Origin of the sequence: Panacibacter ginsenosidivorans (assembly GCF_007971225.1) — a bacterium.
In the GTDB taxonomy this organism is placed as follows: domain Bacteria; phylum Bacteroidota; class Bacteroidia; order Chitinophagales; family Chitinophagaceae; genus Panacibacter; species Panacibacter ginsenosidivorans.
The window spans coordinates 57672-288357 of sequence record NZ_CP042435.1 but is presented as its reverse complement, the minus strand read 5'-3'; the positions used below and the strand labels follow the sequence as shown (position 1 = coordinate 288357).

The 230686-nt window shown below is 37.3% G+C and carries 181 protein-coding genes, 2 tRNA genes and 1 riboswitch (2 of these 184 only partly in view); of the genes, 97 read left to right on the top strand and 86 right to left on the bottom strand.

Annotation, left to right across the window (positions count from 1 at the left end; translation table 11 throughout):
• From FRZ67_RS01160 to FRZ67_RS01135, 6 genes are all read left to right on the top strand, one after another.
• Window positions 1-1128, top strand: partial view of an ABC transporter permease gene (locus FRZ67_RS01160; RefSeq protein ID WP_147187780.1) — the 3' portion only. It extends 1254 nt beyond the left edge of the window; the window shows 1128 of its 2382 coding nt (coding positions 1255-2382); its start codon lies off the left edge, out of view; it ends in the stop codon at window positions 1126-1128.
• A 356-nt stretch (window positions 1129-1484) separates the two neighbouring features.
• Window positions 1485-3926, top strand: coding sequence for an ABC transporter permease (locus FRZ67_RS01155; protein ID WP_147187779.1), 2442 nt, complete (start codon window positions 1485-1487; stop codon window positions 3924-3926).
• Window positions 3927-4140: 214 nt separating this feature from the next.
• On the top strand, window positions 4141-6576 hold the full coding sequence (locus FRZ67_RS01150) for an ABC transporter permease (protein ID WP_147187778.1): 2436 nt from the start codon (window positions 4141-4143) through the stop codon (window positions 6574-6576).
• Between the two features lie 228 nt (window positions 6577-6804).
• Window positions 6805-9156 (top strand): ABC transporter permease, encoded by a 2352-nt coding sequence (locus tag FRZ67_RS01145; protein WP_147187777.1) that lies wholly within the window; start codon window positions 6805-6807, stop codon window positions 9154-9156.
• 190 nt (window positions 9157-9346) lie between these two features.
• Complete coding sequence (locus tag FRZ67_RS01140) at window positions 9347-11755, top strand: ABC transporter permease (RefSeq protein ID WP_147187776.1); 2409 nt, start codon at window positions 9347-9349, stop codon at window positions 11753-11755.
• Window positions 11756-11969: 214 nt separating this feature from the next.
• Window positions 11970-14402, top strand: a complete 2433-nt coding sequence (locus FRZ67_RS01135) for an ABC transporter permease (RefSeq protein WP_147187775.1) — start codon at window positions 11970-11972, stop codon at window positions 14400-14402.
• Window positions 14403-14594: 192 nt separating this feature from the next.
• Here FRZ67_RS01135 and FRZ67_RS01130 read toward each other — a convergent pair whose 3' ends face one another.
• A complete protein-coding gene (locus FRZ67_RS01130) occupies window positions 14595-15053 on the bottom strand; it encodes a DUF1801 domain-containing protein (RefSeq protein WP_147187774.1) in 459 nt (152 codons plus the stop codon).
• Between the two features lie 351 nt (window positions 15054-15404).
• Between FRZ67_RS01130 and FRZ67_RS01125 the strand changes: the two genes are divergently transcribed.
• The 11 genes from FRZ67_RS01125 to FRZ67_RS01080 all read left to right on the top strand — a co-directional run bounded on the left by FRZ67_RS01125 (window position 15405) and on the right by FRZ67_RS01080 (window position 42349).
• Window positions 15405-17858 (top strand): ABC transporter permease, encoded by a 2454-nt coding sequence (locus FRZ67_RS01125; RefSeq protein WP_147187773.1) that lies wholly within the window; start codon window positions 15405-15407, stop codon window positions 17856-17858.
• Window positions 17859-18089: 231 nt separating this feature from the next.
• Entirely contained in the window at window positions 18090-20474 is a 2385-nt protein-coding gene (locus tag FRZ67_RS01120) for an ABC transporter permease (protein WP_147187772.1), read from the top strand.
• An 83-nt stretch (window positions 20475-20557) separates the two neighbouring features.
• On the top strand, window positions 20558-22951 hold the full coding sequence (locus tag FRZ67_RS01115) for an ABC transporter permease (protein WP_147187771.1): 2394 nt from the start codon (window positions 20558-20560) through the stop codon (window positions 22949-22951).
• A gap of 220 nt (window positions 22952-23171) precedes the next feature.
• Complete coding sequence (locus FRZ67_RS01110) at window positions 23172-25631, top strand: ABC transporter permease (protein ID WP_147187770.1); 2460 nt, start codon at window positions 23172-23174, stop codon at window positions 25629-25631.
• A 204-nt stretch (window positions 25632-25835) separates the two neighbouring features.
• Window positions 25836-28232, top strand: coding sequence for an ABC transporter permease (locus FRZ67_RS01105; protein ID WP_147187769.1), 2397 nt, complete (start codon window positions 25836-25838; stop codon window positions 28230-28232).
• Between the two features lie 229 nt (window positions 28233-28461).
• Complete coding sequence (locus tag FRZ67_RS01100; RefSeq protein WP_147187768.1) at window positions 28462-30840, top strand: ABC transporter permease; 2379 nt, start codon at window positions 28462-28464, stop codon at window positions 30838-30840.
• A 199-nt stretch (window positions 30841-31039) separates the two neighbouring features.
• Window positions 31040-33427, top strand: a complete 2388-nt coding sequence (locus FRZ67_RS01095) for an ABC transporter permease (protein WP_147187767.1) — start codon at window positions 31040-31042, stop codon at window positions 33425-33427.
• Window positions 33428-33657: 230 nt separating this feature from the next.
• Window positions 33658-36072, top strand: coding sequence for an ABC transporter permease (locus FRZ67_RS01090; protein WP_147187766.1), 2415 nt, complete (start codon window positions 33658-33660; stop codon window positions 36070-36072).
• A gap of 157 nt (window positions 36073-36229) precedes the next feature.
• A complete protein-coding gene (locus FRZ67_RS01085; protein ID WP_147187765.1) occupies window positions 36230-38671 on the top strand; it encodes an ABC transporter permease in 2442 nt (813 codons plus the stop codon).
• A 526-nt stretch (window positions 38672-39197) separates the two neighbouring features.
• Window positions 39198-39488 (top strand): hypothetical protein, encoded by a 291-nt coding sequence (locus FRZ67_RS23315; protein ID WP_158638276.1) that lies wholly within the window; start codon window positions 39198-39200, stop codon window positions 39486-39488.
• Complete coding sequence (locus tag FRZ67_RS01080) at window positions 39455-42349, top strand: LamG-like jellyroll fold domain-containing protein (RefSeq protein WP_147187764.1); 2895 nt, start codon at window positions 39455-39457, stop codon at window positions 42347-42349. Before FRZ67_RS23315 ends, FRZ67_RS01080 begins: the two co-directional genes overlap by 34 nt.
• On the opposite strand, the gene FRZ67_RS23310 is transcribed toward FRZ67_RS01080, so the two are convergent.
• Window positions 42308-42610, bottom strand: coding sequence for a hypothetical protein (locus FRZ67_RS23310; RefSeq protein WP_158638274.1), 303 nt, complete (start codon window positions 42608-42610; stop codon window positions 42308-42310). The genes FRZ67_RS01080 and FRZ67_RS23310 overlap by 42 nt on opposite strands.
• A 61-nt stretch (window positions 42611-42671) precedes the next feature.
• On the opposite strand from FRZ67_RS23310, the gene FRZ67_RS23305 reads away from it, so the two are divergent.
• Window positions 42672-43079, top strand: a complete 408-nt coding sequence (locus tag FRZ67_RS23305; protein WP_158638273.1) for a T9SS type B sorting domain-containing protein — start codon at window positions 42672-42674, stop codon at window positions 43077-43079.
• 181 nt (window positions 43080-43260) lie between these two features.
• Here FRZ67_RS23305 and FRZ67_RS01070 read toward each other — a convergent pair whose 3' ends face one another.
• Window positions 43261-44193 (bottom strand): glycosyltransferase family 2 protein, encoded by a 933-nt coding sequence (locus FRZ67_RS01070; RefSeq protein WP_147187762.1) that lies wholly within the window; start codon window positions 44191-44193, stop codon window positions 43261-43263.
• Between the two features lie 91 nt (window positions 44194-44284).
• Between FRZ67_RS01070 and rfbF the strand changes: the two genes are divergently transcribed.
• From rfbF to FRZ67_RS01035, 7 genes are all read left to right on the top strand, one after another.
• Window positions 44285-45061, top strand: coding sequence for a glucose-1-phosphate cytidylyltransferase (gene rfbF / locus FRZ67_RS01065; protein WP_147187761.1), 777 nt, complete (start codon window positions 44285-44287; stop codon window positions 45059-45061).
• Window positions 45046-46131, top strand: coding sequence for a CDP-glucose 4,6-dehydratase (rfbG, locus tag FRZ67_RS01060; protein ID WP_147187760.1), 1086 nt, complete (start codon window positions 45046-45048; stop codon window positions 46129-46131). The genes rfbF and rfbG overlap by 16 nt, the downstream gene beginning before the upstream one ends.
• Window positions 46128-46673 carry a dTDP-4-dehydrorhamnose 3,5-epimerase gene (rfbC, locus tag FRZ67_RS01055; protein WP_147187759.1) on the top strand — a complete coding sequence of 182 codons (546 nt, stop codon included), beginning with the start codon at window positions 46128-46130 and terminating at the stop codon, window positions 46671-46673. Before rfbG ends, rfbC begins: the two co-directional genes overlap by 4 nt.
• Window positions 46674-46675: 2 nt before the next feature.
• A complete protein-coding gene (locus tag FRZ67_RS01050; protein ID WP_147187758.1) occupies window positions 46676-47905 on the top strand; it encodes a class I SAM-dependent methyltransferase in 1230 nt (409 codons plus the stop codon).
• A 169-nt stretch (window positions 47906-48074) separates the two neighbouring features.
• On the top strand, window positions 48075-48932 hold the full coding sequence (locus tag FRZ67_RS01045) for an NAD-dependent epimerase/dehydratase family protein (RefSeq protein WP_147187757.1): 858 nt from the start codon (window positions 48075-48077) through the stop codon (window positions 48930-48932).
• On the top strand, window positions 48925-49662 hold the full coding sequence (locus FRZ67_RS01040) for a cephalosporin hydroxylase family protein (protein ID WP_147187756.1): 738 nt from the start codon (window positions 48925-48927) through the stop codon (window positions 49660-49662). The genes FRZ67_RS01045 and FRZ67_RS01040 overlap by 8 nt, the downstream gene beginning before the upstream one ends.
• A gap of 5 nt (window positions 49663-49667) precedes the next feature.
• Window positions 49668-50597: a glycosyltransferase family 2 protein gene (locus tag FRZ67_RS01035; protein ID WP_147187755.1), complete on the top strand. Its 930-nt coding sequence runs from the start codon at window positions 49668-49670 to the stop codon at window positions 50595-50597.
• A gap of 45 nt (window positions 50598-50642) precedes the next feature.
• Here FRZ67_RS01035 and FRZ67_RS01030 read toward each other — a convergent pair whose 3' ends face one another.
• Both FRZ67_RS01030 and FRZ67_RS01025 read right to left on the bottom strand, forming a co-directional pair.
• Window positions 50643-51413, bottom strand: coding sequence for a LamG domain-containing protein (locus FRZ67_RS01030; RefSeq protein WP_147187754.1), 771 nt, complete (start codon window positions 51411-51413; stop codon window positions 50643-50645).
• 119 nt (window positions 51414-51532) lie between these two features.
• Window positions 51533-52339, bottom strand: a complete 807-nt coding sequence (locus FRZ67_RS01025; protein ID WP_147187753.1) for a LamG domain-containing protein — start codon at window positions 52337-52339, stop codon at window positions 51533-51535.
• A 98-nt stretch (window positions 52340-52437) separates the two neighbouring features.
• Between FRZ67_RS01025 and FRZ67_RS01020 the strand changes: the two genes are divergently transcribed.
• From FRZ67_RS01020 to FRZ67_RS01000, 5 genes are all read left to right on the top strand, one after another.
• Window positions 52438-53439, top strand: coding sequence for a glycosyltransferase family 2 protein (locus FRZ67_RS01020; protein WP_147187752.1), 1002 nt, complete (start codon window positions 52438-52440; stop codon window positions 53437-53439).
• A 17-nt stretch (window positions 53440-53456) separates the two neighbouring features.
• Window positions 53457-54461: a glycosyltransferase family 2 protein gene (locus tag FRZ67_RS01015; RefSeq protein WP_147187751.1), complete on the top strand. Its 1005-nt coding sequence runs from the start codon at window positions 53457-53459 to the stop codon at window positions 54459-54461.
• 204 nt (window positions 54462-54665) lie between these two features.
• The gene (locus FRZ67_RS01010; protein WP_158638272.1) at window positions 54666-57569 is read left to right on the top strand and encodes a sensor histidine kinase; all 2904 of its coding nucleotides are present in this window, start codon (window positions 54666-54668) and stop codon (window positions 57567-57569) included.
• Between the two features lie 34 nt (window positions 57570-57603).
• Complete coding sequence (locus FRZ67_RS01005; RefSeq protein WP_147187749.1) at window positions 57604-58356, top strand: LytR/AlgR family response regulator transcription factor; 753 nt, start codon at window positions 57604-57606, stop codon at window positions 58354-58356.
• Between the two features lie 181 nt (window positions 58357-58537).
• Window positions 58538-59308 (top strand): DNRLRE domain-containing protein, encoded by a 771-nt coding sequence (locus tag FRZ67_RS01000; RefSeq protein WP_147187748.1) that lies wholly within the window; start codon window positions 58538-58540, stop codon window positions 59306-59308.
• 322 nt (window positions 59309-59630) lie between these two features.
• Here the strand turns inward: FRZ67_RS01000 and FRZ67_RS00995 are convergent, their stop codons facing one another.
• Window positions 59631-62114: a YfhO family protein gene (locus FRZ67_RS00995; protein ID WP_147187747.1), complete on the bottom strand. Its 2484-nt coding sequence runs from the start codon at window positions 62112-62114 to the stop codon at window positions 59631-59633.
• A gap of 332 nt (window positions 62115-62446) precedes the next feature.
• Between FRZ67_RS00995 and FRZ67_RS00990 the strand changes: the two genes are divergently transcribed.
• Window positions 62447-63256, top strand: a complete 810-nt coding sequence (locus FRZ67_RS00990) for a queuosine precursor transporter (protein WP_147187746.1) — start codon at window positions 62447-62449, stop codon at window positions 63254-63256.
• 4 nt (window positions 63257-63260) lie between these two features.
• On the opposite strand, the gene FRZ67_RS00985 is transcribed toward FRZ67_RS00990, so the two are convergent.
• From FRZ67_RS00985 to FRZ67_RS00975, 3 genes are all read right to left on the bottom strand, one after another.
• Entirely contained in the window at window positions 63261-63731 is a 471-nt protein-coding gene (locus FRZ67_RS00985; protein WP_147187745.1) for an NUDIX hydrolase, read from the bottom strand.
• Window positions 63732-63943: 212 nt separating this feature from the next.
• Window positions 63944-64831 (bottom strand): alpha/beta fold hydrolase, encoded by an 888-nt coding sequence (locus FRZ67_RS00980; protein WP_147187744.1) that lies wholly within the window; start codon window positions 64829-64831, stop codon window positions 63944-63946.
• Between the two features lie 76 nt (window positions 64832-64907).
• Window positions 64908-65546, bottom strand: coding sequence for a hypothetical protein (locus FRZ67_RS00975; RefSeq protein WP_147187743.1), 639 nt, complete (start codon window positions 65544-65546; stop codon window positions 64908-64910).
• A 129-nt stretch (window positions 65547-65675) separates the two neighbouring features.
• Between FRZ67_RS00975 and FRZ67_RS23470 the strand changes: the two genes are divergently transcribed.
• The 4 genes from FRZ67_RS23470 (at window position 65676) to FRZ67_RS00960 (ending at window position 68362) form a co-directional block, all read left to right on the top strand.
• The gene (locus FRZ67_RS23470; protein WP_192903893.1) at window positions 65676-65825 is read left to right on the top strand and encodes a TRADD-N-associated membrane domain-containing protein; all 150 of its coding nucleotides are present in this window, start codon (window positions 65676-65678) and stop codon (window positions 65823-65825) included.
• Window positions 65826-65929: 104 nt separating this feature from the next.
• Complete coding sequence (locus tag FRZ67_RS00970) at window positions 65930-66400, top strand: PepSY-like domain-containing protein (protein WP_147187742.1); 471 nt, start codon at window positions 65930-65932, stop codon at window positions 66398-66400.
• Between the two features lie 97 nt (window positions 66401-66497).
• Window positions 66498-66917 (top strand): VOC family protein, encoded by a 420-nt coding sequence (locus FRZ67_RS00965; RefSeq protein ID WP_147187741.1) that lies wholly within the window; start codon window positions 66498-66500, stop codon window positions 66915-66917.
• Between the two features lie 266 nt (window positions 66918-67183).
• Entirely contained in the window at window positions 67184-68362 is a 1179-nt protein-coding gene (locus FRZ67_RS00960) for an acetyl-CoA C-acyltransferase (RefSeq protein ID WP_147187740.1), read from the top strand.
• A gap of 103 nt (window positions 68363-68465) precedes the next feature.
• On the opposite strand, the gene FRZ67_RS00955 is transcribed toward FRZ67_RS00960, so the two are convergent.
• Window positions 68466-68918, bottom strand: a complete 453-nt coding sequence (locus FRZ67_RS00955) for a NanQ anomerase/TabA/YiaL family protein (RefSeq protein ID WP_147187739.1) — start codon at window positions 68916-68918, stop codon at window positions 68466-68468.
• Between the two features lie 18 nt (window positions 68919-68936).
• Window positions 68937-69857 carry a 1-phosphofructokinase family hexose kinase gene (locus FRZ67_RS00950; protein ID WP_147187738.1) on the bottom strand — a complete coding sequence of 307 codons (921 nt, stop codon included), beginning with the start codon at window positions 69855-69857 and terminating at the stop codon, window positions 68937-68939.
• Window positions 69858-70245: 388 nt separating this feature from the next.
• Here FRZ67_RS00950 and FRZ67_RS00945 point away from each other — a divergent pair, with 388 nt between their 5' ends.
• From FRZ67_RS00945 to FRZ67_RS00930, 4 genes are all read left to right on the top strand, one after another.
• The gene (locus FRZ67_RS00945) at window positions 70246-72801 is read left to right on the top strand and encodes a PAS domain-containing sensor histidine kinase (RefSeq protein WP_147187737.1); all 2556 of its coding nucleotides are present in this window, start codon (window positions 70246-70248) and stop codon (window positions 72799-72801) included.
• 22 nt (window positions 72802-72823) lie between these two features.
• Window positions 72824-73453: a response regulator gene (locus tag FRZ67_RS00940; protein ID WP_147187736.1), complete on the top strand. Its 630-nt coding sequence runs from the start codon at window positions 72824-72826 to the stop codon at window positions 73451-73453.
• Window positions 73454-73751: 298 nt separating this feature from the next.
• A complete protein-coding gene (locus FRZ67_RS00935) occupies window positions 73752-74108 on the top strand; it encodes a response regulator transcription factor (RefSeq protein WP_158638271.1) in 357 nt (118 codons plus the stop codon).
• 634 nt (window positions 74109-74742) lie between these two features.
• On the top strand, window positions 74743-75126 hold the full coding sequence (locus tag FRZ67_RS00930) for a response regulator (protein WP_147187734.1): 384 nt from the start codon (window positions 74743-74745) through the stop codon (window positions 75124-75126).
• Window positions 75127-75421: 295 nt separating this feature from the next.
• On the opposite strand, the gene FRZ67_RS00925 is transcribed toward FRZ67_RS00930, so the two are convergent.
• A complete protein-coding gene (locus FRZ67_RS00925) occupies window positions 75422-76093 on the bottom strand; it encodes a spheroidene monooxygenase (protein WP_225975466.1) in 672 nt (223 codons plus the stop codon).
• Window positions 76094-76254: 161 nt separating this feature from the next.
• On the opposite strand from FRZ67_RS00925, the gene FRZ67_RS00920 reads away from it, so the two are divergent.
• Window positions 76255-77130 (top strand): alpha/beta hydrolase, encoded by an 876-nt coding sequence (locus FRZ67_RS00920; protein WP_225975465.1) that lies wholly within the window; start codon window positions 76255-76257, stop codon window positions 77128-77130.
• Here FRZ67_RS00920 and FRZ67_RS23895 read toward each other — a convergent pair.
• Window positions 77125-77769, bottom strand: a complete 645-nt coding sequence (locus tag FRZ67_RS23895; RefSeq protein WP_147187731.1) for a J domain-containing protein — start codon at window positions 77767-77769, stop codon at window positions 77125-77127. The two genes, FRZ67_RS00920 and FRZ67_RS23895, sit on opposite strands and share 6 nt — an antisense overlap.
• A gap of 597 nt (window positions 77770-78366) precedes the next feature.
• Between FRZ67_RS23895 and smc the strand changes: the two genes are divergently transcribed.
• The 3 genes from smc (at window position 78367) to FRZ67_RS00900 (ending at window position 82821) form a co-directional block, all read left to right on the top strand.
• The gene (smc, locus tag FRZ67_RS00910) at window positions 78367-81888 is read left to right on the top strand and encodes a chromosome segregation protein SMC (protein ID WP_147187730.1); all 3522 of its coding nucleotides are present in this window, start codon (window positions 78367-78369) and stop codon (window positions 81886-81888) included.
• A gap of 153 nt (window positions 81889-82041) precedes the next feature.
• Window positions 82042-82479 carry a hypothetical protein gene (locus tag FRZ67_RS00905; RefSeq protein WP_147187729.1) on the top strand — a complete coding sequence of 146 codons (438 nt, stop codon included), beginning with the start codon at window positions 82042-82044 and terminating at the stop codon, window positions 82477-82479.
• 12 nt (window positions 82480-82491) lie between these two features.
• Complete coding sequence (locus tag FRZ67_RS00900) at window positions 82492-82821, top strand: DMT family protein (protein ID WP_147187728.1); 330 nt, start codon at window positions 82492-82494, stop codon at window positions 82819-82821.
• Window positions 82822-83254: 433 nt separating this feature from the next.
• On the opposite strand, the gene FRZ67_RS00895 is transcribed toward FRZ67_RS00900, so the two are convergent.
• On the bottom strand, window positions 83255-84280 hold the full coding sequence (locus FRZ67_RS00895) for a PorP/SprF family type IX secretion system membrane protein (RefSeq protein ID WP_147187727.1): 1026 nt from the start codon (window positions 84278-84280) through the stop codon (window positions 83255-83257).
• 71 nt (window positions 84281-84351) lie between these two features.
• Window positions 84352-85005 (bottom strand): uracil phosphoribosyltransferase, encoded by a 654-nt coding sequence (gene upp, locus FRZ67_RS00890; RefSeq protein ID WP_147187726.1) that lies wholly within the window; start codon window positions 85003-85005, stop codon window positions 84352-84354.
• 94 nt (window positions 85006-85099) lie between these two features.
• Between upp and FRZ67_RS00885 the strand changes: the two genes are divergently transcribed.
• The 3 genes from FRZ67_RS00885 to FRZ67_RS00875 all read left to right on the top strand — a co-directional run bounded on the left by FRZ67_RS00885 (window position 85100) and on the right by FRZ67_RS00875 (window position 88479).
• Window positions 85100-86191 carry an anhydro-N-acetylmuramic acid kinase gene (locus tag FRZ67_RS00885; protein ID WP_147187725.1) on the top strand — a complete coding sequence of 364 codons (1092 nt, stop codon included), beginning with the start codon at window positions 85100-85102 and terminating at the stop codon, window positions 86189-86191.
• A gap of 166 nt (window positions 86192-86357) precedes the next feature.
• Window positions 86358-86774: a hypothetical protein gene (locus FRZ67_RS00880; protein ID WP_147187724.1), complete on the top strand. Its 417-nt coding sequence runs from the start codon at window positions 86358-86360 to the stop codon at window positions 86772-86774.
• Between the two features lie 97 nt (window positions 86775-86871).
• The gene (locus FRZ67_RS00875; protein WP_147187723.1) at window positions 86872-88479 is read left to right on the top strand and encodes an ABC transporter substrate-binding protein; all 1608 of its coding nucleotides are present in this window, start codon (window positions 86872-86874) and stop codon (window positions 88477-88479) included.
• A gap of 94 nt (window positions 88480-88573) precedes the next feature.
• On the opposite strand, the gene recF is transcribed toward FRZ67_RS00875, so the two are convergent.
• Window positions 88574-89656, bottom strand: coding sequence for a DNA replication/repair protein RecF (gene recF, locus FRZ67_RS00870; protein WP_147187722.1), 1083 nt, complete (start codon window positions 89654-89656; stop codon window positions 88574-88576).
• 276 nt (window positions 89657-89932) lie between these two features.
• On the opposite strand from recF, the gene FRZ67_RS00865 reads away from it, so the two are divergent.
• A complete protein-coding gene (locus tag FRZ67_RS00865; RefSeq protein WP_147187721.1) occupies window positions 89933-90178 on the top strand; it encodes a hypothetical protein in 246 nt (81 codons plus the stop codon).
• Between the two features lie 86 nt (window positions 90179-90264).
• Here the strand turns inward: FRZ67_RS00865 and FRZ67_RS23300 are convergent, their stop codons facing one another.
• The 3 genes from FRZ67_RS23300 to gyrA form a co-directional block, all read right to left on the bottom strand.
• The gene (locus FRZ67_RS23300; protein ID WP_158638270.1) at window positions 90265-90420 is read right to left on the bottom strand and encodes a hypothetical protein; all 156 of its coding nucleotides are present in this window, start codon (window positions 90418-90420) and stop codon (window positions 90265-90267) included.
• Between the two features lie 438 nt (window positions 90421-90858).
• Window positions 90859-92157: a hypothetical protein gene (locus FRZ67_RS00860; protein ID WP_147187720.1), complete on the bottom strand. Its 1299-nt coding sequence runs from the start codon at window positions 92155-92157 to the stop codon at window positions 90859-90861.
• 13 nt (window positions 92158-92170) lie between these two features.
• Window positions 92171-94783, bottom strand: coding sequence for a DNA gyrase subunit A (gene gyrA / locus FRZ67_RS00855; protein WP_317131455.1), 2613 nt, complete (start codon window positions 94781-94783; stop codon window positions 92171-92173).
• Between the two features lie 321 nt (window positions 94784-95104).
• Between gyrA and FRZ67_RS00850 the strand changes: the two genes are divergently transcribed.
• The 3 genes from FRZ67_RS00850 to FRZ67_RS00840 all read left to right on the top strand — a co-directional run bounded on the left by FRZ67_RS00850 (window position 95105) and on the right by FRZ67_RS00840 (window position 98690).
• Window positions 95105-96667 (top strand): DUF4339 domain-containing protein, encoded by a 1563-nt coding sequence (locus tag FRZ67_RS00850; RefSeq protein WP_147187718.1) that lies wholly within the window; start codon window positions 95105-95107, stop codon window positions 96665-96667.
• A 93-nt stretch (window positions 96668-96760) separates the two neighbouring features.
• On the top strand, window positions 96761-98275 hold the full coding sequence (locus FRZ67_RS00845; RefSeq protein WP_147187717.1) for a saccharopine dehydrogenase C-terminal domain-containing protein: 1515 nt from the start codon (window positions 96761-96763) through the stop codon (window positions 98273-98275).
• Between the two features lie 79 nt (window positions 98276-98354).
• Entirely contained in the window at window positions 98355-98690 is a 336-nt protein-coding gene (locus FRZ67_RS00840; protein WP_147187716.1) for a cupin domain-containing protein, read from the top strand.
• 125 nt (window positions 98691-98815) lie between these two features.
• On the opposite strand, the gene FRZ67_RS00835 is transcribed toward FRZ67_RS00840, so the two are convergent.
• The 11 genes from FRZ67_RS00835 to FRZ67_RS00785 form a co-directional block, all read right to left on the bottom strand.
• Window positions 98816-99511: an SIR2 family NAD-dependent protein deacylase gene (locus FRZ67_RS00835; RefSeq protein ID WP_147187715.1), complete on the bottom strand. Its 696-nt coding sequence runs from the start codon at window positions 99509-99511 to the stop codon at window positions 98816-98818.
• Between the two features lie 74 nt (window positions 99512-99585).
• On the bottom strand, window positions 99586-100482 hold the full coding sequence (locus FRZ67_RS00830; protein ID WP_158638269.1) for a DUF4349 domain-containing protein: 897 nt from the start codon (window positions 100480-100482) through the stop codon (window positions 99586-99588).
• Between the two features lie 146 nt (window positions 100483-100628).
• Window positions 100629-101036, bottom strand: a complete 408-nt coding sequence (locus FRZ67_RS00825; protein ID WP_147187713.1) for a hypothetical protein — start codon at window positions 101034-101036, stop codon at window positions 100629-100631.
• Between the two features lie 160 nt (window positions 101037-101196).
• Window positions 101197-101607, bottom strand: coding sequence for an EVE domain-containing protein (locus tag FRZ67_RS00820; protein WP_147187712.1), 411 nt, complete (start codon window positions 101605-101607; stop codon window positions 101197-101199).
• A gap of 152 nt (window positions 101608-101759) precedes the next feature.
• A complete protein-coding gene (locus FRZ67_RS00815) occupies window positions 101760-102578 on the bottom strand; it encodes a M57 family metalloprotease (RefSeq protein ID WP_147187711.1) in 819 nt (272 codons plus the stop codon).
• A 394-nt stretch (window positions 102579-102972) separates the two neighbouring features.
• On the bottom strand, window positions 102973-103935 hold the full coding sequence (ftsY, locus tag FRZ67_RS00810; RefSeq protein ID WP_147187710.1) for a signal recognition particle-docking protein FtsY: 963 nt from the start codon (window positions 103933-103935) through the stop codon (window positions 102973-102975).
• Window positions 103936-104185: 250 nt separating this feature from the next.
• Complete coding sequence (locus FRZ67_RS00805; RefSeq protein WP_147187709.1) at window positions 104186-104359, bottom strand: DUF4295 family protein; 174 nt, start codon at window positions 104357-104359, stop codon at window positions 104186-104188.
• A 2-nt stretch (window positions 104360-104361) separates the two neighbouring features.
• Window positions 104362-104544, bottom strand: coding sequence for a 50S ribosomal protein L33 (gene rpmG / locus FRZ67_RS00800; RefSeq protein WP_147187708.1), 183 nt, complete (start codon window positions 104542-104544; stop codon window positions 104362-104364).
• A 28-nt stretch (window positions 104545-104572) separates the two neighbouring features.
• Window positions 104573-104809 carry a 50S ribosomal protein L28 gene (gene rpmB / locus FRZ67_RS00795; protein ID WP_147187707.1) on the bottom strand — a complete coding sequence of 79 codons (237 nt, stop codon included), beginning with the start codon at window positions 104807-104809 and terminating at the stop codon, window positions 104573-104575.
• A 203-nt stretch (window positions 104810-105012) separates the two neighbouring features.
• Window positions 105013-105945 carry an FKBP-type peptidyl-prolyl cis-trans isomerase gene (locus tag FRZ67_RS00790; RefSeq protein WP_147187706.1) on the bottom strand — a complete coding sequence of 311 codons (933 nt, stop codon included), beginning with the start codon at window positions 105943-105945 and terminating at the stop codon, window positions 105013-105015.
• Between the two features lie 2 nt (window positions 105946-105947).
• Complete coding sequence (locus FRZ67_RS00785) at window positions 105948-106955, bottom strand: DHH family phosphoesterase (RefSeq protein ID WP_147187705.1); 1008 nt, start codon at window positions 106953-106955, stop codon at window positions 105948-105950.
• A 364-nt stretch (window positions 106956-107319) separates the two neighbouring features.
• Between FRZ67_RS00785 and FRZ67_RS00780 the strand changes: the two genes are divergently transcribed.
• The 3 genes from FRZ67_RS00780 (at window position 107320) to FRZ67_RS00770 (ending at window position 110861) form a co-directional block, all read left to right on the top strand.
• Complete coding sequence (locus FRZ67_RS00780) at window positions 107320-108678, top strand: glutamine synthetase family protein (protein ID WP_147187704.1); 1359 nt, start codon at window positions 107320-107322, stop codon at window positions 108676-108678.
• A 109-nt stretch (window positions 108679-108787) separates the two neighbouring features.
• Entirely contained in the window at window positions 108788-109900 is a 1113-nt protein-coding gene (locus FRZ67_RS00775) for a hypothetical protein (RefSeq protein ID WP_225975464.1), read from the top strand.
• A 106-nt stretch (window positions 109901-110006) separates the two neighbouring features.
• On the top strand, window positions 110007-110861 hold the full coding sequence (locus FRZ67_RS00770; RefSeq protein ID WP_225975463.1) for a TIGR01459 family HAD-type hydrolase: 855 nt from the start codon (window positions 110007-110009) through the stop codon (window positions 110859-110861).
• On the opposite strand, the gene FRZ67_RS00765 is transcribed toward FRZ67_RS00770, so the two are convergent.
• Window positions 110858-111742 (bottom strand): cyanophycinase, encoded by an 885-nt coding sequence (locus FRZ67_RS00765; RefSeq protein ID WP_147187703.1) that lies wholly within the window; start codon window positions 111740-111742, stop codon window positions 110858-110860. The genes FRZ67_RS00770 and FRZ67_RS00765 overlap by 4 nt on opposite strands.
• A 540-nt stretch (window positions 111743-112282) precedes the next feature.
• Between FRZ67_RS00765 and FRZ67_RS00760 the strand changes: the two genes are divergently transcribed.
• Together FRZ67_RS00760 and FRZ67_RS00755 are read left to right on the top strand one after the other, a co-directional pair.
• On the top strand, window positions 112283-113389 hold the full coding sequence (locus FRZ67_RS00760; protein ID WP_147187702.1) for a PfkB family carbohydrate kinase: 1107 nt from the start codon (window positions 112283-112285) through the stop codon (window positions 113387-113389).
• 6 nt (window positions 113390-113395) lie between these two features.
• Window positions 113396-114130 carry a glucosamine-6-phosphate deaminase gene (locus FRZ67_RS00755; RefSeq protein ID WP_147187701.1) on the top strand — a complete coding sequence of 245 codons (735 nt, stop codon included), beginning with the start codon at window positions 113396-113398 and terminating at the stop codon, window positions 114128-114130.
• Between the two features lie 8 nt (window positions 114131-114138).
• On the opposite strand, the gene FRZ67_RS00750 is transcribed toward FRZ67_RS00755, so the two are convergent.
• From FRZ67_RS00750 to FRZ67_RS00715, 8 genes are all read right to left on the bottom strand, one after another.
• Entirely contained in the window at window positions 114139-114858 is a 720-nt protein-coding gene (locus FRZ67_RS00750; protein WP_147187700.1) for a (Fe-S)-binding protein, read from the bottom strand.
• A gap of 195 nt (window positions 114859-115053) precedes the next feature.
• Window positions 115054-115536, bottom strand: a complete 483-nt coding sequence (gene ribH / locus FRZ67_RS00745; RefSeq protein WP_147187699.1) for a 6,7-dimethyl-8-ribityllumazine synthase — start codon at window positions 115534-115536, stop codon at window positions 115054-115056.
• 4 nt (window positions 115537-115540) lie between these two features.
• Window positions 115541-116233, bottom strand: coding sequence for a tetratricopeptide repeat protein (locus FRZ67_RS00740; protein ID WP_147187698.1), 693 nt, complete (start codon window positions 116231-116233; stop codon window positions 115541-115543).
• A 63-nt stretch (window positions 116234-116296) separates the two neighbouring features.
• Complete coding sequence (pdhA, locus tag FRZ67_RS00735; RefSeq protein ID WP_147187697.1) at window positions 116297-117292, bottom strand: pyruvate dehydrogenase (acetyl-transferring) E1 component subunit alpha; 996 nt, start codon at window positions 117290-117292, stop codon at window positions 116297-116299.
• Between the two features lie 302 nt (window positions 117293-117594).
• Window positions 117595-118932: an acetyl-CoA carboxylase biotin carboxylase subunit gene (accC, locus tag FRZ67_RS00730; protein ID WP_147187696.1), complete on the bottom strand. Its 1338-nt coding sequence runs from the start codon at window positions 118930-118932 to the stop codon at window positions 117595-117597.
• A gap of 109 nt (window positions 118933-119041) precedes the next feature.
• On the bottom strand, window positions 119042-119509 hold the full coding sequence (accB, locus tag FRZ67_RS00725; protein WP_147187695.1) for an acetyl-CoA carboxylase biotin carboxyl carrier protein: 468 nt from the start codon (window positions 119507-119509) through the stop codon (window positions 119042-119044).
• Window positions 119510-119706: 197 nt separating this feature from the next.
• Window positions 119707-120273, bottom strand: coding sequence for an elongation factor P (efp, locus tag FRZ67_RS00720; RefSeq protein WP_147187694.1), 567 nt, complete (start codon window positions 120271-120273; stop codon window positions 119707-119709).
• Between the two features lie 290 nt (window positions 120274-120563).
• Window positions 120564-121907 (bottom strand): T9SS type A sorting domain-containing protein, encoded by a 1344-nt coding sequence (locus FRZ67_RS00715; RefSeq protein WP_158638268.1) that lies wholly within the window; start codon window positions 121905-121907, stop codon window positions 120564-120566.
• A 234-nt stretch (window positions 121908-122141) separates the two neighbouring features.
• Window positions 122142-122256, top strand: a riboswitch (SAM riboswitch).
• A 210-nt stretch (window positions 122257-122466) separates the two neighbouring features.
• Between FRZ67_RS00715 and FRZ67_RS00710 the strand changes: the two genes are divergently transcribed.
• From FRZ67_RS00710 to FRZ67_RS00685, 6 genes are all read left to right on the top strand, one after another.
• On the top strand, window positions 122467-123669 hold the full coding sequence (locus tag FRZ67_RS00710) for a trans-sulfuration enzyme family protein (protein ID WP_147187692.1): 1203 nt from the start codon (window positions 122467-122469) through the stop codon (window positions 123667-123669).
• 314 nt (window positions 123670-123983) lie between these two features.
• Complete coding sequence (locus tag FRZ67_RS00705) at window positions 123984-125309, top strand: O-acetylhomoserine aminocarboxypropyltransferase/cysteine synthase family protein (RefSeq protein ID WP_147187691.1); 1326 nt, start codon at window positions 123984-123986, stop codon at window positions 125307-125309.
• 237 nt (window positions 125310-125546) lie between these two features.
• Window positions 125547-126605: a homoserine O-acetyltransferase family protein gene (locus FRZ67_RS00700; RefSeq protein WP_147187690.1), complete on the top strand. Its 1059-nt coding sequence runs from the start codon at window positions 125547-125549 to the stop codon at window positions 126603-126605.
• A 67-nt stretch (window positions 126606-126672) separates the two neighbouring features.
• Window positions 126673-127929 (top strand): homoserine dehydrogenase, encoded by a 1257-nt coding sequence (locus FRZ67_RS00695; protein WP_147187689.1) that lies wholly within the window; start codon window positions 126673-126675, stop codon window positions 127927-127929.
• 201 nt (window positions 127930-128130) lie between these two features.
• Window positions 128131-129075 (top strand): glycosyltransferase family 2 protein, encoded by a 945-nt coding sequence (locus FRZ67_RS00690; protein WP_147187688.1) that lies wholly within the window; start codon window positions 128131-128133, stop codon window positions 129073-129075.
• A gap of 41 nt (window positions 129076-129116) precedes the next feature.
• Window positions 129117-129992, top strand: coding sequence for a lysylphosphatidylglycerol synthase transmembrane domain-containing protein (locus FRZ67_RS00685; RefSeq protein WP_147187687.1), 876 nt, complete (start codon window positions 129117-129119; stop codon window positions 129990-129992).
• Window positions 129993-130503: 511 nt separating this feature from the next.
• Here the strand turns inward: FRZ67_RS00685 and FRZ67_RS00680 are convergent.
• Entirely contained in the window at window positions 130504-132366 is a 1863-nt protein-coding gene (locus FRZ67_RS00680) for a hypothetical protein (RefSeq protein ID WP_147187686.1), read from the bottom strand.
• Between the two features lie 142 nt (window positions 132367-132508).
• On the opposite strand from FRZ67_RS00680, the gene FRZ67_RS00675 reads away from it, so the two are divergent.
• Together FRZ67_RS00675 and FRZ67_RS00670 are read left to right on the top strand one after the other, a co-directional pair.
• The gene (locus FRZ67_RS00675) at window positions 132509-134083 is read left to right on the top strand and encodes an ArnT family glycosyltransferase (protein ID WP_147187685.1); all 1575 of its coding nucleotides are present in this window, start codon (window positions 132509-132511) and stop codon (window positions 134081-134083) included.
• Window positions 134067-134699, top strand: a complete 633-nt coding sequence (locus tag FRZ67_RS00670; RefSeq protein ID WP_147187684.1) for a phosphatase PAP2 family protein — start codon at window positions 134067-134069, stop codon at window positions 134697-134699. Before FRZ67_RS00675 ends, FRZ67_RS00670 begins: the two co-directional genes overlap by 17 nt.
• A 184-nt stretch (window positions 134700-134883) precedes the next feature.
• Here the strand turns inward: FRZ67_RS00670 and FRZ67_RS00665 are convergent, their stop codons facing one another.
• Together FRZ67_RS00665 and FRZ67_RS00660 are read right to left on the bottom strand one after the other, a co-directional pair.
• A complete protein-coding gene (locus FRZ67_RS00665) occupies window positions 134884-135690 on the bottom strand; it encodes a TerC family protein (protein ID WP_147187683.1) in 807 nt (268 codons plus the stop codon).
• Window positions 135691-135703: 13 nt separating this feature from the next.
• Window positions 135704-136771 (bottom strand): quinone-dependent dihydroorotate dehydrogenase, encoded by a 1068-nt coding sequence (locus FRZ67_RS00660; protein WP_147187682.1) that lies wholly within the window; start codon window positions 136769-136771, stop codon window positions 135704-135706.
• A gap of 376 nt (window positions 136772-137147) precedes the next feature.
• Between FRZ67_RS00660 and rpsU the strand changes: the two genes are divergently transcribed.
• From rpsU to FRZ67_RS00640, 4 genes are all read left to right on the top strand, one after another.
• Window positions 137148-137345, top strand: coding sequence for a 30S ribosomal protein S21 (rpsU, locus tag FRZ67_RS00655; protein ID WP_147187681.1), 198 nt, complete (start codon window positions 137148-137150; stop codon window positions 137343-137345).
• Window positions 137346-137405: 60 nt separating this feature from the next.
• Window positions 137406-138329: a tyrosine-type recombinase/integrase gene (locus FRZ67_RS00650; protein WP_147187680.1), complete on the top strand. Its 924-nt coding sequence runs from the start codon at window positions 137406-137408 to the stop codon at window positions 138327-138329.
• Between the two features lie 176 nt (window positions 138330-138505).
• A complete protein-coding gene (locus FRZ67_RS00645; RefSeq protein ID WP_147187679.1) occupies window positions 138506-138805 on the top strand; it encodes an HPF/RaiA family ribosome-associated protein in 300 nt (99 codons plus the stop codon).
• 54 nt (window positions 138806-138859) lie between these two features.
• On the top strand, window positions 138860-139126 hold the full coding sequence (locus tag FRZ67_RS00640; protein ID WP_147187678.1) for a hypothetical protein: 267 nt from the start codon (window positions 138860-138862) through the stop codon (window positions 139124-139126).
• A gap of 18 nt (window positions 139127-139144) precedes the next feature.
• Here the strand turns inward: FRZ67_RS00640 and FRZ67_RS00635 are convergent, their stop codons facing one another.
• The 6 genes from FRZ67_RS00635 to FRZ67_RS00610 form a co-directional block, all read right to left on the bottom strand.
• Window positions 139145-140662 carry a T9SS type A sorting domain-containing protein gene (locus FRZ67_RS00635; protein ID WP_147187677.1) on the bottom strand — a complete coding sequence of 506 codons (1518 nt, stop codon included), beginning with the start codon at window positions 140660-140662 and terminating at the stop codon, window positions 139145-139147.
• 393 nt (window positions 140663-141055) lie between these two features.
• Window positions 141056-141433 carry an RDD family protein gene (locus tag FRZ67_RS00630; protein ID WP_147187676.1) on the bottom strand — a complete coding sequence of 126 codons (378 nt, stop codon included), beginning with the start codon at window positions 141431-141433 and terminating at the stop codon, window positions 141056-141058.
• Between the two features lie 10 nt (window positions 141434-141443).
• Complete coding sequence (gene porU2 / locus FRZ67_RS00625) at window positions 141444-146759, bottom strand: putative type IX secretion system sortase PorU2 (RefSeq protein WP_147187675.1); 5316 nt, start codon at window positions 146757-146759, stop codon at window positions 141444-141446.
• Window positions 146760-146763: 4 nt separating this feature from the next.
• On the bottom strand, window positions 146764-147954 hold the full coding sequence (locus FRZ67_RS00620; protein ID WP_192903892.1) for a putative type IX sorting system protein PorV2: 1191 nt from the start codon (window positions 147952-147954) through the stop codon (window positions 146764-146766).
• A gap of 400 nt (window positions 147955-148354) precedes the next feature.
• Entirely contained in the window at window positions 148355-150718 is a 2364-nt protein-coding gene (locus tag FRZ67_RS00615; RefSeq protein WP_158638444.1) for a M1 family metallopeptidase, read from the bottom strand.
• Window positions 150719-150989: 271 nt separating this feature from the next.
• The gene (locus tag FRZ67_RS00610; RefSeq protein ID WP_147187674.1) at window positions 150990-151568 is read right to left on the bottom strand and encodes a HupE/UreJ family protein; all 579 of its coding nucleotides are present in this window, start codon (window positions 151566-151568) and stop codon (window positions 150990-150992) included.
• A 126-nt stretch (window positions 151569-151694) separates the two neighbouring features.
• Between FRZ67_RS00610 and FRZ67_RS00605 the strand changes: the two genes are divergently transcribed.
• A complete protein-coding gene (locus tag FRZ67_RS00605; RefSeq protein ID WP_147187673.1) occupies window positions 151695-152183 on the top strand; it encodes a DUF6702 family protein in 489 nt (162 codons plus the stop codon).
• A gap of 125 nt (window positions 152184-152308) precedes the next feature.
• On the opposite strand, the gene FRZ67_RS00600 is transcribed toward FRZ67_RS00605, so the two are convergent.
• Both FRZ67_RS00600 and FRZ67_RS00595 read right to left on the bottom strand, forming a co-directional pair.
• Window positions 152309-153604, bottom strand: a complete 1296-nt coding sequence (locus FRZ67_RS00600) for a hemolysin family protein (protein ID WP_147187672.1) — start codon at window positions 153602-153604, stop codon at window positions 152309-152311.
• A gap of 145 nt (window positions 153605-153749) precedes the next feature.
• Window positions 153750-154397 carry a phosphatase PAP2 family protein gene (locus tag FRZ67_RS00595; protein WP_147187671.1) on the bottom strand — a complete coding sequence of 216 codons (648 nt, stop codon included), beginning with the start codon at window positions 154395-154397 and terminating at the stop codon, window positions 153750-153752.
• Window positions 154398-154544: 147 nt separating this feature from the next.
• Between FRZ67_RS00595 and FRZ67_RS00590 the strand changes: the two genes are divergently transcribed.
• Window positions 154545-154946, top strand: a complete 402-nt coding sequence (locus tag FRZ67_RS00590; RefSeq protein WP_147187670.1) for a hypothetical protein — start codon at window positions 154545-154547, stop codon at window positions 154944-154946.
• Window positions 154947-155103: 157 nt separating this feature from the next.
• Here FRZ67_RS00590 and FRZ67_RS00585 read toward each other — a convergent pair whose 3' ends face one another.
• Window positions 155104-155670, bottom strand: a complete 567-nt coding sequence (locus tag FRZ67_RS00585) for a dihydrofolate reductase family protein (RefSeq protein ID WP_147187669.1) — start codon at window positions 155668-155670, stop codon at window positions 155104-155106.
• 729 nt (window positions 155671-156399) lie between these two features.
• On the opposite strand from FRZ67_RS00585, the gene FRZ67_RS00580 reads away from it, so the two are divergent.
• Window positions 156400-156660, top strand: coding sequence for a hypothetical protein (locus FRZ67_RS00580; protein ID WP_147187668.1), 261 nt, complete (start codon window positions 156400-156402; stop codon window positions 156658-156660).
• Window positions 156661-156866: 206 nt separating this feature from the next.
• On the opposite strand, the gene FRZ67_RS00575 is transcribed toward FRZ67_RS00580, so the two are convergent.
• Window positions 156867-157613: a class I SAM-dependent methyltransferase gene (locus FRZ67_RS00575; RefSeq protein ID WP_147187667.1), complete on the bottom strand. Its 747-nt coding sequence runs from the start codon at window positions 157611-157613 to the stop codon at window positions 156867-156869.
• Window positions 157614-157654: 41 nt separating this feature from the next.
• A complete protein-coding gene (locus FRZ67_RS00570; protein WP_147187666.1) occupies window positions 157655-158296 on the bottom strand; it encodes a hypothetical protein in 642 nt (213 codons plus the stop codon).
• Window positions 158297-158403: 107 nt separating this feature from the next.
• Here FRZ67_RS00570 and glmM point away from each other — a divergent pair, with 107 nt between their 5' ends.
• Together glmM and FRZ67_RS00560 are read left to right on the top strand one after the other, a co-directional pair.
• On the top strand, window positions 158404-159786 hold the full coding sequence (gene glmM, locus FRZ67_RS00565; protein WP_147187665.1) for a phosphoglucosamine mutase: 1383 nt from the start codon (window positions 158404-158406) through the stop codon (window positions 159784-159786).
• Window positions 159787-160061: 275 nt separating this feature from the next.
• Complete coding sequence (locus tag FRZ67_RS00560; protein ID WP_147187664.1) at window positions 160062-161189, top strand: cysteine desulfurase family protein; 1128 nt, start codon at window positions 160062-160064, stop codon at window positions 161187-161189.
• A gap of 65 nt (window positions 161190-161254) precedes the next feature.
• Here FRZ67_RS00560 and FRZ67_RS00555 read toward each other — a convergent pair whose 3' ends face one another.
• Window positions 161255-162055 carry a FlgD immunoglobulin-like domain containing protein gene (locus tag FRZ67_RS00555; protein ID WP_147187663.1) on the bottom strand — a complete coding sequence of 267 codons (801 nt, stop codon included), beginning with the start codon at window positions 162053-162055 and terminating at the stop codon, window positions 161255-161257.
• 323 nt (window positions 162056-162378) lie between these two features.
• Here FRZ67_RS00555 and FRZ67_RS00550 point away from each other — a divergent pair, with 323 nt between their 5' ends.
• Entirely contained in the window at window positions 162379-163227 is an 849-nt protein-coding gene (locus FRZ67_RS00550) for an alpha/beta fold hydrolase (protein ID WP_147187662.1), read from the top strand.
• A gap of 216 nt (window positions 163228-163443) precedes the next feature.
• Here the strand turns inward: FRZ67_RS00550 and FRZ67_RS00545 are convergent, their stop codons facing one another.
• From FRZ67_RS00545 to FRZ67_RS00535, 3 genes are all read right to left on the bottom strand, one after another.
• Window positions 163444-164100, bottom strand: a complete 657-nt coding sequence (locus tag FRZ67_RS00545; protein ID WP_147187661.1) for a protein-L-isoaspartate(D-aspartate) O-methyltransferase — start codon at window positions 164098-164100, stop codon at window positions 163444-163446.
• Window positions 164101-164231: 131 nt separating this feature from the next.
• Window positions 164232-166190: a sialate O-acetylesterase gene (locus tag FRZ67_RS00540; protein ID WP_147187660.1), complete on the bottom strand. Its 1959-nt coding sequence runs from the start codon at window positions 166188-166190 to the stop codon at window positions 164232-164234.
• A gap of 371 nt (window positions 166191-166561) precedes the next feature.
• Window positions 166562-168289, bottom strand: a complete 1728-nt coding sequence (locus FRZ67_RS00535; RefSeq protein ID WP_147187659.1) for a phospho-sugar mutase — start codon at window positions 168287-168289, stop codon at window positions 166562-166564.
• A 199-nt stretch (window positions 168290-168488) separates the two neighbouring features.
• Here FRZ67_RS00535 and FRZ67_RS00530 point away from each other — a divergent pair, with 199 nt between their 5' ends.
• The 3 genes from FRZ67_RS00530 to FRZ67_RS00520 all read left to right on the top strand — a co-directional run bounded on the left by FRZ67_RS00530 (window position 168489) and on the right by FRZ67_RS00520 (window position 169475).
• Window positions 168489-168806 carry a DUF3467 domain-containing protein gene (locus FRZ67_RS00530; RefSeq protein WP_147187658.1) on the top strand — a complete coding sequence of 106 codons (318 nt, stop codon included), beginning with the start codon at window positions 168489-168491 and terminating at the stop codon, window positions 168804-168806.
• Window positions 168807-169005: 199 nt separating this feature from the next.
• Window positions 169006-169079 (top strand) — tRNA-Met (locus FRZ67_RS00525).
• A gap of 144 nt (window positions 169080-169223) precedes the next feature.
• Entirely contained in the window at window positions 169224-169475 is a 252-nt protein-coding gene (locus FRZ67_RS00520) for a hypothetical protein (RefSeq protein ID WP_147187657.1), read from the top strand.
• A 99-nt stretch (window positions 169476-169574) separates the two neighbouring features.
• Here the strand turns inward: FRZ67_RS00520 and FRZ67_RS00515 are convergent, their stop codons facing one another.
• Both FRZ67_RS00515 and FRZ67_RS00510 read right to left on the bottom strand, forming a co-directional pair.
• Entirely contained in the window at window positions 169575-170303 is a 729-nt protein-coding gene (locus FRZ67_RS00515; protein ID WP_147187656.1) for a head GIN domain-containing protein, read from the bottom strand.
• 342 nt (window positions 170304-170645) lie between these two features.
• On the bottom strand, window positions 170646-171125 hold the full coding sequence (locus tag FRZ67_RS00510; RefSeq protein ID WP_192903891.1) for a YciI family protein: 480 nt from the start codon (window positions 171123-171125) through the stop codon (window positions 170646-170648).
• Between the two features lie 298 nt (window positions 171126-171423).
• Between FRZ67_RS00510 and FRZ67_RS00505 the strand changes: the two genes are divergently transcribed.
• A complete protein-coding gene (locus FRZ67_RS00505; protein ID WP_147187655.1) occupies window positions 171424-173844 on the top strand; it encodes a sodium-translocating pyrophosphatase in 2421 nt (806 codons plus the stop codon).
• Between the two features lie 129 nt (window positions 173845-173973).
• Here the strand turns inward: FRZ67_RS00505 and radC are convergent, their stop codons facing one another.
• Entirely contained in the window at window positions 173974-174663 is a 690-nt protein-coding gene (gene radC / locus FRZ67_RS00500) for a RadC family protein (protein ID WP_147187654.1), read from the bottom strand.
• A gap of 72 nt (window positions 174664-174735) precedes the next feature.
• On the opposite strand from radC, the gene FRZ67_RS00495 reads away from it, so the two are divergent.
• The 5 genes from FRZ67_RS00495 to FRZ67_RS00475 all read left to right on the top strand — a co-directional run bounded on the left by FRZ67_RS00495 (window position 174736) and on the right by FRZ67_RS00475 (window position 180066).
• Window positions 174736-175689 carry a ribose-phosphate pyrophosphokinase gene (locus tag FRZ67_RS00495; protein WP_147187653.1) on the top strand — a complete coding sequence of 318 codons (954 nt, stop codon included), beginning with the start codon at window positions 174736-174738 and terminating at the stop codon, window positions 175687-175689.
• A gap of 114 nt (window positions 175690-175803) precedes the next feature.
• Window positions 175804-176451, top strand: coding sequence for a 50S ribosomal protein L25 (locus tag FRZ67_RS00490; protein ID WP_147187652.1), 648 nt, complete (start codon window positions 175804-175806; stop codon window positions 176449-176451).
• A gap of 199 nt (window positions 176452-176650) precedes the next feature.
• A complete protein-coding gene (gene pth / locus FRZ67_RS00485; protein WP_147187651.1) occupies window positions 176651-177226 on the top strand; it encodes an aminoacyl-tRNA hydrolase in 576 nt (191 codons plus the stop codon).
• Between the two features lie 115 nt (window positions 177227-177341).
• A complete protein-coding gene (locus FRZ67_RS00480; RefSeq protein WP_147187650.1) occupies window positions 177342-177953 on the top strand; it encodes a fumarylacetoacetate hydrolase family protein in 612 nt (203 codons plus the stop codon).
• Between the two features lie 46 nt (window positions 177954-177999).
• Complete coding sequence (locus FRZ67_RS00475) at window positions 178000-180066, top strand: alpha-ketoacid dehydrogenase subunit alpha/beta (RefSeq protein WP_147187649.1); 2067 nt, start codon at window positions 178000-178002, stop codon at window positions 180064-180066.
• Window positions 180067-180247: 181 nt separating this feature from the next.
• Here FRZ67_RS00475 and FRZ67_RS00470 read toward each other — a convergent pair whose 3' ends face one another.
• From FRZ67_RS00470 to FRZ67_RS00425, 10 genes are all read right to left on the bottom strand, one after another.
• Entirely contained in the window at window positions 180248-180859 is a 612-nt protein-coding gene (locus FRZ67_RS00470; protein WP_147187648.1) for a NanQ anomerase/TabA/YiaL family protein, read from the bottom strand.
• A 24-nt stretch (window positions 180860-180883) separates the two neighbouring features.
• Window positions 180884-182164, bottom strand: coding sequence for an MFS transporter (locus FRZ67_RS00465; protein ID WP_147187647.1), 1281 nt, complete (start codon window positions 182162-182164; stop codon window positions 180884-180886).
• A 147-nt stretch (window positions 182165-182311) separates the two neighbouring features.
• The gene (locus FRZ67_RS00460; protein ID WP_147187646.1) at window positions 182312-183808 is read right to left on the bottom strand and encodes a mandelate racemase/muconate lactonizing enzyme family protein; all 1497 of its coding nucleotides are present in this window, start codon (window positions 183806-183808) and stop codon (window positions 182312-182314) included.
• Window positions 183809-184263: 455 nt separating this feature from the next.
• A complete protein-coding gene (locus tag FRZ67_RS00455; RefSeq protein WP_225975461.1) occupies window positions 184264-185187 on the bottom strand; it encodes an RraA family protein in 924 nt (307 codons plus the stop codon).
• Between the two features lie 348 nt (window positions 185188-185535).
• Entirely contained in the window at window positions 185536-186282 is a 747-nt protein-coding gene (locus FRZ67_RS00450) for a fatty acid desaturase (protein WP_147187645.1), read from the bottom strand.
• Window positions 186283-186779: 497 nt separating this feature from the next.
• Window positions 186780-189830, bottom strand: a complete 3051-nt coding sequence (locus tag FRZ67_RS00445; protein WP_147187644.1) for an efflux RND transporter permease subunit — start codon at window positions 189828-189830, stop codon at window positions 186780-186782.
• 216 nt (window positions 189831-190046) lie between these two features.
• The gene (locus tag FRZ67_RS00440; RefSeq protein ID WP_147187643.1) at window positions 190047-190991 is read right to left on the bottom strand and encodes an efflux RND transporter periplasmic adaptor subunit; all 945 of its coding nucleotides are present in this window, start codon (window positions 190989-190991) and stop codon (window positions 190047-190049) included.
• Complete coding sequence (locus tag FRZ67_RS00435; RefSeq protein ID WP_147187642.1) at window positions 190988-192226, bottom strand: TolC family protein; 1239 nt, start codon at window positions 192224-192226, stop codon at window positions 190988-190990. Before FRZ67_RS00435 ends, FRZ67_RS00440 begins: the two co-directional genes overlap by 4 nt.
• Window positions 192227-192299: 73 nt before the next feature.
• Window positions 192300-193559 carry a sensor histidine kinase gene (locus tag FRZ67_RS00430; protein ID WP_147187641.1) on the bottom strand — a complete coding sequence of 420 codons (1260 nt, stop codon included), beginning with the start codon at window positions 193557-193559 and terminating at the stop codon, window positions 192300-192302.
• Window positions 193556-194242 carry a response regulator transcription factor gene (locus FRZ67_RS00425; protein ID WP_147187640.1) on the bottom strand — a complete coding sequence of 229 codons (687 nt, stop codon included), beginning with the start codon at window positions 194240-194242 and terminating at the stop codon, window positions 193556-193558. The genes FRZ67_RS00430 and FRZ67_RS00425 overlap by 4 nt, the downstream gene beginning before the upstream one ends.
• A gap of 145 nt (window positions 194243-194387) precedes the next feature.
• Between FRZ67_RS00425 and FRZ67_RS00420 the strand changes: the two genes are divergently transcribed.
• Complete coding sequence (locus FRZ67_RS00420; RefSeq protein WP_225975460.1) at window positions 194388-194675, top strand: hypothetical protein; 288 nt, start codon at window positions 194388-194390, stop codon at window positions 194673-194675.
• Window positions 194676-194763: 88 nt separating this feature from the next.
• Here FRZ67_RS00420 and FRZ67_RS00415 read toward each other — a convergent pair whose 3' ends face one another.
• Window positions 194764-196746 (bottom strand): KUP/HAK/KT family potassium transporter, encoded by a 1983-nt coding sequence (locus FRZ67_RS00415; RefSeq protein ID WP_147187638.1) that lies wholly within the window; start codon window positions 196744-196746, stop codon window positions 194764-194766.
• 411 nt (window positions 196747-197157) lie between these two features.
• Between FRZ67_RS00415 and FRZ67_RS00410 the strand changes: the two genes are divergently transcribed.
• The 7 genes from FRZ67_RS00410 to FRZ67_RS00380 all read left to right on the top strand — a co-directional run bounded on the left by FRZ67_RS00410 (window position 197158) and on the right by FRZ67_RS00380 (window position 205401).
• Window positions 197158-198690: a hypothetical protein gene (locus FRZ67_RS00410; protein WP_147187637.1), complete on the top strand. Its 1533-nt coding sequence runs from the start codon at window positions 197158-197160 to the stop codon at window positions 198688-198690.
• 11 nt (window positions 198691-198701) lie between these two features.
• Window positions 198702-199682, top strand: coding sequence for a hypothetical protein (locus tag FRZ67_RS00405; RefSeq protein ID WP_147187636.1), 981 nt, complete (start codon window positions 198702-198704; stop codon window positions 199680-199682).
• 147 nt (window positions 199683-199829) lie between these two features.
• Window positions 199830-200492, top strand: coding sequence for a phosphoribosylformylglycinamidine synthase subunit PurQ (gene purQ, locus FRZ67_RS00400; protein ID WP_147187635.1), 663 nt, complete (start codon window positions 199830-199832; stop codon window positions 200490-200492).
• 127 nt (window positions 200493-200619) lie between these two features.
• Window positions 200620-201072 (top strand): protein-disulfide reductase DsbD domain-containing protein, encoded by a 453-nt coding sequence (locus tag FRZ67_RS00395; RefSeq protein ID WP_147187634.1) that lies wholly within the window; start codon window positions 200620-200622, stop codon window positions 201070-201072.
• 13 nt (window positions 201073-201085) lie between these two features.
• Window positions 201086-203038 (top strand): protein-disulfide reductase DsbD family protein, encoded by a 1953-nt coding sequence (locus FRZ67_RS00390; protein ID WP_147187633.1) that lies wholly within the window; start codon window positions 201086-201088, stop codon window positions 203036-203038.
• A gap of 143 nt (window positions 203039-203181) precedes the next feature.
• Window positions 203182-204510 (top strand): cytochrome c peroxidase, encoded by a 1329-nt coding sequence (locus FRZ67_RS00385; RefSeq protein WP_147187632.1) that lies wholly within the window; start codon window positions 203182-203184, stop codon window positions 204508-204510.
• Window positions 204511-204654: 144 nt separating this feature from the next.
• The gene (locus FRZ67_RS00380) at window positions 204655-205401 is read left to right on the top strand and encodes a hypothetical protein (protein WP_147187631.1); all 747 of its coding nucleotides are present in this window, start codon (window positions 204655-204657) and stop codon (window positions 205399-205401) included.
• Window positions 205402-205537: 136 nt separating this feature from the next.
• On the opposite strand, the gene lepA is transcribed toward FRZ67_RS00380, so the two are convergent.
• The gene (lepA, locus tag FRZ67_RS00375; protein WP_147187630.1) at window positions 205538-207322 is read right to left on the bottom strand and encodes a translation elongation factor 4; all 1785 of its coding nucleotides are present in this window, start codon (window positions 207320-207322) and stop codon (window positions 205538-205540) included.
• A gap of 215 nt (window positions 207323-207537) precedes the next feature.
• On the opposite strand from lepA, the gene FRZ67_RS00370 reads away from it, so the two are divergent.
• On the top strand, window positions 207538-207822 hold the full coding sequence (locus FRZ67_RS00370; protein WP_147187629.1) for a hypothetical protein: 285 nt from the start codon (window positions 207538-207540) through the stop codon (window positions 207820-207822).
• Here the strand turns inward: FRZ67_RS00370 and FRZ67_RS00365 are convergent.
• The 5 genes from FRZ67_RS00365 to FRZ67_RS00345 form a co-directional block, all read right to left on the bottom strand.
• On the bottom strand, window positions 207794-208987 hold the full coding sequence (locus tag FRZ67_RS00365; RefSeq protein ID WP_147187628.1) for a glycosyltransferase family 4 protein: 1194 nt from the start codon (window positions 208985-208987) through the stop codon (window positions 207794-207796). The genes FRZ67_RS00370 and FRZ67_RS00365 overlap by 29 nt on opposite strands.
• A 154-nt stretch (window positions 208988-209141) precedes the next feature.
• Window positions 209142-210458 carry a lipopolysaccharide biosynthesis protein gene (locus tag FRZ67_RS00360; RefSeq protein WP_147187627.1) on the bottom strand — a complete coding sequence of 439 codons (1317 nt, stop codon included), beginning with the start codon at window positions 210456-210458 and terminating at the stop codon, window positions 209142-209144.
• Between the two features lie 71 nt (window positions 210459-210529).
• Window positions 210530-211000, bottom strand: a complete 471-nt coding sequence (locus FRZ67_RS00355; RefSeq protein ID WP_147187626.1) for a hemerythrin domain-containing protein — start codon at window positions 210998-211000, stop codon at window positions 210530-210532.
• 98 nt (window positions 211001-211098) lie between these two features.
• Window positions 211099-211860, bottom strand: coding sequence for a triose-phosphate isomerase (gene tpiA, locus FRZ67_RS00350; protein WP_147187625.1), 762 nt, complete (start codon window positions 211858-211860; stop codon window positions 211099-211101).
• Window positions 211861-211895: 35 nt separating this feature from the next.
• Complete coding sequence (locus tag FRZ67_RS00345; RefSeq protein WP_147187624.1) at window positions 211896-213059, bottom strand: putative sugar nucleotidyl transferase; 1164 nt, start codon at window positions 213057-213059, stop codon at window positions 211896-211898.
• Window positions 213060-213169: 110 nt separating this feature from the next.
• Between FRZ67_RS00345 and FRZ67_RS00340 the strand changes: the two genes are divergently transcribed.
• Window positions 213170-214315 carry a serine hydrolase domain-containing protein gene (locus FRZ67_RS00340; protein WP_147187623.1) on the top strand — a complete coding sequence of 382 codons (1146 nt, stop codon included), beginning with the start codon at window positions 213170-213172 and terminating at the stop codon, window positions 214313-214315.
• Window positions 214316-214457: 142 nt separating this feature from the next.
• Here the strand turns inward: FRZ67_RS00340 and FRZ67_RS00335 are convergent, their stop codons facing one another.
• Complete coding sequence (locus FRZ67_RS00335; RefSeq protein ID WP_147187622.1) at window positions 214458-214901, bottom strand: DUF3592 domain-containing protein; 444 nt, start codon at window positions 214899-214901, stop codon at window positions 214458-214460.
• A 321-nt stretch (window positions 214902-215222) separates the two neighbouring features.
• Here FRZ67_RS00335 and FRZ67_RS00330 point away from each other — a divergent pair, with 321 nt between their 5' ends.
• A complete protein-coding gene (locus FRZ67_RS00330; protein ID WP_147187621.1) occupies window positions 215223-216542 on the top strand; it encodes an aspartate kinase in 1320 nt (439 codons plus the stop codon).
• 218 nt (window positions 216543-216760) lie between these two features.
• Complete coding sequence (locus FRZ67_RS00325) at window positions 216761-217051, top strand: GNAT family N-acetyltransferase (RefSeq protein WP_225975459.1); 291 nt, start codon at window positions 216761-216763, stop codon at window positions 217049-217051.
• Between the two features lie 100 nt (window positions 217052-217151).
• Here the strand turns inward: FRZ67_RS00325 and FRZ67_RS00320 are convergent, their stop codons facing one another.
• From FRZ67_RS00320 to FRZ67_RS00310, 3 genes are all read right to left on the bottom strand, one after another.
• Window positions 217152-218426, bottom strand: a complete 1275-nt coding sequence (locus tag FRZ67_RS00320) for an MFS transporter (RefSeq protein ID WP_147187620.1) — start codon at window positions 218424-218426, stop codon at window positions 217152-217154.
• A gap of 166 nt (window positions 218427-218592) precedes the next feature.
• Window positions 218593-220008, bottom strand: a complete 1416-nt coding sequence (uxaC, locus tag FRZ67_RS00315) for a glucuronate isomerase (RefSeq protein ID WP_147187619.1) — start codon at window positions 220006-220008, stop codon at window positions 218593-218595.
• Window positions 220009-220220: 212 nt separating this feature from the next.
• A tRNA-Arg gene (locus FRZ67_RS00310) sits at window positions 220221-220294 on the bottom strand.
• Between the two features lie 273 nt (window positions 220295-220567).
• Here FRZ67_RS00310 and FRZ67_RS00305 point away from each other — a divergent pair.
• Complete coding sequence (locus tag FRZ67_RS00305; RefSeq protein WP_147187618.1) at window positions 220568-222160, top strand: S41 family peptidase; 1593 nt, start codon at window positions 220568-220570, stop codon at window positions 222158-222160.
• Window positions 222161-222313: 153 nt separating this feature from the next.
• On the opposite strand, the gene FRZ67_RS00300 is transcribed toward FRZ67_RS00305, so the two are convergent.
• From FRZ67_RS00300 to FRZ67_RS00285, 4 genes are all read right to left on the bottom strand, one after another.
• Window positions 222314-223231, bottom strand: coding sequence for a sugar phosphate isomerase/epimerase family protein (locus tag FRZ67_RS00300; RefSeq protein ID WP_147187617.1), 918 nt, complete (start codon window positions 223229-223231; stop codon window positions 222314-222316).
• A 218-nt stretch (window positions 223232-223449) separates the two neighbouring features.
• On the bottom strand, window positions 223450-223977 hold the full coding sequence (locus tag FRZ67_RS00295; protein WP_147187616.1) for a hypothetical protein: 528 nt from the start codon (window positions 223975-223977) through the stop codon (window positions 223450-223452).
• A 142-nt stretch (window positions 223978-224119) separates the two neighbouring features.
• Entirely contained in the window at window positions 224120-225907 is a 1788-nt protein-coding gene (locus FRZ67_RS00290; RefSeq protein WP_147187615.1) for a glycoside hydrolase family 2 protein, read from the bottom strand.
• Window positions 225908-226129: 222 nt separating this feature from the next.
• The gene (locus tag FRZ67_RS00285; RefSeq protein WP_147187614.1) at window positions 226130-226981 is read right to left on the bottom strand and encodes an AraC family transcriptional regulator; all 852 of its coding nucleotides are present in this window, start codon (window positions 226979-226981) and stop codon (window positions 226130-226132) included.
• Window positions 226982-227117: 136 nt separating this feature from the next.
• Between FRZ67_RS00285 and FRZ67_RS00280 the strand changes: the two genes are divergently transcribed.
• Entirely contained in the window at window positions 227118-228593 is a 1476-nt protein-coding gene (locus FRZ67_RS00280; RefSeq protein WP_147187613.1) for a xylulokinase, read from the top strand.
• A gap of 186 nt (window positions 228594-228779) precedes the next feature.
• Entirely contained in the window at window positions 228780-230108 is a 1329-nt protein-coding gene (xylA, locus tag FRZ67_RS00275) for a xylose isomerase (protein ID WP_147187612.1), read from the top strand.
• A 416-nt stretch (window positions 230109-230524) separates the two neighbouring features.
• Here xylA and FRZ67_RS00270 read toward each other — a convergent pair whose 3' ends face one another.
• Window positions 230525-230686, bottom strand: partial view of a Gfo/Idh/MocA family protein gene (locus FRZ67_RS00270; protein WP_147187611.1) — the 3' end only. The gene runs 1197 nt beyond the window's last position; 162 of the gene's 1359 nt are visible here — the last part of the coding sequence; its start codon lies off the right edge, out of view — the gene reads right to left on this strand; the stop codon is at window positions 230525-230527.

Sequence of the window (230686 nt, the reverse complement as noted above, 5' to 3'; positions counted from 1 at the left end):
TTTGCTTCACTTCCCCGCAAAGTATTGGTGGTTATACAATTCACCGTGTCTATAGCATTGATCATAGGTACCATCATTGTATTCAGACAAATACAATTTGCAAAAGACAGGCCTGTTGGTTATACACGCGAAGGTTTAATAACGATAGACATGAGCACGCCGGATATATATGGACATTACGATGCCATAAGAGGTGATTTGATTGCTACTGGGGCCGTTGAGAACATGGCACAATCATCAAGCCCTGTTACAAATGTATGGTCTAATCAAATTGGATTTAACTGGGAAGGGAAAGACCCCAACTCATTACCGTTATTTGGTATTGTAGCAACAACCTATGATTTTGGGAAGACCATTGGGTGGCAAATAAAAGAAGGCCGTGATTTTTCAAAGGATTTTGCTACCGACAGTACAGCCCTGATATTTAATGAATCAGCTGTAAAGCTTACTGGTCTCAAAAATATTGTTGGTAAGAATATTAAATGGAATGATAAAAACTACAATGTAGTAGGTGTGATAAAAGATATGGTAATGGAGTCTCCGTATACACCTGTAAAACCTACCATATTTACTTTAAACATGGATTGGGCCAGTGTGATCACTGTTCGGATAAAGCCAACAGTGCCTGCACGTGAGGCGCTTGCTAAAATAGAAACAGTATTTAAAAAATATAATCCCGGTGCGCCTTTCGATTACAAGTTTACCGATGAAGAATACGCCAAAAAATTTGAAGATGAAGAGCGCATAGGTAACATTGCTACATTCTTTGCAATACTAGCCATTTTTATTTCCTGTCTTGGTTTGTTTGGTCTTGCATCTTTTGTAGCAGAACAACGCACTAAAGAAATTGGTGTTCGAAAAGTATTAGGCGCTTCTGTTTTCAATCTCTGGGGAATGTTATCAAAAGATTTTGTGGTACTGGTTGTCATCTCCTGTTTTATTGCTATTCCTATTGCGTGGTATTACCTGTACGAATGGTTGCAACGATACGAATACAGAACACCTATTGCATGGTGGGTTTTTGCAGCAGCAGCTATGGGTGCATTACTGATTACATTATTAACAGTAAGTTTCCAGGCAATAAAAGCAGCACTGGCAAACCCGGTGAAGAGTTTGAGAACTGAATAATATGCGGGTGAATTTTTTGAGCCGGATTGCTGGATATATATTAAGCTATTCTTGCGTCGCACTTTTCAGGTTTCTGATCATTATTCAGCTATACATTTAAAGATCGTTCATCATCGCACATGAGGTGTTCATTATCGAACACCTCATTTTTTAGCCTGCCTCTAAATTGTTTAAAAACAGCTACTTACATATTGGCATAAGCGTTGGTGAAATTTTTGTTTTAGCTCATGCTCTGTTAGATTGTGTTTGATGAGTAATAATAAGAAAGTACAAGTGAGTGACACAACAATCGCTAAAAAGAATTACAAAAGCCCGTCACAAAAAAAATGCTAAATGCATAACACAACATTAATTGTATGGTAAAAAATTATTTCAAAATAGCATTTCGTAATCTTTGGAAAAACAAAGGTTACAGCACCATAAACATACTTGGTCTTGCCATTGGCCTTGCTACCTGTTTGTTGATCACACTTTATGTAACGGATGAGTTGAGTTACGACCGTTATAATGTAAATGCAGACCGCATTTACCGGATCAATGCTGACATACGCTTTGGTGGCGGCGACCTGCATATGACACAAACATCTGATATGATGGGGCAGGTGCTGAAAAAAGATTACCCGCAGGTAGAAGAATACACGCGTATCTATGGAAACGAAGGTGCTAAACTTATTAAGAAGGGTAATGAATTTATTACTGAAAAGAATATAGCCTATGTTGATTCTACATTTTTCAATGTGTTTACATTACCCGCCATTGAAGGTGATGCAAAAACCGCATTGAACCAACCTAATACCGTAGTAATAACAGCGTCAACGGCAAAAAAATATTTTAACAGTACCAATGTTTTGGGTAAAACCATTGAAGTTAAAAATGGTGAAACAACTACACCGTTTAAGATAACGGCAGTTATAAAAGACATTCCCCATAACTCGCATTTTCAACTGGATTTTATGCTCTCTATGAAGAATGCAGATTACCAGTGGGGGCAATATACCAGCCATAATTTTAATACTTATTTGTTACTTAAAAAAGGAACAGATTATAAAGCATTTGAAAAAAGCTTTGAACAGTATATTACTAAATATGTACTGCCTTATGTGCAGCAGTTCATTAAAATAAACAGTATGGATGAGTTTAGAAAATCAGGCAATAAACTTGAATACTCACTCATTCCATTAACAAAAATTCATTTATACAGTGACTATTCTTTTGAACTTAGCCCATCTGGTAATATTCAGTATGTATATATTTTTTCTGCAGTTGCATTATTCATACTCATTATTGCCTGTATCAATTTTATGAACTTAAGTACTGCACGCAGTGCCAGCCGCGCAAAAGAAGTAGGCATAAGAAAAGTATTGGGCACCGAAAGAAAAACATTAATTGCCCAATTCCTTGTTGAATCAACCATTACTGCATTTATCTCACTTATCATTGCTGTTGCCATAGCATATTTTGTACTACCCTTATTCAATGACGTGGCCGCAAAATCTTTATCCGTAAAAGATCTGTTGAACATTCATATACTGCCATTTCTTATTTTGGTTCCATTTGTGGTAGGCTTACTGGCAGGCAGTTATCCTGCTTTATTCCTTTCAGGTTTTAAACCTATTGTTGTTTTAAAAGGCAGCGCTAACACGGGTTTTAAAAAGAGTAACCTGCGTAATGTATTGGTGGTTTTCCAGTTTGCCACATCTGTCATGCTTATCATCGGAACTATTATTGTTTACAGTCAGCTACATTATATACAAACAACAAAGCTTGGGTTTAGTAAAGACCAGGTGCTTGTAGTCGATGGCGCTTATGCTCTCAATAACAATGTGCAGGCATTTAAAAATGATGTGCTTGCCATGAATGGCGTAAGCAGTGCAACAGTTAGTGCATACCTGCCTGTTACCAATTCTTCCCGCAGTGATAATACTTATTCAAAAGAAGCCGTAATGGATTTTAAAAATGGTATTGATATGCAAACATGGCGGATAGACTATGATTATATAAAAACAATGGGAATGGAAATAGTGAAGGGCAGGAATTTCTCAAAAGAGTTCGGCTCAGATTCAAGTGCCATGCTTATTACAGAAACAACCGCCAAACTGTTAGGCTATAGCGACCCGATTGGAAAAATGATGTATGTGCCATCAAATATTCAGGGAGATAATTCAATGATACCTATCAAAATTATTGGTGTGGTAAAAGATTTTCATTTTGAATCATTGCGACAAAACATTGGTCCGCTTTGTATGCTGCTGGGTAACAGTACAGGACTAATATCATTTAAGATCAATGTTGCTAATGCAGATGGCCTGATAAAACAAATAGAAAACAAATGGAAAGCAATGGCACCAGGCATGCCATTCAGTTATCGCTTTATGGATGATTCTTTTAATGAAATGTATCGCAGCGAACAACGTGCAGGATATATAGCAATAACATTTGCAGTGCTTGCAATTGTTATTGCGTGTCTTGGTTTGTTTGGGCTGGTAACTTATATGGCAGAGCAGCGTACCAAAGAAATAGGTATCAGAAAAGTATTAGGCGCTTCAACCGGAAATGTAGTTACTATGCTTTCAAAAGATTTTTTAGTGCTGGTAATTATTGCATGTGTTATTGCCTTCCCGGTGGCATGGCTTGCCATGAGTAACTGGCTAAAAGATTATGCTTATCGCATTAACATCGAGTGGTGGGTATTTTTTGTGGCAGGCTTTACTGCATTGGCCATTGCATTGATAACAGTGAGTTTCCAGGCAATAAAAGCAGCATTGGCAAACCCGGTGAAAAGTTTGAGAACAGAATAATGTGCGGATATGCAAATGTGAAGAGCTGCGGATGGATTTTTTGGAGCCGGACTGTTTAATATGAATTAAACTTTTCTTGCGTCGCACTCTTGTACGGTTTGTTCAATATTGATCTGAACGTACAAGTGAGTGACACAACAGTTGCTGAGTAAAGAACAAAAATGCCTGTTACATAAGTTTTAAAACATCATACACAACATTAAAATCTATTGTTATGATACGAAACTATTTCAAAATAGCGTGGCGCAATTTGATGAAATACAAGTTCATCTCGTTTGTAAATTTATTTGGATTAACAGTTGGGCTTACCTGTTGCCTTTTGATAGCAACGTATATTATAAATGAACTTAGTTACGATAAGTATAATAAGAATGCCGAAAATATTTATCGTGTTACCAGGTCTTTTAACAACCAGGATGGTGTAGTGTCTTTAAACTTAAGCACTGTTTCTCCGCCATTCGGATATTATTTACCAGGCGATTTTCCGGAAATAAAAAAAATGACACGTTTGCTTAATACCGGAACGCTGGCTATTAAGTACGGTGAAAAAATAATTAATGAACCGAATGTTTATTTTGCTGACGAGAACTTGTTTAATGTGTTTACACTGGATGTTTTAAAGGGTGATCCCAATACTGCTTTAAAAGATCCTTTTTCTGTAATGTTAAGTGAAGATGTTGCAAAAAAATATTTTGGCAATGAAGATCCCATAAATAAAGTATTGCGTGTAAGTAATAAGTATGATGTGAAGGTTACCGGTATCTATAAAGGGTTTCCTGCAAATTCGCATATGCATCCGGGTACACTGCTTTCATTTAATACGCTGAAAGATTCAGCAATTTATGGCGCTGAAAACTTACGTACCAACTGGGGTAACAATTCTTTCTTTACTTACTTACTACTGCCCGATCATTATGATCCGCAAAAAATGGTTGCACGTTTCCCCGCCTTTATAGATGCACACATGAACCGTGCTGATTACAACGGACAGCTTCCTTCTAAATTCACCACACTCGGCCTGCAGAAATTAACGGACATACACTTATATTCTCACACAGATTATGAAGCTGAACCTAATGGCGATATTAACCGTGTATATATTTTCTCGGCAATTGCATTGTTTATACTATTGATTGCATGTATCAATTATATGAACTTATCAAGCGCAAGATCTGCTTTACGTGCAAGAGAAATTGGTATACGAAAAGTAATGGGCGCCGGAAAAAAAGGATTGATCTTTCAGTTTTTAAGTGAGTCAGTGCTCATTGCATGGGTAGCCATTTTAATGGCATTTGCTCTTCTGTATTTTACATTGCCATTGCTGAATCAGCTTTCAGGTCTTGAATTATCGGTAGAGATGCTTTTAAAATGGCAGGTAATTGTGCCACTATTATTAACGCCATTTGTGGTGGGTATCTTATCGGGCTTATATCCTGCATTGTTCATGTCGTCTTTTCAACCCGTTAAAACTTTAAAAGGGTTATTTAAAATCGATGGCAGCAATATTTCATTCAGGAAAATATTAGTGGTGGCGCAATTCACCATTTCTATTGTTTTAATTATTACTACCATTATTGTATTCCAGCAATTGAAGTATATGCAAAACACTTCATTGGGTTATGATAAAGATCATATCATTACACTTCCTTATATTAATGACCTTAATCCATCATACGAAACTTTCAGGAACGAACTGTTACAAAGTAATGCTGTAAAAAATGTAACACGTTCATCACGTGTGCCAACCGGCAGGTTGTTAGATGCAATGGGCGCTTCTACATTCACCGGAGATTCTGCAATGCCTGTAACATCAGATATAAAATTTGTAGTGGCTGATTATGATTTTGTTTCAACATATGACATACAAATTGCTGCAGGCAGAAACTTTTCAAGACAATACGGAACTGATACTTCAAATTTTATTTTGAATGAAGCGGCGGTAAAAGCCATCGGCTGGAAATCTGCGCAAGATGCTTTGGGTAAAGATTTCAGGTATGCATCTATAAAAGGTAAAATAATTGGTGTTGTAAAAGATTTTCATTTTGAATCATTACACCAACAAATTGTACCGATGGTGTTGGTAAATCCAGCCAATGCCGCAACTGATGGGTATTTTAATTTTCTGTCACTGCAGGTTGCTGGTAATAATATTCAAAGCACTTTAAAAACAATTGAAAAAACCTGGAAAAAGTATCTTCCTGAAGTTCCTTACCAGGCCACTTTCCTTGATGAAACATATAGCCAGTTATATGTAGCTGAACAAAAGCAGGGCACCATCTTTACCATCTTTTCGTGCATAGCAATATTTATAGCGTGTCTCGGTTTATTTGGATTATCTGCATTTGCCATTACGCAACGCGTAAAAGAAATTGGTGTTAGAAAAGTGCTGGGGGCAAGCACATCTACCATCGTGTCGTTGTTATCAAAAGATTTTCTAAAACTAGTTCTCATTGCTGCAGTTATTGCCTTCCCGGTTGCATGGTATGCAATGTACAACTGGCTCCAGGATTTTGCTTACCGTATAAATATTCAATGGTGGGTTTTTATTATTGCTGCGTTGCTTGCATTGATTATTGCATTGGCAACAATAAGTTTCCAGGCTATAAAAGCTGCAATAGCAAATCCTGTAAAGAGTTTGCGAAGTGAATAAGCGTTTAAAACTTCAAAAAGAATTTTTATGAGACAGGGTGAAGAATAACAATAAAGCATCGTTGCGTCGCACTCTTGTACTGAAGAATAACTATTAACATTTGGCTGCAAGTTACTAGCTAAAGGTGAACGGCTAAAAGCAGCATAAAGCACCAACGTACAAGTGAGTGACACAACAGGCGATGAGTAAAGAACAAATGCTAAGTACAAAAAATTACAACTATAACTTATGATAAGAAATTATTTAAAAATTGCGTGGAGAAATTTATTTCGCAACAAGGGATTTTCTATAACGAATATTTTAGGTCTTACAATTGGCATTACATGTACCATGCTTATTCTTTTGTGGGTATATGATGAATTGACTTATGATAAATTTCAAAAGAACTACGACAATATCTATCAGGTTATTGCTAACCGCGATTTCAATAACCAGGTGTTTACAGACAGAAGCATGGTACTTCCGCTTGCAAGTGAACTGGAACATAGCTCTCCGCAGATAAAGCATGCAGTTGTTACAACATACCAACAACAGCGTGTGCTTGCTCATGGTGAAGACAAAATAAAAAAAGAAGGTTATATAGTAAGCGATCACTTCTTTGATATGTTCTCGTGGAAATTCATCAAAGGAAGTGCAGCTACTGCATTAAAAGATCCCAACTCGATTGTACTTTCTGAATCTGCAGCAAAAGCCTTTTTTGGAAATGAAGACCCTATTAATAAAGTAATACGTTTTGATAACAGTCAGGATGTAAAAGTTACAGCAGTTGTTGAAGACGCTCCGGGTAATTCTACCTTCCGGTTTGATTGGATCACGCCTTTTAACTACAATGATCCTGATACAAAAAATGCAATGGGTGAATGGGTAAATTCTTCATGGAATGTTTTTGTACAAACAGTTCCCAACGTTGATACAAGTCTGCTGAATAAAACAATTACCAAAGTAAAACGAGCGCATGGCAAGGATGAGATAAGCACATACTTCGCTTTTCCAATGAGTCACTGGCACCTCTACAGTGATTTTGATAATGGTGTAAACACCGGCGGCATGATAGAATATGTGCACTTATTTTCTGTAATAGCAATTATCATTTTATTGATCGCATGCATCAACTTCATGAACCTTTCCACTGCAAGAAGTGAAAAACGTGCAAAAGAAGTAGGTATAAGAAAAACCCTTGGTTCAAACAAGAAAAGATTGATACTGCAATTCTTCTTTGAGTCAATGATCTTAACATTGATCGCTTTTGTAATTGCTATTATTGCAGTGCTGCTATTATTACCATCATTCAATCAGCTTGTAGATAAACATCTTTCATTGAATGCAACACAACCACTGTTCTGGTTATCTGCAACCGTCATTATTTTATTTACCGGTTTAGTAGCCGGAAGTTATCCTGCATTATATCTTTCCTCTTTTAATCCTGTAAAAGTTTTGAAAGGAACATTAAGTTCAGGGAAGAAAACAGTTATGCCCAGGCATATACTCGTGGTGTCACAGTTTGTAATTTCTATTTTGCTTATCTCGGCAACGATCATTGTTTACCAGCAAATACAACATGTAAAAGACCGCGATATGGGTTATAATCCCAATAACCTTGTTATGATTCCTTCTACACCAGATACAGATAAAAGCTATGACGTAATAAAGCAGGAATTACTTTCAACGGGTTTGATCAGCAATGTTACAAGAACATCTTCGCCAATAACAGAAGTATGGTGGAATACGGGCGCACCTGATTATGATGGCAAACCTGCCAATTCCCAAATCATCATGGGTGGGCTTGCAGTTGATGTTGATTTTACTAAAACAATGGGCATTAAAATGTTGCAGGGAAGAGATTTTTCAGGAACACCTGCAGATTCAACTTCCATGATCCTGAATAAAGCTGCTGTTGATGCAATGAAACTAAAAAACCCTGTAGGTATGCAAATGCGGTATGGCAGAAACTACACGGTTATTGGTGTTTCAGATAATGTGATCATGACTTCTCCATTCGAACCCGCATATCCAATGTTAATGGTATATGATGGCAACGGTTCTTCTATGAATACGCTTCGTTTGAAAGATGGTGTTGCACCGCAAAAAGCAATGGCATCCATTGAAACGATCTTTAAAAAATATAATCCCACTGTACCATTCGAGTACCAGTTTGTTGACCAGGAATTTCAAAAGAAATTTTTAACTGAAGACCTTATAGGAAAGCTTACGAATATTTTTTCAGGTCTTGCCATTTTTATTTGTTGTCTTGGGCTTGCAGGCCTTGCTTCATTCACCATCGAAAAACGCATTCGTGAAATTGGTGTACGCAAAGTACTTGGTGCAAGTGTTCAGCAGTTGCTGTTGCTTATATCCAAAGAATTTTTAAAACTCGTAACAATTGCTTTTGTCATTGCGGTGCCCTTAACCTATTGGGCTATGACCAATTGGTTAAGCAAGTATGATTATCGCATCAGCATTAGTATCTGGCTTTTTGTATTGGTTGGTATAGCAATGTTCCTGCTTACGTTAGTTGTAGTATGCATGAACACCATAAGAGTCGCTATGAGCAACCCGGTAAAGAGTTTGAGAACAGAATAAGAAGCTCCCAACTCTTGAAAATGCAGAAGATTTTATTAGCCCCACGTTTAGGGGTTGGGTCATCTTCGTTGCGTCGCACTCTTGTACAGTTTATTCATTGCTCAGCAAAGTTTAGAACGCACAAGTGAGTGACACAACAGGCGATGAGTAAAGAGCAAATGTTAAGTACAAAAAATTACAACTATAACTTATGATAAGAAATTATTTAAAAATTGCTTTTCGCAATCTTAGAAAAAATAAAATTTTTTCTGTCATCAACATTGTGGGACTGGCCATCGGGCTAACCTGTTTTATGCTCATTACTGTATTTGTGTATGATGAGTTGAGCTACGATAAATATGCAGATGAAGCTGACAATATTTACCGCATTAATTTATCTGCTACCGGAAATGGCGATGTGGCTGTTTATCCAAATGTAGACGTGGCAGTTGGCGAAGGAATGAAAAATGCTTTCCCTGAAATAAAAGCATCAACAAGGATCTCCCCAGCAAGTGATTTTGTAAAGTATAATGACAAACAATTCAAAGAACAAAAACTTGCCTTTGCTGATTCAAATTTTTTGCAGATGTTTTCTATTCCACTTATTGAAGGAGATAATAAAACTGCGTTGGTTCAGCCTAACAGCGTTGTTATTTCAAAAGCATTTGCAAAAAAATATTTTGGTAATGAGGATGCACTTGGAAAATCATTGACCATTGGCCTGCACAATGCATTGTATAAAGTAACCGGCGTTATTGATAAAGTGCCTGACAATACACATTTTCATTTTGATGCATTCCTAAGCCTCACTACATTTCATATCACACGTGCAACATGGAGTAATGTTGGGTTTTACACTTATCTTCTTTTAAATAAAAATGCAAATGCTAAAGCATTAGAAGCAAAGTTTCCACAGCTTGTTGCAAAATATGTTGTCCCGGAAGTTCAGCATGATATGGGGGTAAGTCTTGCCGAAGCACAGAAGTCAGTTAATACATTTCGCTTTTCATTGCAACCAGTTACAGACATTCATTTGCATGCCAATACAAAGTATGAGTTGGAACCGAATGGCGATATACAATATGTATATATTTTTTCGGCGTTAGCTATATTCATTTTGTTGCTGGCCTGCGTAAATTTTACAAACCTTTCAACAGCAAGAGCTGTAAAGCGTTCAAGGGAAGTCGGTATCAGGAAAGTAATGGGTTCTATAAAAAAGCAATTGATCTTTCAGTTTCTCACAGAATCTGTTTTGTTTACATTCTTCTCTATGCTTTGCGCATACGCGTTAATATTTTTCTTATTGCCTTATTTTAATGAGCTGTCAAATAAAAATATAGACTTTATTTTTTTTCTAAGCTGGCAGTCAATACTCGTACTGTTCTCCGTGAGTTTTATTGCAGGAATATTGGCTGGCATTTATCCTGCTTTCTTCCTGTCGTCATTTAATACCATCAAGGTCTTAAAGGGAGCTTCCTTGCAAGGCTCACAAAGAAAACCGTTGCGCAGCAGTTTAATTGTTTTCCAGTTTTTTATTTCCACTGCATTGATTATTGCTACCATTATTGTTTACCAGCAGTTGCATTACATGCAGAATAAAAAATTAGGTTATGACAAAGACCAGGTTCTATATCTTCCGGATGCAAGGTTATTAGGTAGTAATCAATTTGCATTCGAGCAACAAATTTTGAAAGACAGTCGTGTAGTTTCGGCGAGCATCTCAAGATACGTTCCCGGTGGCATAATGATGGATGGTACAGAGATATACCCAAAAAATGAAACTGGTAACGGTACAGAAATTCATACAAACATTTATCATATAGATTATGATTATCTGCGCACATTAGGTATACGCGTTGTGCAGGGAAGGGATTTCTCCAAAGCGTTTTCAACAGATTCGGCTGGTGTATTGATTAATGAAGAAGCTGCACGCGAATTAGGATGGACAAATAGCAATGCGGTTGGCAAAACAATTGTACGGTCTGGGCAGCAGGAGTATAAGGTAGTAGGTGTTGTTGCAGATTTCAATTATGCTTCTGTTAAGCAAAAAATATCTCCTATGATGATGATGCTCGGTAATAATTTTGGCGGCTTAATAGTAAAAATAAATACTAAAGATATCCAGGGATTTTTGGGCGATCTAAAAAAGCAATGGACCTTGTTTAACCCTGACGGGCCTTTGGAATATAATTTTCTTGATGAGAATTTTGCTAAGCTTTATGCCAGTGAAGAACACACACAACAAATATTTTCTGCGTTTGCAGTTTTGGCAATAATCATTGCAAGCCTTGGCCTGTTTGGTCTTTCTGCATTTGTAATAGAACAGCGCACCAAAGAGATCGGTATTAGAAAAGTATTGGGTGCTTCTGTAAAAAATGTGCTGCTGCTTGTATCAAAAGAATTTTTACTACTGGTAATGATAGCCTTTCTTATTTCAATTCCAGTTACCTGGTGGGCAATGCATACATGGTTACAGGATTTTGCTTACAGGATAGATATAACCGCATGGGTATTCGCTATTGCAGGCATTGCAGTTATATTTATTGCTTTTCTTACTATAAGTTTCCAGGCCATTAAAGCTGCCATTGCAAACCCTGTAAAGAGTTTAAGAACGGAATAGAGAGGATGTGCAGATAAAAAAAGAATTATCAGCCTGGCTATAAATAAAAATTAAGCATTCTTGCGTCGCACTCTTGTACGCTTTGTTCAGGAATGAACTGAACGTATAAGTGAGTGACACAACGAAGATGAGTAAAGAGCAAAAGCTAAGTCTATAAATTTTTGATTCCAGCCTTAACAGCAGAACAATCTTTATAACCTAAAGTTTCCTTGTCATGTTTAAAAATTATTTCAAAATAGCAGTAAGACAATTGCGTAAGCAAAGAATGTATTCAGCTGTTAAAATAGGCGGCTTTGCATTAAGTATTGCTGCTTGCTTATTGATTGCGTTGTATATAAAAGATGAATTGAGTTATGATAAGAATTGGACAAATGCTGATCGTATTTATCGCATAATAGGTGAGTATAATATCAACGGAAAAATGTTAAGCGGTGCAGCCTGGCCTGCACCCATGGCAAAAGCGTTGAAAGAAGATTTTCCTGAGGTGGAAAAGGCCGGAAGATTTATGGATGCCCCGTTGTTTTATGGTGCAGGCAGTAACCAGCTTAGAAAAGTTGATGAAGAGCAAAATACCTTTGAACAAGGATTTAGTTATGCAGACCAGGATATGCTGGATATGCTGGAAATACCAATGGTTTATGGTGATAGGGCGCATGCATTGAGCGAACCGAATACAATGGTTATTTCAAAAAGCAAAGCTGATAAATATTTTCCGAATCAGAATCCTGTAGGGAAAGTGATGATCCTGAATAATGATGTAAAGAACCCTTATAAGATTGGCGGCGTTATAAATGACTTTCCTGCTACTTCTCATATTCATTATGATTTTCTGTTGACTATGACCCGTCATCAGCTTTGGGATGGCGAGCAAACAACATGGATGGCGAGTAATTATCCTACTTATGTTTTATTAAAGCCCGGCGCAGATCCCGTTCAATTTCAAAACAAACTGAAATTGATAATGACCAAATATTATCTCCCTGCATTGAGGCAAAATGGTAATAAGGAAGCAGAAACTGTTTTAAAGAATGCAAAGATTCTTATACAACCAATTGCAGATGTACATCTTTACTCTGCCAATATTGATGATAGATTGGATAAAGGTGATATAAGATTTGTTTGGTTGTTTGGAGCCATTGCAGTTTTTATTCTTGTAATTGCGTGTATCAATTTTATTAACCTTTCAACTGCAAAATCTGCTAACCGCGCAAAAGAAGTTGGATTACGAAAAGTAGTGGGTTCGCACCGCAGCAGTTTGATAAAGCAATTTCTTACTGAATCACTGCTCTATAGTGTGTTGTCTTTTGTTTTGGGTTTATTAATCGCTATAATTTTGCTTCCTTATTTCAATACGCTTGCTGCAAAGCATTTACTTATTCCATGGGCAGCGTGGTGGTTGCTTCCCTTAATGATTACAGCCGCTATTATTATTGGAATTGTTGCAGGTTTATATCCGTCATTTTATTTGTCTTCTTTCAAACCTATCCAGGTTTTGAAAGGACAGGTAAGTAAGGGCAGTAAGAATTCTCTTCTAAGAAATGGGTTGGTTGTATTCCAGTTTACTACTTCAATAATTCTTATAATCGGTACAATTGTTATTTACAATCAAACACAATACATCTTAAATAAAAAAATAGGCTTCGATAAAGACCAGGTATTACTAATACAGGGAACAAATACACTCGAAGATAAAAGAGAAGCTTTTAAAAATGAGTTGTTGAAATCATCTGAAATAAAAACTGTTTCTATAAGTGACTACCTGCCTATAGCAGGCACCAAGCGGGATGGCAATCCTTTCTGGAAAGAAGGAAGAACAAAAGAAGATCCAAGTGTGGGCGGTCAGAAATGGCAGGTAGATTACGACTATCTGAAAACGATGGGCATGCATATGATTGAAGGTAGATATTTTTCAAAAGACATGGCATCTGATTCCGCTGCTGCTGTAATTAATAATACGATGGCAACAAAACTCGGATTAAAAAACCCTGTTGGTCAGCGTATTGAAAACGGCTGGCAAAAATTCACCGTAATAGGAGTCATGGAAGATTTTAATTTCGAATCTATGCGGCAGGATGTAACACCCCTCTGCCTTGTATTGGGGAATTACAATTCTTCTATTATCTCTGTAAAGATCAGCGGTGCAGATACAAAGACTGCTATAAATTATGTTTCTTCTGTGTGGAAAAACTTTTCGCCTAATCAGCCATTCCGATATACATTCCTTGATGAAAGTTTTGCAAATATGTATGCAGATGTGCAACGCACAGGAAGTATATTCACGAGTTTTGCAATGCTCGCTGTCATTATTGCGTGTCTTGGGTTATTTGCTTTATCGGCATTTATGGCAGAGCAACGCAATAAAGAAATCGGTATTCGAAAAGTGCTTGGCGCAAGCGTCAGCGGCATCACAACTATGCTCTCAAAGGATTTTGTAAAATTGGTTTTATTCTCTATTGTTATTGCATCACCCGTAGCATGGTGGGCAATGTCAAAATGGTTGCAGGATTTTGCTTACCGTATTTCTATGAGTTGGTGGATGATAGCTGCGGCTGCATTAGTAGCAATTGTAATTGCATTGATCACTATAAGTTTTCAATCAATTAAAGCTGCGTTGATGAACCCGGTAAAAAGTTTGAGAAGTGAATAATTTTTTTTTGAACCGGGATGTAGAATAAACATTAAGCTTTCGTTGCGTCGCACTCTTGTACGCTTAACTATAAATGAACGACTAATGAAGTCTCATAAGTGGAATCAAATAATTCTGCTTAACGGGCCCTTTTTTTAAAGGGCTCTTTTTATGTAAACCTGAAAATAGGTGAGATGAAGTTTTCGTTAAACGCTATTTTCTTTTGAAGCCCTTTTCATAACAGTCTATCCATTCATCCACTGTCATTTTTGATGCCAGCTCACCCATAAGTTTTATGGGAATATTTTCTGGTTTTTTAAAACGGATGCAGCTTTTACCCATATCTAATTTTGCAGAAGATTGTTTTGCAAATTCTTCTATAAACCATTTCAATAAAGATGGTTTGGCATAAATACCCATATGGTAAACAGCAATAAAATTTTTCTGTGAAGCAAGGTTCATAAATGGCAATGGAAGTTTTGGATCGCAATGATAACCTGCAGGGTAGAGTTTGTGGGGCACTACGTAGCCGATCATTCCATAACCCATTATTTCCTGGAAACCTTTTGGCAGGTTTTTTTTTATTTCGTTACGCAGTTTTAAAAATACAGCGCGTCTTTCTTCAGGTACTCCCGCAATATATGCTTCTGGTGTTAATACAGTAGATTGCATAAAGATGAATTTTAAGGTTTCTAATTTAGTTTTATTTTTTGATTCTTAGACTAAAACTCACATTGTCCATTATCATTTTTCAGAAGTGTATCAAAGTATAACAGTGGTTGTATCAAAAACGTACACTGCCTGCATTAAGTCTTGCTCAACCCGTTGATTTACAAAAGTATAAATCGTGGCATTAATTTTTGTTTTGTAAATGGGCTTTGTATGCTTATTAATAAAGCGATATGGTAAAATAACGAAAACAGGCATCAACAAACTGAAGAGGATGAACGAACAGAAAGATGCAGTGTGCGACGCAAGAAAAGCCTAATAATAGTTAATGGCTGGTTACATAAATATTCTCTTATGTTTAAAAACTATTTAACCATTGCAGTTAGAACATTGTGGAAGAATAAATTATTTACTGCCATCAATATCCTTGGTCTTGCCATTGGTATCAGCGCATCGCTTGTAATTTATTTGCTGGTCAATTATCATTTTACGTTTGACAAGTTTGAAAAAGATAACAACAGAATTTATCGTGTAGTTTCCAATTTTACTTTTTCAGGAAACACTTATCGCAACTCCGGTGTTACTTCTCCCATGGGGCCAGCTTTAAAAAAAGAATTAACAGGGCTTGATGCGGTGGTTCCTTTTCGAACCTGGGATGATGAAATAAAAGTAAGTGTGCCGGTTGAAAATGGAAAAGATCCTGTTGTGTTCAAAAAGCAAAAAAACTTTGTTTTTGCTGATGAAGGTTTTTTCAATTTAATAGGGTATGAATGGATGGCAGGTTCTGCAAAGACCGCCACTGCTGCACCTTATCAAACAGTGCTTACAGAGTCGACTGCAAAATTGTATTTTCCTAAACTAAAAGCAGCAGAGATCATTGGTAAGGAAATTTATTTTAACGATACTGTAAGAACAACTGTTACGGGCATTATAAAAGATATACAGGCAAACACAGATTTTAGTTTTAAAACGTTCATCTCAAGAACCACATTGGAAAGCACCAGTTTAAAACCACAGGACTGGGAGGAATGGGATAACACAACATCAGCATCACAATTACTGGTAAAACTTTCTCCCGGCACTTCGCCTGCAACTATTGAAAAAGGAATACTCAATATTTATCAAAAGTATCATAAAGCACAGGAGGAAGATCATAGTACTACAGTGTACAACCTGCAGCCATTAAGCAATATTCATTTCAATGAGGAATATGGGGGGTATAATAAACCACTGGCCAATAAACCTACTTTATACAGCCTGCTGGCGGTAGCCGCATTTCTCCTTTTGCTAGGTTGCATTAATTTTATCAATCTCACCACTGCACATGCAGCACAACGAGCAAAAGAAATTGGTATTCGCAAAACAATGGGCAGTTCAAGAAGGCAACTTATTTTTCAATTTCTTAGCGAAACATTATTGCTTACACTTTCTGCTACTATTCTTTCTATTCTTTTAACACCATTGATCTTAAAAGCTTTTACAGGCTTTATTCCAGACGATCTTAAATTTAATTTGACAGAGCAGCCCGGTATTATTTTGTTTTTACTTGCTCTGGTAGCAGTGGTCACCTTGCTCTCCGGTTTTTACCCTGCGATAGTTTTATCCGGCTACAAACCGGTATTGGTATTAAAAAATGCAGCGTATACAAATACGGGAAAAACAAGAACAGCATGGCTACGCAAATCATTAACGGTATCGCAGTTTGTAATTGCACAGGTATTTGTTATGGGGGCAATACTGGTGAGCAAACAGATATCGTATTCTATTAATAAAGACCAGGGGTTTAAAAAAGAAGCCATTCTCTATTTCAACACAAATTTTTATGACACAACGCAATCTCATAAATATGTTTTATTGAATAAGATAAAAGCAATACCGGAAGTTGCCATGGTTAGCTTATGCAATAATCCGCCATCTTCAAACAGCACATGGAGCAGTACGATGAAATATAAAGATGGAAAAAAAGAAATTGAAACAGATGTGCAACAGAAATATGGTGACAGCAATTATATAAAACTATACGGACTTAAATTACTCGCCGGAACCAACATACAACAGAGCGATACAGTCACATCTTTTATTATCAATGAGACCTATGCGCATATTCTGGGTTTCCATGATCCACAAAAAGCAATAGGAAAAAATATTGAATGGAGCAATAAGCAAGTGCCTGTTTGTGGCGTTGTATCAGACTTTAACCAACGGTCTTTGCATGAACCCATTAGGCCATTGGTTATTGGTAGCTGGGGCAGTACACAAAGAAATATAAGCATTGCATTACAACCGCAAAATGAATATGGCACCACATGGAAAACAGCGATTGCCAAAATTGAAAAAGCATGGAAGGAAGTTTACCCTGACCAGGATTTTACCTACAATTTTTTTGATGCAGATATAGCAAAATATTACGAAGCAGAACAGCATATAGCAAGCCTGCTATTGTGGGCCACAGGGCTTGCTGTGTTTATCAGTTGCCTTGGTTTACTTGGCCTCGTTATTTATACCACTGTACAACGCACAAAAGAAATTGGCGTAAGAAAAGTGCTGGGAGCATCTATACTGCAGATCGTAACGATGATCTCGAGAGATTTTATTTTACTTGTATTGCTTGCGTTTGTTATTGCTGCACCGCTGGCGTGGATAGGCATGTACCAGTGGCTGCAAAATTTTGAATTCAGAACAGATATAAGCTGGTGGATATTTATCATTGGAGGCAGTGCAATGGTGTTTGTTGCATTACTTACACTTTCTTTTCAAACGATAAGAGCTGCGATGATGAACCCGGTAAAAAGTTTGAGAACAGAATAAGATGCCCCTAACCCCTAAAGGGGAATTAAAATACTGAAGAAATTTAGTTGCTCCCCTTTAGGGGCTGGGGGCATCATCGTTGCGTCGCACCCTTGTACATTTTGTTCAATACTGATCTGAACGTACAAGTGTTCCAATTTGCTGCTTCGACACGCAAATTGCTCAACAGGTGATGAGTAAAGAACAAAAGCTAAGTACAAAAAATAAAGCATACAACTTAAAGTATATAATATGTTTAAAAATTATATCAAAAGCGCATGGCGTAACATTATAAAGAATAAAACTTATTCTGTTATCAATGTTCTTGGACTGGCAACTGGTATGGCTGTTGCAATGATCATTGGATTATGGATATATGATGAGGTTTCTGCGAATAAAAATTTCAAAAACTACGATACAATTTACGAGGTGATGATGCATCAGACCTTTGATGGATCTCGGGGCACACAGCAAGCTGTCCCTTATCCACTGGGCGATGAATTGAAAGGTAAATATCCCGATTTTAAAGCAGTGGCAATGTGCGACTGGGGTTCAAACAGATCGTTGATCTATGGTGAAAAAAAGATCAGCAAGTATGGACATTTTATTGGAGAAGATGCCGTTTCAATATTTTCTTTAAACATACTTGAAGGAAGTAAAGATCCTTTACACGATCCTTATTCAATTGTATTAACAAAAGAAACAGCAGATATACTTTTTGGAAATCAGGATCCTATTGGAAAAACTGTAAAATTGGATAATCAAACTGATTTAAAAGTAACAGCAGTTGTAGATAAAGAACCTAAAAACAGCTCGCTCTCTTTTGATTATTTAATTCCTTTTCAGTTACAGGAAAGCATTTATCCATGGATAAAACTCTATCATAAAACAAACTGGGGAAATAATTCATGGCAAACATTTGTACAATTAAACAATAACGTTAACGAAGCAGGTGTCGACAAAAAAATTAAAGATGAAGTGATGTCTCATTTTACAGATGAGAATACATTAAAACATATTAAACCGGAAGTATTTATTCATCCCATGTCGAAATGGAGATTGTACAGCGATTTTGACAATGGCGTAAACACCGGCGGCTTTATAAAATATGTGAGGATGTTTGGCATTTTGGGTCTCATCGTTTTGTTGATCGCTTGCATCAACTTCATGAATTTAAGCACTGCCCGTTCTGAAAAAAGGGCAAAAGAAGTTGGTGTTCGTAAGGCAGTTGGTTCCGGAAGAAAACAACTGATCAATCAATTCCTGAACGAATCATTATTGATGGCTGCATTTGCATTTTTGTTGGCACTTGGTATGGTAGCACTTGCTTTGCCTTATTTCAACAAGCTCACCGATAAAGATATGAGCCTGCAGTTAGCCAATCCTGTTTTTTGGTTGATCATGATCTTATTCACCGTTGTTACCGGTTTGCTCGCAGGAAGTTATCCTGCATTTTATCTTTCTTCTTTCAACCCGGTGCGTGTACTGAAAGGAAATTTAAAGGCAGGTAAAATGAGTTCGTTGCCGCGAAAAATATTAGTTGTAATTCAGTTCACAAGTTCAGTAGTATTAATGATAGGAACGATCATCGTTTACCAGCAAATACAATATGGAAAGAATAGACCCATTGGATTTAACAATAAAGGATTGATCTCTGTATATTGGTCTGATGATATTGCCAAACATATTGAATCACTTCGCCAGGAGTTGCTAAGTTCCGGCGCAGCCATTTCAATATGCCAAAGTAATTCATCTCCGTCAGAACTTGAAAGCAATAACAATGGCTGGGAATGGAAAGGGAGCCAGCCTGTCGAAAAAACGGTAACATTCTCAACAATAACCACTACTTACGATTATACAAAAACATTAGGTATAAAATTATTGGCAGGCAGAGATTTTTCAAGAGATTTTGCAGATTCTAATTCAGTTATTTTAAACGAAGCTGCGGTAAAACGCATGCGATTAAAAAATCCTGTTGGAGAACAATTGAAATGGAACGACAGACCTATGACTGTTGTTGGAGTGATACCTGACATTCAAATGGAGTCACCTTATCGTCCAATCTCACCACTCACCATTATATTCAACAAAGATTGGGTAGGTCATGTGGACGTTCGCTTAAACCCCAATATGTCTGCATCACAAGCTCTTGCTTTAATGAAACCGATTTTTGAAAGATATAATCCTGGTTATCCTTTTGAATATCATTTCGCTGATGAAGAATATGCGAAGAAATTTAATTACGAGGAACTGGTAGGTAATCTTGCGGCAATTATTGCAGTGCTCGCTATTTTCATTTCATGCCTCGGGCTTTTTGGGTTGGCATCGTTCACCGCAGAGCAAAGAATAAAAGAGATTGGTGTAAGAAAAGTACTTGGGGCTAGTGTTTTTAACTTATGGCGATTGCTTTCAAAAGATTTTGTGATACTTGTTTTGCTGTCTTGCGCTATCGCTATTCCTATTGGTTGGTATTTTATGAATGAGTGGCTGAAAAGTTATCAAAACAGAACGAGTATTAATGTTGAGGTTTTTGTAGCAGTAGTATTGGTAGCTATGATAATAACATTGCTAACGGTAAGCTTCCAGGCGATAAGAGCGTCAATGGCAAATCCTGTGAAGAGCTTGAGAACGGAATAGTCTGAACCAGGATTTGGGTAGAAGAAAAGATTAATAAGATTGATATGAAATAAATCAGAAAACCATTAAATCATACATCAGACATGATAAAAAACTATTTCAAAATAGCCTGGCGCAATTTGAAAGCGAGTAAATTTTACAGTGTCGTAAATATAAGCGGCTTGGCTGTGGGTTTGGCAACGGGAATTATGCTGCTGCTCTGGGTGCAAAATGAATGCAGCTACGATACATTTAACCAGCAATATAAAAATATCTACCAGTTAAATTCACACATTACTTTAGAAACTAAATCACTTGCCTGGCAAGGAGCACCCGGACCATTAGCTATAATGTCAAAAAAAATTCCAGGTGTAATTTCTGTTTTAAGATTGGTAAGCGACAATGAAAATCCAACGCTGTCTGATAAAGTGTTATCCAATATTGATCAAACAAAAGTATTTGACAACAACAATATTATTTATGCAGAAAGTAATTTTTTAAACTTCTTCAACTACAAATTATTGCATGGTAACCGCAATGCCTTTTTGCCGAATTCATATTCTGTTGCACTCACACAATCAACAGCCAAAAAATTATTTGGTACTGATGATGCCATTGGCAAAATTGTGCAGTTTGATAAAAATAATTTTACAGTAACCTCGGTTTTGCAAGACTTCCCGCACAACTCTTCTCTGCAATACGATGCTATCTTTCCGGTCGATTATTATGCCCGGCAATTCGCAGCGCATGGTGGCAATCATGGTTGGAAAACAATAGATGAAGATGTAAACGATTATAGTTTTAGAACATTTCTTCTGCTAAATCCAAATGCCAATACTTCAACTATTGAAACAAAACTTACACATTTATTTAATGCAATGAAAAATGGTCAGACTCCAACAACTTTTCAATTGCAAAACTTAGGAGACCTTCATCTTACAGGAATTGACGGCGATAATTCCGCATTGCAAATGGTAAGAATAATGGCTCTTGTTGCAATATTAATATTGATTATTGCAAGCATTAATTATGTAAACCTTTCTACGGCCCGGGCGCTTACAAGAATTAAAGAGATAAGTATAAAAAAAATCATTGGCGCAAAAAGAAGGCAATTGTTTTTGCAATTCATCACCGAGACAGTATTGACATTCATGTTTGCTATTATTATCGCAATTGCTTTAATTGTTTTATTGAAGCCATTGTATGATAGAATTACAGGAGAACAATTAATTCTTTCTCTGTCCAACTTTTCCATGTTAAAAATTTGGTTTTTCACACTGTTAGGAACAATACTTATTTCGAGCATTTATCCTGCAATGTTATTATCATCGTTCAATCCTTTAGGGACCGTGCGTGATAAAAGCTTTTTGGGTATTAACACCTCTTCATTCAGAAAATTATTAGTCGTTCTTCAATTTGTAATCTCGTTCATATTGTTAGTCGGCACAATTATAATGGGAAAGCAAATGGAATATATAAGCAATAAAGATTTGGGTTATGATAAGAATTATGTTTTTACTGTTTCATTCCCCGAAGAAGCAACGAAAAATGCTGATGCGATAGAAAATGAATTGCTATTGCAAAAGGGCATATTAAATGTTTCATTTAGCAGCGCAGGAGACATTACAAATGTAACAGAGATTTCAGGAGATATTATTTGGGATGGAAAAAAAGATAATGTTCCGTTTATGCTTTGGCGTGTACAAGCAGATAAAAACTTCATACCTACGATGAAGTACCAGTTTATTGCTGGAACAAATTTTACGGGAACGGCTTCTGACGATAATAAATATATTTTGAATGAAACTGCTGTGAAAGCTATGGGTTTAAAACCTCCTTACGTCGGAACAAAAATTGGCTACGGGAATGCTGATGGAGAAATATTAGGTGTAGTAAAAGATTTTAATTTCAAATCACTGAAAGATCCTGTTGCGCCTTTGATAATAAGAACGTCTGGATTGAAAAACATTTTATACGTACGCACAACAGGTGCAGGCGCACAGTCAGCCATCAAAGCCGTAGAATCACAGTATAAAAAAAATGCAAACGACGCACCTTTCTCTTACGATTTTCTTGATAAGACTTTCGAATCGCATTATCAATCGCAACAGCGTACAGGCACTCTGTTTACAACTTTTGCAGCGATAGCTATTTTTATTTCATGTCTTGGTTTGTTTGGATTAGCCACTTATACGGCGCAGGTAAAGACTAAAGAAATCGGCATCAGAAAAGTGCTCGGTGCAAGTGTTGGCAGCGTTGTGCAATTGATTAGTAAAGATTTTTTGAAGTTGGTAATTATAGCGACTGTAATTGCCACGCCGCTGGCTTACTGGTCAATGAATAAATGGTTGCAGGATTTTGCTTACCGAATAGATATATCATGGTGGATGTTTGCATCTGCAGGAATATTAGTAATTCTGATTGCATTGTTTACAGTAAGCTTTCAGGCAATAAAAGCAGCGGTTGCAAATCCAATAAAGAGTTTGAGAACGGAGTGAAGAATGTGAATGGTGAATAAAAAATTATGAATCAAAGGATAGAATAACTATTAAGCATCATTGCGTCGCACTCTTGTACGCTTTGTTCAATAATGTTCTGAATCCCGCATAGCTGCGCGACGGGACAGGCGTACAAATGAGTGACACAACAGGCGACGAATAAAGAACAAAAAGTTAAGTACATAAAATCTAAATAGAACATACAATTTAAAACGCTTCTATGTTTAAGAACTATTTTAAAACTGCATTCAGAAGTTTAACCCGCAACAGGAATTACACTATTATCAACATCGCCGGGTTGGCTGTTGGTATTGCTGTTTGTATGATGATCTTTATCATTATACAATATCAAACAAGCTTTGATGATTTTCATGCAAAGAAAGACCGTGTGTACCGTGTGTTGACTGAATCTCATCATGCAGATGCGGGAAATATTACTTACGCGAAAAATGTTCCATTTCCTATGCCTGCAAATTTAAAAACTGCCTTTCCTCAACTTGAACAGGTAGCTCCGGTTTATGCAAGCCATAATGATGAATTACAGGTGCTTGATGATAACGGAACGCCTGTAAAAAATTTTAAAGAACAAAGTGGTGTGTTTTATACGTCACCTTCATTCTTTAACATGTTTAATTTTCCGCTGCTCGCAGGTTCATACGAATCATTGAAAGATCCGAACAATGTATTGCTTACAAAAGAGATTGCAGAAAATTATTTCGGTGACTGGAAATCAGCAGTAGGTAAAACCATTAAAATAAGAGGATACTACAGCATGGGTGCAGGATTGTTTCAGTTTCCTGCAACAGCATTAAAAGTTTCCGGCATTCTTGCAACAATACCTGCAAATACAGATTTTCAGCTGAAGTTGGTGGTTGCGTGGGGAACAGATTTTACGGGAGATAAAGAATACGGATTTGAACAACCACAGTGGAATCAATCAGCACCAGATTTTGGTTGTTATGTTTTGTTGCCCCCGAATATTTCTGTTGATAATTTCAATCAGCAATTGAGTGCATTCGCACAAAAGATGGCAACCGCTGATAATAAGGATAATTATATTTTACAACCAATAAGTGCTGTGCATTACGATGGAGCAGCAGGAAATTACAGCAACAAAACAATCAGTCACGAATTGATTAATGTATTGTGGTTGATTGCTGCATTTATATTATTGATTGCCTGCGTAAACTTTATCAACCTGTCTACCGCACAAGCTGTTACCCGCGCAAAAGAAGTTGGCGTAAGAAAAGTTTTAGGAAGTAATAAATTTCAATTACAAATCCAATTCATTATTGAAACATTTTTGATAGTTACAATTGCTGTAATACTCGCGGCAGTTATTACACTGATTGCATTGCCTTATGTAAACAAACTTTTAGAGCTTTCGCTTTCATTCAACATACTAAACAATCCTTCAATTATTTTATTTCTTTTGGCTGTAACAATTGTTGTAACCGCACTTGCTGGTTTTTATCCTTCTATCGTCTTATCACGCTTCAATCCTGTTAATGCTTTAAAAAGTAAACTAACGGTAAATACTACAAAGGGGATTTCATTAAGAAGAGGATTGGTAGTATTTCAATTCATCATTGCACAGGCACTGATCATCGGAACACTTGTTATTATACAGCAGATGAATTATTTTATGAATCAACCGCTTGGCTTCGATAAAGATGCAATCGTAAATGTGCCTTATCGCCCCGATAGTACCGGTGGCAAGCTTACAGATTATTTAAAACAGCAGTTGTTATCGAATGGTGTGCAGTCAGTAAGCTTCAACTCCAACTCTCCGCTGGAAGATAATAATAATATGTTTACCACATTCAAATTTGACAATGCCATAAAGGATGCAGATTTTCAGGCTATTTCCAAATTCGTGGACAATGATTATGTGTCGACATATAAATTACAATTGGTAGCCGGAAAAAATTTGAAGCCTTCTGGTTACACGCAAGAGTTTTTGGTGAATGAATCATTCGTAAAAAGTTTAGGGCTTAAAAAACCGGAAGACATACTTGGCAAAGAAATAAGCATAATGAATGGTTTAATAAAATGTCCTGTTGTTGGTGTAGTTAAAGATTTTAATGACAGGTCTTTACGCCAAAGTCTGGCTCCATTGCTTATGGCTACAAACAGCACTATGTATCGCCAGGCTTCCATAAAACTTTCAACCACAAACATTACTTCTTCAATGCAATCCATCAAAAAAATATGGGAGCAAACATTTCCAAACTATGTTTATGAATACAGGTTTCTTGATGAAAAAATTGATAGTTTTTACAAACAGGAAAACCAGTTATCGCAGTTGTATAAAATTTTTGCGGCAATAGCGATATTCCTTAGCTGTCTTGGTTTGTATGGATTAGCCTCATTCATGGCAGTGCAGAAAATAAAAGAAGTTGGGATTCGAAAAGTGCTGGGTGCAACTTCGGGCAGCATCGTTTATTTGTTTTCAAAAGAATTTATCATACTCATTGCAATTGCTTTTGCGATTGCCACACCTCTTGCATGGTATTTTATGAATAAATGGTTGCAGGATTATGTTTATCGCATCGACATCAGTTGGTGGTTATTTGCTGCGGGCGGGCTTGTTGCAATAATTATTGCACTTGCAACAATAAGTTACCAGGCAATAAAAGCGGCTATCGCAAATCCCGTAAAGAGTCTGAGAACGGAATAAGAAGATGTGCGAATGTGCAAATTTTGAAAATGAAGAAAATAGGCTTGGCCCCAACTGTAGAATTTGAATTAAACATTGTTGCGTCGCACACTTGTACGCTTTGTTCAATAATGATCTGAACGTACAAGTGAGTGACACAACGAAGATGAGTAATGAATAAATGCCAAGTACAAAAAATATTTACAACGTATAATAATACAGACCATGTTTAAAAATTATTTCACTATTGCATTACGGAACTTATCAAGGAATAAAATTTATGCTTTCATCAATATTGCAGGATTAAGTATTGGGCTTGCCTGTGCCATGCTTATTCTATTGTATGTAAAAGATGAAGTAAGTTACGACCGCTTTCATGATAACGTACAAAACATTTATCGTATTACGACACAGCAATTTGAGAAGGATGGCGGGAAAGGGCGCAAAGATGGGAATACAGGCGCTTTGCAGGGACCACGTTTTACAGCGAATGTACCGGGCATAAAAACTTTTGTCAGGGTACAAAGTGGCTATGAAGATATTAAAATGGGTAACGAAGTAAAATCGCAGGATCTTCTGAAAGTAGACTCCAGTTTCTTTTCTGTATTTTCTTTTCCATTGCTGAGTGGTGACCGCAAAAGCTGTTTGGCAGAGCCACATTCAGTGGTGATCTCTGAAGATGTAGCTAAAAAACAATTTGGAACTACCGATGCACTTGGTAAAATTATTATGCTGAAAGAGGATACCGTATTTGTGCCTTACAAGGTAACAGCCATTTCGAAAAAGTGCCCGCAAAATTCTTCTATTAAATTTGATATGCTGGTTCCTATAAATATATCAGCAGAAGATGCTTCGAACAATGAGAATTGGTTTAACTTTTTTCTTAACACGTTTGTAGTACTGAAGCCTAACACGAATATGCAGGCTGTTGAAACAAAGATGCAAAGGTTTTACACAGAAGACTCAAAAGATGCACTTAAGGTATTAACAGAAAAGTACGGCGATATGGGCTGGAAAAGTGTTTATCAATTACAGTCTTTTGTTGATATGCATTTAAGCGTAGAGCTTCCTCCTCAAAATGGCCTATCAGATGCGAGCAATCCAATGTATTCTTACATTCTTTCTGGTATTGCATTGTTCATCTTATTAATTGCCTGTATCAACTTTGTAAATCTTACAGTGGCACGCTCGGTAAAGCGTGCAAAGGAAATTGGCATCCGTAAAGTTGTCGGTGGCGATAGAAAGCAACTTATCATGCAATTTTTGGGAGAATCATTTTTGTTGTGCTTCATTGCTTTTGTGTTTGCAATAATACTTGTGCAGCTGGTATTACCATTGTTCAATAGTCTTTCCAATAAAGTACTTGCTATTAGCTATTTATTCGATGCAAAGCTAATTGCAGCTTACCTTGTTTTATTTCTTGTAACAGGCTTACTGGCAGGGTTTTACCCGGCGTTGGTTTTGTCTGGTTACAATCCTGTACAAACACTGTACAGCCGTTTTAATCTTAGCGGTAAAAATTATTTGCAAAAGACATTGGTGGTATTGCAATTCTCACTTGCTTCTTTTTTGATCATTGCCACGTTTACGATCTATGCACAATTCAATTACCTGACCACAGAAAAACTAGGGTACGATGACAGCAATCTCGTAATGATAAATAAAAATAATCTTACGCGCAATGAAGTTGGTCTGCTGAAAACTGAATTAATGAAGAACCCCAACATCATTGATGTAGCGCCCAGGAATGGCGGTCAGTGGGGCACTGCAGCAAAAGTAAACGGCGATTCAGTTATACAGTTTACCTATGAAACAGTAAATGAAAGCTATATACCGTTGTTAAAGATTCCCATTTTGCAGGGAAGAAATTTCTCAGCTCAGTTTCCTTCTGATTCTACTAATTCAGTTTTGGTAAATGAATCTTTTGTAAAAAAGGCAGGCTGGAAAAACCCGGTGGGGCAAACTGTTGATTTTTGGTACGACAATAAAAAGTACACAGTAATTGGTGTTGTGAAAGATTATCATTTCAATTCGTTGAACCAGGAAATAGGCCCGGAATTATTTACTATGAAAGCAGGTAATACTTACGGTATGGCATATATAAAAATAAAACCCAACAGTGAAACTTCGAGTCTTAAACAGATTGAACAAACTTATAAAAAACTCTTTCCTCTAAATCCTTATAGTTACACATTTAAGAATGAAGCAAATATCCGCAGCTACGAAGCAGAAGCAAAATGGAAACAGATCATGTTGTTCAGCGCTATACTTACCATATTTGTTTCATGCATCGGGTTGTTTGGATTATCAGTATTGTCCGCAGAAAAGCGCACCAAAGAGATAGGCATACGCAAAGTGTTGGGTGCCTCTGTAAGCGGCGTGGTTACAATACTTTCAAAAGACTTTTTAAAATTAGTAGCTATTGCATTGATCATTGCTATTCCATTAGCCTGGATGGCAGCAAACAAATGGCTGGAGAATTATCCCTACAGAATTGAACTTAGCTGGCAAATGTTTGCTGCTGCTGGTGCATTGGTCATATTCATAGCGTTGGTAACAGTAAGCTTTCAGGCAGTAAGGGCGGCGCTTTCCAATCCTGCAAAGAGTTTGAGAACAGAATAAGAGATTGTATACATGTGTGAATGATGTAGAATTTTTTTAAACCAGACTGGAGTATAAAAATTAAGCATACTTGCGTCGCACTCTTGTACGCTTTGTTCAAAAATGATTTGAACGATGAAGTGAGTGACACAACAGGCGATGAGTAAAGAACAAAAAGCTAAGTACAGAAAAAAATATTGCCCCAGCCTTAACCGCAGAACAATATTTATCATGTAAAAATATTCTAATCATGTTTGGGAATTATTTCAAAACGGCGTGGCGCAACCTTGTTCGTAACAAGGCTTTTTCAGCTATCAATATTCTTGGGCTGGCATTAGGTATTACCTGTAGTTTGCTCATCATACTCTGGGTACAGGATGAACGTAGTGTTGACGGTTTTCACACAAATGGCAAACAATTATACCAGGTATATGAGCGTAATTATTATGATGGAAAAATAGATGCATCTTATCCCACGCAAGGTTTGCTGGCTGAAGAATTGAAAAGAGTAGTTCCTGAAGTGCAATACGCAAGCAGCCTTGATTATGCGGCACAGGCAGGAAGCAGCAACACTTTCGAAGCTGCTAATAAGATCAATAAAATGCAGGGCTCTTTTGCAGGCGAGGACTTCTTTAAAATGTTTAGCTATCATTTATTGCAGGGGAAAGCAGAAACAGCTTTGAATGCACCAAATGTTATTGCTATTTCCCGCAGGATGGCTGAACAATTTTTCGGCAGTGTTACAAATGCTGTTGGAAAAACGATACGTTTTGATAACAAGGAAGACCTGCAGGTAACCGCAGTGTTTGAAAATGTTCCTGCCAATTCTTCTGTGCAATTTGATTTTTTGAGAAGCTGGATCGATTATGTAAAACAAAACGATTGGGTGCATAACTGGGGGAATACAAGTCCATCAACTTTTGTGCAATTACGTGTAGACGCAAACCCAGCTAAAGTAGGAGAGCAGATCAAAGATTTTATTTACAAGTACCAGCAAAAAGATAATACATTCCGCATGGAGCTTGCATTACAGCCTTATGCAGAAAAATATCTTCACTCAACTTTTAAAAATGGCTATGTTGATGGCGGGCGAATAGAATATGTAAGGTTGTTTATTATTGTCGCCATATTTATATTGCTGATAGCCTGTATTAATTTTATGAATCTTGCAACTGCACAATCTGCAAGAAGAGCGAAGGAAGTTGGTTTACGTAAAGTAATTGGCGCTGCACGCTTCTCATTGATCAAACAGTTTATTGGCGAAGCAATGATGCTTACATTCTTTTCAATGATCATTGCGTTTACATTAACAGTACTTCTGTTACCTGCTTTCAATAGTCTTACAGGAAAACAATTATCACTTCCATTTACAGAACCGGCTTTCTGGTTCTCATTAATTGGATTATTATTAGTCACAGGTTTTATTGCAGGAAGTTATCCTGCACTTTTCCTGTCCTCATTAAAGCCGATTAGAGTTTTAAAAGGCAGTTTGAAATTTAGCGGAGGTGCAACTTTCTTTCGGCAGGCAATGGTCGTTTTACAATTTTCATTGTCCGTTATTTTTATTGCAGGTATGATCATTATCTACAAACAGATGGATTATATCCAAACAAAGAACATTGGTTACGATCGTGAGAACCTTGTGTACATTCCTATTGAAGGAGACCTTGTAAAGAATTATGAGCTGCTCAAAGACGAAGCCACAAAGATGCCGGGTGTGGTAAGCGTCTCAAAGATGCGTAATTCACCCACGGTTATAGAACATCATACTGGAAGTATAACATGGCCCGGCAAAGATCCTAATCTCACTATCTCTTTTGCTGATGGCGTAGTTGGTTATGATTTTATAAAGACCATGAAGCTGCAATTGATGGATGGCCGTGATTTCTCTAAAGATTTTGGCGCTGATTCTATAGCATTTATTCTAAACGAAACGGCCGCTTCAAGAATGGGTTTTCAGCATGCTGTTGGACAGACAGTAACATGGGGAAATCATCCTGGTAAAGTGATTGGTGTTATAAAAGATTTTCACTTCAATTCCATGCACCAGGCAATTGACCCGCTTATTGTGCGCCTCGATGAAAACTGGAACTGGGGCACTATACTTGTAAGAACCGAAGCCGGCAAAACAAAAGAAACACTCAGTGGTCTTGAAAAAATTTGCAAAGAACTAAATCCAAAATTTCCATTCACTTTCCAGTTCTCTGACCAGGAATATACGAAGTTGTATAACAGCGAACAGGTGGTAAGCAAACTGTCGGATTACTTTGCCTTTCTTGCAATCTTTATTTCCTGTCTTGGGTTATTTGGTTTGGCAACATTTACTGCAGCGCAACGCACTAAAGAAATTGGTGTGCGAAAAGTGTTGGGTGCATCGGTTCCCAATATTGTTTCATTATTGTCCGCTAATTTTTTAAAACCTGTTGCCATCTCAATGCTCATTGCATTTCCCATTGCATGGTACGCTATGAACCAGTGGTTGCAAGGCTTTGCATATAAAGTTTCCATTGATTGGTGGGTATTTGCATTGGCGGGATTAGTTACTGTTTGCATCGCGTTGATCACAGTAAGTTATCAAAGTATAAAAGCTGCATTGCGTAATCCAGTGAAGAGTTTGAGAACGGAGTAAGTCCAATGTGCAAATGTGTAAATGAAGAAAAATATTATTGACCAGGCTTTAGAATAAAAATGAAACTTTCGTTGCGTCGCACACTTGTACACTTTGTTCATTAATGATCTGAACGTACAAGTGAGTGACACAACGAAGGGATAGAGAACAAAAATTTAAAACATAAAGCTTAGAACTTATCACCTATTAACTTATAGCTATGCTTACGAACTATTTTAGAACTGCGTGGCGATCTTTGGTAAGAGGGAAAAGTTTTTCTTTTATCAACATTGCAGGTTTAGCAATCGGCATGGCTGGTGCTATGCTTATCTTATTATGGATACAAAATGAGATAAGCTTTGATAAGTTTCATGAAAATAAAGACAACCTGTATGAAGTATATGTATTAACCAGTAATACAGATGGGCATCCGGGAGCCGTAGATGCAACATCCCAGCCACTGGGTCCGGCTTTAAAAAAAAGCTATCCTGAAATTGACGCCTTTACCCGTGTATGGGAACTGAGGGACTGGCTTTTATCTACTAATGACAAAAGCCTTTTATCAATGCAAGGATTTATTGTCGACAGCTCTTTCTTAAAGATGTTTAATTTTCCATTAATTGAAGGAAATATCGCAGAGCAACTCAAAAATCGAAATGGTATTGTCATTACACAAGATCTTGCAAAAAGATTATTTGGTAATGAAGATGCTATTGGAAAAATTATTAAAACGGAGAACGCAGATAACTTCACGGTAACTGGAGTTTTAAAAAATCCACCAATAAATACACGCTTTCAGTTTGACTACCTGCTACCGTGGTCTTTTCGTGATACGCAAAATGATGGCTATACAAATGAAACGGAAAGATGGCTTAGCAACAATACATCCACTTATGTTCTTCTAAAGCCAAATACAAATGTTGCTGCTTTAAATGAAAAAATAAAAAACATAACAAAGAACTACACCGGACGAAATGACGTATGGACACATTTTCTTTTCCCTTTAGACAAGTGGCATTTGTATTCTGAATTTCAAGACGGTAAATCTGTAGGCGGCCGCATAGATACTGTTCGTGTATTTGCTGTTATTGCTTTCTTTATATTATTGATTGCATGTATTAACTTCATGAACTTAAGCACGGCAAGAAGTGAAAAGCGTGCAAAAGAAGTAGGCATTCGTAAAGTGGTAGGAGCAAGAAAAAGTTTGCTGATTGGCCAGTTTATTACAGAAGCTTTTTTTACAGCCAGCATTGCAGGCGTTATTGCTTTGTTCATTGTTCAACTGGTATTACCTGCCTTTGATGCACTTGTTGATACACAGCTTCCTATTCCTTATACAAATATTTATTTCTGGCTTTGTGCATTTGCATTTATTATTATTACCAGTCTTCTCGCAGGTAGTTACCCGGCATTTTATCTTTCTTCATTTAAACCCGCGAGCATTTTTAAAAAGCAATTCAAAAAAACAAATTCCGCAATATCACCAAGAAAAGTATTAGTGGTGTTGCAATTTACCTTTACTATAATCTTAATTGTTGCAACAATAGTTGTGCGCAATCAAATACAATACGCACAGGATCGAGACAAAGGCTATTCAAATAACAATTTAATTCATGTGGATTTTGTCGGCGATATTGATAAGAATTATCCAATCATAAAACAAGAACTTATCAATTCACGAATTGCATCTTCGGTAACAAAAAACTTAATTGGTGTCACAAATGGAGGCGCACATACATGGGGCTTGCGTTGGATTAATGAGAACCCAACAGACACCAATACAACCATTACATTATATAGTGAAGATGCAGATTGGGTAAAAACTGCAGGGCTTCACTTAATTGCAGGGAGAGATATTGATATTTATAAATACCCCGCAGATAGCAACGCAGTTGTATTGAATGAAACGGCTGTAAAATTTATGGGTTTTAAAGACCCGGTTGGGCAAACAATTTTTAGAACTTATAGCAATACCCCACTAAGAGTAGTGGGCGTAGTAAAAGATTATATTATAGGTTCACCCTACGAAAAAGTGCCCCCGACAGTTATACAAGGACCCGGCGCATGGTTTACAGGAATGCATATCAAACTCAGTCCTGGCTTATCAACAGCAGACGCCCTTGCAAAAACAGAACAGATATTTAAAAAAAATAATCCTGTATATCCATTCGCTTACAAATTTGTTGATGAAGAATATGCCACGCAATTTGATAGCGAACAGCGTACCAAAACAATGGCTGGCTTGTTCGCAAGCCTTGCAATTTTCATTTCATGTTTGGGCTTGTTTGGTTTGTCGGCTTACGTAGCAGAAACCCGCACCAAAGAAATTGGTGTCAGAAAAGTATTAGGTGCATCTGTCACAGGCATTGCAAAATTATTGTCACTTGATTTTTTAAAGCTCGTTGTTATCTCTTTTGTAATTGCAAGTCCTGTTGCATGGTATGCTATGAACAAATGGTTGGATAATTATACTTACAAAATAAATATTAGTGTTGGGATATTTATAGTTGCGGGTTTGCTGGCAATTATTATCGCATTACTAACAGTAAGTTTCCAGGCGATAAAAGCAGCGTTATCAAATCCTGTCAGGAGTTTAAGAACGGAATGATGTACAGATGTGAAAATGTGTAAATGATTTTTATGAACCAAACAATTGAACAAGAATTAAACATCGTTGCGTCGCACTCTTGTACGCTTTGTTCACTGCTCAACAAAGTTCAGAACATACAAGTGAGTGACACAACAGGCGATGAATAAAGAACAAAAAGCCAAGTAAAAAAATATTGATCCCAGCCTTAACCGCAGAACAATATTTATAATGATAAAATTATTCTAATCATGTTTAGGAATTATTTTAAAACAGCATGGAGAAACATTCGTAAGAATAAACTGTTTTCTGCCATCAACATTTTAGGTTTATCTATTGGTATGGCATTGTGCTTTATCATTATGCTGTATGTGCAGGATGAATTGAGTTACGATCGGTTTAATGAGAATGCAGACAATATTGCAAGAGTTGTTTTCCAGGCAGACATTAATGGCGGCAAAATAAATGAGAGTGTTTCAATGCCGCCTGTTGCACAAACTATGAAAAAAGATTTTCCTGAAGTGCAGGATGCAACAAGATTACTTTCTCTTGGCAGCTCAAAAATTTTATATAAAGACAAAGAATTTAAGGACGACAAGTTTGCATTAGCAGATCCAAACTTTTTCAGCATCTTCACTTTGCCAATGGTGGAAGGCGATCCAAAATCCGCATTGTTGCAGGCAAACACTGTTGTGATTACACAATCAACTGCAAAAAAATATTTTGGTGAAGAAACTGCAATTGGTAAAACAATAGCACTTACGGCTTTTAATAATCAGCCTTATACTGTAACAGGTGTTATCAAGGACGTTCCTGCAAATTCACATTTTCAATTTAATATGTTTGGATCAATGACAGGTTGGGCAGAAGCAAAATCTGATTCGTGGTTGTTTGGTGGTTATCATACCTATCTTTTATTAAAGCCACATACTGACCTTGTAAAAATGGAAACCCGCTTACCTGATATGGTGGCAAAATATATGGGTCCGCAAATACAGCAGCAGATGGGTTTAAGTCTTGCACAATTCAGAGAGAAAGGAAATTCTTTGGGTTTTACATTACAACCATTAACTGATATTCATCTTAATTCAAACACAACAACAGAATTTGAGCCCGGCGGCAATGAAATGTACGTGTACATTTTTGCAGGCGTTGCAATATTCATGTTGCTTGTTGCATGCATCAACTTCATCAATCTTTCAACAGCAGGCGCTTCTAAAAGAGCAAAAGAGGTTGGTATAAGAAAAGTTGCAGGCTCAGGAAGATTTCAACTAATAAAACAATTTTTATCAGAGTCAATACTCATTACATTCTTTGCATTACTTATTGCATTTGCAATTGTAGAACTGACGTTGCCAGCATTCAATAATATTTCAGGCAAGCAGTTAACTTTCGATGTTAAACCAATTCTTGCTTTTGCAGGATTGGGTTTGATCGTCGGTATCATCGCCGGCATTTATCCTGCATTTTATTTATCTTCTTTTATACCTATAGCTGTATTAAAAGGTAAGCTCACTACAACACATAAAAGCCTTGGTTTAAGAAGCAGTTTGGTAGTGTTTCAATTTTTTATTTCTGTTGCATTGATCATCGGGACTATCGTTGTATACCAGCAAATGAAATTTATACAAAACAAAGACCTTGGCTTTAATAAAGAACAGATCATTACAATCCCTAACTCTTATGTATTAGGTAATAATGAAAAAGTTTTTAAACAACAAATGTTGCAGGATCCGCGAATTGTAAACGCAACTACTTCATGGTACAAGCCCGCCGGACCAACAAATTACAATAATGCATTGGCTTACCCTCAAGGCAATGATAACCTTGTTGTAAACGGAGTAGATTTTCATGTGGATGAGCAATACATTCCAACAATGGGTATGACAATGGTTAGCGGAAGAAATTTTTCAAAAGAATTTCCAACAGACTCTTTCGGGATTATTCTTAATGAAACTGCAGCAAAGGCTTTTGGGTGGAACAACACAACAGCGCTCAACAAAACAATTATAAGACAGAATAGTGATAGAGGGCATAATATTCCGTATAAAGTAATTGGTGTAGTAAAGAATTTCAACTTCAAATCTTTACATGAAGCTGTTAGTCCGTTATACATGACGTTGTATCCTGAAGGAGGGCTAATATTTAAAACCAAAACAACTGATGTTGCAGGCTTGCTTGCAACAATGAAAAAACAATGGGAAAGTTATAACACAGGAGAACCATTTAGTTACAGTTTCATGGATGACCTTTTCAACAAAACTTATTCAACAGAACAAAAAACAGGAACTATTCTCAACATCTTTTCTATACTTACCATATTCGTTGCATGTCTTGGTTTATTTGGTTTAGCAACTTACACTGCTGAGCAACGCACAAAAGAAATTGGTATAAGAAAAGTATTGGGTGCCAGCGTAACACAGGTAACACAAATGCTTTCAAAAGAATTTTTAAAACTTGTGTTGATCGCTTCTCTGATTGCATTTCCTGCAGCATGGTGGGCAATGAATAAATGGTTGCAAAGTTTTGCTTATAGAATAAATATTAGTTGGTGGGTGTTCGCTGTTGCAGGTATTGCTGCGCTGCTTATTGCATTGCTCACAGTAAGTTTCCAGGCAATCAAAGCTGCATTATCCAACCCGGTAAAAAGTCTGAGAACAGAATAATGAAAACAGATTTTTTTGAACCAGGCCATTGCATAGAAATGAAGCTTTCGTTGCGTCGCACACTTGTACACCTTGTTCAGTATTGATCTGAACGATGAAGTGAGTGACACAACAAAGGATCACCAAAGAACAAAATGCTAGCCATAAAAATTATAACATGATAAGAAATTATTTCAAAATCGCCTGGCGAAACTTAATGAAACAAAAAGTATTTTCTTTCATTAATATTATTGGTCTTGCAGTTGGGCTAACAAGTTTCCTGCTGATAGCGCTTTATATTTTTGATGAACTTACATTCGACAGCTTTCATGCAAATGCAAATAATATTTATCGTGTTGTAAATGATAAAACATCTGCGGAAGGAAAAGAAACAAAGATTGCAGGTGCAGGTTACCAGGTTTCAGAATCATCAAAGAAAGATTTCCCGGAAATAAAAGATGCTGTACGTATTACAACTTTTGGGCGGGCTAACGTTTCTACTATAGAAAATAATAATGTTTTTTATGAAGATTTCACTATAGGTAATGAGGCTTTCTTAACAACCTTTGATTTTAAATTGTTACAAGGTGATCGCACTACAGCCTTAACTGCTCCGCATTCTGTTATACTTACAGAAGATGAAGCAAAAAAGTTATTCAATTCAGTTAATGTGCTGGGCAAAGCAATTAAGGCGGATAGAGACACGGTGCCTTATAGAATAACAGGTGTTTTGCAAAATTTCCCTGCCAATTCCAGCATTTCATTCAATATTCTTTTTTCAGAGTCAAGTATTGAGAATGATGAGTTCAAAAAGTTTATTAAATCAGATTGGAACTCTGATGCATTCAGTACTTACTTGTTGCTGAATGATAAAGCAAATGCACATGACCTTCAAACAAAGATCAATAACCTTGTTGTAAAAAATAGTGGGGAACAAACAAAAGCAAAACAGAATTTTATACTTCAGCCATTGAAGGATGTTCATTTTTACTCGGCAGGTATTGAAGGCAATCCCGGTAACACCGGTAACATTACTTATGTCTATATTTTTTTAGTGGTTGCTTTGTTTGTCTTGTTTATTGCATGCATCAATTACATGAATTTAACAACAGCTCGTTTTGCTAACAGGGCTAAAGAAATTGCTGTGCGTAAAGTTGCAGGAGCATCCCAAAAAAATCTGGCAGCACAATTTCTTGCTGAAGCATTTTTATTAACCACCATCGCCATGTTACTTGCTTTAATATCTGCAAAAATATTATTGCCGGCTTTCAATGATTTTACGCAAAAACAACTTGCGCTGGGAGTAGAAACTGATTATCGTATTTGGTTGGGAATGGTTTTTATTATTGTATTTGTAAGTTTAATTTCCGGCATCTATCCGGCAATTTTCCAGGCACGCTTAAAACCCTTGCTATTGCTCAAGAGCAAGATAAATATTGGCAAGGGAAATATTTCACTTCGACGTTCTCTTGTTGTTTTTCAATTTACACTTTCTATTGTCATGATCGTTGCTACAATTGTCGCTTACATGCAAATGCAGTATGTAAACACTAAAGACATGGGCTTTAAAAAAGATCAGTTGGTAGTGGTAGATATCAATAGTGGCAAGGTGCGCCGTTCCGCAGAAATAATAAAAAATGAGTTTGCAAAATTGCCGCAGGTACAGGATGTATCTGTAAGTTCACGAGTTCCAGGCGAATGGAAAAACCTGCCAAAAGTAGAAGTAAAAAAGCAAGGTGAAGGCTCAACAAAAAATAATGACGCATTTTTTATTGGTGTTGATGAACAGTTTTTAAAAACATATGAAGTAGCGTTAGTGAAAGGAAGAAATTTCAAAGCAGGTGATGCTTCAGACTCATCATCTGTATTAATAAATGAAACAGCAGCAAAGCAACTTGGTATTACAGAAGCTGCAGGACAGGTTATTGAAATCCCCTCCGTGAATTATGGTGGAGATTTTTCATCTCTTGATAAACCGTTTTATGCAAGCGTAATTGGTATTGTAAAAGATTTCAATTTTCAATCTTTGCACCAGTCGCTGTCGCCAATGATACTTGCTTACCAAAATAATCCCATTCATAACATTGATTATTTTACTGCAAGAGTAAAAACAGGAGATATAAGTGCGACTCTGAAACAAATGGACGTAGTATTGCACAGTATTGACCAGAACCATTTATTCGAATATCATTTTCTCGATAAACAATGGGACATGTTTTATACAGAAGATAAAGTAAGGCAAACGATTTTTATAGGTATGGCAATACTTGCTATTCTCATTGCCTGTTTGGGTTTGTTTGGTTTAGCAACCTATGCAGCAGAGCAGCGCATCAGGGAAATTGGCATTCGCAAAGTATTAGGTTCAAGTGTTCGTGCAATAGTTTTCATGCTCACAAAAGATTTTTTGAAACTCATAATTATCGCTGCTGTTATTGCTTGTCCTGTTGCATGGTTTGCTATGAATAAGTGGCTGCAGGATTTTGCTTATCGTGTAGATATTGAATGGTGGGTATTTATTGCTGCTGCATTGCTTGCTACTTTTATTGCTTTAGCAACGGTAAGTTTCCAGGCGATCAAAGCTGCAATAGCCAATCCTGTAAAGAGTTTGAGAACAGAATGATAGTGAATAAAGAAAATTTTTTTGAGCCAACCTGTAGAATAAGCAAGATGCTTCTCTTGCGTCGCACTCTTTTAGGCTTTGTTCATTGCTCAATAAAGGTTTGACTGTACAAGAGAGTGACACAACGATAAATGAGTAGAGAACATTAAGCTAAGTACATAAAAAATATTACTTATAACCTACAAGCATGTTTAAAAATTATTTCAAAATTGCATGGCGCAATATTTTTACTAGAGTTACAAAAGATTTTTATTTCGGTTTATGCCAAGGGTATCTCACCGGTTGTCACTGCAATTTTATATGGAAAGGATTTTTTTGAACCAGGCGATAGGATACAAATAATGCTTATGTTGCGTCGCACACTTGTGCAACAAAGCATGTGGCAACAAAAAAATAATTATTGTTATATTATGAACACTTATCTGTTTTTCCCATGCCGAAAGGATTCTTTAAGAGTTATTAAATTCACTATAAAAAAATGATTTTTTCAGGAAAATCAGGATATTCGCTGATATAATTACCCAACATGAATAAGAACATGTTGAGAGCAACCCGTAAACTGCCTATTTTTTTTATACTCACCCGATTTGTTTTTGTACTATCTATCCTTTTACTTATTGCAGGCACTGTGAACGGGCAGAATTGCGCGAATACATGGTTGAATGTGCTCGCGGCAAAATCAGGAATAACTATTGGTGATCTTGATATTACAGGAAACAAAGTAACAGTTGAGGCAAGAATAAGCCAAACTCAGGCATATAATAACAGTTTTTATGGGGGGATATCGTTTCTAAACATTGTGATCCCACCGACGTAAATTATTTACTAAGAGCAAACCGTGCAGAAATTACAACCACAAATGGATTTTTTGCAACACCCGATGTTTGTAGTATTGAATTGAATAAGACCTATCATTTAGCAATGGTTTATGATGGTAGTTCTTTAAAATATTACCGCAATGGTTATTTGTTAAGTGAAATTGCTTGTAGCGGAAATATGATCACAAACAGTTACGCTACTACTTTTGGTACTACAGCCTGTACATCCAACCCATGGCCATCAGAATTTTTAGGCTTAATTGATGAGGTGCGGATTTGGAATGTTGCACGCACGCAAGATCAATTAAAGACTTATATGGACAAATCTTTACCGAATCCATCAGCCCAAACCGGGCTAAAAGCATATTACACTTTTGATGATCTTAAGAATGAGCAGGGAAATAATACCTGGAATGGTGGCTTACTTAATTCTGCAAGCATAAAAGATAGCAATCCAACTTGTCAGAATTTTATTGCTGACTCTTGTGGCATTACGCTTATTCCAGATCCGATTGTTATTGCCGGTTTTGTTGCACCAGATACAGTGTGTATTAATACCCCTGTAACAATACAGAATACAACAACTGGCGGTACAAATTTTTACTGGAATTTTTGTGAAACTGCAATAAATCAAATTCCTGATGGAATAAATCTTGGAAATATAGGAAATCAATTAAACCTTCCTGTATTTATGGATTTTGCTGAAGTGAATGGAAATTATTATGGTTTTGTTGTAAATAACTATCCGGGGCAGTTGGTAAGACTAGATTTTGGTAACAGTTTACTTAATGCCCCAACTGCTGTAAATCTTGGAAATTTTGGGGGCTTATTACAAAACAATGCTGAAGGGGTTCAATTGATCAAAGATGGAAATTCCTGGTATGCATTTATTGTAGGAGGATATATTGGAGGAGGTACAATTCCGTTTATTTTAAAGGTTGATTTTGGAAGCAATATTACCAATGGGTCTCCTATAGTGATAAATTGGGGCAATGTCGGTAATCTTGCTTATCCACATGATATTTATATTTTTAATGAAAATGGAAATTGGTATGGCTTTACGCCAAATGCTGAAAATAAAACACTAACAAGATTTAATTTTGGAACTGACTTTACCACTTCTCCAACAGCTATAAATCTTGGCAATCTCGGAGACTTGGATTGGTCGTCGGGAATTCATGTTATAAAAAACAATTCTAAATGGTACATTTTTATCGCAAACAGAGACAATAATACACTAACAAGACTTGATTTTGGTACTTCACTTCTAAACACACCTGTTGCAATAAATTTAGGAAATTTGAATGGCTTATTAAATGAGCCAAGAGACATACAAATCGTTCAATCGTGCGATGGAATCTTTGGTTACGTTTTGAATGAACAGTCCAATAATATTATAAAACTTAATTTCGGATTTGATATTGAAAGCACCCCATCTTCAATTATTCTAAATAATATCACTGGATTGTCTTTTCCAAATTCCTTTTCCAAATTTTTTAGGATTGGATCAGATCTTTACAGTTTTATACCAAACGTAAATAGCAATACGCTTGTCCGTTTGCAATTTTCAGGTTGCAACAATTCCAGCATTCCTAATTCTTCAGATTCCATCCCCCAACAAATTACTTATAATGCACCTGGGATATATAATATTAACCTGATGGTAGATGAAGGGCTTGCTACGCAAACTTCACTGTGTAAAAGTATTGTTGTTATGCCATCGCCGGTTAAAACGCCATTATTTGATACAGCTTTTTGTAGTGGGGACAGTTTACTGCTTAAAACTTCTTTTCCCGAAGGAACTTATACCTGGAATAATGGAAAAACTGATAGTGTTATTACAGTCAATCAACCTGGTATTTATTGGGTTCAATCAGATTATTATGGATGCACAGTTCGGGACAGTATCAATACTTTGCAAAATATTTCACCCATTGTAAACCTTGGTCCCGATACAACTATCTGTCGGCTTGGTAGTCTCCTACTAAACGCCGGCAACAATGGCTCAACATATCTTTGGAATGACGGCCGTACAACACAAACAATCATAGCAGATACAGCAGGCATCTATATAGTACATGTAACAAACACTTCTGGTTGTGCAGGCTCAGATTCATTAAAACTTAGTGCTCACACTGCAATACAGCTAAAAGTTACCAACGATACAACTATATGTACTGGTTCAAATATTTCATTGACGGCAAATGGAAATAATGTACAAGCTTATGCATGGTCACCAGGCAATACATTATCAGATCCATCTGTAAAAAATCCACTTGCCTCTCCAATTGATACAACTCAGTATTATATTGTTGTAACAGATATATATGGTTGTAAAGAAAGTGATTCAGTATTACTAAATGTAGCCCCAATGCCTGTTGTAACAGTACTTGCAGATACAGCTATTTGCGCAGGTGGCTCAGTGTTGCTTTCCACTAATGCTACACAAGGGGTAAGCTATTTATGGAGTCCTTCTGGCGGACTTTCCTCCAATACTTCTGCAACACCTTTAGCTACTCCATCAAATGGCACTAAATATATTGTTACCGTAACAACGGACGCAGGATGTAAGGCGCTTGATTCTGTAGCAGTCGTTGTAAACCCTTTGCCAGCTGTAGTTGCAGGATCATTAGATTCGTTGATCTGTTTTGGTAACAGCACAACCATTGCCGCGACATCACCTACCGCTGTTTCTTATATATGGTCGCCGGTATCAGGGTTAAATGATCCTTCTCTTGCATCTCCTGTTGCTACACCAAATGCTACCACAAATTATATTGTGGAAGCAGCAGACATTAAGGGGTGTAAAGCAAAAGATTCAGTACAGGTAGCAAAAGCAATTACCTGTATTTGCAATTGATCCGCCTTCGGCGGGGGTTTGTAAAGGTGAATCTGTTACAATTACCGCGTCTGGTGGAGATGAATATGCATGGTATCCGCCAAATACTTTATCAGTAAGTAATAAACCTGTTACTGTTGCTACTCCTGATGTTACAACTATATATAAGGCTGTTATAACAGATAACATTTGTGCAATCACAGATTCTGTTTTCACTACTGTAAATATTACTTCATTATCAAGCATTGACGTTACAAAATCAAACGATATTGATTGCGTCATCGGTTCAGCAACCCTTAAAGCAACTGGTGGAGTAATATACAATTGGTCGCCCGGAATTTATTTGTCAGATTCTACTATAGCAAATCCAATAGCTGCTCCACTTCAAACAAGCACTTACTATGTACAGGTTACAAACGCAGGAGGATGTGCAGGTGTAGATTCTATCATCGTAAATGTATTCAAGGGTTCTGTGGAGAACGGTTATAAACTGCCATCTGCATTTACGCCAAATAATGATGGTAATAATGATTGCTTTAACGTGCGCAAATGGGGAACGCTTGCCAGTCTTGATTTCAGTGTATACGACAGATGGGGCAGTTTGATATTTCATACAAAAAATCCGGCCGAATGCTGGGATGGAACTTATAAAGGAATAAAGCAACCAACAGGTACTTACGTTTACCAGATAAGAGCGCAGGCATTGTGCGGCACAGTGTACAGGAAAGGAACAGTAGTATTGGTAAGATAATTTTTGTTATCAGCTTTAGTACTTGTAGCAACACCGGTTGTGTCACTCACTTGTACGTTCGGAATTTTTATGGACAAGTAAGGAGTTTGAAATGTCGTTTTAACTTTGAATTATATTCTTCGGTACAAGTGTGCGACGCAACGAAAGCTTAATAGCAGGGCTTTAGTTTGGCTCATAAAAATTATCTTACAAAAACTTCTTTCATAAAAAAACCTTTGAGCGTAAACCATTGCGAGAGAAAAACATACTTGCCTTTTATGTTTTGGCCTTTGCATAAAAATAATATCCAAATAAGAATTGAGGCAGCGCATTTGATAAAGAACTCAATACCTTTTTTTATAACGCCGGTGTTTCCCTGTTGCAACCTTATTCTGATCTTTTCTTCGCTGCCTGTCTTTAAAAATAATTTTTTGAAGTTGTCAAACGCAAGCCGGTGGCTATCTATGTAATGATGAACATAAGCATCGGGTACGTAATAAATCTCATCTGACAATTCTTTTATTTTGAAGAAAATATATTTATCATCGCTGCGAAATGTAAGATCATTGTTGAAGCCACCTGCTTTTAGCAATATATCTTTTTTGTAAGTCATATTACAGCCGGCAGGGTATTTCATATCAGCATCATATTTTTTTGTAGCAGTTCCGTAATCAACTTTGCCAACGAAACCGCTAAGGTATTTGTTCATCCATGCTGGTTCCTTGCCATCTTCATACTTTGGAATTACTTTACCGCCAACACCGATTGCCTGCGGGTATGCTGAAAAGAATTTCAACATAGCTTCTAAATAAGTGGGGGAGAGGATCGCATCATCATCAACGTATGCAATTATCGGAGCATCGGCCTCTTTTATGCCGCGGTTTCTTGCAAAAGAGAGTCCTTTATTTGTTTCCAAAGCGCATTTAATATTGAGCTGAGGGTTACTTTCAATGAATTGTTTTGCTATAGAAGCTGTATTGTCAGTGCTTTTATTATCAACAATGATAAGCTGGAATACATTGCTGTCAGCAGTTTGCATACGAATGCTTTCCAACGCTTCGGGCAGATATTTATCCCGGTTGTAGGTGCAGATGATGAGGGATATTTTTAAATCCTTGCTTATATCAGATATCATTATTCAACTTTAAGCAAAAATACGGCTCATTAATTGTAGGCAGGAAATACTGCAAATAATTTAGATTTGCGCCAATTTCAATTTAACTAAAATGAAAGTAGTCATATTTGCTGGGGGGCTTGGAACAAGAATATCAGAAGAGACAGATACGAGGCCAAAGCCGATGGTTGAGATAGGAGGTAAGCCAATACTATGGCATATAATGAAAATATATAGTCATTATGGATTTAATGATTTTATTATTTGCCTTGGCTATAAAGGCTATGTTATAAAAGAATATTTCATGCATTATTTCCTGCATAACTCTGATATTACTATTGATGTAGCGAATAACAAAATGGAAATTCTCGGAAGTAATACTGAAGCTTTTAAAGTAACATTGGTCGAAACAGGGGCCAATACAAAAACCGCAGGTCGCTTAAAACAGGTTCAGAAGTATATAGGGGATGAAGATTTTATGCTTACTTATGGCGACGGCGTAAGTGATATAAAAATTGATAAACTTTTGGAATTTCATAAATCTCATGGAAAAACAGCCACAGTAACAGCCGTACAATTGGATGCAAGATTTGGAGGGATGGATCTTGCAGAAGACGGAGAAGTTGTTTCTTTCAGGGAAAAAGTAAAAGATGAAAGTAAATCAATCAATGCCGGCTTCTTTGTATTAAAGCCTGAAGTATTCAAATACCTCGATGGAAATGTTGCAGATATGATGTGGGAAGATGAGCCCCTTGAGAAACTTACTTTAGATCATCAGTTAGTGGCTTACAGACATAAAGGTTTTTGGAAATGCATGGATGCATTGAGAGATAAGCTGGAATTAGAAGAACTATGGCAAAATAATAAGGCGAAATGGAAACTGTGGTAAAATTTCAACAATTACAATCGGCTTATAAAGACAAGAACGTTTTTGTAACAGGTCATACGGGTTTTAAAGGCTCATGGCTGATTGCATGGTTGCATTTGCTGGGTGCGAATATTAAGGGTTACGCACTAGAGCCTGAATATGAAAATTGTCTATATAATTCACTTAAACCTCTGAATATTGCAGAGAGTATAATTGCCGATATCAGAAATAAAGAAAAACTCACTAAAGAAATACTTTCTTTTCAACCTGATTTTATATTTCACCTTGCGGCACAACCACTGGTACGTCGCTCTTACGAAATTCCTGCAGAAACTTTTGATGTAAACGTAGTGGGCACAGCTAATGTGCTGGAAGCATTAAGATCATTACAAAAAAAATGCACAGCTATTATTATTACAACAGATAAAGTATACGAAAATAAAGAAGCGGATATTTTATATAATGAAGATGATAGGCTTGGTGGTTACGATCCTTACAGCGCCAGCAAAGCATGTACTGAGATTGTAGTAAGCTCTTTCAGGAATTCTTTTTTCAATACTAATAAATTGGATGTCCACGGGAAGGCAGTTGCAAGCGTGCGTGCAGGCAATGTAATAGGCGGTGGTGACTGGAGTAAAGACCGGATTATTCCTGATATAGTTAAAGCATTGGTGCAGAATAAGCCTATTGAAGTGCGTAATCCTCATGGAGTGAGACCCTGGCAGCATGTATTAGAGCCACTTGGTTGTTATCTCTTGCTTGGTGCACTATTATATGAAAATGCAACTTCTTTTTCACATGCATATAACTTCGGGCCTTATCCTGAAGATCATCTTACTGTGAAAGAACTAGTGGAGTTATCAATAAAAATATGGGGTAGCGGTGAATGGAAAGATATATCCGATCATAATCAACCTCATGAAGCAGGCCTATTAAAACTGGATATAACTAAAGCAATTAAAGAGCTTAACTGGAAACCGAAATTGAACGCGGCAAAAGCCATTGAATGGACTATTAATTGGTATAAACAGTCAAGTGATAAACAAGGTGATTTTACTTTTCAGCAAATCAATGATTACCTTAACCTATGATATTTACTCCAACTAAATTAAACAGCAGTTATACTATAGAGCTTTCGCCATTTAGTGATAGCAGGGGTTGGTTTGCAAGAACATATTGTAAAAACGAATTTCAGCAAATTGGTCATAATAAAGAATGGGTACAATTAAACCATTCCGCAACTTTTACAGAAGGCACGATCAGGGGAATGCATTACCAGGTAAAACCTTTTCGTGAGATAAAAATGGTACGTTGTATTGCAGGTTCAGTATATGATGTAATTGTTGACCTTCGTGAGGGATCATCAACTTTTTTGCAATGGTTTGGAACGGAGCTTTCTGCAAAAAACAAGAAAATGCTTTATATACCCGAAGGTTTTGCACATGGCTTTCAAACGCTGTCAAATGATTGTGAACTCATTTATCATCATACAGAGTTTTATAATCCTAACGCAGAAGCAGGAATAAAATATGATGAACCTCTTGTAAATATTCAATGGCCTTTGCAACTAACAGAGATTTCTGAACGTGATAATAATCATCCTTACTTAGATATAAATTTCAAAGGAATATAATTATGCAATGCAGATTTTGTAAAACTGAATTACAACATGTGTTTATTGACCTGGTAAATTCACCGGCATCAAATTCTTATCTTACAAAAGAAGAGTTAAATGAACCGGAAGCATTTTATCCTTTGAAAGTGTTTACTTGCCATCATTGTTTTTTGGTGCAGGTAGATGAATACAAAAAATCAGATGCCATTTTTAATAGCAATTATGCTTATTTCTCTTCCTACTCTACAAGTTGGTTACAACACGCAAAAAAGTATACCAGCCTTATGGTAGACAAATTTAGGTATAATGAAAAATCACAGGTAATTGAAATTGCTTCCAACGATGGATATCTGCTGCAATATTTTAAGGAGAAAAATATCCCGGTTTTAGGCATTGAACCAACAGCAAACACGGCTAGAGTTGCTATAGATAAAGGTATTGAATCTGTCGTTGATTTCTTTGGGACACGCTTAGCAAAAGAACTTGTTCATAAAAATATTAAAGCAGATCTGTTGCTTGGAAACAATGTATTGGCACACGTTCCGGACATTGTTGATTTTGTTGCTGGCATGAAAATATTACTGAAAGATACAGGCGTTGTTACGATGGAGTTCCCTCATCTGATGCAGCTTATTGATAATAACCAGTTCGACACTATTTATCATGAACATTTTTCTTATTTATCTTTTTATACAGTAAAACAAATTTTCGAATCACAGGGATTAGAGTTGTTTGACGTAGATGAAATTCCAACGCATGGCGGTTCATTGCGTATTTATGCAAAACATAAGGAAGATAACAGCAAAACAATTTCGCAGAATGTGCAATTGCTTTTGAAAAAAGAAATTGATAAAGGATTAAACGGACTTTCTTATTACGACAATTTTCAACAAAAAGCATTAAAAGTAAAACTCGATCTTACTGATTTTCTTATTCAGCAAAAAAGAGCTAATAAAAAAGTGGCTGCTTATGGTGCAGCAGCAAAAGGAAACACTTTGCTGAATTATTGCGGTATCAAAAATGATCTCATAGATTTTGTTGTTGATGCCAATCCGCATAAACAAAATAAGTTTTTGCCGGCAAGCCATATACCCATAGTTGCGGAAGAATATCTAAAACAACAGCAACCTGATTATGTAATTATTCTTCCATGGAATTTAAAGGAGGAGATCAGCAATCAACTTACATACATAAAAGATTGGGGTGGTAAGTTTGTAATTCCTATTCCAAAATTGGAAATGACAGGATAAACCTTTTTTGAGCCAGGCTTTTGTCTATCGATTAAACATCGTTGCGTCGCACACTTCAAGGTTTTGTTATTTGCTGAGCATTGATAAAACCGTACAAGAGTGCGACGCAACGATGATTACTTAAAGTTTTGCAGCTTGGCTCAAAAAAATCAGGTATTAATATTTCAGCATGAAAAAAATATTGGTAACAGGCTCAACAGGTTTTATTGGAAATTATGTTGTGCAGGAATTATTAAAAAATAATTACCAGGTTATTGCCAGTTCAGCCCGTGAAGAAAAAGCAAAACAATTTTCGTGGTATTCCCAGGTTAAATATGTTGCTTTTAATTTTCAGGATTTTGACGAATCAATAAACTATGCTTTGTTTTTTGACAGTCCGGATGCAGTCATACATTTAGCATGGGAAGGTTTGCCAAATTATAAATCGCTTTTTCATTTTGAAACAAATTTGCCCCTTCATTATAAGTTTCTAAAAAATTTAATCGTCAATGGCATTAAGGATATAACAGTTACAGGCACTTGCTTTGAGTATGGTATGCAGGATGGATCTTTGAGTGAGGATATGCAATCGATGCCTGCAAATCCTTATGCCTTGGCAAAGGATAGCCTGAGAAAATTTTTGCAGGAACTTCAGAAAGTTGAACCTTATATGTTAAAATGGATAAGATTGTTTTACATGTATGGCAGTGGACAAAACCCTAATTCCTTACTTTCGCAACTTGATAAAGCATTGGCTAACGGTGATAAGGTCTTTAATATGAGTGGGGGTGAACAAACAAGAGATTACTTGCCAGTAGAAAAAGTTGCGACGTATGTAGTTCAGATTGCAACACAAAATAATGTTACCGGAATTGTTAATTGTTGCAGCGGTAAGCCTTCAACCGTAAAGTCTTTAGTAGAAAAATATCTTGAAGAAAAAAATAAAAACATTTCACTGAACCTGGGGCATTATCAATACCCGGATTATGAGCCAATGCATTTCTGGGGTGACGACAAAAAATTAAAAACAATAATCAACAATGGTTAATCCGATAGAAGCATTCATAGAAGAAAGAAAACAACGAATTGAGTCGAATGGTAATAATAGTGTTTTAAAAGACGCAGCAAAGAAATTCAATGATGCGTCAAACAGTAATCAATATTCTTATAATTTTTCCTGGATGGGCAGACCCATTATACAATATCCGCAGGATATGATTGCGATGCAGGAAATTATATGGGAAGTAAAACCTGATTTGATTATTGAAACTGGCATTGCTCATGGAGGGTCGTTGATTTATTATGCATCACTACTGGAGTTGATTGGTAACGGTGAAGTATTGGGTATAGATATAGATATTCGTGCACATAATAAAACTGAGATTGAGAAGCACCAAATGTATAAGCGCATCAAAATGATTGAAGGTTCAGCCATTAGTGAATCAATTATTGATCAGGTTAAAGCAGCAGCAGCAGGTAAAGAAAAAATTTTAGTTTGCCTGGATTCTAATCATACACATGAACATGTATTAAATGAGTTGCAGTTGTATGCTCCTTTTGTAAGCGTAGGTTCTTACATTGTAGTATTTGATACTATTGTTGAAGATTTGCCTGAGAATTATTTTAAAGAAAAGAGGCCATGGGGTATTGGCAATAACCCAAAGACTGCTGTAAGGGAGTTTTTAAAAGACAAGGACAATTTTGTTATTGATAAATCTATTGATAACAAATTATTAATCAGTGTTGCGCCTGAAGGATACTTAAAAAGAATAAAATAATTGCTATGCCTTTTGTGAGTTTTTGTATTAGTACTTATAAGCGGCCGCAGATATTACTTACTCAATTGCAGTTACTCTCACGACAAACTTATACTGACTTTGAAGTAGTGGTATCAGATAATGACCCTGAGCAAAGCGGAAAAACCATTATTAAATCTTTAAATGATCAACGGTTTAAATATTATTCCAATGAAATTAATTTGGGAATGATCAAAAGCTTTAATAAAAGCATTGAAAGATCTAACACACCATATATAATAATGATAACTGATGATGACCCGTTAAATGTTAGTTTTTTAGAAGAAATGGTTCCTTTAATAAATCAATATCCAGATAAATCTGTCTATGGAGGCTTTATTCGAAAAAGAGGCGATGTTGATAAAATTGAAGAAATAGACAGCCTGCATTTTCCTTCAGAGGTATTGCATCCTAAAAAAAACCCTTCTATCTTCTGGTCTAATTGTATTTTACGAAAAGCGGATGTGATAAAAATTGGTTATATACCTGACTATGGGAGCCCGCATCTTGCTGACCATGCTTTGCTTGCATTGACTGGTTCAGTAAATGGAGGGATAATTAGAAATAAAATTTATAGCTCTCATAATTTGCATGAAAATAATTATTCAAAAGGAAATTTTGATAGCTATTATAATGGCTGTGTGGGGTTTTACAATTTACTCAGTCAATATTTTAAAGAAAGGGGCGAGTTCATACATATACAGCATGTAATTCATTTACACCTTGAACAATGGTTTATCAGTATGTCATTTTCTTTGCGCAAATATTTTTATAAGCAAAAAAATAGGAATAAACTCCAAGAAATTGATAACTTTTCAAAACAAATACTCACCCTTAATTTTATGAAAAGATCAAGAGCTAAATATCAAATAAAAAAAATCATTTTTAATATAAAAGTGCAATTAGGGCTGCTATAAATCATTTATAAATTATACAAAATTCCTTCAGAAGGAAACATTTATTTATTGAAAGTCTTTTGATAGCTCATCAATTTCTTCGAAATTTAGACTTCTATTATATATTCTTATTTCGTCAATTCTGCCATTCAAAGAAATTGGGTCACCATTCCACCAACTTCCAATTAGCAATTGTGTATCCGGACAAACATGACCGGCATTCTCTGACCCGGTTTTCGTTGCAACCAAATCTCCGTTTAAATAAACTTTTGAAACTCCATTGCTAAAGATACATATTACATTATACCAGCTTTCGGGTTGTAGTTGTATTGAAGATGTATTGTTTATAGTCGTCTCATCGGTGCTATAACCATCACAAGGATTGGAACCATAAGGAATCGCAAAATTTAGATTGTAATTTCCAGGCAAATTCGTTCCCACAACAAAAGCAGGTGCTTTGCCATTGGAATTATTAACAATTGATAAAAAACATTGCCTGCCTAAGGCCCTAATCATTACATTTAGCGAAACAGAAAATGCAGTATCAAAATATATTGATCCATTAGTATTATTAACTATAATTTTATTTCCATTAGAAGTGCAATTGTAAGCACTGTTTTCATTACCATGTTCATCATAAGAGATTGCACCTCCTGATATTATTCCATTATTATTATTACCACTCTCATCATTTGAGTTACCATTAAATGGGTAATATGCAAGAAGTCCATTATCAAGATGAATATTGGAAACAGGAATTTCTGGAACAGATGAATTATCTTTTTTACATGAATAGAAAAAAAGTGTAAACGAAATCCAAACAAGGAGGTTTTTCATAATCGTTAAAGATTTAGAATAAAAATTAAAAACATAGATTCATACCCTTGTAGTGTAATTGATACAGGCAAGAGTCCAAAGGCTCAGTTAAAATCGATTAGTAGCAGCAATAGGTTTGCTTATCTGACCGCAAGTTTTTGAATTTCTTTTTGAGAAAGTACACGTTTAAAAATTCTTACTTCATCCATATTTCCAGTAAAATATAAAGGATCAGCAGACCACCATACACCTAATCGTATTGGCTCTCCCTGACAAATTGGACTTGGTATTTTTGTTCCGGAACCAACCAAAACGCCATTTAAATACATTTTTTGTATTGAATTGTTAAATGTAACTGCAATATGATTCCATCTATTTAGTACAAAATTTGTATTACTATTGGTTGTTGTATTCCAATCCCAATCGTATGGGGAGTTGCAAAAGCCTTCTTTTTTAGTATTAAATTGAATTGGGTTAAAGTTATTTTGTTCTACAACTAAGACTAATGAAGAATTAAAGTCAGGCGAGGTGTAGGGTATATCATATGTTATCTTACTTAGCAATAGCTGCCTTCCGGGAGAAGTAGCAAAAAAGTCCATTGAAATAGTCATATTCGTTAGCCCTACAAACTGAGCTTCTGGAATTTCAATGTAAGAATTGGAAGCACTAAAAGATGCAGCCCTTAAAGCATTCCCAAATCTATCAGTAGTGTAAGATATAGTTCCTACCAATGTTCCGTTGTTATTGTGACCACTTTTGTCTCTCAAATTTCCATTGAATGGAAAATAACATAACAAAGATGTGTCTGTAATGGTAGCATCGTCTTCAGAGTTACTTGTTGCAGTTTCTGAAGTTGGTTTGTTTACTAAGGCTGAATCTTTTTTACAGGACTGTATTGCTAAGAAAAAAGCGAGAAGGCTTAAATTTAAAAGGGTACTTTTTTTCATTTTTTAAGTGTTTTAGAAGGCTAAAATAATGGAATTCGATTAAGCAGCAAATAAATTTTCAAAAATATTAATCTCGTTTTATACATATTTTTGATTTGATGAAATACAGCATAATATTACCTGTGCGTAATGGAGGTGAATATGTAAAGGAGTGCGTAAACAGTATCCTTACACAGGAATTGAACAACTTCAATTTACATGTACTGGATAATTGCAGTACAGATGGGACATTGCAATGGATAGAATCATTGAACGATAGCCGTATTTTCACTTATCCTTCTTCAAAATCGCTCTCTATTGAAGATAACTGGGGCAGGATAAAAGATATCCCAAAAAACGAATTCATCACGCTAATAGGTCATGATGATGTACTGGAAAAAAATTACCTGTCAGTTATGGATGAATTAATAAAAAAACATCCTGACGCATGCCTTTATCAAACACATTTTCGATATATAGATGCTCAAAGCAAATGCATCAAGAGATGTAAGCCAATGGATGAAGTACAATCGGCATCAGAATTTCTGGCGTTGTTTTTATGTAATATCATTGATGCAAATGGTACTGGTTTTATGATGCGCTCTAAAGACTATGATACACTTGGAGGAATACCAACTTACCCTAATCTACTATTCGCAGATTTTGAGCTATGGATCAATGCTAGTTTGATAGGCTATAAAGCAACCGCCTTTGAAGAATGTTTTGCATTCCGCTTACATCAAAGCACTACCTCTACTTCCGCAGATATAAAAATGCAGCTTGCATTTAACCAGTTTATTAATTACCTCGAACAATTAAAATCGAAAAACTTGTTATTAAAAGCTGTAATAGAAAGGTACGGAGTGGATTTTATCAGTTTTTACTCCAAAGGATTAGCTCATCGGTTAATGCGTACACCGAAGAATAAGCGCAATGGTGAATCTGTGGTTTCCTTTTTAGAACAATGTAAATTATATGCAGACAGATTAGTACCCGGTAATAGTTTTAATCCTGTTGATAATTTTAGTGTGAAATTGGCTACTTATATAGACAGCAATGCTGTTACAAGAGGACTGTTCCTCGCATTTAAGAAAATATATTCCAAACCTGTTTTATCCTGATTTATTAAAAAGCTTATTTGCCCCTCTCCATCATCATAGTAAATTATCGTTGTGCTGCACTTATTCTTGATTGCATTGAAAGTGCGTTGCAATATTCTTCCGGGCCAAATTTTCAATGGATCATTGTTGATAATAATTCTAATGACAACAGTAAAGAAATAATTACTGCCAAATATCCTTTTATAAAATGGATAGATATGGGTTATAACGCAGGTTTTGCAAGAGCCAACAACGAAGGTATACGGCAATCGAAAGAAGAAACCGTTCTTTTGCTGAATCCTGATACTATTATTTTAGATGATGCAATAGAAAAATGCCTGCTAAGGTTTTTACCCTCTTCTTATATAGCCTGCTCTGTGCAGTTATTGAATACAGATAAATCACCGCAGATCACGGGAAATTTTTTCATGAAAGGAGGCTTGAATCACTTGCTTCCATTACCTTATTTAGGTGCTTTGCTCAGAAAGATGGCGTTCGTAATAAAAGTTAAGAAAACCAATATAGCCGCTGCTTCTACAGAAGAAAAAGTAGATTGGATAAACGGTGCATTTATGATGGTTAAAAAAAATGCCATAGAAAGTGCAGGTATGTTTGATGAAGATTTTTTTTTGTATTCTGAAGAGATCGAGTGGTGCAGCCGTCTAAACAAGGTGGGAAATATTTGTGTATACGGAGATCTGCATACAATTCACATACAGGGAGAAGCTATCAATAGCTCAACACAATCAACAGATAAGGGTTATCAAAATATTTTTGATAAAAAAGGGCTGCAATTAATGGTATCTAATCATTTGCGCATACGTAAACAATTTGGCATTGCATGGTTTTTATTTCACCTTTTCATGCATACTGTTGATGTGCCTTTGTTTTTCTTTTGCAGCATTATAGATAACATTCTGCATTTCCGTAACCCATTTGCACAGGTAAAAAATATCGCAGGCTTTACCCGGAATGTATTAAGACTTTGGAGCCTTGTACTAAAGATTATTTCTGGTAAGCCATATTTCTATAAAATGTTATAAAAGCACTTTTGTCCAGGCTTTAGAAATTCATTAAACACCGGTTGCGTCGCACTCTTCGGCGTTTTATTCATTATTGAGCGGGGTTTGCAATGCTGCATATTGGTAGGAATCTACAAGTGTGCGACGCAACAGAAGTTTAATATATAAACATCTGCCGGGTCTAAAGTATTTATGCATTTACTATTATTGCATAATTTTAGCCTGATGCCAACCCGATTTTTTAATATTCTTATTTGCCTTTTCTTCACTTTTTCTTCTTTGGCACAAGATTATAATTACCAACATTATGATCTTACTAATGGATTAAGTGGCTTAACTGTATATAGTATGGTTCAGGATAACGATGGCTATCTCTGGTTTGGAACTGAAACTGGTTTAAGTCGATTTGATGGGATACATTTTAAGAATTTTACAACTGCAGATGGATTGACTGACAATGAAGTATTAAAATTATATGTAGATTCAAAAAATAGGATTTGGATAATATCTTTTACTAACTCTGTGTGTTATTACAAAAATGGAGTAATCTATTCTCCTAAAAATGATCCTGTTCTGGCAAAAATAAAATTTTCGTCAGAACCCCGGGATATCTGCGAAGATAGTAATGGAAATATCATCTTGATAGAAATCTCTTCTATTCATATTATTGATACATCAGGGAGTATTCATTACATTAATAATTACCAATCTCATTCTTTTATAAACAACAGCCTGGGAAATAATAGTCATGGAAATATTGCAGTATTAACTACGTTAGTCACAAGGAATACAAACAATTTAGGTGAGTTGCAAATAGATAAAAATAATTTTTCAATTTCATATGCTATGTTTTTAACCTCCCTAAACTTGGTGAATACTAATACTACCATTCGGCATGGAAAATTATTTGTGTACCCAACAAAAGGAAAAATACATATTAACATTGAAGGTCTCAATGTTTCAAAAGATATTGATATACCACCTTTTTTTACAAGTCTTTCTTATCTAAATGACTCTCTTATTACTATTAACTGTACAAATAAAATATTGTTGTATAATATAAACCAATGGAAAATTTTATCTGTATTTGCAATAAGCGCTCAGGTTAATAGTTGTTTTAAAGACACCGAAGGGAATTACTGGTTTGCTACTAACGGTTATGGAATATATAGGCTTGGCTCTTTAGCTTTTAAAAATTACGATATTAATTTTAATGGAAATCTTTTACCGGTTTACTCAATTGTAAAAAATGGCCACGTTGTTTCAGCAGGAACAAATAACTCACTGGTTTGGAAGATTGATTTACGCTCTGATAAATTAGATTACACGAAATTGAATACCAACTTAGTTGGGCGTGTTACTTCACTTATAGTTAGTCAAGATAAATTAATTGCAGGCGCGAGTGGAGTACATTTTATCTTAAGGGACGGCAAGGAAACCGCACTGGTCAATGCTTTTGCATACGCGGTTAAGAATATTTTTACTTATGATGATAAACTTTTAGTTGCTACCGGAAGGTTGGTATTTGAGATTTCTAAAAAAGATTCGTCAAATTTTGATACAATATGGAATCAAAGAGCTACTTGTGCTTATAAATTCGATAGCTTATATTATATAGGTACAATACATGGCTTGTATAAAATAAATCAAAACAAAGAGCAGACGTTTATTGGTGATAACGAATCTATATTAGCCTCTCGAATATCTCAATTAAGTAGAATTGGTGATACACTGTGGATTGCAACATATGGAAATGGTGTAGTTGGTTATGCCAATAACAAAATATTTGTTCATATAACAGAAAGCGAAGGACTCACAAGCAATATGTGTAGAGTAATAACTGCTCAAAATCATTATTTATTAGTAGGTACAGATAAGGGGCTAAACAAAATCTCATTTGAAGGAACGAAATACAAAATATCTAAGTATACGTCGAGCAACGGCCTTAACTGCGATATAATCAATTGCGTTTATACAGAAAACGATACAATATATATTGGCACACCCTACGGACTAACTTTTTTTGATCCTTCGAAAGTTGATAACAATTCAATTTCCGTTTTAAATATTGATAATGTCATTTCAAAAAAGCATAAATGGAGCTCTTTGGAAAGAAACTTTTACTTATCTGCAGATGATAACAATCTATCGGTTGATTTCTCTTGTGTTTCTTTTAAATCTCAAGGTAACATTACATACTATTACAGGCTTTCGGGAGTTGATACAGAATGGCGCAAAACGAAAGAGAATAAATTAGATTTTCCGTCTCTATCATCAGGTAATTATATACTTGAATTATATGCCGTAAATGCATTTGGTAAAAAAAGCAATTCTATTAAAATTACATTTTCTGTTGGAAAATTCTTTTACCAAGAGTCTTGGTTTATTGGTTTATTGGTGGCTTTAACTGGAATAAGTATATGGTTTTTGGTTGTAAACCGTATAAAGAAGATACAGAATAACGAAAAAGAAAAATTAAAAACTCAAAAAAGACTTTCGGAATTGGAGCAAATGGCATTTCGTGCTCAAATGAATCCTCATTTTATATTTAATTGTTTAAATTCAATTCAGCAATACATCTTTAGCAAAAGTATCTTTGATGCAAATAAATTCATTACCGAGTTTGCATCCCTTATCAGGCAAACAATGGATATATCAGCTAGATCTTTCATTTCTTTGGATGAAGAAATAAAATATCTTACTACATACCTTAAATTAGAATATACCCGATTTGAAGAAAATTTTGATTATACAATAATTGTAGCACCAAATATGCGCTTCGAAGGAGTATATCTTCCACCTTTATTACTTCAACCTTTCGTAGAAAATAGCATTCGTCATGGTATAAGAAATTTAGCCGTTGAAAGAGGAATAGTTACAGTAAATTTTTCAATAAAAAATCAATTCCTCGTTTGTGTTATTGAAGATAATGGTATTGGAAGAGCTTCGGCGGCAGCTTTAAAAACCTTTAATAAAGACGAACATCAATCAAAAGGAATGTCTATTATCGAAAAAAGAATTGAAGTGTTGAATAGCGAAAATGCAGAAAAAATAACCATGAAAGTAGAGGATGCCTTTCCCGAAGAGGTTAACAAAGGCACAAGAATTACTTTGTATATACCAATTTAAATGTAACAGTATCCTTAACTAATCTATCATAGGCATGATTAAAACATTAATTGTAGAAGATGAACCAGGTAATGTACGCATGCTAAAAAACTTGCTTGAAACATATTGTCCGCAAATAAATGTTTTAGGAGAAGCTGGTTCCGTTGACACTGCTTTTGAGCTTATAAAAACGACAAAGCCAGAACTCATTTTTCTTGATATAGAAATGCCTGGCGGAAATGCATTTAATCTATTAGACAGATTGAAACCACTAAACTTTGAAGTGATATTCGTAAGCGCTTACGATAATTATACTTTAAAAGCAATTAAATACAGTGCTCTTGATTATATTTTAAAGCCGGTTAATATAGAAGAACTTATTGCTGCTGTAAATAAAGTTTTCGAAAAAATTAATTCACAACAGTTTCAACAAAGGGTTGAAAGCCTGCTGAGCAACCTTAATACATCAAAAAAAATTCTTCAATCTTTGGCAGTACCTGCCAATTTTGGATATGAGTTTATTGTGGTAAATAATATTATCCGTTGCGAATCCAGTGGAAAGTACACTTACTTTTATATGAATGATGGACGTAAGATAATATCAGTTAAAAACCTCAAAGAATATGAAGACCTGCTTTCTCCAGATATTTTTTTCAGGATACATCATTCACACCTTATCAATATCAATTTCATAAAAAGGTATCATAAAGGCAATGGTATTATCGAAATGGAGGATGGAATAAAGATCCCAATTGCATCAAGAAGAAAAAAAGAATTTTTAAGCCTTTTTTTAGGAGAGGAAGAATAACAGTTATTCCCGATTTTGCTACAGTTATTCGTTTAAACCGCACAGTTATTTATTTATTTGTTGCAGTAAATATCTAGGCTCTATATTCGCTTTAACAGTTTTAAAAATGCATTTTTTAAAACTGCTATTATTACGATTTTCTCCCTAAACCCTTTTTCTTTTGACCTCAAAAATTGTATCTATGAAATCAATTAAAATGCCCTGCAAAATCTTTGCAGGTACATTATTTTTTTTAACGTTTTTTCTTTCATGCCAGAAGGAATCGATTACAAAACCGCTAGTACAACAACCTGCGGCTATTGAAGATGAAGATGCGGTTTTTTTAAAAACGGTAGATGCATTGGGAGTTACAAAAGTGATCTTAAAGCCAAATGCAAAAGATGGTCAGGATACTTATGTTACTTTTTGGAACGGCGATGCAAGCTGGGCAAACAGTACAGGTGACTGGGCGCAGGAGCTTTCAATGGATTCATGGACAAACGGCGGATTGCAAATGGGCGTTCGCTCTTATCTGAGGTTTGATAAAATTGCATTGATTCCCGCCGATGCTCAGATTATTTCTGCAAAGCTTTTTTTGTACGCAAAAGGTAGTTCAATCTCAAATCCTAATGGTAATTCGGGGTATTCAGGTTCTCCCTACAACACCGATAATGCATGCAAAATTGAAAGAGTTACCGGTGGCACCTGGGACGAAGCTACACTTACATGGAATACTCAACCTGCAGTAACTACTGCAGATGCGGCAATTATTCCGGCATCTAACAGCCAATGGGCATACAATACAAAAGTTGATGTTACTAACATGGTTAAGGCAATGGCTGCTGATCCATCTAAGAATTATGGATTTAGAATTAGCCTGGTAAATGAAAATATTTATCGTTCTATGATTTTTGCCAGTTCAGAAAATACCAATCCTAAACTTCGGCCCAAATTAGTTATACAGTTGCAGTAATTACAAACAAACAAAAACTATATAAAATGGGGCACTATTTAGTAGCCCCATTTTTTTATTACAGGCAGGGGATCATCAATTAAACTTCGTTGTGTCACTCACTTGTACGTTCGGTAGAATGGGCAACAAGATTAATAGGTAAAATGGAATTACTTCAATATTAATGTTCATCGTTCATTTAACTGTACAAGAGTGCGACGCAACGATGTTTAATATATAGGTGCAGCCTGGTAAATAATTATGCTGAAAAAGGTTTACTGGTATATCAAAATAAAAAAGAGCTTATCTAAAGCCCTTTTTATTTTTTCTGATTCAAATATTTTTATGCGGTTGTTATTTTTTTCTTTCTGAAAAATTGAACAATGGCACCAAGAATAATTATCCATCCCAAAGCAGATCCTGCAATAGAAAGTTTTAAACTATTATAATAAGATGCCGGTTTAAATTCGAATCTTATAGCATGATTACCTGCAGGAATTGCTAAGCCACGAAGTACGTAATCTGTTTGAAAAATAGGTGACTCTTTATTATCAATGTAAGCCTTCCACCCGCGGTCGTAATATATTTCGCTAAAAACGGCAAACTGATTTGTTACAGACGTGCTTTCATACGTTATAACGTCATTATCATTCTTAATAAGTTTGATCTCTGCGGTAGAATCCGGAACTGGCATAAACGGCAGCGCTTTCTTCAACGTATCATCGAGTATAGCCGTATCTTTTGGATTGAAATCGTTTATTCTTTTCATGATAGACAATGCGTCTTTTTCAAAGTCAATTACTCCTGCAAACCAGCATGGCCCTAAGGCTCCCGGGTTTTGTTGTGCAACTGGTTGGTTTTGCTGGCCGGGTACAATAACATACTTTGTATTCAACATATCAAGCACATGCAGATTTGGTTGTGCTTTTCGGAGCTGATAATTTAATAAGTCTTCATAAATACTCAACTTAGCCGGGTGATATCCCCCAATTGAATTATGAAAATAGGAGGTAAGTGCATCACTGAAAGGATCTTGCTGTGTTAGGTTGTACACGCGGTAGTATCCAGTGTCTTTTAAAATTTGCTCACTCGCCTGTGATGGCTTAAAATAATTTTCATCTACAGTGCCGGCATCAATAAAAGTATCATTGTTTAAATATCTTCTTCCTTCTGCAATTACATCAATTGAACTTATAAGCAATAAAGCAACAATTGCATAAGCTGGTTTTAGTTTAGATTTTATGAATAACCATAAAATTCCAAAAGCAATACCTGCAAAAAGGAGAGAACGTAAAATATCTGCTCCAAATAGTGATTGCCTGTCTTGCTTTAATGCATTATAAAAGCTGTTGGCTACATCTGTATTACCTTGTGTCATTTGATTAAGTGCACCTGTTATTCGGGCATCTCCTTCTCCTGTATATGTAAAACTCATATACAACATCCCAACGATTACAAAGAGGCCAAGCATTACATAACCTGCAATCTTTAGCTTTTGCTCTGCAAAAGCTTTATTGTTCTCGTTAAAAATAACCTTCTGCAATGCAATAACAGCAAGAACGGGGAATAAGAATTGAGGTATTACCAACGTCATGGTTGGTACACGAAATTTATTATAGAAAGGAAGATAATTAAACAGGAATGTATTAAATCCTTCGAAGTTTTTGCCCCATGCCATTACTATAGCTAATAAACACACCGTCGCGATCCACCATTTATCCGGGCCTTTCAAATAAATCAATCCAAATATGAAAAGAAAACAAATTACAGCACCTAAATAAACCGGGCCGGATGTAAACGGCTGGTTACCCCAATATGTTGGAAACTGTTGCGCGAATTGTTCAGCCTGATCCTCTGAGATACCTTTGCTTACGGCTTCTTTTGCAAGATGAGAATCTGCGCCCAGTTCACTGCGCTCGCTGCTTCCTCCATAAATATTGGGAACGAGCAATGAAAAAGATTCTGCCTGTCCATAACTCCAGCCAAAAGCATAATTTATATCCAGGCCTGATGATTCTTTTGTTTTGTTTGTAGCTGTATCAATGATCTGGGATCCTCCACGCAGTGTAGCTTTTGAATAATCATAAGTTGTTGCAAGGGAAACGAGATTAGTTAATACGCCAATAACTGCGGCACTTATTAGTATTGCTGAAGTAATGAGGATGTGTTTGTATTCTTTGTTCTTTATCCATTGTATATAATAAGCAATACCCGCAAAAACCGCGACTATCAAAAAATAATAAATTACCTGTGTATGATTTTGTGCAATTAGCAAAGCTGCGAATATGGAGCTAAGCGCAGCACCGATCCAATATTTTTTTTGAAAGACTAAAAAAATCGCACCAAGTAAAAATGGCAAATAGCCCATTGTCAGTACCTGTGTTACGTGCCCAACTGAAACTATAATTGGTGTAAATGAGGCATATGCATAACCAATAGCGCCAAGGATTCCCAATCTGTAATCAACCTTTAGTACCTGGCTAAGAAAATAAAAAGAAATACAAAGCAAAAAGAAATAGCTAAAAGGAGCAGGAAGAAATAATGTAAAAAGATGATGTAAGTAACCAAGCGAAATAGGATTATCAGCGTCCATTGCAACCTGATAGCCAGGCATACCACCAAACATACTATTTATCCATAATGGAAAATGGCCATGCGTCTCTTTATATTGAAAAGATGATTGCGCCATACCCTGCCAATGGATCATATCACTTTGCTGCATTACTTTTCCTTCTAAAGCAGGCTTGCAATAAATAACAGCTACAACAATAAAAATAATTGTAGCCATAACGTGTGGTAAAATATTTTTCCACGAAATATTTTTCATACTCTTCTATTATGTGTCGGCAAATTAATGGTATTTTACACGAAAATTCCCATGCGTCTTCTGTTATTTCTGCAAAGAATAACTTTTATATGTAATATTTTATTTCTCCTTTGTCTTGTTATTGTATACACCCATAATTTTATCGACAACCGGAATGCGCAGAATTATATCATCATTCTGGGCATAGTTGTATCTTTCTTTTTTGGGGTTATTGTAAATGTGTGGGAATTACTATTACTTTTTAACCGTAAAATTTCTATCGTGCCTAAATGGCTTCGGATGATTAATTTCATAATGCTTTTATTTCAGCTCACTTATTATTTTCTTACATAATGATACATAACATTCTTAAAGACAAGCCGACCAAACTCTTTCTTGGCTTTACTGCATTTTTTGTGGCTAATGCACTTATTGCAGAATGTATTGGTACAAAAATATTTTCGCTGGAAAAGATCTTCGGTATGCAACCCTCCGGTTTTACGCTGTTCGGCCAATCCGGGCTCTCTTTTAATCTTACCTGTGGTGTATTGTTGTGGCCACTTGAATTTGTAATGACCGATATAGTAAACGAATATTATGGCCCCAAAGCTGTGCGCAGAATTAGTTATACGGCTGTGATCCTGATCTCTTATGCATTCCTGATGTTCTACGGCGCTATACATGTACCGGCTGCTGATTTTTGGATATCAACCAATACCAGCAAAGGCATACCCGATATGCAAAATGCATTCAACGGAATTTTTGGCCAGGGTATGTGGATCATTTTTGGAAGTCTTGTAGCATTTCTTGTAAGTCAGATAGTTGATGTAACTGTTTTCCATCGCATCAAAAAAGTAACAGGAGAGAAGAAGGTCTGGCTCCGGGCAACAGGTTCAACGCTGGTTTCACAATTGATAGATAGCTTTATTGTACTTTCTATTGCATTTAAATTAGGAAGCAACTGGACATGGCCAATGATCTTTGCAGTTGGTACCATGAATTATATCTATAAATTCACTGTGGCCATTATTCTTACCCCGGCAATTTATTTTGTCGAGCAACGCATAGAAAAATATCTTGGCAAAGAAACTGCCCATAAAATGAAACGTGCAGCCATGGGAGAGGAGACAGACAATTTTATGAATATTCCAACTGCAGGTTAAAGAATTAGTATCTTTCTTTCAACATACGCACCACGATCTTATCAATAGGTAAAGAAACAGCCTCTTCTGTAAATATATCCCAGTCTATCCAACGCAGCACTTCGCTTTGCCCATTAGGGTCATTAATCTGGTTTGCCTCAAATTCAAAGGGTGTTATTTTTATAATAAGGTTTTGCAACGCATCCATATCATTGGCATGCGCATGATAATAGATAGAAACAATTTGGTCTTTATTATTAAATGCAGATGGCTGAAAATAATCTGTAGTATAAATATGTTCGCCAATAGTTACGTCTAATCCTGTTTCCTCTTTAAACTCTCTTTTCAAACAATCACGTGTGCCTTCGCCAAGTTCCATACCGCCGCCAGGAAATTTGGTAAAATAATCGCCACGTATAAATTCATCGCTTAGCAAAACCCTTTTATTTTCATCCGTTAAAATACCATATACCCTGATTGTAAATTTTTCTATCATATTTTCTTTTTATGTACTTAGCGGTATTAATACTATGATGCTTTTGTTGCGTCGCACACTTATACTGATGAATAGGTTTCAGCACTCAGTTTTGAGCTAAATATGCTTCGCCTGCTGAATGCCGATACCTGATAGCTAACACCTGTTCAGAACGTACAAGTGAGTGACACAACAGGCGATGCTATGAGAAACCATTGCCTGCTATAAAAATATTATTTGCCCTTTGCAATTTCATCAAGTGTTTCGCTCAATAGTTTATTGAAATCTTCGGGCTTTTCAATCATAGGATAATGCCCGGTGCCGTGAATGGTTTTTATGCCAATACCCGCACTGCTGTATTTGGCAATTGAATCTTGCAGCATAGGCGTAAAATCACTTACAATTAAATGTACCGGCTTATGCAATTCTTTTAACAGTGCTGTTTCTTTCGGTGCAAAATCAAAAAAGCCATTCAATGCTTTTATAGCTACTGTCGAATCTGTATTGGCAACATCATTAAGCACACGATTTACAGAAACAGTGTCTGCATAATTTGGCGGGAACAATGCCGTTTTGCAATATGCTCGTACTGTTTCTTTATAGTTAGTGCTTAGTGCATGCATAAATTCATCCATCTGGCTATGTTGCTGTGGGGTTAGCGGTACGCCTACATCTTTAAAATTATCAATACCAATAAAACCAACAATGCGTTCGGGAATTGTATAAGCCACATTAAGAATAATATCTCCACCCATCGAGTGGCCTATCAGTATAACTTTATTGAGGTTAAGGCTATCAAGCACTGCCATTACATCATTAGAGAAATCTTCTATTTTATAACTGCTGCGCAGTTTGCCGCTGGCACCATGCCCGCTGAGATCGATCGTAACAACTGTGTACCTGTTACTAAAAGCATCTACCTGGCTTTTCCAATATTCCTTATTTATACCCCAGCCGTGAACAAACACAAGCGCTGTATCACCTTTGCCTGTTTTGCTGTAAGAAATAGGCGTAATGCCGTTCTTCACTTCTATGGGTTTGCTACTTTCATCAGTATTATTACAGGCAGCAAGAAAAACAATAACTGAAAAAGCAAGTATTTTATTTATTGTTTTTATCATACGGATAAAGTTAAAACGGAATTGTATAGTATTGAAAATATAGCTTTAATAAATTAAGCATATTTAGTGCCACGGTTTATTGCTCTTTGGTGTACACGCAATCATCTTTTTCAAGTAATGGATGTTTACCTTCAAGTCTGTCTTCCTTTATAGTAAGCCCAAAATCTTTAAAAAATACTTCTGCTATCCACGGTTCAAAAGCAAAACTAAAACTGTTTTGTGTTTTTGTATTAACAGCGAATGAAGAAATTCTTTCTGGTGTAAACTCAAAAAGAAGATGCAGCGTATCAGCATTGGAGGCCGGAAGTTTTATAATGCCATGCGAGTCTGCTCTTACAGGGTATTCACCTTCTTTCAAAGTGCCGGCAAAAGCATAAACATAGGAAAGCAGCATTGAATTTTTTTCCTGGATGCTTATAGTAATAAAGTTATTGTTCGTGTGAGCACTGCTGAGCAATTTAAAGTCATTACCCGGATGTGGCCTGCTGTTTAAAATAAGTTTGTTATTGATAATTTCCCACTTACCCTTTCCATACCGGTCAAGCGCTCCGTAACTGAAATAAAATTCAAATGTAGAATCAGCATTTAGCTTAAAGCCAGAAGCTGTTTCCATAACACCTTCCAGGTTATAAACTCCGGTAACTGTATTATCCTGTGCGTGCATAATACTAATGAAAATAAAGAGGTTAATAAAAATGAGTAATAAATGTTTCATGTTTTACTGTTTATGTGAAGATAAAGCAGCTTTGTTTAAACCATTAACTTTTGATTCTGCTTATTTTCTATTTATTAATATGGCATGATATTTATATAAATGGAAATTTAACTGTAAAAATAAAACACCATGAAAGCACTTGGGATTATTCTTACTATTGCCGGTATTTTCATGTTTATATCTTCTAACATAAATCAAAAGGTAGTTGATTCTTATACCGGTGCCATCGCGGCAATTTGCGGCATGGTAGTTTTAGTGGCTTCTAGAAAGAAGGCCTGATCAAAAAACTATTTTTACAGATTTTTTCTTCTTACGGTTACATATAAATGAATGACTGCTACCAAGTAGTATAATTAGTTTATTCATTTTAAAAATGTAATGTTATGAAGAATAATATCCTGTTAGTGGCCATAAGCATTCTTTCGCTTGTTGCCTGCAAAAAAGATGTTTCAGGTGTTACTGGCAATACGGGAACTGTAAGTATTGTACCTGCATCAGCCGTACCTGCAGCCGTAGTTGCAGCATTTAACAGCAGTTTCAGCACTGCAACAGAAACAGAATGGCAACACAATAGCGATGATAGCTTTACCTGCCAGTTCAATATGGATGATCAGCGTCATGAAGCACATTTCGATGACAAAGGTCACCAGTCATCCCATTCTGTTATATGTCTCGATGGTGCTGTTCCCGCCACAGTATTAAATGCATTCCGTGCTGCTTACCCTACAGACAATGTGTATGAATGGAAATTTACTACAGACCAAACATGGAAAGCACATTTTATGCGTGACAATATAAAATGGGAAGTAACTTTTAACGCGAATGGCACAGTTGTTAAGGCCGAGCATGATTAATATCGTTTCTTATTTTATATACTCCCAAGCCGTTAATTAATTAACGGCTTTTTGCATTGCATCATTTCTGTAGTTTTACATAAATCAATTTAAAACGATGCAGCCGGTAACATTATTCCTTACACAAATTCAGCATGTTGGAATTCCTGTAACCAATATCAAAAATTCGGAATTATTTTACAACAACCTCGGATTTAAAAATGTAATGCAGGCAAACTTTGTGCATGAAAATGAAACCGGCAGCTGTATTATGATGCAACAGGGTGCGATCATTATAGAATTATACCAGATGCCAGAGAAAGAGTTATCCGCAATTGCAAACAGGAAAGATGGGCACGTAGATCATATAGCGTTTGATGTAAAAAATATTGATGAGACATTTTTCATTCTTAAAACATCAGGTTACCATATTATAGAAGAAGCTCCGGTATATTTAAAGTTTTGGGATAAAGGTTGCAGGTATTTCAATATTCTCGGCCCCGATAATGAGCGGCTGGAGTTTAACCAGGTGTTGTAATTTTTTGTTGCAAACTTTTGTACATGTGGCATCGCATGTTGTGTCACTCACTTTTGCGTTCAGAGCCGAATTCATCAGGTGAGAAGTGAAAGGTGAAAAGTCAAAACATAATATCCACTTTTCACTTTTGACTTTTCATTTGTTGCTAAAATGCAATGCCGCACAAGGGTGCGACGCAAGAAAAGTTTAATAGCAATACAAAAGCCGGGCTCATAATCTTTACACTAACAATCGTTATCTTCGCAGCCTCAAATTATAAAAGTCATATGAAAGAAGTTGTCATCATATCCGCAGTGCGCACACCAATGGGCAGTTTTGGCGGAAGTTTAAAAGATATATCGGCTACAAAACTTGGAGCAATTGCTATTAAAGGTGCCATTACAAAAGCAGGCATCAATGCGTCTCAAGTGCAGGATGTGCTGATGGGTTGTGTAATACAGGCCAATCTTGGACAGGCGCCGGCAAGACAAGCCGCAAAATTTGCAGGCTTACCTAATGAAGTTAATTGTACAACGGTAAATAAAGTTTGTGCCAGTGGTATGAAAGCTATTGCACAGGCTGCACAAAGTATTGCACTGGGTGATGCGGATATTGTAGTAGCAGGCGGTATGGAAAATATGAGCAGTGTTCCTTTTTATGTTGATAGTATGCGCTGGGGAAATAAATATGGCAATACAACCATGATCGATGGATTGGCAAAAGATGGATTGACTGATGTGTATGATGGAAAAGCAATGGGCAATGCAGCAGAGCTTTGCGCTAAAGAATGTGGCATAAGCCGCGAAGAGCAGGATGCATTTGCTATTGAAAGTTATAAGCGCAGCCAGGCCGCATGGGAACAGGGAAAATTCGCTAATGAAATTGTTTCTGTCGAAATTCCGCAACGCAAGGGTGAGCCTATAGTATTTGCTAAAGACGAAGAACCTTTTAATGTAAAATTTGATAAGATACCAACATTAAATCCGGCATTTCAAAAAGATGGAACAGTAACTGCTGCCAATGCAAGTACCATGAATGATGGTGCGGCCGCATTGGTGCTGATGAGCAAAGAAAAAGCTGATGAACTGGGATTAAAACCCATTGCTAAAATACGCAGCTATGCAGATGCAGAGCAAGCTCCGGAATGGTTTACAACAACACCTTCAGTTGCTGTACCAAAAGCGGTAAACAAAGCTGGTTTGCAAATGACCGATATTGAATATTGGGAATTAAATGAGGCATTCAGCGTGGTGGGCATAGAAAATAGCAAACGCATGCATCTTGATCCTTCAAAAGTAAATGTGCATGGTGGTGCAGTGTCGTTGGGTCATCCGTTGGGATGCAGTGGTGCAAGAATCATTGTTACCTTGATCAATGTGCTAAAAGCAAACAATGCTAAATATGGTGCTGCAGGTATTTGTAATGGCGGTGGCGGTGCAAGTGCCATGGTTATAGAAAATGTATAGATACTTTTTTGGAGCCGGTCTTCAGTAAGTGTGGCATCGTCTGTTGCGTCGCACACTTGTACATAAGATCATTATGCGCAATAAAACAATCTACTTTCTATAATTACAGAGCGACTTTGACAACTACCTTTTTTACCATTGCAGGTGTATTTATTTTTATGCATGGCATGTGCAGGTCAGTAGGGTAGAAGATCATAAAATTACCTGCTGATAAAGTTGCAAAGAAAGAAGGTGCATCTGCAACCTGCAAAAAATCTGTTTCTTCTTCATAAGGTTTTGAAATGGCTTGATTGCTTAATAATGCAAGACCAACCAGTTCTTCACCATTTATCATGTATTGCACATCAATATATTTCTTATGTGCTTCCATTTGTTCATTGGTAGCATCAAGCGTTTCGTACTCCTGTACAATAGCAAAAATATTTTCTGCGTCAATAAAATATTTTCCTGCGTCAATTGTATGCAGGTCTGTCATTTGCAACCATTCAAATGCTTTTGCTATACCGGAGTGCATTAATGAGTAATGATGTGCATTATCCAATCTATCAATAATCATGTTTTTGTTTTACTGTTATTAATAATGCTGATTATATAAATATTCCACATCTTCTTTGCGGCATAATTCTGTGCCGTAATTCATAGTAGCGGCGGTTCCGCACATTACACCGTATCTTACTGCATCGCTCAGGGGTTTGCCATTGGCAATGCTGTAAACGATGCCTGCCACCATACTGTCGCCGGCGCCAACTGTACTTTTTCTTTTTACAACAGGGGCAGCAAAACGTTCAGTAATATCTTTTGTTACAAGCAAAGCACCTGCAGCCCCCATCGAGACCACGATCACTTCTGCATTTTTTGCGGCAATAACTTTTCTCGCTGCTTCTACAGCAGTATCAGCAGATAATTCATCGTAACCCGCATAGGCACTTAACTCACCCAGATTGGGTTTCCACAGGTAAATACCTTGTTGTAATGCGTGTTTTATAGCATCGCCGGATGTATCTACTATATATTTTGTATTGGTATATCTAATTACCTTGCCAATTCTTGCAAAGAAATCCACTGGTGCGTTTGGCGTCAGGCTACCACTTGCTACAACGTAATCGGCTTGCAAACCAGCAATAAAATCTATGCATTGCTGTAATTCATTTTCTGCTACCGAAGGTCCGGGCATACCAAACCTGTATTGGTTGCCGGTTGATGTTTCATGTACAATAAAATTTTCTCTTGTATTATCCTTTATGGGAATAATATGGGGGTATATATTTTCTTTTTCCAGCAATTGTTGCAGCATTATACAAACCGGGCCGCCACCGAGAAAAACTGGTAATGAAGATCCTCCAAGCTTTTGAATAGCACGGCTAACATTGATACCACCACCACCCGGTTCAAATTTAGGAACACCGCAACGTAATTTTTTTTCCGGCATTATCCTTTCTACACTGCAGCTTTTATCAATACATGGGTTTACAGTTATAGTAATGATGGAAGGCATGATTTCAATTTCACATCAAGATAAAGGAAATAAAAATTTAGTTCCGCGAGAGATTAAAGAATTTTATCTTTTGGCGGTTTTTATATTTTTGATTTTCACATATTCATTAAGCATTGAAGATATTTGTTGAATAATAAACAGTTTTTTATTTTGCCAAATAGTGAGGAAAGCTTAGAAGTGTGCGACGCAACAAAAGCTTAATTTGTGTTATAGTGTACGGCACAAAAAAGAAATATATTTTATGCTTACACAATTTGATTGATAAATATTATTTTATTTGGCCTTTGGTTTTTACTTATTTTTATAAAGAACTTAATTGGTAGAAACTCAGCATATAGTCTCCAAGGCTAAAACAAAATATTAACTGAATTAAAGTCTTTGCTGACCAATGGGATTATCAGAACAATTCAATGCATTTAGCGAAGATAGTTTTAGTGCGTTATTGGAGCTTTCAAAAGACCGTGCGGTTCTTTTGCTCGATCGCACTGGTAAAATTATCAGTTGTAACAAGAGTGCAGAAAAAACTATAGGGTATACCATGCATGAAATGTGTGGCCTGACTTTTTGTGCTTTGTGTGGAAACGAAAAGGGTGAAGCTGATTATTTAAACGCACTTGAAGCCGCAAAAAATAATGGGGCTTACATCAATAAGGAATCTTGCAGAAGAAAAGACGGAAGTATCTTTTCTGTGATAATAAGTATAACTGCACTACCTGGTATAAAAGAAGACACAGCAAATTTTACGCTTATACTTGATACACCTTCGGGAATTAATAAGATAACCAATACATTGCATCTTGCCGGATTGATAGAAAGAACAGCAGATGCAATACTTTCTACAGATCTGGAATTTAAAATAATAAGCTGGAATAAAGCCGCTGAAAAAATATATGGGTACAGCAAAGAAGAAGTAACGGGTATGCTTCTTAAGGATGTAGTAAGACCTAACCTTACCAAAGAAATTTATAAAAGCATTGATGACGGAATTAAACAAAATGGTTTTTGGATAGGTGAGGTTATGCATATGAACAGGGATGGGCATGCACTGGAAATAGAAGAATCTATTTCTGTAACAAAAGATAAAAACAACAAGACAGACGGCTATGTTTGGATATGCAGGGATATAACGGCTTTTAAGAAGAATGAACGACAGCTTTTGCAAATGTCGAGGCTCATCGAAAATACCAATGATGCAATTTACTCAACCACTTCGTACAATATAATATTAAGCTGGAACAAAGCTGCAGAAGAAATGTATGGTTATAAGGCTGCAGAAGTATTGAATAAAACTGTCGATGAAATACTTCAACCTCAGATGACAGATGAGGCACGTATACAGATAAGAACAACGATTGGAGAAAAAGGATATTGGAAAGGAGAAGTAAATCATAAAAGGAAAGATGGTACTATATTTCCTGTTCTTATATCTGTAACAGTTGTAAGAAATTCCGAAGGGGGTATTCATGAGTTTTTGTGTTTGTGCACAGATGTTACTGAAGTAAAAAATGCAGTACAAAGAAAGTCTGAAAAAATATTATTGAAAGAAAAAGAACTTTCAGATTCTATTATCAACAGCTTGCCTGGTATCTTTTATTTATTTGATTCTAATGGCAAATTTTTGCGATGGAATAAACGGTTTGAGGCCGTTTCCGGTTACAGCAGTGAAGAGATAAGCGAAATGACGCCCGATATGTTCTTTGAAGGAGAGGATAAAATATTTGTTGGTGAAAAGATAAAGCTTGTTTTTACAGAGGGGTATGCTGATGTGGAAGCTGATTTTGTAAGTAAAAATAAAAATACAACCCCCTATTATTTTAATGGTATTTTCGGAATGTATGATGAAAGGCCCTGCCTAATAGGAATGGGCATAGATATAAGTGAAAGAAAAAAAGCAGAAAAAGAATTATTTGATTCGGAGCAGAAATATAAAATGCTCTTCGAGAATAATCCTTTGCCTATGTGGATGTTTACAGTTCCGGAAAGGCACATTATAGAAGTCAATAATGCTGCAGTTAGCCACTATGGATATACGAGAACTGAATTTCTCAGTCTTAATCTGCTGGATTTACGGCCTGAAGAAGACAAGGCGATCTTTTTGGAAGAAACAAAAACATCAGCAACAGGTATTCGCCGCGCAGGTATATGGCGCCATAAAAAGAAAGATGGAACAACTATATATGTAGAGATATTCAGGGATGATATTATTTATAAAGGACACCCGGTAAGATTGGTACTTTCAAATGATATAACAGAAAAGTTTATAACGGAACAAAGACTAAAAGAATCACATGAGGAACTCAGAGGGCTTGCATCACATCTCCAGGATATAAGAGAAGAAGAAAGATCTGTTATTGCACGTGAAATACATGATGAGCTGGGGCAACAGATCACAGGGCTTAAAATGGATGTATCCTGGATATCAAAAAGGTTAAAAGGAGAAGATGAAGCTGTTAATCAAAAAATAAAGAACGTGTTGACATTACTTGATGAAACAGTAAAAACCGTAAGGAAAATAGCTACAGAGCTACGGCCAAGTATACTCGATGACCTTGGCCTTATAGATGCATTACAATGGTATAGCCTTGAATTTGAAAGACGTTTTGGAATACCTGTAAGTTTTAGAACAGTTATTGAAGAAGTGCAAACAGGAAAAAATATAGCGATAGGTTTATTCCGTATATACCAGGAATCGCTTACCAATGTAGCACGTCATTCCGGTGCATCATTTGTAAGTACAGCAGTGGATATAAAAGAGAATATATTAAGGTTAACTATTACAGATAATGGAAAAGGATTTGATGCAGGTACAACGGGTAACAGAAAAACATTGGGCCTTCTAGGAATGAAAGAACGCACTTTAATGATGGGAGGTGTATACGAGATAAACAGCATGCCGGGTGAAGGCACTACGGTAAATGTATCTGTACCCTTACAAGCTACATAGCCTTTTAGAAAAATATATAAATATGCTACGGATACTTATTGCAGACGATCATACGGTTGTTAGACGTGGACTAAAACAGATATTGCTGGATGAATTTCCCACTGCAGATGTTCAGGAAGCTGCGGATGCAGATATCCTTCTTAAAAAAGTGATGAAAGAAGAATGGGATGTGGTAATATCAGATCTCTCTATGCCGGGACGATCCGGTATGGAAGCATTACAGCAAATAAAATTACATAACCCAAAATTACCTGTATTAATATTGAGTGTGCATGCAGAAGAGCATTATGCCATAAGGGTCTTAAAGGCAGGAGCATCAGGTTATCTTAATAAAGAATCTGCGCCGGAAGAATTAATAAAAGCAATACATCGTGTATTACTCGGTAAAAAATATATAACACCATCCATTGCAGAACAACTTGCCTCAAGTCTTGATAAAGACAATGAAAAACCATTACATGAATACCTTTCAGACCGTGAGTTTGAAGTTTTAAAATTACTGGCATCCGGCAAGGCGGTTTCAGATATTGCAGATCAAATGTCGTTAAGCGTTACAACTGTAAGTACTTACAGGGCACGCATAATGGCCAAAATGAATCTTAAAACAAATGCAGACCTTACTCTATACGCCATAGAAAATAAACTCATTTAATTTATTTTCCGCGCATCCAAATAAATGGCATCGCCGGTTGTGTCACTCACTTGTACGTTCCGAACAATAATGAACAATGCAGTAGCCAAACACAGGTCATAATCAAGCCTGTATTTAAGATGTTTGTTTTTAGTAGCCTATTACGACTAACTTCCTGCTCTTTAAGTTTATTGTAGTACCATTACTGTTTGTAGTAATCGTACTACAATAAAGAGAGCAAGAGAACTATTTTTTAATAATATATGTAAGAATAAGTTTGCATTAATCCGCGAGGGAAATGCAATACAAAAAAAATAAGATGATACTTATTGTGGATGATTCATATCTGATTATTGAGAGGTTGACTGATATGCTTAATGAACTTGAGCAGGTGGATTCTATTTCCCATGCATTTACTGTTACTGCCGCACTTGAAATACTGGAACAAACAACACCTGATATTATTCTTCTTGACATTAACCTGCCAGACACAAGCGGCATCGAACTATTGCGTATTGTAAAAGAAAAGTACCCCTCCATTACAGTAGCAATGCTTACCAATAATGCAAATGACTATTACCGCCAGTTATGTTTAAAACTTGGCGCAGATCATTTTGTAGATAAATCAAAAGATTTTGATATGATTCCCGATATAATAACTGCTCTAGAAGCATAATAAATATCTTATCTTCCTTTTATAAAATTAACCGCCTTTAGTCCACCCTAATAAGCATCAACAGAACTTGCCAACAGAAAAGCATTCTAATAGATTTAATAAATCTAATGTTAAAAAATTATACTCCTGTTATATGATATTAGCAATGAAACATAATATCTATTAATAAAAATGTGTAGTAAATACACTACACTAATCATACAGGAAGTAGTACCCTAAAAACATTGATTACACTATTTTTTAAGCTTTCGCAATATAGTTATTTTGTTACATCAAATTAAGGATTCAAGATCAGGGCTAACCCCGAAAGAAGTTGCTGAAAACTGAGAGAGAGAGTCTTTATAACCAGCCATGAAATTTTACTAATTATATTTTGTAAAACTAATTGTTCCTGGAAAACCAAATAATAGCAAACCCCAATAGTGCATGTGTGCATTAAAGAAATGTGAAGCCCGGAAGTGAAATTGCAAAGAGGTTAAGAGTGAAATGATGCACATGTATTGTAATGGTGAAAGGCCATCAAAATAAATTGATGGCCACACCAATACAAACAAAGTTAACAGTACTTACAAAAACATTACTGTATTAATAATACAGAGGTTCATTAAATTATACTTGTAGCAATCATCATATTATGCATATACTAATAATCTCTGACAATGACAGCGACCTTAACTGGGTTAACGCCCCCCTTACCGCAACTGGTTTGTCGGTAAACATTATATATGCTTATACAATGAAAGAAGCTACAACGCTAATGGGTTCGGTTAAATTTGACCTGCTATTGTATGATCTTGCTTTCTCAGAAAAAAAAATGAGCGATAATTTTAAAGAACTTGCAGGTATAGGGATGAAAATACCGCTTATTGTTTTAACAGAGATAATGGGAGACCCTGCAGCGAAAGAAGCCATACAATGTGGTGCCAGTTATCACATAGTAAAGGACCGCGTAAAAATATCTGCCATGGCTGAATCTTTCAGATCGATATTACAGCAGCAGACCCCAAACTATAATTAATAACCTTCAATATTTAGTGATTCAAAAAAATTCATAGGCTTTTATTTATTCTCCATAGCGGCTCAACTAAAAGGCAACTGCATAATGCTGTTGCCTTTTTTTGTACCCGGCTTGAGTACTTGAATTAAACTGCGTTGCGTCGCACTCTTGTACCCATGAATAGGTTTCAGCAGTGCGGTTGAGGTGAATATGCTTTGCTTACTGAATGCTGATACCTGATAGCTCACACCTGTTTAGAACGTACAAGTGAGTGACACAAGCGGCGATGATAGTAGTACTAAAGCTTGTAAAAAAATTATTGCAACTTCAATTTCAAAGGATCTATACCGTGCAAATTTCCAAAGGATAAAATGGGTTTAAAGCGTACAAACATATCTTCACTATACCAGTTTTCCTGCCTGGTTTTTCTTACAACTTCAGCATGATCTTTCATTTTGTAAGCAAACATTTTCATATGCTCTTTGCTTTCCCATATACTGAACGTGGCTTGTTTTATCCACGGTACTTCGCCTATTCCAACAGAAGTTATGAAGCCGTCTGCATTGTTCATTTGTGTAGCAACGGCATCAACGTGCTTCCAGAAATGCCGCAGTCGATTTAGTCTTATAGTGGCTCTTGTAAGCACCGCAACCATTCCTTCGTGGTCAGTTTGCCTGGGAAGTTTACCAAATGCTTCTTTACCGTCCCAGGTGCCATGACCTTCTATTGGTTCAAGTATAATGGTATAAACTTCACATCGAAAAAAATTCCACCATGCATTTATAAAAGAGCCATATAAAAGTTTATTGTCTTTATTCACGTTTGACGATTCACGTTTGACGACTAGTATTGCCCATTGCCGCCAGTCCGGATAAATATCAAAGGTTCCATTCTTTCCGCAACCCAATAGTTTCCAGAAATTGATTTGCTCATTAAAGAATAGTGGAAGCCTGAATAATGCCATAGATAAAAGCCCGCACCAGCCCATATATCGTTTGTATCTCACTATCGTTAATGCACAAATCAAATGAATATATTTATGTTTGGTTTATCTTAGATGCTTATAAAAGCAATATACAACCTATTATAACTTGCAATATGAAAAGGCTTCTAACAATATTTACCTGCTTAATGTTTACAACAGTATCAATGAAAGCACAGAAAGTTATTCCACTTTATGAAGGTGCCATACCCAATTCAAAACCATGTGAAGTAAAACAAAAAGAAATTATTGATACTTCATGGAACAAAGATGGGATACTGATCGTAAGCGGAATTTCAATTCCTACCATAACTGTATTTGAGGCACCAAAAGAAAAACGTAATGGAACTGCGGTATTGATTTGTCCTGGTGGTGGTTATTGGGTAGTTGCTGCAGGACATGAAGGAAATGATTTTGCAAAAGCATTTAATCAACTTGGTGTAACTGCTTTTGTATTGCGTTACCGCTTGCCTAATGATGCCTGCATGGAAAACAAATCTTTTGTGCCATTGATGGATGCACAACAGGCTTTGTATCTCATCAGAAAAAATGCAAAGCAATATGGCATAGATGAAAATAAAGTGGGCATTATGGGATTCAGCGCTGGTGGGCATTTGGCTTCAACAGTTGGTACGCATTTTAATGATCCTGCACGCAAAGAATTAGCTGACGCAAATATTCGCCCTGATTTTATGATACTTGGTTATCCTGTTATCAGTTTTGATGACAGCATTGGACATATCGGTTCAAGAGATGCATTGATCAACAAAAATCCTGATCAGAAACTTTTACATTACTTCTCCAATGAAGAACAGGTAACAACTAAGACACCACCTACATTTTTAGTGCATGCGTCTGATGATGATGTAGTGAAGGTCGCCAACAGTATTATGTTCTATGAAGCATTGATCAAAAATAAAGTGCCCGCAGAATTACATGTATATGAAAAAGGCGGACACGGTTTTGGTATGAATAATACAACTACACAAGATAAATGGTTTGAAAGATGCATTAACTGGATGAGAGCAAATAAGTGGTTATAATTTACTGATCAGGAAAATTACGAGGCACATAAGTAATGCAAGCACAATAGCTCCAATAACTTTATACTTATTCCAGTTGTTTTCTTTTTGTTTTGATTTATAAAAATTTGTCAGCACTTGTTTGGAGTTCTCATCTGGAAGTTGTATTAGTTTCTCATGTACTTTCAAATAAAAAGAAAAATGCATGGGCTTGCAGGCAATCAATAATGCATTTATAATTTGAGCATTTACAGAAAGTTGTTTCTCTTCTTTAAGAATAGCAAGATTATTTTCATTTAAAACATCTTCTGCCTGGAATAACAATGCATCCTGGTTCATTCTGAACGGGTCGGCTCTTTCTACGAGTTGTTGCAATTTCACCGCATCTTTTAAAATGGATTCCGGGGTTGCTTTTGGTTCATTCTTGTATTGGTAATTATAAGTGTAAAATCTTTTATAGTGATAATCTTCCCGTTTTTTTGCATCAGATAATATTTCATATGCTTCTACAATTTCTTTAAAAGCTGCTTCTGCAATTATATCTCCTGGATTTTTATCGGGATGATATTTAAATGCCAGACGCCTGTACGATCGTTTGATCTCATCCGCCGATGCAGTTGGCTTTACACCAAGAATAATATAATAATCTTTGGAAGACATGTTGTGGCGGCGAAGTTAAGCGCCACAAATTATATATACTGCGTATAGCAGAGCCTCTATTTTTTTAAAACCTTCTTCCTGCATTTACCATATTTAGCTTTCCATAAAGCAATTGTTTTTGTTTACACAATCAGCTTGAATGTCGAACTTAATTGACACACTATATGAGTGATAGTAGCATACTCTCCTGTATAATTTTAACCATGATTGAATGGAATTCGGAGGAATAATTTATGAACCTTGGCCGAAGTGTTTTATGGCATCATTTCTTGCGTCGCACTCTTGTACTATAGAATATAAATCAGCAGTTAAAAATTAAAAGTGAAAGTTAGTTTTCATTGCTCAATATTGTTCAGAATGTACAAGTGAGTGACACAACAGGCGATGCCCGGAGTCTCAAAAGTTTGTGCCATAAAAATGTAAATAATATTATCTTAAATATTTAAAATCAGGAGCTTAAATAAATTAAGCTCTGTTTTAATTCTCATATTATCTTAAATCTTTTCATTTTCTGCACAGCTTCTCCACAGCAAAAATCTGCACTTTCGTATTGTTGGTCTTTTAGACTATGTTCGCAATTGATTAAATGGGTTACAAGTGAGACTAAAATCGTTAGAAATAAAAGGATTCAAAAGTTTTGCCGATAAAACGGTCGTAAACTTTGACGAAGGAATTACTGGCATTATCGGGCCAAATGGTTGTGGTAAAAGCAATATTATTGACTCGATCCGCTGGGTTATTGGTGAGCAAAAGATCTCGTCTTTGCGTAGTGAGAACCTTGATGCGTTGGTATTCAATGGCAGCAAAACACGCAGTGCCAGTGGACTTGCAGAAGTAAGCCTTACGTTTGAAAACACCCGTAACTTATTACCCACAGAGTTTAGTACAGTTACTGTTACAAGACGATTCTTTAAAAACGGTGACAGTGAATACCGGCTTAATGATGTAAGCTGCCGTTTGAAAGATATTCATAACCTGTTTATGGATACCGGTGTTTCTACAGACAGCTATGCCATCATTGAACTGGGGATGGTAGATGATATCATCAAAGACAAAGAGAACAGCCGCCGCCGCATGCTGGAACAGGCTGCAGGGATTACGATTTATAAAACAAGAAAGAAAGAAGCAAAAAATAAATTAGATGCTACGGAACAGGATTTGAACAGGATCGAAGATTTGCTGTTCGAGATCAACAACCAGTTGAAAGCATTGGAGAACCAGGCTAAGAAAGCTGAAAAGTATTTTGAGATCAAAAAAGATTACAAAGAAATAGCTGTTGAACTGGCAAAGGCTTCACTCGAAGGGTTCAATCTTACTTACAGGGATTTAAACGAACAACAGGAAACAGAAACCAACAGGCGTGTACAATTAGAAGCAGAGATTGCAACAGAAGAAGCTGCCATTGAACAGGAAAAAGTTGGTTTTATAGAAAAGGAGAAAGCATTGCAAACTATGCAGGCTGAGTTTAATATGCTGCAGCAGGATTTGCGAGGGAAAGAAAATGAAAAGAACCTTGCTACTCAGAAACTGCATTACCTGAAAGAAAAAGAAAACAACTTAAAAGATTTCTTATCAAAAGCAGAAGGCCAGCTAAAAGGCATTGCAGATTCGATTGAGTTCAGTGAGTTACAGGTTACAGAAGAAGAGAGCAAGCTAACAGATATTGAAGAAAAGCTTGCATTGGCAAAAGAGGGTGTTGAAGAAAAACGGAATTTGTTTGATGAGAAACGTAGCGCTGTTGATGGATTGCGCATGCAATACCAGCAAACACAGCGCGGACAGTTTGATGCAGAAAAGAAAGTGGCTGTTGCAGATACTTCTATTCAGAATTTGCAAAGAGCCCAGGCACAGTTAACTGATGAAAAGCAAAACCGTGAAGCGCAGATTCAACAATTAGAAAATGAATTAAAGGAAAAAGAAGAGCTGCTGGAAAATAAACGGATCGATTTACAACAATTACAGGAGCACCACGAAAGAACAAAAGAACAGATCCTTGAAACACAGGCCCAGCTTGAAGTTCTGCGCAACCAGTTGGCCGAAGAAAATCGCAAGCTGGATTCCAAACGCAATGAACATGACTTGTTGAAGAGTTTAATAGACTCTATGGAAGGTTACCCTGAGAGTGTAAAGTTCCTGCACAAAAATCCCAGCTGGAATAATACTGCGCCGATATTATCTGACATTATTTATGTACATGAAGAATATCGTGCTGCAGTTGAAAATGTATTGGAACCTTACCTGAACTATTATGTAGTAAACAACTTACAGGAAGGTCTTACTGCTGTGCATTTACTGGATGAGCATAAAAAAGGTAAAGCTAATTTCTTTATACTTGATAAGATTAATGAGGCAACAGTCGAGACACATCAACCGGCTAATACCATCCCTGCGTTGAGTGTAATTGAAGTAGATGATCAATACCAGAAACTTGCTGAATATTTATTGAGTAATGTTTATATAGCAGAGAATGAAGACGCTATTGAAAACTCCAATGGTGCTGTTGTGCTGGAAAAGACAGGCAAGTATGTAAAAGGTAAATACACACTTAGCGGTGGCAGTGTCGGTTTGTTTGAGGGAAAGAAAATTGGCCGTGCAAAGAATTTAGAAAAACTGCATGATGAGATTGTTTTGCAGGATGCAGTAGTAAATGCATTAAAAGCTGAGATCAAGCAAAAGCACAATGAAGTTATTGGCTTTAACGAGCAGTTGAAAGAAAATGTAATAAAACAGACAGAGAACGAGATCAACCAACTCACCAATCAGGTCTTCGCAACACGAAACAAGATAGAGAACCTACAATCTGCTCAACAGAATGCACAGCAAAGATTAGAAGATCTTGAATATCGTTTACAGGATGAACAGGATGGTATTGCTACCACACGTGAATCATTGATAAGCCTGAATGAACAATTACAGACGACTGTACAGGAACTAAAATTGGTAGAACAGGATTATCAATTGGCGGAACAGGATTATAATGCCGCTTCTGCACTGTTTAATGAAAACAACATTTTACTTACAAGACAGCAAAGTAAAATAGCTGCTATTAAGCAGGAGTTGGTGTTTAAGAAAAATCAATTGAATGATCTGCAGAACCAGGTTACCACAAATACACATCAATTAGCTGAAGCAGCAGGTAACATTACGGAAAGTGAAAATGCATTGGTTCAAGGTGAAGAATTATTGATAGAACTCATCCGCAGGAAAGAAGAAGAAGAAAAGAAACTGAATGAGGCAGACCAGTCTTATTATAACCAACGGAATGCTTTACAGGCAAAGGAAAGTGAGCTGCGACATAAAGCTAAGAGCCGCGAAATGGTAGAACATTTATTGAGTGAGATTAAAGACAAATTCAATGAATTAAAATTACAATTAGCTGGCATGAAGGAAAGATTGAATGTGGAATTTAAAATTGAACTCGATTCAATTATTGATCAGCCACGTTTAACAGATACACCATTGGAGGATCTACAATCTACTTCTGACAGGATGCGCAAACGCCTGGAGAATATTGGTGAAGTAAACCCAACCGCTATAGAAGCATTCCAGGAAATGAAAAAGCGCTACGAGTTTATTCTCGAACAGAAGAATGACCTGGTAGATGCCAAAGAAAGTTTACTGCAAACTATACAGGAAGTAGAAGCAACGGCCAACCAGCAGTTTCTTGACACTTTTAATAAGGTTCGTGAAAATTTCCAGAAAGTATTTAAGGCTTTATTTACCGAAGAAGACACAGCCGATATGGTATTGGATAATCCGGAGAATCTTGCAGAAACAGGAATCGATATTATTGCCAAACCAAAAGGTAAAAGACCATCTTCTATATCCCAGTTAAGTGGTGGAGAAAAAACATTAACCGCGACTGCATTGCTGTTCTCAATCTATCTTATCAAACCTGCACCTTTCTGTATTCTCGATGAAGTAGATGCGCCATTGGATGATGCCAACGTGGGTAAATTCACACAGATGATCAAAAAGTTTAGCGAAAACTCGCAGTTCATTATTGTTACGCACAATAAACAAACCATGGGCGCAGTTGATGTGATCTATGGTGTAACCATGCAGGAACCGGGTGTAAGTAAGCTGGTGCCTGTAGATTTTAGAAGTCTCAGTAATTAAATATCACTAACGTATCCAAGGGGGATTTTGGATATCTCGAAGAGTTGGCTAATATTGCCGACTCTTTTTATTTCATAACCGCAGAGAAAGATAGACGCAAAGGGCATACAAATTACTCTGCGCCTTTAGCGTCTCTGCGGTAAAAGTTCTCAGATGTATAAGATCGCTATTATATTATACCTTACCTGTTTCAGTTTATATATTTTATTTTCCCGCCAGCCAGATTATTTTGATGGCGAGCTTACAAAAGCAACTATTCATTTTATAAAAGATTCGGCTACCAATAAGATGATGCCTTATGCGTTTTACAGAACAGAAAGAAAAGAGTTTGCAGTAAATGCAGGTTACATCTTCAGAAAATTTACAGAAGGAGAGAAGGTCGATTTCATTTACGAAGCTTCCCAACCTAAGATGGGTGCGGTTTATAGCTGGTGGGGCTACTGGATCACTATTGGTGAAGTGTTATTTTCAATTGGCCTCTTAATTGTCATGTTTTATATCGCCGTCTCTGTTACCAGCAACCCAACACCGGAAGCTGTAATGGAACAATTGAATGATAAACCTGTTAAGAAAAGAAAATACGAGAACTAAATATTTAATTACATGAAAACAATCGGGCTGCTTGTTGTATCAAACATTTTTATGACGATTGCATGGTACTGGCATTTAAGAGATACCAGCATCACTTTATGGAAAGCTATACTTATAAGTTGGGGAATAGCATTCTTTGAATATTGTTTAACAGTGCCGGCAAACAGAATGGGCTTTACTACAGGCTGGAACGGCTTCCAGTTAAAGATCGTACAGGAAGTAATAACACTTGTGATATTCAGTTTTTTTGCCGTATTGTATTTAAAAGAACCATTTCAATCAAAGTATCTTATCAGCTTTGCTTTTTTAATGGGCGCTGTATATTTTGCCTTCAAAAAATAAACAAAAAAACAAAGGGCATCAAGCTCTCGCAATGACGCCCTGTTTTAACCCTGCTGCTAATTTATAGTAAGTGTACTAAATCTTTTTTGAGCCCGGCTTAATGTTCTTCATTAAGCTCTTGTTGTGTCGCATCCTTGTACTTTTTATCCTTATTCTGCAACGCACAGTATAACAGACCTCTTCAAATCTGGAAGGTTTAAAGGAAATAAAAAAAAATTCATTTTTTTTAAAGCATAGTTGATTGAAAATATTTATTACCCAGGATGCCCGGAAGCAATTTTTATGTGGAGATTATTTCTCAGTTGAATTGATTGTAGAACTCACAGCCTTCTTACACCAAAAAATGCCATGCATGATGCTTAGATACAATAAGCACAAGAGTGCGACGCAACAGGTGATGCCATTAGCACAATCGTTGGAAACCAAAAATAAATTAGAATTTAGGACAAGGCAGCCCTTTACTACCAGGAGTTTTTGCAATATAGATCAGTGAAATTTCAACACCACCACGGCTTTGAGAAGCAGCTTTTAGATCAGACGTGTTAATATCGTAAGTAGCGCCAAAACGCACATTACCATACTCAAGACCTATATAAGGAATCAATGCATCACCCAGGCGAATCCATGCACCTGCGTAAAGACTAATAGGGTTATCTGCTGTATTAAGATCTGCAGTTGCAAACTGCATAGCACCTCCAATAACGGTTTCGCTGGCGCCACCTTGTGTACTGTATAAAGCACTTAAATGCGCAGTACTGTTTGAACCGGTAGAAAAATAACCACCTGCATGAAATGTAGTACGCATACTCAAATTATAATTCAGGTATGCGGGACCCGCATTAAAAGTTTGATCAGGCCTGTTAATATGATAAAGACTAACCCCGGCATAATAATTATTTCTGTCTGTGGTACTTTGTGTATAGAGCAAACCAGCATTTAAATCAAAATAACTTTTATTAAGAGAAACATTGTCGAAAGTTTCCCCGGATGGTCGCGTCCATTCGCCATTAAGATCAAGCTGGTTTTCGAATGTTAGTTTAGAAGTATTGATAAGCATATTTGAGTAAGTGCCCTGGAAGCCCAACCCCAATTGCTTATAACCATCTTCATCAAGTGCTTTATGATATGCAGTAGAAATGGAAAGATAATTAAAAGATATAGCGCCGTCTGCACCTTTATCTGTGTAGCCCATAACGCCTACACCAAATCTGTCGTACTCATCAACTACTTTTTTCAAAATAGGAAAATCAACTGCTACAGTAGCAGTTTGAAAAGCCCGGTTAATAGTTGGCCATTGATTACGGTAATTACCGGCAACTCTTACGTTGCCATCAAATTTTCCGGTAAATGCAGGATTAAGGGTTAGTGGTGAAGCGTAAAATTGTGAAAAGTGCGGATCCTGCGCTTTCACAATGCATGCAACACATAACAATAAGAGCGTTAAAAGAAAATTTCTCATTACAGTTATTAAGGATTCAAATTTAGGGAATTAAGATACAGATTTATTGTTTCTAATTAATCTTTAACACACTAAGACTGAGACTTTAAGCCAAATGCAAGGTCTCCTGCATCACCAAGTCCGGGAACGATATAACCTTTTGCAGTAAGCTCATCATCAATATCACCGCACCATATGTTTACAGAGTCACCTGCTTCTCTTATAATATATTCAATGCCCACTGTACAGGCAATGGCACAAACAACATTTATTTGTGACGGGGTACCTTCGTCTTTCATTGCCTCAATTGTTTTAACTAATGATGCGCCGGTTGCGATCATCGGATCGCTTATAATTACTATGCGGTTTTCAAGAGAAGGGCAGCTGATATATTCCAGTTCAATTACAAAATTACCATCAGGATCATGCTTTCGGTATGCAGATATAAATGCATTATCGGCTTTATCAAAATAATTAAGCATGCCGTTATGCAAGGGTAAACCTGCACGTAAAATGGTTGCCAGCACAGGTTGCTCTTTTAATACTTTACTTGAGTGTAAACCAAGCGGCGTTTGAATTTCCTGTTCTTCCCATGGCATCTGTTTGCTTATTTCATAAGCTATTATTTCTCCAATACGCTCAAGGTTTCGACGGAAACGCATTCGGTCATTTTGTATCTCCGTGTTTCTTAATTCACCCAGCCAGTTGGTAATTAAGCTATACTGCTCACTTAAATTAATAACCATGATAACAAAGCATTTTTTAATTTGCCGGTTGTAGATTGCAACCGAAAAGTAAGACCAAATCTTTAATCAGCAAGCATAAATTTAAAATCGTTGTATGATATACCGCGTAATTGGTTTGATGAGCGGATCTTCTCTTGACGGGATAGATATTGTCTTTACAGAACTCGAAGAAAGAGCTGGTAAATGGGTTTTTGAAATTATTGCAGCTGATTGTGTTCCATACGGCCATGAGTGGTTTGAAAAATTACAGCAGGCAACACGGCTAAATGCATATGAGTATCTGTTATTACATGCCGCATATGGAAAGTTTACCGGTGAGATTGTAAATAAATTTATTGACAAACATGATCTCCACCACAAAGTACAGTTAATTGCTTCGCATGGTCATACAGTTTTTCACAAGCCATCTCTTGGTATGACAGCACAATTGGGTGATGGTGCAACTATTGCAGCAACTACCGGTATTAATGTTGTAAGTGATCTTAGAGCAATGGATGTAGCGCTTGGCGGTCAGGGTGCACCTATTGTGCCCGTTGGTGAGAAGCTTTTGTTGCCCGAATACGGTTACTATCTCAACCTTGGCGGCATTGCAAATATTTCTGCAAATATTTCAGATCAATATATTGCTTTTGATATATGCCCGGCGAACCGTGTATTAAATATGCTTGCTGCAAAAGAAGGAAAAGAATATGATAATGGTGGTTCTATGGCACAGTCAGGTTTACTAAACACAGCTTTGCTAACGCAGTTAAATAATCAATCGTATTATACGCAAGCTTATCCAAAATCTTTGGCAAATAATTTTGGGACAGATATTTTGTTTCCGCTTATTGAAGTCTCCGGCTTACCTGCTATTGATGCATTAAGAACATACACAGAGCATATTGTTCAGCAAATTGTACATGCTGTAAATAGTTTACAAATTGCAGCCAGTAAACAACAAATGCTCGTAACAGGTGGTGGCGCTTTCAATAATTTTCTTATAAAGCGACTAAAAGAATCCCTAAATGTTTTCAATATTGAAGTAATAGTGCCTGATGAAAATTTAGTGAAATATAAAGAGGCGCTTATCATGGCTTTATTGGGAGTTTTAAGATGGCGAGAAGAAGATACAGTTATGCAGTCAGTAACGGGTGCAAGCCGCAACAGCATTGGCGGCGCAGTTTGGATAGGGCAGGAGGCATAAGAACATACAAGCATTTTATGAACCAATCTGTAACTTAAAAATGAATCTTTTCTTGCGTCGCACTCTTGTACGGCATAACATTATTCAGCAAGGATGCGAAGGATAAAAATAATATGCTGAAATATTTTTTTTTGGTTTACGTTAAGCAAAAGAATAACCGGATAATATGAAATATATTTTTTGCCTTTTTTTTATTACTGTTACGCTTTTATCGTGCGGCAGCGATGCAAAAAAATCTGAAGAGCAAACTTATACTGAACAAAAAGAAAGCCTCGAACAAAAAGAGAAAAAGAACCCACTTCATTTTATTAATGTCACTGGTGATAATAAAAAAAATATCATCGGTCAGACAGTTATCCGTGGTATTTTATATAATAAAGCAACCGTGGTTGCATACAAAGATGTACGTATAAAAATGTTGTGTTACAAAAATGGCAAAATGGTAGAAGAACATGAAGATGTAATAAATGACGTGATAAAACCAAACAGTGAAAAAGAATTTAAAACAAGATACCGGCTGCCAAAAGGTACAGACAGCATCAATCTGTCTGTGATGAGTGCAATTGTTGCAGAATCAAAATAATTGTTTGCTTAATAAAGAAAAATAATTGCCGAATCATTCACATACTGTACAAGAGTGCGACGCAACAGGCGATGCCATATGCAATACTGCGTGGTACATGAAAATATTCTTTGCTGTTTTATTAGCGTTACAAGTTTCATGCAATAACCAAAAGCAAACTGATAAACAGGTTTTTTATTATAACGAAACAACTGGTGTTGCTACACTTGATCCTGCTTTTGCACGTAATCAAAGCATAATGTGGGTGGTGCATCAACTGTATAATACGCTGGTAGAAATAGACAGTAACCTGCATATTGTTCCATCGCTGGCAAAAAGCTGGGAGATAAGTAATGACCGGCTTTTATACACCTTTCATTTGCGCACCGATGTGTATTTTCAAAACAACGAAATATTTACTGCCAATAGAGGAAGAAAATTTACTGCACAGGACGTTGTCTATAGTTTGCAACGAATCAGGAATAATAGTACCGCAAGTAGTGGCGCATGGATATTTAATGGAAAGATAGATAGTGTAAAAGGTTTTACTGCTTTGAACGACTCAACTTTTCAAATAAAATTATTGCGGCCATTTCAACCTGTTCTGGGTATTCTTAGCATGCAGTACTGTAGTATAATTGCTCACGAAGCAATTGAAAAGTATGGAAAAGATTTTCGCAGCCATCCTTGTGGCACTGGCCCTTTCCAATTAAAGTATTGGGATGAAGGCCAGGTGATGGTTCTCGAAAAAAATGAACACTACTGGGAGAAAGATGCTAACGGAAAAACTTTGCCATACCTCGACGCAGTTAAGATCAGTTTTTACGATAATAAAGCGACAGAGTTTCTCGAATTCAGGCAGGGGCGTTTGAGTTTTGTAAATGATATCGATCCTTCATTTAAGGATGAAATACTTACAAAAAAAGGAGACCTGCGACCCGAATGGATTGATAAAATAAAACTTGATAAACATGCATACCTGAATACTGAATATTTTGGAATACTTGCAGATACTCAAAATAACCTGGTTAAAACATCTCCTTTAAAAATAAAAGCAGTTAGACAGGCTATTAATTATGCCATAAATCGTGAGCAGTTAATAATGTATATGCGTAACTCAATTGGAACAGCCGCGGAAGCCGGAATAGTGCCATTGGGCTTACCTTCATTAAATGCAGAAATGGTTACAGGTTATAATTATAATCCTCAAAAGGCAAAAGCTCTTTTAACCGCTTCGGGTGTTGATAGCAAAAATATGCCGGCAATTCAATTGTTAACAATCCCAATCTATGCTGATATTGCCAGTTTTGTGGCGCGCCAAGTAGAAGAAGTGGGACTTAACGTTAAGGTAGAAGTAATACAAAAAAGTCTTTTATTGCAACAAACGGCTAAACAGCAGGCCTTATTTTTTCGTGCAAGCTGGATTGCGGATTACCCTGACACTGAAAATTATATGACTATTTTTTATAGTAAAAATCCAGCACCACCAAACTATACACGATATAAAAACCCTGCCTTTGATAAATTGTACGAACAGGCATTACAGGAAACGGATGATTCGCTGCGTTATGCTTTATACAGGCAAATGGACCAGATAGTTATTGATGATGCCCCAGTTGTTCCACTTTGGTATGACGAGGTAATTCATCTTGTACAAAATAATATAGAAGGCTTTAATTCCAATGCTTTGAATTTATTGGAATTAAGAAAGACGCAAATACGATAAAAAGAAATGAAAGCTTTTTGAGCCCGACTTTAGAACACTATTTTACTTTGTTGCGTCGCACTCTTGAAATTTTATCACATTATTGAGCATTAAATCACAATTCCAATAATTGAAAGGTTACCAATAATTTAGTTAAAGCTTCTTCAAGTCTTTTTTTATGTGTATCAGTTATAAATACCTGACCTTTTTCTTCAATACAAACTTTATGTAACAGGTTGTTCATGCGCTGATCATCAAGCTTTTCAAAAATATCATCAAGTAAAAGAAGAGGAGCAAACCCTTTTTTTTCTTTTAATATGGTAAATTCAGCCAGTTTAAGCGCAAACAAAAGACTTTTACGCTGCCCCTGAGAAGCAAGGTTTTTAAATGGTAGCTCCAGCATGGTTATTTCCAGATCGTCTTTATGTATACCATAGCCGGTGCGTTGCAGGTATATATCTCGTTGACGGTTTTGTTGTAACAATTCTTCAAAAGAAACCCGGAGTAATTGGCTATAATAATTTACATGAATTACATCATTTTCCCCAGCTATATCTTTATATACCTGGAGTACAAGCGGAAGAAAAGATTGCAGAAATACATTTCTGGTTTCAAATATTTTGTGGCCAGTTTTTACAAGTTGCTCATCTAAAATGTCCAGTAAAGTCTCATCCAGGTAATTTTTTTCAGCTGCGGATTTTAGCAGGCTGTTGCGTTCTTCAAGCAACTTTTTATAATCAATTAGATGTTGCAGATATCCAGGCTCTATCTGTGAAATAATCATATCCACAAAATTGCGACGGATTTCGCTGCCTTCCGTAATAAGCTGCACGTCGTCGGGTGCAATAAATACACAAGGAAATTTTCCGATATATGAAGAGAATTTTTTGCATACTTCGCCATTTAAATAAAATTCTTTTTTATTAGTTTCTCTAAGTATACAAACAATGTCATTCTCTACATTGTCTTTTAAAAAATTTCCTTCCAAGCGAAAACCACGGAGACTCTGGTAAGCGCTTTGTGCATCTGGCTTTGAAAAATAACTTTTAGTAAAGCAGAGATAATATATTGCATCAAGCATGTTTGTTTTACCGGTTCCATTTTTTCCACAAATAGCAATTATCCTTTCAGAGAATTTGAATTGATGAAATAAATAATTTCTGAACTGTGTGAGAGATATGCTATTTAAATGAATCATAAAGTTGCAAAGTAAATTGTATTTATTTCCTGCTCATAATTTTTATGTATGCAGATTATGTTCCTCAAAGATTTGCAGACTAATGAATTGCGACGCGGCGATGCTGCCACAATACCATTCAGCGGTATTCAAAATAAGCTATTTTTCCTATAATTTATATTATGTTAAGCAGGCACTGGAGTATTACAGAAAAAAGCCCACGCTTCTATTAACAGCCTGCGGAGAACTTAGCGTAGATTAGTGGAAAGATTTAAGCGTATGATAAAGTTTCAATCAATGATGAAAAATGAAAATACAGGAACAATACTTTCATTTAGAAATAATCTTGATGCAATTGTATTAGGTAAAATAGTAAACCGTTTAAATAACAAGAATATAGAAATAGATTGCCCTATTCACAATACGAAAGAGGCTTTAATTGGTGTATTACTTTTAGACGGGAAAGCGGATTATATTATTCTGGAGAGTTGCTGTGATTCTCACAAGAATCTTCTTTTGAGTTTGTTAGAATCCGAAAAGTAATTTTCGGTTCCCAAGCTTGCAATTCATTTACTGCCTTTTCTAATTTGGCAAATGCATCAATACAATTATTATATAGAATATCTAACTCAGACTTGTTTTCTATGATAATCATTTTTGATAAGTTTCATCATTAAATTCCAATCTTTTTTATTCTTCTTACTTACAATCGTGCGAGAAATTTGAGTACCAGCGTCGGCTTTGCCTCCGATACCCTTTTCTTTTTTCTTTAATACTCCTGCCATCCTATTCAATTTTTAAGGCTATCGCAAAACTTAAAAAATTGAATACACAGAACCTACCACGCTGAAACATAATATAGCCTTATACAAATTTCAAAAATGTCTCTTAGTGGCGGCTTTCGGGGAATAGATTTTTTAAGCAATAAAATTGACGCTGCTTAAAAAATCTATTCCCCGAAAGCCTGTTAAGAATAAGGAATTTTTGAAACTCGTATAAGGTACTTTTATGTTAAGCAGGCACGGGAATATTAAAGAAAAAAGGCTATGATACAATAAATAAGCAGATGCTTTTTATTTCTACAACGCTCGCTTATTTAACGGATTTCCAGAGCAATTTGTTAACTGCATTAGATTATTGCTGCAATAAAAAAGGTTTCCGAAAATCTATTTCCGAAAACCTTTTTAATTGAAGTAAAAATGAAGTAAATATTTTCTTTTTACCTATTTATACTTATCAACTTCTCCATCATAGAATTGATATTTAGTATCAAAAGCATCGTAATCTTTAGGATTCACTCCCCTGCTTTTATCTCTCTTCCACATGTATAAGTTAGCTAAAAAAGTTACACATCTGTTTAAGCTATTATTTTCACTTTTCTCTCTTGGATCCTTTGCTTTAAGTGCAGTATATCCTTTCTCCAGCCATTCAATAGATTTTGCTGCATAATCTTGTTGCTCTTTCACTATTTCAGCACGTTTGGCCTTAAATGCAGGAGACTCTCCGGTATATGCATAAAACCTGTCGTCAAGCGCGGAAAAAATATTATAGTACAATACACCTGTATTAAAAGCATAAAGACCGGCTTTATTATTAAGATTGTATGCTTTTGCAAAAGCATCAGCTGCTGTAAGTTTTAATTGAACCTGTTGTGCGCTATCTAATTTATCGGCCTGTGCTTTATCCGGCATTGCAAACGATTCTGCGTAAGTTATATATCCATCTTCGGTAAGTTTTCCAGTGGCGTCCTCTGTTTTGTACTTGCTTATAATTTCGTCAAGCCCTGTATTATTGGTCATATAATTCATCTCAAACTGGTTCCACAGAGATGCATCTCCCGGAAATACTTCTTTTGCAATCGCCAGGTATTTTTGGAAGCTTGCATTATCCTTTTGCTTTGTGTCGTAATCAAGAATGAATTTATAAATATCTTCATATTCTTTGTCATTAATCTTCCAATCAGCAAGAGCCTTATAACGAGTGGCCGCTTCAGCAGACTTGCCTGCATTTTGAGCAGAATATGCGGTATATAAAACAACTGTAGTGTCAATTGTATATTTTCCATTGGTATTCAGGCCGTGTGCACCTATAAACTCACTCACCTGCTGGCAGAAAGCAAAATTATCATATGCTTTATTCCAATCTTTAGCAGTAAATGCAGATCTTCCACTGTTGAAGGAATTACCATATAAAATATTCATGGCTCTACCACCTTGCTCCTTTAACAATTTAAGATCGGGCTCTTTAGTAACATATGTATTTAGAGCTTCAAAAGCATCTACTCGGGCACTTGGATATTTAGTAGTTAAACTGCTATCAGCATATAATTCACTATAAACGTTTATTTTCCATATGTATGTCTCAGCCTTATCCTTTGTTTTTGGGTCCGCCATAAGTTTGTCAACTTCCTTTTTTGCATCTTCTATTTTTCCTGTACTATAATACAAAGTAACAGCATTATATTGCGCCGCGACCCACAGTGAAAAAAAAGCAAGCACTAGAGATAAAAACACTTTTTTCATAATGTGTATTTTATTATTGAGTATTTGTTGTTTCAGATTGATTATCATTTGATTCATTGCTTTCGCTATTCCCGGTCTCTTCATGTTTACCGTTTATTTCCTGCTCTTCAATTTTTGAAACTGCAGCTATTTCATCTCCATTATCAAGCCTTATGAGAATAACTCCTTGGGTAGCTCTACCTGCTTCTTTTATGCTTGATATACCAGTTCTTAAAGTTATGCCAGATTTACATGTAATAATTAAATCCTCTTTTTCGCTAACATCTAAAATACCTACAAGCTTACCAGTTTTTTCAGTAACGTTGATAGTTTTCACACCCTTTCCCCCGCGGTTAGTAATTCTATATTCGTCTACGGAAGTTCTTTTACCAAACCCCTTTTCGCTTACTACAAGTACTGTTTTTTCTGTTTCGCCTTTATTGACACATATCATGCCAATCACTTCATCTGTTTCATCATCAACTTCTATACCCGTTACACCAATAGCCCCTCTCCCTGTTGGTCTTACTTTTTCTTCGGGAAAACGAATGGCACGTCCACTTTTTACAGCCATCATTATTTCAGAATTGCCATCGGTCATACGAGCTTCAATCAACTCATCTCCTTCAATAATATTAATGGCGTTTACACCATTTGCTCTTGGTCTGCTAAAATCTTCCAGGTAAGTCTTCTTTATCACGCCTTTCCTGGTACAAAGTATAATAAAATGGTTACTGTTATATTCTTTGTCTTCAAAATTCCTGACATTAATAATAGCTTTTACTTTATCGTCCGGTGGTATTTGAATAAGATTTTGTATAGCCCTGCCTTTACTTTGTTTTTCACCCTCCGGAACCTCATAAACTTTAAGCCAATAACAACGTCCTTGTTGCGTGAAGAACATCATTGTATCATGTGTAGATCCTACGAACAAATGTTCTACAAAATCTTCTTCTCTTGTTTTACTTCCAACTGCACCCCTTCCACCTCTGCGTTGTTGACGATATTCGGAAGCCGATGTTCTTTTGATATAACCTAAATGAGAAATAGTTATCACAACATCCTCTTCTTCAATAAGATCTTCAATCCTCATCTCATCTGCCAGGTATTGAATCTCAGTCTTCCTGGCATCTCCAAACTTTTCTTTTATCTCTAATAACTCTTTTTTAATTAACTCATATCTAAGTTGTTCACTGCCTAATAATTCTTCCAGGCTGGCAATCAATTTCATCAGGTTATCAAACTCTTCTTTGATTTTATCACGCTCCATTCCAGTTAACCTTTGGAGACGTAATTCTAAAATTGCTTTCGCCTGAATTTCATCAATACCCCAACCAGCATTTATCAGGTTATCTTTTGCGAGATCTGGTGTAGCTGAGCTTCTGATTAATCTGATCACTTCATCCAAATGATCCAATGCTATGAGATAACCCTGCAAAATATGTGCTCTTTCTCTTGCTTTTTTAAGATCGAACTGTGCCCTTCTTGTTACAACCTCCATTCTGAATTCTACAAATTCACTTATTAGATCTCTTACATTCAGAATCTTTGGCCTGCCTTTTACAAGAGCCACATTATTAATACCATAACTGGTCTGTAATTCAGTGTATTTATATATTTGATTGATAACTACGTTGGCTACTGCATCACGCTTAAGATCAACAACAATGCGGGTACCTTCCCTGTTATTGCTTTCGTTGTTTACATGGGCAATACCCTCAACTATTTTTTCATTTACTAATTGACCAATACGGTCTGTAAGCGTATCCCTGTTTACCTGGTATGGCACTTCTGTAATAATGATCTGCTCACGTCCGCTGGCTTTTGTATCAATATGACATTTACCACGAAGAACTACCCTTCCACGCCCTGTAAGTAAGCCCTGTCTTACACCTTCCATTCCATAGATTACGCCACCTGTTGGAAAATCAGGTGCCTTTACATATTTAATCAGGTCTTCTGCTGTAATATTTTTATCATCAATATAGGCAACACAACCATCGATAGATTCACTGAGATTATGCGGCATCATATTCGTTGCCATGCCAACAGCGATACCACTGCTACCATTTACCAGAAGTTGCGGAATTCTTGATGGAAGTACAGTTGGTTCCTGCAAAGAATCATCAAAGTTTAGTTGAAAGTCAACTGTATCCTTATCAATATCCTCCAGCATGGCTTCCGCAATCTTGTGGAGACGAACCTCAGTATAACGCATGGCAGCAGGCATGTCTCCATCCTGGTTACCAAAGTTACCCTGGCCATCCACCATCGTGTATCGCATGGTCCACTCCTGCGCCATACGCACCAATGTGTCGTAAATGGATGCATCACCATGCGGATGAAACTTACCCATTACCTCACCTACTATACGTGCTGATTTTTTATAAGCCTTGTTGCTGTTGTTTCCCAGCTCATTCATTCCAAATAAAACCCTCCTGTGTACAGGTTTAAACCCATCTCTTACATCGGGTAATGCGCGGCCAACTATAACTGACATTGAATAATCAATGTAAGCAGTCTTCATCTGCTCTTCAATATTTACCTGGATAATGCGATCGTTATCACTGGTTTGCTCTGGCAATAGATTCTCTTCCATACGTGTTGTAAAATACTTCTGTTGAACCCTTTTTTTGCGGGATTGCAAATCTAACTTTTTGGGTATGAAATGCAGCAAAAAACAAGGCTTTTTTACATTCTTTTATGCACAAGGTGCAGATAACTTTTATTAGTTGAATAAAAGACAGAAAGATAAAGTGATTGCGACGCAAGGGACGATGCCATTTGTTCAAAAGCTGGTATCAAAAAAGAGGGTTATTGGCTTCAAACTATTTGTTCTTTGAGCATCGCCAGTTGTGTCACTCACTTGTGCATTCAGAACTTTATGCTGCAGTATATATAATTTATAACGATTCCTTTACAATAAAGGGAACAGGTTATGCATTATACCAGTTCTAACTCCTTCGAGATGAAACAGTACCGTCTTTTACGCGACAACAAAGAAACAGGACCTTATGCTGCTGAAGAACTCATCCAAATGGGTTTAAAGAAATATGATCTTGTTTGGGTGGAAGGCAGAAGTGCTGCCTGGCGTTACCCCTGCGAGATAGAAGCATTCAAACCTTATGTACCGCCAGTAGAGGAACAGCCTTTCGATAGATTTTATAAAAAGCCTTCAGCAAGTTCTGCACAACAACCTACACCAACTGTTACTACAACTGAAACCCCCGTTTTGGCTGCAACAGTAGTCAAGAAAGAAAAACCGCGTTTCAGGGTAAAAGCTGATTCACACAAAATAGAAACTATTGTAACAACTGTGGTTAACCCTGCATTTCAACCAGGGCCAATCATACAACCCCAATCTTTTTCATATACTCAGCATAATGCAGAGCCAGAGCCTGTAAAGCAATCTCAGCCTGTTTCGTACAACACATATACAGAACCTGTAAAACAATCACAACCGGTTCAAACAAATAATAACCCGGCATGGGAAAACATGTGGCTCGACTGGGAACAGGAAAAGAAAGCCGTTTCAAATGCATCTGTTTCTTACCAAACGGTGAATGACCGAATAAAACATATTGGTGAAGAAGAGCTTTTAGAAACAAAATTTTCTCAATCACTTGATGATATTGCAGGACAATATGCCGACAGTTTATTGGCCCGGAAAAAATCGGCAGGCGGGTTTGAAAAATACAAGTCCCATTTAACAGCAGCAGTTTTACTAATTGCAATTCTTGCAGCCGGCATGTGGGTTGGTTTAAAATGGAGTGATAAAACAGGTTATATAGAAGCCAAGAATAATCAACCACAACAGGATATTCAGCTTATACCAAATGAAACGGCGCCAAATGAAAATACAACAGAAAATACTGAGGCTGTCGTTGATAACGCTCCAAAACAAGAGGAAAACGTGGAAGTAAGCCAACCGGTTAAAAATAAAAAGCAATCAATTGTGACTCCAGCCGTTGCAAGAAATACCAAACCAGCGGTTATCGCTTCGCAAAGAAATAATGTTGTTTCAGCAACAAATACTGTTGCAAAGACACAAAAAATAAATACAGTTGCAAAGACTGCAGTGCAAACTGTGGCGCCTGTTCAAAAGAATTACCAGCCTTCGGTTACAGAAGCGAATGGTGCAAGAAGTTCTGTGAAAAGAAATGAAATTGAAAATACTGCAAAAGAACCTGCAACGCAACAGCCAGTTGCAAACAATGAAGTAAAAAGACAGGTAAAAAAAGCAGCATCAATTGACGATTATGTTGATGTTGAATCTTACCCTGTTTCCAGCGGTGTTCAATATAATCTTTCAAATATAAGTGATGTATCACTGGATCTTGTAGTACTTGATTTGCAGTATTTTGATGCCACCGGCAAATATTTGAAAGGTGAAACACTTACTGTAAAGAATATTGAAGCAGGTGGAAGTATTAAGGTAAATGCACCTCAAAATGCAAAAGCCGCAGGCATTAAGTATAAAGTTTCAATGATCAGTTCTGCACAAAATGACCTGAATATTATTGCCGATTAAGTTCCATTATCTTTACTCAATAAATTGATAAAAGCCTTTTTTAAAAAAGGCTTTTATTTTTGCTGCTATTCTTCATTTACAATTTTGCAATCTATGGCTGGTATAAAACATATTGTTTTGTTTGGTGCAGGCAAGTCTGCAACCGTTTTAATAGATTATTTAAAAAATATTGCTACTGAAAATATCTGGAAGGTTACGGTTGCAGATAGTAACCTCGAAGTTGTTAAGGCAAAAGTTGGCGAACATGATCTTGTAAAACCAGCGCAGGTAAATATTGAGAATGAAGAACAACGAAAAGCACTAATTACACAGGCAGATATTGTGATCTCTATGATGCCGCCCAATCTTCATTTTCTTGTTGCGTTGGATTGTATTGAACTTGGTAAAAATTTATTAACCGCTTCTTATGTAAGTGAATCAATCAATGCGTTGCAAGACCAGATTGAAAAGAAAGGATTGCTCTTCTTATGCGAAATGGGTCTTGATCCCGGTATTGATCACATGAGCGCTATGCAAATTTTTCATCGCATAAAAGAAGATGGCGGAAAAATAACTTCTTTCAAATCTCATTGCGGTGGTTTGGTTGCACCTGAAAGTGATACCAATCCATGGCATTATAAAATAAGCTGGAACCCACGCAACGTGGTGCTTGCAGGCAAAGCCGGTGCGGATTATAAAGAGGATGGAAAAGAAGTTCATCTCCCCTACGCAGAATTATTCAATGCAGAAAAAATTGTTGAAGTTCCTGAACATGGCATATTCGCTTACTATGCAAACCGTGATTCGCTTGCTTACGAAAAATTGTACGGGCTTGATCACATCAACACATTAATGCGCACAACACTCCGTCATCCTGAATTTAATTTCGGCTGGAAAAACATTGTTGATCTTAAACTGACTGATGAAGAAAAAGTGTATGAAACAGATGGCATGTCTGTGGCCGCTTTCTTCAAACAACATTTTGAAAAAAATGGTTTCAGCGATTGGTTGAATAATATGCTTACCAGCAAACTTGATTATGCGAAGACGATGATGGAAAAATTAATGCAGTTAATGGAAGCAGAAGAAAAAGCAAACGAAGCTGGCGAATCTGGTGATGAAGAGATCATGATGATAGACGAAAAAGGTTCGCTTACAACACTCGATATTGATGAAGTAAAAGATAAAGCCGCAGAATCTGTTGCCGGTAAAATGCACGAAGCCAATCTTAGTATGAAGCAATTGTTTTTCCTCGGGCTTGATGATGATGAAACCATGATCAACAAAGGCTTATGCAGCGCCGCAGATGTGTTGCAATTTATTCTTGAAAAGAAATGGGCATTGCAACCTGAAGACAAAGACATGATCGTGATGATGCATGAAATTGGTTACGAACTCAACGGCACACATAAAGAAATCAAGAGCAGCCTTGTATTGCAGGGCGACGACAGTATACACACCGCTATGGCAAAAACGGTTGGCTTGCCCCTGGGCATTGCCGCCAAACTTATTCTCGAAGGCAAGATCAAAGAGAAAGGCTTGCACATTCCCGTTAGCCCTGAAATTTATGAACCGGTGTTGGAAGAGCTAAAACAGCATGGCATTATCTTCAACGAAACAGAAGAATAATTTTATGTAGCCAGCGGCATTGCTTCTATTGAACTTCGTTGTGTCACTCACTTGTACGTTCAATAATTCTATTCACCATATGGAAAAGTTTCACATTATCCTCGCCGAAGCTGTTGCAAAGCTTACAAAAGAAACACAAAGACATTTTACAGTCATGTTAAAACATGGCAGTATGAGTATTGAATATTTCTCTCCACAAAAAATAGATACGCAAACACCACACAAGCAGGATGAGATCTATATAATTGCCAAAGGCTCGGGTACATTTAACGGTAATGGTGAAAGAGTTTCATTCAATGTAGGCGATGTATTATTCGTTCCTGCCGGTATGGAGCACCGTTTTGAAAATTTTACCGATGATTTTGCTACCTGGGTTATCTTTTATGGTAAAGAAGGCGGGGAAGCAACAAAGTGAAAAGTCAAAATTAAAAAGTAAATACAATCACTTCATGTTTGAATTTTGACTTTTACTTTTGAATTATTTGTTTCAGTACAAGTGTGCGACGCAACGAAAGTTAAATACTTATTCTTCAGCCGGGCTCATAAAAATGCTTTCAACTTTTCCTGCAATTGCCTCACTCCTTCCGTAGCCGGCAATTCGATAGCAGTAATATTTTGCGTAGACGATGATGTGTAGGGAATTTTTTTATCAACAATAAATTTTGGAATGCCATGCGGCGCATAATTTACCAACCCTGCAGCCGGGTAAACCACCAGCGATGTGCCCACCACAACAAATATTTCTGCCATGCTTGCAACCTCTGCAGCTATCTCTATCATGGGCACGGGCTCTTCGAACCAAACAATGTGCGGACGAAATTGCCCGCCATCTGTATCTGTTTGCCCCATCAAAATATCTTCGCGAATTTCATGCACAGGGCTCATTCTTTTTTCACTGCGCATCTTAAAAATTTCTCCATGCAAATGCAACACATTCGTTGAACCTGCACGCTCATGCAGATCATCTATGTTCTGCGTTATAATGTGCACATCAAAATCTTTTTCCAGCTCTGCCAAACCAATGTGCGCCGCATTTGGTTGCGCTTTTGTCACATCTCTCCTGCGCACATTATAAAACTCCAGCACCAATTGCGGGTTGCGTTTCCATGCACGCGGCGTAGCCACATCTTCAATGTTGTAACCCTCCCACAAACCATCGCTGTCGCGAAAAGTTCTTAAGCCACTTTCAGCGCTTATGCCTGCGCCGGTAAGTACTACCAATTTTTTCTTAGCCATGAACTAAAATTAAGCAAGCAAATCGTTAGAAGCATTCAGGGTTGAAACTATTTTTTACTTAGCTTGTATTGCAGCTATTGAGCTGCGGTTGTGTCACTCACTTGTGCGTTCTGAACATTACTCGGCACATGCGCAAGTGATTTCTTTAAACGCAATTTCTGATAATAAAAGATGAGTAATATACCTGCAATTACGAGCGGCCAGATAGAAATAAAAAACAAAATAAGATTGGTGATAACAGAAGAACCAGTTTTAAATGCTTCGCTAACATTGCTAAGAAAACCCGGTTTAATATCTTTAGAAGCAATGCCATTTAAGAACTGATAATACTTCAGATTAATAGTGCTGTAAGCAGCAGCATGTGTAAGATAATTTACCCTGCCAGATGCTGATTCAATATCTTCCTGTATGCCGTTTATTTCATCCTGTACTTCAAGAATATCTTTCATACTTTTAGCCTGCTTTAAAAGATCAAGATATCTTGCACGTACTTCTTTCTTTGCTTCTATTCGTGCTTTTGTATCAACAACTTCGCCTGTTACATCTTCTGTTGAAATTGTTTTTTCTAAAACTTTTATACCATCGCCGGGAAGAGAATTCATAAGATCATCAAACTTCTCTACAGGGACTTTGATCGTTATATCATTTGCTATCTGATCATCAGATTCTGTTTCTTGTTCCTGCGCAATGTATGCACCATAACTTTTTAGTTTATTATGCAATGAACTGTTGTATGCATTGTAATCTTTTAGTTCCAATGTTACATGTGCATTCTTGATGATCTTTTTATCCCAGTCAATATTTGTTGGACCGCCAGAATTTAGGATGCTGTCATTTGAAGATGATGCAGCGTTTGATGATGTATCTGTTGCTGCTATTCCTGCGACTGTTTTGTTAAGTTCCTTCTCTTCTAATGGAAGTGAAGGTTTTAACTCTGCGACTTCCTTTAATTGAACATCAGCAACAGACATTTGATTGGCTTTATCTCCGCTACCACATGACATAGCAATAGCGGCTATGCAAAATGCATAGAATATTTTTTTTGTACATAAGAGTTTGATTTTTTAATTAGATGCAGTAAGAGAATAATTACGTAAGCAGGCAATCGTTAGAAAGCTTATTTATTTTTCTGTAGCGTGTACCATACACTGTCTGTTGATGAAAATAATTCGAGTGTGGAATCTGTTTGTTGTTTAATGGTTAAAGGCAACTCTGTTGAATCTTCTTTAATAAATAATGTGTGCAAGGTTGAATCAATGTAGTATTTGCCTGTGTCGTTTAACAACGTGTAACTGCTGTCTGTCTTGAATTCTACAGTTACAGGTGTTGAGTTTTTTGCTACACCTAGTGCAATTAAACCAATACCATTGCGACCTGTCTTGCTGCTGTCTGCAACATTTATAAGAACCCATTTGCCAATAAGCTTTGGTTGTTCTGTTTTCTTTTTTGTAAACCAATCGCATGATGTAAGTGTAAGGCAGGTAAGGGCAATAGCAATCCCTGAGAAAATAATTCCCGTTTTCATGTTAAAGAAATTTAGTTGTTGAAGAATAATTTAAGGAAGCAAACTTGCAGACATTGATTCTTTGTAAGTAGTTTTTGTAACCGTTATGCAACGTTAAAAGAAAGCAAAAGAAAAACCACTTCTTTTGAATGCGGTTTTTCTTTTTTATAATCATTTTATTTTATTTCATGCCACCAAGCTCCATAATTATTTTCCACTCATCATCTGTCACAGGCTGTACACTTAATCTTCCAAGGCGTACGAGCGCCATATCTTTTAAACGCTTGTCTGCTTTTACCTGTTCGAGTGTTACAGGCTTTTTTATTTTTTTATATGGCTTAAGATCAACGGCAACCCAGGCTTCATCATCTGTTGTCGGATCCTGGTAGGCTTCTTTTGCAACCTTTGCTATACCTACAATTGCAAGGCCTTCATTGCTGTGATAAAACAAAACTTCATCACCTTTTTTCATTGCTCTCAAATTGATGCGTGCTGCGTAATTTCTTACACCATCCCAAAATGTTTGTTTGTCTTTTTCCAGTTGTTCGTAACTGTATTTGAAAGGCTCGCTTTTTACTAACCAATATGCCATGATGAAGTTGTTTTATAATTGATGAATAAAGATATACAGTACAAGGGTGCGACGCAACGGAAGCTAAATATTTTTCTGTAGCTAAGTACCAAAGAAAAAACCCTGTTTAATAAACAGGGTTTTTTGTAATTTCTTATAACCAGTAAACAATATTAATGATATAAATAATTCAGTGCTATCAAATCATTAGGATTAAATGGACGGTTAGAACCATCTGTACATGCAAGCATCCAGCTATTTGGATCTCTTGGACCGGTTGGTGTTCCCGGGATCCAGATAGCACCAACACCAGCTTTACCTTCATTATATCTTATCCCACCACAACTGTACTTACGATTTTTATAATCTGTATGACGGAAACCTATAGTATGGCCCATTTCATGTGCTACAATTGTTGCCAGCCATTGTACACTTGGATTTGTACCAAAAGTACCCGGACGGTTGTTTAAGGTAATAGAATCGGGAGGATTACCTGCAGCATTAGGAAAGCCAGATGATTGACCCAATACACCATTGCCTCCCAGATCATGACCAACCACCCTTATTCTTCCTCCTGAAGATACACGTTGAAAAGTCAGGCGCATACCTAAAAGGTTATATCTTGCAACAGCACTGTCTGTTGCTATAGTCCAGATAGGATCAAGACCTTCTACGGAAATAGTAATGGTGCGTGGCAGACCAGTAATGAGATTTGTAGTGTGATATTGCTCTTCTTCGCCAACTCTCAAATCCGGTCCAATATTGAGGTTAGTTAAATCCTGATAAGATAAAAATATATCTCCTTCTACCACATAACCACCATTTACCGCAATCACACCTTCAGTGTTGAAACCCTTTGCAGCGATTTGATTGATTACTTCAGAAGGGATACCATTTTGAGAAGTTGCAGGTGATTTATCCTGTTTCTGACAGGACAAAAGCATTGAACTTAGTGCCACACAGGCGAGCAGTGATTTTAGATTCATTTTCATAAGAATGAGAGTTTGTAATTTAATTTTTGGATTGTATTTTGGTTAGAGACTGTGAGAAAGGTACTAAAGAATATTTCTCAATTAAATATCGGTACGTACAATTATGATCAAAGTTGGTGATCTTAATAAGCTTTGCCAATTAATATCTTATTAATGTATTTTGTTTTACAAAAATTTAAACTAAGAACGTAAATATAGGCGTTTAAAACTTTCCCAAAAAACACTTTTAAGATTGGTAATAAAAAAAACAAAAACTATGTTGTGCTTTTTCTAAATATCAAAGGCATGTATTGGAAAAATTATAAGAAATGTTTTTATGACTTAGAAAAAAATAAAAGAAAAGTCTTATTAGGTGCTGGAAATTTTTTCAAAAAAAACACCTAAATAATTTCAGTTATTGGGTAAGATTAAACAATGAATCCACAAATTCATGCTTATCAAAAACAATAAGATCAGTGATCTTCTCCCCTACGCCAATATATTTCACCGGGATATTAAACTGATGTGCAATCGCTAATACAACGCCACCTTTTGCAGTGCCATCAAGCTTTGTAATGATCATTGCTGTTACATCTGTTGCCGCAGTAAAATGTTTTGCCTGTTCCAATGCATTTTGACCTGTAGAACCATCAAGAATCAACAAAACCTCATGTGGTGCATCAGGAATTACTTTTGAAATTACGCGACGGATTTTCCCCAACTCATCCATTAAATGAGCCTTATTATGTAATCGACCGGCAGTATCTATAATTACTACATCTGCATTTTTGGAAACGGCACTTTGCACTGCATCAAAAGCAACAGCACTGGGATCTGAACCCATGGCCTGTTTTACAATTGGTACCCCCACCCTTTCGCTCCATATCGTTAATTGATCAACTGCTGCAGCGCGAAATGTATCCGCTGCACCAAGCATTACAGATTTCCCTGCTTGTTTATAATTATATGCAAGCTTGCCAATCGTTGTTGTTTTACCAACACCATTTACACCAACAACTAAAATAACATAAGGCTTTTTACCTTCAGGAATATCAAAGCTTTTGTGTTTATCATCAGATGCATCTACGAGTATTTCTTCAATTTCTTCCTGCAATAATTTATTTAATTCACTAGTGCCAACATATTTATCTTTTGCCACACGTTTTTCAATACGGTCAATTATTGCAAGTGTTGTATCAATGCCCACATCAGCAGTTACCAATGCTTCTTCAAGGTCGTCGAGCACTTCTTCATCAACAGAGCTTTTGCCGGCAATGGCTTTTGTGATCTTTGATAAAAAACCTTCCTTGGTTTTTTGCAGGCCCTGGTCTAAACTTTCTTTTTCTTTTTTACCGAATAATTTTCCGAAGAAACTCATGATGATCTGTTTGGTGTTTGTGTGCAAATATATTTTATGAACTTAACTATAGTACAGCCATAAAACTTTGGTTGTGTCACTCACTTGTACGCTTTGTTCAATGTTCAGCAAAGAAAAGAATGTACAAGCGTGCGACGCAACGAAGATGCCATAAGTACAAAAAGCCGGGCTCATAAAAACTATTGAAAATACAAAAAGCTGTTCCGATAAACAGAACAGCTTTTAAATATGTTTACATCAAAGCGTAAAATTATTTACCTGCTAAGAAATCTTTCACTTTGTCTTTGTGAATGATTGCTTCTTTAAAAGTGTACGCACCACTCTTTGGGCTGCGAACTGCTTTGATAACTTTCGTCCAGTTCTTAGCTTCAGCGGCTGCCTTCTGGTCTTTTGTTTTAATCGCGGTTTTAGCTGCTTTTGCCATTGTTATTTAATTTCTTTATGAACAGTAACTTTTTTCAGAATAGGATTATACTTTTTCAACTCCAGTCTCTCAGGAGTATTTTTTTTGTTCTTTTTAGTGATGTAGCGGCTTGTGCCGGGCTGACCACTTGTTTTATGCTCGGTACACTCGAGAATAACCTGAACCCTGTTGCCTTTCTTTGCCATTGTATAAGCAATTTAACTTTTTAGCGAATTAGATTTTTGCACCTGCAGCTCTCATTTCTTTAATTACAGTAGCAAGTCCATTTTTATTGATGGTTCTTATTGCATCTGTTGAAAGCTTAATCGTAACCCAGCGGTCTTCTTCTGCAAAGTAGAAACGCTTGGTTTGTAAATTTGGTAAAAACCGGCGTTTGGTCTTAATGTTGGAGTGAGAAACACTATGACCGCCAATTGGCTTTTTACCTGTAACCTGACATACTCTTGCCATGACTGTAATTTTTTCGGACGGCAAAGGTCGGGAAAACCAACCAATTACCAAAACAAAAAGAAGTTTTTTTAAAGTAGTTCTTCACACTATCAGGAAAAAATGATTTTAAAAGACAGAATAATGAATTTATCCACCTTTCTCAACGCTGATATTAATGCAAGAAAAAAGCCTCATTACAGAGGCTTTTTTCTAAATATTATATACTAACGGTGTCCGGGGATCATTTGTCTGGGATCTCTTTCCTGAACCGACGGTGCATCCTTGACATCTACGATCTGAATATCGAATATCAGATTAGCATTAGGTGGAAGGTCAGGACCATTACCCTGTGGCCCATAGGCGAGGAATGCAGGAATATATATTTTTCCTGTTCCGCCTTTGCCAAAATAAGGTAACGCTTCATCCCAGCCTTGAATTACACCATGGCGGCCAACAGGAACGTCATAAGGTTCTGTATGACCTTTGGATGAATCCATATTTGTGTCAAAAACTTTACTATTATCGCTCATAAGGTACCCTTTGTATTTAACAGAAGCTATCTTACCGGAATCAGCTTTCAAAGACGCATCGCCCGGGTTATCTAAAACAACATATGCTCCGTTCTTAGTCTTAATGCCTTTAAGATTTTTACTGGCTAGATAATCTTCTACTACTTTAACCTCACGTGCTTCTTCTGCCTTGCTTTCTTTTTCGTAATCAGCCATTACATCTTTTTCCTCTTTAAAAGACTTAAATACTTTCAGCCTGCATTCAATAGAACTACCTTTTGTAAAGACAGTAGAATCAAGGTTAACATGCCTGTTTTTTAGAGTGTCTACATTTAAAATAGCAACTGCACTATCTCCGGCTTTTAGCTTTGGCATAATTTCCATAAAGGAATATTCTGCTCTTTTGCTGGTATCAACCTGCAAATACTGGGGCATTACAGAAGGTGGGTTTAGAAGCGAATCCTGCTTTCCTGTTCTTCCTGTTAAATAGAACTGAACATCATATTTTATATAATATCCGGCTTTAATACTATCCCCGCCCTTACCCGGAAATATCTTGTATACCAGGCCTGATGGGGATTTTTCATAATTTACCCCACAGGAGGCCAAACTAATTGCTGCAATGGCAGCAAAGATGATTTTTTTCATTTTTATTGTAATTGTTGTTCGTATGCCTGAATAACTGTTTTAAATTTTTGAACGTTCTCCTCAATACTTTCGCTACTTCTGCCACCTGCTGCGTTTTTGTGACCACCTCCTTCAAAATGGGTTCTTGCAAATACATTTACATCAAAATCTCCTTTACTGCGAAAACTCCATTTACGTTCTTCTGTCCTGTCGATTAATAAAGCTCCAAGTTTTATGCCCTCTATAGTAAGCAGGTAATTTACGAGACCTTCCGTGTCACCGGTTTTAATCTCATATTTTAAAATGTCCTTTTTAGGTATTGCCATCAATGCTGTATTGTATTCATACAATACTTCCAGCCTGTTTAGCAAAGCATTTCCAATAAAACGCAACCTGCTCTCTGAAAAATTATCGTAAATATTTTCAAAGATTTCTGTATGATTTATGCCGGTTTCTTTTAAAGCTGCAACCGCTCTGTGCACAGCCGGCGTTGTAGAAGAAAAACGGAAAGATCCTGTATCCGTCATAATGCCTGTAAAAAGACAGGTAGCGATATCTTTATTAATATATTGTCTGAAAGGAGAAGCTTCAATAAAATCATATACCATTTCGCAGGTAGAGCTTTTACTTACATCGCTTATACCATATTCAAATGCTTCTACCTGGGGTTGCTGGTGGTGATCGATCAATACTTTTACACAGCTTACCTCAGCAAGTATACCTTCCATATTTTTAGTACGATGCAATACGTTAAAGTCAAGGCAAAAAAGCATATCTGCCGCATTTACCAATTTACCAGCCGCTTCCCTGTCATTTTCAAAATCCATTACAAATTCACAACCAGGCATCCAGTTTAAAAAATTTGCCCAGTTTGTTGGTGATATCACAGTTACCTTATGCCCCAATTGTGTAAGGAAATGATAAAGGCCCAATGCAGCCCCCATTGCATCGCCATCAGGTTTTTGATGCGTTGTGATAATTACATTTTTCTGCTCTGCTAATAAAGGATAAACCAATCTTACCTCTTGCATAGGTGGCGGCAAAATTGAGGCTTTCGAACCATTCGGGCAAATGAATTTGTTGTATGTACACAATAGTCATGATTTTTAAGGAAATTTTGAGACTAGCTTCAATGCTAATGGTATCGCCGGTTGCGTCACTCACTTGTACGTTCAGATTTTTGTTCGTCAATCATAATTGGTAATTGAGAGAATGTTTATTGACGATTTTCGATCATTCAGTACAAGAGTGCGACGCAATAAAAGTTTAATAACAGGACAACAGCCGGGACAATAAAATTTATAATATATGATAAAAACTTTTCTGTCATCTGCTTTTGAAAACAATATAAACACAACTTTGTGGCTAACTTAGATAAGTTTAAAAAGAAAAGCAATGGACAACCAGGATATAAAAGGATACCTACAACAACATAACACTGATAAGATAAAATTTGCATTTGCTGATATTGATGGCGTGCTGCGCGGCAAGGTTATCAGCAAACAAAAATTTATAGATACACTCGAAGATGGCATTGGTTTTTGTGATGTAGTATTTGGATGGGACAGTAACGACAGTGCTTACGATAATATAGAACTTACTGGCTGGCATTCCGGTTATCCTGACAGACAAGCTCGTGTAGACCTCTCTACTTTACGTAATATTCCATGGCAGGATGATATTCCTTTTTTTCTTGCAGACTTCAGCAAAGCAAATGGTGATGATCTTCCCTCCTGCAGCCGCAGTTTACTGAAGCATATAATCAAGCAATGTAAAGACATGGGTTATCATGCAGAGTTTGCGCAGGAATTTGAATGGTTCAATTTTAAAGAAACACCGCAAAGCCTGCAGCAAAAGCAATTCACACGCATCGAGCCATTAACGCCGGGTATGTTTGGATACTCTATCCTGCGCACATCTTTGCACAGTGATTTTTATTACGATCTCTTTAACTCGCTTACACAATTTGATATTCCTGTTGAAGGCATTCATACAGAAACGGGCCCTGGTGTATATGAAGCAGCTATTGCGCATGATGAAATATTGAAAGCCGCTGACAAAGCCGTGTTGTTTAAAACCGCTGTAAAAGAGATTGCTTATAACCATGGCATCATGGCTTCGTTCATGGCAAAGTGGAATGAAAATTTACCCGGTTGCAGCGGGCATATTCATCAAAGTCTTTGGAATAAAAATAAAACACAAAACCTTTTTCATAGTACAGATGATGCAGATAACATGAGCGATCTGCTGAAACATTATATCGCAGGGCAGTTGTATTGCATGCCGCATATATTACCCATGTATGCCCCAAACATCAATAGCTACAAGCGTTTGGTAGAAGGTGCATGGGCTCCTACAACAATTACATGGGGGGTAGACAACCGCACTACTGCTTTGCGTGTGTTGCATCCCTCTTATAAATATACAAGACTGGAAACACGTGTGGCGGGTTCTGACAGCAACCCTTATCTCGCAATGGCTGCGGCGCTTGCTTCTGGTTTGTATGGCATAAAAAATAAATTGTCTCTCGATATTCCTGCCACTGTTGGCAACGGTTATAAAAATATTTCTAATGGTGTATTGCCTGCAAATTTATATGAGGCTTCAATTGCAATGCAACATTCAATCATTGCAAAGGAATTATTTGGAGATGCTTTTGTAAATCACTTTACACAAACACGTTTGTGGGAATGGAGACAGTTTGGTAAACATGTTACCGACTGGGAATTGAAAAGATATTTTGAAATTATTTAAGTAAGATATTTTTGAACCCAGCTATAGCGCTACTATAAAACTTTCGTTGTGTCACTCACTTGTACGCTTATATCTTTATTCAACAGTTAACATCAACTTCAATTATCTTATGGCAGTTAAATCCCTAAATTTGCACCCGCTTAAGCCATTTGAAATGAAGCATATGATAGACCATTCAAAGATTATTAAGAAAGCATGGGAAGGTTATGATCCTACAAAAATTATAAGTAAGATAGAAGACATTAGTGCCATGGTTTCTACCAACCATGTATTTCGCATTACATTCGAAGATGAAGATATCATTATAGCCAAGTTCTCTTATTTTGGAAAGTATGAACACTTCAAAGAAGATCACCGTATCATTCATGCATTATCAAATAACCTCCTCTACCCTTTCGAGAATTTGTTGGCGAAATCTTTATTAAAGAATAATCGTGTATATACTTATCATTATAAACATGGGAAGTCGGATGCATGGGTAGTATTTTACAACCCTGTGCGTGTAATGCAGCGCTTGCCCCGCAGACTTGAAGAAACGCATATAAGAAAGTTTGGTCAGCAGATCGGTAAATTTCATAAGGCATGTTCCAAGCTGCGTAATGTATTGCCCAAATCTTCTAAAACGTTACGAACCGATATTTATACACTTATGGAACGTATTGAAGAGGATGAAAAACAATTTGGCACAAGAGCGCAGGCAGACCTGATCAAATATCATTGCGAACAATTTTTAAAGAACAGGCTGAAAACTAATGCCGCATCATTTGAAACAATTCCTGTTTTTATAGACTGGAACATTGGTAATTTCTCTGTAACCAATAAGCTGGAACTCTATTCAAGATGGGATTATGACTGGTTTCGCATGAGCAGCCGCATGATGGATTTTTATTTTTTCAGCCGTGTGGTTTCTAACGTTGGTGACAGGACTGTATTTAGTTACATTGTTAACCCCATGATGGAAGACAGGTTTATTATGTTTCTTGAAGAGTATCATAAAGTAAACCCGCTGACTGCAGATGAATTACGCTTTTTAAAAGAAGGGTATCGTTTCTTTATTTTAAATTACGTCATAAAGGATGGAAATTATTTTTTCAGTGAGCAGTATGCAAAGAAATTAAGAGCAGAAGCTTATGATATTTATCTTCCATCAGTTGACAGAGATTTTGACGCAGATAAATTAATAGATGCTTTGAAAATAAAAGAAACAAAGGCTAAGAAATAATTTTCACTGAGTTTAAAAGTGAACAGAACGTACAAGCGTGCGACGCAACAGCAGTTTAATACAGGTAATAAAGTTTGGCTCCAAATAAATTATAAAATCAAAACCAATGTTGCCAATACAAGATTTCAAATCTGTCATTGACAAATACAAAATAATTTTCTTCGATGCATTTGGTGTATTGAAAAGTTATAATGGTCTTGTGCCCGGCATTGAGCGCACTTTTGCTTACATGGAAGAACAGCAAAAGGAATATTACATTGTAACAAACGATGCATCAAGAAGCCCTCGGCAACTGGCTGAATCTTACCACAGACTTGGTTTTGAAGCGATACAACATGATCGCATTATTTCTTCAGGCATGCTGGCAAAAGAATACTTAGATCTTAAAGTGAATGAAGGAATTGTGGCATACCTCGGCACACATAGCTCGGCGCATTACATTGATAGTTCTGGTTTGCATACATTACCTGTTAGTGCCATTAACCAGCACAACATTGACCAGGTGAATGCATTGGTATTATTGGATGATGAAGGCTTCAACTGGTTTGATGACCTGAATAAAACCGTAAATATTTTACGTAAAAGAACGATTCCTGCCATTGTTGCGAATACAGATAACATTTATCCATTAAGTGGCAGTAATGAAGTATCCATTGCTATTGGTGGCATTGCCAGCATGGTGGAAAGTATTGTGGGCAAGCGTTTCATACGTTTTGGAAAACCAGATTCGCAGATGTTTATGTTTGCGTATGATCTTATCCGCGAAAGAATGACCATCAGTAAAAAAGAAATTTTAATGGTGGGCGACACATTGCATACTGATATTCTCGGTGGCAATAAATTTGGTTTGGATACGGTACTTGTCCTTTCCGGAAATACGTTGCCCGATGATGCAGAAACAAGAATAAGATCAACTGGTATTGTGCCTACTTATGTTTGTACAACAGCAGTGGTGGATTAATAAACGTCAGTCATTATTGGTGTTGTCTCCTTCCCCATCAATTCAATAAACTTTCTTTCCTTAATAAGATACCCGTTTCCTTTCGCGCAAAAATGCACAATAAGATGTTCCAGGCTCATAGGATTGCCTTCAGGTATATCTGCAATGTTGGTATGATTTATTTCATGTCCGTCAATAATAATAACAAGCCCGCTGCCAATTGCTTCCATGCGGTTGCCTTGTGTCACTAACATGCCGGTATCTTCACCAAGACCAATACCGATGCACGAAGGGTTTGCTGCAACAACCTGCGCCAGTCTTCCAAAACGTCCACGTTTTTCAAAGTGAGAATCAAAGATCACATTATGCATAAAACGAAGCCCGGTCGTAGTTTTTACTTCGCCTTTTAAATGTGCACGTGTAGCATTTCCTTCATAGATCATGGTGCTGCTCATAGCCATTGCACCCGCAGATGTGCCTGCTATTACAAAATTTTCATTCTCGTATTTTTTATGAATGATCTTCAAAAATTCAGTACCACCAAACACTGCTGTCAGGCGCATTTGATTTCCACCGCTAAACATCACACAATCGCAGTTACGTATGCGTTGAAGGTAATCTTTATCATTCACTGTTTCGCGGCCACGAATATGCATAAGGCCAATATTAGTACAACCAATTTTGCCAAATGCATCAAGATAATTATTGCCAACTTCGTATGGAATAGTGGAGGCTGTAGTTACTACTTCAATTCTTGCAGATGGGCCGCCTGCTTCTTCCACTATACGACGCAAAATGCCAAGCTCAAAAAAGTTGAGATTGTTTACATGAAAAGCTTCTTTTTCATCGGTGCCTTTGTCTTCTGCGCCACCAATTGCTATTAATTTTCCTTTTGGAATCATGCCTGTTGATACTGGTTAGGCAAATATAAGGGAACAGGCTTAACATTAAGTTCATATAGATACTAACACGTCTTGATAAAAATGTGATGAGAACCTATGTACCGGGCTTCAATGCAGCTGGCATCTGCTGTTGCGTCGCACACTTGTACAGTAGAAAAATAAATGGGCAATTAGAATCGTAAGTTTAGAATTCATAAATAAAAAAAACGGCTGTAACATGTAGCTACAGCCGGCCGATGGTTTTAAGTATTATAATTTTACATGTTGTAAAGAACGCTTCAGTAATTCCTTCCGCAATGTTTTTTAAGTAACACCATCCCCCAGTTGATAATGTAATATGCTTACTCATCAACAGCGTAAAACTAAAATAGAATAAATGCAGTGGCAATACCCTAAAAGGTGTATTTTTTGACAGCACCCGCAAAAAAGGGTTCTGTGTTCAAAAAAGTTATGCAGTACAAGTGTGCGACGCAACAAAAGTTGCATTAAGATCTGAAAGCCGGGTTCATAAAAATATTTTCAACTATTTTTAGCTTTCATATGAAAGAAAAAATTACTGATCTTATAACTGCAATAAAAAATAAGCAGGAAGTTTTATCATCAAAAAAAGTTACAGCAGGCTTTGATGGCTTTGTAGATACGATTGTGCGTGTTATAAAAAATAAAGAGAACAATGCAGAGCCGGAATTTTTTAATACTATACACGATTACGGAAAATATATCCTTGAAAAATCCGGAAGCTTTAGTCTTGAATATGAAATTATAAATACAAAGCTTGGCGGCAATATGCCGATAACATCGAATGCGTTAGCACAACTTGGTGTGACGGTAAATTGTATTGGCGCATTTGGTTATCCGCAGATACATACAGCGTTTGCAGATCTTTCACCCAATTGTTTACTGCATAGTTTTACAGATCCCGGAACAGCTATTGCGTTTGAGTTTCGCGATGGTAAAATGATAATTGGGCAGGCGAAAGAACTTAATTCAATGAAGTGGAATGATATAATCAATGTAATTGGCCTGGATGTGCTGGTAAATCTTTTTAACGAATGTGATCTTTTTTGTGTGCTTAACTGGAGCGAGATTGATACATCAACAAATATCTGGCAGGGAATAATCAACGACATTTTACCTGCTTATCAAAAGCGACAAAAACAAATCTCTTTTTTTGATCTGTCAGATTGTTCAAAACGAAGCAAAGAAATAATTGAAGAAATGTTATCGCTTTTAAAAGTTTTCAGCAAATACACAAAGACAATTCTAAGTCTTAACAGGAATGAAGCAAATATTATTTCTAAAATTGTATGCAATAAAGATTTTGCGAATGACCAGGAATTACTGGGCTCAGAACTTTATAAGCAACTTGGTATAGATATGCTTGTGCTTCATTCCTCAGGCACATCTTATGTGTTTTCTGAAGAAGGAATAAATTCTTGTAAAAGTTTTTTTGTAGAGCAGCCACTAATTTCGACAGGGGCTGGAGATAATTTCAATGCAGGATTTATTGCGGGACAATTAATGGAACTTAATGCAGAAGATTCTTTGATCTTTGCCAATGCAACAGCAGCACAGTATATACAGAGTGGGCTAAGTCCGCAACATGAACAAATGATCTCATTCCTGGAACAGCAAATAAAAAGTTAATACTATATGGAACTTAAAATTTTTAAAGATTATGAAGCGCTTTCATTGGCAGCAAGCGAAGAAATTATTCGTGTTATAAAAACAAATCCTGCCGCGGTGTTGTGTCTTGCCACAGGACAATCACCCGTGTTGACTTACCAGCTATTTGTTGAAAAAATTATTGCAGAAAATATTGATCTGTCGCGCTGCACTTTTATTGGCCTTGATGAATGGGTAGGCATTCCACCTGAAATGGAAGGAAGTTGCCAGCATTTTTTGCAGAACAAAATTTTCAAACCTTTGCAAATAAAAAGTTCACAAATACATTTATTCAATGCGTTGGCAACTGATGTTACAGAAGAATGCAAACGAATGGATAGGATCATTGAAGAAAAAGGCGGCATTGATTTTATGCTGGTTGGTGTTGGTATGAATGGCCATATTGGTTTTAATGAACCAGGTGTAGATATTAATAAATATGCACACGTAATTGAACTTGATGAGACAACCAAGGCAGTTGGACAAAAAAAATATTTTGATAAGCCGGTAAACATTGGCAAGGGGATTACTTTAGGCCTGCAAAATTTTTTAGAAGCGGGATATGCGGTTATGATCGCAAACGGAAATAAAAAAGCGCCTGTAATAAAGAAAGCAATGGAAGAAGAAATTGGTACGCAATTTCCTGCAACTATTATGCGCATGCATAAAAACAGCATGATGATGGTGGATGAAGAAGCTGCATCATTACTTGATAAACCTTAGATGTATTTTTACCACCCGCTTGCAAGAACATCGGCAAGATGCATGGTTTGTATATTGGCGTTTTTATTTTTTATATAACCATCTAAATGCATAAGGCAACTCATATCTGTACTGATAATGTAATCTGCATTTGTTTCTAAAGCATTGGTTACTTTTTGGTCTGCCATTGCAATACTGATGGGTTCAAACTTTACGGCAAATGTGCCACCAAAGCCGCAACAGGTTTCTACATCGTTCATTTCAGTTAGCTGAAGACCCGCAACCTTGCTCAATAATCTTCTTGGCTCTTCTTTAATCTTACATTCTCTTAGGGCTGCACAACTATCATGATAGGTGGCTTTGCCCTCAAGCGTTGCGCCAAAATTATCTATCTCTAATACTTTAATAAGAAACTCTGAGAATTCATACAAACGGTTGCCAAGCTCTTTTACTTCTTTGTGAACAGAAGAATCTTCGAAAAGTTTGCCATAATAATTTCTTACAAAACCTGTACAACTTGCACTTGGAGCAACTATATAATCACTGCCACTAAAATCTTTGATGAACTTGCTGCAGACATCTTTGGATTCGTTCCAGAAGCCTGCATTGAATGCAGGTTGCCCGCAACAGGTTTGATTACTATTGTATTCAACTATACAACCTGCCTTGCGCAAAACCTTTACCATGTTGAATGCAACAGAAGGATATAACTGATCAACAAAACATGGTATAAAAATCTGAACGTTCATGCAGTAAGTGAATTAAGAACATAATCTAAATACATACCTTCTCTGTTGCAAAAAGATATATTGTAAAATAGTGCGACGCAACAGGTGATGCCATGAAATGCCGTAGATGACCTCATAAATAACATTTACGGCATTCACTGAAACCAAAATAAAATAACTGATGCTTCAGTAAAAAGCAAAAGGCCGGCTCAAAAATTATTTATTTAATGACCTGTTTAGCTTGATCATTTTTATGGCGGTAATTGCAGCCTCTTCTCCTTTATGCCCGTGTTTACCACCTACCCTTTCTTTGGCCTGTTGCTCATCATTCACAGTAAGCACACCAAAGATGGTTGGCACTTCGAGCATCATGTTTAAAGACAATACGCCATCAGTAATTGCTTTGCACACATAATCAAAATGAGGCGTGTCGCCACGGATCACAGTGCCCAATGCAATGAATGCATCTGCAGGTGTTTGAATACTTTCTGCATACTGCTTAATGATAAAAGGGATCTCAACAGCACCAGGAACAGTAAGCACTTTAAAACTGATTCCTGATTTATTTAAAACCTTTTTGGCACCAGCTTCCAGCTTGTTTACAATTGGTGCGTTCCATTCGGTTTTAACAATAACTACAAAGGCATCCTTTAGCTGGGGGATGCCTTTGTTTAATGCGTTATTTCCTTTTGTTGTCATTACATTATTTTGAACTAAAGTCGTTTGGTTCAACAATTAAACGATAAATATATTTATCGGCCTGGTAGCCTTTTTCTGTCTGCGGAAATTTCTCTTTTAATTCCTTATATACCTGAACAGCTTCTGTTGTTTTGCCCATCAGTTCAAGCTTTAGACCTGCACGGAAAAGATATTCAGAAGCATTCAACTGGTCTGCATCAAATGTTTCAGCAGCTTTCTTATAATAAGTTACAGCATCATCATTTTTACCAAGCTCGCCATAAGCATCACCCAGTGCGCCGTAAGCCATCATCTGTATCTGCTTTGCATCTGTTGAAAAATCTTTCAGGTACTTTACGGCGTTATTGAAATCACCGGTACGCAGGTAACAAAGACCAGCATAGTAATTAGCAATGTTTGCAGATTTTGTTCCGCCGTAGTTGCTTATGATGTAAAGAAAACCTTTACTCTTTGCATCGCCTTTTAAAGCTGCTGTCAAAGAGTCTTTACGAAAATTTGCTTCTGCTTTGTAAATAGCATTGGCGGCCTGTTCTTCTTTTGGTGCAACGATGAATGACTGATAACCATACCAACCACCAACGGCTATCACAATAACACCTAATGCAATCAATACCTGTTTTGAATATTTTTTCCAGAAACTTTCGATTTTTAGCAGCGCGTCGCCGGATTCTACTACCTGCACTTTCTTATCAGCCATGTTGGAATTTTGAAATTTTTGAATTGAGATATTTGGGATTTATAAAATGTTTTATCTTTTTATTTAATCAACAATGAAAGGATAATGCTGATCTACATATACATCTTTCAATAGTTCATCATCTGCCGGCCATGGACTTTCCTCAGCAAACTTAACACTTGCTTCCACTACCGCATTAATACGTGCATCAATAGCCGCAATTTCTTCATCAGTAGCAAAATTATTTTCCTTGATTGTATTTAAAACCAGCGCTATTGGATCACGTTCTTTGTATTCATCAACCTCTTCTTTTGTACGGTATTTTTGTGGGTCAGAAATAGAGTGGCCTTTGTAGCGGTACGTTTTCATTTCAAGCAATGTAGGTCCACCACCTTCTCTTGCTCTCTTTACAGCACGTGCTACCGCATCGTGTACAGCTTCGCAACTCATGCCATCCACTTTATCTGCAGGCATTTCGTAAGCATCAGCCAGTTTATAAATATCTACAACGTTTGATGTTCTTTCCACTGAAGTACCCATTGCATAATTATTGTTTTCACAAATGAACACAACAGGTAATTTCCACGTCATGGCAAGATTGAATGTTTCATGTAATATGCCCTGGCGTGCAGCACCATCTCCAAAAAAACAAAGCACGATGTTGTCTGTGCCTTTGTATTGTTCTGCAAACGCAATTCCTGCGCCTGTACCTATTTGGGCACCAACTATACCGTGACCACCAAAAAAATAATGCTCCTTACTAAAGAAATGCATACTACCACCCTTGCCTTTCGCGCATCCTGTGGCTTTTCCATATAGTTCAGCCATACAGGCGTCGGCGCTTACGCCTTTTGCCAGGGCCAAACCATGATCGCGGTAACCGGTGATAAACGGATCTTCCTGGCGTGTAGCTGTCATACAACCGGCACCAATGCCTTCCTGGCCTATATAAGCGTGAAAAAAACCACGGATCTTACCGGCCATTTTATACATTTCTTCAGCCTTCAGCTCAAACTGGCGAATCAATTGCATTAATTCGTACCAGTACATATAAGTTTCTTTGGAAAATTTAGTTGCCACTTGTATTCAAATTTGGTGCGCAAATATAGGAAAACAGTTTGTAGTTTATCGTTTTTGGTTTTTGTTCCTGGCATTTGATTATTTAATCAGCTTTTCTTGCGTCGCACTCTTGTACTGAGGAATGGATTTCAGCAATCCGCAGTTAGATATCAGTTTAAATATGCGCTGCTTAATGAACGCTGATACCTGATAGTTCATACCTGTTTTAAAAGTACAAGTGAGTGACACAACGAAGCCTCATAACGGTATTGCAGCTAAGTATATAAAAATAAAAATCCCGCTTTAGCAGCGGGATTTTTTTATTAAACCATTTTGAATGATTCAAGAAACTTGGTGGTGAAATTTCCTTTCCTGAAATCTTCGTTCTGCATCAGTTGCAGGTGAAAAGGAATCGTTGTTTTTACACCTTCAATTACATACTCGCTTAAAGCACGGTACATAGTGTTGATGGCTTCATCTCTTGTACGCGCAATAGCAATGAGTTTTCCTATCATGGAATCGTAATACGGTGGGATGGTATAACCTGTATATACATGGCTATCTACCCGTACACCATGACCACCGGGTGTGTTAAGTGTGGTGATCTTACCGGGTGACGGACGAAAATCATTATATGGATCTTCAGCATTTATGCGACATTCAATAGCATGCATTTGTGGCGTATAACTTTGCCCGGAGATCTTCTCCCCCATGGCAATTTTTATCTGTTCTTTTATAAGATCAAAATTGATCACTTCTTCTGTTACACAATGCTCTACCTGTATACGCGTATTCATTTCCATGAAGTAGAAATTGCGGTGCTTATCAACAAGAAATTCAATTGTCCCAACACTTTCATAAGCAATAGCGCTGGCAGCTTTAATAGCTGCTGCTCCCATCTTTTCACGAAGTTCAGCAGTCATAAAAGGAGAAGGCGATTCTTCTACCAGTTTCTGGTGACGACGCTGAATAGAGCAATCTCTTTCACTAAGGTGGCAAACAGTGCCATAACGATCACCTGCAACCTGTATTTCTATATGGCGTGGTTCTTCCACGAATTTTTCCATATAGATACCATCGTTTTTAAAAGATGCGCCAGCTTCCTGTTTCGCAGTATTGTAGTTTTTTTCTATATCGCTTTCCTGCCAAACTACACGCATACCTTTACCACCACCACCTGCAGTTGCTTTTAAGATCACGGGGTATCCGATTTCTTTGGCAAGTGCTTTCGCTTGCGATACACTTTCAAGCAAACCTTCACCACCGGGTACAACAGGTACGCCGGCTTTGATCATGGTATCTTTTGCAGTGATCTTATCTCCCATTGAGTTGATCATCTCTGGTGTTGGGCCAATGAATTTGATACCATGGTCTGCACAGATTTTTGAGAACTTGGCATTCTCTGCCAAAAAACCATAACCAGGATGAATAGCGTCTGCATTAGTAATTTCTGCAGCAGCCATAATATGAGGGATATTCAGGTATGATTCACTACTCTGGGGTTTGCCAATACAAACGGCTTCATCTGCAAACTTTACATGTAAACTGTCTTTATCTGCGGTAGAATAAACAGCAACGGTTTTGATGCCCATTTCGCGGCAGGTTCTGATAACACGAAGAGCAATTTCGCCACGATTGGCTATAAGTACTTTTTTGAACATGTTTTCAATTTGAAAATTTGATGATTTGAAAATGTCTTAAATAAAGGCAAGCTGAAATTGAAATGCTTTTACAAACATTTTCAAATTTTCAAATTGCCTCATCTTCAAATTAAGCTGGCTCAACCAGGAAGAGTGGCTGGTCATATTCTACAGGGCTTGCATCATCAACTAAAACTTTTACGATCTTGCCGCTGACTTCGCTTTCTATTTCATTAAAGAGTTTCATTGCCTCAATAATGCAAACTGTTTTGCCTGGTGAAACTTCATCACCCACTTCTATAAAATTGGGTTTATCCGGAGATGATTTACGGTAGAATGTACCGATCATCGGGCTCTTTATTGTTATAAGGTTATCAGCCTTAGGAGCAGCGGCTGCAGGCGCAGAAGCTGACGTTGCGGTCGGGGCTGCCGGTGCAGGTGCAGCATAAACAGGTGCGGGTGCAGCTGTAACCACTGTTTGTATGTTGTCTTCTTTTTGTTTGATGGTAATTTTAAACTCTTTTTCTTCAATACTAATTTCCCCAATGTTGCTCTTGTTGATGATCTTAATAAGTTCCTGTATCTGCTTGAAGTCCATAATTCGAATTTTTGGGATTTTGTAATGTTTTTAAGCGATTTTACCCCGAAAGGAGGAGCAAAGTAGGCAATTTTTGATAAAAAGACATGTTTTTCTTATTTCTGTTTTTATCAAAATCAGCCTTTGTTGCTAAAAGAAAAGGACGGTTTGTGGCCATCCTCTTTTTATGAATTATTGCAAAAACTGCAGCGTTAATTTTATTCTTTTACTCTTTCTACATATTCACCGTTCCTGGTGTTGATACGTATTAGTTCTCCTTCATTTACAAACAAGGGCACATTTACCACCGCACCGGTCTCAACAGTTGCAGCTTTTAAAGCACGGGTAGCAGTATCGCCACGAACACCAGGTTCACAATAGGTAATTTTTACAACAATCTTTTCAGGCAATTCTGCGCCAATAGGTAAATCTGTTTCTGTATTGATGAAAACAAACACTTCACTGCCATCTTTTAAAAACTGTGGTGCATCAATCATTTCTTCGCCTAATGCAATTTGCTCAAAAGTTTCATTGTTCATCAGGTTATAGCCCGACTCATCTTTATACAGGTATTGATAGGCCTTCTTTTCCACGCGTACAGGAAAAATAGTTTCCCCACTGTTCCATGTTTTTTCAATAGTACGGTTATTGTCAACCCCTTTTAATTTAGCCCACACTTTTGCTGCGGCACGGGCAGTTTTGTTCTCGCCAAATTCAACCACTGAATAAAGACTGCCATCAAGTTTCAATATCTGGCCGCGGCTGATGTCTGCTGTTGTTGCCATAAATAAGATAGATTTTATGAATAGGGCGCAAATGTATGCATTGGTATTTAATAATAAAAACAGTTATGTCTCAACACAAACAATTGAAAGCATTTTATGAACCGGGCTGCAGATTAACGATGATCCTTCTGTTGCGTCGCACTCTTGTACTGAAGAACGTTCATCAACAAGAAGGAACGTCATTGCGAATCCCGATTATAGCTTTGTGTGTTAGACATATCGGAATGTGGCAATCTTATAATCATATGCCTTACGCGGCTTTTGTGTGCGCATTATTTTACCAACAATATTTACTTTTCTACAATTATTTTCTTCACTTCTCTATTGCTATTGTTTATCAAATAATAAACACCTGCAGTAATTTTAGAAACATCAATTGTACCACTGCCATTAACATTTTTTATAAGTAATATTTTACCATTTTGATTTAATAATGAAAATGAAGTATTACCATTTGTTTGTACATGCAGTATATCTTTTGCAGGATTGGGATAAATCATGAACAGGGTTTTGTTCTCATTAGCCTGTAAGTTGTCTTCAGAAGCAACGGTGGCGGGTGGCTCCCTGTAATAAATAGTATCACTTCTCAAGATAAGTCCGGTAGCAACAGCGTTAAAAACCCTTAGATAATATACACCGCTCTTGGTAGGATGAAAAACAGAATCTCCTGTAACGATAACACGGGCATGCCCGTTGCTTCGAAAACCATACCATTTGTAAGTATTATTACTTAATGTGCCTCCGGCTGAAGCTGACAAAACACCGTTATTGAGGTGAAGAGGAATTCGTTTTTGATGATCGTATTGGGTACCTGGTAATTTTTCTGCTATCAATTCCATTCCATCAAATGTAAAACGGTTAGAGGATATATTTAGGCTGAAACCCCTATCTTCATCAATATTACCAAATTCAGGTGGAATGCTGCCGCTTAACTGGTTATAACTTAAATCTAATGAGGCAAGTCCCCCCCATGAATTTGTTGCAATATTAGCAAGCTCAGGTGGAATAGTACCGCTTAGCAGGTTATTGCTCAAATCCAAATTTGGGCCATAATCTGTAACTCCAATACTACCAAGTTCCGGAGGAATGCTGCCACTCAACTGATTATTAGATAAATTCAACCAGGTAACTGAACCAAGGTTACCCAATTCAGGAGGAATACTGCCACTTAATTGATTATCAGATAAATCATACCAACTATCATAACCATATGAATGATTACCGAGTTCAGGTGGAATGCTGCCGCTCAACTGATTACCATTTAAATACAAATTATAGAAATACGGAACACCAATTTCAGGTGGAATACTTCCTGTCAGGTTATTGCCAGATAAATATAGATTATTAAGACTTGTAAGATCTCCGATAGAAGAAGGAATGCTACCTTCTAAATTGTTATTTGTCAGACCAATTTGCCATACCCTTGAATCATCGCCTACCTTTATTCCATACCAGGTGGATACAGGACCCTTTAGCCAATTTGTATTGGTTGTCCATCCGGGGCCATTCGTGCTGATGTACAAATCTACCAACGCAAGAGAATCCTGTACATCAGTTGCCTGCGCAATTGCATTAAATGAAATGTTTGAGCAAGTGACAAACACAAGACCGAAAAAAATAGATTTCTTTTTCATCATGGTTAGTTTAATTGTGAAGGAAATTTAAAAGTAGCAAGATGCTTATATAAAATAAATGACTTTTGTTATTGAATAAGATGATATGCATCAGATGCAATCTGTAGCCAAAAGTTATATAGTACAAGTGAGTGACACAAGGGACGATGACATGAAATACTTTAGCTGGTATCATACAAAAAATTATTTGGCTGTTTCGTAATCACGCTGTTAACTTTGCGCCAGTTCTTTAAATACTTATCAAGAAAGGCAGAGGGAATTGGCCCGATGAAGCCTTGGCAACCCTTACAGGTCACTCACTTGTAAGAAGGTGCCAACTCCAGTCCGCAATTGCGGGCAGAGATAAGTCAGAGTAAAGTTTGATTAATTGCGATAACATCGCTAACCATATTAAGCTCACCTGACTTACCGGGTGAGCTTTTTTTATGCCATGCCCCCAGCCCCTAAAGGGGAGCAAAACAAATGCTCTTTCTTCAAATAAGTTTTTATTGAAAAAATGTTTAATCAATTTTTTAATCGCTTCACAACTAAACAATCAGTGAAGCAAAAACATTCTGAAATGAGCAACGCAACACAAATCATTCACAGCATTCCAACAGACCCGTTAACAGGCGCAATTGCAGTTCCTATTTATCAAACAAGCACATTTGTACAGGAAGCGCCAGGCGTAAACAAAGGCTATGATTATGCACGCAGCGGTAACCCAACAAGAGCAGCATTAGAAACCATTATTGCAGAACTGGAAGAAGGTAGCGTCGGTGTTGCTTTTGCCAGTGGACTAGCAGCAATTGATGCAGTAATTAAACTGCTAAAAAGCGGCGATGAAATTCTTGCTGTAGATGATATTTATGGCGGTGCATTCAGATTGTTTACACATATCTATGAGAAGTTTGGAATTACGGTAAACTATGTTGACACCACTAATGTAGAAAATGTGTTCAATGCAGTTACACCTAAAACAAAATTGATCTGGATAGAAACTCCCACAAATCCAACATTAAAAATTTCAGATATCGCAGCCATTGCGAAAGTTGCAAAATCGCAAGGCTGCTTACTTTGCGTGGATAATACTTTTGCATCACCCGCCTTACAAAAACCTCTTACGCTGGGAGCTGATATTGTAGTTCATTCAGCAACAAAATATCTTGGTGGTCATAGTGATCTTATTGCAGGTGTTGTCGTAGCAAAAGACAAAGAACTTGGTGATAAAATAAAGTTCATACAAAATGCAAGTGGTGCCATCCTCGCTCCTTTTGATAGCTGGTTAGTTATTCGTGGTATTGAAACATTATCGTTACGTGTAAAACAACATTGCATCAATGCACAAGCTGTAGCAGAATATTTGGAGCAACATCCTGCAGTTGATAAAGTATATTACCCCGGTTTGAAGTCTCATATAAATCATGATATAGCAAAGCAACAGGCAAAAGGCTTTGGCGGTGTTGTTTCTTTTATATTGAAAAATGATACAGAAGAGGCAGCAGTGCAATTTGTAACAAATACCAAACTTTTCAAATTAGCAGAAAGCCTTGGCGGAGTAAAGAGTTTATTGTGCCACCCTGCAAACATGACACATAAATCTATTCCCGCTGAAAAACGGAAGGATGCAGGTGTTGCAGATAGCCTGATAAGGTTGTCTGTTGGATTGGAAGAAGTAGAGGATTTATTAAACGACCTTGAAAAGGGTTTCGATGCAGTAGAAAAACTAAATGCACTCATTGCTATTGGTCAAAAGAAAGATTTTCAAAAAATAGGATACTAATGAATTTAAAATAGGGAATACCTCCCTATATCATTAGTTGTGCGGAAAAATAATTTTGTACTGTAAATAAATTTTAAACCAGAAGTGTCGTAAACAAAAATTTGAAGAAGAAAAAAGTCTATTACATTTGTAGAGTATAAAAATGAAAGCGGTTACAACAATCATATCTTCTCAAAATCATGTTTGCAAAAGCATGTGTTTTTGCTGTTGTTGTATGCCGTAAGGCATAAAATAATCTACTCTTTCAATCACTCAGTTTGGTGATTTCAATAACCTACTTCAATCTTTTTCTTTACACAAAAAAAATTCTAACAATGAGCAAATTACATTTCGAAACTTTGCAATTGCATGCCGGTCAACAAATTGATCCAACAACAAAGGCCCGTGCCGTGCCTATTTATCAAACTACATCTTACGGCTTCAACAATTCGGAACATGCGGCCAATTTATTTGGCCTGCGTGAATTCGGGAATATTTATACACGCATCATGAACCCGACAACCGATGTGTTTGAACAACGCATGGCTGCACTGGAAGGTGGTGTTGCTGCCCTGGCAACCGGTAGTGGGCAAGCTGCACAATTTCTTGCCATCACTAATATTTGCCGGGCTGGCGACAACTTTGTTTCTACATCTTACTTATACGGCGGAACATACAACCAATTCAAAGTTTCTTTTAAACGTTTGGGTATTGATGTACGTTTTGCTGATGGAGACAACGTAGAAAGTTTTGTTCCGCACATTGATAAAAATACCAAAGCCATTTTTCTTGAAACAATTGGCAATCCACGTTTGAACATTCCTGACTTTGAAAAGTTTGTTGCACTTGCAAAAGAATATGATCTGCCATTGATCGTTGACAATACTTTTGGTGCAGGCGGCTATTATTTTAAACCGATCGAATGGGGTGCAAACATTGTTGTAGAGTCAGCAACAAAATGGATCGGTGGTCATGGTACCAGCATTGGCGGGGTTATCGTTGACGGTGGCAATTACAATTGGGCTAATGGTAAATTCCCGCAGTTTACAGAACCATCTGAAGGTTATCACGGCTTGAAATTCTGGGATGTATTTGGAGAAGGCAACCCGCTTGGTTTGCCAAACATTGCATTTGCTATTCGTGCACGTGTTGAAGGGCTTCGGGATTTTGGTGCTTCTCTTGCGCCTTTCAATTCATTCCTTTTCATTCAGGGCATCGAAACATTGTCGTTGCGTGCAGAACGTCATGCACAGAATGCGCTGGCATTGGCGCAATGGCTGGAATCTCATCCTTCCGTTGAGTATGTTTGGTATCCGGGTTTGGCAAGTAGTCCGTACAACGCATTGGCGAAAAAATATTTACCCAATGGTTTTGGTGGTGTGTTGCAGTTCGGCATAAAAGGTGGCAAAGAGAAGGCCGCAAAATTTATTGATGAATTGAAACTTGCAAGTCACCTTGCAAATGTTGGTGATGCAAAAACATTGGTAATTCATCCTGCATCTACTACGCATGAACAATTAGGCGAAGCTGAGCAATTGGCAAGTGGTGTATTGCCAAACATGGTGCGCATCAGCGTGGGCATTGAACATATCGATGATATAAAAGCAGATCTTGAACAGGCATTTCAAAAAGTTAATGAGCCACAGTTTGCATTGAATTAGTGTGCCCCCTAACCCCCTCAAGGGGGAATGAAAAATTATTGTAAAATATTTTATTAGAGATGTTCATAAACTCCCCTTTAGGGGATGGGGGCTTATGAACCCAACAATTGAATATAAATTAAGCTTTCGTTGCGTCGCACGCTTGTACGCTTTGTTCAATATTGAACTGAACGATGAAGTGAGTGACACAACGAAAGCCTGATAGTAGCAACATAGTTAAATACAAAATAAAAAACATTGCAACCGGAAATTTTTTATTACAACAATTCATTTACACTCGAAAGCGGCAGAACGTTACCAGGCTTTCATTTGGCGTACACAACACTTGGTAGACTAAATGCAGATAAGAGTAATGTGGTATGGATCTTTCATGCGTTAACAGCAAACAGCAATCCCGCAGAATGGTGGACAGGCTTGGTCGGCGAAACAAAATTGTTTGATCCTTCTAAATATTTTATTGTTTGCGTAAACATGCCGGGCAGTTGTTATGGCAGCATCTCTCCTCTTGATAATGATCCGCTGACAGATAAACCTTACTATCATGATTTTCCATTGTTCACGACAAGGGACATGGCAAGGGCTTATGAATTGTTGAGAAAATATTTGAACATTGATAAAATTTACATTGGTGTTGGCGGCTCAATGGGCGGGCAACAATTACTAGAATGGAATATTGAAAAACCGGAATTGTTTGAATTTATTTTCCCGATTGCAACAAATGCAGAACATTCTGCATGGGGTGTTGCATTCAATGCAAGTCAACGCATGTGCATAGAAAACGATGCAACCTGGAAAGAAGAACAGGTAGATGCCGGGCTTGAAGGAATGAAGATTGCCAGAAGTATTGCACTCATTTCTTACAGGCATTATGAAGCTTATTCGAAATCTCAGCAAGGTTTTACTATAGATACGGAAGGCAAAAGCATTGATGAGAAAGTTTTTAAAGCAGAAAGCTATCAACGTTACCAGGGAGAAAAATTAGCCAAGCGTTTTAATGCATTCAGCTATTATTTTTTAAGCCAGGCAATGGACAAACATAATGTAGGAAGAGGCAGAGATAGTGTGCGTGCAGCATTGCAAAGTATTAAAGCAAAAGCATTGGTGATAAGCATTTCATCAGACGTACTGTTTCCAACAAGTGAGCAGGAATTATTATCTGCATATATTCCAAACGCACAATTAGCCATTATTGATTCTTATTATGGTCATGATGGATTTTTACTGGAGTTTGAAACAATAGAAAATTTAGTAAGAGATTTTATTAGTCAACATACAACAGAATTAAAGCCTGTATAAGTTACCGGTTGCCAGTTACCAGGATTCCGGTAACAGCAACAGGAAACGGGCAACAAAAAGAATTAAAATGAGTACTGACAAGAAACTAGTAATTGGATTATTTGGTTTTGGTGTGGTTGGTGAAGGTTTATATAAAGTATTAAAACAAACACCATCATTAAAAGCAGAGATAAGAAGAGTATGTATTAAACATGCCGGCAAGAAAAGAAACGCACCGGCCGAATTATTTACCACAGAAAAAGATGATCTGCTGTTTAATAAAGACATCAATGTAATTGTAGAAGTAATTGATGACGCTGATGCAGCGTTTGATATTGTACATACTGCATTTAAAAATGGCAAAGCTGTGGTAAGCGCCAGCAAGAAAATGATCGCTGAACATTTACCTGAAATTCTTGCTTTACAGAAAGAGACAGGCTTGCCGTTCTTATGTGAAGCTGCAGCATGTGCTTCTATTCCTGTAATCAGGAATTTAGAAGAGTATTACGATAACGATTTGCTACATGGCATTAAAGCGATTGTAAATGGTTCTACCAACTTCATCTTAACCAAGATGTTTGAAGATAAACTGGATTATACAGAAGCTTTATTGTTAGCGCAACAGCTTGGTTTTGCAGAAAGCAACCCTGCATTAGATGTGGAAGGTTATGATGCTTTAAACAAATGGACATTCTTGCTGACACACGCTTATGGTATCGTTACAAAATCAGAGAATATTGTATTTACCGGCATTCAAAATATACAGGGCAGTGACGCCGCTGTTGCAAAAGAAAAAGGCTTTGATATAAAACTCGTAGCGCAGGCACAAAAATTAAAAAGTGGTAAGGTTGCTGCATTTGTGTTGCCACAATTTGTACCACATGATGATCATTTAAGTTTTGTAAAGAATGAATACAACGGTGTAGTAATTGAAAGTGGTTTTGCAGATAAGCAATTCTTTTATGGGAAAGGTGCAGGTAGTTTTCCTACTGCTTCTGCTGTATTGAGCGATATATCTGCATTACGTTATGATTACCATTATGAATATAAAAAATTATATTATCACACACCGGGAGAACTAACGAATGATTTTTATGTAAAAGCATATGTAAGTTTTAATCAGTTAACGGATGTACCTAAAGAAGAATTTGAATGGATAGAAGAATGGCATGGCGGGCAGGAAAGAAGTTACTTTGTTGGTGTTATTCATTTTAATAAACTGGTAAATGATAAGTGGTGGAAGCAACATAGCGTTTCCTTTATTCTTACACCGGAACCTGTTATTGAAAGTATTGAAATAAGAAATTTGAAAAAGAGAAGCCTGGAACTGGCGGGAATTATTTAGTTTTTTATTGAGTGAGTTTATATAGCAAGACCTTGCTTTTTGCAGGGTTTTGTTTTTATTGCTCCTCATTGTTCTGAACGTACAAGTGAGTGACACAACGGGTGATGCCACAGGTGCAAAAGTTTGTCCCCAAAAAACCCGAAATCTCAAATCCAAAATCCGAAATCATTATCTCTTACCTTTGCGGCGCAAATAAATTATATGAGAGAACTCTCTGTTGTTATTCCTGTTATGAACGAGGAAGACAATGTTAAGCCAATGATAGAAGCCGTGGAAGCTGCTTTGAAAGATTATGATTACGAGGTGATCTTTGTAGATGATGGCTCTACTGATGCAACAAGAGAACGCATAAAAGAAAATATTACAGACAGGATTACGCTGATTGACCTTCGCAAAAATTACGGCCAGAGTACGGCTATGGCTGCTGGTATCGATTATTCCACCGGTACATATGTAACGATGCTTGATGGTGATCTGCAGAATGATCCTTCTGACATACCGATGATGCTGGAGAAATTGAAAGCGGAAGATTGGGATGTTGTTGCCGGCAACAGAAAGAACAGGAAAGATGGTGCTGTGCTGCGTAAAATACCTAGCAAAATTGCAAATGCTATCATTCGCAGCATGACAAAAGTTTATATACAGGATTATGGCTGCACACTCAAAGTTTTTAAAAGAGAGATTGCTGAAGACCTTGGTTTATATGGAGAGTTACACCGATTTATTCCGGTGCTTGCAAGTATGCAGGGTGCCAGAATTGTGCAGGTTGATGTAAAGCATCATGCACGCAAATTTGGTGTTTCAAAATATGGATTAGGAAGAACATTCAGGGTAATGAGTGATCTTGTTACTATGGTGTTCTTTAGAAAGTATAGTCAGAAACCAATGCATCTTTTTGGCACGATGGGTTTCATCAGTTTGTTTCTTGGCATCATTATTAATATCTACATGCTCGTTTTAAAAATAATGGGCGAAGATATTTGGGGCAAACCACTTTTGTTATTAGGTATGATATTATTGCTTGGTGGTATACAATTAATAACCATCGGTATTCTTGCAGAGGTTAGCATGCGCACTTATTATGAAAGCGGCAATAAAAAAACTTACCAGGTTAGAAAAGTGTGGAACAGCAACAATGAAAAATAATCAACGATAGTTGAACACATACACCGGAATAATGAACTTGCATGCCCATTAAAGAATCTGTAAAATCATTTTTCAAACTCTTTATAAAGATTGCTGTTACTGCAGTTTGCCTGTGGTATGTTAGTCGCAAAATTGATTGGGGCAAAAGTTTTGATATTATTCAACACAGTAACTGGCTGTGGCTTTTTGTTGCGGTGATTTTATTTACTGCTTCCAAAATTGTTTCTGCATTCAGGCTAAACATTTACTTTAAAAATATTAATGTACAGCTATCGCAAACACAGAATTTAAAATTGTACTGGCTGGGCATGTTCTATAATTTATTTCTACCCGGTGGTATTGGTGGTGATGCATATAAAGTTATTTTATTAAACCGTACATACCAGTATCCTGCAAAACAATTAACGGCAGCTGTATTGCTTGATAGGATCAGTGGCGTTGTTGGCCTTGGCATACTTGCAGTTATCTACTATTATTTTGTTTTTAGCGGAGCAAACTATTCACTTGCATTGCTAATAGCATTACCAGTTGGTATTGCGGCATATTATTTTTTTGTACAAAAAATATTTCCATCGTTTATAAAAGGCTTCTGGCCCACGTTGTGGCTTGGGCTTTCGGTTCAGGCATTACAAGTATTGTGTGCTTATACAATCATGCTGGCGTTGCATATCAGCGAGCACCAAACAGTGTATATATTACTCTTTTTACTTTCTTCCATTGTTGCAATTCTTCCACTAACAATAGGCGGGCTTGGGGCAAGAGAAGTTGTATTTCTGTGGGGTAGCAATACGTTGTTACACCTTACCAATGATCCCACTCCTGTAAGTATCAGTATAAGCTTCTATCTTATTACACTTGTAATTTCATTTATTGGTTTGTATTGGGTTTATAAAAACCCGGTTCAAAAACCGCAGTGAAAAATCACATCGCTATTAGTGAAATATCACCTTGCTTGTCTTTATAGTTGCTTGCAATTTTGCTTTACAACATTACCAACTAACTATCTGTCAAATGTTTTCTGGCATTTTATTTGTTTTTTATCATTTTGTTGTTAAACTATGATGAGCTTATAATAACCTGATATCATTTGATAGCACTCATCTCATTATCTGCAGTAAGTTGTTAATGCAATAAAATTATTCCAGGACGTATGTAAAACTTAACCTGTTGTTAGCCGCTATGGAGATCAACACCAGGGCTGCCTTTTTTGGCGGCCCGTTTTTTTACACATATTATTATGAGCCCGGCATTTACTACCTTGGGCAACATCGTTGCGTCGCACTCTTGTACGGTTGAATGAACAATGAACAGTTAAGTAATACTATCTGCCTATTGTCTCGTTGCCTTTTCTTCTGAAAGTATAAGAGTGCGACGCAACAGGCGACGCAACAGGCGACGCCACATGATAAAATGCATGGCTCAAAAAAATCATTTAATATCTATACGAATGATATGGTTGCCAGCAATTGCATACAACACGCTGTTTGCTTCGTAATAGTTGTTTATGGGCAGCGAAATAAAATCTTTTAATGCTGCAGGTAATACTGAAACTGTGTTTATAACAAACCTGCCGTTACTAAGCAGAAAAAATCCATTGATAGTATTACTAAGTGTATAACTCCACTGCAATTTTTTATCGGGCAATGAAATACGATATATTTTGTTATCTGCTACGCCGGTAAGCATGTTGTTTTGAATTAATATTTTACCATAGTTATTGAAACCAAGGTCAATGCTATCAACCATTTTATTCAAGGCAGGATCATAAAAATAAATTTTAGATTTTTTTGTTCCTCCTTTGGAACGCATACTATACAACACCAAATCTTTCCACATTGCTATCCCTGCAAAACCCAAGCCTGTAAAGGGTTCGTAATCGATACCATATATTTTATTAGTGTTTGCATTATATACTCCGATAGATGCGGCATTCCCAATTCTTATTACATCACCCGCACCAATAATATTTCCTTTACTGTCTTTCAGCATCTGATAGGTATGATGAAATCCTGCAGCAGGAGAGCCTTCGCTTTTCCAGTAATGAATTATTTTAGGATTTGCATTTGGATCTCTCACGTTCATCATTTTGCCATCAATGAATTTATTTGTTGTCCATGGCTGGTTCTTATTCCACAGCATGAGATAGCCACTGGGATAGCCGGAGAGATAGATCATGCTATCGTTTAAAGCAATTGAGGAATAAATATTATAGTCAGTCGAACCAAGCAGGTATGCTTTCTGCTCTTTAAAATTATAGCGATAATAGTTTCCGTAGTAATCTCCTGCATAATAAATATTGTCTTTATCATTGGGAAAAGAGAACATACGGCGAATACTCATTTGTTCGGGTATATTTTGAATATACACGCTATCATATTTTTTCTTATCCATTGAAAAATATACCTGCGATGTTAAGGGGTTAAAATAAAACACTTGTTTTGGATCTCGACTCTTACCTGGTTCGTATAGACCAGATATAATTTTACTGTCTGCAGAATAATTATTACTCTTAATGGCTTCTCCACCTGAAAGTTTAAATAACCCTTTTAGTGTATCAGTGCTGATACTTACATACACCGCATCTGTATAAGCAGAGAGATTATACCTTGTTTTATTAGAAACACTGAATAATAATTTTTTTTCATTGGTACGTTTATTCACTGACCATAAATTAATACTTTTCCGCTGCCCTGTTTGCATATAAGCATAATCGTCATCACCTGCAATACTCAGCAAATAATCATCATCAGCATCAACCGAAGGGTGCTTTTTCATTTCTTTCGTTACAGGATCATATTCACTCCAGCAAGTTGAGCCACCACTGGCACCAAAATATATATGACCATCTCTTCCGGGCGATAATGAATAGATAACAGAACTTGCGTTTATAAAAGGATTTCCCAGATCTTTATATGCAATGGAATCTGTGAGGTCTAGTAGTAATACTTTTCTTGTAGGGTAATACATGGAAAGATAAAGACTTCCATATTTGTCAAAAGTATAGTTCCAATAATAACCTTTGCCTCCTGTAAAACCTGTCAACTTTTTATTGGTAACATTTCCTGTGGTAAGATCAATACGGATTATTTCAAGTTCATGTTGATTCCCATATTTATCTATTTGTTGGTTAAAGCCTGCAATGTATTTACTGCCGGTATTAGTTGTACCGGTAAATGGAAGTAACAAAAATGAATTGGCATAAGCAGTGGCGTTGAAAAGCGTATCAAGTGTATAAGATTGCGCTGAGGAAGTAAAGCCTGCCAGTAAAAAAATCCATAGAATTTTTTTCATACCTTTTGTTTGCATAACAAAGAACATAAAGAATGCCATACAATGTTGTACAATTAGTTAAAACTTTATTTATGGTTTCCAGTAGTTTTGCAGCTATCCTTGACTAAGGGTACAGGGAAGCGTAATCATTAAAATAATTTGTTTGATCAACCAATCTGCATACAGGTCGTCTTATACATACGGACTATTTGCATTACTTGCTTTTGTGTTATTATTCCGGTTGGGCGCAACACCAATTTATATTTTGGATGAAGCTAAAAATGCACAATGCGCAAAGGAAATGATGGGGAATAATAACTGGATCGTCCCTACTTTCAATGGTATTTTACGCACAGATAAACCGCCGCTCCATTATTTCTTTATGATTGCTGCTTACAAAATATTTGGCACAACAGAATTCGCAGCACGTTTCTTTTCTGTGATAATGGGATTACTTACGGTGTTATTTACTTTCCTGTACACAAAAAGATTGTACAATGTATTTACAGCTTTTTGCAGTGCATTGGTTTTAGTTGCCAGTACACATTTTTTATTTGAGTTCAGGTTGTCTGTACCGGATCCCTATTTAATATGTTTCATAACGCTGGGTTTATTCAGTGCATTTACCTGGCTACAGGAAAACAATGTTAAACAATTGTATATAGCAGCAGCAGCTTTGGGACTGGCTATATTAGCAAAAGGCCCTGTGGCATTAGCTTTACCGGGATTATGTTTATTGATATGGATAATCACCAGCAAAAAATGGAAAACGGTTTTTACCTGGCATTTGATTCCTGCTGCGCTCCTGCTTTGCATAATATCTGTGCCATGGTATTATGCAGTTGATAAGGCTACTAATGGTACATGGACAAAAGGATTTTTTATAGACAATAATCTCAATCGTTTTTCTGACCCGCAGGAAGGGCATGGCGGATTTTTTCTTGTTACGTTATTATTTGTTCTTGTTGGATTGCTGCCTTTTATGAGTTTTATTGGTGAAGTTATAAGGCAACGTAAAAAAGTCTTTACACATCCATTAACAAAATTCGGAGCGATTGTTACTATAGCGTTTGTTGTATTCTTTAGTTTATCCAGTACTAAACTGCCCAACTATCCTATGCCCTGTTATCCTTTTGCAGCTATAGTGTTGGGAGCTTTTATTGCAAAACTTTTGAATAAAGAAATTGTTTCAAAAAAATATCCGTGGTATATATTACTTGTATTTACCACTGTATTACCTGTGGGTGCATACTTTGCTATTAAAGCAGAACCCGAAGCAGCAACACTTGCCAGCTCACTTCCTTTATTTTTACTCGTTGCGCCAATAATAATGTTGGTTGTAACATTCATGTATAAATATGACTGGCCTCGAAAAACAGCGATCATCGTACTTTCTTTTACCGCATTAAATATCGCAGGGTTGGCTTATGCTTACCCTGAATTATATAAACAAAACCCCGTTGCTAAAACAATGGAAATTTTAAAAAACGCACCAAATATTTATGCTTATGATATTTTCAATCCGGGCTACAGATTCTACCTGGATAAAAATATTCCGCAGGCATACAATAAAGCTACTATGCAGCATTGGCTGGATAGCACCGGTAATGCCATTATCATTACAAGAACAGATTATCTCGATTCATTGAAAGATATGCAGCTACAGGAGATCGCAAGACACCATGATATTTTCGAATTACCAACTACTGTTATATTAAAGCATGAAGCAAAACCTTAACAAGAAAAATCTTTTGATAGCAGTAGTGTTGTCGCTCCTGCTGTCGTTTACACTGTTGTATTTTTCTTACAACATAGGTAAAGAAAATCTCTTTCTTTTACTCAACACAGATGCGGGCAATGCGGCAGATATTTTCTTTGCAGCATTTACTTATGCCGGTGATGGAATAATGTGGGTTCCTGTACTACTGATTATTATCTTTCTTTTAAAAAGAAAAGACGCACTTGTATTACTTATTAGTTCTTTTATATTTTCGACCATTTTTACGCAAGGGGTAAAGAATTTTATTTTTCCTGATTTACCAAGGCCAATAAAAGCAATTAAAGCCACTGATCTTATTCACACAGTTAAAGGTGTTGATGTACATACTATCGGCAGCTTCCCTTCGGGACATTCGGCTACAGCATTTACTATTTATTTATTATTTTGTTTGCTGCTGCCTAAAAGGTGGTGGATAATTATTGGCTTTTTTTATGCATCATTAGTTGGCTATTCACGTGTATATCTTGCTCAGCATTTTCCTTTGGATGTTGCCGGAGGTATTATTGCTGCCATCCTTTCCGCATGGTTTTCTATGTTGCTGCAACAATATTGGTGGAAGAAAAAACGGGTATAATTTTTTGATCCGGACTACAGAATATTATGAAGCTTTACTTGCGTCGCACTCTTATACGTTTGATATCCTGCTCAGCTTTTATAAAATATTTTCTCCGGTAAATTTTAGTTAATAGAATTGCTACAGCTCAAGTGTGCGACGCAACAACAGTTGCCTATATATTCAAATGCCCGGCACCCAAAAATCACTTTGCCATATCAGAGTAGTTGTCATCCCTGCTGTCTAATATTGGCTCATTAAGCGATACAACTCTTTTGCGCTCCGCTCTTTTACGCATGGACATGTTGAGCACTTCAACAATAAAAGAAAATGCCATACCAAAATAAATATAGTTCTTGAGGCGCAACTTTTCTGCCGCCTCTGAATCCCAGCCTTCCATGATAAGACTTAAACCAATCATAACAAGAAATGATAAAGCCAGCATTTTTAGTGTGGGATGTTTATGAATAAAGCCTGCAATTTTAGGACTGAATAGAAACATAATGATCATCGCTATAATAACAGCCGCGATCATGATCTCTACGTGTTGCGCAGTACCACCGGCTGTAATAATACTATCGAAAGAAAACACGGCATCTATTAATATGATCTGTAAAACCGCCTGCATAAAAGAAAGCCCTCGCTTGTCTTTAGTATCAGCGTTTGGATCTTCGCCTTCCAGTTTTCCATGTATTTCTTTTACGGATTTATAAATAAGAAATAGTCCGCCAAGCAACATTACTATACTTGCCAGGTCAAAACCTTTTCCAAATAAAGTAAATACGGATTTGCCTTTTTGTGAAAGCAGCCAACCTAAACCAAGTAGCAATAAACTACGTGAAATAATTCCTGTAATCATCCATGTACGGCGTGCTTTTTTTTGATCCTTTGCAGTGTTTAGCCTGTTTATGATAATGCTTACGAAAATTACATTATCAATACCAAGCACAATTTCGAGGATAACAAGAACAAAAAAACTAATGATGCTTTCACTGGTAAATAAATAGTCCATTCAAAATTGTTTATTAATTAGTTTCCTGATTTAATTTTTCATTACGCAAATACCTGCAAATATTTTTTACAATAGATGGACCCTCATAAATAAAACCAGTCCACACCTGTATTAGTGAAGCGCCTGCATCAAATTTTTCTTCTGCATCTGCACCGGTAAATATACCACCACTTGCAATTACCGGAACTTTATATTGCAGCTGATTTGTAAGATATTGCAGCACTTCGGTTGAACGCTCCATTAAAGGTTTTCCACTTAATCCACCAGCACCCATAGCTTCTACTTCACTTTTTGGCGTTACAAGATGCTCACGGCTTATGGTTGTGTTCGTTGCAACAAGCCCATCAAGTTGTACTTCAAAAGTTAAGTCAACGATATCATCTAATTGTTCTTTGGTAAGATCTGGTGCAATTTTCAACAGCAATGGTTTTCGCTTTGCTTTGCTGTTATTGATAACCTGTAGATGTGCAAGTATCTTTCTCAGCGAATCTTTTTCCTGCAATTCACGCAAACCCGGCGTGTTGGGGCTGCTAACATTTACTACAAAATAATCAACACAATCAAAAAGACCATGGAAGCATATTTCATAATCTTTCCATGCATCTTCATTAGCTGTTATTTTATTCTTACCGATGTTGCCACCAATAATGATCGGGCTTTCAGATTTATTTTTGTCTTTCCATGTTTTCAACCGTTTTGAAACAACTTCTACCCCATCATTGTTAAATCCCATGCGGTTAATAAGTGCTTTGTCTTTTGGCAAACGAAACAATCGTGGTTTATCATTCCCAGCCTGCGGTTTTGGTGTAACGGTTCCTATTTCAACAAATCCAAAACCCAGCGTTTCAAGTTCAGTTAAATACAATGCATTCTTGTCAAAACCGGCACCGAGTCCGACAGGGTTTTTAAAATACAATCCAAACAATTCCTTGGATAACGCTGTATCATTAAAAGAAAAATTGCTGCTAATGATTTTTTTCATGAAACCGGTTTTGCAGGCACTGCGCAAAGCATTCATTGAAAAATAATGCACATCTTCTGTTGGAAACCGGAATAACAGGCTACGTATGAGCTGATACATGCCGCAAAGAACTGTGATTTAACGGAATTAGAAAAGATGATGTACTAAAAAATTTGTGTGTGAATGAGAATAATTATTTTGTTACCGGCTTTTGTACTGATAGCATCGTTCGTTGTGTCACTCACTTGTACGTTTAGAACAGGTATCAGCTTTCAGGTATCAGCATTCAGTAGACAAAGCTTTTTTACCTGAAATTTGGCAGCTGATTGCTGAATCCTATTTATCTGTACAAGAGTGCGACGCAATTGGGATGCTATAAAAAACTGATGCCGGGTTGAAAAAAAGGCATTTTTTTTACTTTAAAAATGAGTTTGGAAATATTATTTATATACCTATCTTTGCGCTCCAAAAAACTACCTAAGGAGGTATATAAGTTATGCTAATAATAGATTCAAAAGATTGCGAAAACATTGACAAAGCACTCAAAAAGTACAAAAAGAAATTTGAGAAAAGTAAAGTTCTGTTGCAGTTAAGAGAGCGCCAGAGTTTTACAAAGCCTTCTGTTAAACGTCGCGGTGAGGTTTTGAAAGCTATCTACAAGCAGAAGATAGTTAGCGGAAAGATTGAAGCTTAATCAATTTACATTTTAAAAATATTACAGCCATAAGGTTCATTACCTTTATGGCTGTTTTTTATGCTACTAACTCATCCTCAGGTAAAAGCTTTTCTTGATTATCTGCGCTTCGAAAAAAGATATTCGCAGCACACGCTCATCTCATATTCAACCGATCTTAAGCAGTTCTCTGATTATTTACAAGAACAGTATAATAATGCTGATCCTGAAAATATTACTGCATTTATCGTAAGATCCTGGCTGGCTCAGTTAAAAGAGCAAAAAAATAATTCTAAAACCATCAATCGAAAGATATCTACACTTAAATCGTTGTTTCGTTTTTTAATGAGAGCAGGTGTTGTTCAACAAACACCCATGACAACCATTACATCGCCAAAGATCAGTAAGAGGTTGCCTTCCTTTGTGGATGAAAAAGGAACAAAACAACTTTTTAGTGAGGGGGGAAAAAAGGGAAAGCAGCATGTGATAAAAAAGAACGAATGGGAAAGAAAAACTGACAAACTGATCCTTTCATTATTATATCAAACCGGCATGCGTTTAAGCGAACTGATAACACTAAAGGAAAAACATATCGACGTCTATTATGGTCAAATAAAAGTGCTTGGTAAAGGAAATAAGGAAAGGATCATTCCGATCTCAAATGAATTATTAAAAGAGCTGCAATCTTATATGGATGAAAAGTCTGTAAGACTTGAGAATGTTGATGAACTGCTTATAAATAAAAAAGGCAAACCGCTTTATGGCCGCTATGTTTATTCAAGGGTAAACAATATGCTGAAAGAAGTGAATGAGATAACAATCGAAAAGAAAAGTCCGCATGTGTTACGTCATACTTTTGCCACACATCTCATGAATAATGGGGCAGAACTAAATGCGGTTAAAGAATTGCTTGGACATTCAAGTCTCGCTGCTACCCAGGTTTATACACATAATACCATCGAGAAGCTAAAAGATATTCACAAAAAGGCACATCCCAAAGCTTAAAATTATTAAGTTCTTTTAACAGAAATTTACTTGTATATGTCTCAAAAAACTGTCTGAAAATTTGATTTTATGATAGCAGTTTGGTAACTTCATTTTGAAAATAAAAAGATATCCTATCGACTAAAATCTATGCTAAAAGTTCTTTATTTATTGTTCACCGTTAAAAGCGATTTTCTATGAATGTAAACATCCAATCTGTTCATTTTGATGCAGACGTTAAGCTAGTTGACTATGTAAACAAAAAATTGGAAAAGCTTAACACGTTCCATGACAGAATAGTAAAAGTGGACGTTTTCTTAAAACTTGATAATGTGGTTCACACGATTAAAGACAAGATCGCTGAGATTAGAGTGCATGTACCCCGTCAAAACTTTTTTGTAAAGGCTTCCTCTAAATCTTTTGAAGAATCTTTCGATTGTGCACTTGAGTCCCTGGTTACACAGATAAAGCGAAAAAAACAAAAGCAAGCTGCCTAAAAAAATTCAAGGGCTATGTTTAAAAACATGGCCCTTTTTTTGTGCACTATTTTTATGTTCAAAAAAATCTTACCCTCTGTATTTTTTCTTGCTATCATTTCCTGCAATGCGAGCCACTCTGTAGAAACTAAAGCATATATTTTTGAAAGAAAACTGTTAGATAATGGTGAGCTATTAATCTGTTATACTTTTAATAGTGGCAATGCATTAGTACAAGATTCTTCTATTATCACGAATATGGTTATACCTCAGGATTCTATTTCGATAGTATATGAAAAAAGTAACCCGGCAAATAGCAACCTGCTTATGCCGGGTTATTGATCAAGGACAATTTATTATTTATAGTTTGTTCAATTTTGCTGTTTGTGATGTATCCCCATTTATTATACACACAATATAATTTCCTCTTGCAAGATTGCTTACATCTATTTTTAACTGATTTTCTCCTTTTATAGAAGTATATGCATTACGAATAACAACTTTTCCGGAAATATCAGTAATCTGCACTACTATCTTTCCCTGTTTAGATGTTGTATATTTCAAAGTCGTGTATTCAAGAGCAGGGTTAGGAAATATCGTAACCACATTATCATTCTTTATAACCGCTGTTTCAACTGATGGAACTGCCTGCAAAGCGAGGTCCATGCCAATTTCAACTTCTGCACTGGTGTCAATAAGGCCATTTGAACATACTGCAATAACACGATATTTACCAGCTACGGTAGGTATAAACCTGTCTTTTATAAAATTAAACCCTGAATATTTTTCAACACGGTTGTTTCCTTCATCAGTTACATACAAGTCTCCGTTTCCGCTCATATAAACACCTGAAGGATGATTCAATTTACCCGGTGTTTCGCCTACTCCACGCCCACCGGCAATAGTTACACCATACTCCATACCAGGAACCCATTTCTGTATGCGGTTGTTAAAATAATCTGATATATACATCCTGCCATATGAATCAACAAATAAACCTCTGGGATCATTTAGCTGAGAGCTATCTTCTCCACTTCCATTTGTTCCAGCAGCAACTGTTACACCGCTGGAAGCACCTGCCGCCCATTTTTGTATACGGTTATTTGTTCTATCTGATATATAAACACTGCCAGTTTCATCAACAAAGAGGCTGAATGGGTTTTTTAACTGGTTAGCATTTGAGCCATAGCCATTGCCACCTGCAACTGTTACACCCATCGTAGCGCCTGGTGCCCATCTTTGAACTCGGTTATTATCTGCATCTGTTACAAAAACATTTCCAACAGCATCTACGAATACATCCTTAGGGCTTGCCAACTGGTTTGCGCCAGAACCATAGCCGTTTCCACCTGCAACAGTTTCGCCAGTAGTAGCCCCCAGAGCCCATTTTTGTACACGATTATTAAAAAGATCTGCAACGTAAATATTTCCCATTTTATCTACAAAAAAACCTTGAGGTAAAAAGAATTGATTTGCTGCTGAACCAAGGCCATGACCACCTGCAACAGTTTCACCCACAGTAGCTCCCGGTGCCCATTTTTGCACACGATTATTATTGCCGTCCAAAACATATACATTGCCCGCATCATCTACATATACATCACCTGGAGCTGCAAGCTGATTGCTTGCACTACCATATGCGTTGCCTCCTGCGACAACAGTTCCTTTTCTTCTAAACTGTGTTTGATAGGCTACATAAACAGTCTCCCCGTTTAGTTGCCAGGTCAACATTTCAACATGACAATCCCCTGTTTTGGCCTTAAGCGGACTACCGAGTTCTTTTTTGCCTGTAATGGTAACAGTACATTGTGCGTTTGCAGAAAATTTGGAAAGCAATAAAATAAATGAAACAACAAATAGTGTAGATTTTGTTTTCATAAGAGATTGTTTTAGGGAACAGAATGATAATCGTTATCAATTATCTTTTTTACTGTTATATTTTTATTTGTTTTTGTGTCCAACTTTATTAATTCTTTTTGACTTCTGTTGCGTCGCACACTTCTGGTTTCTGTTCATTGTGCGGCAAAAAAGCCTTGATTTTAAAATCGTTTAAACAGGGGTATACTGCTTACACGTTTTGAATAAAAACAGAACTAAATTCATTGGATATTGGGTACGTTCTGTGTTTTTACTGGATTCGGAAGGAGATGTTAAGCAATTAATTTTCCAAAGATATTGGCTGGATTTAAATATGCTGCTTTAAGTTTTATCGTACAAGAGTGCGACGCAACGAAAGCCTCAATTTGTATTTCATAGCCGGGTACAGAAAAATTATACTTCTATCACTTCCGTACTACTAACGTAATCATGCAACGGTTTATTTAAAAATGGGATAAAAAAACAGTCTATGATTGTTAGCCTGACAATACTACGCAGAAATATTTGAATAAAACCAGGTTTAAGCCCTTTTTTATCTACAACTTTCGTATAAGAAAGCCATTTGCCGGGCGTTTTGGCCCAAAACAATTCGAAAATGAAATAATAGATAAAAAGCATTCCTCCAAAGGATAACAGCGGATTGATATAAGGATATCCCCAATAAATAACATAGAAATCCCACACTTTATTGAAAATGAAACTTAAAATAATGACAAGCAACGTGTCTGCTATAAAATTGATCACTCTTGTGCCGATGCCTACCTGGTTCATGCTGCAAATATTACCTCATTAAATACATTTTACCATAGCCTTTGTTGAAATATTTATCAGTATTTACTTCACTGCCATTTGAATCGTATGTAGGAAACTTGTCTAATTTATTACCATTCAGGTTTGTAATTACTCTGTATAAGTACACACCATTTGCAAGTTTCTGCCCATATTGGTCGGTACCATCCCATTTGTATTCGGTGATGTTGCGACCAATATGCAGTGGTCCCAATTCCTCTTTTGTTATTTCTTTTACGATCTTACCAGTAATGGTAAGCACCTGTATTCTTATATTTTGCGGCACCTGGCTACCTGTTACCGTAAAAACAAAAGCGGTACTTGTTGTAAAAGGGTTTGGATAGTTGAACATGTTTGAGATCATAGGCTTATTATAAACCATAAATGAAACTGTATAATCTGTACCGCCTGCGGCATTGCCGGTTTTATCTTCAGCGTGGACGATCAGTTGGTACGTTCCATCATCCAGTAAATAAGGCGTAAAATCTACCTTAGCTGTATTATCAGATGAAGTTGCTGTGGCGGCAGTAAACCTTAATGTGTCTGTATTGAAATAGAATCTTCTTAAACTACCGTCTGGATATTGAAGTTGTACTTTACATAAACTGGTGTCATCAAGTAAGAGGAATTTTGATTCATCTTTTATACTGATTAGCACGTGTGGTTGTGCAGAAACAATATCGTTATTAAGAATGTGTATGCCATCAAACGTAACATCCATAACAGGTTTGAAATTATCTGTGTTTACCTGGAACTTTTTATAAAGAAAATTATTGAAGTGATATTGCTCTGGTTGATCATTGTCAGGATTAACATCAAGGAACAGGTTATTTGTTCCATTAAAAGTCTTTGAGTCAATTAGATAGCTTATCGTGGCAGTATCTCCTGCATTTAATTTTTTTAGTTTCGGAGCAGTAATGGGATGCGCAACATTTGAAGCATCATACACTGTCATGTTCACTTTTATACTATCCGTAAAAGACACGTCACCTACATTTTTGAATGCCATCTGGAAGTCAGTCTTTTCACCAAGATTTAAGCTGTCTTTAAAGTTGTAGAGTAAGTTTGGTGCTAAAGCTCCTTCCGGGACAGGATCATATAATAATCTCCAATACCTTAATTGATATGGTGTAAGATTAATACTATCTGCATTTCGCATCCTCAGTCTTATATAAGGATAAGCTGCAACATTTACTGAAGAAATATCAAAATCCTGTTGTGATATATTGAGCGTATATAAAACAGACTCTATCCCTGTATTGCTTACACCAATCACATCAACAATTGGAAGGTCACCTGCTTTTGCATCGGCTGTATTTCCCCTCCATTTTACTTGTTTCCAAGCAGTAGCGGGGCCAAACAAAGGAGATGTAATATAGCCAAGTGAATCAGGCGTTTCTATTGTAAGCTGTAAATTGATCTGATCCGATAAGCCTTCGGATAATTTCCAAACCGGTTCAAAAGAAGCTGTTTTCTTTTTGTACACAAATACCCATGTTCTTGGATAAGTATACTGATCAAATCCTGCAAAACCGGCGGATTTTAAACGGTCATAAGCAGTATTACCTTTTCCGTAATACACACTATCATGTATCCATCTATCGACAAACGGTTGTGTTGCAAAAGGTTCATCAAAAATTAATCTTGCCGTTATTATTACTCCGTCCGGAATCCAATCCATAAAATCACGCATTAATCTTCTTCCTAAAGGTTTACCAGCAGTAGAGTCAAGGTAAGAAAATTCAAAATTATATTCTGTTCCTGTTTTACCGCCAGGCGCATTACAAGTAAGTGCGCTACTATTCATAAATCCACCATAAGAACCAGATGGATTGGTAGAAGGAATAGCCTGGTTATAGTAAGGCTTTAATGTAATTGGATCGAATAAATTGAATACAACTGAATGACCCAAACAAACACTCGCAGTAATAGTCTGCCCGTTTATTTGTATTGCATAATCAGCAGGGCTGGTTGTGCCACTTGCACCCTGTCCAAAAATAGAATGAGTGATTTTTAGGGAAGAAGAATCAGGTTTATAATTCCACTTGCGACTAAAACTGTCTATATAAATACGTTCAACACCAGATTTTAAATGTTGGTACAAATGTGATTGGTTATAACCAAAGCTGCTATTTGCCAGGTACACAAAACTGCTTGTGTTCCATATATAATTTCCATCTGAAGGCACCGGCGCCACACGCCAGTAATAAACCGTACTATCGCTGAATGCTATGCCAGGATTAAATTCCAGTATGCCACCAGCAGAAGTTATATTCTCACTATATTTTAAAGGAGAGTCGAATAATTCAGTGGTATCTATCTGCATGCTATATTGCTTAACAGGACTCAGTGGGTTTGCAGTAGACGCAACCAGTCTTATATTTTGCCTGTTTACAATACTGAAATTATATGGATAAACAGGTTTCAGTTCATCTTCATAAATGAAAAATGTTTTGGTAACATTATTATTCATTTCACTTAACTCGTCATATTTACCCGGCGCGTCAATAGATACGAGCAATTTATTACTGCCGACATCTCTTGAAGCAACAATAGGAACCGTCATTGCAATAGAATCAATATATCTTACTGCTACAATTTGCTTGTCCACTAAACTTGTAATAGTGTTATCAGGATGTTGCCATTTTACAGATATAGCAACAAAATCTCCTTCTGCCTTGCCAAGATTATAGAAGTATGCCTTTATATTAAAACTGTTATCTGCTACTGAAATAAAACTCGGATCAACAATTACTTTGGAATCTTCTACCGCAAAATCAGGTTTTGCGAAAGCATTAATCTTTAAAGCAGGATCGCCGTGTAATGCATTCTGCTCTGCATGCTGATAACGCGTAACGGAGTCAAAATTTGTGTTCACTAATTTTATTGCTGCATCTTTCATGTTAACTGTAACCGGCATATTGTAACCGTTTACAGACGATAATGAAGAATAAAATCCCTGGTTATAAATATCAAGATAACTTTCTATGCCAAAATGCGTGCTGGCTATAAAACCAATACTGCCGCGGTCTTTGGCCAATACAAATTTTTCTGATAAAGAAGTTATTAAGCTAAACCTGCTGGTATCATAAGAATAAATGTTTCCTGCATTACAACCATTTACAAGGAAGACGGGATACTTTCCTGCGTTATTAAATTGGTTAGGATCGTTTAGATTGTAATCCAGGGATGTAGCCGCAGAGTGCCCAAAATAATTTAATAATGCAAGACCATTATTGAACTGCTTTTCCATCAGGGATTCTGTATAGGGTGTTTCGAGACCTGTTGCCGTGCGGTTAAAGCTGAAAACACTTGCTCCATATAAAGGACCTCTAATCGTATCTCTGTACCTGTTTTGATCTGCAGTAAGTGCAGCATCGAGGCTGGGGTCATTTGCTCCAACAACATGCACCATATTTTTCATCCACAATTTTTCATCAACTGTTTGCGTAGCGCTTTGTTGCTTATGTTCGTATTCTTTTATTTTATCCAGGTAAATTTGTACTTCTTCTGATTTTATTACAGCTAATCTTCCAATAGGTGTTGCAGGAATAGGATCAAGATCATTACTCGCCAGTAAAGCATCTGATGCGGGCCATCCAAATGTTGGTACAAGATTTAACTGATCTGCAAAAACAGAAGTTTCATGTTCCCTGTATTCATTATAGGTTACAGCCTTGCCAATGAGGAAAGCAAATTTTGGTGCGACCGCAAATTTATTTCTTGCGTACTTCAAAAAATTCTTTACAGATAAAGGGTCTTTCTTTATACCAAATGCAAACTGGTCAACCAATTCATCTATATCAAAAACTTTTGCATTGTAAGCTCCGCCTGCTGAACCAGAACGATAAGTTTTATAAGCATCCGTACCCACCTGTAATATCTTATTAGAAATTATAAGATAATCTCCCTGGTTATTGCTGATACTATAATCAATAAAGTTGCGGGCAACCATACTGCTTACAGTATTTAAATTGGCTGCATCTTCACTTACCAATACCAATTTCCTTTCGGTCATTGTTGCGGGCAATACAAATTTTATAAAGCCTCCTGATACAACTGCAGTATATCTTTTATTATTGGTAAGATCATACAGAAAAGGTGTTGTTGCGCCACTGCTAAAGCTACTGGCGTCAATCTCCAAATAACTATCCTGCGCTTTTGCAGGCATTGTAAATGCAAAATTGGAAGCACCACCAAAATTGAATTTTCTTGGATAAGTAAGACTTACAAATCCCACTGCTACCCTATCAAATTCATTGGTGTTATAAATTGAGAATCTAAAATTGTTATTCGTTGTGTTGAGCAGTGTGAGTGGAATTGTTTTAGTATTAGGTAAAACTTCAGCACTCATTTGTACCAATCGTTGATCAATAAAATTACTGTTATTGATATCTGCTTTTACATTTCTATAAACTGAACCGTTATTATCATTCGAAGAATTGCCTGCAAAACTCACCTTCAATACAGGATCAATACCAGCAGTTGTTTCAACAAATAAATTACCTGCATTCAATTGCAGTGGTGTGGCCTGGTATATATCATTGCTTGCCCAGAACTCGCCGACATCGTAACTTGAAGAATACACATATTCACCAAAGTTTATACCCTTGCCCCAGTTAAGCCGTTGCTGGTAATCGTATCGGTATTCATACAACAAGTATGGCTCCGGTGAAAGTATGTTACCCGCAACATTATTGGCTGCATCTGTTACACGTAAATTATTCCCTGCATTATTTACAGTAAGAAAATAGGCTGCAGTATCCGTTTCTAAACTAAGCACATCACTTAGCTGATTGGCGGGGTTTTTATACAATGCCTTATCTGGTTTGCCGTCATTTTTTTCTCCCCAGAATTCTATATAACCATTCGCCGGAATTATACCACTTGGCACACTTGTATAAATAGCTACCTGCACACCATTGCGCCATAACTGAAACTGTTCTGCAGGTGTATTGCCCAATAAATTATTAGAAAGTGTTTGCTGACTTATTCTATACAACCCTGTTTTACCAACCTTGAATTTATAGTATGTTTTACTGTAATCTATCCATTCATTGTTGTACTGCGCTTTTGCAGCAACTGCTGCAACTAGTAATAAACAAACCATCATCATCCTGTTAAATAGTGCAGTTTGCTGATGATATTTTTTTTGCAGATTTGTTAGTACAACAGATGATATTTTAAAAAATGCCTGGCCTCTTTCTCCTTCAGGAGAGAGACCGAGAGAGAGGCGCTGCATAAAGAACCAACCGCACAAGAGTGCGACGCAACAGAAGCTTAATATCAGCAGTACAGTTTGGTTCATAAATTTATCCCGGATAAAATACTTTTTTCTTTTTCTCTTTTACAGGTTTTGGTAACTCCGGTACACCATCATTCTTTTTTTCTTTGGGCGTAGTTTTTTTCGGCATAATGTCTAACCGCAAAGAAAATATATGCGAATACAATGGGCTACCCTGGTTGGCTAAATTAGTAAACGCGTAATCTATGGTTACATTGCCTACTTTAAAACCTGCGCCAATGCTTGGCTGAAAGATCCACACCTTTTTCTGATTTAGTGTATCGCCATCTGCCAGTGCCTGTTGAAAATTAGAGATACCACCACGTAAATAAAACACATCGTTTATATTGGCTTCAATACCAAACTTAGGATCAATACTCACCGGGTCTGCGCTGATGATGGTGTTTCGTTTACCATCAAAAGTCATGTTCAGGTTAGTTTCTGCCAGCAGGTGAACCTTCTCTGCTAATCTAAAATTATATGCATAACCCAGCACAAGCGTTGGCGATGTAAGTTCTGTACTGCGCACCGGTATATCATTGTTGGTCAGGTAAAGCACTTCTTTTTCTCTGTCGCTGAAATTAAAACTCCATGCATTAAACGTACTGGTTACATCTCTTGCCGCAATACCCAAACGCCACTTGGGTGTTTTGTACATAAAGCCTGCATCAAAACCAAAACCCCATGCATTGGCGAACGTGCCTACTTTGCGATAAATGATCTTTGTATTGGCGCCCCAACTCATTTGTACTTTACTGTTATCATCGTCTTTGAACAGGTGCGAGTAAGAAATAATGAACGCATAGTCTGCCGAAGAAAAACTCTGTATGTTATTGTAGTTAATAGAACCGTCCGGCTCTACAAGGTAAAGTGTGTTGGGAATATCATCTACGCCAAAACGCAACAGCGATATGCCCAGTGTTTTATATTTATCATTCAGCGGAATGGCCGCATTGATGTAATCGTATTTGCCGATGCCTGCAAAATAATCGGCATGCATAAAAGAAACGGCCGGATGCTCATATACATACACCAGCCCGGCGGGGTTCCAGTAACCTGCACTCCCATCTTCGGTACTTGCCACCTGTGCACCGCCCATACCAAGGCCACGGGCACCTGCACCAATATTTAAAAATTCATTGGAATATTTCCTGAACTGCGCACCAGCACCCAAACCGGCAAGCATACACACAATCAGCAGTTTCGTTTTCAGGCTCATGAAGTTATGTTACGGCGAAAGTAAGGCACAAATGCATTTATTACACTGCATATACGTTGAAAAACACTTAATTATTATCTGCTTTACTTAAATGAGGCTGGTTATTATGGAAGGGATTTTTTTTATGAGCCAGGCTTAGGAATTACCATTGGACTTTTGTTGCGTCGCACTCTTGTACTGAGTAATACAAGTCAGCAAAGTCAGAAAATCGGTCAGTCAGAAAGACTCTCATTTTATGGATATATCTTTCAGACTTTCGGTCTCATTGAGTTCTGGACTAAAAGTACAAGTGAGTGACACAACGAAGACGCCTTGAAAAACTAAGCTGGAATAATAAAAAAAACAAAACCACTTCTTTCGAAGTGGTTTGTCCCTTTAACGAGTGAGCAACTAACAACAACTATTTCTGAGCAGCTTTCTGCATAGGATTCAATCCCTGGCTTTGGCCGCGTGCTGCCTGCTTTGCTTTGTAAATACTAAAATTACTTGCTGCATCTACCTTTGGCCATGTGTTATTGGTAACATCAATATCTGCAGTTTCTTTCATGGGGTCTAACAACACAGACACCACTTCTTTATCTTTTACAAAAAGTTTCTTTACATGGTTCTCATCTTTGCGCCAGATCTGTACTGCAATGCGTTCTGTTTCTTTTGTACCATCAGCATAGGTCCATTGTAAAATAATGGGCATTACCAAACCACCTTTGTTGCTGAAAGAAACTTCGTACAAATATTTACCTGCATATTTTTGCTTTGCTGCATCATCCATTGCATCGAAAGAAGGTGGTGTGGTTTTAAATTTATAAGAAGAATCATAAGCTTCCATACCACGATCGTAACGCCAGTAAAAATCACGCAGGCTGGTGTCTGCATCTGTAAGAAATTTGATGTTCTTGTCTTCCCTGTTTCTTACTTTGGATATATCATCAAATGCAGGAACGGCGGGTTTATCAATGCCTCTTTCTGCAGGGCCTCTTGATGTTAATTTTGGTTCTGCATTTACATCTGCTTTAAATGCTTTTACACTGTCAATAGCAATATCACAGGGATCGGTGCCGTAAAACCAGCCTCTCCAGAACCAGTCGAGATCTTCTGCACTGGCATCTTCCATCGTGCGGAAAAGATCAGCAGGCGTTGGATGTTTAAATGCCCAGCGTTGTGCGTATGTTTTAAATGCATAATCAAACAGTTCGCGACCCATGATCGTTTCGCGTAAAATGTTTAAACCTGTTGAGGGTTTTGAATATGCATTCGGCCCAAACTGTATAATGTTTTCACTGTTGGTCATGATAGGTTCCAATTGATCTTTCGGCATCTTCATATAATCAACAATGGTATATGCAGGGCCACGACGGGATGGGAATTTATTATCGTACAATTCTTCTGTAAGATATTCGCAGAAAGTATTTAAGCCTTCATCCATCCATGTCCACTGACGTTCATCGCTGTTAACGATCATAGGGAAAAAGTTGTGGCCAACTTCATGAATGATCACTCCTACCATTCCATTTTTTGTTGCTTCACTATACGTGCCATCTTTTTCTGTACGGCCATAGTTAAAGCAGATCATCGGGTATTCCATTCCATTGCTTGCTTCCACACTTTGCGCTACCGGATAAGGATAAGGAAAAGTAAAATGCGAATATGATTTTACAGTATGTGCCACAAGCTTTGTAGAATACTTGCTGTACAAATTATAAGCCTCTTTGCCATAATAACTCATACACATTACTTTCTTTCCTTCTACATAAGCAGGCATTGCATCCCACACAAATTTGCGGGAAGATGTCCATGCAAAATCACGTACCATATCTGCTTTAAAGATCCATGTCTTTGTTGCAGAACTCTTTTTTGTTTCAGCAGCTTTTGCTTCATCCAATGTAAATATCTGCAAAGGTTCTTTTGCAGTTTGTGCCTGTTGCCAGCGTGCAAAATGTTTTGCATCTAATACCTGTTGATAATTCTGACATTCGCCAGTTCCTCCAACTACATGATCTGCAGGCACTGTCATCTGCACTTTAAAATTACCGAACGTTAATGCAAACTCACCACTGCCAACAAACTGGTGATTTTGCCAGCCCTGGAAATCGCTGTACACACAAAGACGCGGATACCACTGCGTCATGGTAAATAAATAATTGCCATCTTCCGGGAAATATTCATAGCCACCGCGGCCATTGTATTTAAAACGATCAGAGATATGATAATTCCAATCAAGATTAAATATAAACTGCTGCCCGGGTTTTAACGGTATTGGCAATTCTACACGCATCATTGTTTTGTTGATCGTATATTTCAATACTTTGCCGGTTGCATCTGTAAGCTTTGTTATTTTATCACCGTAACCATTATCTGTTTTATTTTCATCGGCCCTGTCAAGCATAGCAACATTTACATTTTGTTGCATTGATGAAGAAGTCTGATAGCCGGAGTTATTTACACTGCTATGCTCGTTCTCATCTAACTGCAACCACAAATACGTTAATACATCCGGCGAATTATTGAAGTAAGTAACTTTTTCGCTGCCCGTTAATTTCTGATTCACTTCATCCAATGAACATTTGATATCATAATCACAACGTTGCTGCCAGTACTTTGGGCCCGGCGCACCACTTGCTGTACGATATTCATTTGGTGTAGGAAGAATAGTGCCCAGTTGTTCAAACTTATTTCCATGATTTGAACCCGGGTTGTTCTGAATGTTCTGCGCTTCTGTTGCATTAAAAGCAAAGAGTGCAATTGTACAAAACATTAATTTTCTCATGATCATGTGTAGACTGTTTATGTATTTCTGTTTCAAACTTTAGTTCTTTGTGGCATCGCCTGTTGTGTCACTCACTTGTGCGCTTAGCCCGGAACTCGGCAAGACCGAAAGATGTTTACATTGCATGATAGTCTTTTTGGTTTCCCGACTTTCTGACTTTGCTGCTTGCATTCTTTCGTACAAGAGTGCGACGCAACGAAAGCATAATACTTATTCAATCGCACGGCTCCCATAAATTTCTTTCATCCCTAAATTTGCACATCCGCATATTTTACGGTATTCTCTGCAACGCCATTTCCAACGCCAATGCTGCAATGCCACCACTTACAAACAACAAATAATTTTTCCTGTTTACCCGAAACATGGTTACGAGTATAAAAGAAATAATTAAGATGCCTGCTACAATAATTATCTGCCCCACCTCAAGACCAAGATTGAATGCGAGCAACTGCATTACAATGCTCTGATCTTTGCCCAGCATACTTTTTAGCAAAGTACTGAAACCAAGGCCGTGAATTAATCCAAAGAACAATGCAAAAAAATAAATAACCGGGTATTTACTCTTAAACTTAAAATCTTTTACAAAGCAATTGCTGATGGCGGTGATGACTATTGTAACTGCTATAAAAAATTCTGTCCATATACGTGGTACATCAATTACGCTTAGAGTGCTCAATGCAAGTGTAATGGAATGCCCAATAGTGAATGCAGTTACCAGTACAAGTATTTTTTTCCAGTCGTCAATTACATAACGCAGGCAGAGTGCTGCAATAAATAAAATATGATCCAGGCCATTGAGATCTGTAATGTGCTCAATGCCCATTGGAAAAAAGATGCTGAAATCACTCATGTGTTGCTGACCAAAAGCTGCAAATATACTGGTTTACCAAAACGAAAAGCAGCCAGTTTTAACGAAAAAATTATTAAAGCATTCAATTTAAAGCGCACTTTTGTGCCGGTAAAAAATTCTTGTTGAATGGCAAATACATTATATCAATGGCTTGTTGTGAGTGTTGCAGCGCTTTTGCATCCTTTTTTTGTTTCCATGACGGACATTAATTATAATGATAATACTAAGTCGCTGGAAATTAGTGTGCGCATCTTTACAGATGATTTTGAAAACACACTGCGCAAATATCACCAGGATAAAATAGATATTTTACATCCTGCCAACCAGGAACAAATGAATGGATATGTAAGGGATTATATTCAACAACATTTACAAATGAAAGTAAATGACAAAGCTGTGCAATTAAACTTTGTAGGTTATGAGCAGCAGAGTGAAAGTATCTGGGCTTACTTTGAAGTAAATAAAGTGGATAAAGTAACTAAAGTGGAAATAGTGAATAATCTTTTACATGACTATAATACCAACCAGATAAACATGATGCATATAAAAGTAAAGGACAATGAACAAAGTGATAAACTGAATTATCCGGCGACCAATGCAGTGTTTAGCTTTTGATTTTAAAAAATTTACTGAAGTACAAGAGTGCGACGCAACAAAAGTCTAATGCTCGTTCTGCAGCCAGATACATAAAAAATCATTTTCTACATTCCGAAATCTGCAATCCGGAGTCAGCAATGCTTTTATTCCTCTTCTAATTCTGCTTTTAGTTTTTCAGAAATAGTTACCAGCAATTTGTCTATACGATGATTATCCATATCCACTATTTCAAAGCCAAAACCACGCCAGTCAAGTTTATCGCCAGTTACCGGAATACGTTCAAGATGATCTAAAATAAAACCAGCAAGCGTATCGAATTCCTGTTCTTCATCAATCCAGTCTGTTTTATTAAAGTAACTCAGGAAATTGTAGTAAGGTATTTGTGCATCTATTAAATAAGACCCATCTTCTCTTTCCACAATTTCATAATCTTCTTCATGCGGCTCAGATATGTCGCCAACAATTGCTTCCAGGATATTATTAAGTGTAATAATGCCCTGCAATGTTCCATACTCATCTACAATGAATGCATAGTGCATTCTTGTTTGCTTAAACTTTTCCAGTAACTGGTAAGCAGAATTATTTTCAGGAACATAAAACGCAGGTTTCATTACCTCTTTCACCAGTGTTTCCGGCGATACCCTGAATATATCTTTTAAAGAAGCCACACCTTTTATCGCATCAATAGTTCCGTCGCACACCGGGTATATGGAGTGCACCATTTCATCAGATAATTCTTTAATACCTGCAACTTTACTGTTCATATCAAGCCATACAATATCGCTGCGGTGTGTCATTAAAGAAGTAATATTCCTGTCTCCCAAATGAAATACCCGTTCTATTATTTCCTGCTCTGCCTCATCAATAGTGCCCTGCTCTGTTCCTTCGCTGATGATGGCTTTTATTTCTTCTTCGGTAACATGACCTTCGTCCTTTTTGATATTAAACAGCCGTATCAGCAGGCTGCTTGACTTGGTGAGGAACCAGATAAAAGGATAAGTAATATAGGTAAGTACCCGCATAGGAGCTGCAAGTGCTTTGGCAATACCTTCAGGATTACTGAGGCCTATACGCTTTGGAACAAGTTCTCCCAATACAAGGGAGAAATACGTAATGATTATTACCACAACAGTTGTTGCCAAACCATTACTGTAAGGTTTAAATGTTTCAAACCGGCTGAAAAACTCAACCAGTCCGCCCTTTATATTTTCGCCCGAGAAGATACCGTTCAGAATACCGATCAGCGTTATGCCAATCTGCGTGGTGGAGATAAATTTATCAGGGTGATTAGCTAATGCCAGCGCCTCCTTTGCCCTTGCATCGCCTTTGTTTGCCTGGGCTTCCAGCCTTGCTTTTCTTGCCGAGACCAGTGCTATTTCTGCCATGGCAAAAACGCCATTAAGTAAGATCAGCCCCAGTATTATAAGTATTTCAGCCATAGTTGAGTTGCGACAAAGCTAATGAAATCAGGGCATTTATTTTTTTGAGCCCGGCTGTAGTTTTTTATAGCGTCCCAATTGCGTCGCACACTTATACGTTTAGAACTTTATTCAACAATAAAAAACAGCACCGGTGAAATATATATTATTCACTATTGACCACTGACGATTGGCTATAAATTTTCAATTCCGGCAATCCTATTCTCCTGTTAAAAACAGAGGCTGTCATCATACCAACTAAACTACCAATAACAGCACCGCCCAAAATATCTAATGGGTAATGTATGCCTATATATACTTGTCCGTAAGCAATCGTTGCAGCCCAAACAAAAAACAGGTAGCCCCATTTTTTAAAATATTGCTTCATGGTAAAGTAAATAAAGCAAGCCATACCAAAATGATTGGTGGCATGAGAAGATGGAAAACTATAACCACCGGAGCAATGCCCCAGTAATGCATTTACATTTCCCATAAAGTCTTCATCATTGCAAGGTCGTGGACGTTGTATAAAATTTTTGATAAGATTGCTGCTAAGCTGATCGGTTAAAGCAACGGTGATAATAAAAAATATAACCCATGGCCATACACGCCAGCCAAAATTTATAAAAGCAAATAAGGCAAGGAATAAATAAAGTGGTATCCATGTGTTGGAATCACGCCACCATGGATAAACGCTGTTGAGAAAATCATTTGTCCAGACAGTGTTTATTTTTATAAAAAGCCATTGATCCCAAAGCTTTATATTTTCAAAGAATTGAGACCAGGCAGAAACACTTGTATCAAGTAAAAGCATTAAGCAATAAATTATATTGCAATATACAAGCAAAAGAAATGTTGAACTGAAATTTATAGCTTGTTATAAATTTCAGAAATCATAAAAGGCGGTTGCATAAATCAATGGATTTATTTAGCTTAGGTACCGGAAACTAATTGTTATACCATGAAAAAGATATGCCTGCTTACCGCATGTTTTGTTTGTTGTTTAACCTGTATAGTTATTGCACAATCTCCATATGTGTATAAAGCACCCGAAAAAAAGCTATGGGATTCGGCATTGGTAAACAGGCTTAAACAAAAACAATTTGTTGATTCTTTAAAGCAGGCTTGGCGCTATCAAAGGCATCCTTACAGCAATATGCCACTTGCAGGTTCTATGCCTAAACGTTTCAATTATATTGGCAACAACCAACAGGGTTTTGACATTTATCAAACACCGTATGATAACCTGTATATTTTAAAACCAGATTCCACGTTCAGCTCCACCATGCCGGTACTAAATAGTTTGCAGATGCAAATAAAGCCCGTTGAAATTCCTAACCCTCAAAAAGAAAGAAGACAATAAAGTTGTTATATCATTGCTTACCATCATTTTTACAGTGATGGTTATTTAGCAGAGAAAATAAGATGTGTTATAAAAGAATAATTATTATCCGTTCATTAGCGCCGCGCTCCATAACATAAATACAAAGCCTGGATAAAAAAACGTGCGGTGAAAGAGCCTAATCTTTTTTTATTTCATACCATAATTCCACCATTCCGGTTTTGTAAGCTGTTACTTCTTTTAAATGTAATCCTTGTTCTTGTTCCACATGGTCAAAAAAAAGAGTTCCATCACCCAAAATAACAGGCAGAACAGATAACCTTATTTCGTCTGCCAGTTTTAAACGAATAAAATCTTTAACAAGCATTGCTCCGCCTGCAAGCCAAACATTTCTGTAGTTTGGTTTTAGCCGTTCTTCTACAAGTTTTTTAAGATCGCCAGAATAAATTTCAATGTTCTGTCTATTAACAGGCAGGTCTCTGTGAGTTACTACTATTGTTGGAGTGTCTCCGTAAGCCCAGCCATAAGATTTCGAAAGTTCAAGGGCATGTTCGTATGTTCGTGCCCCCATCACATAGCAATCTATTGTTTTAAGAAATTTTCCTATATCCTGCTCAGTAATTTCAACTCCTTTCTCATAACGGTCAGATGTCTCAAACCAAGAAACGCTATTGTCTTTTTTAGCAATAATTCCGTCAAGACTCGAAACCATATGTATCGTTACTTTAAATGTATCTGTAGTCATGTATGGTCGTTTATCATTGTCTGTACGTTTCAGCATTTGTGAAGGCACAGCAACAGCGATGTGTTAGCCTGGTTCAAATGTTGACTTGAGAAAGTAAATTGAAGATAAATACAAATGCTGAATAGTGTGATGTCGTTCCTGAATAAAAATAATGCGAATTACTATTGCATAAATACCGCTTGTCAAACCATACTTTTACAAATGGTACTGCGCCGGTAACAACTTGTATTTCGTAATTTTTATGTACTTAACTGTAGTATTCTATGGAATCGTTCCTTGTGTCACTCACTTGTGCGTCTGGTTTTTATGGCAACAATTCCGTCCTCACAGCGTTTAGTGCGCATAATGTTATGGTGACAAAAAAGATCACAGAATAAGCTTTGTTTTAGTGGTGTTCTTCGTGATGTATATGTATATCTGCCAGACCTGGCTTTTTTTCAATAAATAATAAAGGCCCTAAACCATTTACTATTGCGCACGTTCTATAAAGCAGCATACAAAGAGCGGGGCTTTGCGTAAATGGGATATTCATTGCCCGCCTTTAGGGGAATCCGAACCTGATAATTTATATTTCTTCACTAATATATATATCAGCACCTCTAATGATTAAACTCATGGTCCAAATCAAATTACATCAATAGCTTCGTATAGCTAAAATATAGGACTTTATGTGATGTTTGAACTTTCGCTTTTCTTTTAAGAATAATAATTTAATTTAAATAAATTGACGTGATTATACATTTAGTTGATGGCAACACACTAATAACCGCATTCGTTATTTATAATTTTCGGGAAGTAAGTAAAGCAATCTTACTAAGATTTGATAAACCTCTCCTGGGAAAGCCAAATCTTTTAATGGTTTATGATGATATTACTTGTAAATGGAAAGATGACCGCAATTTAGTAGAACAAAATTCAAAGCTATTTGAGCAACTGGAATATAAATTAAAGAATGTTATGAAAGAAGCTATAAAAGTTTTTCAACCTTAAACTTTTAATCTGGTAATTTGAACAATTTAGACTTTTATTAATTTGCAAAAAACCTGTTTCTACAGGTTTTTTTATGTTTACACAACGCTACCTGTAAGAAAATTTGTAAACCCATACACATGTAAACTGCTGAAACTTATTATCACGTACAAGTGTGCGACGCAACGGAAGTTCAATAGCAGCAATGCAGTTGGCTACATAAAAAATCAATGCATAATTTTCTTTGCAATAATAATCATGCGTGGAGACTTTCTTACATTGTAATGGCCAAGATGGTAATCTCCAAAAACATCCTGTACCTGCATGTTTTGGTAAGCCAGCATATCAGTAAAATCTCCTAAAGAAAACTTGGCAACTTTTTCTGTGTAGAGGTGCTTTAAATTATGACGGCCATTTTTCTCAATTTGTATCTGCTTGAAAAAATGCGTTTCATTGTGCCAGCGGGAGATATTAAAAGGTGTGCTATCTAATGTCATCAATTCATTTTTTACCAGGTGGTCTTCTGCATAATGCACGTTAAGATAATCTATAACAAAAAGGCCACCGGGCTTAAGGCTTTGTGCGATGGTTCGGATGGAATTATTATGCTCTCTGTTTGTATGGAAATAACCAAAGCTGGTAAAGAAATTAAATGCGTAATCAAAATAATTAATAAAAAAAGGAAGGCGCATATCGTGAGAAAAAAAATGCAGGTTCTCTGTTTCTGTTTTTTTGGCTTCGGTAATGGCCGTTTCTGAAATATCTATGCCGGTAACATCAAAACCCATGTCGGCAAGTACACGGCTGTGGCGACCTTTTCCACAAGCCACATCAAGCATTAAACTGCCGGGTGCCGGGTTTAAATGATTAATGAGTAATTGTATAAAGGCAGCGGCTTCCTGCTCATTACGCTTGTAATATAATATATCGTAATAAGGAGAGCTGAACCATTCTTTATACCATTCTTTCATCATACAATAAAGTTATGCATCAAAAGTAACAATCAATTATTTTCTCATGACTTAAGGAAATAATACCATGCCAGGGTTGAAAAAACACCAATGGCACAAAGTGCCAACCCATGCTGGCGCTGATCTTCTGAATATACATAATTTTTTTCTCCATCACGGTCATAATCTTTCATGTTGTAAATGATCAAGCCTGCTACAACAGGAATCAATGAACCAAGCGGTGCAACGATATAGAGTAGTGTTAAAAGAGGTAAGCTGATCTTTTGCTGTGCCTGAATATTTTTCTTTTGTGCAGTTTTTGCGTTTTGTATTTCGAAGTCATTTATTGAAACCGATCTTTCGTCCAGCAAAATTTTGGCTACGGCAATATCTTCACGGCTCCAGTCGCTTTCATCCAACAATATATTTTTTAGTTCGTTGTTTTCAAATTCCCGCAGGTAATGATCAGCAGGAATACCTCTTAGTCTTACTTCTTTTTCAAGAATCGTTTTTGCTGCGGGGAATTCTTCGGAGGCAAGCCTTAATAAATAATATTCATTGGAGCGTGCATGGCCGATGATGGCATCAAAGAATTCGCTGGGGTGTTCCAATTCAGGATGCAGGTTATTATCTGTAAAGATGGAGTAATAGTTAAAGGCATCTTCTTTGTTAAAAAACTTCTCAAAAATGGGTAGTGCGTCGGGCATACTTTTCTTTAAAGGTTGTATTACAATTTTATGCGTTATAATCCAAAGTTTATATTTTTTCCATGGCTTTTTTCTATTATGTTTGCTGTTACCAAAATTGTTGTGTGATGGCTTTGATCAAAAGCATTTCCGGTATACGGGGTACAATTGGTGGCAAACCTGGTGAAACATTAAGTCCCCTCGATGTAGTAAAGTTTACTGCTGCTTATGGAACATGGTTGCTAAAAAATCAGCCCGAAAACAAAAAGGTGGTTATTGGCAGGGATGGCCGTATAAGTGGTGAGATGGTGCAGCGCCTTGTCGTAAGTACATTGAACGCTGTTGGTATTAATGTAATTGATCTTGGATTAAGCACCACACCTACTGTTGAAATGGCTGTTATTTCATACAAGGCTGCCGGTGGTATTATTCTTACTGCAAGCCACAATCCAAAAGAATGGAATGCATTAAAATTACTAAATGATAAAGGAGAATTTATCAGCGGAGAAGATGGCAAAAAATTACTGGATATTGCCGCCTCTGAAAATTTCAATTTTGTACACGTTGATAAACTTGGTTCTTATACCGTTGATGAAACTTCATTACAACAACATATTGATGCAGTAGTTAATTACCCGCTGGTTGATGTTGCTGCCATAAAAAAACAAAAATTCAAAATTGTTATAGATGCAATTAACAGCACTGGCGCTATTGCTGTACCTGCTTTATTAAAAGCGTTGGGTGTAAAGGATATTATCGTTTTAAATGAAGAAGTAAACGGAAAATTTGCGCATAACCCGGAGCCGCTCCCCCAGCATCTTACAGGCTTGTGCAATGAAGTAAATAAGCAAAATGCACATCTTGGTATCGCTGTTGATCCTGATGTGGACCGCCTTTGTTTTGTTTGCGAAGATGGTTCATTGTTTGGTGAAGAATATACGTTGGTTGCGGTAGCAGATTATGTTTTGCAGCACAGAAAAGGAAACACGGTTAGTAATATGTCATCTACCCGTGCATTGAAAGATGTAACAACAAAACATGGTGGCGAATATTTCCCCAGTGCAGTTGGTGAAGTAAATGTGGTAACAAGGATGAAAGAAGTTAACGCCGTAATTGGTGGTGAAGGAAATGGCGGCATCATTGTTCCTGACCTGCATTATGGCCGTGATGCATTGATTGGTATTGCGCTCTTTCTTACATATATGGCGCAAACAAAAAAGAGTGCTACACAACTGCGCCGTTTATATCCTGATTACTTCATGAGTAAGAACAAGATCGAGCTTGATAATGGTATCGATGTAAAAAAGGTTTTTAGTCACATACAAAAGAAATACAAGAATCATCCCATCAATACTGAAGACGGTTTAAAGATCGAATTCGATAACGATTGGGTTCACCTCCGTACCAGCAATACAGAACCCATCATCCGCATTTATGCAGAAAGCAATTTCGAAACCACTGCAGGCAATATAGCCAAACGCCTTATGCAGGATATAAGAGAAAGCATGTAAAAGCCCCAAACCCCTAAAGGGGTTTTAAAAATTCCTGCTAAAGAATACTCTTTCTTTTTAATAGAATAGTAAGTTTTACTTTTGCACCCGGCTTTTGAATAAGCATTAACCTTTTGTTGCGTCGCACTCTTGTACAGAAGAACAGCTTTGAGCTTTATGTTTTGCTCGAAGCTCATAGCTCGAAGCTTGCCTGCCAGAGCTCTAAAAGCACAAGTGAGTGACACAACAGACGATGAGTAAATATTTAAAAGCCGGTAACAAAAATTATTTCATTAATGACTCGTATTTATTTAGATAACGCGGCAACAACTTCACTTGATCCGCAAGTGCTTGAAGCAATGATGCCATATCTTACCACGCATTTTGGTAATCCTTCTTCTATTTACAGTTATGGTAGAGAAAGCAGGCTGGCCATAGAGAACGCAAGAAAAAGTGTAGCAAAAATTTTGAATGCACATCCTGCAGAAATATTTTTCACCAGCGGTGGCACAGAAAGCAGCAACACTGCCATCATTGCATCTGTAAGAGATCTTGGTTGCAAACATATCATTACATCTTCTATTGAACATCACGCAACACTACATACAGTTGAATATCTATATCATAGTGGTGAAGTTGCATTGAGTTATGTAAAACTTTTACCGAATGGTCATATAGATCTTGAAGACCTCGAAAAACTACTTGCCGGAAGCCAGGAGAAATGTCTGGTAACGCTGATGCATGCCAATAACGAGATCGGTAACATACTGGACATACATGCAGTTGGTGAATTATGTAAAATGTACAGCGCCATATTTCACAGCGATACAGTGCAAACGGTGGGTCATTTTCCTTTTGATCTTCGTAATACGCCAGTACATTTTATTACAGGCGCCGGTCATAAATTTCATGGGCCAAAAGGCGTGGGCATTTTATATGTAAATGAAAATGTAAAGATCAAACCTTATGTGCATGGCGGGTCGCAGGAACGCAACATGCGTGCAGGCACTGAAAATCTTTATGGAATAGTTGGCTTTGCCAAAGCGCTTGAATTAGCAACAGCTAACTATGAAACAGAAAGCAATTATATAAAAGGACTGAAAATATATATGATGGAACAATTGAAGAAACATATTAAAGGTATTTCATTCAATGGAGATGTATTGGGCAGGAGTTTATATACGGTATTAAATGTAAGTTTCCCCAAAACAGAAAAAAGCGAAATGATATTATTCAACCTTGATATTAATAATATTTGTGCAAGTGGTGGTAGTGCATGCACCAGCGGCGCAGACACAGGGAGCCATGTTATCCGTGCCATCAACAATAATCCCAATCAGGTGGCAGTGCGTTTTTCTTTTAGCAAGCATAATACAAAAGACGAGATTGATATTGTAGTTGAAAAATTAAAAGAGATCATATAAAAAACAGAAAAGGGAAGTATACACTTCCCTTTTTCTTATTGCGGCGTTCTTTTGAAAATAAATATTTATCTGTCTACCAGTATTTGTTTAGAAAATATTCCCTTATCAGTTACTATACGTACCCAATAAAATCCACGTGGCACATCATATCCTTTTACAGATTTTAAATTCCATTTGTAGCTATGCTTACCTTCAGCAAGTGTTGTTTCAGCAAGTGTATGTGTGATATTCCCCTGTTGATCATAAATACGCACCTGTATCTTAGCAGCAGTTTCAAGAGAGAAGGAGATTTCTGCAAATTGTTTTGCCGGGTTTGGCGTTACGGAAATAATAACAGGCTTGTCTTTTAGATATTCTTCCAGGTTCTCTCCTTTTGGAAGTTTAAGTTCGCTGCGGTTCATTTTGTGTGCACCAGTGCTTCCGTATTCACCTTTTTTTAAAACAATGTTTGCAGCAGGCATGCAATGGCCCATAACTGCTGTGGCAGTAAATGCTTTGCCATAACCACAATCGTTGGAAAAGTTTCCGGTAAGATTAAGCTCAGCAACATCGTAATCAAAAGTTACTATATTGGCCCATAAAACACAGTAATCAGGATTAGGATTAGTAGCAACGTAATGCAACTTTTTTGTAATACAACTGTATGTTCCGGTTACAGGCCAGATGGAGCCACCAAAAATGCTGTAATCGTGGGTGCCCGTAACAGTCCAGCATCCCGGCTTATATTCATTTAGCGTTAGTAAAGATTGTTCACCAAAAGAATTTGTTATACAAACCGTACAAATTTTTGCTTTCGCTGCCGAACAGCACAGTACCAGGGTAAAAACGCAGCATAAAATACGCAGTGTAGCGAAAAAGTTTTTCATTACAAATGAATTATAAATTCACGAAATATTGGATTCAAAACCTACCTTCCAGGTGGTGCACTATGATTTAATACGAATTACAGAAAGGCTGTTACATTAACGCCTGAATGATGGTAATATTATTATTAATAGTATTGGATTTAAAATTTGAGCCAAATAATAATATAGGAATATCAAACGCAGACCCAGAAATGTACATCAATATGTCGGGTGCCTGACTCTTAAAAGAATAATAACTATACAGCTTTTCTTTACCGGAATATCATTCATACATTTAGGTACGATAAAATACTTTTAATTATTACCGCGTGAAGAAATGGCTCATGAAAATATTTGTTACATTACTTATTATTTGTTTCTGCTGGATCATTTTTGCACAAAGCTGTATGCGGTTCAGAACAAGCGATAGCCTTGCTGAAGAAGATTTCAAAAAGCAGTCCATTCCTTTCAAAACCTTTTATGATACAATTGACAAACATATCATTCACTATGTAATGTCTGGTGTAGATTCTTTACCCACACTTGTTTTTATTCATGGTTCTCCCGGTAGTTGGGATGCATTTGAACATTACTTAAAAGATAGTGCGCTATTGCAACATTATCGCATGATAAGTATCGACAGACCTGGCTTTGGATACAGCGAATATGGTAATGCTATAAACCTTCAGCTTCAATGTGACCTCATGGCTAAGGTTATTCAACATTTTTCAAATGGCAAACCCATGTGTTTGATCGGTCATAGTCTTGGCGGGCCCGCTGTAGTAAAGATTACAGGAGAGCATCATGAATTACCCATCACTAACCTTGTTATTCTTGCAGGCTCAGTTGATCCTTCTGAAGAAAATCCTGAAAGCTGGCGTGCAACACTCGACCGCACACCTTTGCGTTATATGATTCCCGGCGCTATGCGGCCCAGCAATGCAGAGTTACTTTTATTTAAACAGGATGTTGATGGTATACCCGCAGATCTGAATAAAGTAACCTGTCGTGTGCTTATTATGCATGGAGATAAAGACACATTTGTTCCGCCCGGTAATGCATTATTTGCACAAAAAAATTTGATCAATGCCAAAGAAGTAAAACTTGTCTGGTTCAAAGATGAAAAACATTTTATACCATGGACGAAGTTTAAAGAGATCCGTGATTCGCTACTGGAGCTGAATATGAATTAGAAGAATTTTATGAACCCAACTATAGAATAAGCATTAAGCTTTCGTTGCGTCGCACTCTTGTGCTGATAAATAGGTTTCAGCAATCAGTAGCAAAGTTTCATATAAAATATGTTTTCTTACTTAATGCTAATACCTGATAGCTCATTGCTGTTCTAAAAGTACAAGTGAGTGACACAACAAAAGACGCTATGAAATACTTAAGCATGAAAACAAAAACTATCCATTCTTGCCTCCAAGCATCGGCACAAAAGAAAAATAATCAAAGAGTTCTTCTTTGTAAGTGCCATCTTCATTTTTAATAATGCGTAACATGCGTTGTTTGTTTCCTTCATCAACAGGAATAACCATGAAGCCGCCTGTCTTCATTTGCGCAACAAGCTTTGGTGGGATATATGGTGCAGCGGCAGTAATGATTATTTTATCAAAAGGTACAAACGCAGGCAGGCCTTCAAAACCATCGCCGTAGAAAAATTTTATATTGGGATATTTAGTACGATAAAAAAAAGATTTGTTGTGCTCGAATAATTTTTTTTGTCGCTCGATTGTATAAACTCTTGCACCCATTTCTGCAAGTACCGCAGCCTGGTACATGCTTCCAGTCCCGATCTCTAAAACTTTTTCATTTCGTTTTACCTGCAGCAATTGAGTTTGGTAAGCAACAGTATAAGGTTGAGAAATTGTTTGACCTTCTGCAATAGGAAATGCCCTGTCTTCATAAGCGATCTTGTCAAAAGCAGAATCTAAAAAATAATGGCGTGGAATATTATTGATGGCGGTAAGCACATGCTCATCTGTAATGCCTTTGCTGCGCAACTGTTCGATGAGTTGTTTTCTTAAACCTTTGTGATACCAGTCATCCTTATAATTTCTCATAACGCAAAGCTAAACTATGTAAAGAAAGTCATTGCAGGTAAAACGAGGAAAAAGAAAAATGCCGCGGACTTTTATCCACAGCATTTTGACCTCACTCCTAACCCCTCTCCAAAGGGAGAGGAAAGAAGGAATTACTGAATAGTAAACTTATTCTCTTCTGTTATACCTTTCCAGTTATCTGTTCTGAATGGTGATGCAGGGAAGCCGTCTTTGTTGAAAAGATTGTCTTCACCAGCATCATCTGTCCAGCCAAAGTGAACCGTAACAGGATTGTTTACTTCATCTGCAAATACAACGATCTTATCACCCTGTATCATTGCTTTTGCATAATGAAATTGTTTATCAGCACCTGCAATTTCAAAACCTCTTATATATCCATATTTATCTTTTGCAACAAGACCAGCACCTACATGTGTAAAAGAAATAATGATCTTATTACCATCAACCTGCATGGATTGATACATTGGGCCACTGTATTCTATTTGTTTATTATATACATCGTGTAATGCAATGGCAGCAAGACGTTTACCAACATCCTGTTTATTTTTCGGATGAATATCATTTGATGTGCCAATGTCTGTTGTAACAGCCATACCTGTATGTGGTAAAGATAATGTCATCGTTTGTGCTTCTCTTAACTCAGCCCATGTGCTGCCATCTTTACTGTTGCCATTTGCAGAATTGAAACTGGCAAGCTGCACAAAATAAAAGGGAAAGTTTCCTGCATTCCATTGCTTGCGCCAATCTGATATCATTAGTGGAAATGCCTTGCGGTATTGATACGCACGTCCTGCATTTGATTCTCCCTGGTACCATAAAACACCTTGCATGGCATAAGGTATTAATGGCTTCAACATTGCATTGAATAAAAGTGTTGGATAATCATTCGGACCAACTGATGAATTTGCTTTTTGTAAAGATGCAACCTGGTAAAGCCAATCTCCGGCTAGTGATTGCACATTGTTTTCTATTGTAATTTTCATATCCGATGTTTCTCCATAAATTCCACCGCCACCACCTGTATCTTCAACACGAACAGCAATAATATTTCTACCGGCTTTTATAACACCAGCAGGTATAGTATATTTTCTTTGTGCATTGTATGCATTAGTGCTGCCAACCTTTACACCATTCACATAAGTAATATCATTGTCGTCGATCATTGATAATTGTAGCACCGCTGCTTTTCCTGCATCTGCTGCACCTACCTCAATTAATTTTCTAAACCAGATAATTCCATCAACACCATCAAGACCTTTTTGCTCCCATAAAGATGGCAACTGCATTATTGGCCATTTACTGTCATCATAATTATTATTCTTCCATTCGTCTTCATTAACTGGTTTACCAAAATCAGGTTGCAATGATTGGATCTTTTTCATCATTGCTTTATTCTTTTCCGCAGATAATGAATCAAGATTCAGGTTTGGCATTCCAGTGATCATACTTTTAAATTCATCGCTGTTCTCAAATGCTTCACGGCTTGTCCATGTTTCTGAATGTGTGCCTCCCCATGATGTATGGATCAAACCAATAGGTACCCTCAATTGGTTGTATAATTCACGGGCAAAATAAAATCCAACGGCAGTAAAATCTCCGACCGTTTCAGGAGAACATACTTTCCACTCTCCCGCTTTTATATCATCCAGTGGTTTTGCACTTACATCTTTTGCAACAAGAAAATGATGGATCATCGGGTAATTAGCTGTTGCTATTTCCTGCTCTGCATTAATACTGTTGCGCACAGTAAATTCCATATTGCTTTGACCGCTGCAGATCCAAACTTCTCCAACGAGTACATCGTTTATTGTTATACTGTTCTTTCCTGTTATTGTTAATACAAAAGGTCCACCTGCATTTTCTGCATCTAACTGCAGCATCCACTTTCCATCTTTACCTGCCTTTGTTGTTTTTGTTTGCGTGTTGAATTGAACAGTTATTTTTTCATTGACATTCGCCCAACCCCAAACAGGTATTTGCTTTCCACGCTGTAAAACCATGTGGTCGGTAAATAATTTTGGAAGACTAACATTTGAATAGGAAAAACAAAAAGTAAAAAAACAAAAAGTAAAAAGAGAAATCTTTTTCATACGTGCAATATTTAAAGACTGAAAGTAACTGAAAAATGAATACAACTGTTATGTACTTAACTGTATTGCTGATATGAAGCTTCAGTTGTGTCACTCACTTGTGCGTTCTTAACGCTAATCGTCATTGCGAAGCTGTACTCTTAGCCATGCGCATGGGAAAGCTGTGGCAATCTTTTAATTTAACAGATAGCCACAGACAACTTAATGCATAATGCTTTGCTGTTGTCCTCGCTATAACGATCTATATTCTACAGTACAAGAGTGCGACGCAACAACAGCTTTATTGTAGTAATACAGTTGGGCTCAAAATAAAAATGCCGCGATAAAAAATCGCAGCATTTATTTAAAACTTATTACTTACTACCTAAAACTTATTTCAGCTTCATATCTTCTATCACAGCTTTAATGCGATTCATCAACATTGCATGTGTATCGTCATAAGCTTCTTTGCTCGCAAGCTTTGTATTCACACTAAAATAGAATTTGATCTTTGGCTCTGTGCCGCTTGGTCTTGCAGAAATTTTTGTTCCATCTTCTAACAGGAACTGTAACACATTACTCTTTGGTAAAGTAATATCCCAAATTTCATTAGTAACAAGATTTTTTCCAACCTGTAATTGATAATCGAGTAAGTGCACCACCTTAGTGCCATTAATTGTCGCAGGCGGATTGTTACGATAACCCTGCATCATTTCTGCAATTTCTTCCTGCCCGCGCATACCTTTCTTGGTAATGCTGATAAGGTGTTCAAGATAGAAATCATATTTTACATAGAGGTCGATCAGTTTATCATACAATGAACGTCCTTTACTTTTTTCATAAGCTGCCATTTCGCAAAGCAGTGCAACCGCAGATACAGCATCTTTATCACGCACTTTATCGCCGATCATCATACCAAAACTTTCTTCACCACCGATCACATAATTTTCTTTGCCTTCTTTTTCCTTAATTAGTTCTGCGATCCATTTAAAACCAGTTAACACATCATAACACGCAACATCATTTGCCTTAGCAACATTATAGATCATGTCGGTGGTGACAATTGTTTTTACTACCATATCATTTGGTTGCGCAATACCCTTTGCTTTGCGTGCTTCCATCATGTATGTGAAAGCAAGTACTGCGGTCTGGTTGCCATTCATTAACATCCAATCACCTTTATGATTTTTGATAGCAATGCCAACCCGATCTGCATCAGGATCAGTGCCGCATAAAATATCCGCATCTAATGCTTTGGCTTTTTTCAAACCTATGCTCATCGCTTCGCTCTCTTCAGGGTTTGGGTAAACAACTGTTGGAAAATTTCCATCAGGTGTACTCTGTTCTTCAACGATGGTAACATTGGTAAACCCAAATGCTTTCAACACCCCGGGTACTAATTTTATACCTGTACCATGTATTGGAGTGTAAACGATTTTAAGATCATGCTGCGCAGCAATAACATCAGGATACACACTTAAACCTTTTACCATATCAATATATGCAGCGTCAACATCAGCACCGATCAATGTAATGTGTGCTTCTCCCCCATCCCATTTTACTTCATCAACATTGGTTATTGCTTCTACTTCACGAATAACATTTTTATCATGTGGTGGTACCAATTGTCCGCCATCATTCCAGTATGCTTTATAACCATTGTATTCTTTAGGATTATGCGATGCTGTACAAACCACGCCGCCATTACATTTGAAATGACGAATAGCAAAACTTAGTTCCGGCGTTGGCCTTAGTGATTCAAACAAAAAAACTTTTATGCCGTTTGCCGCAAAAACATTGGCTGTTGTTTCTGCAAAGAAGCGGCTGTTGTTGCGGCTGTCATGTGCAATCGCCATTCTTATCTCAATATCGGGATATGTCTTTTTTAGATAATTAGCAAAGCCCTGCGTGCACATGCCTACTGTATATTTATTGATGCGATTGGTACCAACACCCATTATTCCGCGCAGACCGCCGGTACCAAATTCAAGATTCTGGTAAAACGATTCAACCAATTCATCAGGACTGTCTTTTTGCAGTCGTAAAATTTCATCTTTAGTTGCCTGGTCGTAACTGCCATTCAGCCATGTATTTACTTTCGTTTGAATTGCTGCGTCCATAGTAGATCGTTTTTGATTGGACGGCAAGTTTAAGCATTATTCATCATTTTTATAAGAGAAATTATTATGAACCCGGCTGTAGTTTTTTATGGCATCGCCACTTGCGTCGCACACTTGTACATTCTGTTCTTTAGGCAACTTTTTAAAACCTGCTTATTGTTTTTCCTGCATCAACCCTACATTTGTAAAAAATACCCACATGGCAGATCAACAGATACCACAAAACAATCAACTCAATATAGAAATTACTGAAGAAGTAGCAGAAGGTAGTTATGCTAACCTTGCCATTATAACACATAGCCATGCAGAATTTGTAATAGATTTTGTGAATGTAATGCCCGGTACACCCAAGAGCAAAGTAAAATCAAGGATCATTTTCACTCCTATGCATGCTAAACGTTTTATGCGTGCTTTACAGGAAAATGTGGACCGCTACGAAGCCGCCAACGGAAAAATACAGGACCTCGAACAAATAGAAATTCCTATGAATTTTGGTGGGCCAACTGCACAAGCATAGTTTATAGCAGTTAAGAATTGAAAACTGAAAGCTGCTTCTAAAGTTAAGACTGATATTAAGAAGAGAACAACTTGCTGTTTTTATGACAACTGCTGTTATACTGTAATACTTTCATTTTTGGAGCATATGGTGACAGAATAAAAATGAAACACTTTGTTTGTTTTTTTAAACGTAAAACCACTATTTTTGCCGCCCGTTTGGCGAGGTAGCTCAGGTGGTTAGAGCGTTGGATTCATAACCCAAAGGTCTCGGGTTCAACTCCCGATCTCGCTACAAATCATTGCTCATAGATTAAAAACCTATGAGCTTTTTATTTATTATAACCTGCCATTTCCACTATGCAGATTTCAAAAAGTCCCCAAAGTCAAAATGTTAGTCTTGTTTTCGTAATTCACGATAGCATATGTTTGTAGGAAAATGAACGATTATTTTACTTTATCAGTAACTTATAAGAATAAAGAAAAAGAATATCAGGCAACATTACTTCAACAAGGATATTCTTATAAGATAATCGTATTGATTGGTGAACTGGAAGTTTACTTTGAACCTGATGAAGAAAGGAAGTTAAGAGTAGTAACTATGCCGGGTCAGGATGAAAAGTACTTAAATAACCTAGATAAAAACCTACTGTCAGCTATCAGTGAAAAAATTGAAGAGGTTATAAAATAATTGGCTGATGTCATCATTCAAGAGCCACCAGTAAATAACCGGTGGCTCTTATTTCCCTTCTCAGAATGGTTTATATACTAAAAACCGTTGCCCAAAACATTACATTTCCACACCTTCCATTTTATGCGTTTTTGCAGCGCCCTTATTATTTACCTTTCCAAGAAATGATTGTTTGATATTAAGGTCTTTTACAACGTTAACATTGGCATTTCCAACGCCTGTGTTATCAATGTTCATGGTTTGAACAACAAGATCGCCACCATTAAACTCCCCCACGCCTTTATTACTTACATCTGCGTTATTTGCATTACCGCTTAGTGTTATATTGCCCACGCCTTTATTGTTTACGGTTAATATACCAGCACTTAATTTAAGGTCAACATTGCCTACGCTCTTGCTTTCTAAATTAAATGCATCTGCTTTTACGGTTGCTTCGGAGCGTACACTGCCGATAACCGAAAGATCAAGGCTTTTTAGCTTCTTAAAAGTTACATAGACTTTCAGTTTCAAAGATTTTCTGTCATCTTTATTTTTGAAATCAATGTTTTTATCTTTTAGGTTGGGCATGTCAATTTCAAGTGTATTGCCATTATTCTTTACAGAAAAAAGATCCATCAAATTATCGTCGGCTTCTATTTTTACAGTTTCCTTATCGCCTTGTTGCAAAACAAGTTCATAAAGACCTTTGGCATTTATTGCATCAAATGCCTGTACGGATATTTCTTTGCTAATAATGTTGCCGCTCGGTTCTATTTTTATTTTATCCTGTGCAAATACTGTCATGCAACTAATAGACTGTAGCATAAAAGCAAGAGATATTTTTTTCATAATAGATTTTTTATAAAATTAACGAAATATTTCGTAGATAAAATAACATCAAGTTATTTTATTAAACCCATTATTATGGTTGAGCGGTTTGCGACATACTTAAATGGTTGTACTTATTTTTGAGTTCGGCTAAAAAACAAATACATCTTTACTTGCAAACTATTTTTTACCGGACAGTAGTAAAACTATTAGGCTTTGGTTGCGTCGCACGCTTATACTTTTGGTTCTTCATGCAGCGGACACTGTGGTGATTATGATGATCAAGCTACATTTAGTACCCATAGAGGCTTCTTCGAGTATCTCTATAGACACGGAGATTTGAAGACAGGGTTTTTTTTATTTTTAATGACTTTGCTTTTGTACTTTCTCATGATAGGGTAAATATTCAGGCAGCGCTGCAGAACCATACCAAAGAAACATATCTGCGTCGAGTAATTTTGCTTTAATGGCAGGATCTGTATTTATTAATAACCTGGCTTCTTCCAAAGTGTTCACATCTAATATAAAAATGCCACGATAATTTTTTTCATTCTTCTGTAATGGCCCGGCTACCACTAACTTTTTTATGCTTACCAGGCGGCTAATATTTTGCATGTGGCCCTTAAATAAACTGTCTGTTGTTGCTTTATCTGTTGTTTGGTTTGTTCCTGTTTTCAGCATCACTAAAACATACATCTTCATGCCATACTCGTCTGCACCTAATGAATCAGCCAATGCTTTGTCATATACTGATGTATTAGTTTGTGCGTTTGTGTGAAAACCAATAGTAAAACATATTAATGTAGCAGCAATTTTTAAAAAAGTATTTTTTTTAAGTATCATAATTTTATAATTAAGAAAAGGATAATAATGTGGTATTAAATATAAGCACGTAATGCATACATAAATTAATTACAGATGCCCAACGTTATTTAGCACAAGTGAGTGACACAACCAGGTGGCCATGAAATACTGAAGCTTGTACAAATAGTTAATTCAACATTCGTGAAACAAAATATCAATGCCCTTTATAAAAAAATCCACCCCTTTTCCCCAAATGCTGTGGCAGCAATTAGTTTGGTTTGATTTTAATATTAATCCCCTATATTTACGACCATTTTTAAAATACTAACATTTGCTTATGAACAGTTTGTTTTATGCAGTTCCTTTGATGGGTATTATCGGGCTTCTTTACACGTTGATCAAATTTAACTGGGTTTCCAGACAAGACCCGGGTAATGCACGGATGCAAGAGATAAGTGCATATATTGCTGAAGGTGCCATGGCTTTTTTGAAAGCTGAATGGAAGATTCTTTCCTACTTCGTAATTATTGCTGCCATATTATTAGGTGTAATGGCAAACAGCAACCCTGAATCGCATTGGTCTATCGCCATCTCTTTTATAGTGGGTGGTGTGTTCAGCGCAACAGCAGGTTATATAGGTATGCGTGTGGCTACCAAAGCTAATGTGCGTACGGCACAGGCAGCAAGAACAAGCCTGGCGAAAGCACTCAATGTTTCCTTCACTGGTGGCTCAGTAATGGGGCTTGGTGTTGCCGGGCTTGCAGTGCTTGGTCTTGGTAGTATTTTTATTATACTTTACATGAGTTTTGTAGGGGATTATACAAGCGGCTCTCCTGAGTTTAAAGCCGCTATGCTAAAATCAATTGAAGTACTTACGGGCTTTTCGCTGGGCGCTGAATCTATTGCATTGTTTGCACGTGTAGGCGGTGGTATCTATACAAAAGCTGCTGACGTAGGTGCTGACCTTGTGGGGAAAGTGGAAGCAGGTATTCCTGAAGATGATCCGCGCAACCCTGCAACCATTGCAGATAACGTGGGTGATAACGTAGGTGATGTGGCAGGTATGGGCGCTGATTTATTTGGTTCTTATGTAGCAACTGTTTTAGCAACAATGGTGCTTGGCCAGGAAACTGTTTCTGTTGATAATTTTGGTGGACTTGCACCTGTTCTTTTACCAATGCTGATAGCTGCAACAGGAATTATTTTTTCTATCATAGCCACTTTCTTTGTTAAGATCAGTGACAGTGCAGGCATTAGCAATGCTGTTGTTCAAAAAGCATTGAACATGGGGAATTGGGGTTCTATGATTTTGGCGGGTCTTGCAAGTATTGGGCTTGTATATTATATTCTTCCGGAAACAATGGAATTGCGTGGAATAGAATTTACCAAATGGGGTGTGCTTGGTGCTATTGCTGTTGGTTTGGCAGTGGGCACTTTAATGAGTATGATCACGGAGTATTATACAGCTATGGGTAAGCGCCCTGTGCTGAGCATCATACGCCAGAGTGCGACAGGCCATGGCACCAATGTAATTGGTGGTTTGGCTGTTGGTATGGAATCTACTTTCTTACCAATCCTTGTATTGGCAAGTGGTATTTATGGCTCTTACTATTGTGCAGGTTTATATGGGGTGGCTATTGCCGCGGCAGGTATGATGGCAACGACTGCTATGCAATTGGCAATAGATGCATTCGGACCTATTGCAGATAATGCAGGTGGCATTGCAGAAATGAGTGAATTGCCACCAGATGTTCGTGAAAAAACAGACGTTCTTGACGCTGTTGGTAACACAACCGCTGCAACAGGTAAAGGTTTTGCAATTGCTTCTGCCGCATTGACTGCATTAGCTTTGTTTGCAGCATTTGTAGGTGTTGCAGGCATTAAAGGGATTGATATTTATAAAGCTGATGTACTTGCTTCCTTGTTTGTTGGAGGCATGATACCTTTTATATTTTCTTCATTGGCCATACGTGCAGTGGGCCAGGCAGCTATGGCAATGGTGGAAGAAGTACGCAGACAGTTTCGTACTATTCCTGGTATCATGGAAGGTACAGGTAAGCCTGAGTATGATAAATGTGTGGCCATTTCTACAGAAGCTTCTCTTAAGAAAATGATGTTGCCAGGTGGCATTGCTATTGTTGCGCCGTTGATAATTGGTTTCTTATTGGGTCCTGAAGCATTGGGTGGTTTTCTTGCAGGTGCGACTGTTAGCGGGGTATTAATGGGTATGTTCCAAAACAACGCAGGTGGCGCATGGGACAATGCAAAGAAGAGTTTTGAAAAAGGTGTTGAAATAAATGGTGTGATATACAAGAAAAAGAGTGAACCGCACAAAGCCGCTGTAACTGGTGATACAGTAGGTGATCCTTTTAAAGATACATCAGGACCTTCTATGAATATCCTTATCAAACTGATGTCTATTGTTTCATTGGTTATTGCACCAACGCTTGCACAAATGCATTCGACAGATGCTGTTGCGTCAACAACTCAGAAGAAGATCGAGATACGTGTTCAAAATAAAGATGAAGGCAAAGACAATAGTACAATTGATATGACTGTAAATGGAGATGATGAAATGAGTAAGCTCATTGCTCAGCTTAAAGAAGATGGGGTGGCTTCGGGCGACAATATTAATATTCAATTACAGGATGGTAAGTTGATTGTCAATGGAAAGGAGCTTTCTGCTGAAGTAACGGAGAAGTATGAGAAATATCTTCAGGATGGAAAAAATATTGACCTGAAAGTGGAAGTAAAATAGTTTATCACCGTCAACCATAAATTGAGATCCCTGCTGTAAGCGGGGATTTCTATTTTGTGTCGGGCTGTGTTGCTACTATTAAGTTTTTGTTGTGTCACTCACTTGTACGCTTTATTTGCTATTCAGCAATTAAAGCATGCCTTCATCGGCAAAGCTGTAATAGCCTTCCTCACTTACAATAATGTGATCCATTACTTTTATGTCAAGATACCTGGCGGCTTCTTTTATTTTTTGTGTCAGTTCTTCATCCTGCCTGCTGGGTTTAATGCTACCGCTTGGATGGTTATGACAAAGAATAATATTCACAGCATCATGTTCCAACGCTTTCTTTAAAATAATTCGTGGATCAGCCACTGTGCCTGTTATACCTCCTTCACTAATAATTTCATGATGCATTATTTTATTTGCACGGTTAAGAAAAACCACCACAAATACTTCCCGTTTCATGTATTTTAATTTCGCACGCAGAAATTCAGCAATGTCTTTACTGTTTAATACAACATCTTTTTTATTGTCCGCAGCCTCACGTCTTATACCTACCTCCAGTGCTGCAGCAATAGCAACTGCCTTTGCTTCTCCGATGCCCTTTACTTTTAGCTTTACAATTTCTTTTACGCTTAATCTTCCAAGACGATGTAAGTCGTTACCAACAGCCGCAAGCAGTTCTTTTGTTACATCCACAGCGGATTTTTCTCTGGTCCCGTTATTAATAATGATGGCCAGCAGCTCAGCATTACTTAAAGCATCTGTTCCTTTGAGTAACATTTTTTCTCTTGGCCTATCATCTTCAGACCAGTGTTTAATACTTGTCCCCTGCATGTTGAAAATTTATCAAGTATCAAAATACAATTTCATTTCCTAATTTCTATCTTCGCCGCATATCTAAATTATATGGGTCCATCTGTAAAGATATTTTCCGGCAATGGTTCTCATGAACTTGCCGAGAGAATAGCGCAACGTTTTGGTGCATCACTTGGAAAAGTAAATATCCAAAAATTCAGTGACGGTGAATTTCAACCAATCTTTCTGGAAAGCATTCGTGGTGATTATGTTTTCCTCGTCCAAAGCACTTTTGCCCCCACCGATAACCTGATGGAACTGCTATTGATGATCGATGCTGCTAAACGTGCCAGCGCCTACAAAATCATTGCAGTTATACCTTATTATGGTTTTAGCAGACAGGACAGAAAAGATAAACCAAGAGTTGCCATTGGTTCTAAATTAGTTGCTACTTTATTAGAAGCTGCAGGAGCAAACAGGGTGATAACCATGGATTTGCATGCCCCCCAAATACAGGCTTTTTTCGAAATTCCGGTAGACCACTTAGACAGTTCGGCAATTTTCATTCCTTATATTGAGCAACTTAAGCTGGAGAACCTTACCTTTGCCGCCCCTGACGTGGGAAGTACAAACAGAGTAAGGGAAGTTGCAAGTTATTTTAATGCAGATATGGTTATTTGCGACAAGCACAGAAAACGTGCAAATGAAATAGCAAGCATGGTTGTAATTGGTGAGGTGGAAGGCAGGGACATAGTTCTTATAGATGATATTTGCGATACCGGTGGTACACTTGCAAAAGCTGCAGGTTTGCTTAAAGAAAAAGGCGCAAGAAGTGTGAGGGCTTTGTGTACACATCCTATATTAAGTGGCAATGCTTACGAAAATATTGAGAATAGTGTGCTGGAAGAATTGATTGTTTGCGATACCATTCCTTTAAAACAGCAAACTGCAAAAATTAAAGTGATCTCTGTAGCTGATCTTTTTGCAATAGCAATAAGAAATGCTTACGAGAATAAGAGTATTACAAGTTTGTTTATACACTCACAGTTAAGAGGAAAAAAATAAAGCAGCACAAAGCACCGGCTGTACAAGAGTGCGACGCAAGGAACGATAAGGTTAGAACAAAAGTTTGGCTCAAAAAAATTTTAAATAGTTCTTTTAAAATAAAACAAAACAAAAATGAAGACAATTACAATCGAAGGACAACTGAGGACCGAAATTGGCAAAAAAGCAGCCCGCCAGCTTCGCTCTCAGGAAATGGTGCCTGGTGTAATTTACGGGGGCGCTAAAGAAGTGAACTTTTTCGCTTCAGCGAAGGCTTTTAAGTCGTTGGTGTATACCGGTGAATTTCAGTTGGCAGAAGTACAGGTTGATGGAAACAAACATGTTTGCATTCTCAAAGACCTGCAATTTGACAAAGTTTCTGATGCATTAAACCATGTTGACCTGATGGAACTGGTAGAAGACAAAAAAGTTGTAGCCACACTGCCACTTAAGTTTACAGGCGCAGCAATTGGTGTTAAGAATGGTGGTAAGCTGGTTTTAAAAATGAAGGCTATCAAGGTAAAAGCTTTACCTAAAGATCTTAGAGAAACTGTAGAAGTTGATATTACCAATCTTGAGATCAATGGTAACATTCGTGTTGAAGACATCGTTGCAAAGAATATGGAGGTATTAAACTCTCCGCGTATCTCTGTAGCATCAGTTGTTATGACGCGTCAGTTGAAACAGGAAGAAGCAGCAGCTCCGGCTACAAAAGCAGCGGCTCCGGCAACTGCAGCTAAAGCAGCAGCACCTGCGGCTAAAGCACCTGCAGCAAAAAAATAAGACTTAAAATTATGATACATGGCCCTGTACAAATTTTGTACAGGGCTTTTTTATAAATTTATCTATACATGTTTTTTTGAGCCCGGCAGCATAGCTTTGGGCAACATCGTTGCGTCGCACTCTTGTACTGTAATAGCCATGATGATCGCCGCAACAAATAATCATAGCTTACACAAAAGCCTTTTAATCATCAGCAGTTATGTCAAAGTTTCTTATAGTTGGTTTAGGAAATATAGGAATGGAATATGCACACACACGTCACAATATAGGCTTTGATGTTGTTACCGCTTTTGCTCTAAAGCATAATGGTTCATTCGCAACACAGCGGCTGGCTGAAGTAGCAGAAGTAAAATGGAAAGGAAAAATATTTATTTGTATAAAGCCCACTACTTATATGAACCTTAGTGGTAAGGCATTTAAATACTGGCTTGATAAAGAAAAGATACTTTTAGAAAATACATTGACCATTGTTGATGACCTTGCGTTACCATTAAGTAAACTGAGATTAAGACCAGGTGGCAGCAGCGGTGGGCATAATGGATTAACCGATATAGAACTTACCTTAGGAACAGATAAATATCCAAAACTGCGCTTTGGTATTGGTAATAATTATCCACGTGGTATGCAGGCAGAATTTGTTTTGAGCAAATGGTTCCCTGAAGAAATACCCGTTGTATCAAAGAAAGTACAGGCATGTATTGAAACTATTGAAAACTTTTCCACAATGGGGATAGAAAAAACTATGAATGCAATAAATAAAGCAGAATTTATTTAATTAAGTGGGTGGCATTTTTTATCTTGCACTAAGGACATATATACTAAAACGGACATAACTGATTACCTTATGGAAACAAAACTTCCTGTATTACCCTAAAACAGAATCTGAATCTATGAAAATATTTTGCGTCGGTCGCAATTATGTAGAACATGCAAAGGAACTGCATAATGATGTTCCTGATGAACCTGTTATCTTTTTAAAGCCTAAAAGCGCTTTAATACAACCGCATGTGCAATTTTATTATCCCGAATTTACCAACGAACTCCATTACGAAGCCGAATTGGTACTAAGAGTATCTAAGAATGGAAAGTATATTCCTGAATATGCAGCCAGCCGTTATTTCAATGCTATTACCGTTGGTATTGATTTTACTGCACGTGATGTACAACAGGAATTAAAGAAAAAAGGATTACCCTGGGAGAAAGCAAAAGCCTGGGACAATTCTGCGCTTATTGGCGAATGGATGGATCTTACGCCTGAATTATTAAAAAAACCTTTTCAGTTTTCGATGGATCTAAACAGCGAAACAGTACAAAGAGGCTCCAGCTCAGAGATGATATTTTCTTTCGACAGTATTGTGGCAAACATTTCTCAATATTTCTCCCTCAATATAGGTGATCTTATTTTTACCGGCACACCTGCCGGCGTTGGCGAATGTGTGGTTGGCGATGAACTTACCGGATACCTTGAAAAGAAACAGGTATTTTCCCTCACCGTGAAATAAACATCTTTCTAGTCCGTTAATTGAATGCACCGACGGATATTTGCGCATGTTTACTAAAACTAATCTTGCTAAAGCCTGGCGTTTAATGGCCACTGCACGCAGTATGGCGGATATCTATGAAAATAACCGCCAGGTATGTAAGTATGTTCACTCCACTTCCAAAGGTCATGAAGCAATACAAATAGCTACCGGTTTACAACTTCTTTCCTGCGATTATATAAGTCCTTATTACAGGGATGACAGCATTCTGCTCTCTCTTGGTTTTACACCATACGAAATGATGCTGCAATTACTTGCAAAAGCGAGTGATCCTTTTTCTGGTGGCCGCTCTTATTATTGCCATCCTTCAAGCCTTGATGTAAATAAAGCAAAAATTATACACCAGAGCAGCGCCACAGGCATGCAAGCCATACCTACAACAGGTATTGCGCAAGGGTTACAATATTTAGAACAAACCAATTCTCCCTTATTCATAAAAGGAGCGGGTAATGAAATGCCTGTTGTTATTTGTAGTCTTGGCGACAACAGTGTTACCGAAGGAGAAGTAAGTGAATCATTTCAATTTGCTGTATTGAAAGGGTTGCCCATTATTTATCTGGTACAGGATAATAACTGGGGCATCAGCGTTACAGCAGATGAGGCCCGTGCCATGAATGCCTTTGAATATGCTGATGGCTTTCCGGGTATGCACAGAATGCAGGTAGATGGTTCTGATTTTATAGCGGCTTACGAAACGATGCGCATGGCTATTGCTTTCGTAAGAAATATACGCAGGCCAGTTTTGGTACACGCAACAGTTCCTTTACTGGGTCATCATACCAGTGGTGTGCGTAAAGAATTTTACAGAAGTACGGAAGACCTTGAGGAGCATGCACAACGAGACCCTTACCCAAAAATGCGCAGTATCCTTTTTAGTAATGGCTTCACAGAACTGGAAATAAACAGTATTGAAGACGAAGCAAAAGCCACGGTACAGCAGGCTTTTGAAGAGGCAATGCAGGCTGCGGACCCTCTGCCTTCAACAGTTGCTGACCATGTATTTGCTCCTACTCCAATAATTAAAGAACAGGGAATAAGAACACCGACCAATGGCGAAAAAATTATTATGGTAGATGCTGCATTACATGCCATAGAAGAATTAATGCAGGAGCATGATGAATGCATACTTTATGGGCAGGATGTAGGACGCCGCCTTGGTGGTGTGTTTCGTGAAGCTGCAACGCTTGCAGAAAAATTTGGCGATCATCGTGTATTCAATACGGCTATACAGGAAGCATACATTGTTGGTTCAACAGTGGGCATGTCTGCCGTTGGTTTAAAGCCAATTGTTGAAGTACAGTTTGCAGATTATATTTATCCCGGGTTTAATCAACTGGTTACAGAAATATCCAAGTCATGCTATTTGTCCAATGGCAAGTTTCCGGTGAGTATGATATTGCGTGTACCCATCGGTGCATATGGTGGTGGTGGGCCTTATCACAGTGGTAGTATTGAAACAACTTTGCTTAGCATCAAAGGCATTAAAGTTTGTTATCCTTCCAATGCTGCAGATATAAAGGGTTTGATGAAAGCTGCTTACTACGATCCCAATCCTGTTGTAATGCTGGAACACAAAGGTCTTTACTGGAGCAAAGTGCCTGGCACTGATGAAGCAAAAACCATTGAACCTTCCAAAGATTATATATTACCACTTGGTAAAGCAAATATTATTTTACCAGCTTCGATACAAAAATTACAAAGAGGCGAAACTGTTTGCATCATCACTTACGGTATGGGCGTGTATTGGGCAAAGAGTGCTGCTGCTGCATTTCCGGGGCAGGTAGAGATTCTTGACCTGCGCACTTTATTCCCACTTGATGAAGAACTGATCTTTGAAACCGTGAACAAACATGGCAAGTGCCTTGTGCTTAGTGAAGAACAACAAAACAATTCCTTCGCAGAATCGCTTGCACACCGTATTACTTATAATTGTTTTATGCAGCTCGATGCACCCGTTGAAGTAATGGGTGCAATGAACTTACCTGCTGTTCCTATCAATCTTGCACTCGAAGCAGCCATGCTTCCTACGCCTGAAAAAGTTATTCAGCGTATACAAACTTTACTTGCGTTTTAAAACAGATTTTGTGACCTCAACTACAATACATGCATTAAGCATCGTTGCGTCGCACTCTTGTACTGTTGATATTTAATGCAGCTAAAATAAATCTTTCTACATGTCGCCATAAAACAGAACGTACAAGTGAGTGACACAACAACCGATGCCATAGAAAACTTTAGCTCGTCCCCAAAAAAATTTATTCTGCATACCTGATCTTTATAACAATTTTTTTATCAGGCTTGTTGCCACCGGTTGTAATGTTTGGCCTGTGTGCATCTAAAGGAAAGAAAAGAAAAAAAGTGCCGGGCACAGCAGTATAAAAATTACCATCACCTGAGTAATTCATTAAGTCTTTTGTTACATCATAAGGCATGGTAACAGTAAGCTTTGTAATATCAGCAACGCCTATCTTCTCCTCTCCTGCTATTACCAAATGCAGGTCAATATAATTGCGATGAGATTCCCACTTTGCGCTATCAACAACTTTCGTTGGATTCTCTGTTATAATAGCATAAACATTATCACCATCGATTGCATACCTGCCCGCTGCCATGGTTGCAAGATCATGTTCTTTTAAAAATGCAAATGCTTTATCCCAATAATTTTTATTAAGCTGGTATTGTCTGGCGAACACAGTTTTGTTTATTGATGCATGTGGCTGCAATGGTAAGCCAGCTAACCATTCCCTTTTTTGAAACCAGTCATTTACCTGTTTCTTTGTTAGTGCTGTGGGAGTTATTTGTGCTGCTGCATGTAAGCTTGCTACTGAAAGCAACAGCATTATAAAATAAACTGATATTTTTTTCATTTTGTTATTTTTAAAGCTCAATTATTATGCAACTGCTTTTGATAATGTTTCTTTAGGAATCCGATCACTGTCTTTTACAGCAACTAAAGTTATGATTGCCGAAAGTAACAATGAACCCGACATAAAAATATAAGAAGCTCCAAAACCACCTGTTGAGCCATTTAAATAACCTACCAGATAAGAACCTGCGAAAGATCCCAACGCACCAAAACTATTGATCAATGCAATGGCACCAGCTGTAACATTTGCAGGCAATATTTCTGTAATGATCGCAAAGAACGGACCGTATGGCGCATACATAGCTGTGCCTGCAATGATAAGCAACGCAAACGATAACCAGAAGTTACTGGTACCTGTGAGATACGAACCATAAAATGCTATGGATGCAATTAAAAGAAAGGGCCACACGAAAGCTTTTCTGTTCAGTGTTTTGTCAGAGAAGTAAGATGCAGTAAGCATGCCTATCACCGCAAATGCATAAGGTAAAGAAGACAACCAGCCTGTTTTGATAATGCTCATTTCTGGTGCAGCCTTAATAATGGAAGGAAGCCATATTACAAAACCATATACTCCAATGCTCCACAATGCATATTGCAGGGATAATAATATCACCACTTTTGATTTGAATGCTGCAGCATAATTTTTCACAGGTTTTATTCCCTGTTGCTCTTTTTGTAAAGCCGTTTCCACAGATTGCTTTTCTTCCTGCGTTAACCATTTTGCATTTGACGGTTTATCGTTCACCAAACGCCACCAGAAAAATGCCCAGATAATTGCAGGCAACCCTTCCCAGATAAACATCCAGCGCCAGCCCACTGCATCAATCAAATAACCGGATAAAATAGACATCCATAAAATGGTAACAGGATTACCAAGAATTAAAAATGTATTGGCTCTTGAACGTTCTTGTTTAGTGAACCACCTGCTCAATAAAATAATCATTGAAGGCATTACGGCACTTTCCACAACGCCCAACATAAAACGAATAATGATCAGTAGTGTAATGTTACTTACCAAACCCGTTGCCATGGCAAGTGCGCCCCATAATATCAGCGACCAGAAGATGAGTTTCTTTGCACTTTTATTTGCAGCATAATGTGCTCCCGGAATTTGAAAAAAGAAATATCCAAGAAAAAAAAGTGACCCTAATAAAGAAGAAGTAGCTGAAGTAATATTAAGATCCTTTGCCATTTCACCCGCGGCCGCAAAACCAAAATTTGCACGGTCAAGATAAGCAAGGCTATACGTTATAAAAGCAATAGGAATAAGCCTGTACCAACGTTTCGGAGCGATCTTCATGTTCATTACTGATGCTTTGTATTTAGAACAATGATTCGATTAATAATTTTATTTTGTGCGCCAACTGTATTGCTACTCTCGTCTTCGTTGTGTCACTCACTTGTGCGCTCTTTTCAAATTTCAACAAATACATTCAGTACATCTTACCTGCTATTAACTAAATGTTCTGTCATGCGAACGTTTATCATTCCATTGTGGTGTTGGTTCAAAATATGTTTTATCTGAAGGATGTAAATGTTGTTTCACCACTTCATCATTTAACTCAACACCCAAGCCCGGAGCAGATAACGGAAGATTCGCAAACCCTTTTGTAATTAAGTTTCTTCCATCTGTTGTCTTTACTAAACTCTCCCACCACGGCAGATCAATAGAGTGATGTTCAAGCGCAAGAAAGTTTTGTGTGGCTGCAGCACAATGCACACAAGACATAAATGAAATGGGCGTACCAGCCTGGTGCATGGCCATTGCTACGCCATGTTCTTCTGCATAATCGCCAATCCTTTTTGTTTCCAGTAAACCACCGGATGTTGCAAGATCAGGATGAATAATATCCACCGCATGTGCATCAATCAATGGTTTGAAACTTTTCAACAAATAAATGTCTTCTCCTGTTAAACATGGTGTTTCCAATGCATCAGAAAGCATTTTCCATTGATCAGTATATTCCCATGATATAACATCTTCCAGCCATGCAAGCCTGTATTGTTCCAGCTTCTTACCAAGACGTATTCCATTGTTCACATCAAAATGCCCATAGTGATCTGTTGAAAGCGGGATATCATAACCCAGCATACCTCTTACATTGTCTACCAGTTTGGCAAGCTCATCCAAACCCTTATCTGTTATTTGTATTTGTGTAAAAGGATGTGCTGTATTTCCATAAGACATGGGATTACTCAGGTCACCCCATTGCTGCAAATCACCTTTATCATTCTGCCAGAATTTATCATTTACCAATGTTCCCGGTTTGCCTTTTAATTCACCAATGCTAAGATCCATTTTCAACCATGTATATCCCTGGTCGTTGATGCGGTAATTCATTAATTTCTTTTGTTCTTCCGGAGAGCCTGCTTCCGGTGTATCTGCGTATAATCTTATTTTATCACGGTATCTTCCGCCAAGCAATTGCCATGCAGGAACGTTATATGCTTTGCCTACTATGTCCCATAATGCCATCTCCACTGCACATACACCACCACCCTGCCGGCTTTGTCCGCCAAACTGTTTTAGTGATTTGAATAGCTGTTCTACGTTACAAGGATTTTGCCCAAGTATCCTGCTTTTTAGCATTAGCGCATAACGTTCATCCGCACCATCCCTCACTTCTCCCAAACCATAAATGCCCTGGTTGGTATCTATGCGTATAATAGCAGTACGACCCAACACCGTAGTTACGCAATAACGCATATCGGTGATCTTTAAATCAGATGGCGATGAGAACCGTTTTACATTCTGTGTGCTTTGTGCAACCAATTCTTCAATTGGTGAAAACATAAAAGCACCACCGAGTGCAATGCCACCTAATGCTGATCTTTTTAAAAAAGAACGTCTTGGATTTTCTTCTGCAACAGTTTTGTTTTCTGTAGTTGTTTCATTTATATCATGGCCTTTAAGACCAAGTTTTTGTATATATTTTTCTGAGGGTGTCATATTGGTTTTGATGTTTTATATAATTAAGAAGAAATGTATTATTTAAAAAATTAAGTATTTAAAGCGCAAAACCTTTCCAGTATTGACTAAGCTGTTATTTACTTTTTTGTCTTGACACAAAAAAGTAACAAAAAAAGTCAAGGCTCCAGAAAAATGACTAAAAAAGATTTCATTTCGCTACAACGAAAGAGTCTAAAGCCGGGCTTTTGTTCGTTGATTAAACGAAGCTGTGTGAAATAATTTTTGCAAAGCCCTGCAGCTTTCGTTGTTTAACGCTTCATTCAATCTTTTTCTAAACGTCATTTTTCTGATGCCGCACCAAGATTGATATTTGCGAATATTCTAGTTATTTAAATCTTACACAATGCTGAAATTTATTCTGTAGTACAAGTGAGTGACACAACGAAGATGATAGTAGTAATACAGTTAAGTACATAAAAAATAAAATCTATTCACTACCATGTTCTGTCTTTCATGTATGCATCTAATTCCTGTCTTGTCATGGGAAGATCTTTTTGTATATCCAGCCATTGCAGGAAATCTTTTTTTATTTCATCGGTCCATTGCTGGTCTATCTGACCAGGCGTGTATTTACCTTCACGCAAACGCTGGTGACCAAACGCATCTCTTAGCTGCACAAATTCTGAATTCAATACAAGGTCTTCAAGAAACTGCGCAGGAATAAATACAATGCCACCTTTCTTTGCCAGCACAACATCGCCGGGCAATACAGTTGCTCTTCCAATGCGAATGGGAACATTGATACCCGCAAGCATCATTTGTTGTATGTATGAAGGATCGTAACCTTTTACCCAACCATTAAATCCATTGATCTCTTCAAGGCCCTCTATATCTCTTACAGAACCATAGAACACAACACCTGTATGCGACTTTGCATAAATAGCATTGCCAAGATTATCGCCTATAAGTGTTCCGTCAACGATCTTTCCATAACTATCGGCAACATATACATCACCATTTTGCAATACATCAATGGGCCACGAGTTGGTGCCGCCAATACGTCCTTCCGTTTTGCCTTTATCTTTTATAAGTTTATCATAGTCTGGTCGCAGCGGCATGTACTGCGCAGTCACCACACGGCCTACCATTACAGAATCAGGACGAATAATTGTCCAGTCGCCTTCAAACTGATTTTGATATCCTTTGTTGCGCAGGTAGCCCCATGCTTCTTCCAGCGACACATTTTTTAAACGTGCTAAAAAGCGATCTGAAGTCTTAGGTCTTCCATCTGCAAAGCGTTCGCCCTTCCATTCTGCGGTTAATGTTTTAATTTGTTCGGGTGTTGGCGTTATTTGCTGGGCAGATAAATTGAACGTAACACAAATAAGTGCAATAATGCAAATTGGTCTCATCATCATATGGCATTAATTAAGTGAATGTTTTTTTAAGCTAATAAAGTAAAGAATTTTAAAACATCTTTTCTGATGTTTTTTATTCCGGTTCAGGTATAAAACAAACATTATAACGATATGCCGTATAAATTACAGAGCTATTCTGATCTTAACTGTTGTGCTGCTATTAAGCATCGTTGTGTCACTCACTTGTACATTCTGTGCATTGCCCAACATAGAACAAAGCGTTGAAGTGTGCGACGCAACAGCGTTTCTGCCGGGGTTCAAATGCCGGTAACAAAAAAGGCTACTATATTTTTTAAACATAGTAGCCTGTTATTCTTATTGAGTCAAGAACGTTGCTCAATCTGCAGATCATACACTAACAGCCAGTGGCTTTAGTTTAATGATCTTTACTGCATGCAATACACGCATGATAGAATAGGTAAGATCAAACTCAAACCACTTACGTGCAAAGTTTGCATTGTTCTTTGCATGGTGATGATTATTTTGAAACAATTCACCCATCATTACAATACCGAAGGGAGAACTATTTTTTGAATGATCGCCATTATCGTAATTGCGGTAACCATATTTATGCCCGCACCAGTTTACAAGGGCACCTTGTATCGGGCCCATTAAAAAATGTATGGGCAGCAAAAGAAACCACCACGCATTAGGTGCAAACAATATGTATATCGTTACATAAGCTGCACCAAACAAAACCCTTATCACGGCTTTGTTTCCAAAGTTATCCAGCCGGTTCCACGCAGGTAAATATTCTTTGGTAAACTGTGCTTCAGGCAGATCCTTGCCTGTTACAAAACCACGGAAAATACGCGCCGTATGCAGCGTCATATGAATGACGTCTTTAAAAAAATGTGGGGAATGCGGATCTTTTTCCGTGTCGCTGTAAGTGTGGTGCATCCTGTGCATCACAGCATACGCCCTTGGAACAAGATAAGATGAACCCTGTGCAATCCATGTACATAGATAGATGGTTCTTTCCCATCCTCTGCTTACCGTATACATTTGATGGGATGCATAACGATGTAAAAAGAAGGAATGAAAAAATAAGGAGAAGAACCAATGGCACAGAAAAAAAACGATAATGACTAACATGTAAATACTTTTGAGAAGAGATTTTTAACCCAAATAATTTTTTCGAACGCAACAAATGACTTTGAATAAAAAGTAGCAATGGCTTTAAAAGGATGGAAGCATATGGCTTTTAGCGGAAAGAAATTTGTAAGTTGTAAATATCAGCTTTAATTATCGTATGACAGCTATTATCACTGTTAATGTTACTTATTGATATATGTAAGCACATGACACTACGTAAGCAATTTTTTTACATGCAAGATAGTTGGTAACTGTAACTCTCGTTTCATAAGAAATTCTATGCCCGATGAGTTGCAGAAATATATTTCGTACGGTTATGAACAATATTGTACCCAGTTTAAATTAAAAATAGTCATAACTCCAACTGAAAAATAAAACCAATCTTCCGTTGTGTCGAACGCCTGCACTTTCATATCATCGCCCATTTAATATCCAATTGCACAAGTGTGCGACGCAACGAAAGCTTAACTTCTATCCTATTGCCTGGCTCAAAAAAATTATCCATGCTTTAATAATGATGCATGATTCTTTTTAAATACCAGTCGTATTAAAGTTGGTAATACAATTAAAAGCAAAGGCATTGCAACAATAAAACCACCAATAACTGCAATGGCCAAAGGCTGATGCAATTGTGCGCCAGTGCCTATGCCAAGCGCAATAGGCATTAACGCAATGATAGCGCCAAGTGCCGTCATTAATTTGGGGCGCAGTCTTGTTGAAATGGAATAGATAATTGCCTGGTCAATATCGTTTGATTCTTTCAATGATTCTTTGAATTGCAAAAAAGTGAAAATGGCATTTTCGCCTATGATACCAACGATCATGATTAATCCTGTATAACTTCCAACGTTTAATGCGGTGTTAGTAAAGTAAAGTCCCATATAGCTTCCTGCAATTCCAAGTATAGCAATAAGCAGTATGATAAACGCAATGCGAAAATCTTTAAACAAAAACAATATTACTGTAAAAACAAGGAGGCTCGCACTGATGAGAATGATGAGCAACTCTTTAAATGATTGCTGCTGGTTTGCATAATCGCCGCCATATACAATTGCATAACCTTGTGGTAAAGAAATTTTTGATGATACCTGTTGCTGGATATCTTTTATAGCGCTGCCCAAATCACGGTTATCTAACCTCGCGGTTACAATACCCATTGATTGTAAATTTTCTCTTTGTATTTCTGCATCACCGGAATTAACATGGATACCTGCTAATGAATTGATCGGCTTTAATTGCCCGCCCGGAAGAAATACCTGCAGTTGATTAAGGCCATCAACACTTAGCGTTCTGTTACCGGGATACACCATGCGTACATTGCTTAGTTGCTCCTTATCATATACTGAACCAATAATGTTTCCTTCCAGTGCAGTTTGCAACTGGTATTGCAGGTCTGACGGTGTAATTCCATACTGCGCAAGATTAGCACTGTTGGGCGCAACACTTACAGATGGACCGGCGATAACAATTCCATCAAACACATCTGCAGTACCCCGTACATTTGAAACGATATCAGCAACCTGCTGTGAAAGTTGTTGTAATTTTTTTTGATCGCTGCCGAAAATTTTCACTTCGACTGGTTGCACAGAAGACATGAGATCGCCAAGCATATCACCAATCACCTGGCCGAAATCCGCCCGTAATGCGGGTTGTGAGCTTTCAACCTTTTGGCGTATCTCATCAATTACTTCATCCGTTGTTTTTGCACGGTCTTTTTTTAGCTGTATCAGGTAATCGCCTGTGTTTGGTTCTGTAATAAAAAAACCCATTTGCGTTCCTGTTCTTCTTGAATAGGTTTCCACTTCAGGAACCTGCATAATTAATTTTTCCACTTCGCGTAAGATCCTGTCGGTTTCCTGCAGTGATGTACCGGGCGGTGTAGCATAATCAAACACAATGCTGCCTTCATCCATCTCAGGTAAAAATCCTATTTGCAGTTTTGGTAGTATAAAGTAAATAGAAAATGCGAGTGTAATGATGATGGCAAAACTTATATAAGGTCGTTTAATAAAAAATGCTATCCATGGTTGTTGTTTTACGCCGTGCGCTGTTTTCTTTTTTGTAACTGAATTTGCTGTAACATCTTTTGTAAAAAGCATATAGATAACAGGCAGTATAACCCATGTAACAAAAAAAGAACAAACCAATGTGATGATCATAGAATCAGTCATCACTTTAAAATAAGCGCCTGCAACACCCGTCATTAAAAAGAATGGAACAAATATTACAATGGTGCTTAATGAAGAACCTATCATCGCAGGAAGTAAATAATTAATGGCTTTATGCACCAGTGATGTAGTAGGCTCATCAGGGAATTCTTCATGTGTGCGGTGAATTTGTTCCACTACTACAATGGCATCATCAATGATCAATCCTATGGCTGCGGCAATAGCACCCAGCGTCATAATATTGAATGTTTGTCCAATGGCATACAACCAAATAAGCGTAAGCAATAAAGTGATTGGGATTGTAACAAGAATTACACTGCTTGCTTTGAATGAACGCAGGAAAACAATGGCAACAAGTATTGCCAACACAAGCCCGATCCACAAACTGTCGGTTACACTTTTAATAGAATCTTTTACAAAATCGGCCTGCACATAATATGGTTCAATAGATACATCTTTAGGTAATATTCTTTTAAGATCAGCAAGTTTTGTAGCCATTTTATCAGAAAGATCAACAAGGTTTGCATTGGGTTGTTTTATTACACCAAGCAAAACGCTTTCATGACCATTGGAATTGATCTTTACATATTCTTTGGCTTCCTGTATCTGCACATCAGCAATGTCCTTCAACAATACAATGCGTTTGTTGTTACTGATAACAATATTTTCCAACTCGTCTTTTGAACTAACAGATGCATCAGTAACTGTCAGGTACATTTGCCGGTAATCACTTAAGTAACCATTCGATCTTATAAAGTTGGTATTACTAAGCGCAGTGTTGATCATATCAGGCGTAATACTTAGTGAAGTCATCTTTTGTATGTCCAACTGCAACCAGTATTCTTTTGTTTTTCCACCAACCACCATTATCTGCGATACACCTTCTACCTGTGAAAGAAAAGGCTTTACTGTATAATCGGCTAGCAGCTTAAGATCAATGGCAGAGCGGGTTTTACTTTCAAGTGAATAACCAATTACCTGCAGTATGGAAGGGTTCATACGCTCCACCGTAATATCAATTCCCGGCGGCAATGTGTTGCGTATTTCATTAATAAGCGCTTCAATTCGTTGCTGACTTATATCAATGTTTGCATCCCAATTAAGATATGCAGATATTTCGCAACTGCCGCGACTTGTAGTACTACGTATAGTTTGCAACTGCGGCACTTTTTTTATAGCATTCTCCAATGGCCGTGTTACTGTGATCATCATTTTATTTACCGGCTGTTGCCCCGCATCTGCAATAATTTTTATTTTAGGAAATGTGATCTCAGGAAAAAGCGAGGTTTGCATCTGGCTGTATGCAAACATGCCGCCAAGTATAATAATGACAATGATGACAGTAACAGGATTCTTATGTGTATGAAAAAACTGGCGCATGAATAATTTTTATTGTATGCTGTATCTTTTTTATGTACCCAACAATTCTATTTTATGGCATCGCCTGTTGCGTCGCACTCTTGTGCTGAGAATAGCTATGAGCCTTTGAAAGCCCGAAGCCCGTGGCTCGCTGCTCAAGGCTTTATTTTACAAGTGTGCGACGCAACAACAGTATCATTTGAGAACAAAAGCTTGATTCATAAAATTTTCTTATTGCTATTTTTCAATGATTACTCTCGCAGTATCTGACAAACCGTAATTACCTGTAAGTAAAATTTTATCCTCCGCAAATAAAGGTGGGGAAAGGATCTGCACGTGATCTCCATTCTCAATACCTTTTTGCACCGGCACTTTTACAGCAACAGAATCATTGATCAGTTTCATTATCCAGAATTCACTTTGCACTTCATCTGTAAGCACACACGCCTTTGGCAACGACGCCGTATTAATTACCGATTTTTTTACAAGGTTTACTTTCGCAATAAGGTTTTCAGGAATGTTTGCTGCAGTGTTTACTTTAATTACATAACCTTGCGTTTGTGATGCTGCATCAACAGTGGGCATTGCTGCACTTACGTATCCATCAAGCACAGCGCTATCGGGCAAATGCAATTGTATGTTTTTATTGGCTGCTAAATATGGCTTCAACTCGTAAGGCACATTGAGTAAAAAGACAAAACTCTTTGTATCGGTAATCACTGCAAGTTGTTCGCCATCCTGTACATAATCACCAGCCTGGTAAGTAAGTTGTGTAATGTAACCGCTGCCAGGTGCTTTTATATGCACTACACCTTCGAAGTGTAATGAGCTATCAATGCTGTTTACAATATTACCAAGGCTCTCTGCTTCTTTTGTTTTAATAATAAAAAGCTCCTGTCCCTTGCTTACATATTTACCAACCTGTGCATTCACCGTTTTCAGGTAGCCGTTTACATTTGACTTTACAAAAGTCTTGAGCAGAAAAGCAGAAGTTGCGTTTAGTTCAATAGTTTCCTGCATATTGCCAATTACAGGACTGGTAATGGTTACAGGCGTTTGAATATCTTCCGCAGCTACATCTGTCTCTTCTTCTGAAGAAGATGGTGCTTCTTTGCAAGACTGCAAAAGGCATGTAAAAATTGCATAAAAAATAATTTTTATGACAGCTTCATATTTTTTCATTTTCTGTTCCAATAGTTTAGTTGGTTAATGATCTGCAGTTTATTTACGGTGCTTTGGGTAATAATATTTTTTGCATTGAGGTAATTACTGATGGCTACTAAATAATCAACGATCCTTGCATCACCCGTTGCCAACAGTTTGCGGTTGGCTTCCATTAGCCCTTCTGAAAATTTTATTTGTGTGTTGGCATTATCAATTAATTGTTGCGTTGATTGTAATTGCTGCTGTAATTGTGCTATTTGCTGATTGTATTGCGTTGTAAAATAATCACGATAATGCTGCCTTGTTTGCTCTGCAATATTAATTTTATCATGTTGCATCTTCTTTTGCTTGCCATCATAAATAGGCACATTTAAACTAACACCGGCACTTATACCAAAGTTTTTATATGGTGTTACAGCAAGAGAAGAAAGATAACCGCCATCTGTGTAAAGATTAAGTTTTGGCTTGTAATTATAATCAATCAGGGCATCCTGGTTTTTCAATTTCAGACTGTCTGTTTGATACTGTTGATAAAAAATAGTTTGTTCAATTTCTGTGAGCATGGTTGGTTCTAATGCAGGCGCAGCGATAACTACAAAAGATGTGTCCTGCAAACCACAGATATAATTAAGTGTTGCAAATTCATTCTGGTATTGTTGTTTAATTTGAGTGATCTGTAACTCCTGCTGTTGCACCGTTACAAGAAAAGTAAGATAATCTGTCTGCCTGTACACGGCTTTTTCCGTGAGCACTTTAAGTATTGTTTCTTCCTTTTTCAGCAGGTCGTACAATTCTTTATTAAAACTGTATTGCTGCCATAGCCCATACACTGTTATATATTGGGATGTGATGGCTTTCTTAAAATCCTGCTCAGTTATTTTTCCTGAAATATTAAGCGCTTTATTTTGAAGGCTGATGGATTCAAATTGTGTGTTAACGTTTGCTTTACTAAGAATTGTTTTGGTAACAGTTATTAAAGCACTGATGTTGGCGCTATTTGTTATGGCATTATCATAACCCCAGCCACCGATTACCGGTGCATAAGAATTGTTACTGACACCATTCACCTGTGGTTTAAGAGAAGCAAGTATTCGAAGGCTGTCAACCTGGTTACTCTGTTGCTGGTTATTGTAATCTTTTAACAGTGGGCTGTTTTGTATACCTGCAGAAATATAATAGTCAAGATTCTTTTCCTGGGCAACTACAGGCACAGAAAAGGCAACTAAAAAAAATAATAGCAGAGATTTAAGCATCAGCTTTTATAAACAAAATAAAAACTGAATTTTGAAGAAAATTTGAAGTGCCTTTTTTAAAAGTATTACTTGTTTACCAATTTACTGAAAATATATGCGTATTACTGCCTTCAAATGAATAATCAATACTGCATGAAGACACTTCACAAATCTGTTTAATAATAGAAAGCCCAAGGCCATAACTATCCTGGGCATAACCGGATTTATAAAACCTGGTGAATAATTTACTTTTATCCAAAGCTTCTGCCGTGCCTGTATTACGAAAGATTAATGATAGCGCATTTAACTCAATATCTATGCTACCTCCGGCAATATTATGTTTGGTTGCATTACTGCAAAGATTATTAAGCAATATATCTGCAAGCATTGGGTTGAATGTAACAGATGACTGTTGCAGTAAAGGTGTGACGGTGATATTTTTATTTTGCCAAAGTTCTTTAAACTGGTTCAGTTTTGTTTCGGTGAGAGCTTTCATATCTATTACTTTTGTTTCACTAAACTGCCTGTTCTCAATTTTTGTAAGCAACAAGAGCGACTGGTTCATCCGGCTTAATTTCTGCAGCGCATCATAAGCAGACTGAACGGCACTGCTTTGTCCTGCAGTTAAATATTCATCCTGTATTAGCAAATCCAGCTTGGAACGTATCACCGCAAGTGGTGTTTGCAGTTCATGGGAAGCATTCTCCGTAAACTGTTTCAGCAAAACATAATCTTCTTCGGCTTTTGTAATAGCTTGCTGCAGAGTTTTATTCATTAAAGCAAATTCATCTATATTGGTTGCAGGAAGTTGCAACTTGCTTTTACCTAATTTAAAACTACCCACGTTTTGCAGCGTATCATAAAATGGTTGCCACAATCTTCTTAATACAATGCGGTTGATAAGAAATGTTGCCACAAGTATAAGTAAGATGGTAATAACTGTTATAACAATGATAGACTGCACCAGGTCATCTGTTCCTTCCAATGATTTTCTTACTGCGACGAGATACCATTGCCCGCCTGCATCAATATTAAAATTCAATTCACGAAATAATTTCTGTTCTTTATCCTGATCGTTATAAATTTTTAAATTATAAAAGTGTTTTTTGTCACTTACTTGTGATTGTTCAACTGGCTTATAAAATGTTTGCTGGTCCCTTACTTTTATAACTTCGGGAAGTTTGTTATATTTCTGTATATAAGATGTTATTTCATTTTGCTCGATCTTCAGATCCTCATCTACCTGATTTATCAATATATAATGCAGTAGCAAAGCAAAAGCAACACTGGCTAACAGAAAAATAATAACTGTCGAGAACAGGTTTATGCGGTTATATTTTGTAAGCAATTTCATTTTACTGAAGGCACCATTAGTTTATAACCCATTCCATAAACAGAAATGATATAATCAGGACAACCATTCTGCATTATTTTTTTCCGCAGGTTTTTGATGTGTGTGTAAATGAAATCATAGTTATCTGCAAGGTCCATATTGTCGCCCCACAAATGTTCTGCTATGGCGCCTTTACTGATCACTTTATTTTTATTGCTGATAAAATACAATAACAATTCATATTCCTTTCTGGTAAGATCAATCAGTTTATCAGCGGCTTTTACAGTTTTATTTTGCAGATTAAGTGTTAGCTCATCGAACTGTATGACATTCATGCCTCCGAATGATTTACGGCGAATGATGGCATGAACCCTGGCACCAAGTTCGGGCAAATGAAAAGGTTTTGTAAGGTAATCATCAGCACCTGTTTTGAGACCAAGCACTTTGTCATCCAATGAATTTTTTGCTGAGATGATCAACACTCCGTCTGCTTTATTTTCTTTTTTTAGTTCCTTTAATATTTCCAGACCGCTTCCACCCGGAAGTGTTATATCCAGTATAATGCAGGCATATTCATACAACGCGATCTTCTCCATAGCAACATGAAAATCATATGCTGTTTCGCACATAAAATTTTCGCTGTTCAGGAAATCGCAAATGCTGTTGCTTAGAGCAACCTCATCTTCTATGACCAATAACTTCATAAATCAAAGTTGCAAGATTGACCAGACATTCTGTATAAATTCTGAAGTAAATTGTAATATTCCTAAAGCTATTGCAACTAATTAAAACGGCAACTGTAAAGATTGGTAGCTAATTTGATGTAACTATTAATTAAAAATGAAAGCAATGAACAATCAAAAAGCTTCACTTCTTTTTTGTATTGTGATGGACATTATTGGCTATGCTTCTTATGCAATTCCCGGCTTGGGTGAGTTTGCTGATATTATCTGGGCGCCTATTTCAGGTTTTATTTTTTATAAAACCTTTGGCGGCTGGAAAGGTGCATTTGGCGGGCTTTTCAACTTTGTTGAAGAAATTCTGCCGGGCACAGATTTCATTCCTAGTTTTACGATCATGTGGATCGTTCAATATATGGGCGGAAAGAAAACTACGACTTTGCGTTCTTATAACTGATGAATAAACATACAGAACGTACAAGTGAGTGACACAACAGTCGATGCCATGAAAACCCTCAGTTTGTACACAAAAGTTTCTGTACTTTTTACTCCTCGCTTTGCTCGTTGAAAATTCGCGTAAGCGGTATTTGCGGAACCGGCGATACAATAAGCGGGAATTTTTCCACTGTTACAAAACTGGGATCGAGGCCAAAACCTCTTTCTTCGCTGAGACTGATTTCTTTGAGCCAGAAATGCAGTTTCATGATTACTCTTTCAAAGAAAGGTAATTCGTTGTCGTTGGAGAGGTATTTTTCCATTACAATAAACTGAAAATCTCCCACCACATTATTTTTTTCGAGGCTTTCATAACGGCTGGTGATGTTCACTTCATTGTTATTAACCAGTTCTTCCACTACTTTGCGGAACATGAGGTTTATCTTTTGCTGTACACGAAAGCCCAGCCTGAATTCAACACGGATAATATCGTTGGGAATAATATGCTCCACAATATATTCTGATGTGTAAGGATCATCCATGGTATCCACATGCACAAACCAGTATATATCTGCACGCTTCGGTTTTTTGTTTAGTATAGAGTAAATGATCTTATGTTCGATTTCTTTCGGGTTATTGGCACTTGTCATATACACCAAGTGCGTTGCATACTTAGTCACGGTTTTATCATTACTTAATTCCTGGATCATTGGTATATAATGCTCCATTCTAACAAATTCAACATAGCGGTTCTTGATGCGCCTGCTCCTGTACCAAACATACATTACTGTGAAAAGACCACCACCAACTACCAATGTTACATAACCACCGTGTGGGAATTTTTCAAGATTGGCTATCAGGAAGGCTATTTCTATGGTGAGATAAACCAGCAGGTATAGATATATCCATGCAGCATTGACTCGTCGTCCCACGAGAAAATTAGCAAATAGAATAGACGTACTGATCATACACATGGTAATTGCCAACCCATAGGCAGCCGCCATATGTGTTGAATCTTTGAAGTAAATAGAAATACCGCAACAACCCACAAAAAGTAAAAGGTTAATGCCACCTATAAACAACTGGCCTCTTGCTTCTGTTGGATATTTTATCTGCATCTTAGGCCATAAATTCAGGCGAATACTTTCACTGATGAGTGTAAACGAGCCACTGATCAAAGCCTGGCTTGCAATAATGGCCGCAGTTGTAGCTATTACAATACCTATCAGCCTGAACCAATCTGGCATTATGCTAAACAATACTTTTAATTTTTCTGTATCAAAAGTTTGTCCTTCGAAATGAGCGAGCAGGTAAGCGCCCTGCCCAAGATAGTTAAGGATTAAACAGCTTTTTACAAATATCCAGGAGTAACGGATATTAGCCCTTCCGCAATGGCCAAGATCTGAGTACAGTGCCTCAGCCCCCGTGGTACAAAGAAAGACCGAGCCCAGTATCCAGAAACCTTTAGGGTAAGTAGCCAGCAACTCAATAGCATAGTGCGGGCTAAATGCACGAAATATATGCAGGTCATCAAGCAGGTGCGAACTACCTAACACAGCTAACATAGCAAACCAAACAAACATGATAGGGCCAAACAATGTACCTATGGAAGCCGTACCAAACTGCTGCAAAAAAAACAACAAAGCCATTATAGATACAACTATAACAACAATACCATTTGTGCTGATATCTTTAAAAACAGGTACCTGGTCTATCTGCCGTAAACCTTCAATTGCAGAAGTTACAGAAATAGGTGGAGTGATCATACCATCAGCCAGTAACGCTGCACCACCTATCATAGCAGGTAATACCAGCCATTTTTTTTGTCGCCTAACCAATGCATAGAGAGAGAAAATACCACCTTCGCCCCTGTTATCAGCCTTAAGCGTAAGTATCACATATTTTATGGTGGTCTGTAGTGTAAGTGTCCAGATTATACACGATAAACTGCCGATAACAAGATCTTCTGAAATTTGCCTTCCTTTGATTATTTCATCAAACACATAAAGCGGAGAAGTTCCTATATCACCGTAAATAATTCCTAATGCTACAAGAAGCCCGGCTGCCGTAACCTTGTTTAAATGCTTGCCCACAAATTTTTATATTAGGTCAAAAGAGACTTACCGTTTTAGAATGCATTTTATTTCTTTTTATGAATCCGTCCATAATATTTCATGGCATCAACTGTTGCGTCGCACTCTTGTACCTGTGTATACAAAGCAACTTTAAAAACCATTCCATGACTCTATTCCTTGCTGATCTCATGGAGAGCATCCCAAAAATGCTGCAAAATTCAATGGCATCTCAAAAAAAAATGTCAAAATATTGTACAACAACTGTAAGTAAGAATATCTAAATCCGCAACAAATGTATAATGAAAAATGTTGTTATAAATAAAATGAATAGCAACGGCCATATCTTTTTCAAAAACTGTTAATTTCCCGTTTTATTACTGTGTAAGCATACGCTAATGCTTACATTTGTTTGTTTAAATTTATTAATCTATGTTTAAAAATATTGCCATTATAATTGTCTTGTTTGCTTGCTCAACCTTAACGGCTAATGCTCAAAAAATATTTTATTCAGAACCCGACCATAATGATCAGAAGTCTTTGGATTTTGATGTTGCAGGTAAAATAAACAATCACTACCTCATTTATAAAAATTACAGGGCAGATAATTATATTTCCGTTTACGATGGGGAAATGAAACTCGTGGAGAATGTAACCCTTGACTTTATGCCTGACAAATTACTGGGTACCGATCTTATCACCTACAAAGATTTTTTTTACCTGTTTTATCAATATCAAAAACGTGGTATTGCTTATGTGATGGCTGCAAAAATTGATGGTGATGGTAAAATCATTGGCGATCCTTTAGAGTTAGACACCACCATTATAAATTCTTTCTCCAATAACCGCGTTTACAATATTCTAGGCAGTGAGGACAAACAGCGAATCGCAGTATTTAAGATTAACAGTAAAAATAATGACAGATATTTTCTCACAACTTCTCTTTTTGATAACAATCTTAAACTAACCAATAAATCACGTGTAACCGTTGATATGCCCAACAGGTCAGATTTTCTTTCTGAATTTACGCTGGGCAATGATGGCTCTCTGGTTTTTTTAAGGGCTGCAGGAAGCGCAGACAATGATAATATCAATAAGCTCACATTGCTAAGCAAGCAACCCGATGATGATAGTGTTTACAGTTTTGATCTTAATGTAAAAGACATTTACCTGGATGACGTTAAAATAAAAATTGATAATATAAACAAGCACTATCTTATCAGTTCCTTTTATTCAAAACAGAAAAGAGGCAACATTGATGGCCTCTATTGTGCTGTCTGGGATAAACGTAATCAAAAAATTATGTACGAGACCAGTACTACCTTTTCTGAAGAGATCCGTAACAATGCCAAGAATGAAGGAAATCCCAAATATGCTTTCAACGATTTTTATATACAAAATATATTAGTGCGTAAGGATGGAGGTTTTGTAATTGCATCAGAATCTGTTTACAGCAGCACCCGCGGATCGAATTACAGCCGCTGGGATTATTTATACGGCTCCCCTTTCATGCGTCCGTCCGATTATTATTTATACAGCCCCTCTTTTTATAACAGCTATTATTATCCCTGGTCAAGATGGGGCAATTATGGCGGGTTCCAGGTAAACCGTTATTTCGCTGATAATATAGCTATTATTGCGCTTGACTCAACTGCCAATATGCAATGGACCAATATCATCAACAAATCTCAATATGATGATTATACCGATAATTTTATTGGTTATGGCACATTAAATACCGGTGGCAAATTTCATTTCATTTTTAACCAGCTCGAAAAAAGAACGTTATTGCTTACAGATCAAAGTATAACACCTGATGGGGAAGTTAACCGCAGCCCCACTTTACACAACCTTAGCAAGGAATACCAGTTTATGCCCAGGTATGCAAAACAGGTAAGCAGTTATGAATTAGTTGTTCCTTGCCAGTACAGGAACTACATTTGTTTTGCAAAAGTTGAATATTAAGCGCAAAACAAGTGGTATCATTTTTTAAAGAAAAATCAGCAACAGCCGTATTTGGCCTTTTTATAGTAAGCATTGGCGTTCGTTTATTTTTTTGGGAACATACTCCCAGAATTATTACATCTGCAAACGACGGGCTTATTTATACATTGCTTTCTAGGTTAACTTTTTTGCCGGTTGTTGCAGTAGGTTTGCTTTACCATGCTATTGTTGTATTGCAGGCATTACGGATAAATTATGCACTGAATGATCTGCGTATGTTTCCGAAATCTGCCTATACAACGGCGCTGGCTTATATTCTGCTTACTGCACTATTTCCCGCATGGAATAACATATCAGCAGCATTGGTCATTAATAGTATGGTGATCTGGTTACTATTCAGATTGCTAAAATTATATAATGCCTCCACACCAAAATCACTTATTTATAATATTGGTCTTATCGTTAGCTGCACGGTAATTCTTTATTATGCTGCTTTACCTTTGCTCTTACTTGCACTTATTGCCATTGCAATTTACAGACCCTTCAGACTGAATGAATGGCTGATATTATTACTGGGTATTCTTACGCCGTTTTATTTTTTGGCTGGTTATCTTTTTTTAAAAGACCAGCTTGAACCAATTTTAAAACAGCTTGATATTTTTGAGCTGCAGATAATTCGTCCTGCTAATCTTGCCATGACGATCATTACACTTGTATTTGCGGGGCTTGCAATTATTTCAGGTGCTTATTTATGGCAAGCAAACAGCAATCGTATGGTAATACAGGTGCGCAAGAACTGGAGCATACTTTTTTTCATGATCATTTTATTTATTCCCGGCATATTCTTTATAAAAAATAGCTGGCCAAACGCATTATTGCTGGCTGCACCAGCAGGTGCTGCATTTATTTCCAACACCTGGTTATATTCACGAAAAAGTTTACTACCCGCTTTATTATTTTGGCTTTTTGTAATACTTATCCTTTATAACAACTGGATTGTTACTAAATTTTAGTATTTTTTAGCCATTCAGCCGCTAACTTTGCACTTTCTTTTTTTAGGCTCAATATTGATAAGAAACCTGAAGAGTGCGACGCAACGATGTTTAATAAATGATCAACAGTTGGGTACATAAAAAATATTATAACTATAATACAGGCTCATGAAATTTGGAATTGTTGTTTTCCCCGGCTCAAACTGCGACCGTGATATGCAGGACGCTTTGCAAAACGATCTTAAAAAAGAAGTGATCATGCTTTGGCATAAAGACAAAGACCTGAGCATGTTTACCACAGATGATTGCATAGTGCTGCCCGGTGGTTTTTCTTATGGCGATTACCTGCGTTGTGGTGCCATTGCACGTTTTAGCCCGATGATGCAAAGTGTAATTGAATTTGCCAACAAGGGTGGTAAAGTACTTGGCGTATGCAACGGCTTCCAGATTTTATGTGAAAGCCATTTGCTGCCCGGCGTGTTGCTGCCAAATGGACAACAGCAATTTGTTTGCAAGAATTCATTTATCATTAATGATGCAAATGGCAAGGCATTGAAAATTCCGGTGGCGCATGGTGACGGACGTTATTATGCAAGTGAAGAAGTACTGAACCAACTGGAAGCAAACAATCAAATAATCTTCAGGTATTGCGATGAGAAAGGCAATATAGATCCTGCATACAACCCCAATGGCGCAACCAGGAATATTGCCGGCATACGCAATAAAGCAGGCAATGTGTTTGGCATGATGCCGCATCCGGAAAGAGCTTCCAATAAAGAATTGGGCAATATGGACGGCCTTGAAGTATTCCGCATTTTCGGAATGAATTAACAATAAACGGCGCAAGGATTGAACCACTTCGTCGTAATTACGTAAGTTGATTTTGTGTGGCCATGCAGTTGTATTTCAATCCAGCTTCTCTTGCGTCGCACACTTGTACATTAGAACAAAAAGCATCATGAAAAAATTATTACTTTTTATTACTTTATTCAGTATTGCAGGTGCAGCATTTGCACAATTTAAAGATCCTGTAAAATGGACCTATACCGCAACAAAAAAATCTGATAAAGTGTATGAGATAACTTATACGGCAGTTATAGAAAAGCCCTGGCATATTTATTCTCAAACAACACCAAAAGGCGGCCCTGTGCCAACAAAATTTGTGTATAAAACAAATCCATTAATTACTGTTACCGGTATTCCTAAAGAAAATGGTACACTACAAAGTAAACATGAGGAAGTGTTTGATGTGGATGTAAAATATTTTGATAATAAAGTAACATTTACACATACCGTTAATCTTAAATCAGCAGTTAAAACAAACCTTACCGGCAATATTGAATACATGGTTTGCAACGACAAAGAATGTCTTCCTCCCAAAAAAGTTGCGTTTGATCTGCAGCTCCAATAAATATTTCTTTTAAATGAAAAAGTTTTTACTACCTGTCTTCTTTTTACTGACGGCCTTTTATTCATTTGGACAAACGGATAGTTTATTAAAATGGCAGGTTAGTATAAAGCGCATTGCAGACAGTGTATATGAATTAAAAGCAGCAACAACTATTCCTGCAGATTGGTACTTATATGGCGTAACGCCTGCTGTGGATGGTTTGCAGGAAACAGTGATTGTTAGTTACGATTACGAAAATGCCAGGAATGCTCAACCACTCAGCTTCGCCGGAACAACACAACAAATTGCAGATGCCACTTTTGAAAACAAGCAGGTAAATGTTTATAAAGGTAGTGTTGAGATAAAACAACATTTTACTATCAGTGGCACTATTCCCGCTGAACTAAAAGGAAAGATCACCGCTTTTCTTGGCAAGAAAGGTGAATTTCAAAATCCGGAACAAACATTCTCTGTTGCATTAGAAGGTGGCATTGCCGCATCTTCCAATGCACAACGCATACGCATTGAAAATCTTGATATAAATAATCCACTTAATAATTGCGGAGACAGCGGCGCTGCAGCAAACAGCAGTTTACTAACTGTCTTCTTTCTTGGTTTTATTGGTGGGTTAATTGCATTGCTCACCCCTTGTGTATTCCCGATGATACCTGTTACTGTTTCTTTCTTTACCAAAAGATCAGGAGGAAGAAAACAAGCTATACGCAATGGCATACTTTACGGCTTTTTTATTTTTCTTATCTATACGCTTGCCAGTATTCCTTTTCATATTCTTGGCAATGTACAGCCTGAAATATTCAATAACATTTCTACCAATGTATGGCTGAATGTTATCTTCTTTATCATCTTTATTGTATTTGCATTTTCTTTCTTTGGCTTCTTCGAAATAACATTACCCAGCACTATTGCAGGTAAAGCAGATGCTAAAGGAAGTCTTGGCAGTTTTGGCGGTATTTTCTTTATGGCGCTTACACTCGCCATTGTTTCGTTCTCCTGTACAGGGCCGATTCTCGGCTCGTTACTCGTTGGTTCATTAAGTGGTGGTGCATGGGAACTCACCAGCGGGCTTGCAGGTTTTGGCTTGGCGCTGGCATTGCCTTTTGCATTGTTTGCCATCTTTCCGCATTGGCTGCAGTCATTACCAAAATCCGGTGGCTGGCTTGATACCGTAAAAAAAGTATTGGCTTTTCTTGAACTGGCTTTAGCGTTGAAGTTCTTATCCAATGCAGATCTTGTAATGCATTGGGGCATTTTAAAAAGAGAAATATTTATTGGCCTTTGGGTATTGATAAGTCTTGGCCTTACACTTTATTTGTTTGGTGTAATACGGCTTCCACATGATTACAAAGGCATGCAGATCAGCAAAGGAAGAAAAATTGCCGGTGTTATAGCTTTGATCTTTACATTATATCTTATTCCCGGTGTTACCTCCTCAAAATATGCCAACCTGCAATTGCTGAGCGGTTTTCCGCCGCCACTCTCTTACAGTGTCTATGGTAAAGACAATGTACTCAATAAAGGTCTTGAAGCCAACGTGGTAAATGATTATGAAAAAGCTTTGCAGTTGGCAAAAGCGCAGCATAAGCCTTTAATGATTGACTTTACCGGATGGGCCTGTGTTAATTGCCGCAAGATGGAAGAAAATGTTTGGACACAACCTGCGGTAAAAGAGTTTATACAAAACAATTTCATTCTTGTTTCCTTATATGTAGATGACCGTAGCAAGCTACCTATAGAACAAAGATTCACTTATACAACTAAACTAGGCAAACCGAAAGACATAGAAACGATAGGTGATAAATGGGCCACTTTTCAAACAGAGAATTTTGAAAAAACTTCCCAGCCATGGTATGTATTGCTTGACAATAATGAAAAAACATTAAACCATCCTGTTGGTTATACACCCGATGCTGCAGAATATTTAAAATGGCTACAGTGCGCTAAAGAAACTTTCGATAAAAATCCTTGATAAAATCCTGTTTAAGTAATAATTTCATATAGTTTCCGGCTTATAAAATTTGTACCTTACATAACCTCTATCTGCTATCCTTTTATAAACCACTTTATCCGCATCCTTGATTGCCCCTATTCGAAAACTACGAAATAAGACCCATGAAAAAAATCCTTGCTACATTAGCCCTGGTTGCATTCTTTCTATATGCCTGCCAGAAAACAGATGTTCAGCATATCGATCATGTAACTGCCGCCGATTTATCTGATGCAAAAGATCTTAGTGCGATGATTCAGCCAATGAGCAACGATTATGCTTCTATTCCACAAGATCCCCAAAATCCACTTAATGCAGACAAAGTAGAACTTGGTAAATTATTGTTTCATGAAACAAGGCTTGGTTTAAATCCAAAACAAACTGAAGGTTTGCACACTTATTCTTGTGCTTCTTGTCATCATGCTGAAGCGGGTTTTCAATCAGGGCTTACACAAGCTATTAGTGAAGGAGGTTCAGGTTTTGGCATTGCAGGAGAATTAAGAATTCCTTCTGCAATTTATCAAACAGAGAACATTGATGTGCAACCAATACGTGCACCTTCATTGTTAGGTAGTGCTTACCAGGATATAATGCTTTGGAACGGAGAATTAGGTGGTGTTGGCTTAAATATAGGCACAGAGAATTTATGGACCAGTGATGGCAACAGTAATAATTTTACCGGGTTATATGGCCTGGAAATTTTAGGGCTTGCATCACGGCAAAAACACAGGCTTAATCCCGATACTGCGTGGCTCGCTTCCAATGAAACTTATAAAAATCTCTTTGATCTTGCATTTCCTGAATTACCCGATACTGAAAGAATTAACAGCCGGACGGTCTCTCTTGCATTGGCTGCTTACCAAAGAACATTACTCGCAAACCAATCCCCTTTTCAACGCTACTTAAGAGGTGATTTAAAAGCTATGACGAAAGCCGAAAAAGACGGCAAGTCACTTTTCTTTGGAAAAGCAAAATGCAGCAATTGCCACAATGGGCCTGCACTTAACAGTATGCAGTTTGTAGCACTTGGTATGAACGATATGCAAAATGGAGTGAACGGCGCATTTAATGTAGCCCCTGATAATCGCGAAAGCAAAGGCCGTGGTGGTTTTACTGGTAAAGCCAGGGATATATATAAATTTAAAGTACCACAATTGTATAACCTGAGAGATGTAACCGCATTAGGACATGGTGGTTCTTTTTCTTCTGTAGAAGAAGTAATTCGTTATAAGAATGCCGGGATACCACAGAATGCGAATGTACCCTTATCGCAACTATCAAAAATGTTTCAGCCATTAGGTTTAACAGAAGATGAAATAGGAAAGCTGGTGAAATTTGTTCGTGATGCTTTGTATGATCCTAATCTTGTAAGGTATGAGCCTGCATCACTCCCCTCCGGTAATTGCTTTCCTAATAACGATGAGCAGTCAAGAATCGACAGAGGTTGTCAGTAAAATATTTTTGTACTAGCTTCTTCTCATTTCTCATCGTTCCTTGCGTCGCACTCTTGTACTGTTGAAAATAGTATGAGCAGGAAAAATCGTTTACATAAAATAATAAAGCCTTGCTATTTTATCTGAGAAAACTTTCGCATATTTTTGAGTTGGAGCAATCCTGCTGGGATACTTTTTATTATTCAATTAATGCGATACCTGCTATTACTTATTTTATTGACACAATTTTATGCTTGCAATAGCGGCTCTGAAACTTATCTCTTAAGAGATTCAGTAACTCATAAATATTTGAGCATAATTGATACCTCCGGACAGTATGACACCTCTGAAATAAATTATAAAATATTAAGAGCATACATTTCAAATGACACAACTTTCTTTCACCAACTTCAACAAGATATTGATAAAAATAGTAGTAGAGAACGTGCAAATTGGGACTTATGGGATTCTGATATCCCTTTGCCTAAACTTCAAAACCTAAATGTAGACGAAGCCTATAGATTTATTTTTTCTATAGTTGCCTCACCTTCATATGATGTTGTTACAATAACCAAACAACAGGATATGATTATGCTGTATTATACTCATTTCAATCGTGACGATATCAATTATACGCCTCCAAAAGTTGCTAAAAGTGACAGCACAATTTTACAAATAAATCAATGGGACGAATTAACTTCTAAGCTGTATAATGCTGACTTCTGGGGCTTGAAAAAAGAGAATAACAGAAGAGGAACAGATGGCAGTGACCTGACAGTGATTGGCTATAGAAAAGGAATAAATGGTTTACCAGAAAAATATAATTATGTTCATAGATTTTGGTCCTCAACATTAGATAACGCTTTCTTTTATGTTTACTTCAAGTTGCTTGACAAAAAGTATAAACCTTAAATATATAGGACTTCAAAAAGCTGCCTATAAAACAGAACGTACAAGTGAGTGACACAACCGGTGATGCTATAAAATACAAAAGCCGGAGACAAAAAAATTATCTCCGGCTTTTTTTAAAAAATAAATTATATAAGCGCTAATCTAATTTCAGTACGGCTAAGAATGCTTCCTGCGGCACTTCTACATTACCGATCTGGCGCATACGTTTCTTACCTTCTTTCTGTTTCTCGAGCAGCTTTCGTTTACGGCTTATATCGCCGCCGTAACATTTTGCAGTTACATCTTTACGCATAGCGCTGATATTTTCACGGGCCAGTATTTTTGCGCCAATGGCAGCCTGTATAACGATCTGGAACTGCTGGCGTGGTACCAGTTCTTTTAATTTTTCGCAGAGCTTGCGGCCAAAATCCTGTGCACGGCTGCGGTGGATCAATGCGCTTAATGCGTCCACCTTATCTCCATTAAGCAGGATATCCATCTTGATAATATCTGCTTCGCGGTAACCAATAGGCGAATAATCAAAAGACGCATAACCACGTGTCTGGCTTTTTAGTTTATCATAAAAATCAAACACGATCTCGGTAAGAGGCATCTCGAATGTCAATTCCACACGTGTAGTAGTAAGATAACTCTGGTTGATAAGTATACCACGTTTGCCAAGACAGAGCGTCATGATATTACCAATATAATCGGGTAGCGTAATGATCTGTGCTTTGATAAATGGTTCTTCGATCCTGTCGAGCTTTGTAGGGTCGGGCATTTCAGCCGGGTTATTTACAATGATCTTATCACCTTTTGAGGTGTATGCAATAAAACTAACATTGGGAACAGTGGTAATAACAGTTTGATTGAACTCACGCTCCAAACGTTCCTGGATGATTTCCATATGCAGCAATCCAAGAAAGCCGCAACGGAAACCGAAGCCCAGAGCCTGTGATGTTTCAAGTTCGAATGTAAGAGAAGCATCATTGAGCTGCAGTTTTTCCATACAATCACGCAATTCTGCAAAATCATCGGTATTCACCGGGAATATTCCTGCAAATACCATGGGTTTTACTTCTTCAAAACCTTTGATCATGGGAGCAGGATTATTGGCAAGCGTAATGGTATCGCCGACCTTTACTTCTTTGGCTACTTTGATGCCGGTGATAAGATAACCAACATCACCGCATTTAACTTCCGGCTTGGGTGTCATGGTAAGTTTTAGCACGCCAATTTCATCGGCAAAATATTCCTGTCCTGTGGAAGCGAACTGTATCTTATCCCCTTTTTTTATGCTTCCGTTAAGGATGCGGTAATAGATAATGATGCCACGAAAACTGTTGAACACACTATCAAAGATCAATGCCTGCAACTGGCCATTTTCATCCCCTTTAGGCGCAGGTATTCTTTCAACGATGGCTGCCAGTATTGCTTCTATACCAATTCCTGATTTGCCACTTGCTAACAATATATCTTCTTGTTTGCAACCGATAAGGTCTATGATCTGGTCTGTAACTTCAGGTATCATAGCGCCATCCATATCAATCTTATTAATGACAGGAATTATTTCCAGGTCATTGTCTAACGCGAGGTATAAATTACTGATTGTTTGTGCCTGTATACCCTGTGATGCATCTACCAGTAGTAATGCACCTTCACATGCCGCAAGTGCACGGCTTACTTCGTAACTAAAATCTACGTGGCCCGGTGTGTCAATAAGGTTGAGGGTATATTCTTCCCCTTTATATGGATAATTAATCTGTATGGCATGGCTTTTAATGGTAATTCCTTTTTCCCTTTCAAGATCCATATCGTCCAAGACCTGGTTCATCATATCTCTTTCACCAATGGTCTTGGTATGTTCCAGCAACCTGTCTGCAAGTGTACTTTTCCCGTGATCAATATGCGCGATAATGCAAAAATTCCTGATATGCTTCATAATGCGGCAAAGATAATCATTGGATAATCTTTATGTAAAGAATTCGTGTTATCTTCACTTCGAAGACATCATGGGTATTGTACTTCTACTTTCTGAATTTATTTCAACAATCTTTTGCCTGCTGTATGCGTTTTTGCGAACTGTCAATTGGGAGATGAAAAACTATGTAAAATGAAAACAGCTAACACTATTGTAAACCAAAATTGAAATGAAAAATGGATTATTCGCTTGAAGTACTGCATAATATTATTATTTACCTGCATATTCTTACAGTAATTGCTATCATTCTTAAAATTGTGCTCGTATTCAGGAGCAAAGGTTTTGATGTGCCTGCAGTTGTTTCAAGTTTCTTTCGTGTATATACTAAAAGTGATCTCTACATGAGTAATAACCAGTCACGAAAGCAGTATATGCGGCTGAATAATCTCATTAATTATTACATTTACGGCTGGCTGCTGGCAACTATAATTATTATAGTGGTTTTTCATAGCCCTTATTAATAAGGCTATTATTTATATCATTATATAATTCCACGAATTGCTCAGCAATTCTTTTTTTATTATAAAGCACTTTTGCGTTAGCTGAGATAATTGCACGGTCATATTTATCAAAGCTCTTCACAATATTGTGCAGGGCATTGGTTAATTGTTCCACATCTCCTGCATTTACAATAATACCATTGCTATCATTAACCGCTTCAGCCACACCACCCGCGTTGGCAGCAATAACCGGCAAGCCGCAGCACAAAGCCTCTGCTACAACACAGGGAAAATTTTCATGATTACTGAACAGTATAAAAACATCAGCCTGCTGCATTTCTTTGGCCACACGATCATGCGCCACTTCTCCGGTAAACTGTATTTGTGCATGCAGTTCATTTTCTTCAACCATTAATTTAAGCTCTTGTTTATATGGACCACACAAAACACATTCCCACTCTTTGTGGAAAATATTCAATTGTGCCAACGCTCTTATAATACCCGCAGGATTTTTTTGTTCCCCCATTGCAGATACATGTATAAAACGCAGTTTGTTGTTTTTCTCTTTCTGTTTATAATAAAACAGGTCTGTATCAACAAGATTATGAATTGTACGGTAGTTTTTTAATTCAAAATATGATTGCAGTTTTTTACCAATAGTTTCAGAAACATTCGTTACCGAAATAGCATTGCTGAAAATACGTCTTGTGTTAACCTGGAAATATTTGCTGCGTTTTAAAAAATAGTCAGGAGATGTTTCTTCATAATGTGATGACTGCTCAGAAACGATAAAAGGAATATTCTTTTTTTTTAAAAGCCGTAATGCAATCAGGCCAGCTTTTACCGGTACATGTACATGAATAAGATCAGGCTTTCCATTCTTAGCAAAATATTCTTTTATTATTTTACTATAATACCGGTGATACAAAATATTATACCACAATTTATCAACCCACGCAATACCAAAAGGCCTGAACTTAAATACATGAACATATTCTGTAAGGCCATTTTTTTTGTTCACTATAAGTGCTGTTTTTTCTACCGGCAAACTTCTGCCTGCCTGCAATACATGAATTACATCAACAGGCAACAATTCAGCAACTGCCTGTGCATGGCGTTGTATAAAATCGCCATTAAAAGGTTCATATGGATTGGGGTACCAACTGGCCAACCACAATATTCTCATCGCAAATTTTCTTCTGTAGTTATTAGAATTTTTATGTGCCGGGCTTTTGAATAAATACTAAACTGCTGTTGCGTCGCACTCTTGTACGTTCGGTATCGCTGCTGCATGTATGATGTATATTATTAACTACTTTACACATCATAAACGAGCAAACTCATATTTCTTTTTCTTTTACCAGCAGGTTCTTTATCCAGTAATAATCTTCTTTTCTCCATTTAAAAAAATCAAAAAAGTTTACCTGATAATCCTTATAAAAAATATACAATGAATAACCCATATTAACTGCATAGCTTACTGTACTAACTGCCGCTGCTGCAATGATGCCATAACGAGGCACAAAGATCCATGCACCCACAACCATCACTACCAATGCAAGTAGTGCACCCTGTACATTTACTTTTACTTTCCCCTTACCGGAAAAATAAGCGGAGAGCAACACCAAAACACTTAAAGAAAAAATGCCTGGTATCAAAAGAAGCATAGGTATTTGCATGGCGTTAAATGTTTCTCCAAATATTTTAATAAAGAAAAACTTTCCAAGCAGTAATACGCCAATAAATAACAACAAAAATAATTGTGAAAATAATCTTGCCATCACCATAATAATATGATTCAAACGCTGCCTGTCAGACCCGCTTGCTGTTCTTGGAAACACTACGCTGGCAATGATCTGTGGCACTATCAGCAACATTTGCCCAAGCTTGGCCACCTGTATATAATTGCCAAGATCGGCCGCAGTAGCAACGGGGCTGTTGTTTACAAAAAGATAATCTATCCTGTACACTAAAAAAAAAATAACATTGGCACTAAGTGCTGTAAGCGAGTATTGTAAAAACTTTTTCAGGTGTTGAACAGGTGGCAGTCCAAAAACCCCTTCTCTCCTGTTGTATAAAAAAAATGAAATGATCAATACTATTCCGGATACAAAGAAAGTATAGAAATAAAGTGTAGTTATATGTGCGGCGTCTCCTGCATTCGTCGGAGCATCTTTGGATGGAATGATGATCACAAAAATGATATTTACCAGCGAAAGCAATAAATTGGGAAGTATATAATTTTCTTTTGTATAGTACAATGCTGTTATATAACCCATCAGCGTTTGGCCGCTTATATATAGAAAACCATATAATGACCATGCAGGTAGTAGACCTGCATCAATAGTCTTGTCTATAAGAAAATAAAGATGTACCAGGCCGATCATTAGTAATCCTGCAACAACACTCCATAAACCTGCAAAACTTAAAAGCTTGTTGCGCCGGATAATATTACCCGAAGCAAAATAAGTAAAGCCTTGTTCGAAACCCAATGCCAGCACAACCTGCAGGAAAGAAAAAATGATAGTAAGAAAATAAAGACTGCCTGAACCAGCTGCTTTCAGATACCTTGATAAAAATACATTGACCAGTAAAACGGAAAAGAAATAAAATCCACGCCAGAAAATGCTTTGTGCAAGTAGCTTCTTAAAATTCATTAGTGTGCTCTATGCTGCTAAAGTACGATTCTTTGTTGTAGTATATCTTTTACAGGATAAGCGCTGTTATCTTATTCCCAGAATTTTACAGGATAATTCATGCAGTTCTGCGTATCTCCTTCATGCAGGTGTTTGCCTAGTTCTGTTAACTGTTCTTCAGTTAAGCAGTTTTCTGCAGCAGGAAAAAATATTTTCTCTTCAAAACGGATATGCTGTTCCAGCAGATTTGTAAATTTTTCAATCACCTCCATATTTCTTGGGTTATGCTGAAGCAAAGAAATATAGGAGCGCAAGACAGCATGTTCTTCTTTGAGTGTTTCTATAAGTGCTTTATCGCAATCAGCATTGGCAACAGCGGGCACCAGAAAATTTTCTTCTGCTTTAAAGTGCTCTTCAATATCTTTATGCCAGAAATCAAAAATAAAAGCAGCCATCTCTTTTGAAGATGCTGCTTTTTTAATTCCTTTTTTCAACAGTAATACCGCCAGTAAACCATTATGGTGTTGCCTTGATAATGGTTGTAATTGCACATGGCGTTTCATAATTGCTGAAATTATTGTTGACGTACAAGTGAGTGACACAACAAAAGCATCATAGTAGTAATGCAGTTTGTGCAATAATATTACACACTCAACTGTTACTATTTCAAACTGTTGATGATCGTTACAAATTCATCTGCTATCAATGATGCACCACCTACAAGACCGCCATCAACATCGGGCTGTGAAAATATTTCTTTTGCGTTAGAGGCCTTAACGCTGCCACCATATAAAATGCTGATATTATTGGCAACCTCATTTCCATACTTACCCGCAAACACAGAACGCAGGTATGCATGCATTTCCTGTGCCTGTGCGCTGGTTGCTGTTTTACCTGTACCTATTGCCCAGATTGGTTCGTAAGCTATCACGATCTTTTGCACCTGCTCTGCAGACAAATGAAACAATGATTCTTCTAATTGCTTTTCTACAAACTGATTTTGCGTACCTGCTTCTCGAATGCTAAGCGGTTCACCACAACAAAAGATAGGAGTAATATTATATTCGAGACAGATATTTACTTTGTCTGCAAGAAACTGGTTACTCTCTTCAAAATATTCGCGGCGCTCTGAGTGGCCTAGCACCACCACACTTATTCCAAGTGATTGTAACATTTCAACAGATGTCTCGCCGGTATATGCACCACTTTTTTTACTATAACAGTTTTGTGCAGCTATAAATACATTGTTCTTCCCTGCAATTTTTTGTTGCGCCATGGCCAGGTAAGGAAAGGGCACTGCAAATACTGCCTGCTGGTATGCCGATAAACTATGCGGCTTTGCAATGATGGCATCAAGTAATTGTTCGCCCTGCTGAATGGTAAGATTCATTTTCCAGTTAGCTGCTGCAATTTGTTTTCTCATAACGGTCCTGTTTCTATTTAAATGTTGGTTTTTTATTAAGTGGTCTCAAAGATATATTGCAAAATTCTCTTTTCGGCATCTGACAAAGACTGGCCTTTCATTTTTTTCCAGTTATCTATGTCTTTAAAACTTTTCTCCAGCTCATATCTTGTGATGCCTTTACTGCCCCACTGAAAATCAGGGATATATTTTGGTAACAGACCTTCGCCAAAAATATTACAGCATGTGCCTATAACACTACCTGTGTTAATTGAAGTATTGATAGCAGTGCGGCTGTAATCACCCATTACCACACCACATTTTATATTGGCTTCTATGTAGTCCTGTGCAACGGTGTTCCACATCTTGACCATGCTTGCCGTATTCTTTACATTGCTGTTGGTGGTGCCTGCGCCAAGGTTGCACCATTTGCCAATTACTGCATCGCCAAGATAACCATCATGTGATTTATTACTGTATCCCTGCAGAATTGCGTTCTTTATTTCGCCGCCTGCAACACAACATGGACCGAGCGTTGTGGCGCCATATATTTTGGCACCCATTTTTATAACAGAATCGTTACACATTGCAAAAGGGCCACGTATAAGGGCTCCTTCCATAATAGTGGCATTTTTACCGATGTAAACAGGGCCTGCGGATGCGTTGATGATAGCGCAGCTAATAGTTGCACCTTCTTCAACAAAAATATTTTCAGGGTTGATATATTGATTGCCTTGCGGCAGTGGCCTTGATTGACGATCTTTTGTAAGCAAATCAAAATCGCTTCGCAGCATATGATCATTCAGCTCAAACATATCCCATGCATGAAAAATTCTTTTTGCTGTTTCATATTCGCAGATGGTTTCAAAACTGTTCAATAAATTTTCCCTGGGGAAATTAGCCCCATCAAAGTTTTTCTTACCTGCAATTAACCCACCGGTGTCTGCCAGCGCTTCATTTTCATTTAGTGAAAGAATGCGCTCTGCTAGCGCCGTATCGGGTAAAATTGATGCATCTATCCAGTAATGTGAGCCGGAAGGTATTGGGCCATACAATAAACTAAGGTAATCTTCCGTATGTACATGTACCGTTTGTTTCAAAAGCAATTCCCAGCGCCCTTTTGCAGTGCAGATACCAACACGAAGATCTGCAACGGCACATGCATTATTAAGCGGGTATAAATGCTTATGGTCGGTGTTATCAAATAATACAATACTCATTTGTTATCCACAATTTGTAAAGTTATTGTTAGAATGAAAATAATCGCAAAAGAATGTGGCGCTGTTTCTTTTATTTTGCCGCGTTCTCAAACTCCTAATATTAATCATCAGTGAACCGATCTATATTTACATTTATTTTATTACTCAGTGCATTTGCCTGCGGGCAAAATAACGACAACAAAAACAAACAACCGTCAGTAAATAATACAGCGGATTCCATCTTCAGACCACTTTCTCAAGTTGAAATAAAAAAATACAGTACTGCCATTGAACAATACTATGATAAAAAACTCGTAGCCACAGGTTTTAACGGCAGTTTTCTTGTAGCAAAAAATGGTGAAATATTATATGAAGATTACAAAGGCTTTTCCAATTTTGCCACAAAGCAACCGGTAGATGAGCACTCCGCTTTTCATCTTGCATCTATCTCCAAAACATTTACGGCCATGACGATTTTGAAGCTTTGGGAAGAAGGCCGCTTAAACCTTGACGATTCTATTCAAAAATATTTTCCAAAACTTCCTTATCATGGTATTACTATAAAAATGTTACTGGATCATAGAAGTGGTCTTCCCAATTATTTATACTTCATGGATTCTATCTGGAACAAAAAAATAAAAGCCACTAACTGGGATGTGGTGAATTTCATGATAGAACACCAGCCAAAAGCAGATGCTGCGCCTGACCGTGTATATCATTATTGTAATACCAATTTTTTATTGCTGGCGCTTATCGTGGAGAATGTAACCAACCAGTCTTTTCCAAAATACATGAAGGATAGTGTATTCACACCGCTTGGTTTAAAAGATACTTATATTTTTTCTGCGGCGGATACGTTGCATTATGTGCCCACTTATTCTGTTACCAGGCCCTTCCCGATGGATCATCTCGATTGTACCTACGGTGATAAAAATGTGTACAGCACAGCCCGTGATCTTTTTACCTGGGACAAAGTATTATACGAAAATCTTTTTACCCGAAAATCAACAACAGAAATGGCTTTCGAGCCCTATAGTTTTGAAAAAAGAACCAAACATAATTATGGTCTTGGCTGGCATCTCTTCTTCAACAATGGCGATACTATTGTTTATCACAATGGCAAATGGCATGGCAGCAATACAGTATTTACAAGGCTTGTACAGGATACTGCTGTCATCATTGTGCTCGGCAATAAACTCAACCGGAATATTTACCAGGCTAAAGAAATGCAAAGCATCTTCACCGGAAGGTTAGATACATCGAAACTGGAAGAATAATTTTATTATATCAGCTATAGTATTTCATAGCATCACCTGTTGCGTCGCAATCCTTTTATCGGTTGGAATATAGTGGAGCATTAAATGCATCTAATTAGATATTTGTTTTGGAATTAATAGTATAAAATCTTTATCTAAAGCATTATGCCCCTGCAATTATCAACTTTACCGTCTTAAAAATTTCATAGCAAAGCAATACAACACCACTACTGCCTAAAATAATACCGGCGATCTTTATAAAAGGTACAAGACCTGAAATATAAAATTTGGAAGGATCAGCACGCATATAATAAACGGTGATCATATGGCCTGCAGGATATTTTGTTGTTCTTGCTTTCTTTGAATGTACCGTTACTACCTGGTCGTCCTTTGTTCTGAACTGCAGTACAGGAAAATAAGAACGAACCCTGTCTGAATCCTTGGCCATTTTGTAATCAATAACAGAAGCAAGCGCTTTCTCACCTTGTGTTCTTATTTTTCTGCGTCGTAAAAGTTTTTTGATGGTTGTAAAAACAAAGAAGTAGAAGAGCAAACAAAGCAGGAAAATAAAAATTATCAGCTTAAATACCAGGAAGGCTGTTGTCATGTAAGCAGCGGTTTTGTTTCAAAAAAATGAAATTAAGTCATTTTGGCTATGAACAATGTGTAATTGAATGCATTAATTGATAATTAATACGTTTTAGCCTTATTGTTTTTTTGAAAACGCCCTATAATTTTATTTATTATAGCTATGCTAAAATGCAGAAGCTTCGCAAAGAAAAGCAGCGCAGGTGTGCGACGCAAGGGACGATCAGTATGGCTATAACGCCGGGAACACAAAATTCTTCTTCATATTTCTTACAGACAATATACTTTTGCAGCCTCAAAATTTTTATACAACCAAAAAATCGGGGCGGGGGAATATCTCATGAAAATTATGAAGTTTGGCGGCACCAGCGTAGGTAAGCCGGAACGTATGCACCAGGTAGCACAACTGATAACAAAAGATGCCGAACCTAAAATTGTTGTGCTCAGCGCTTTAAGCGGAACTACCAATGCATTGGTAGCTATTAGCGATAGTCTTGCACACAGCGACCGTGAAGCTGCCAAACGAAAGATAGATGAGCTGGAAGCACATTACAGGAATTTTGTAAAAGAACTGGTACATTCAGAAGCATCATTGTTAAAAGCAAACGCCATTGTTACAGAGCATTTCGAATTCCTGAATATTATTTTGAAAATATCTTTCAGCGATGCGTTGAATAAAGATATTCTTGCCCAGGGCGAGTTGATGAGTACTAAATTATTCTGCGTTTATCTGGAAGAAAATGGTATAGATCATTTGTTGTTGCCTGCACTTGAATTTATGAGCATTGATGCCAATGAAGAACCACAGGTGGGCAGCATTAAAGTAAAGCTTAGCCAGTTGCTGCAACAAAACACCAATAAAAAATTATTTGTAACACAAGGTTATATCTGCCGCAATGCAAGAGGTGAAGTGGATAATTTAAAACGTGGTGGCAGTGATTATACTGCATCATTAATTGCTGCAGCTATTAATGCAAGTGTATGTGAAATATGGACAGATATTGATGGCATGCACAACAATGATCCACGTATTGTTGATAAAACAGTGCCCGTTGAATTATTAAGTTTTGACGAAGCAGCAGAGCTTGCTTATTTCGGTGCGAAGATTTTACACCCTGCATGTATATGGCCCGCACAGCATTACAATGTGCCGGTTAAATTACTCAACACTATGCAGCCCGATGCAAAGGGTACAACCATACAGGGAGATGTGAAGGGAAACGGCGCAAAAGCAGTGGCAGCAAAAGATGGCATCATTGCCATCAAGATCAAGAGCAGCCGCATGTTACTGGCTTATGGTTTTCTGAGAAAAATATTTGAAGTGTTTGAAAAATACCGCACTTCCATTGATATGATCACCACTTCTGAAGTAGCTGTAAGTGTAACAATAGATTCTGATACAAACCTTGATGCTATAATACAGGAGCTTGAACCATTTGGTAATGTGGAGATAGATAAAGACCAGACCATTGTTTCCATTGTTGGCAACGATATTGCGCAAACACCTGATGTGATGAAGAAAGTTTTTGAATCGATCAGTTCCATTCCTTTGCGCATGGTAAGTTATGGAGGCAGTAACAATAATATTTCCTTACTTATTCCAGCATCGCATAAAAAAGAAACACTGCAGTTGATCAACAAAGGCGTATTTGGATTGTAATAAATCATAGTATAAAAAAGCCTGGTTATTTATAGCCGGGTTTTTATTTTAATGAGAATATTTTTTGATCCAGGCAGCATAATTATTATCATCATCCGTTGCGTCGCACACTTGTACTTCTCCAATAACTATTCGACAATAAATGCAATAGATTTTTTCTTACATTAGAGCATTATGTTTTTGAGTGTTAATCCAGGGCTACCGATAAAAAAATATCGATGGAAAAAATTATAGTTACCAACAACGAAACAATGCAGCAATTCGAAGTAAGTATGGATAATGAATTGGCGTTTTTGCAGTACCGCTTTTACAAAGATGATATTGCACTAATGCATACAGATGTGCCCGACACATTAGGTGGCAAAGGCATTGCTTCTGCTTTGGCAGTGCATGCATTGGAATGGGCAAAAGAACATCAAAAGAAAATAATTGTGTACTGTCCTTTTGTAGCTTCCTATTTAAAGAAACATCCGGAATATGATTACCTGGTTGATAAAAATTACCGGTAGAAAATGCGCTATGCTGCAGCATTATTGAAAAACAGAACGTACAAGTGAGTGACACAACAGGCGATGCCATGAAAAGATAAGCTGACCTCAAAAAAAATTCTTACAGATCAACCTTTTTCATAGACGGCGCAAGCAGGTGCATCATAAGCCAAGCCAGCAGATAGGAAGTGCCGCAGATAAAAAAGATAATATTGTAACCAGTGCTTATTGTTCCTGCGAGTTTAAATTTATCGAGCACCACACCTATCAGCAACGGAAAAAGAATACCACCCACTGAGCCCGCCATGCCCCCTATTCCAACAACAGAGCTTAGTGCTTTCTTTGGAAACATATCAGATGCAGTTGTAAATATATTCGCACTCCATGCCTGGTGTGCAGCCGTAGCAAGGCTTATAAGCGCAACAGCAATCCAAATATCATCAGTGTAACGAACAAATATTACCGGCACAACACAAAGTGCAAAAATGAACATTGCCTTTTTTCTTGCTTTATAAACAGGCAATCCTTTTTTAATAAAATACCCGGAGAGATAACCACCAAGTACACTTCCAAAACCTGCTGCAACATAAATAGTAGAAACATGTATAGCAGACGTACTGATGTTTAACCCATATGTTGTATTAAAATAAGATGGTATCCAGAATAAATAAAACCACCACACCGGATCGGTAAGAAACTTACCCATTACAAAAGCCCATGTTTGTTTTACAGAAAGTATTTTGGCCCAACCCACTTTTGATGTGTTGTTTTCATCTGTTACATCGCTGTGTATATAATCGTATTCTGCTTTGCCAAGTCTTTTTTGTCTGGCAGGTATGTCATAAAATATAAGCCAGCACATCAACCATAGAAAACCAATAGCACCAGTCCATATAAATGCCTTCTGCCAGCCATAAGATACAAATATCCATGCGATAGCAGGCGGACCGATAATGGCAGCTACATTTGATCCGCTGTTAAATATACCAGTTGCAAATGCACGGTCTTTTTTTGGAAACCATTCTGCCACAGATTTAATAGCAGAAGGAAAATTTCCCGATTCACCCAAACCCAACGCCGTTCTTGCAATACCGAAGCCCAGTGTAGATTTCACCAGTGCATGCGCCATTGCGGCAAAGCTCCAGATTATTACCGAAACAGTGTAGCCAAGTTTGGTGCCGATGCGATCTACTATCCTTCCAAAAAATAAAAGGCCGAGCGCATAGGCAGCTGAAAATGCCATTACAATATTGCTGTAGTCTTTTTCAGTCCAGCTAAATTCTTTTGCAAGATCATCTTTCAATAACCCAATAACCTGCCTATCAAGATAATTAATAGTAGTTGCAAAAAAAAGCAACACAACCACCACCCACCTATACTTTCCTATGGTTTGCATATCGTCAAAAATTTATTTAACTAAAGATGCTGATTTATGTTACCGGCATTTGTATGTTATGGCATCGCCGCTTGTGTCACTCACTTGTACGTTTCGAATATAAATCAACAATGATGAAGATAGTTTTTAACCACAACATTTATTTTATTCGAATATTCTTTTCTCTTTATTTCGTTTGCAGATTCCAGGTAAAATAGTTTGCTGCATTATTATAACAGATATCCTGTATTATTTTTCCTGTCCATTTTATATCATTAGGCAATTCACCGTTTTCTATTTCATTCCCAAAAAGATTACATAGAATACGGCGAAAATATTCATGTCTTGGATAAGATAAAAAGCTTCTTGAATCTGTAAGCATGCCAACAAACCTGCTAAGCAAACCCATGTTGGATAAGGTATTCAGCTGTTTTATCATGCCATCTTTCTGATCAAGGAACCACCATGCAGAACCCCATTGCACTTTGCCCGCAACAGAACCATCGTTGAAATTGCCGGTCATGGTGGCCATTAATTCGTTGTCTGCAGGATTAAGATTATAGATGATGGTCTTTGCAAGTTTATCTTCTTTATCAAGCTTGTTTAAAAATTTTGATAATGCACTGGCCTGTGAAAAATCCCCGATAGAATCCCAGCCTGTATCAGGCCCTAATAACTGCAGCATTCGTGAATTATTGTTGCGCAATGCACCAAGATGGAATTGCTGTACCCAACCTTTTTCCCAATCCCATTCTGCAAAATGTACCAGCATGGCACTTTTGAATTTATATTGTTCATCATTATTCAAATCATTGCCTGAACGTATTTTATTAAAGATCGTATTGATCTCACTATCCGTAAAATCTGCACTGTATATTTCTTCCAGTCCATGATCACTTAAGCAGCAACCCATTGCTTCAAAAAAATTATGACGATTTTTTAATGCGTTTAAATAATCATCAAAAGATGTAATAGAAATATTGCTAACGCTTTCCAATTTTTCCAAGTACGCATTGAATGTTGTTGCGACGGATATATCCATTGCTTTATCTGGCCGGAATGCAGGCAATACGGGTATTTCAAAACCATCCTCTTTTATTTTACGGTGATGCTCCAGCGAATCTACAGGATCGTCTGTAGTACATACAATGCGTACATCCATTTTACGTAACAGGTTGCGAACAGAATATTCTTTAGTTATTAATTGCTCTGTACACGCATTGTATATCTTATCTGCTGAGTTAGCATTTAGTATGTCTTGTACATTAAAATAACGCTGCAATTCAAGATGTGTCCAGTGGTATAAGGGATTGCGCAATGTATAAGGAACGGTAGCTGCCCAGTGTTCAAATTTTTGTTTATCATCTGCCTCACCTGTGATAAATTTCTCCTGTACGCCATTGGTACGCATGGCTCGCCATTTGTAATGATCTCCATATAACCATGCCTGCGTAAGATTATTGAAATTAAAATCGGTTGCAACGTGATCAGGAGGTAAATGACAATGATAATCTATTATGGGCATTGGTGCAGCATATTCATGATAGAGCTGCTGCGCTGTTTTTGTTTCCAGTAAAAAATTTTCATCAAGGAATTCTTTCATTGTAATTACTTTTTTCTACCAATCGTTTTTACAGAACTTTTTAGCAACTTAATTTTCTAAGCTACTAATATTAGGTATATCAAAAACAATATCTGCAGTATATCTTTAAATTGTTGGAGGTTAGTGTAAGACTAAGCAAGGGATAATACAAACAAAAAAGCCGGCAAAATCAAATATTTGCCGGCTCTTATAGAAATTCAATACGTTCTGAGTGACCGCGTCAGGATTCAAACCTGAAACCTTCTGATCCGTAGTCAGATGCTCTATTCAATTGAGCTACGCAGCCATTTCCCTTTTGGGGCTGCAAATATAAGTGCTAATTGTCTAAAATTAAAAAAAAGCAGGTATTACTTTATAAAAACCTAAACAGTCTATATATCCTGATTTTATGCTCACAAAAGTTCAGAAAGTACAAGTGAGTGACACAACCAGCGATGCCCAAAGCTGAAAAGCTTGCCACCAATAACTGCTAATTCTTTTCTTCACTAACATTATTATTAACGGTTAAACATTATTACTGATATTCGTGTTTTCTGATATATCAAGTCAGTATATAATTATGGTTAATAAAAAATTGCAGGTTTGGCTGCCATTGCTTTTTGCAGTTGTGATGACGATTGGCATGTGGATAGGTTACAAACTACGGGAAGACACAGGAGGCATAGCCGGTTTTTTGAATAATACAAGAAGCAGTTCTGTGCAGGAGATCATCGGGCTTATACAGGATAAGTATGTTGATACGGTTGCAGTAGACAGCCTTAAAGAAAGCGCCATCAATGAAATGCTGGCACATCTTGACCCCCACTCCATATATATACCAGCCAGAGAATTACAGGATGTGAATGAAGACCTGCAGGGCAATTTTCAGGGCATTGGTGTTGAGTTCCAGATCTTCAACGATACTGTAAATATTGTAAATGTGATAGCTGATGGGCCATCATTTAAAGCAGGTGTACAGGTGGGTGACAAGATCATAAAAGTAAATGATACCGTGCAGGTGGCATCTGTAAAAATCAAACCTGCCGATATAAAAAAATTATTGCGCGGCGAAGGGGGATCAAAAGTTAAGTTGACTGTACTACGCGATAATAACCCGACTACATTAACTATTGAACGTGGTACTATTCCACTTCCATCTGTTGATGTAGCTTACATGATGGCGCCCGGCAAAGGTTTTATACACATCAATAAATTTTCTGAGACCACTTATCCTGAATTTATGCAGGCAATGGAAAAGCTACAAAAACAAAACCTGCAGGAATTGATACTTGACCTGCGTGGCAACGGCGGCGGTATTTTGCAGGAAGCGGTAGATATTGCAGATGAATTTCTTGATGAAGACAAAATGATCGTTTATACAAAAGGAGGCCATGTGCCACCTGCAGAATATTATTGCAAAAAAGATGGTGTGTTTGAAAAAGGAAAATTAACGGTACTCGTAGATGAAACTTCTGCGAGTGCCAGTGAAATACTTTCCGGTGCATTGCAGGATTGGGACCGTGCCACTATTATTGGCCGCAGAACGTTTGGCAAGGGTTTGGTACAGCAACAGTTTAACCTGAGTGATGGCGGTGCATTACGTTTAACAGTAGCGAGATATTATACACCGCTTGGCCGCAATATTCAAAAGCCTTATACCAGTAATAACCGCGAGGCTTATGAAGACGAACTGATTCATCGTTTTCATGATGGCGAAGTAGTGCATGGCGATACATCTGCACCGGTTGGACCACCATTCAAAACAAAAGGCGGCCATATTGTATATGGCGGCGGCGGTATAACACCTGATATCTTTGTTCCCTTTGATACTACCTCACAACCAGATGCAATATTGCAACTGTACATAAAAGGCACATTCAACAATTTTGTGTATACTTATTATATGCAGAATAAAACATACCTGCAGACTTTAAAAACGCCAACAGATTTATATAAAACATTTCATGCAGGTGATAAAGAATGGCAAGAGTTGATAAGCTTTGCAAAACGCGACAGTATTGATCTTACCACAGTTTCTGCAAAAGCAAAGAATGATCTGCTGCAAAAATTTCCGGCGCAGCTTGCAAGACAAATATGGCGCAGTGAAGGTTTTTATGAAGTGAGCAATGAAACAGATCCAATGATAAAAAAAGCGGTAGAAGCTATGCAGTAAATTTTCTTCTTAAAATATTTTAAAATAAAGGGGGCGGTTGCTTTGCAACCGCCCCCTTTATTTTTATTCCAGATATCAGTATGAACTTAATGTTGAAAAGTATTTCAAAACAACGCCGCTTAATTTTCACATTTCACCTCTCACCTTTCACTTTTAATATCCCCACTTACGCATTATTTCATAGTCTTCTTTCACGGTATCAACCGGCGCCATACCCTGGTAAGATTCCTGCTCAATGATAAAATGTACTGTACCGGATTTTTTGCCAAGGTCAACTATTTCTTTTACCGGAATAATCCCTTTGCCAAGAATAGTGCTTTCGTAGCCGCCGCCCATCTCACCTGCTTTGTCTGTTTTTATTTCATCCTTTACATGCATCAGTTCAAAACGGCCGGGGTATTTTTTCATAATATCAAGTGCAATACCGCCTGCATGGTACATGTTACCAATATCTAATTGCTGTGCCACGAGTGAAGGATCAGTATTTTCTAAAATAATATCAAACACTTTTTTACCATCGAATTGCTGGCTGAATTCAAAATCGTGGTTATGATAACCGAATTTCATTCCTGATTTTTTGCACAGCTCGCCGCTTTTATTAAACACCTGCAGAAAGCGTTTCAGGTCATCTATGTTTTTACGATAGCTTTCATCAAGCCATGGACTAATCACATATGCCTGGCCTGCTGTTGCTGCATCTTCAACCGTGTTTTTCCATTTATCAGTAAAATCATTTTTTGTTTCATCCCAATCGGCACGGCCCATGGAAGTATGACCGCTTTTCATTTTCAGGCCAAGATCATCCAGTATTTTTTTGAATTCTGTTGCAGAATATTTTCCATAAAATTTTCTGTCGCCATAGCCCGCATGCTCCACATATTTATAACCAATGGCACTTATTTGCTTCAATGTGCCCAAAGGATCTTTTTTCATATCATCGCGTACAGAATATAACTGAATACCCAATATGGTAGAGGGTTTTGCTGCGGCAAAAATTTCATTGGAAAATAAGGTGGCACCTGCAACTGCCAATGTGCCCTTCTTTAAAAACGTTCTTCTTGATGTGCTCATAATTAATATTTTGTGATAGAGATTAGATAATGCAACCGTTGGCTAAATGTAGTGATTCTGCATTGTATTTCTGTGTTGGCAAATATTTTTTATGTGACCGGCATTTGAAATGCTATTAAGCTTTCGTTGTGTCACTCACTTGTACGTTCAAAACTCTATTGAGCTGTGGTTATGAACAATGCGTGGGTGCTTGTGACATGTACTAAGGCGAAAAGAATTTATCCTAATGAATCTGCATAGATAATCTGCCATTCTTCAAATGGCTCTTTACTGACTTTAAAAGAAATATCCTTAAACTTCTTCTCACCCTTTACAATTAATGTCAATGAACCCTTTCCGCTTTCTTTGCTTTCATTTATATGATTTGCACTCCGGCTTCCTGTAACATTAAATCCAAATCCTATAATACTTCCTATTTCAGAATTCAACCTTTTATCTTCTATACAATAATCCTTACACGCTTTAGCAGCATTACTACCTCCGAGAGTAAATAACAATATAACATACAACAGAAAAACAAATAGAGTGAGAATAGATAAGTATATTGATACAATTGAATTTTTATTTTCTATTTTTCTTTTTTTAATTGACCTGAAAAGGTAAGAAAGCGCCACAATAAATAATATGCATATACCAATACTATCACTCTCCCAAAAGAAAAATAAATTCACTGCTCTTGCTATATAAGCATAAGCAATTAATAGAACGCTACTAATAAAAAAAGCAATTGATAATTTCTTTTGCACAGAAGCTTTTTAAGATTAAGTTCTAGTAAGCTGGTCTAAAATAATATCGAAAGATCGATTAAAAAGCTCCATAAACAATCAAATCGTACAAGAGTGCGACGCAACAATGCTTAATTGAAATACAAAAGCCCGGCTCCAAAAATTATTTCCCATACTTTTTCTGCATAGCATCATTCCAACCCTTTACTACAAAAAATGCTTTCTTCTTTTTGCCTGTTTCTGTGTAAAGACCTTTGCGGTTCCAGCCTTCCTGGTAAATTGGATTAAGACGTTTGGGAGATCTGAAATCTACGAGCACCCAGGGAGAAGTGCCACGCAAAGCTGGAATGTCTGATATAAGTTTGAACTGGTTCTTATAAAATAATTCCTGCATCTCTTCAGAAAAACGCGTAGCAGTATCTGCATAAAAACCACCCAGCGCTTCGGCACCAAACTCGCTGATGATAACGGGTTTGTCTGCATCAATAGCAAAATTATATTGTGGAATTTCTGCAGGCGATTCTATATACCAGCCAATATATTCATTGAAACTAAGCAGGTCAAGCTTCTTGCCAAGACTATCATTCATGCGGAAAGTCTTGGTGCTGTCGATATAGCCAAGCAGCGCAGCAGAAACCAATCTGGTGGTATCCATGCGGCGCACATGATCTGCAAGATCGCCCATGAATTTATTTCTTGTATCTGTGTTGGGCGTTTCATTTCCTATTGACCAAATGATAACACTTGCACGATTCTTATCGCGGTAAATTAATTCAGACAATTGTTGTTTCGCAGACTCATAGGTGTCATTATTTTCCCAGTCAATGCTCCAGTAAACAGGCACTTCTTCCCAAAGCAGCAAACCCATTTCATCAGCCAGCTGGCTCATGTATTCGTTATGTGGGTAGTGCGTTAATCTTACATAATTACAGTTGAGTTCTTTTGCCCAGGAAAGCAGCATTTTAAGATCACTCTTAGAGCGTGGGCGGCCCGGTATCATTGGGTTTTCTTCATGCAGGCAAACGCCTCTTAAGAAAATTGGTTTGCCATTTAATAAAATATTTTTCCCTTTTGTTTCAATGGTTCTGAAGCCAATATGATCTGTTGTTGTATCGCTGGTTGCAAGAATTTTTATAGTATAGAGTTGCGGATTTTCCGGCGACCAGAATTCAATATTTTTTATAGGAAAAATAAATGTTGCACGGCCACTTGAATTGGTGGGAATTTTTATCTGCAGGTTTGCTTCCATTATCTGCACCGTAACCTGCTGGGATGTTTGCATGCCGTTTAACTGCACATAACCGGTAACATTTTTCATGTCGTTGGTTAATTGCAAACTATAATCGTTAATATAAGTTTCATTCATTTCAGCAAGCACTACATCTCTTGTAATGCCTCCATAATTCCACCAGTCGAAATTTTCTGCAGGCACATTCTCTGCATACCTGGTGTTATCTGCTTTTACAACAATGAAATTATCTCCATCTTCGATCTTATCCGTTACTTCAAACTGGAAAGGCGTAAAGCCGCCTTCATGTGTGCCAAGCAATCTTCCGTTCAAATAAACATCGGCTTTATAATTTACGGCGCCAAAGTTTAAGAAGTATCGTTTACCTTGTTTAGGGCGTGCCACAAAATCGCGTTCATACCAGACAGCGCCCTCATAATATAATAAATCATTTTGCTGAGAGTTCCAGTCGCCGGGTACACTTAAGGTAGGCGCAGAAGAAAAATCATACTCCACCAGTTCATCAGGCGATCCCTGAATTTTGTTGGAGAAAAACCTGCTGCCATCTCCGGTATTATATGGATCAACAATATAGTGCCATTTACCATCGAGGTTAAGAATATTGCGGGCTTTGATATTCTGAATAATATTAATCTGACCCTGTGCAAAAAGGTTAGTGAAAATTGTAGCAAAAACAAAACAAAGGAAGCTGGATTTTCTCATAATTCTTATACTAATGAGCCATGAAAATAGGGATTAAAGCTATAAGATAATTACAAAATTTTTTGTGAGCCGGGGAGCAGGATTTCTGTTAAGCATAGGTTGCGTCGCACTCTTGTGCTACAAGCCCGGAAGTCGGCAAGACCGGAAGCCCGGAATATATATTAATCGTAAACGAAATCCTTCTCTGCTTTCTGACTTCCCGTCTTTACAGACTTTCGACTATTACATTCTTTGCATAAAATCTTTTCTATACCTGGAAGGTGTAACCTGCTTCACTTTTAAAAACTGTTTATTGAAATTAGCAAGCGTATTAAAACCACTTTCATAGCAAATGGCCTCGATTGTTTTTTGTGTATCGATCAGTTGCTTGCAGGCATAACCAATGCGCACTTCATTTAAAAAATCTATATAAGTTTTCTTCGTGCTTTTTTTAAAGTAATTGCAGAATGCAGGTACGCTCATGCCTGCATGTGCGGCAACATTATCAAGTGTAACAGCATCCTGGAAATAATCAATGGTGTATTGGTATATTTTATCAATGCGTTCTTTGTGTTTGGTGTTATAGGCTTTTACTTCCTGTGTAGATACAGTTTCATATTCTTTATTATACATGATCATCTGCAGGCATTCACATAAAAGAATAATACGTTCAAAGCCTTCAGCAAACTCCAGTTCTTCTACAAAAGGTCTTAGCTGTTCTTTTAAATTGCCAGTAATTTTCAAACCCTGGTAAGAAATGTCCAGCAGTTGTTTGATGTTCCTGCTTTCGGGTAATTGTAAAAAATCTTTGCCCCAAAAATCATCCCTGAATTGTATTACCAATGCACTTGTAATAAGCTCCTTATTTGCTTTCTGAAATGTGTGTGGCAAATTGGAACCGAGAAAAAAAATATCGCCTGTTTTAAATTCGCCAACATAATTGCCGATAAAGCTGCTGCCCTCTCCTTCTTTAAACATGATCAGTTCATATTCTATATGCTGGTGCCATGGCACTTCAAATAGCGGCGTTCTATAAGTACGTGCAAGAAAAGAAGTATTCTCGCTAAGTGTGAGCTTTTCTACAATCGGCTTCATTCCTGAACTATATTAAGCACAAATCTATAAACTTATGAAATAAAGTATTAAAATAGTTTTAGTAATTGACAATAAAGTTTAATCGATATTGCGCTATAACAAATACCTTAGTGCCTCATAAGATTGCAAAAGCTATATGTTATTACTCGGTATAGATGTAGGAACCTCCTCAATAAAAGTTTCTGTAGTAGACGCACAAACGCAACAATGCATAGCGTCTGCCAGCTATCCTGAAACGGAAGCAGAAATTATTTCGCAGAAAAGCGGCTGGGCAGAGCAATCGCCAAACAGCTGGTGGCAATTTTTCTTACAGGCATTGGTAAAAGCACATGCAACAAAAACTTATAATCCAAAAGATATTGCAGCGATTGGAATTGCTTACCAGATGCATGGCTTGGTAACCGTTGATGAAGATCAACAAGTACTAAGAGATGCCATTATCTGGTGTGACAGCCGCGCTGTTCCTTATGGTGATGCAGCTTTTAAAGCTATTGGTGAAGAAAAATGTTTGTCGCATTTATTAAACTCTCCGGGCAATTTTACGGCTGCCAAACTTGCATGGGTAAAAGAAAATGAACCTTTAATTTATGAACGTATAGATAAGATCATGTTGCCCGGTGATTATATCGCCATGCTACTTACAGGTAGCATTACTACAAGCATCTCCTCCTTATCTGAAGGCATATTCTGGGATTTTAAAGAGAATGCACTTTCAAAAGATGTAATGAATTTCTTTGGTTTTAATGATAGCATTATTCCAACTATCAAAGATGTTTTTAGTGAACATGGATATGTTACAGACCTCGTTGCTAACCTGTTACAATTAAAGCCGGGAATTCCTGTAAGTTATAAAGCCGGTGATCAACCTAACAATGCGCTTTCATTAAATGTACTCGAGCCGGGTGAAGTCGCTGCAACTGCAGGTACGTCTGGTGTTATATATGGTGTAAGCGATCAGCTTGCATACGATCAGCAATCACGTGTCAATAGTTTTGCGCATGTAAATTATACGGCGGAACAAACACGTATTGGCATTTTACTTTGTATAAACGGCACAGGTATTTTAAATAAATGGATCAAAAATATTGCTGGTACAAATTCCTCTTATGCGGACTTGAATAATGCTGCTTCCAAAATAAATATCGGCAGCGATGGTTTGTATATTATTCCTTTTGGTAATGGTGCTGAACGTATGCTTAACAACAAGATTGTCGGCACACATTTACACAATATAGATTTAAATAAACATACAGCGGCACATTTGTATCGTGCAGGCCAGGAAGGCATTGCGTTTGCGTTCCGTTATGGTCTTGATATTATGCGTGAAAACAAAATGTTTCCATCTGTTATTCGTGCTGGCAAAGCCAATATGTTTTTAAGTAGTGTGTTCACCAATGCGTTTGTAAATGTTACTAATACCCCTGTTGAATTATATAATTGCGATGGCAGTGTTGGCGCGGCTTTGGGCGCAGGCATTGGTGCAAAAATTTTCAACAATCCAAAAGAGGCATTTACAAAAATGCAGCGCTTGGAAACGATAGAGCCAAATGGCAAAAATGCTTACGAAGAACATTATCAACAATGGAAAGCCTTGTTGATAAAAGATATGTAGAAAAGTGTTGAGCCAAACCTTTGAATAAGTATTAAGCTTTCGTTGCGTCGCACTCTTGTACGTTTTGTTCAATATTGATCTGAACGATGAAGTGAGTGACACAACAGGCGATGACAGTAGCAATACAGCTAAGTACAAAACAATAAAACTATAAACCACAAACAATAAACTTTTAAACTAATAATTATGTCAGTTCTAATTGGCGACAAAGAATTTTTTAAAGGCATAGGACAGATCAAATATGAAGGTCCTGAAAGTGATAACCCGCTTGCATTTCGCTGGTATGATGAGAACAAAGTTGTTGGCGGCAAAACGATGAAAGAGTATTTGCGTTTTGCATGTGCTTACTGGCACTCGTTCTGCGGAGATGGCAGTGATCCTTTCGGCGGGCCTACACATGCACATCCGTGGAATGAAAAGAGTGATGCGGTTGCAAGGGCAAAAGATAAAATGGATGCTGCATTTGAATTCATCACCAAAATGAATTTGCCATACTATTGTTTTCATGACGTTGATGTAGTGGACTATAGCAATGATGTTGCAGACAATGAAAAACGCTTACAGGCATTAACAGAATATGCAAAACAAAAACAAGCTGCAACCGGCGTAAAATTATTATGGGGTACAGCCAATTTGTTTTCGCATAAAAGATATATGAATGGCGCTGCTACCAATCCTGATTTTCATGTGTTGGCGCATGGTGGTGCACAGGTTAAATTTGCCATGGATGCAACGATTGCATTAGGCGGAGAGAACTATGTTTTCTGGGGTGGTCGCGAAGGTTACATGAGTTTGCTTAACACTAACATGAAACGCGAACAGGAACATCTTGCCATGTTCTTACACAAAGCAAAAGATTATGCAAGGTCACAAGGCTTTAAAGGCACATTTTTTATTGAGCCAAAACCATGTGAGCCTACAAAACACCAGTATGATTATGATGCAGCAACTGTAATCAGTTTCCTGCGTCAACATGATCTGTTGAACGATTTCAAGCTAAACATAGAAGTGAACCATGCAACATTAGCCGGTCATACATTTACGCATGAATTACAGGTTGCCGCTGATGCAGGGTTACTTGGTTCTATTGATGCCAACCGTGGCGACTACCAGAATGGCTGGGATACAGACCAATTCCCGAATGATATTAATGAATTAACAGAAGCAATGCTGATCATTCTGCAGGCTGGTGGTTTTGCAGGTGGCGGTATCAATTTCGACGCAAAGATCCGCCGTAACTCAACTGACGCGGAAGACCTTTTCTATGCACACATTGGTGGCATGGATACTTTTGCAAGAGCATTGATTACTGCTGAGAATATTTTGAAGAACGGCACATTTACAAAGCTGCGTAAGGAACGCTATGCTTCTTATGATAGCGGCAAAGGCGCAGAGTTTGAAGCAGGCAAATTATCACTGGAAGATCTGAAACAATTTGCCATTGCAAATGGTGAACCTGCTATTAAAAGTGGTAAGCAGGAATTGTTTGAAAATATAATAAACAGGTTTATATAAGAGCATTTCAAAAAAATAAAAGCCTGCAGATCATGCAGGCTTTTATTTTTTATTACATCATCCGGTTTAACATAATCAAATAGTCAAAAATTTTAAGGTGGAGATATTTCGATATTTGTATCTTTAAAGCGAGTCTTTGTTGCGTCGCATTTTCAATTACGCCATTTGCGTAATGCTTGCCCTCTGAAAGCTAACCGGTCTGTTTTTTCCGGTATTTGATTTAACGATATCATCTAATGATTAAAACCCGTTTTAAATCTGAGTCTCTATTGCGAATGTATTTTACAATTGCAATGAATGAAAAACAAACCTGCTGAAGCTCAGGGAAAATTCCCTGCTGAAAAAAATGCGACGCAACGCTGACTTTATATAAGTGGCTTTTGACGGCCACTTTTTATTTTCCTAACAGAGTGCTATTAATACTTAAACACCTTCCCTCCTGCCATCACTTCCTGCGTCTTATCATCAAACGTAACTTTCTGGCCGGTACGGTATGCTGCATTGGTCATAATAACTGCAGTTGCGTGATTATAACCTGCTTCGATTGGTGCATTGGGTTGCTTACGGTTGCGCACACA

Coding starts and splice junctions, on each gene's coding strand:
- FRZ67_RS01155 (WP_147187779.1), top strand. CDS start 1,485: ATGGTAAAAAATTATTTCAAAATAGCATTTCGTAATCTTTGGAAAAAC.
- FRZ67_RS01150 (WP_147187778.1), top strand. CDS start 4,141: ATGATACGAAACTATTTCAAAATAGCGTGGCGCAATTTGATGAAATAC.
- FRZ67_RS01145 (WP_147187777.1), top strand. CDS start 6,805: ATGATAAGAAATTATTTAAAAATTGCGTGGAGAAATTTATTTCGCAAC.
- FRZ67_RS01140 (WP_147187776.1), top strand. CDS start 9,347: ATGATAAGAAATTATTTAAAAATTGCTTTTCGCAATCTTAGAAAAAAT.
- FRZ67_RS01135 (WP_147187775.1), top strand. CDS start 11,970: ATGTTTAAAAATTATTTCAAAATAGCAGTAAGACAATTGCGTAAGCAA.
- FRZ67_RS01130 (WP_147187774.1), bottom strand. CDS start 15,053: ATGCAATCTACTGTATTAACACCAGAAGCATATATTGCGGGAGTACCT.
- FRZ67_RS01125 (WP_147187773.1), top strand. CDS start 15,405: ATGTTTAAAAACTATTTAACCATTGCAGTTAGAACATTGTGGAAGAAT.
- FRZ67_RS01120 (WP_147187772.1), top strand. CDS start 18,090: ATGTTTAAAAATTATATCAAAAGCGCATGGCGTAACATTATAAAGAAT.
- FRZ67_RS01115 (WP_147187771.1), top strand. CDS start 20,558: ATGATAAAAAACTATTTCAAAATAGCCTGGCGCAATTTGAAAGCGAGT.
- FRZ67_RS01110 (WP_147187770.1), top strand. CDS start 23,172: ATGTTTAAGAACTATTTTAAAACTGCATTCAGAAGTTTAACCCGCAAC.
- FRZ67_RS01105 (WP_147187769.1), top strand. CDS start 25,836: ATGTTTAAAAATTATTTCACTATTGCATTACGGAACTTATCAAGGAAT.
- FRZ67_RS01100 (WP_147187768.1), top strand. CDS start 28,462: ATGTTTGGGAATTATTTCAAAACGGCGTGGCGCAACCTTGTTCGTAAC.
- FRZ67_RS01095 (WP_147187767.1), top strand. CDS start 31,040: ATGCTTACGAACTATTTTAGAACTGCGTGGCGATCTTTGGTAAGAGGG.
- FRZ67_RS01090 (WP_147187766.1), top strand. CDS start 33,658: ATGTTTAGGAATTATTTTAAAACAGCATGGAGAAACATTCGTAAGAAT.
- FRZ67_RS01085 (WP_147187765.1), top strand. CDS start 36,230: ATGATAAGAAATTATTTCAAAATCGCCTGGCGAAACTTAATGAAACAA.
- FRZ67_RS23315 (WP_158638276.1), top strand. CDS start 39,198: ATGAATAAGAACATGTTGAGAGCAACCCGTAAACTGCCTATTTTTTTT.
- FRZ67_RS23310 (WP_158638274.1), bottom strand. CDS start 42,610: ATGACGCAATCAATATCGTTTGATTTTGTAACGTCAATGCTTGATAAT.
- FRZ67_RS01070 (WP_147187762.1), bottom strand. CDS start 44,193: ATGATATCTGATATAAGCAAGGATTTAAAAATATCCCTCATCATCTGC.
- rfbF (WP_147187761.1), top strand. CDS start 44,285: ATGAAAGTAGTCATATTTGCTGGGGGGCTTGGAACAAGAATATCAGAA.
- rfbG (WP_147187760.1), top strand. CDS start 45,046: ATGGAAACTGTGGTAAAATTTCAACAATTACAATCGGCTTATAAAGAC.
- rfbC (WP_147187759.1), top strand. CDS start 46,128: ATGATATTTACTCCAACTAAATTAAACAGCAGTTATACTATAGAGCTT.
- FRZ67_RS01050 (WP_147187758.1), top strand. CDS start 46,676: ATGCAATGCAGATTTTGTAAAACTGAATTACAACATGTGTTTATTGAC.
- FRZ67_RS01045 (WP_147187757.1), top strand. CDS start 48,075: ATGAAAAAAATATTGGTAACAGGCTCAACAGGTTTTATTGGAAATTAT.
- FRZ67_RS01040 (WP_147187756.1), top strand. CDS start 48,925: ATGGTTAATCCGATAGAAGCATTCATAGAAGAAAGAAAACAACGAATT.
- FRZ67_RS01035 (WP_147187755.1), top strand. CDS start 49,668: ATGCCTTTTGTGAGTTTTTGTATTAGTACTTATAAGCGGCCGCAGATA.
- FRZ67_RS01030 (WP_147187754.1), bottom strand. CDS start 51,413: ATGAAAAACCTCCTTGTTTGGATTTCGTTTACACTTTTTTTCTATTCA.
- FRZ67_RS01025 (WP_147187753.1), bottom strand. CDS start 52,339: ATGAAAAAAAGTACCCTTTTAAATTTAAGCCTTCTCGCTTTTTTCTTA.
- FRZ67_RS01020 (WP_147187752.1), top strand. CDS start 52,438: ATGAAATACAGCATAATATTACCTGTGCGTAATGGAGGTGAATATGTA.
- FRZ67_RS01010 (WP_158638272.1), top strand. CDS start 54,666: ATGCCAACCCGATTTTTTAATATTCTTATTTGCCTTTTCTTCACTTTT.
- FRZ67_RS01005 (WP_147187749.1), top strand. CDS start 57,604: ATGATTAAAACATTAATTGTAGAAGATGAACCAGGTAATGTACGCATG.
- FRZ67_RS01000 (WP_147187748.1), top strand. CDS start 58,538: ATGAAATCAATTAAAATGCCCTGCAAAATCTTTGCAGGTACATTATTT.
- FRZ67_RS00995 (WP_147187747.1), bottom strand. CDS start 62,114: ATGAAAAATATTTCGTGGAAAAATATTTTACCACACGTTATGGCTACA.
- FRZ67_RS00990 (WP_147187746.1), top strand. CDS start 62,447: ATGATACATAACATTCTTAAAGACAAGCCGACCAAACTCTTTCTTGGC.
- FRZ67_RS00985 (WP_147187745.1), bottom strand. CDS start 63,731: ATGATAGAAAAATTTACAATCAGGGTATATGGTATTTTAACGGATGAA.
- FRZ67_RS00980 (WP_147187744.1), bottom strand. CDS start 64,831: ATGATAAAAACAATAAATAAAATACTTGCTTTTTCAGTTATTGTTTTT.
- FRZ67_RS00975 (WP_147187743.1), bottom strand. CDS start 65,546: ATGAAACATTTATTACTCATTTTTATTAACCTCTTTATTTTCATTAGT.
- FRZ67_RS23470 (WP_192903893.1), top strand. CDS start 65,676: ATGAAAGCACTTGGGATTATTCTTACTATTGCCGGTATTTTCATGTTT.
- FRZ67_RS00970 (WP_147187742.1), top strand. CDS start 65,930: ATGAAGAATAATATCCTGTTAGTGGCCATAAGCATTCTTTCGCTTGTT.
- FRZ67_RS00965 (WP_147187741.1), top strand. CDS start 66,498: ATGCAGCCGGTAACATTATTCCTTACACAAATTCAGCATGTTGGAATT.
- FRZ67_RS00960 (WP_147187740.1), top strand. CDS start 67,184: ATGAAAGAAGTTGTCATCATATCCGCAGTGCGCACACCAATGGGCAGT.
- FRZ67_RS00955 (WP_147187739.1), bottom strand. CDS start 68,918: ATGATTATTGATAGATTGGATAATGCACATCATTACTCATTAATGCAC.
- FRZ67_RS00950 (WP_147187738.1), bottom strand. CDS start 69,857: ATGCCTTCCATCATTACTATAACTGTAAACCCATGTATTGATAAAAGC.
- FRZ67_RS00945 (WP_147187737.1), top strand. CDS start 70,246: ATGGGATTATCAGAACAATTCAATGCATTTAGCGAAGATAGTTTTAGT.
- FRZ67_RS00940 (WP_147187736.1), top strand. CDS start 72,824: ATGCTACGGATACTTATTGCAGACGATCATACGGTTGTTAGACGTGGA.
- FRZ67_RS00935 (WP_158638271.1), top strand. CDS start 73,752: ATGATACTTATTGTGGATGATTCATATCTGATTATTGAGAGGTTGACT.
- FRZ67_RS00930 (WP_147187734.1), top strand. CDS start 74,743: ATGCATATACTAATAATCTCTGACAATGACAGCGACCTTAACTGGGTT.
- FRZ67_RS00925 (WP_225975466.1), bottom strand. CDS start 76,093: ATGGGCTGGTGCGGGCTTTTATCTATGGCATTATTCAGGCTTCCACTA.
- FRZ67_RS00920 (WP_225975465.1), top strand. CDS start 76,255: ATGAAAGCACAGAAAGTTATTCCACTTTATGAAGGTGCCATACCCAAT.
- FRZ67_RS23895 (WP_147187731.1), bottom strand. CDS start 77,769: ATGTCTTCCAAAGATTATTATATTATTCTTGGTGTAAAGCCAACTGCA.
- FRZ67_RS00905 (WP_147187729.1), top strand. CDS start 82,042: ATGTATAAGATCGCTATTATATTATACCTTACCTGTTTCAGTTTATAT.
- FRZ67_RS00900 (WP_147187728.1), top strand. CDS start 82,492: ATGAAAACAATCGGGCTGCTTGTTGTATCAAACATTTTTATGACGATT.
- FRZ67_RS00895 (WP_147187727.1), bottom strand. CDS start 84,280: ATGAGAAATTTTCTTTTAACGCTCTTATTGTTATGTGTTGCATGCATT.
- upp (WP_147187726.1), bottom strand. CDS start 85,005: ATGGTTATTAATTTAAGTGAGCAGTATAGCTTAATTACCAACTGGCTG.
- FRZ67_RS00885 (WP_147187725.1), top strand. CDS start 85,100: ATGATATACCGCGTAATTGGTTTGATGAGCGGATCTTCTCTTGACGGG.
- FRZ67_RS00880 (WP_147187724.1), top strand. CDS start 86,358: ATGAAATATATTTTTTGCCTTTTTTTTATTACTGTTACGCTTTTATCG.
- FRZ67_RS00875 (WP_147187723.1), top strand. CDS start 86,872: ATGAAAATATTCTTTGCTGTTTTATTAGCGTTACAAGTTTCATGCAAT.
- recF (WP_147187722.1), bottom strand. CDS start 89,656: ATGATTCATTTAAATAGCATATCTCTCACACAGTTCAGAAATTATTTA.
- FRZ67_RS00865 (WP_147187721.1), top strand. CDS start 89,933: ATGATGAAAAATGAAAATACAGGAACAATACTTTCATTTAGAAATAAT.
- FRZ67_RS23300 (WP_158638270.1), bottom strand. CDS start 90,420: ATGGCAGGAGTATTAAAGAAAAAAGAAAAGGGTATCGGAGGCAAAGCC.
- FRZ67_RS00860 (WP_147187720.1), bottom strand. CDS start 92,157: ATGAAAAAAGTGTTTTTATCTCTAGTGCTTGCTTTTTTTTCACTGTGG.
- FRZ67_RS00850 (WP_147187718.1), top strand. CDS start 95,105: ATGAAACAGTACCGTCTTTTACGCGACAACAAAGAAACAGGACCTTAT.
- FRZ67_RS00845 (WP_147187717.1), top strand. CDS start 96,761: ATGGCTGGTATAAAACATATTGTTTTGTTTGGTGCAGGCAAGTCTGCA.
- FRZ67_RS00840 (WP_147187716.1), top strand. CDS start 98,355: ATGGAAAAGTTTCACATTATCCTCGCCGAAGCTGTTGCAAAGCTTACA.
- FRZ67_RS00835 (WP_147187715.1), bottom strand. CDS start 99,511: ATGGCTAAGAAAAAATTGGTAGTACTTACCGGCGCAGGCATAAGCGCT.
- FRZ67_RS00830 (WP_158638269.1), bottom strand. CDS start 100,482: ATGTCTGTTGCTGATGTTCAATTAAAGGAAGTCGCAGAGTTAAAACCT.
- FRZ67_RS00825 (WP_147187713.1), bottom strand. CDS start 101,036: ATGAAAACGGGAATTATTTTCTCAGGGATTGCTATTGCCCTTACCTGC.
- FRZ67_RS00820 (WP_147187712.1), bottom strand. CDS start 101,607: ATGGCATATTGGTTAGTAAAAAGCGAGCCTTTCAAATACAGTTACGAA.
- FRZ67_RS00815 (WP_147187711.1), bottom strand. CDS start 102,578: ATGAAAATGAATCTAAAATCACTGCTCGCCTGTGTGGCACTAAGTTCA.
- ftsY (WP_147187710.1), bottom strand. CDS start 103,935: ATGAGTTTCTTCGGAAAATTATTCGGTAAAAAAGAAAAAGAAAGTTTA.
- FRZ67_RS00805 (WP_147187709.1), bottom strand. CDS start 104,359: ATGGCAAAAGCAGCTAAAACCGCGATTAAAACAAAAGACCAGAAGGCA.
- rpmG (WP_147187708.1), bottom strand. CDS start 104,544: ATGGCAAAGAAAGGCAACAGGGTTCAGGTTATTCTCGAGTGTACCGAG.
- rpmB (WP_147187707.1), bottom strand. CDS start 104,809: ATGGCAAGAGTATGTCAGGTTACAGGTAAAAAGCCAATTGGCGGTCAT.
- FRZ67_RS00790 (WP_147187706.1), bottom strand. CDS start 105,945: ATGAAAAAAATCATCTTTGCTGCCATTGCAGCAATTAGTTTGGCCTCC.
- FRZ67_RS00785 (WP_147187705.1), bottom strand. CDS start 106,955: ATGCAAGAGGTAAGATTGGTTTATCCTTTATTAGCAGAGCAGAAAAAT.
- FRZ67_RS00780 (WP_147187704.1), top strand. CDS start 107,320: ATGGACAACCAGGATATAAAAGGATACCTACAACAACATAACACTGAT.
- FRZ67_RS00775 (WP_225975464.1), top strand. CDS start 108,788: ATGGCAGTTAAATCCCTAAATTTGCACCCGCTTAAGCCATTTGAAATG.
- FRZ67_RS00770 (WP_225975463.1), top strand. CDS start 110,007: ATGTTGCCAATACAAGATTTCAAATCTGTCATTGACAAATACAAAATA.
- FRZ67_RS00765 (WP_147187703.1), bottom strand. CDS start 111,742: ATGATTCCAAAAGGAAAATTAATAGCAATTGGTGGCGCAGAAGACAAA.
- FRZ67_RS00760 (WP_147187702.1), top strand. CDS start 112,283: ATGAAAGAAAAAATTACTGATCTTATAACTGCAATAAAAAATAAGCAG.
- FRZ67_RS00755 (WP_147187701.1), top strand. CDS start 113,396: ATGGAACTTAAAATTTTTAAAGATTATGAAGCGCTTTCATTGGCAGCA.
- FRZ67_RS00750 (WP_147187700.1), bottom strand. CDS start 114,858: ATGAACGTTCAGATTTTTATACCATGTTTTGTTGATCAGTTATATCCT.
- ribH (WP_147187699.1), bottom strand. CDS start 115,536: ATGACAACAAAAGGAAATAACGCATTAAACAAAGGCATCCCCCAGCTA.
- FRZ67_RS00740 (WP_147187698.1), bottom strand. CDS start 116,233: ATGGCTGATAAGAAAGTGCAGGTAGTAGAATCCGGCGACGCGCTGCTA.
- accC (WP_147187696.1), bottom strand. CDS start 118,932: ATGTTCAAAAAAGTACTTATAGCCAATCGTGGCGAAATTGCTCTTCGT.
- accB (WP_147187695.1), bottom strand. CDS start 119,509: ATGGACTTCAAGCAGATACAGGAACTTATTAAGATCATCAACAAGAGC.
- efp (WP_147187694.1), bottom strand. CDS start 120,273: ATGGCAACAACAGCAGACATCAGCCGCGGCCAGATATTGAAACTTGAT.
- FRZ67_RS00715 (WP_158638268.1), bottom strand. CDS start 121,907: ATGAAAAAGAAATCTATTTTTTTCGGTCTTGTGTTTGTCACTTGCTCA.
- FRZ67_RS00710 (WP_147187692.1), top strand. CDS start 122,467: ATGAGCAACGCAACACAAATCATTCACAGCATTCCAACAGACCCGTTA.
- FRZ67_RS00705 (WP_147187691.1), top strand. CDS start 123,984: ATGAGCAAATTACATTTCGAAACTTTGCAATTGCATGCCGGTCAACAA.
- FRZ67_RS00695 (WP_147187689.1), top strand. CDS start 126,673: ATGAGTACTGACAAGAAACTAGTAATTGGATTATTTGGTTTTGGTGTG.
- FRZ67_RS00690 (WP_147187688.1), top strand. CDS start 128,131: ATGAGAGAACTCTCTGTTGTTATTCCTGTTATGAACGAGGAAGACAAT.
- FRZ67_RS00685 (WP_147187687.1), top strand. CDS start 129,117: ATGCCCATTAAAGAATCTGTAAAATCATTTTTCAAACTCTTTATAAAG.
- FRZ67_RS00680 (WP_147187686.1), bottom strand. CDS start 132,366: ATGAAAAAAATTCTATGGATTTTTTTACTGGCAGGCTTTACTTCCTCA.
- FRZ67_RS00670 (WP_147187684.1), top strand. CDS start 134,067: ATGAAGCAAAACCTTAACAAGAAAAATCTTTTGATAGCAGTAGTGTTG.
- FRZ67_RS00665 (WP_147187683.1), bottom strand. CDS start 135,690: ATGGACTATTTATTTACCAGTGAAAGCATCATTAGTTTTTTTGTTCTT.
- FRZ67_RS00660 (WP_147187682.1), bottom strand. CDS start 136,771: ATGTATCAGCTCATACGTAGCCTGTTATTCCGGTTTCCAACAGAAGAT.
- rpsU (WP_147187681.1), top strand. CDS start 137,148: ATGCTAATAATAGATTCAAAAGATTGCGAAAACATTGACAAAGCACTC.
- FRZ67_RS00650 (WP_147187680.1), top strand. CDS start 137,406: ATGCTACTAACTCATCCTCAGGTAAAAGCTTTTCTTGATTATCTGCGC.
- FRZ67_RS00645 (WP_147187679.1), top strand. CDS start 138,506: ATGAATGTAAACATCCAATCTGTTCATTTTGATGCAGACGTTAAGCTA.
- FRZ67_RS00640 (WP_147187678.1), top strand. CDS start 138,860: ATGTTCAAAAAAATCTTACCCTCTGTATTTTTTCTTGCTATCATTTCC.
- FRZ67_RS00635 (WP_147187677.1), bottom strand. CDS start 140,662: ATGAAAACAAAATCTACACTATTTGTTGTTTCATTTATTTTATTGCTT.
- FRZ67_RS00630 (WP_147187676.1), bottom strand. CDS start 141,433: ATGAACCAGGTAGGCATCGGCACAAGAGTGATCAATTTTATAGCAGAC.
- porU2 (WP_147187675.1), bottom strand. CDS start 146,759: ATGAACCAAACTGTACTGCTGATATTAAGCTTCTGTTGCGTCGCACTC.
- FRZ67_RS00620 (WP_192903892.1), bottom strand. CDS start 147,954: ATGAGCCTGAAAACGAAACTGCTGATTGTGTGTATGCTTGCCGGTTTG.
- FRZ67_RS00615 (WP_158638444.1), bottom strand. CDS start 150,718: ATGAGAAAATTAATGTTTTGTACAATTGCACTCTTTGCTTTTAATGCA.
- FRZ67_RS00610 (WP_147187674.1), bottom strand. CDS start 151,568: ATGAGTGATTTCAGCATCTTTTTTCCAATGGGCATTGAGCACATTACA.
- FRZ67_RS00605 (WP_147187673.1), top strand. CDS start 151,695: ATGGCAAATACATTATATCAATGGCTTGTTGTGAGTGTTGCAGCGCTT.
- FRZ67_RS00600 (WP_147187672.1), bottom strand. CDS start 153,604: ATGGCTGAAATACTTATAATACTGGGGCTGATCTTACTTAATGGCGTT.
- FRZ67_RS00595 (WP_147187671.1), bottom strand. CDS start 154,397: ATGCTTTTACTTGATACAAGTGTTTCTGCCTGGTCTCAATTCTTTGAA.
- FRZ67_RS00590 (WP_147187670.1), top strand. CDS start 154,545: ATGAAAAAGATATGCCTGCTTACCGCATGTTTTGTTTGTTGTTTAACC.
- FRZ67_RS00585 (WP_147187669.1), bottom strand. CDS start 155,670: ATGACTACAGATACATTTAAAGTAACGATACATATGGTTTCGAGTCTT.
- FRZ67_RS00575 (WP_147187667.1), bottom strand. CDS start 157,613: ATGATGAAAGAATGGTATAAAGAATGGTTCAGCTCTCCTTATTACGAT.
- FRZ67_RS00570 (WP_147187666.1), bottom strand. CDS start 158,296: ATGCCCGACGCACTACCCATTTTTGAGAAGTTTTTTAACAAAGAAGAT.
- glmM (WP_147187665.1), top strand. CDS start 158,404: ATGGCTTTGATCAAAAGCATTTCCGGTATACGGGGTACAATTGGTGGC.
- FRZ67_RS00560 (WP_147187664.1), top strand. CDS start 160,062: ATGACTCGTATTTATTTAGATAACGCGGCAACAACTTCACTTGATCCG.
- FRZ67_RS00555 (WP_147187663.1), bottom strand. CDS start 162,055: ATGAAAAACTTTTTCGCTACACTGCGTATTTTATGCTGCGTTTTTACC.
- FRZ67_RS00550 (WP_147187662.1), top strand. CDS start 162,379: ATGAAAATATTTGTTACATTACTTATTATTTGTTTCTGCTGGATCATT.
- FRZ67_RS00545 (WP_147187661.1), bottom strand. CDS start 164,100: ATGAGAAATTATAAGGATGACTGGTATCACAAAGGTTTAAGAAAACAA.
- FRZ67_RS00540 (WP_147187660.1), bottom strand. CDS start 166,190: ATGAAAAAGATTTCTCTTTTTACTTTTTGTTTTTTTACTTTTTGTTTT.
- FRZ67_RS00535 (WP_147187659.1), bottom strand. CDS start 168,289: ATGGACGCAGCAATTCAAACGAAAGTAAATACATGGCTGAATGGCAGT.
- FRZ67_RS00530 (WP_147187658.1), top strand. CDS start 168,489: ATGGCAGATCAACAGATACCACAAAACAATCAACTCAATATAGAAATT.
- FRZ67_RS00520 (WP_147187657.1), top strand. CDS start 169,224: ATGAACGATTATTTTACTTTATCAGTAACTTATAAGAATAAAGAAAAA.
- FRZ67_RS00515 (WP_147187656.1), bottom strand. CDS start 170,303: ATGAAAAAAATATCTCTTGCTTTTATGCTACAGTCTATTAGTTGCATG.
- FRZ67_RS00510 (WP_192903891.1), bottom strand. CDS start 171,125: ATGATACTTAAAAAAAATACTTTTTTAAAAATTGCTGCTACATTAATA.
- FRZ67_RS00505 (WP_147187655.1), top strand. CDS start 171,424: ATGAACAGTTTGTTTTATGCAGTTCCTTTGATGGGTATTATCGGGCTT.
- radC (WP_147187654.1), bottom strand. CDS start 174,663: ATGCAGGGGACAAGTATTAAACACTGGTCTGAAGATGATAGGCCAAGA.
- FRZ67_RS00495 (WP_147187653.1), top strand. CDS start 174,736: ATGGGTCCATCTGTAAAGATATTTTCCGGCAATGGTTCTCATGAACTT.
- FRZ67_RS00490 (WP_147187652.1), top strand. CDS start 175,804: ATGAAGACAATTACAATCGAAGGACAACTGAGGACCGAAATTGGCAAA.
- pth (WP_147187651.1), top strand. CDS start 176,651: ATGTCAAAGTTTCTTATAGTTGGTTTAGGAAATATAGGAATGGAATAT.
- FRZ67_RS00480 (WP_147187650.1), top strand. CDS start 177,342: ATGAAAATATTTTGCGTCGGTCGCAATTATGTAGAACATGCAAAGGAA.
- FRZ67_RS00475 (WP_147187649.1), top strand. CDS start 178,000: ATGTTTACTAAAACTAATCTTGCTAAAGCCTGGCGTTTAATGGCCACT.
- FRZ67_RS00470 (WP_147187648.1), bottom strand. CDS start 180,859: ATGAAAAAAATATCAGTTTATTTTATAATGCTGTTGCTTTCAGTAGCA.
- FRZ67_RS00465 (WP_147187647.1), bottom strand. CDS start 182,164: ATGAACATGAAGATCGCTCCGAAACGTTGGTACAGGCTTATTCCTATT.
- FRZ67_RS00460 (WP_147187646.1), bottom strand. CDS start 183,808: ATGACACCCTCAGAAAAATATATACAAAAACTTGGTCTTAAAGGCCAT.
- FRZ67_RS00455 (WP_225975461.1), bottom strand. CDS start 185,187: ATGATGATGAGACCAATTTGCATTATTGCACTTATTTGTGTTACGTTC.
- FRZ67_RS00450 (WP_147187645.1), bottom strand. CDS start 186,282: ATGTTAGTCATTATCGTTTTTTTTCTGTGCCATTGGTTCTTCTCCTTA.
- FRZ67_RS00445 (WP_147187644.1), bottom strand. CDS start 189,830: ATGCGCCAGTTTTTTCATACACATAAGAATCCTGTTACTGTCATCATT.
- FRZ67_RS00440 (WP_147187643.1), bottom strand. CDS start 190,991: ATGAAAAAATATGAAGCTGTCATAAAAATTATTTTTTATGCAATTTTT.
- FRZ67_RS00435 (WP_147187642.1), bottom strand. CDS start 192,226: ATGCTTAAATCTCTGCTATTATTTTTTTTAGTTGCCTTTTCTGTGCCT.
- FRZ67_RS00430 (WP_147187641.1), bottom strand. CDS start 193,559: ATGAAATTGCTTACAAAATATAACCGCATAAACCTGTTCTCGACAGTT.
- FRZ67_RS00425 (WP_147187640.1), bottom strand. CDS start 194,242: ATGAAGTTATTGGTCATAGAAGATGAGGTTGCTCTAAGCAACAGCATT.
- FRZ67_RS00420 (WP_225975460.1), top strand. CDS start 194,388: ATGAACAATCAAAAAGCTTCACTTCTTTTTTGTATTGTGATGGACATT.
- FRZ67_RS00410 (WP_147187637.1), top strand. CDS start 197,158: ATGTTTAAAAATATTGCCATTATAATTGTCTTGTTTGCTTGCTCAACC.
- purQ (WP_147187635.1), top strand. CDS start 199,830: ATGAAATTTGGAATTGTTGTTTTCCCCGGCTCAAACTGCGACCGTGAT.
- FRZ67_RS00395 (WP_147187634.1), top strand. CDS start 200,620: ATGAAAAAATTATTACTTTTTATTACTTTATTCAGTATTGCAGGTGCA.
- FRZ67_RS00390 (WP_147187633.1), top strand. CDS start 201,086: ATGAAAAAGTTTTTACTACCTGTCTTCTTTTTACTGACGGCCTTTTAT.
- FRZ67_RS00385 (WP_147187632.1), top strand. CDS start 203,182: ATGAAAAAAATCCTTGCTACATTAGCCCTGGTTGCATTCTTTCTATAT.
- lepA (WP_147187630.1), bottom strand. CDS start 207,322: ATGAAGCATATCAGGAATTTTTGCATTATCGCGCATATTGATCACGGG.
- FRZ67_RS00370 (WP_147187629.1), top strand. CDS start 207,538: ATGGATTATTCGCTTGAAGTACTGCATAATATTATTATTTACCTGCAT.
- FRZ67_RS00365 (WP_147187628.1), bottom strand. CDS start 208,987: ATGAGAATATTGTGGTTGGCCAGTTGGTACCCCAATCCATATGAACCT.
- FRZ67_RS00360 (WP_147187627.1), bottom strand. CDS start 210,458: ATGAATTTTAAGAAGCTACTTGCACAAAGCATTTTCTGGCGTGGATTT.
- FRZ67_RS00355 (WP_147187626.1), bottom strand. CDS start 211,000: ATGAAACGCCATGTGCAATTACAACCATTATCAAGGCAACACCATAAT.
- tpiA (WP_147187625.1), bottom strand. CDS start 211,860: ATGAGAAAACAAATTGCAGCAGCTAACTGGAAAATGAATCTTACCATT.
- FRZ67_RS00345 (WP_147187624.1), bottom strand. CDS start 213,059: ATGAGTATTGTATTATTTGATAACACCGACCATAAGCATTTATACCCG.
- FRZ67_RS00335 (WP_147187622.1), bottom strand. CDS start 214,901: ATGACAACAGCCTTCCTGGTATTTAAGCTGATAATTTTTATTTTCCTG.
- FRZ67_RS00330 (WP_147187621.1), top strand. CDS start 215,223: ATGAAAATTATGAAGTTTGGCGGCACCAGCGTAGGTAAGCCGGAACGT.
- FRZ67_RS00325 (WP_225975459.1), top strand. CDS start 216,761: ATGGAAAAAATTATAGTTACCAACAACGAAACAATGCAGCAATTCGAA.
- FRZ67_RS00320 (WP_147187620.1), bottom strand. CDS start 218,426: ATGCAAACCATAGGAAAGTATAGGTGGGTGGTGGTTGTGTTGCTTTTT.
- uxaC (WP_147187619.1), bottom strand. CDS start 220,008: ATGAAAGAATTCCTTGATGAAAATTTTTTACTGGAAACAAAAACAGCG.
- FRZ67_RS00305 (WP_147187618.1), top strand. CDS start 220,568: ATGGTTAATAAAAAATTGCAGGTTTGGCTGCCATTGCTTTTTGCAGTT.
- FRZ67_RS00300 (WP_147187617.1), bottom strand. CDS start 223,231: ATGAGCACATCAAGAAGAACGTTTTTAAAGAAGGGCACATTGGCAGTT.
- FRZ67_RS00290 (WP_147187615.1), bottom strand. CDS start 225,907: ATGAGAAAATCCAGCTTCCTTTGTTTTGTTTTTGCTACAATTTTCACT.
- FRZ67_RS00285 (WP_147187614.1), bottom strand. CDS start 226,981: ATGAAGCCGATTGTAGAAAAGCTCACACTTAGCGAGAATACTTCTTTT.
- FRZ67_RS00280 (WP_147187613.1), top strand. CDS start 227,118: ATGTTATTACTCGGTATAGATGTAGGAACCTCCTCAATAAAAGTTTCT.
- xylA (WP_147187612.1), top strand. CDS start 228,780: ATGTCAGTTCTAATTGGCGACAAAGAATTTTTTAAAGGCATAGGACAG.